The sequence below is a fragment of the Streptomyces sp. NPDC091280 genome (assembly GCF_044768565.1).
Classification (GTDB): Bacteria; Actinomycetota; Actinomycetes; order Streptomycetales; family Streptomycetaceae; genus Streptomyces.
In genome coordinates this window covers 226869-451778 of record NZ_JBIVUZ010000006.1, presented here as the reverse complement: position 1 = coordinate 451778, position 224910 = coordinate 226869, and the positions used below count along the sequence as shown (strand labels likewise).

204 protein-coding genes and 2 pseudogenes (1 of these 206 cut by a window edge) are annotated in these 224910 nt (G+C 72.2%); 87 read left to right on the top strand and 119 right to left on the bottom strand.

The window, feature by feature from the left end; translation table 11 throughout:
• Positions 1–70: 70 nt before the first annotated feature.
• On the top strand, positions 71–511 hold the full coding sequence (locus ACIQPR_RS20850; RefSeq protein ID WP_403650394.1) for an SPW repeat protein: 441 nt from the start codon (positions 71–73) through the stop codon (positions 509–511).
• 28 nt (positions 512–539) lie between these two features.
• Here the strand turns inward: ACIQPR_RS20850 and ACIQPR_RS20845 are convergent, their stop codons facing one another.
• The 3 genes from ACIQPR_RS20845 to ACIQPR_RS20835 all read right to left on the bottom strand — a co-directional run bounded on the left by ACIQPR_RS20845 (position 540) and on the right by ACIQPR_RS20835 (position 3702).
• Positions 540–1310: an ArsR/SmtB family transcription factor gene (locus ACIQPR_RS20845; RefSeq protein WP_403650641.1), complete on the bottom strand. Its 771-nt coding sequence runs from the start codon at positions 1308–1310 to the stop codon at positions 540–542.
• 93 nt (positions 1311–1403) lie between these two features.
• Positions 1404–2165, bottom strand: a complete 762-nt coding sequence (locus ACIQPR_RS20840; protein WP_403650392.1) for a phosphotransferase — start codon at positions 2163–2165, stop codon at positions 1404–1406.
• An 88-nt stretch (positions 2166–2253) separates the two neighbouring features.
• The gene (locus ACIQPR_RS20835; protein WP_403650390.1) at positions 2254–3702 is read right to left on the bottom strand and encodes an APC family permease; all 1449 of its coding nucleotides are present in this window, start codon (positions 3700–3702) and stop codon (positions 2254–2256) included.
• A gap of 141 nt (positions 3703–3843) precedes the next feature.
• Between ACIQPR_RS20835 and ACIQPR_RS20830 the strand changes: the two genes are divergently transcribed.
• A complete protein-coding gene (locus ACIQPR_RS20830) occupies positions 3844–5028 on the top strand; it encodes an ROK family protein (RefSeq protein WP_403650639.1) in 1185 nt (394 codons plus the stop codon).
• Between the two features lie 102 nt (positions 5029–5130).
• Complete coding sequence (locus ACIQPR_RS20825; RefSeq protein ID WP_403650637.1) at positions 5131–7884, top strand: glycosyl hydrolase 2 galactose-binding domain-containing protein; 2754 nt, start codon at positions 5131–5133, stop codon at positions 7882–7884.
• Here ACIQPR_RS20825 and ACIQPR_RS20820 read toward each other — a convergent pair.
• Complete coding sequence (locus tag ACIQPR_RS20820; protein ID WP_403650388.1) at positions 7871–9295, bottom strand: hydrolase; 1425 nt, start codon at positions 9293–9295, stop codon at positions 7871–7873. The two genes, ACIQPR_RS20825 and ACIQPR_RS20820, sit on opposite strands and share 14 nt — an antisense overlap.
• Before the next feature lie 229 nt (positions 9296–9524).
• Between ACIQPR_RS20820 and ACIQPR_RS20815 the strand changes: the two genes are divergently transcribed.
• Entirely contained in the window at positions 9525–9788 is a 264-nt protein-coding gene (locus ACIQPR_RS20815) for a GlsB/YeaQ/YmgE family stress response membrane protein (RefSeq protein WP_403650386.1), read from the top strand.
• A 155-nt stretch (positions 9789–9943) separates the two neighbouring features.
• Here the strand turns inward: ACIQPR_RS20815 and ACIQPR_RS20810 are convergent, their stop codons facing one another.
• From ACIQPR_RS20810 to ACIQPR_RS20800, 3 genes are all read right to left on the bottom strand, one after another.
• Complete coding sequence (locus ACIQPR_RS20810; RefSeq protein WP_403650384.1) at positions 9944–10873, bottom strand: NAD-dependent epimerase/dehydratase family protein; 930 nt, start codon at positions 10871–10873, stop codon at positions 9944–9946.
• 58 nt (positions 10874–10931) lie between these two features.
• Positions 10932–11708 carry a GNAT family N-acetyltransferase gene (locus ACIQPR_RS20805; RefSeq protein ID WP_403650382.1) on the bottom strand — a complete coding sequence of 259 codons (777 nt, stop codon included), beginning with the start codon at positions 11706–11708 and terminating at the stop codon, positions 10932–10934.
• 175 nt (positions 11709–11883) lie between these two features.
• Positions 11884–12795 (bottom strand): SDR family oxidoreductase, encoded by a 912-nt coding sequence (locus ACIQPR_RS20800; protein WP_403650380.1) that lies wholly within the window; start codon positions 12793–12795, stop codon positions 11884–11886.
• Positions 12796–12996: 201 nt separating this feature from the next.
• Here ACIQPR_RS20800 and ACIQPR_RS20795 point away from each other — a divergent pair, with 201 nt between their 5' ends.
• Together ACIQPR_RS20795 and ACIQPR_RS20790 are read left to right on the top strand one after the other, a co-directional pair.
• Complete coding sequence (locus ACIQPR_RS20795; RefSeq protein ID WP_403650378.1) at positions 12997–13926, top strand: LysR family transcriptional regulator; 930 nt, start codon at positions 12997–12999, stop codon at positions 13924–13926.
• Positions 13927–13951: 25 nt separating this feature from the next.
• On the top strand, positions 13952–14470 hold the full coding sequence (locus ACIQPR_RS20790) for a GNAT family N-acetyltransferase (protein ID WP_403650376.1): 519 nt from the start codon (positions 13952–13954) through the stop codon (positions 14468–14470).
• Positions 14471–14550: 80 nt separating this feature from the next.
• Here the strand turns inward: ACIQPR_RS20790 and ACIQPR_RS20785 are convergent, their stop codons facing one another.
• Positions 14551–15219, bottom strand: coding sequence for a chaplin (locus tag ACIQPR_RS20785; RefSeq protein WP_403650374.1), 669 nt, complete (start codon positions 15217–15219; stop codon positions 14551–14553).
• 307 nt (positions 15220–15526) lie between these two features.
• Here ACIQPR_RS20785 and ACIQPR_RS20780 point away from each other — a divergent pair, with 307 nt between their 5' ends.
• Positions 15527–17131, top strand: a complete 1605-nt coding sequence (locus ACIQPR_RS20780; RefSeq protein WP_403650372.1) for an alpha/beta hydrolase — start codon at positions 15527–15529, stop codon at positions 17129–17131.
• On the opposite strand, the gene asnB is transcribed toward ACIQPR_RS20780, so the two are convergent.
• From asnB to ACIQPR_RS20765, 3 genes are all read right to left on the bottom strand, one after another.
• Positions 17120–18961 (bottom strand): asparagine synthase (glutamine-hydrolyzing), encoded by a 1842-nt coding sequence (gene asnB / locus ACIQPR_RS20775; RefSeq protein WP_403650370.1) that lies wholly within the window; start codon positions 18959–18961, stop codon positions 17120–17122. The two genes, ACIQPR_RS20780 and asnB, sit on opposite strands and share 12 nt — an antisense overlap.
• 288 nt (positions 18962–19249) lie before the next feature.
• Positions 19250–20512 carry an arginine deiminase gene (locus tag ACIQPR_RS20770; protein ID WP_403650368.1) on the bottom strand — a complete coding sequence of 421 codons (1263 nt, stop codon included), beginning with the start codon at positions 20510–20512 and terminating at the stop codon, positions 19250–19252.
• A 22-nt stretch (positions 20513–20534) separates the two neighbouring features.
• Complete coding sequence (locus ACIQPR_RS20765) at positions 20535–21965, bottom strand: basic amino acid/polyamine antiporter (RefSeq protein ID WP_403650366.1); 1431 nt, start codon at positions 21963–21965, stop codon at positions 20535–20537.
• An 87-nt stretch (positions 21966–22052) separates the two neighbouring features.
• On the opposite strand from ACIQPR_RS20765, the gene ACIQPR_RS20760 reads away from it, so the two are divergent.
• Positions 22053–23153, top strand: coding sequence for a chemotaxis protein (locus ACIQPR_RS20760; protein ID WP_403650364.1), 1101 nt, complete (start codon positions 22053–22055; stop codon positions 23151–23153).
• An 81-nt stretch (positions 23154–23234) separates the two neighbouring features.
• Entirely contained in the window at positions 23235–24260 is a 1026-nt protein-coding gene (locus ACIQPR_RS20755; protein ID WP_403650362.1) for a Gfo/Idh/MocA family protein, read from the top strand.
• Here the strand turns inward: ACIQPR_RS20755 and ACIQPR_RS20750 are convergent.
• Both ACIQPR_RS20750 and ACIQPR_RS20745 read right to left on the bottom strand, forming a co-directional pair.
• A complete protein-coding gene (locus ACIQPR_RS20750) occupies positions 24250–26274 on the bottom strand; it encodes a phosphocholine-specific phospholipase C (protein ID WP_403650360.1) in 2025 nt (674 codons plus the stop codon). The genes ACIQPR_RS20755 and ACIQPR_RS20750 overlap by 11 nt on opposite strands.
• A 139-nt stretch (positions 26275–26413) precedes the next feature.
• The gene (locus tag ACIQPR_RS20745; protein ID WP_403650359.1) at positions 26414–26827 is read right to left on the bottom strand and encodes an SsgA family sporulation/cell division regulator; all 414 of its coding nucleotides are present in this window, start codon (positions 26825–26827) and stop codon (positions 26414–26416) included.
• A 218-nt stretch (positions 26828–27045) separates the two neighbouring features.
• Here ACIQPR_RS20745 and ACIQPR_RS20740 point away from each other — a divergent pair, with 218 nt between their 5' ends.
• The 3 genes from ACIQPR_RS20740 to ACIQPR_RS20730 all read left to right on the top strand — a co-directional run bounded on the left by ACIQPR_RS20740 (position 27046) and on the right by ACIQPR_RS20730 (position 28936).
• On the top strand, positions 27046–27633 hold the full coding sequence (locus tag ACIQPR_RS20740) for a LuxR C-terminal-related transcriptional regulator (protein ID WP_403650357.1): 588 nt from the start codon (positions 27046–27048) through the stop codon (positions 27631–27633).
• A gap of 79 nt (positions 27634–27712) precedes the next feature.
• The gene (locus tag ACIQPR_RS20735; RefSeq protein ID WP_403650355.1) at positions 27713–28579 is read left to right on the top strand and encodes a BTAD domain-containing putative transcriptional regulator; all 867 of its coding nucleotides are present in this window, start codon (positions 27713–27715) and stop codon (positions 28577–28579) included.
• A gap of 195 nt (positions 28580–28774) precedes the next feature.
• On the top strand, positions 28775–28936 hold the full coding sequence (locus ACIQPR_RS20730) for a hypothetical protein (RefSeq protein WP_403650353.1): 162 nt from the start codon (positions 28775–28777) through the stop codon (positions 28934–28936).
• Between the two features lie 24 nt (positions 28937–28960).
• On the opposite strand, the gene ACIQPR_RS20725 is transcribed toward ACIQPR_RS20730, so the two are convergent.
• From ACIQPR_RS20725 to ACIQPR_RS20700, 6 genes are all read right to left on the bottom strand, one after another.
• On the bottom strand, positions 28961–29896 hold the full coding sequence (locus tag ACIQPR_RS20725; protein WP_403650351.1) for a JmjC domain-containing protein: 936 nt from the start codon (positions 29894–29896) through the stop codon (positions 28961–28963).
• Positions 29893–31632, bottom strand: a complete 1740-nt coding sequence (locus tag ACIQPR_RS20720) for a fatty acyl-AMP ligase (protein WP_403650349.1) — start codon at positions 31630–31632, stop codon at positions 29893–29895. Before ACIQPR_RS20720 ends, ACIQPR_RS20725 begins: the two co-directional genes overlap by 4 nt.
• Positions 31622–33034 (bottom strand): class I adenylate-forming enzyme family protein, encoded by a 1413-nt coding sequence (locus ACIQPR_RS20715; RefSeq protein WP_403650347.1) that lies wholly within the window; start codon positions 33032–33034, stop codon positions 31622–31624. Before ACIQPR_RS20715 ends, ACIQPR_RS20720 begins: the two co-directional genes overlap by 11 nt.
• Before the next feature lie 6 nt (positions 33035–33040).
• A complete protein-coding gene (locus ACIQPR_RS20710; RefSeq protein ID WP_403650345.1) occupies positions 33041–33289 on the bottom strand; it encodes an acyl carrier protein in 249 nt (82 codons plus the stop codon).
• Positions 33290–33357: 68 nt separating this feature from the next.
• Positions 33358–34695 carry a condensation domain-containing protein gene (locus ACIQPR_RS20705; protein WP_403650343.1) on the bottom strand — a complete coding sequence of 446 codons (1338 nt, stop codon included), beginning with the start codon at positions 34693–34695 and terminating at the stop codon, positions 33358–33360.
• Positions 34683–36965 carry a peptidase domain-containing ABC transporter gene (locus tag ACIQPR_RS20700; RefSeq protein ID WP_403650341.1) on the bottom strand — a complete coding sequence of 761 codons (2283 nt, stop codon included), beginning with the start codon at positions 36963–36965 and terminating at the stop codon, positions 34683–34685. Before ACIQPR_RS20700 ends, ACIQPR_RS20705 begins: the two co-directional genes overlap by 13 nt.
• A 1002-nt stretch (positions 36966–37967) precedes the next feature.
• Here ACIQPR_RS20700 and ACIQPR_RS20695 point away from each other — a divergent pair.
• The 9 genes from ACIQPR_RS20695 to ACIQPR_RS20655 all read left to right on the top strand — a co-directional run bounded on the left by ACIQPR_RS20695 (position 37968) and on the right by ACIQPR_RS20655 (position 48135).
• Entirely contained in the window at positions 37968–41012 is a 3045-nt protein-coding gene (locus ACIQPR_RS20695) for an AfsR/SARP family transcriptional regulator (protein ID WP_403650339.1), read from the top strand.
• A 252-nt stretch (positions 41013–41264) separates the two neighbouring features.
• Positions 41265–41615, top strand: a complete 351-nt coding sequence (locus tag ACIQPR_RS20690; protein ID WP_403650337.1) for a hypothetical protein — start codon at positions 41265–41267, stop codon at positions 41613–41615.
• Between the two features lie 151 nt (positions 41616–41766).
• On the top strand, positions 41767–43020 hold the full coding sequence (locus tag ACIQPR_RS20685; protein ID WP_403650336.1) for a radical SAM protein: 1254 nt from the start codon (positions 41767–41769) through the stop codon (positions 43018–43020).
• Complete coding sequence (locus ACIQPR_RS20680) at positions 43017–43877, top strand: radical SAM protein (RefSeq protein ID WP_403650334.1); 861 nt, start codon at positions 43017–43019, stop codon at positions 43875–43877. The genes ACIQPR_RS20685 and ACIQPR_RS20680 overlap by 4 nt, the downstream gene beginning before the upstream one ends.
• Positions 43878–43884: 7 nt before the next feature.
• Positions 43885–44694 (top strand): aldo/keto reductase, encoded by an 810-nt coding sequence (locus ACIQPR_RS20675; RefSeq protein ID WP_403650332.1) that lies wholly within the window; start codon positions 43885–43887, stop codon positions 44692–44694.
• Positions 44681–45364: a phytanoyl-CoA dioxygenase family protein gene (locus tag ACIQPR_RS20670; RefSeq protein WP_403650330.1), complete on the top strand. Its 684-nt coding sequence runs from the start codon at positions 44681–44683 to the stop codon at positions 45362–45364. Before ACIQPR_RS20675 ends, ACIQPR_RS20670 begins: the two co-directional genes overlap by 14 nt.
• On the top strand, positions 45361–46113 hold the full coding sequence (locus ACIQPR_RS20665) for a phytanoyl-CoA dioxygenase family protein (RefSeq protein ID WP_403650328.1): 753 nt from the start codon (positions 45361–45363) through the stop codon (positions 46111–46113). The genes ACIQPR_RS20670 and ACIQPR_RS20665 overlap by 4 nt, the downstream gene beginning before the upstream one ends.
• A complete protein-coding gene (locus ACIQPR_RS20660; protein ID WP_403650326.1) occupies positions 46106–47320 on the top strand; it encodes a cytochrome P450 in 1215 nt (404 codons plus the stop codon). Before ACIQPR_RS20665 ends, ACIQPR_RS20660 begins: the two co-directional genes overlap by 8 nt.
• A gap of 29 nt (positions 47321–47349) precedes the next feature.
• Positions 47350–48135: a hypothetical protein gene (locus ACIQPR_RS20655; RefSeq protein WP_403650324.1), complete on the top strand. Its 786-nt coding sequence runs from the start codon at positions 47350–47352 to the stop codon at positions 48133–48135.
• Positions 48136–48228: 93 nt separating this feature from the next.
• Here the strand turns inward: ACIQPR_RS20655 and ACIQPR_RS20650 are convergent, their stop codons facing one another.
• Positions 48229–50508: a M4 family metallopeptidase gene (locus ACIQPR_RS20650; RefSeq protein WP_403650322.1), complete on the bottom strand. Its 2280-nt coding sequence runs from the start codon at positions 50506–50508 to the stop codon at positions 48229–48231.
• 538 nt (positions 50509–51046) lie between these two features.
• On the opposite strand from ACIQPR_RS20650, the gene ACIQPR_RS20645 reads away from it, so the two are divergent.
• Entirely contained in the window at positions 51047–52474 is a 1428-nt protein-coding gene (locus ACIQPR_RS20645; protein WP_403650320.1) for a PP2C family protein-serine/threonine phosphatase, read from the top strand.
• Positions 52475–52557: 83 nt separating this feature from the next.
• Here the strand turns inward: ACIQPR_RS20645 and ACIQPR_RS20640 are convergent, their stop codons facing one another.
• Positions 52558–54066 carry a hypothetical protein gene (locus ACIQPR_RS20640; protein ID WP_403650318.1) on the bottom strand — a complete coding sequence of 503 codons (1509 nt, stop codon included), beginning with the start codon at positions 54064–54066 and terminating at the stop codon, positions 52558–52560.
• Between the two features lie 243 nt (positions 54067–54309).
• Between ACIQPR_RS20640 and ACIQPR_RS20635 the strand changes: the two genes are divergently transcribed.
• Complete coding sequence (locus tag ACIQPR_RS20635; protein WP_403650317.1) at positions 54310–55452, top strand: aminoglycoside phosphotransferase family protein; 1143 nt, start codon at positions 54310–54312, stop codon at positions 55450–55452.
• Between the two features lie 278 nt (positions 55453–55730).
• Positions 55731–57701, top strand: a complete 1971-nt coding sequence (locus ACIQPR_RS20630; protein ID WP_403650315.1) for an N-acetylmuramoyl-L-alanine amidase — start codon at positions 55731–55733, stop codon at positions 57699–57701.
• A gap of 7 nt (positions 57702–57708) precedes the next feature.
• On the opposite strand, the gene ACIQPR_RS20625 is transcribed toward ACIQPR_RS20630, so the two are convergent.
• The 8 genes from ACIQPR_RS20625 to ACIQPR_RS20590 form a co-directional block, all read right to left on the bottom strand.
• Positions 57709–58206: a hypothetical protein gene (locus tag ACIQPR_RS20625; RefSeq protein ID WP_019069079.1), complete on the bottom strand. Its 498-nt coding sequence runs from the start codon at positions 58204–58206 to the stop codon at positions 57709–57711.
• Between the two features lie 119 nt (positions 58207–58325).
• Positions 58326–61238 carry an ATP-binding protein gene (locus ACIQPR_RS20620; RefSeq protein WP_403650312.1) on the bottom strand — a complete coding sequence of 971 codons (2913 nt, stop codon included), beginning with the start codon at positions 61236–61238 and terminating at the stop codon, positions 58326–58328.
• A gap of 143 nt (positions 61239–61381) precedes the next feature.
• Positions 61382–62302, bottom strand: a complete 921-nt coding sequence (locus tag ACIQPR_RS20615) for a universal stress protein (RefSeq protein ID WP_403650310.1) — start codon at positions 62300–62302, stop codon at positions 61382–61384.
• A gap of 117 nt (positions 62303–62419) precedes the next feature.
• Positions 62420–62662, bottom strand: a complete 243-nt coding sequence (locus ACIQPR_RS20610) for a DUF397 domain-containing protein (protein ID WP_019069076.1) — start codon at positions 62660–62662, stop codon at positions 62420–62422.
• 82 nt (positions 62663–62744) lie between these two features.
• Positions 62745–63911 (bottom strand): thiolase domain-containing protein, encoded by a 1167-nt coding sequence (locus ACIQPR_RS20605; protein ID WP_403650307.1) that lies wholly within the window; start codon positions 63909–63911, stop codon positions 62745–62747.
• Positions 63908–64972: a thiolase domain-containing protein gene (locus ACIQPR_RS20600; protein ID WP_403650305.1), complete on the bottom strand. Its 1065-nt coding sequence runs from the start codon at positions 64970–64972 to the stop codon at positions 63908–63910. The genes ACIQPR_RS20605 and ACIQPR_RS20600 overlap by 4 nt, the downstream gene beginning before the upstream one ends.
• Positions 64972–65922 (bottom strand): Zn-ribbon domain-containing OB-fold protein, encoded by a 951-nt coding sequence (locus ACIQPR_RS20595; protein WP_403650303.1) that lies wholly within the window; start codon positions 65920–65922, stop codon positions 64972–64974. The genes ACIQPR_RS20600 and ACIQPR_RS20595 overlap by 1 nt, the downstream gene beginning before the upstream one ends.
• A 23-nt stretch (positions 65923–65945) precedes the next feature.
• A complete protein-coding gene (locus tag ACIQPR_RS20590; protein WP_403650302.1) occupies positions 65946–66746 on the bottom strand; it encodes a crotonase/enoyl-CoA hydratase family protein in 801 nt (266 codons plus the stop codon).
• Positions 66747–66913: 167 nt separating this feature from the next.
• Here ACIQPR_RS20590 and ACIQPR_RS20585 point away from each other — a divergent pair, with 167 nt between their 5' ends.
• Both ACIQPR_RS20585 and ACIQPR_RS20580 read left to right on the top strand, forming a co-directional pair.
• On the top strand, positions 66914–68533 hold the full coding sequence (locus ACIQPR_RS20585) for an acyl-CoA synthetase (protein ID WP_403650300.1): 1620 nt from the start codon (positions 66914–66916) through the stop codon (positions 68531–68533).
• A 131-nt stretch (positions 68534–68664) separates the two neighbouring features.
• Positions 68665–70596, top strand: a complete 1932-nt coding sequence (locus tag ACIQPR_RS20580; protein ID WP_403650298.1) for a sulfatase — start codon at positions 68665–68667, stop codon at positions 70594–70596.
• Between the two features lie 95 nt (positions 70597–70691).
• Here the strand turns inward: ACIQPR_RS20580 and ACIQPR_RS20575 are convergent, their stop codons facing one another.
• The 9 genes from ACIQPR_RS20575 to ACIQPR_RS20535 form a co-directional block, all read right to left on the bottom strand.
• On the bottom strand, positions 70692–71564 hold the full coding sequence (locus tag ACIQPR_RS20575) for an alpha/beta fold hydrolase (protein WP_403650296.1): 873 nt from the start codon (positions 71562–71564) through the stop codon (positions 70692–70694).
• A 46-nt stretch (positions 71565–71610) separates the two neighbouring features.
• A complete protein-coding gene (locus tag ACIQPR_RS20570) occupies positions 71611–73107 on the bottom strand; it encodes an acyl-CoA synthetase (protein ID WP_403650294.1) in 1497 nt (498 codons plus the stop codon).
• A gap of 67 nt (positions 73108–73174) precedes the next feature.
• On the bottom strand, positions 73175–74725 hold the full coding sequence (locus ACIQPR_RS20565) for an acyl-CoA synthetase (RefSeq protein WP_403650292.1): 1551 nt from the start codon (positions 74723–74725) through the stop codon (positions 73175–73177).
• Entirely contained in the window at positions 74722–75831 is a 1110-nt protein-coding gene (locus tag ACIQPR_RS20560) for an NAD(P)H-dependent flavin oxidoreductase (RefSeq protein ID WP_403650290.1), read from the bottom strand. Before ACIQPR_RS20560 ends, ACIQPR_RS20565 begins: the two co-directional genes overlap by 4 nt.
• Before the next feature lie 89 nt (positions 75832–75920).
• Positions 75921–77495, bottom strand: coding sequence for a phytoene desaturase family protein (locus ACIQPR_RS20555; protein WP_403650288.1), 1575 nt, complete (start codon positions 77493–77495; stop codon positions 75921–75923).
• A 53-nt stretch (positions 77496–77548) separates the two neighbouring features.
• Positions 77549–79786, bottom strand: coding sequence for a tetratricopeptide repeat protein (locus tag ACIQPR_RS20550; RefSeq protein WP_403650286.1), 2238 nt, complete (start codon positions 79784–79786; stop codon positions 77549–77551).
• A complete protein-coding gene (locus ACIQPR_RS20545; RefSeq protein WP_403650284.1) occupies positions 79768–80706 on the bottom strand; it encodes an oxygenase MpaB family protein in 939 nt (312 codons plus the stop codon). Before ACIQPR_RS20545 ends, ACIQPR_RS20550 begins: the two co-directional genes overlap by 19 nt.
• A gap of 9 nt (positions 80707–80715) precedes the next feature.
• Positions 80716–81894: an acyl-CoA dehydrogenase family protein gene (locus tag ACIQPR_RS20540; RefSeq protein ID WP_403650282.1), complete on the bottom strand. Its 1179-nt coding sequence runs from the start codon at positions 81892–81894 to the stop codon at positions 80716–80718.
• Positions 81895–82003: 109 nt separating this feature from the next.
• Positions 82004–82384 carry a ferredoxin gene (locus ACIQPR_RS20535; RefSeq protein ID WP_403650280.1) on the bottom strand — a complete coding sequence of 127 codons (381 nt, stop codon included), beginning with the start codon at positions 82382–82384 and terminating at the stop codon, positions 82004–82006.
• Between the two features lie 146 nt (positions 82385–82530).
• On the opposite strand from ACIQPR_RS20535, the gene ppk2 reads away from it, so the two are divergent.
• The 3 genes from ppk2 to ACIQPR_RS20520 all read left to right on the top strand — a co-directional run bounded on the left by ppk2 (position 82531) and on the right by ACIQPR_RS20520 (position 85651).
• Positions 82531–83334 carry a polyphosphate kinase 2 gene (gene ppk2 / locus ACIQPR_RS20530; RefSeq protein WP_019069049.1) on the top strand — a complete coding sequence of 268 codons (804 nt, stop codon included), beginning with the start codon at positions 82531–82533 and terminating at the stop codon, positions 83332–83334.
• A gap of 22 nt (positions 83335–83356) precedes the next feature.
• The gene (locus tag ACIQPR_RS20525) at positions 83357–85102 is read left to right on the top strand and encodes a SulP family inorganic anion transporter (RefSeq protein WP_403650278.1); all 1746 of its coding nucleotides are present in this window, start codon (positions 83357–83359) and stop codon (positions 85100–85102) included.
• Between the two features lie 93 nt (positions 85103–85195).
• A complete protein-coding gene (locus ACIQPR_RS20520; RefSeq protein WP_403650276.1) occupies positions 85196–85651 on the top strand; it encodes an RpiB/LacA/LacB family sugar-phosphate isomerase in 456 nt (151 codons plus the stop codon).
• Positions 85652–85666: 15 nt separating this feature from the next.
• Here the strand turns inward: ACIQPR_RS20520 and ACIQPR_RS20515 are convergent, their stop codons facing one another.
• Positions 85667–86599: an RNA polymerase sigma factor SigF gene (locus ACIQPR_RS20515; RefSeq protein ID WP_403650635.1), complete on the bottom strand. Its 933-nt coding sequence runs from the start codon at positions 86597–86599 to the stop codon at positions 85667–85669.
• A gap of 160 nt (positions 86600–86759) precedes the next feature.
• On the opposite strand from ACIQPR_RS20515, the gene ACIQPR_RS20510 reads away from it, so the two are divergent.
• Positions 86760–87422: a response regulator transcription factor gene (locus ACIQPR_RS20510; protein WP_403650274.1), complete on the top strand. Its 663-nt coding sequence runs from the start codon at positions 86760–86762 to the stop codon at positions 87420–87422.
• A complete protein-coding gene (locus ACIQPR_RS20505; protein WP_403650272.1) occupies positions 87419–88792 on the top strand; it encodes a sensor histidine kinase in 1374 nt (457 codons plus the stop codon). The genes ACIQPR_RS20510 and ACIQPR_RS20505 overlap by 4 nt, the downstream gene beginning before the upstream one ends.
• Before the next feature lie 15 nt (positions 88793–88807).
• On the opposite strand, the gene ACIQPR_RS20500 is transcribed toward ACIQPR_RS20505, so the two are convergent.
• Both ACIQPR_RS20500 and ACIQPR_RS20495 read right to left on the bottom strand, forming a co-directional pair.
• The gene (locus ACIQPR_RS20500) at positions 88808–89599 is read right to left on the bottom strand and encodes a hypothetical protein (protein ID WP_403650270.1); all 792 of its coding nucleotides are present in this window, start codon (positions 89597–89599) and stop codon (positions 88808–88810) included.
• A 261-nt stretch (positions 89600–89860) separates the two neighbouring features.
• The gene (locus ACIQPR_RS20495) at positions 89861–90022 is read right to left on the bottom strand and encodes a hydrophobic protein (RefSeq protein WP_403650268.1); all 162 of its coding nucleotides are present in this window, start codon (positions 90020–90022) and stop codon (positions 89861–89863) included.
• Positions 90023–90398: 376 nt separating this feature from the next.
• Here ACIQPR_RS20495 and ACIQPR_RS20490 point away from each other — a divergent pair, with 376 nt between their 5' ends.
• Entirely contained in the window at positions 90399–90740 is a 342-nt protein-coding gene (locus ACIQPR_RS20490; RefSeq protein WP_403650267.1) for a hypothetical protein, read from the top strand.
• A gap of 124 nt (positions 90741–90864) precedes the next feature.
• Here the strand turns inward: ACIQPR_RS20490 and ACIQPR_RS20485 are convergent, their stop codons facing one another.
• From ACIQPR_RS20485 to ACIQPR_RS20455, 7 genes and pseudogenes are all read right to left on the bottom strand, one after another.
• A complete protein-coding gene (locus tag ACIQPR_RS20485; RefSeq protein WP_403650265.1) occupies positions 90865–91611 on the bottom strand; it encodes an SDR family oxidoreductase in 747 nt (248 codons plus the stop codon).
• Positions 91612–91733: 122 nt separating this feature from the next.
• Positions 91734–92648, bottom strand: coding sequence for an RNA polymerase sigma-70 factor (locus tag ACIQPR_RS20480; protein WP_403650263.1), 915 nt, complete (start codon positions 92646–92648; stop codon positions 91734–91736).
• An 89-nt stretch (positions 92649–92737) separates the two neighbouring features.
• Positions 92738–93667 (bottom strand): UTP--glucose-1-phosphate uridylyltransferase, encoded by a 930-nt coding sequence (locus tag ACIQPR_RS20475; protein ID WP_403650261.1) that lies wholly within the window; start codon positions 93665–93667, stop codon positions 92738–92740.
• A 257-nt stretch (positions 93668–93924) separates the two neighbouring features.
• A pseudogene (locus ACIQPR_RS20470) lies at positions 93925–94119 on the bottom strand (Cro/Cl family transcriptional regulator); the annotation flags it as partial.
• Between the two features lie 208 nt (positions 94120–94327).
• On the bottom strand, positions 94328–95617 hold the full coding sequence (locus ACIQPR_RS20465) for an amidohydrolase family protein (RefSeq protein ID WP_403650259.1): 1290 nt from the start codon (positions 95615–95617) through the stop codon (positions 94328–94330).
• Positions 95618–95701: 84 nt separating this feature from the next.
• Positions 95702–97012 (bottom strand): amino acid permease, encoded by a 1311-nt coding sequence (locus ACIQPR_RS20460; RefSeq protein WP_403650633.1) that lies wholly within the window; start codon positions 97010–97012, stop codon positions 95702–95704.
• A 190-nt stretch (positions 97013–97202) separates the two neighbouring features.
• Positions 97203–98387, bottom strand: a complete 1185-nt coding sequence (locus ACIQPR_RS20455) for a trans-sulfuration enzyme family protein (protein ID WP_403650257.1) — start codon at positions 98385–98387, stop codon at positions 97203–97205.
• 152 nt (positions 98388–98539) lie between these two features.
• On the opposite strand from ACIQPR_RS20455, the gene ACIQPR_RS20450 reads away from it, so the two are divergent.
• On the top strand, positions 98540–98983 hold the full coding sequence (locus ACIQPR_RS20450; RefSeq protein WP_403650255.1) for an Lrp/AsnC family transcriptional regulator: 444 nt from the start codon (positions 98540–98542) through the stop codon (positions 98981–98983).
• Positions 98984–99001: 18 nt separating this feature from the next.
• Here ACIQPR_RS20450 and ACIQPR_RS20445 read toward each other — a convergent pair whose 3' ends face one another.
• Positions 99002–99844: a PhzF family phenazine biosynthesis protein gene (locus ACIQPR_RS20445; protein ID WP_403650252.1), complete on the bottom strand. Its 843-nt coding sequence runs from the start codon at positions 99842–99844 to the stop codon at positions 99002–99004.
• A 399-nt stretch (positions 99845–100243) separates the two neighbouring features.
• Between ACIQPR_RS20445 and dhaK the strand changes: the two genes are divergently transcribed.
• The 3 genes from dhaK to ACIQPR_RS20430 are packed head-to-tail and all read left to right on the top strand — an operon-like array spanning position 100244 to position 102339.
• A complete protein-coding gene (dhaK, locus tag ACIQPR_RS20440) occupies positions 100244–101236 on the top strand; it encodes a dihydroxyacetone kinase subunit DhaK (protein ID WP_403650249.1) in 993 nt (330 codons plus the stop codon).
• A gap of 46 nt (positions 101237–101282) precedes the next feature.
• Complete coding sequence (dhaL, locus tag ACIQPR_RS20435; protein WP_403650246.1) at positions 101283–101936, top strand: dihydroxyacetone kinase subunit DhaL; 654 nt, start codon at positions 101283–101285, stop codon at positions 101934–101936.
• Positions 101929–102339, top strand: a complete 411-nt coding sequence (locus ACIQPR_RS20430) for a PTS-dependent dihydroxyacetone kinase phosphotransferase subunit DhaM (RefSeq protein ID WP_403650243.1) — start codon at positions 101929–101931, stop codon at positions 102337–102339. Before dhaL ends, ACIQPR_RS20430 begins: the two co-directional genes overlap by 8 nt.
• A 220-nt stretch (positions 102340–102559) precedes the next feature.
• Here ACIQPR_RS20430 and ACIQPR_RS20425 read toward each other — a convergent pair whose 3' ends face one another.
• Complete coding sequence (locus ACIQPR_RS20425; RefSeq protein WP_403650240.1) at positions 102560–103198, bottom strand: TetR/AcrR family transcriptional regulator; 639 nt, start codon at positions 103196–103198, stop codon at positions 102560–102562.
• A 146-nt stretch (positions 103199–103344) separates the two neighbouring features.
• On the opposite strand from ACIQPR_RS20425, the gene ACIQPR_RS20420 reads away from it, so the two are divergent.
• A complete protein-coding gene (locus tag ACIQPR_RS20420; RefSeq protein WP_403650237.1) occupies positions 103345–104118 on the top strand; it encodes an SDR family NAD(P)-dependent oxidoreductase in 774 nt (257 codons plus the stop codon).
• An 18-nt stretch (positions 104119–104136) separates the two neighbouring features.
• Here the strand turns inward: ACIQPR_RS20420 and ACIQPR_RS20415 are convergent, their stop codons facing one another.
• Complete coding sequence (locus ACIQPR_RS20415; RefSeq protein ID WP_403650234.1) at positions 104137–104913, bottom strand: glycoside hydrolase family 75 protein; 777 nt, start codon at positions 104911–104913, stop codon at positions 104137–104139.
• A 392-nt stretch (positions 104914–105305) separates the two neighbouring features.
• Here ACIQPR_RS20415 and ACIQPR_RS20410 point away from each other — a divergent pair, with 392 nt between their 5' ends.
• Both ACIQPR_RS20410 and ACIQPR_RS20405 read left to right on the top strand, forming a co-directional pair.
• Complete coding sequence (locus ACIQPR_RS20410; protein WP_403650231.1) at positions 105306–106307, top strand: fibronectin type III domain-containing protein; 1002 nt, start codon at positions 105306–105308, stop codon at positions 106305–106307.
• A gap of 268 nt (positions 106308–106575) precedes the next feature.
• Positions 106576–107121 (top strand): hypothetical protein, encoded by a 546-nt coding sequence (locus tag ACIQPR_RS20405; RefSeq protein ID WP_403650228.1) that lies wholly within the window; start codon positions 106576–106578, stop codon positions 107119–107121.
• A 78-nt stretch (positions 107122–107199) separates the two neighbouring features.
• On the opposite strand, the gene ACIQPR_RS20400 is transcribed toward ACIQPR_RS20405, so the two are convergent.
• On the bottom strand, positions 107200–107736 hold the full coding sequence (locus ACIQPR_RS20400) for a PadR family transcriptional regulator (protein ID WP_403650225.1): 537 nt from the start codon (positions 107734–107736) through the stop codon (positions 107200–107202).
• A 22-nt stretch (positions 107737–107758) separates the two neighbouring features.
• Complete coding sequence (locus tag ACIQPR_RS20395; RefSeq protein WP_403650222.1) at positions 107759–109774, bottom strand: FAD-dependent oxidoreductase; 2016 nt, start codon at positions 109772–109774, stop codon at positions 107759–107761.
• A gap of 207 nt (positions 109775–109981) precedes the next feature.
• Here ACIQPR_RS20395 and ACIQPR_RS20390 point away from each other — a divergent pair, with 207 nt between their 5' ends.
• On the top strand, positions 109982–110710 hold the full coding sequence (locus ACIQPR_RS20390; RefSeq protein WP_403650219.1) for a hypothetical protein: 729 nt from the start codon (positions 109982–109984) through the stop codon (positions 110708–110710).
• Here the strand turns inward: ACIQPR_RS20390 and ACIQPR_RS20385 are convergent.
• Positions 110700–111503, bottom strand: coding sequence for a putative protein N(5)-glutamine methyltransferase (locus ACIQPR_RS20385; protein WP_403650216.1), 804 nt, complete (start codon positions 111501–111503; stop codon positions 110700–110702). The genes ACIQPR_RS20390 and ACIQPR_RS20385 overlap by 11 nt on opposite strands.
• A 286-nt stretch (positions 111504–111789) precedes the next feature.
• On the opposite strand from ACIQPR_RS20385, the gene ACIQPR_RS20380 reads away from it, so the two are divergent.
• Entirely contained in the window at positions 111790–112191 is a 402-nt protein-coding gene (locus ACIQPR_RS20380) for a MarR family winged helix-turn-helix transcriptional regulator (RefSeq protein ID WP_403650631.1), read from the top strand.
• Positions 112192–112207: 16 nt separating this feature from the next.
• Here ACIQPR_RS20380 and ACIQPR_RS20375 read toward each other — a convergent pair whose 3' ends face one another.
• The gene (locus ACIQPR_RS20375) at positions 112208–112930 is read right to left on the bottom strand and encodes a GNAT family N-acetyltransferase (RefSeq protein ID WP_403650214.1); all 723 of its coding nucleotides are present in this window, start codon (positions 112928–112930) and stop codon (positions 112208–112210) included.
• Positions 112927–113853, bottom strand: a complete 927-nt coding sequence (locus tag ACIQPR_RS20370; protein ID WP_403650211.1) for an NADP-dependent oxidoreductase — start codon at positions 113851–113853, stop codon at positions 112927–112929. The genes ACIQPR_RS20375 and ACIQPR_RS20370 overlap by 4 nt, the downstream gene beginning before the upstream one ends.
• 225 nt (positions 113854–114078) lie before the next feature.
• On the opposite strand from ACIQPR_RS20370, the gene ACIQPR_RS20365 reads away from it, so the two are divergent.
• The 7 genes from ACIQPR_RS20365 to ACIQPR_RS20335 all read left to right on the top strand — a co-directional run bounded on the left by ACIQPR_RS20365 (position 114079) and on the right by ACIQPR_RS20335 (position 119811).
• The gene (locus tag ACIQPR_RS20365) at positions 114079–114684 is read left to right on the top strand and encodes a sulfite oxidase-like oxidoreductase (protein WP_403650208.1); all 606 of its coding nucleotides are present in this window, start codon (positions 114079–114081) and stop codon (positions 114682–114684) included.
• The gene (locus tag ACIQPR_RS20360) at positions 114677–115432 is read left to right on the top strand and encodes a ferredoxin reductase (protein ID WP_403650205.1); all 756 of its coding nucleotides are present in this window, start codon (positions 114677–114679) and stop codon (positions 115430–115432) included. Before ACIQPR_RS20365 ends, ACIQPR_RS20360 begins: the two co-directional genes overlap by 8 nt.
• A gap of 71 nt (positions 115433–115503) precedes the next feature.
• Positions 115504–116154, top strand: coding sequence for a hypothetical protein (locus ACIQPR_RS20355; protein ID WP_403650202.1), 651 nt, complete (start codon positions 115504–115506; stop codon positions 116152–116154).
• A gap of 115 nt (positions 116155–116269) precedes the next feature.
• A complete protein-coding gene (locus tag ACIQPR_RS20350) occupies positions 116270–117238 on the top strand; it encodes an acetylxylan esterase (protein WP_403650199.1) in 969 nt (322 codons plus the stop codon).
• An 8-nt stretch (positions 117239–117246) separates the two neighbouring features.
• Positions 117247–117651, top strand: a complete 405-nt coding sequence (locus ACIQPR_RS20345; RefSeq protein ID WP_403650196.1) for a nuclear transport factor 2 family protein — start codon at positions 117247–117249, stop codon at positions 117649–117651.
• Positions 117652–117749: 98 nt separating this feature from the next.
• Positions 117750–118916 carry a serine hydrolase domain-containing protein gene (locus ACIQPR_RS20340; protein WP_403650193.1) on the top strand — a complete coding sequence of 389 codons (1167 nt, stop codon included), beginning with the start codon at positions 117750–117752 and terminating at the stop codon, positions 118914–118916.
• Between the two features lie 154 nt (positions 118917–119070).
• Entirely contained in the window at positions 119071–119811 is a 741-nt protein-coding gene (locus ACIQPR_RS20335) for a GntR family transcriptional regulator (RefSeq protein ID WP_403650190.1), read from the top strand.
• Positions 119812–119829: 18 nt separating this feature from the next.
• Here the strand turns inward: ACIQPR_RS20335 and helR are convergent, their stop codons facing one another.
• Together helR and ACIQPR_RS20325 are read right to left on the bottom strand one after the other, a co-directional pair.
• Positions 119830–122004: an RNA polymerase recycling motor ATPase HelR gene (gene helR / locus ACIQPR_RS20330; protein WP_403650188.1), complete on the bottom strand. Its 2175-nt coding sequence runs from the start codon at positions 122002–122004 to the stop codon at positions 119830–119832.
• 95 nt (positions 122005–122099) lie between these two features.
• Positions 122100–123335 carry a glycosyltransferase gene (locus ACIQPR_RS20325; protein WP_403650185.1) on the bottom strand — a complete coding sequence of 412 codons (1236 nt, stop codon included), beginning with the start codon at positions 123333–123335 and terminating at the stop codon, positions 122100–122102.
• 260 nt (positions 123336–123595) lie between these two features.
• Between ACIQPR_RS20325 and ACIQPR_RS20320 the strand changes: the two genes are divergently transcribed.
• Positions 123596–124015, top strand: a complete 420-nt coding sequence (locus ACIQPR_RS20320; protein ID WP_403650183.1) for a YciI family protein — start codon at positions 123596–123598, stop codon at positions 124013–124015.
• Positions 124012–125157 (top strand): RNA polymerase sigma factor, encoded by a 1146-nt coding sequence (locus ACIQPR_RS20315; protein ID WP_403650181.1) that lies wholly within the window; start codon positions 124012–124014, stop codon positions 125155–125157. Before ACIQPR_RS20320 ends, ACIQPR_RS20315 begins: the two co-directional genes overlap by 4 nt.
• Before the next feature lie 54 nt (positions 125158–125211).
• Here ACIQPR_RS20315 and cynS read toward each other — a convergent pair whose 3' ends face one another.
• The 3 genes from cynS to ACIQPR_RS20300 form a co-directional block, all read right to left on the bottom strand.
• Positions 125212–125658 (bottom strand): cyanase, encoded by a 447-nt coding sequence (gene cynS / locus ACIQPR_RS20310; RefSeq protein ID WP_403650178.1) that lies wholly within the window; start codon positions 125656–125658, stop codon positions 125212–125214.
• A 111-nt stretch (positions 125659–125769) separates the two neighbouring features.
• The gene (locus tag ACIQPR_RS20305) at positions 125770–126495 is read right to left on the bottom strand and encodes a class I SAM-dependent methyltransferase (RefSeq protein ID WP_403650175.1); all 726 of its coding nucleotides are present in this window, start codon (positions 126493–126495) and stop codon (positions 125770–125772) included.
• Between the two features lie 5 nt (positions 126496–126500).
• Positions 126501–127064 carry a PadR family transcriptional regulator gene (locus tag ACIQPR_RS20300; RefSeq protein ID WP_403650172.1) on the bottom strand — a complete coding sequence of 188 codons (564 nt, stop codon included), beginning with the start codon at positions 127062–127064 and terminating at the stop codon, positions 126501–126503.
• Between the two features lie 70 nt (positions 127065–127134).
• Here ACIQPR_RS20300 and ACIQPR_RS20295 point away from each other — a divergent pair, with 70 nt between their 5' ends.
• Entirely contained in the window at positions 127135–127533 is a 399-nt protein-coding gene (locus ACIQPR_RS20295) for a nuclear transport factor 2 family protein (RefSeq protein ID WP_403650170.1), read from the top strand.
• Positions 127534–127560: 27 nt separating this feature from the next.
• Here ACIQPR_RS20295 and ACIQPR_RS20290 read toward each other — a convergent pair whose 3' ends face one another.
• From ACIQPR_RS20290 to ACIQPR_RS20270, 5 genes are all read right to left on the bottom strand, one after another.
• Positions 127561–129471 carry a hypothetical protein gene (locus ACIQPR_RS20290; protein WP_403650167.1) on the bottom strand — a complete coding sequence of 637 codons (1911 nt, stop codon included), beginning with the start codon at positions 129469–129471 and terminating at the stop codon, positions 127561–127563.
• A gap of 297 nt (positions 129472–129768) precedes the next feature.
• A complete protein-coding gene (locus ACIQPR_RS20285) occupies positions 129769–130539 on the bottom strand; it encodes an SDR family NAD(P)-dependent oxidoreductase (RefSeq protein WP_403650164.1) in 771 nt (256 codons plus the stop codon).
• Positions 130536–131837 carry a histidinol dehydrogenase gene (hisD, locus tag ACIQPR_RS20280; RefSeq protein ID WP_403650161.1) on the bottom strand — a complete coding sequence of 434 codons (1302 nt, stop codon included), beginning with the start codon at positions 131835–131837 and terminating at the stop codon, positions 130536–130538. The genes ACIQPR_RS20285 and hisD overlap by 4 nt, the downstream gene beginning before the upstream one ends.
• 27 nt (positions 131838–131864) lie before the next feature.
• On the bottom strand, positions 131865–132800 hold the full coding sequence (locus tag ACIQPR_RS20275; RefSeq protein WP_403650158.1) for a VOC family protein: 936 nt from the start codon (positions 132798–132800) through the stop codon (positions 131865–131867).
• The gene (locus ACIQPR_RS20270) at positions 132797–133762 is read right to left on the bottom strand and encodes a fumarylacetoacetate hydrolase family protein (RefSeq protein ID WP_403650156.1); all 966 of its coding nucleotides are present in this window, start codon (positions 133760–133762) and stop codon (positions 132797–132799) included. The genes ACIQPR_RS20275 and ACIQPR_RS20270 overlap by 4 nt, the downstream gene beginning before the upstream one ends.
• Before the next feature lie 229 nt (positions 133763–133991).
• Between ACIQPR_RS20270 and ACIQPR_RS20265 the strand changes: the two genes are divergently transcribed.
• The 8 genes from ACIQPR_RS20265 to ACIQPR_RS20230 all read left to right on the top strand — a co-directional run bounded on the left by ACIQPR_RS20265 (position 133992) and on the right by ACIQPR_RS20230 (position 141733).
• Positions 133992–134297 carry an antibiotic biosynthesis monooxygenase family protein gene (locus ACIQPR_RS20265; RefSeq protein WP_403650153.1) on the top strand — a complete coding sequence of 102 codons (306 nt, stop codon included), beginning with the start codon at positions 133992–133994 and terminating at the stop codon, positions 134295–134297.
• Positions 134298–134331: 34 nt separating this feature from the next.
• Positions 134332–135456, top strand: coding sequence for an FAD-dependent monooxygenase (locus ACIQPR_RS20260; protein WP_403650150.1), 1125 nt, complete (start codon positions 134332–134334; stop codon positions 135454–135456).
• Complete coding sequence (locus ACIQPR_RS20255; protein WP_403650147.1) at positions 135453–136460, top strand: amidohydrolase family protein; 1008 nt, start codon at positions 135453–135455, stop codon at positions 136458–136460. Before ACIQPR_RS20260 ends, ACIQPR_RS20255 begins: the two co-directional genes overlap by 4 nt.
• Positions 136457–137437, top strand: coding sequence for a cyclase family protein (locus tag ACIQPR_RS20250; protein ID WP_403650144.1), 981 nt, complete (start codon positions 136457–136459; stop codon positions 137435–137437). Before ACIQPR_RS20255 ends, ACIQPR_RS20250 begins: the two co-directional genes overlap by 4 nt.
• A gap of 8 nt (positions 137438–137445) precedes the next feature.
• Positions 137446–138816, top strand: coding sequence for an FAD-binding oxidoreductase (locus tag ACIQPR_RS20245; RefSeq protein WP_403650142.1), 1371 nt, complete (start codon positions 137446–137448; stop codon positions 138814–138816).
• A 3-nt stretch (positions 138817–138819) separates the two neighbouring features.
• Entirely contained in the window at positions 138820–139776 is a 957-nt protein-coding gene (locus ACIQPR_RS20240; RefSeq protein ID WP_403650140.1) for a fumarylacetoacetate hydrolase family protein, read from the top strand.
• A gap of 156 nt (positions 139777–139932) precedes the next feature.
• Complete coding sequence (locus tag ACIQPR_RS20235; protein ID WP_403650137.1) at positions 139933–140925, top strand: LysR family transcriptional regulator; 993 nt, start codon at positions 139933–139935, stop codon at positions 140923–140925.
• A 37-nt stretch (positions 140926–140962) separates the two neighbouring features.
• Positions 140963–141733: an SDR family NAD(P)-dependent oxidoreductase gene (locus tag ACIQPR_RS20230; RefSeq protein ID WP_403650134.1), complete on the top strand. Its 771-nt coding sequence runs from the start codon at positions 140963–140965 to the stop codon at positions 141731–141733.
• 20 nt (positions 141734–141753) lie between these two features.
• Here ACIQPR_RS20230 and ACIQPR_RS20225 read toward each other — a convergent pair whose 3' ends face one another.
• The gene (locus ACIQPR_RS20225) at positions 141754–142719 is read right to left on the bottom strand and encodes a zinc-binding alcohol dehydrogenase family protein (protein ID WP_403650131.1); all 966 of its coding nucleotides are present in this window, start codon (positions 142717–142719) and stop codon (positions 141754–141756) included.
• A 153-nt stretch (positions 142720–142872) separates the two neighbouring features.
• Here ACIQPR_RS20225 and ACIQPR_RS20220 point away from each other — a divergent pair, with 153 nt between their 5' ends.
• Entirely contained in the window at positions 142873–143355 is a 483-nt protein-coding gene (locus tag ACIQPR_RS20220; RefSeq protein ID WP_403650128.1) for a MarR family winged helix-turn-helix transcriptional regulator, read from the top strand.
• Here the strand turns inward: ACIQPR_RS20220 and ACIQPR_RS20215 are convergent.
• The 6 genes from ACIQPR_RS20215 to ACIQPR_RS20190 all read right to left on the bottom strand — a co-directional run bounded on the left by ACIQPR_RS20215 (position 143352) and on the right by ACIQPR_RS20190 (position 148459).
• Positions 143352–144614, bottom strand: a complete 1263-nt coding sequence (locus ACIQPR_RS20215) for an RNA polymerase sigma factor (RefSeq protein ID WP_403650125.1) — start codon at positions 144612–144614, stop codon at positions 143352–143354. The two genes, ACIQPR_RS20220 and ACIQPR_RS20215, sit on opposite strands and share 4 nt — an antisense overlap.
• The gene (locus ACIQPR_RS20210; RefSeq protein WP_403650123.1) at positions 144611–144952 is read right to left on the bottom strand and encodes a YciI family protein; all 342 of its coding nucleotides are present in this window, start codon (positions 144950–144952) and stop codon (positions 144611–144613) included. Before ACIQPR_RS20210 ends, ACIQPR_RS20215 begins: the two co-directional genes overlap by 4 nt.
• Positions 144949–145593, bottom strand: coding sequence for a YciI family protein (locus ACIQPR_RS20205; protein WP_403650121.1), 645 nt, complete (start codon positions 145591–145593; stop codon positions 144949–144951). Before ACIQPR_RS20205 ends, ACIQPR_RS20210 begins: the two co-directional genes overlap by 4 nt.
• 131 nt (positions 145594–145724) lie before the next feature.
• A complete protein-coding gene (locus ACIQPR_RS20200) occupies positions 145725–147257 on the bottom strand; it encodes an MFS transporter (RefSeq protein ID WP_403650118.1) in 1533 nt (510 codons plus the stop codon).
• An 11-nt stretch (positions 147258–147268) separates the two neighbouring features.
• On the bottom strand, positions 147269–147682 hold the full coding sequence (locus ACIQPR_RS20195; protein ID WP_403650115.1) for a VOC family protein: 414 nt from the start codon (positions 147680–147682) through the stop codon (positions 147269–147271).
• 6 nt (positions 147683–147688) lie between these two features.
• Positions 147689–148459, bottom strand: a complete 771-nt coding sequence (locus tag ACIQPR_RS20190) for an SDR family NAD(P)-dependent oxidoreductase (protein WP_403650112.1) — start codon at positions 148457–148459, stop codon at positions 147689–147691.
• 167 nt (positions 148460–148626) lie between these two features.
• Between ACIQPR_RS20190 and ACIQPR_RS20185 the strand changes: the two genes are divergently transcribed.
• The 3 genes and pseudogenes from ACIQPR_RS20185 to ACIQPR_RS20175 all read left to right on the top strand — a co-directional run.
• Positions 148627–149454, top strand: a complete 828-nt coding sequence (locus tag ACIQPR_RS20185; RefSeq protein ID WP_403650109.1) for a class I SAM-dependent methyltransferase — start codon at positions 148627–148629, stop codon at positions 149452–149454.
• Positions 149455–149757: 303 nt separating this feature from the next.
• Positions 149758–150897 (top strand): transcription termination factor Rho, encoded by a 1140-nt coding sequence (rho, locus tag ACIQPR_RS20180; RefSeq protein WP_403650107.1) that lies wholly within the window; start codon positions 149758–149760, stop codon positions 150895–150897.
• Between the two features lie 88 nt (positions 150898–150985).
• Positions 150986–151762, top strand: a pseudogene (locus tag ACIQPR_RS20175) (D-alanyl-D-alanine carboxypeptidase family protein); the annotation flags it as partial.
• A 59-nt stretch (positions 151763–151821) separates the two neighbouring features.
• On the opposite strand, the gene ACIQPR_RS20170 reads toward ACIQPR_RS20175, so the two are convergent.
• The 11 genes from ACIQPR_RS20170 to crcB (ACIQPR_RS20120) form a co-directional block, all read right to left on the bottom strand.
• The gene (locus tag ACIQPR_RS20170; RefSeq protein WP_403650104.1) at positions 151822–153198 is read right to left on the bottom strand and encodes a glycosyltransferase 87 family protein; all 1377 of its coding nucleotides are present in this window, start codon (positions 153196–153198) and stop codon (positions 151822–151824) included.
• A complete protein-coding gene (mptB, locus tag ACIQPR_RS20165; protein WP_403650101.1) occupies positions 153195–154589 on the bottom strand; it encodes a polyprenol phosphomannose-dependent alpha 1,6 mannosyltransferase MptB in 1395 nt (464 codons plus the stop codon). The genes ACIQPR_RS20170 and mptB overlap by 4 nt, the downstream gene beginning before the upstream one ends.
• Positions 154590–154748: 159 nt before the next feature.
• Positions 154749–155681: a glutaminase gene (locus ACIQPR_RS20160; protein WP_403650098.1), complete on the bottom strand. Its 933-nt coding sequence runs from the start codon at positions 155679–155681 to the stop codon at positions 154749–154751.
• 35 nt (positions 155682–155716) lie between these two features.
• Positions 155717–157126: an aspartate ammonia-lyase gene (gene aspA, locus ACIQPR_RS20155; protein ID WP_403650095.1), complete on the bottom strand. Its 1410-nt coding sequence runs from the start codon at positions 157124–157126 to the stop codon at positions 155717–155719.
• A 116-nt stretch (positions 157127–157242) separates the two neighbouring features.
• Positions 157243–158262: an asparaginase gene (locus tag ACIQPR_RS20150; protein ID WP_403650092.1), complete on the bottom strand. Its 1020-nt coding sequence runs from the start codon at positions 158260–158262 to the stop codon at positions 157243–157245.
• Between the two features lie 31 nt (positions 158263–158293).
• Complete coding sequence (locus tag ACIQPR_RS20145) at positions 158294–159736, bottom strand: amino acid permease (RefSeq protein ID WP_403650089.1); 1443 nt, start codon at positions 159734–159736, stop codon at positions 158294–158296.
• Positions 159733–160410 carry a FadR/GntR family transcriptional regulator gene (locus ACIQPR_RS20140; RefSeq protein WP_403650629.1) on the bottom strand — a complete coding sequence of 226 codons (678 nt, stop codon included), beginning with the start codon at positions 160408–160410 and terminating at the stop codon, positions 159733–159735. Before ACIQPR_RS20140 ends, ACIQPR_RS20145 begins: the two co-directional genes overlap by 4 nt.
• A 172-nt stretch (positions 160411–160582) precedes the next feature.
• Positions 160583–161419: an undecaprenyl-diphosphate phosphatase gene (locus tag ACIQPR_RS20135; RefSeq protein ID WP_403650087.1), complete on the bottom strand. Its 837-nt coding sequence runs from the start codon at positions 161417–161419 to the stop codon at positions 160583–160585.
• An 88-nt stretch (positions 161420–161507) separates the two neighbouring features.
• Positions 161508–161882, bottom strand: coding sequence for a fluoride efflux transporter CrcB (crcB, locus tag ACIQPR_RS20130; protein ID WP_403650084.1), 375 nt, complete (start codon positions 161880–161882; stop codon positions 161508–161510).
• Positions 161879–162259, bottom strand: a complete 381-nt coding sequence (locus ACIQPR_RS20125; RefSeq protein ID WP_403650081.1) for a DUF190 domain-containing protein — start codon at positions 162257–162259, stop codon at positions 161879–161881. Before ACIQPR_RS20125 ends, crcB (ACIQPR_RS20130) begins: the two co-directional genes overlap by 4 nt.
• A complete protein-coding gene (crcB, locus tag ACIQPR_RS20120) occupies positions 162256–162717 on the bottom strand; it encodes a fluoride efflux transporter CrcB (RefSeq protein WP_403650078.1) in 462 nt (153 codons plus the stop codon). The genes ACIQPR_RS20125 and crcB (ACIQPR_RS20120) overlap by 4 nt, the downstream gene beginning before the upstream one ends.
• A gap of 380 nt (positions 162718–163097) precedes the next feature.
• On the opposite strand from crcB (ACIQPR_RS20120), the gene ACIQPR_RS20115 reads away from it, so the two are divergent.
• On the top strand, positions 163098–163940 hold the full coding sequence (locus ACIQPR_RS20115; protein ID WP_403650075.1) for a ribonuclease BN: 843 nt from the start codon (positions 163098–163100) through the stop codon (positions 163938–163940).
• A gap of 45 nt (positions 163941–163985) precedes the next feature.
• Here the strand turns inward: ACIQPR_RS20115 and ACIQPR_RS20110 are convergent, their stop codons facing one another.
• Positions 163986–164267: an ArsR family transcriptional regulator gene (locus ACIQPR_RS20110; RefSeq protein WP_403650072.1), complete on the bottom strand. Its 282-nt coding sequence runs from the start codon at positions 164265–164267 to the stop codon at positions 163986–163988.
• Positions 164268–164572: 305 nt separating this feature from the next.
• Positions 164573–166594 carry a beta-galactosidase gene (locus ACIQPR_RS20105; RefSeq protein ID WP_403650069.1) on the bottom strand — a complete coding sequence of 674 codons (2022 nt, stop codon included), beginning with the start codon at positions 166592–166594 and terminating at the stop codon, positions 164573–164575.
• Between the two features lie 177 nt (positions 166595–166771).
• Between ACIQPR_RS20105 and ACIQPR_RS20100 the strand changes: the two genes are divergently transcribed.
• Complete coding sequence (locus tag ACIQPR_RS20100; RefSeq protein WP_403650066.1) at positions 166772–167803, top strand: LacI family DNA-binding transcriptional regulator; 1032 nt, start codon at positions 166772–166774, stop codon at positions 167801–167803.
• Positions 167804–167873: 70 nt separating this feature from the next.
• On the opposite strand, the gene ACIQPR_RS20095 is transcribed toward ACIQPR_RS20100, so the two are convergent.
• Both ACIQPR_RS20095 and ACIQPR_RS20090 read right to left on the bottom strand, forming a co-directional pair.
• On the bottom strand, positions 167874–169223 hold the full coding sequence (locus ACIQPR_RS20095) for a hypothetical protein (RefSeq protein WP_403650063.1): 1350 nt from the start codon (positions 169221–169223) through the stop codon (positions 167874–167876).
• 126 nt (positions 169224–169349) lie between these two features.
• Positions 169350–170786, bottom strand: a complete 1437-nt coding sequence (locus ACIQPR_RS20090; RefSeq protein ID WP_403650060.1) for a nitrilase-related carbon-nitrogen hydrolase — start codon at positions 170784–170786, stop codon at positions 169350–169352.
• 230 nt (positions 170787–171016) lie between these two features.
• On the opposite strand from ACIQPR_RS20090, the gene ACIQPR_RS20085 reads away from it, so the two are divergent.
• The 3 genes from ACIQPR_RS20085 (at position 171017) to ACIQPR_RS20075 (ending at position 174040) form a co-directional block, all read left to right on the top strand.
• Entirely contained in the window at positions 171017–172246 is a 1230-nt protein-coding gene (locus ACIQPR_RS20085) for a sensor histidine kinase (protein WP_403650057.1), read from the top strand.
• The gene (locus ACIQPR_RS20080) at positions 172243–172926 is read left to right on the top strand and encodes a response regulator (RefSeq protein WP_403650054.1); all 684 of its coding nucleotides are present in this window, start codon (positions 172243–172245) and stop codon (positions 172924–172926) included. The genes ACIQPR_RS20085 and ACIQPR_RS20080 overlap by 4 nt, the downstream gene beginning before the upstream one ends.
• Positions 172927–173041: 115 nt before the next feature.
• Entirely contained in the window at positions 173042–174040 is a 999-nt protein-coding gene (locus ACIQPR_RS20075) for an NAD-dependent epimerase/dehydratase family protein (RefSeq protein ID WP_403650051.1), read from the top strand.
• 48 nt (positions 174041–174088) lie between these two features.
• Here ACIQPR_RS20075 and ACIQPR_RS20070 read toward each other — a convergent pair whose 3' ends face one another.
• Together ACIQPR_RS20070 and ACIQPR_RS20065 are read right to left on the bottom strand one after the other, a co-directional pair.
• Positions 174089–175201, bottom strand: coding sequence for a sensor histidine kinase (locus ACIQPR_RS20070; protein ID WP_403650048.1), 1113 nt, complete (start codon positions 175199–175201; stop codon positions 174089–174091).
• 2 nt (positions 175202–175203) lie between these two features.
• Positions 175204–175959 carry a response regulator transcription factor gene (locus ACIQPR_RS20065; protein WP_403650045.1) on the bottom strand — a complete coding sequence of 252 codons (756 nt, stop codon included), beginning with the start codon at positions 175957–175959 and terminating at the stop codon, positions 175204–175206.
• Positions 175960–176064: 105 nt separating this feature from the next.
• On the opposite strand from ACIQPR_RS20065, the gene ACIQPR_RS20060 reads away from it, so the two are divergent.
• From ACIQPR_RS20060 to ACIQPR_RS20050, 3 genes are read left to right on the top strand one after another with little or no spacing between them, the layout of a single operon-like run.
• Positions 176065–176817 (top strand): glycosyltransferase family 2 protein, encoded by a 753-nt coding sequence (locus ACIQPR_RS20060; protein WP_403650042.1) that lies wholly within the window; start codon positions 176065–176067, stop codon positions 176815–176817.
• Positions 176814–177431 (top strand): DUF2064 domain-containing protein, encoded by a 618-nt coding sequence (locus tag ACIQPR_RS20055; protein WP_403650039.1) that lies wholly within the window; start codon positions 176814–176816, stop codon positions 177429–177431. The genes ACIQPR_RS20060 and ACIQPR_RS20055 overlap by 4 nt, the downstream gene beginning before the upstream one ends.
• A 59-nt stretch (positions 177432–177490) precedes the next feature.
• Positions 177491–178288, top strand: a complete 798-nt coding sequence (locus tag ACIQPR_RS20050; protein ID WP_403650627.1) for a class I SAM-dependent methyltransferase — start codon at positions 177491–177493, stop codon at positions 178286–178288.
• Between the two features lie 364 nt (positions 178289–178652).
• Here ACIQPR_RS20050 and ACIQPR_RS20045 read toward each other — a convergent pair whose 3' ends face one another.
• Entirely contained in the window at positions 178653–179882 is a 1230-nt protein-coding gene (locus ACIQPR_RS20045; protein ID WP_403650037.1) for a molybdopterin-dependent oxidoreductase, read from the bottom strand.
• Positions 179883–179995: 113 nt separating this feature from the next.
• Here ACIQPR_RS20045 and ACIQPR_RS20040 point away from each other — a divergent pair, with 113 nt between their 5' ends.
• Positions 179996–181423: a hypothetical protein gene (locus tag ACIQPR_RS20040; protein ID WP_403650034.1), complete on the top strand. Its 1428-nt coding sequence runs from the start codon at positions 179996–179998 to the stop codon at positions 181421–181423.
• 27 nt (positions 181424–181450) lie between these two features.
• On the opposite strand, the gene ACIQPR_RS20035 is transcribed toward ACIQPR_RS20040, so the two are convergent.
• Positions 181451–182686 (bottom strand): cation:proton antiporter, encoded by a 1236-nt coding sequence (locus tag ACIQPR_RS20035; RefSeq protein WP_403650031.1) that lies wholly within the window; start codon positions 182684–182686, stop codon positions 181451–181453.
• A 5-nt stretch (positions 182687–182691) separates the two neighbouring features.
• Positions 182692–183177 carry a cation:proton antiporter regulatory subunit gene (locus tag ACIQPR_RS20030; RefSeq protein ID WP_403650028.1) on the bottom strand — a complete coding sequence of 162 codons (486 nt, stop codon included), beginning with the start codon at positions 183175–183177 and terminating at the stop codon, positions 182692–182694.
• Positions 183178–183354: 177 nt separating this feature from the next.
• On the opposite strand from ACIQPR_RS20030, the gene sigK reads away from it, so the two are divergent.
• The 7 genes from sigK (at position 183355) to ACIQPR_RS19995 (ending at position 187952) form a co-directional block, all read left to right on the top strand.
• Positions 183355–183939, top strand: coding sequence for an ECF RNA polymerase sigma factor SigK (gene sigK / locus ACIQPR_RS20025; protein WP_403650025.1), 585 nt, complete (start codon positions 183355–183357; stop codon positions 183937–183939).
• Entirely contained in the window at positions 183936–184691 is a 756-nt protein-coding gene (locus tag ACIQPR_RS20020; protein WP_403650022.1) for an anti-sigma factor domain-containing protein, read from the top strand. The genes sigK and ACIQPR_RS20020 overlap by 4 nt, the downstream gene beginning before the upstream one ends.
• Before the next feature lie 88 nt (positions 184692–184779).
• A complete protein-coding gene (locus tag ACIQPR_RS20015) occupies positions 184780–185274 on the top strand; it encodes an Asp23/Gls24 family envelope stress response protein (protein ID WP_403650020.1) in 495 nt (164 codons plus the stop codon).
• Between the two features lie 48 nt (positions 185275–185322).
• Positions 185323–185508, top strand: a complete 186-nt coding sequence (locus ACIQPR_RS20010) for a hypothetical protein (RefSeq protein WP_403650017.1) — start codon at positions 185323–185325, stop codon at positions 185506–185508.
• Positions 185505–186458 (top strand): DUF6286 domain-containing Asp23/Gls24 family envelope stress response protein, encoded by a 954-nt coding sequence (locus ACIQPR_RS20005; RefSeq protein ID WP_403650014.1) that lies wholly within the window; start codon positions 185505–185507, stop codon positions 186456–186458. Before ACIQPR_RS20010 ends, ACIQPR_RS20005 begins: the two co-directional genes overlap by 4 nt.
• Entirely contained in the window at positions 186458–187045 is a 588-nt protein-coding gene (locus ACIQPR_RS20000; RefSeq protein ID WP_403650011.1) for a hypothetical protein, read from the top strand. Before ACIQPR_RS20005 ends, ACIQPR_RS20000 begins: the two co-directional genes overlap by 1 nt.
• The gene (locus ACIQPR_RS19995; protein ID WP_403650009.1) at positions 187035–187952 is read left to right on the top strand and encodes a YihY/virulence factor BrkB family protein; all 918 of its coding nucleotides are present in this window, start codon (positions 187035–187037) and stop codon (positions 187950–187952) included. Before ACIQPR_RS20000 ends, ACIQPR_RS19995 begins: the two co-directional genes overlap by 11 nt.
• Here the strand turns inward: ACIQPR_RS19995 and ACIQPR_RS19990 are convergent.
• Genes ACIQPR_RS19990 through ACIQPR_RS19970 form a run of 5 tightly spaced genes read right to left on the bottom strand, consistent with a single transcriptional unit; the run spans position 187922 to position 192819 of the window.
• Positions 187922–188614: an alpha/beta hydrolase gene (locus tag ACIQPR_RS19990; protein ID WP_403650625.1), complete on the bottom strand. Its 693-nt coding sequence runs from the start codon at positions 188612–188614 to the stop codon at positions 187922–187924. The two genes, ACIQPR_RS19995 and ACIQPR_RS19990, sit on opposite strands and share 31 nt — an antisense overlap.
• 53 nt (positions 188615–188667) lie before the next feature.
• Positions 188668–189507 carry a DUF1295 domain-containing protein gene (locus tag ACIQPR_RS19985; RefSeq protein ID WP_403650006.1) on the bottom strand — a complete coding sequence of 280 codons (840 nt, stop codon included), beginning with the start codon at positions 189505–189507 and terminating at the stop codon, positions 188668–188670.
• Entirely contained in the window at positions 189504–190802 is a 1299-nt protein-coding gene (locus ACIQPR_RS19980; protein ID WP_403650003.1) for a class I SAM-dependent methyltransferase, read from the bottom strand. Before ACIQPR_RS19980 ends, ACIQPR_RS19985 begins: the two co-directional genes overlap by 4 nt.
• Positions 190799–191530 carry a DUF1365 domain-containing protein gene (locus ACIQPR_RS19975; protein ID WP_403650000.1) on the bottom strand — a complete coding sequence of 244 codons (732 nt, stop codon included), beginning with the start codon at positions 191528–191530 and terminating at the stop codon, positions 190799–190801. Before ACIQPR_RS19975 ends, ACIQPR_RS19980 begins: the two co-directional genes overlap by 4 nt.
• Positions 191527–192819, bottom strand: coding sequence for an NAD(P)/FAD-dependent oxidoreductase (locus tag ACIQPR_RS19970; RefSeq protein ID WP_403649996.1), 1293 nt, complete (start codon positions 192817–192819; stop codon positions 191527–191529). Before ACIQPR_RS19970 ends, ACIQPR_RS19975 begins: the two co-directional genes overlap by 4 nt.
• 242 nt (positions 192820–193061) lie before the next feature.
• On the opposite strand from ACIQPR_RS19970, the gene ACIQPR_RS19965 reads away from it, so the two are divergent.
• Both ACIQPR_RS19965 and ACIQPR_RS19960 read left to right on the top strand, forming a co-directional pair.
• Complete coding sequence (locus tag ACIQPR_RS19965; protein WP_403649993.1) at positions 193062–193412, top strand: VOC family protein; 351 nt, start codon at positions 193062–193064, stop codon at positions 193410–193412.
• A gap of 94 nt (positions 193413–193506) precedes the next feature.
• Positions 193507–193908: a MarR family winged helix-turn-helix transcriptional regulator gene (locus ACIQPR_RS19960; protein ID WP_403649990.1), complete on the top strand. Its 402-nt coding sequence runs from the start codon at positions 193507–193509 to the stop codon at positions 193906–193908.
• Positions 193909–193920: 12 nt separating this feature from the next.
• Here ACIQPR_RS19960 and pqqB read toward each other — a convergent pair whose 3' ends face one another.
• Complete coding sequence (gene pqqB, locus ACIQPR_RS19955) at positions 193921–194775, bottom strand: pyrroloquinoline quinone biosynthesis protein PqqB (RefSeq protein ID WP_403649987.1); 855 nt, start codon at positions 194773–194775, stop codon at positions 193921–193923.
• Between the two features lie 367 nt (positions 194776–195142).
• Between pqqB and ACIQPR_RS19950 the strand changes: the two genes are divergently transcribed.
• Positions 195143–196564, top strand: coding sequence for a family 2B encapsulin nanocompartment shell protein (locus ACIQPR_RS19950; RefSeq protein ID WP_403649984.1), 1422 nt, complete (start codon positions 195143–195145; stop codon positions 196562–196564).
• A 13-nt stretch (positions 196565–196577) separates the two neighbouring features.
• Here ACIQPR_RS19950 and ACIQPR_RS19945 read toward each other — a convergent pair whose 3' ends face one another.
• The 6 genes from ACIQPR_RS19945 to ACIQPR_RS19920 all read right to left on the bottom strand — a co-directional run bounded on the left by ACIQPR_RS19945 (position 196578) and on the right by ACIQPR_RS19920 (position 202198).
• Positions 196578–197492 carry a PfkB family carbohydrate kinase gene (locus tag ACIQPR_RS19945; RefSeq protein ID WP_403649982.1) on the bottom strand — a complete coding sequence of 305 codons (915 nt, stop codon included), beginning with the start codon at positions 197490–197492 and terminating at the stop codon, positions 196578–196580.
• On the bottom strand, positions 197489–198493 hold the full coding sequence (locus ACIQPR_RS19940) for an ADP-ribosylglycohydrolase family protein (RefSeq protein WP_403649980.1): 1005 nt from the start codon (positions 198491–198493) through the stop codon (positions 197489–197491). Before ACIQPR_RS19940 ends, ACIQPR_RS19945 begins: the two co-directional genes overlap by 4 nt.
• Before the next feature lie 65 nt (positions 198494–198558).
• Positions 198559–199266 (bottom strand): GntR family transcriptional regulator, encoded by a 708-nt coding sequence (locus tag ACIQPR_RS19935; protein WP_403649977.1) that lies wholly within the window; start codon positions 199264–199266, stop codon positions 198559–198561.
• Positions 199263–199817, bottom strand: a complete 555-nt coding sequence (locus ACIQPR_RS19930; RefSeq protein WP_403649975.1) for a cysteine hydrolase family protein — start codon at positions 199815–199817, stop codon at positions 199263–199265. Before ACIQPR_RS19930 ends, ACIQPR_RS19935 begins: the two co-directional genes overlap by 4 nt.
• Positions 199814–201295 (bottom strand): purine-cytosine permease family protein, encoded by a 1482-nt coding sequence (locus ACIQPR_RS19925; RefSeq protein ID WP_403649972.1) that lies wholly within the window; start codon positions 201293–201295, stop codon positions 199814–199816. The genes ACIQPR_RS19930 and ACIQPR_RS19925 overlap by 4 nt, the downstream gene beginning before the upstream one ends.
• 57 nt (positions 201296–201352) lie before the next feature.
• Positions 201353–202198, bottom strand: coding sequence for a TetR family transcriptional regulator (locus ACIQPR_RS19920; RefSeq protein ID WP_403649969.1), 846 nt, complete (start codon positions 202196–202198; stop codon positions 201353–201355).
• Positions 202199–202369: 171 nt separating this feature from the next.
• Here ACIQPR_RS19920 and ACIQPR_RS19915 point away from each other — a divergent pair, with 171 nt between their 5' ends.
• A complete protein-coding gene (locus ACIQPR_RS19915; protein WP_403649966.1) occupies positions 202370–203122 on the top strand; it encodes an enoyl-CoA hydratase/isomerase family protein in 753 nt (250 codons plus the stop codon).
• Between the two features lie 129 nt (positions 203123–203251).
• Here the strand turns inward: ACIQPR_RS19915 and ACIQPR_RS19910 are convergent, their stop codons facing one another.
• The 8 genes from ACIQPR_RS19910 to ACIQPR_RS19875 all read right to left on the bottom strand — a co-directional run bounded on the left by ACIQPR_RS19910 (position 203252) and on the right by ACIQPR_RS19875 (position 213277).
• Positions 203252–203908, bottom strand: a complete 657-nt coding sequence (locus ACIQPR_RS19910; RefSeq protein WP_403649963.1) for a response regulator — start codon at positions 203906–203908, stop codon at positions 203252–203254.
• Positions 203905–205227 (bottom strand): sensor histidine kinase, encoded by a 1323-nt coding sequence (locus ACIQPR_RS19905; protein ID WP_403649961.1) that lies wholly within the window; start codon positions 205225–205227, stop codon positions 203905–203907. The genes ACIQPR_RS19910 and ACIQPR_RS19905 overlap by 4 nt, the downstream gene beginning before the upstream one ends.
• Positions 205228–205348: 121 nt before the next feature.
• Positions 205349–207586 (bottom strand): MMPL family transporter, encoded by a 2238-nt coding sequence (locus ACIQPR_RS19900; RefSeq protein WP_403649958.1) that lies wholly within the window; start codon positions 207584–207586, stop codon positions 205349–205351.
• A 185-nt stretch (positions 207587–207771) separates the two neighbouring features.
• Positions 207772–209130, bottom strand: coding sequence for an amidohydrolase family protein (locus ACIQPR_RS19895; RefSeq protein WP_403649956.1), 1359 nt, complete (start codon positions 209128–209130; stop codon positions 207772–207774).
• Positions 209127–210704, bottom strand: a complete 1578-nt coding sequence (locus tag ACIQPR_RS19890) for an FAD-dependent monooxygenase (RefSeq protein WP_403649953.1) — start codon at positions 210702–210704, stop codon at positions 209127–209129. Before ACIQPR_RS19890 ends, ACIQPR_RS19895 begins: the two co-directional genes overlap by 4 nt.
• Positions 210701–211600, bottom strand: coding sequence for an alpha/beta fold hydrolase (locus tag ACIQPR_RS19885; protein ID WP_403649950.1), 900 nt, complete (start codon positions 211598–211600; stop codon positions 210701–210703). Before ACIQPR_RS19885 ends, ACIQPR_RS19890 begins: the two co-directional genes overlap by 4 nt.
• Complete coding sequence (locus tag ACIQPR_RS19880; protein WP_403649947.1) at positions 211597–212466, bottom strand: alpha/beta fold hydrolase; 870 nt, start codon at positions 212464–212466, stop codon at positions 211597–211599. Before ACIQPR_RS19880 ends, ACIQPR_RS19885 begins: the two co-directional genes overlap by 4 nt.
• Positions 212467–212506: 40 nt before the next feature.
• Entirely contained in the window at positions 212507–213277 is a 771-nt protein-coding gene (locus ACIQPR_RS19875; protein ID WP_403649944.1) for a TetR/AcrR family transcriptional regulator, read from the bottom strand.
• 227 nt (positions 213278–213504) lie between these two features.
• Between ACIQPR_RS19875 and ACIQPR_RS19870 the strand changes: the two genes are divergently transcribed.
• Together ACIQPR_RS19870 and ACIQPR_RS19865 are read left to right on the top strand one after the other, a co-directional pair.
• The gene (locus ACIQPR_RS19870) at positions 213505–214689 is read left to right on the top strand and encodes a cytochrome P450 (protein WP_403649942.1); all 1185 of its coding nucleotides are present in this window, start codon (positions 213505–213507) and stop codon (positions 214687–214689) included.
• A gap of 21 nt (positions 214690–214710) precedes the next feature.
• The gene (locus ACIQPR_RS19865; protein WP_403649939.1) at positions 214711–214908 is read left to right on the top strand and encodes a ferredoxin; all 198 of its coding nucleotides are present in this window, start codon (positions 214711–214713) and stop codon (positions 214906–214908) included.
• 124 nt (positions 214909–215032) lie between these two features.
• Here the strand turns inward: ACIQPR_RS19865 and ACIQPR_RS19860 are convergent, their stop codons facing one another.
• From ACIQPR_RS19860 to ACIQPR_RS19840, 5 genes are read right to left on the bottom strand one after another with little or no spacing between them, the layout of a single operon-like run.
• On the bottom strand, positions 215033–216571 hold the full coding sequence (locus tag ACIQPR_RS19860) for an MFS transporter (protein WP_403649937.1): 1539 nt from the start codon (positions 216569–216571) through the stop codon (positions 215033–215035).
• A gap of 6 nt (positions 216572–216577) precedes the next feature.
• Positions 216578–218710 carry an acetoacetate--CoA ligase gene (locus tag ACIQPR_RS19855; RefSeq protein WP_403649934.1) on the bottom strand — a complete coding sequence of 711 codons (2133 nt, stop codon included), beginning with the start codon at positions 218708–218710 and terminating at the stop codon, positions 216578–216580.
• Complete coding sequence (locus tag ACIQPR_RS19850; protein ID WP_403649931.1) at positions 218707–220284, bottom strand: bifunctional 3-(3-hydroxy-phenyl)propionate/3-hydroxycinnamic acid hydroxylase; 1578 nt, start codon at positions 220282–220284, stop codon at positions 218707–218709. Before ACIQPR_RS19850 ends, ACIQPR_RS19855 begins: the two co-directional genes overlap by 4 nt.
• Positions 220285–220303: 19 nt before the next feature.
• Positions 220304–221242 (bottom strand): fumarylacetoacetate hydrolase family protein, encoded by a 939-nt coding sequence (locus ACIQPR_RS19845; protein ID WP_403649928.1) that lies wholly within the window; start codon positions 221240–221242, stop codon positions 220304–220306.
• A complete protein-coding gene (locus ACIQPR_RS19840; protein ID WP_403649925.1) occupies positions 221239–222384 on the bottom strand; it encodes a VOC family protein in 1146 nt (381 codons plus the stop codon). The genes ACIQPR_RS19845 and ACIQPR_RS19840 overlap by 4 nt, the downstream gene beginning before the upstream one ends.
• Positions 222385–222519: 135 nt before the next feature.
• Here ACIQPR_RS19840 and ACIQPR_RS19835 point away from each other — a divergent pair, with 135 nt between their 5' ends.
• Positions 222520–223146: a TetR/AcrR family transcriptional regulator gene (locus ACIQPR_RS19835; protein WP_403649922.1), complete on the top strand. Its 627-nt coding sequence runs from the start codon at positions 222520–222522 to the stop codon at positions 223144–223146.
• A 364-nt stretch (positions 223147–223510) separates the two neighbouring features.
• Positions 223511–224311: a helix-turn-helix domain-containing protein gene (locus tag ACIQPR_RS19830; protein WP_403649918.1), complete on the top strand. Its 801-nt coding sequence runs from the start codon at positions 223511–223513 to the stop codon at positions 224309–224311.
• A 183-nt stretch (positions 224312–224494) separates the two neighbouring features.
• Here the strand turns inward: ACIQPR_RS19830 and ACIQPR_RS19825 are convergent, their stop codons facing one another.
• Positions 224495–224910 carry the 3' portion of a pectinesterase family protein gene (locus ACIQPR_RS19825; protein WP_403649915.1) on the bottom strand. 73 nt of this gene lie beyond the right edge of the window, so the window shows 416 of its 489 coding nt (coding positions 74–489); its start codon lies beyond the right edge, outside the window — the gene reads right to left on this strand; it ends in the stop codon at positions 224495–224497.

Here is a 224910-nt window from a genome sequence, read left to right as displayed (position 1 = left end):
ATGGAGTAAGCGGCTTTTACCGCACACCGCACCAGACGCGGTCGGGCCAGCAAGTCAAAGGAGACGAGTCATGGCCAACGTCTCGCACACCAGAGGTGACATAACGAGCCACCCTGATGTCTCCGAAATGCAGGCGCGCTACGCCCGCATGCTCGGCGGACGCGATGTGGCACTCGTGGACGGACCGGTGTTCCTGCTCGGTCTGTACTGCGCCGTGTCCCCGTGGATACTCCACTACACGACGAGCCAGCCGGCGCTCGTACCGCACAACCTGATCGTCGGCATCGCGATCGGTCTGCTGGCCCTCGGGTTCACCAGGGCACCCGAGCGCATGTACGGCCTCAGCTGGGCGATGAGCGCCCTGGGTGTCTGGATGATCGTCTCGCCGTGGATCGTGGGCAGCAGCCCCGACAAGGGCGTCATCCTGAACAACGTCATCATCGGCGGTCTGGCCGTGCTGATGGGCATCGTGTGTGCCGCCACGGCGTCGCGCAGCACTCCCAAACCGTAGCCGGTCAGGAGAGGAAGCCACGCCCCCTTCAGTGGTCGCCCGGCACCAGCCACGGCGACTGCGGGAGGGGGCTGCCGGTTTCGAGCAGGGACTTGAGGTTGGACAGCACGGCCGGCCAGCCGCCGGACACGTCGGAGAGTTCGCCCTCGTCGGCGAGGTCCTCGTGGGTGACGGTGAGGCGCACGATGTCCTCGTGCCGCCGGATGTCGTAGGTGACGCGGGAGTACGTCTCCTCCCGCCCCTCGTCCTCCGGTGCCGTCCACGTGGTGACCAGGCGGTTCGGGCGGTCGCTCACGACCACGGTCCCGACGACGTCGGCGATGCCGGAACCGTCGGTGCGCACATGCTCCCAGCGGGAGCCCTGTCGCCAGTCGGACACATTGCCGTGGCCCCAGTAGGCGGCGGTCAGATCGGCGTCGGTGAGGGCGTCCCAGACCTTCTCGGGGGTGCTCGCGATGTAGGTGACGTAGACGAAAGTCGGTTTGTCGGCCATGGCTTCCTCGGCTCGTCGCTTCAGGGCGCCCAGCGCGCGCAGGCGCGGGCGCTCGAACTTGTCGATCCAGCGCTCCTGCATCTCGTGCAGCGGTACGGGGTTGAGGTAGTGCAGCTTCTCCCGGCCGCGCCGCACCGTGCCGACCAGGTTGGCGGCCTCCAGGACGGCGAGATGCTGGGTCACCGACTGGCGGGTCATGTCGATGCTTCCGCACAGCTCGCCGAGCGTCTGCCCGTTGTGCTCGTGCAGCCGGTCCAGCAGCCGTCTGCGGGTCTCGTCGGCCAGCGCCTTGAAGACCGCGTCCATGTCCGAGTCGTCTCCGGATCGCACACTCAACGTTATGCAGGTAATTACCTGCATGTCAAGGCGGGCGTATCGACGGCTCGGCACGTGTACCTCTCAGGTCAGGAGAACGCCCAGCTCACGGCGGTGGGCGGCCACCCAGTCCCGCGCGGCCCGGATCTCGTCCACGGCGCCGCTCGCCCGCAGCCGGGCCATGGCCGGCTCGCCGCGCCCGGCACCGGCCTCGATGCCTCGCGCGCACCGGTCCTGCCACCACAGGACCGTGTCGAGGAGCCGACCGGTGTCGTCGAGGCCGTACGCCTCGCAGATCAGCGCGATCCGGCGTGCCGCCTCGCGCACATCGGTGACACCCGGGCCGAGGTCCAGGTACTGCCAGCAGACGTGGGCGACGTCGTGGACGCGCTCGCCCGGGGCGGCGAGATCCCAGTCGACGAAGGCCAGCGGGCGCCACGCGGTGTCGTAGACGGTGTTCTTGGGGGCCAGGTCGTTGTGGCAGACGACGTCCTGATCGCCGGCCTGCGGTGTGCCGTGGGTCAAGTCGTGGCAGGCGCGCAGGAGTTGTGCCATCCGGATCAGGGTGTCGTCGCTCCGGGCGGCGGACCGTTCGCCTGGGGTGACGGCCGCCCGGCCCTCGATGTACCGGAACACCTCCCGCCCCCGCTCGTCCCTGCCGAGGAGGCGCGGCGCCCCGGTCCACCCCCGCCGCTCGAACAGTACGAGCAACTCGCCCACGTACCGCGACCGTTCGGAGGGAGTACGGCGTACGGTCGCCCCGACCCTTACGACCTCGTTGACCGCGCCTCCGCCGAGCGCCGACTCCCGCACGCTGCCCGCCTCCCCGAATCCGTTCGACCGCACGAGTATCGCCGGGGAGCGTACGGGAGCCGGTCACCTCCTCCGGCGTCGCGGGCGCGGTGCCGCCCGCGACGGGACGCGTCAACGGCCGTCAGGGCGCGGCGGGTTCGGGTACCGCCTCCGTGAGGTACTCCTCCGTGATCTCCTTCGGGCCGAACGGCCAGACCTTCTCGAAGCGGGCCCAGCCGACGAAGGCGACACAGCCCAGGGCGAGCCAGGCGAGGGACCACTCGATGGGGTGGCGGCCCGGGGAGTTCTTGTCGGCGTAGCCGTAGATCACGCACCAGCCGACGAAGGCGACGATGCTCGGCACGGGGTAGAGCCACATGCGGTAGGGGCGGCGGAGCGTCGGCTGGCGTGTGCGCAGAACTGTGAGGGCGATGATCTGGGCCAGCGCCTGGACGATGACCATGACCGTGGTGAGGAGTTGGATCAGGGTCGCGAGGTCGGTGTGGCGGCCGATCAGGAAGCCGATCGCGGTGATCACGCCCATGGTGGCCAGGCCCAGCATCGGGAAGCGGTGCTTGGGGTGCAGCTTGGCGTAGGGGCGGAAGAAGACGCGTTCGCGGGCCGCGTCGTAGGGCACCCGGGAGCCGCCGAGCAGGCCGGTGAAGACGGAGGCGAAGGCGGTGATCAGGATGAGGACGGTGACCGTGTCGGCGGCGCCCTTGCCCCAGGTCTTCTCCAGCACCGCCGAGGCCACGGAGGAGGAGGCGATGTCGTTCGGGTTGGTCATGCGGTGCCAGTCGATGACCCCGAGCGTGCCGATCTGGAGCATGAGGTAGATCGCCATGATGCCGACGATCGAGAAGAGGATGGAGCGCGGCAGGGTGCGGCCGGGGTCCTTGATCTCGGCGCCCATGTAGGCGGTGGTGTTGTAGCCGAGGTAGTCGTAGATGCCGATGGTGAGGCCGCCCGCGAAGCCGAGCCAGAAGTGGTTGCTGCCCAGGTCGAAGGCGTGCGCGGGGTAGGTGAAGGCGAGGTGGCCGCTGAAGTGGGTGGCGGCGGCCAGGATCACCAGGAACACCGAGGCGATCATCACGGTCCACATCACGGCGGTGATGCGGGCGATGTTCTCGATGCCGCGCCACAGGAGCAGGACGACCAGGGCGATCACGCCGAGGCCGATGAGGTCGCCGGACGTCTTGCCCAGGTCCGGTGCCAGGTAGCCGAGGTACTGCACGAAGCCGACCACGCCGGTCGACATGATCAGCGGGATGAAGAGCATCGCCGTCCAGACGAACAGGAACGGCATCAGTCGGCCCGTGCGGTACTGGAAGGCTTGGCGGAGATAGACGTAGCTGCCGCCGGAGCCGGGCATCGCGGCGCCCAGTTCGGCCCACACGAGTCCGTCGGCGAGGGCGAGGAGCGCGCCCGCGACGAAGCCGATGACGGCCTGCGGGCCGCCGAACGCGGCGACCATCAGGGGGATCGTGACGAACGGCCCGATGCCGCACATCTGGCTCATGTTGATGGCGGTGGCCTGGAAGAGGCCGACGCGACGGACGAAGCCGCCTTCTGGGGGCGGACTACCGGACATGGGGGCTCCTGGAGGGGTGCGTGGCGCGAGGGAAGCGGGGTGCGGCGTGCGGGCCGGCATCCGGTGGCTGACTGGGCGATAAAGTTAAGGAGCCTTACTTGACTCGTCAAGAGGGTGTCCCCGATGAGTGAGAATGGTGCGATGCCCGCCAGCGACGCCGTAGAGCAGCACGAACAGCCCTGGAGCCGGCAGCGGCTGCGGAGCGCGAACGAGCGGCTGCTGCTCGACCGGCTGCGCGCCGCCGGTCCCGCCTCGCGCGCCCAGCTGGCCCGCGACACCGGCCTGTCGAAGCCGACGGTCTCCAGCGCGCTCGCCGCGCTCGCGCAGGCGGGACTGGTCCACGAGGTCGGCACCCGGGCCCCCGAGCGCGGCCGGACCGCCGTGCTCTACGCCCCCGACCCGGCCGCCGGCTACGCGCTCGGGATCGACGTCGGGCGCGGCTGGCTGCGGGTCGCGGTGGCCAATCTGGACGGCGAGGTGGTGGCCCGCGCGGACGTCCGCAACCGGGCCCGCAGCTCGGGCGCGATGGCCGAGCTGGTGGTCGCCACCGCGCACCAGGTCGTGGCGAACTCCGAGGTCGCGCCGGCCGCGGTGGTGCACGCCGTGGTGGGCACGCCGGGTGTCTACGACGAGCAGCGGCGGCGGGTGCGGTACGCGATGCATCTGCCCGGGTGGGGCCGGGCCGGGCTGTTCGACCGGATGCGCGAGGAACTGGGCGTCCCGCTGGAGGTGCACAACGACGCCAATCTCGCCGCGCTGGGCGAGTACACGTACGGCGTGGGCGCGGGCAGCCGGCTGTTCGCGTACATCATGATCGGCACCGGCCTGGGCATGGGCGTGGTCAGCGAGGGACGGCTGTTCACGGGGGCGCACGGCGGGGCCGGGGAGATCGGGTTCCTGCCGTGGCCGGGGCGGCAGAAGCCGGAGACGCTGGAGGACGCCGTGTCCGGGGTGGCCGTCGTCGAGGCGGCCCGGATGTTCGGCATGAGCGGGCAGCAGCTCACCGCGAAGGCGGTGTTCGACGCGGCCCGGCGGGGAGATCCCGCCGCCGCCAAGGCGGTCGAGCTGGAGGGCGAGCGGATCGCGCACACGGTGGCCGCCGCCGCGGCCGTGCTCGATCCGGACCTGGTCGTCCTGGGCGGCGGGGTCGGGCACAGCGTGGATCTGCTGCTGCGCCCGGTGCGGGAGAACCTGCGCGCGCTCACCCCGCTGCGGCCGAAGATCGTGCCGAGCGCGCTGGGCGAGGACGCGGTGCTGCTGGGCGCGGTGGCCACCGCGCTGGGCACGGCCCGGGACCTCGTCTTCGAGCGCCATTCGGCGTCCTGAACAACTCGCCCACGGGCAACGGTGATTGACACGGCCCATGCGCCGCCCTACCTTCGGACGCGGTTAGTAAAGTTTCCTAACTTGACGAGGCTGGAGACCCCCGTGTTCCACCGCCCCGCCGTCCACCCCCTGCTCAGGGGCCGTCTCGCCACGGCCGCGCTCACCCTCGGACTGCTGGGCACGCTCAGCGGCGGCGCCTGGGCGGGAGCCCGGGAGCCGTCCCCGCGCCCCTCCGCGCAGGCCCCGGTGACCGCCGTACGCGCGGACGCCGGGGCCGCCACCCCGCTGTCCGGCTACGCGATCCGGTCCTCCGCCGAGGTCACCGACTCCCCCGCGGCCGTCTCCTCCCCCGGCTACCGGACGACCGGCTGGTACCCGGCCGGCGCGCGCTCGACGGTCCTCGCGGCCCTGATCGCGGACGGCGTGTACCCCGACCCCTTCCACTCGACCGACCAGCGGAAGATCCCCAAGGCCGCCTTCCAGGTCCCCTGGTGGTACCGCGCCGACTTCACGGTCACCGACCGCGCCAAGCGCACCTACCTCGACTTCAGCGGGGTGATCTCGGCGGCCGACGTCTATCTCGACGGCAAGCGGATCGCGCGGGCCGCCGACGTCAACGGCGCTTATACACAGCACGAGTTGGACGTCACCTCGCTCGTCCGCCCCGGCACCAACACGGTCGCCTTCCGCATCCGGCCGAACGACCCGGACAAGAACCTCACCATGGGCTGGATCGACTGGCTCCAGCCGCCGCCCGACCAGAACATGGGCATCGTCCGTGACGTCCTGGTCCGCCGCGGCGGCCCGGTCGCCCTGCGCGACGCGCATGTGGTGACCGCGCTGGCCGTCCCGTCGCTCGCCAGCGCCGACCTGACGGTCAAGGCACTGGCCCGCAACGACTCGGGCGCGCCCGTCACCGCGCGGGTCGGCGGCAACGTCGGCGGCAAGTCCTTCGCCACGACCGTCTCCCTCGCCGCCCACCGGACGAAGACCGTCACCTTCGCCGTCCACCTGGACTCCCCGAAGGTGTGGTGGCCGGCGGGCATGGGCGGCCAGCCGCTCTACGGTCTCGATCTCACCGCCTCCGTGAACGGCGTCCCCTCCGACACCGCGCACCGGACCTTCGGCATCCGCGACGTCCGGGCCCCGCTGAACTCCGCGGGCGACCGCCAGTACCGGATCAACGGCCGCAAGCTGCTGATCAAGGGCGGCGGCTGGTCGCCCGACGAGTTCCTGCGCTGGGACCGGACCTATACCGAGGACCGGCTGAAGTACGCCCTCGACCTGGGCCTCAACACCATCCGGCTGGAAGGGCACATCGAGCCGGACGAGTTCTTCGACCTGGCCGACCGCTACGGCATCCTGACCCTCCCCGGCTGGGAGTGCTGCGACAAGTGGGAGGGCCAGGTCAACGGCGACGAGACCGGCGAGAGGTGGACGGCCGCCGACTACCCGGTCGCCGAGGCGTCGATGGCCGCCGAGGCCGCCCGGCTGCGCGACCACCCGAGCGTGATCTCCTTCCTCGTCGGCAGCGACTTCGCCCCCGACGCGAGGATCGAGAAGATCTACGTCGACGCGCTGAGGGCCGCCGACTGGAGGACCCCGGTGGTCGCCGCCGCCTCCGACAACTCGGCGCCGATCAGCGGCAGTTCGGGCATGAAGATGACCGGCCCCTACGACTGGGTCCCGCCGGGCTACTGGTACGCCAAACGCGAGGGCGGCGCCACCGGCTTCAACTCCGAGACCAGCGCGGGCCCCGACATCCCCACCCTCGACACCCTGCGCCGCATGATGACCCCGGCCGAACTGGCCACCCTCTGGAAGGACCCGGGCGCCAAGCAGTACCACCGCTCCCCGTCACCGGTCTTCAACACCCTCAAGATCTACGACACCGCCCTCACCGGCCGCTACGGCCCGCCGACGGGCCTCACCGACTACGTGCGCAAGGCCCAGCTCGCCCAGTACGAGAACGTGCGCGCCCAGTTCGAGGCGTACGGGCGCAACGCCACCGACGCCACGAAACCGGCGACCGGAGTCGTCTACTGGATGTTCAACAGCGGCTGGACCTCCCTGCACTGGCAGTTGACGGACCGTTACCTCGACCAGGGCGGCGCGTACTTCGGCGCGAAGAAGGCGAACGAACCGCTGCACGTCCAGTACTCCTACGACGACCGCTCGGTGGTCGTGGTGAACAACCGGAACGCGTCCGCGCGTCGGCTCACCGCGCGGGCCACGCTGTTCGACACCGACGGCACGCAGAGGTACGACCGGCGGGCGGCCGGGGTCACGGTCGCCGGCGGTGGCGCGCACCGCACCGTGCTCACCCTGCCCTCGTCGGTGGCCGGGCTGTCGACGACGTACCTGGTGCGGCTGACGCTGACCGACGCGTCCGGCGCGGAGGTGAGCCGGAACGTGTACTGGCTCTCCACCAGGCCCGACACGCTCGACTGGGCGCACACCGACTGGTACCACACGCCGACGACGAGCTACGCCGATCTCAAGGGGCTCGACTCGATGGCGAGCGTGCCGGTTTCGGCGACCGCGTCGACCTCGGCGGGACCGGACGGCACTTCGACCACGACGGTCACGGTGCGCAACTCCGGTAAGGGGAGGACTCCTTCGCTCCTCACCGACGTCCATCTCGTGGACGCGGCGGGTCGGCCGGTGCTGCCGGTGACGTGGTCCGACAACGAAGTGAGCCTGTGGCCCGGGGAGTCGAGGACGCTGACGGTGACCTACCGGACGTCAGAACTGCACGGGTCGTCGCCCCGGGTGCGGGTCTCCGGCTGGAACACGCCGGAGCGGACGGTCCCGGCGGGCTCGCCGGGACCGTCCGGACGGCTCAGCTCACGTTGAGCGCGGTGTCGTCGATGACGAAGGACGTCTGGAGGGTGGACCCTTCGACGCCGCTGAACTTGATGGTGGCGGTGGTGCCGGCCAGCGAGGAGACGTCGAAGGACTTCAGGACGTATCCGGAGGCCGCGTTCAGGTTCGAGTACGTGGCCAGGGTGGTGGATCCGGCAGTGACCGTCAGTTTGTCGTAGGCGGTGCTGGTGGTGGTCTCCGCCGTGTCGATGTGCAGATAGAAGCTGAGGGTGGCGGAGCAGCCGGACGGGATGGTCACCGACTGCGACAGGGTGTCGGTGTGGGCCGATCCGTAGCCGTCGAGCCAGGCCTTGTAGGAACCGGTGCGGGCGGCCTCGCTGCTGGAGTTGGTGATGACACCGCTGCTGGCGGTCCAGGTGGTGTTGCCGGACTCGAAGCCGGGGTTGCCGAGCAGTTGGGCGGCGGTGCACGTGCCGCTGCCTCCGCCGCCACCGCTGCTGCTCCCGTCACCGGCCAGCCAGGCGGTGGCGTTGAGGGCGAGGGCGGCGTTGGTGGCGCCGGTGTCGTTCCAGCCGTCGTAGAGCGTGTTGCCGGACTGGCCGGTGCCGTCGTCGATCGGTGAGCTGTCGCCCCAGAACGCGACGCGACCGCTGCCGAAGGTGCTGGTCGCGAAGAACGCGCCCGTGTTGCCGGAGTAACCGCTGCGGTACACCAGGCCCTTGACGTTCGCGTTGTCGGCGGGCTTCAGCGTGGCCGTCGTGCCGTCGGCGATCAGGCTCTTGGTGACCGTGCCGAAGGAGCCGTTCAGGACCGCGTTGCTGCTGTCGCTGATCGCGGCGGGGTAGCCGGAGCTGATGTCGAGGGAGTCGATGGAGAACCCGAACGGGTCCGTCGAATCGACGCTGTTGTTGGTCATCAGGTCGTTGAGGATCTCGACCGCGTCGTAGCCGTCGTTGTTGCGGTCGGCGCCGGTGTGGTCGGAGATCATGAAGAGGCCGCCGCCGTTCTGGACGAACGTCATGATGGCGGTCTTCTCGGCGGTCGTGAACAGCGTGTTGGGCTCCGGCAGGACCAGCGTGTCGAAGTTCGACAGGTCGGTCGTCGACGAACCGCCGTACGTGAGCGCGCTGGTGGCGGTCTTCAGGCTGTAACTGCCGGTCTGCTGAAGGGCCACGCCCCACGACGACAGCGCCCCGGTCCAGTCCGTCTCCGAGGACGGGGAGGAGTCCTCGGCCAGCGGGTCGGGCTTGCTGGTGGAGATGATCCAGTCCGCGTTGCCCGCCTCCTCGGCGTGGCCGTCGTCGAACAGGACGCGGTGCGTGGTGGCCGCGTGCGCGGGCGTGGCCGTGGTGGTGACCTGGAGGGCCGCCCCCGTGACGAAAAGTCCCAGGCCGGCGAGGGCGGTGGTGAGTCTGCGGCGGGATCTTCTGGATCCAAGCATCCGGCGAACCTCCGTGAGGGGATGGGAAAGGTGCGGTGCGGGCGCCTGATCTGCGCGCGTAGAACGGTAGTTGGGGAGTTCTACACGCGTTGAACGATTGAAAGGTACATGGCATGAAGGGGTGGTGAACAGAAAGTCCCGGCAATAACAGCCGACAGAACTCGCCGGAGTGGGTCGGCCCGCAGTGGGCACAAGGTGAGAGCGAGGACATCGACAAAGAGGGGCGGACATGGAGATCTCGGGCATCATCAGCGCCATCGTCATCGGCATCATCATTGGCGTACTGGGACGACTCGTCGTTCCGGGGCGCCAGCACATCGGCGTCGTGCTGACGATCGTGGTCGGCATCGTGGCCGCGCTGCTCGGCGCGGCGATCGCTTCGGGCCTGGGGGTCGCCGACACGAAGGGCATCGACTGGATCGAGTGGCTCATCCAGATCGGGCTGGCCGCTGTCGGCATCGCCGCGCTGGACCGGTCGAGGGTGCGCCGCTGAGCGGGAGCCGGGCAGCGTGTCGCGCGTGAGACCGCGCGGCGGCAGGCCATCGCGAGCCCGCCGCCCGGTCCCGCGCCGCACGCGTCCCTCCCGGAGAACCCCGGGCACCACGCGTCGTCCCGCTCGTCGATCCGCAGCCCGGCCCGCCGAGGCGCTCAGCGCGCGGCGCGGAGCGCGGCGAGGCCCTCCTGGCTGGAGGAGTACACGGGCGTCCAGCCCAGTTCGCGTTCGGCCTTCGCGCTGGAGACGCGCTGACTGCTCGCCATCATCGTGTGCGCGTACCCCATCGGGCGGACCGCCCACAGCGGCAGCGCCATCGGCTTGGGCAGTCCGAACTCCCGTGCCACGCACAGGACATGGGCCCGGAAGCCGAGCGGCGTGCGATCAGTGATGTTGTACGCCTGCCCGGGCCTCCCGTGTACGACGGCGGCGGCCACCGCGCGGGCCGCGTCGGTCAGTTCGACCCAGGGCAGGACCCGGCCGTGGTCGTCGGGAGCGGGCAACTGCCGCTTGCGCAGCATGGGAAGGACGGCGTCGGTGCCACCGGGGCCGTAGAAGAGGCCGAAGCGGAGGGCGATGCCCTCAAGTCCCGGTGTGGTGAGGGTGAGTTGTTCCTTGGTGCGCATGCCCGCGATGTGCCGCTCCAGTTCCGGCGTGGTGCCGCGCGGGCCGAAGGGGTCGCCCTCGGTCAGCGGTCGGGGGCCGAAGTCGCCGTAGCCGTAGCCGAAGACCATCGATTCGGCGATGAACCGGCGGGCGCCGACCGCCCGCGCGGCCTCGACGAGGTGGGCGGTGCCCTCGACGCGGAGCGCGTTGGTGGCGTGCATGTCGCGATGGCGCAGGGGTGCCTTGCGCAGGGCGGTCGCCGCGTGGATCACCGTGTCGAAGTGGTGGCCGTCGACCGCGCGGAGCAGCGCGTCGCGGTCCATGAGGTCGGCGCCGATGTCGTTGTCCGGCCCCCGGCCGAGGCCGGTGACCCGGTGACCGGCGTCGGTGAGGGCCTTGGTGACATGCCGGCCCAGTACGCCGCCGGCGCCCGCGAGGAGGATGTTCCGCGGGCTGTGCCCGCTCGGATTCGTCGTCATACCGGTGCGACGGATCGGGTCGGCGCGAATGTGACATCGCACCGCTGACCTGCGGGTTCTACGGCTCGTACAGATACGGCGTGGTCGTGGTGAGCGGGGCGAGGCCGAGGCGTTCGAGGATGGGGCGACTCTGGTCGGAGGCGTCGACCTGGACATAGCGGTAGCCGCGGTCGGCCGCGATGCGGGCGCGGTGGGCGACCAGGGCGCGGTAGATGCCCCGGCCCCGCCAGCCCTCCACCGTGCCGCCGCCCCACAGACCGGCGAACGGGGTGCCGGGGACGAGCTCCATCCGCGCCGCGCTCACCGGTTCGTCTCCGGCCAGGGCGACGACCGCGACGACCGTGTCCGGGGTGGCGGCGAGCTGGTCGAGCAGGCTCGCGCGCAGCCGGGAGCCGTCCGTGCCGAAGGCCTTCTCGTGGACGTCGGCCACGAGGTCGACGCCCGCGCGGTCGGTGGCGGGCAACAGGCGGATGCCGTCCGGGAGTTCGGCGTCGAGGGCGAGTTCGGCGATCTCGCCGATCATCAGGGTCTCCTGCGGTTCGGCCGTGAACCCGGCCGCCGTCAGCCGCTGTCCGAGGTCCGTCGGCAGGTCGTGGCCGTAGAGCTTCCACTCGAAGTCGCGGCCGAGGCCGGTGAAGTAGGCGATCTGCTCGGCGATCGCCGCGTCGGCGTCGGTCTCGTCCAGGTCCGTCCACAGGATGCCGCTCCAGCCCTCCGCGTCGGCGACGTGGCGCACCACTCCCCCGGTCCGCTCGACGCGGGCACCGGGCCCGTCCGGTCGGGCGCCCTGGCGCAGGTCGCGGTCGTGGCGGGCGAGTACCTCGGCATGATCCATGCGCCCACTTCAACATCCGCGGGCGGACCGGGCAACGGGATTACGCGCCGGGGGGCGTGGCGCGGCCGGGAGGGGCGTGCCACCGCTGCCGGGATTCGCTTGCCTGCCCCGCTTCTCGCTCGACTTCCGGCCCCGCTTCCCGCTCCGCGCGCCTACTCCCCTTCCCGCTCCGCGCCTACTGCGCGTCGTCGAAGTAGTGGCCCGCTTCGAGGTCGGCCATCAGTCCCACCTCCACCGGCTGCCATCCCGTCCGCTTCTGCGTCAGCGTGCTGGACGCCGGGCAGTCCAGCGCGGCGACACGGCCCAGGAAGCCGAGGGTCCCGGCCGCTTCGTCGGGCGTCACGCTGCCCGCCCGGACTCCGAGACGGGTGGCGATGAGTTCCGCGATGTCCCGCATCGGCAGCCCTTCGTCGCCGACCGCGTGGTACCGCGTGCCGGCCGGGGCCGACTCCAGGGCCCAGCGGTACAGCCGGGCCGCGTCGAGGCGGTGCACGGCGGGCCACCGGTTGGTGCCGTCGCCGACGTACGCGGCGCGGCCCGTCTGCCGGGCGACGGCGATCAGCCCCGGGACGAGTCCCTTGTCGCCCGTGCCGTGCACGGACCGGGGCAGCCGCACGACCGACGACCGGACCCCGCGCTCGGCGAGCGCGACCGCCGCGACCTCGGACGGCTGCCGTACCGACACGAACGACTCCGGGGCGGCGAGATCCTCCTCCGTCGCCACCCGGCCCCGGTCGAGCCCGGGGGTGCCCGAGGTCACCACGAAGGGCTTGCCGGTGCCCGCGAACACCTCGCCGATCGTCTCGATCGCCCGCAGGTCGAGGGCACAGCTGGCGGCGAACGCGGAGAGTTCGGAGAAGTCGTGGACGAACGCCAGATGGCAGGCACCGTCCGCCGCGGCGGCACCGCGGCGCAGGCTGTCGGGGTCGTCGAGCGAACCCCGGTGTACGGCGGCGCCCGCGGCGGTCAATGCCTCGGCGGACGCGTCCGAGCGGGCCAGACCGGAGACCGTGTGCCCCGCGTCGAGCAGTTCACGGACCACTGCGGAGCCGATGAATCCGGTCGCTCCGGTGACGAATACGCGCATGCTGCGTTCCTTCGGTGTTCCTCGGACGGATGAGGGTCGAACTGGAGGGTCGAACTGGTCGCTGCTGTGCTTCCATCGTGGGCGGGGCACCGGTTCCGGGTCCAAAGCCTGTTTCGCATGGAGCAATGCGCATCAGGCATCACAGCAGATCAGAAGCGTCTACGGCGGGATGGGCGGCCAGTCCGGCAGTACGCTGGGGGCATGACGGACCCGTCTCCCGCGCCCGACCTCGAACTGCGTCTCGTGCGGTACTTCATCGCGGTCGCCGAGCAGCGCCACTTCGGTCGCGCCGCCGAGGCCCTGCACATCACCCAACCGTCCCTCAGCCGTCAAGTCCGTCGGCTGGAGGAGCAGTTGGGCGCGCGGCTGCTGGACCGCACCCCGCAGGGCACTCGACTCACCGAGGCCGGGGAGGTCTTCCTGCCCCGCGCGAAGGGGCTGTTGCGCTCCGCCGCCCACGCCGCCGCCGAGACCCGCGCCGCCGCGGCACCCAGCCGTCTCACGGTCGGGTACATGGCGAACCTGTTCGTCACTCCGGCGGTGCGCGAGGTACGGCGTCGGCATCCGGACGCCGAGGTGGACGTCGTGCATCTGGCCCACGACGATGTGCGCGCGGCCCTGTTCGAGCGGCGGGTGGACGCGGTGGTGGCCCGACTGCCGTTCTCCACGGCCGAGTTGGACGTCACGGTCCTCTACGACGAGCCACGTGTCGTGCTCGTGCCGCTCGATCACCGGCTGGCCGGCAAGGAGTCCGTGACGGTGGACGACATCGCCGACGAGCCCGTGCCGCAGATCCCCGGAGCGGACCCGGCGTGGGCCGCGTTCTGGCGTATCGATCCGCGGCCGGACGGCCGCCCGGCACCCGGCGGTCCGGTCGTCCGGGCCGTGGAGGACAAGTTCGAGTTCGTCGCCGACGGCCGGGCCGTGGCCATCGCGGCCGGCGTCCGCCCCGGCCAGACGGTCCGCCCCGACATCCTCGCGATCCCCCTGCACGGCGTCGAACCGAGCCACGTGGCCCTCGCGACCCGGGCGGGCGAACACAACCGCCTGCTGTCCGCGTTCCGCAGGGCGGCCCACGCGCTCCTCAAGTCCCCGGTCGATTCCGAGGAACGCCCGGACGGCGTCCGTTAGTCGAGGTCACCTACACTCGTCGCGCATGACCTCGGACGACATCGCGCTGCGACCGGTGGACGAAGACGGCCTGGCCGTCATGGAGCGCTTCCTCAGCGATCCGGAGGCCGCGTCGGAGTTCCAGTGGTACGGCTGGAGCGACGCCCGCCGCTGGCGACGGCAGTGGTCGGAGGACCGCCTGCTCGGCGAGGACCGGTCCTATCTGATGGTCGTCCGGGGTGACCAGCGGGTGGGGTTCGTCGCCTGGCGGAAGGTCACCACGACGCCGTCCTGCCACTACTGGAACATGGGCATCACCCTGCTGCCCGAGGCGCGCGGACAGGGTGTCGGGACCGAGGCGCAACGGCAGTTGGTGCGTTACCTGTTCGCGCACACCCTGGTGATGCGCGTCGAGGCGGACACCGAGGTGGAGAACTTCGCCGAGCAACGCGCCCTGGAGAAGGCCGGGTTCACCCGGGAAGGCGTGCTGCGCAGTGTCGCGTACCGGGACGGGCGGTGGCGGGACGGGGTGCGGTACAGCATCCTGCGCGGCGAACTCACCTGATCCGTCACGGTCGTTCGGACGGCGGAGGCCCCACCGGCGGGGCGGCCGGTGGGGCCTTCCGGTCCGGCGCGGGGCCCGGGTCAGCGGGGCGCACCGGGGCGGAAGCGTCGGTACAGGGCGGCGCCGCCGAGGAGGAGGGCGGCGCTCGTCGCGGCGGCCGGGATCAGGTCGTCCGTGCCGGTGTGGGCCAGCGAGGCCACGGCGGCGGGCGGTGCGGGGTGGCGCGGCGGCGCAGCGGGGTCCGGGTGCCGCTTCGGCGGTGCCGGAGTCGGTGTCGGCGGCCGGGGGGTCGGCCGCGCCGGGTGGTGGGGGTGCTCGCCGGGGGTGTTCTCCGAGCGGTTGCCCACGCCGGGATTGCCGATGCCGACGACGTTCACGGAATTTCCGGTGACATTCACCGGGAGCCGGATCGGGAGCTGGACGCCGTTTCCGGTGAGCACTCCGGGCGAGTCCTTTTCGCCGCCGTGCGCCGAGGTTGCCGTACGCGGCCCGGCGGGGCTCTTCGTGCCGCCCTCATTGACACAGGTGTTTCCCGCGGCGGGATTCAGCAGCCCCACCACGTTCACGGTGTTCCCGCAGGCGTTCAGCGGTACGTGCACCGGGAGCTGGATCGTGTTGCCGGAGACCACGCCCGGCGAACCGGCCGCCGAGCCGGCCGCGGCGGAGTCGGCGAACGCCGGCAGCGCGGCGGCCATGGCGCCGGACGCGGCGGCGACGGCGATCATTCCGTTTCGGGTGACCCGTTTCATAGGCTCCCTGCCTTCCAGACTTGGTCGCGGGCGGTCGCCCGCACCGAATAAAACGTGGGCGCACCATCCGAGTTATGGGTTATCGGCCTTTCACTCCATCGAGCGTCACGGTTATCGAACTACTCGTAACAACCCCGTCCGGCACCCCCGGTCAATCCGAAAAGCATTTGTCGTAACACCTTTTATGTCTATTGAAGGGGCGCAGAATACGGCATCGCTCACCGGTCCGCCCGCCGGGAGGCGGGCCCCGTGCGGCCCGCTTATCGTGATCGAGGGCGCCGGTCACAGCGCTCCCTTGGAGGCATTGATGCTGGCCAGGCTGTCATCGCGGCCCGTGTTCCGGCGCTGCGCGTTCACCGGGGTCCTCACGCTGGCACTGCTCGGCGCGGGGCTGCCCACGCTCGCCGGCGCCGCCGACCGGCCGCAGCCCGACCTGTCCCGGTTCTACCGGCAGAAGGTGAAGTGGGCCGCGTGCAAGGACCAGGACGCGCCCAGGGATCTGCAGTGCGGGAAGGTCACCGTCCCGCTCGACTACGCGAAGCCCGGCGCGGCGACGCTCGATCTCGCGCTGGCCCGTTATCGGGCGACCGGGAAGTCGCGGGGTTCGGTGCTGCTGAACTTCGGCGGTCCCGGTGGCGCGGGTGTCAGTGAACTCGCCGCGGACGGCAAGGAGTTCATGGATCTGACGAACGGCTACGACGTCGTCACCTTCGATCCGCGCGGTGTCGGCCAGTCCTCGCCCGTGAGTTGCGGCGCGGGCACCGACCAGGGCTCGGCCGCCTCGGACGAGGAACCGGCGGACATCGACAGCGGCGACCCGAAGGCCGTCCTCACGCAGTTGCGGAAGGCGGCGGCCGTCTGCGCCAAGTACTCCGGCCCGGTCCTGCCGCACATCGGCACGGTCAACGCCTCCCGGGACCTGGACATCATGCGCCAGGCCCTCGGCGACAAGAAGCTCAACTACCTCGGTTTCTCCTACGGAACGCGGCTCGGCGCGGTCTACGCGGCCCAATTCCCCAAGAAGGTAGGCCGGTTCGTCCTCGACGGCGTCGACACCCTCACCGAGCCGCTGTCCGAGCAGGGCCGGGCGGGCGCCGAGGGACAGCAGACGGCGCTGGAGGACTTCCTCAACTGGTGTGTGCAGGACATCGCGTGTCCGTTCGGCACGGACGCGCGGTCGGCGCCGGACCGGGTCGTGGGACTCGTCGACTCGCTCGACCAGGATCCCGTACAGACGGACTTCGGGGACGGCTTCTCCGGTCAGGATCTGGTGGGGGCCATCAGTCAGGCGCTGTACAGCAAGCAGTTGTGGCCGTCGCTGGAGCGGGCCATCGCCTCGCTGGTCGAGGACGGTGACACCCGGGCCGTGATGGCGTTCTCGTCCGGCGGGTCCGGGCTGCCCGGGCTGCGCGGCGGCGAGGAGTCGGGCGGCGGGCTAGTCGACGCGCAGAACGTCCCGCTCGACAACCTCCCCGCCGCGCTGATGGCGATCAACTGCGCCGACGACCCCGACCGCCCCACCGCCGAGCGCATCACCAAGGACCTGGCCGGCCTGCGCGCCGAGTACCGGGCGGCGTCACCGGTGTTCGGCCGCTACCGGCTCACCGAGGTGCTGATGTGCTACGGCCGCCCCAAGGGCACCGACTACATCCGCGACGACGTCAAGAACGTGGACACGTCGAAGATGCTGCTCGTCGGCACCCGGGGCGACCCGGCGACGCCGTACCGCTGGACCGTGGAGACGGCGCACCGGCTCGGTTCCTCGGCCGTGGTGCTCGACAACAAGGGTGAGGGGCACACCGGTTACGCGTCCTCGAAGTGCGTGCACTCCAAGGTCGACGACTTCCTGCTGTACGGTTCGCTGCCGCCGAGCGGGAGTTCCTGCGCGCCGGACACCACCTCAGGCGAGTGAGATCTCGGGCTTGTAGAGGTCCAGCCAGAGCGCCAGGTCCAGGGCGCGTTCCAGTCCGCGGCGGCCCGCCTGGCTGCTGATGGGCGCGTCGCGGTGGGCCACGCGGCGGAGCCGGTCGCGGTCCACGAGGTCGAAGACCGGGTGGGAGGGGCGGGCGAGCAGGTCCTTGGCGTGGTCCTGGAGGGCGACCGCGTACTTGGGGTCCTGGGTGGACGGGTAGGGGCTCTTGACCCGGTCGTACACGGACTTCGGGAGGACGTCGGCGGTGGCCTCCCTGAGCAGGGTCTTCTCCCGGCCGTCGTAGGACTTGAGGGACCAGGGCGTGTTGTAGACGTACTCGACGAGCCGGTGGTCGCAGAACGGCACCCGCACCTCTAGGCCCACGGCCATGCTCGCGCGGTCCTTGCGGTCGAGCAGGATGCGGACGAAGCGGGTGAGGTGGAGGTGGCAGACGCGCCGCATGCCGTACTCGAAGTCGCTCTCCCCGTCGAGGCGTTGGATGCCCGAGACGGCGGTGCGGTAGCCGTCGGCGATGTACGACTCGGTGTCCAGCGCCTCGGTCAGGTCCGCGCGCAGGACGTCGGTGTCGTCCCCGAAGTCCCGGCCGAAGCGCACCAGCCAGGGGAAGGTGGCGGCGCGCCGGGCCTCCTCGTCGAAGAACTGCTGGTAGCCGCCGAAGACCTCGTCGGCCGACTCGCCGGACAGGGCGACGGTGGACTGGTCTCGGATGGCGCGGAAGAGCAGGTACAGCGAGGAGTCCATGTCGCCGAAGCCGACGGGGAGATCGCGGGCCCTGATCGTCCTGGCCCGTACGTCGGGATCGGCGAGGGCGTGGGCGTCGAGCACGATGTCCTGGTGGTCGGTGCCCGAGGCGCGGGCCACGTCGTGGACGTAGGGCGCGTCGGGGGTGGCGCGGAGCTGGTCGGCGACGAAGTTCTCGCTCTGGCCGACGAAGTCGACGGCGAAACTGCGCACCTTCTCGCCGTGCGCGCCGAGTTGGCGGGCGGCGATGGCGGTCATGGCGGAGGAGTCGAGGCCGCCGGAGAGCAGGGTGCAGCGGGGCACGTCGGCGACGAGCTGGCGGCGCACGATGTCGTCGAGGAGGCTGCGGACGGTGGCGACGGTCGTGTCGCGGTCGTCGGTGTGCGGGCGGGTCTCCAACTGCCAGTAGGCGCGGCGGCGCAGGCCCGTGCGGTCGACGGTGACGACGGTGCCGGGCTCGACCTCCGACATGCCGTCCCAGACGGCGTGCCGAGGTGTCTTGATCATGGTGAAGAGTTCTCGCAGGCCGTCCAGGGTGACCCTGGCGCGGGCGAGCGGGTGGGCGAGGATCGCCTTGGGCTCGGAGCCGAAGAGGACGCCGTCGGAGGTGGGGTGGTAGTAGAAGGGCTTGATGCCCATGCGGTCCCGGACCATGACGAGCCGGTCGCGGCGTTCGTCCCAGATGGCGAAGGCGTACATGCCGTTGAGGCGTTCGGCGACGGCGTCGCCCCATTCGAGATAGCCGCGCAGCACGACCTCGGTGTCGGAGTCGGTGGTGAACGGGTGGCCCCGGTCGGCGAGTTGGCGGCGGAGTTCGGTGAAGTTGTAGGTCTCCCCGGAGTAGACGAGGGCGACCGTGCCGTCCGCCGTGTCGGCGGTCATGGGCTGGTGTCCGCCGGGCAGGTCGATGATCGCGAGCCGGCGGTGTCCGAGGGCGGCGGGGCCGCGCGCCCAGACGCCCCGGTCGTCGGGGCCGCGGCAGGCCATCGTCTCGGTCATCGCATCCAATGTCGCGGCCTCGGTGCGCAGTTCACGGTCGAAGGAGACCCAGCCGGTGATGCCGCACATGCGTTACCTCCCGCGTCCGGCCGGCCGGAAAAGCCCGTACCACCTGGGTGTTCCTCGGTGCGGGGCCACCCCGGCCGAACCAGTTGTATCTAGCATCTACATTTCGAGGGTGGGTCACGGCGACAGGGCCGGTCAACATGTCCGTAACATCGACGACCGCGCCACCCCACCGCTTTCGGCCGCGCTTTGCGTCCCCGGGATCCGTCCGGCGGCCTCCTACCGGGCGGCGCGCGTCAGGAACCGGCCACGGGCAAAGAGTTCATCAACATCCGCGCCCCTGCCGGTACTTCAGAACTCCACCGGGTCCCGCACGATCGGGCAGGTCATGCAGTGCCCGCCGCCCCGGCCGCGCCCCAGCTCGGCACCGACGATCGTGATGACCTCGACACCGGCCTTGCGCAGCAGGGTGTTGGTCTGCGTGTTGCGGTCGTAGGTGAAGACCACGCCCGGTTCCAGCGCGACGGCGTTGTTGCCGCTGTCCCACTGCTGGCGTTCGGAGGCGTAGCTGTCACCGCCCGTCTCCACGACCCGCAGCTCGGGCAGGCCGAGCGCCTTGGCGACGACCTCGGTGAACGGTGCCGGGCCCTCGTCGACGATGTCGATGCCCGGACCCTTGTCGCCGGGGCGCAGGGAGAAGGTGTGGACGGCGTCCATGATGGCCGGGTACAGGGTGACCAGGTCGCGGTCGGCGAAGGTGAAGACGGTGTCGAGGTGCATCGCGGACCGCAGCTTCGGCATGCCGGCCACGACAACGTGCTCGGCGGCGCCCAGGTCGAAGAGTGCCTTGGCTACCTGGGTGATGGCCTGGCGCGAGGTGCGTTCGCTCATTCCCATGAGGACCACGCCGTTGCCGACGGGCATGATGTCGCCGCCCTCGAACGTGGCCTGCCCCCAGTCGAGTTCGGGATCGCCCCACCACACGAGGGAGCCCGCGAAGTCCGGGTGGAAGGTGTAGATCGCCTTCATCAGCAGGGTCTCGCCGTGCCGGGCGGGCCAGTAGAGCGGGTTGAGGGTGAGGCCGCCGTAGAGCCAGCAGGTGGTGTCGCGGGTGTAGAGGGTGTTGGGCAGTGGTGGCATCAGGTATTCGCGGACGCCGGTGGACTCGCGGGCGAGGGCGATGTAGTCGGTGCGGTAGTCGTCCGGGAGGTCGGTGGTGGCGAGGCCGCCGATCAGGTACTTGGCCAGTTCGGCCGGTTCGAGGCTCTCCAGGTAGGCGCGGGTGGCGTCGATGAGGCCGAGGCCGACCTCGCCCGCGACGATCTTCCGGTCCAGGAGCCAGTCCCTGGCGGCGGGGATCGTCATGGTCTGGGCGAGCAGTTCGTGCAACTCGACCACCTCGACGCCGCGTTCGCGGAGTTCGTTGACGAAGTCGGCGTGGTCGCGCTGGGCGTTCTCGACCCACATCACGTCGTCGAAGAGCAGGTCGTCGGAGTTGGTCGGGGTGAGCCTGCGGTGGGCCAGGCCCGGTGCGCAGACCAGCACCTTGCGCAGTCGGCCGACCTCGGAGTGGACGCCGTACTCATGTCGGCCCACGGTGTCTTGACTGGTCACGGTGCACACACCTTTCCGAGGGTCAGAGGCTGATCCAGCCCGCTGCCAGCGCGACGATCCCGGCCGCGGCACCCGCGACCGAGACGGCGAGGATCACCAGTTCGCGGGCCGAGAAGGGCGAACGCCCCTGCTCCCTGCGGGCCTTGACGAACAGGAAGGTGGCGGGCGCGTAGATGATGAAGGAGACGAGGAGGTACTTGAGGCCGGCCGCGTAGATGAGGAACGCGGTGTAGACGGTGGCGAGGACGGCGACCGTCAGCTCGGCCCGCCCCGGGCCGACTCGGGTGCGGGCGATCCGTACGGCGAAGCCCGCCGCGAGCAGGAACGGGATCAGCGTCAGTGAACTGGTCAGGTCCAGCGCGAAGTTGAAGGCGTCGTCGGAGAAGTAGGTGACGATCAGGACGACTTGGCTGAGCAGGGTGGTCATCACCAGCGCGGGCACGGGCACGTCGGCCGCCGTGGACTTCTTCAGGAAGCGCGGCATGTCGTCGTCCTTGGCGGCGACGAACAGCACCTCGGCGGCCATCAGCGTCCAGGCGAGATAGGCGCCCAGCACGGAGACGATCAGCCCGACGCTCACGAAGACCTTGCCCCAGGTGCCCACCGCGTGCTCCAGCACGCCCGCCATGGAGGGCTGCCGCAGTTCGGCGATCTCGCCCATCGGCATCAGGCCGTACGACACGATCGTGACCGACGCGAAGACGGCGAAGACGCTGAGGAAGCCGAGGACGGTGGCGCGGCCGACGTCCTCGCGGCGGCGGGCGTGCCGGGAGTAGACGCTCGCGCCCTCGACGCCGAGGAACACGAAGACCGTGGCCAGCATGGTGCCCTTGACCTGCTGGAACAGGGAGCCCGCGTAGTCGGCGCCACCGAAGTTCTCGGCGAAGACATGGGGCTTGAGGTAGAAGAGCGCCAGGACGACGAAGACGAGGATCGGCACGACCTTGGCGACGGTGACGATCCGGTTGATGGCCGCCGCCTCCTTCACGCCCCGGCTGATGAGGAGGAAGAAGAGCCACAGCCCGGCCGAGGAGAGCACCACCGCGAGAACGGTGTCGCCCTCGCCGAGCGCGGGGGCGATCGTGCCGATCGTCGACATGATCAGCACCCAGTAGGTCACGTTGCCGACGCAGGCGCTGGCCCAGTAGCCGAACGCGGCGAAGAAGCCGAGGTATTCGCCGAACCCGGCCTTGGCGTAGGCGTAGACACCGGCGTCGAGGTCGGGTCTGCGGACGGCGAGGGTCTGGAAGACGAAGGCCAGCATCAGCATGCCGGTACCGGCGACGGCCCAGGCGATGAGGGCGCCGGCCACGCCCGTCTCCTGCGCGAACCGGCGCGGGAGCGAGAAGACCCCGGCCCCGACCATGGAGCCGACCACCATGGTGGTCAGCGTCGGCAGGCTCAGCTTGGCGGCCGTGCTCCGGGGGGCGGTGGTGGTGGCGGCTTCCGTCACCCGACGGACGTTAGCAATGAATTGCCCCATTTGCCCGGCGAGGTTCCCCCATATGCCCCATCCGTGAATCCGCCCTATCGTGCTGGTATGGAGCACGCACTGAGTCCCGCCACCCTGACCGAACTGCGGCGCCCGCGCCCCTACCCCGCGGTCTCCGTGCTCACCCCGACCCATCGCCGCGAGCCCGACAACGCCCAGGATCCGGTCCGGCTGCGCAATGTGGTGGCCGAGGCCAAGAAACAGCTGGAGGCCGATCCCGCGGTCCCCCGGGAGCGGCGCGTCGACGTCGTCCGGCAGCTCGACCAGGCCCTCGCCGAGGTCGATCTGGCGCACGCCGAGGAGGGCCTGGTGATCTTCGCCGCGCCCGGTGAGCACCAGGTGTGGTCGCTCGCCAGATCGGTGCCGGAGCGTGTGGTGCTCTCCGACACCTTCCTCACCCGCAATCTCGTCTCCGCGCAGGCCTCCGAGCGGCCGTTCTGGGTCCTGTCGGTCTCCGCCGACCGCGTCACGCTGTGGAACGGCGGTGTCGACCGGGTCGCCGAGGCCCGCACGGGCGGTTTCCCGCTGACCCGCGACCACCGGGACAACTTCGACGCCGAGCGCCAGGAGCGGATCGGCGACATCCCGAGCACCTTCCGCGACGAGGACACCCGGCACTTCCTGCGCGAGGCCGACACCGCGATGGGCCGCGTGCTGCGCGAGCACCGGCGTCCGCTCTACATCACGGGCGAGCAGGCGGCCCTGTCCGCGCTCGACGAGGTCGGCGGCGCCACCAGGGGCGCGGTGCACGTCCCGCACGGCGGTCTCGCGCACGGCACGCCCGACGCGGTGTGGCAGGCGGTACGACCGCTCGTCGAAGGCGAGGCGCGCGAGAACACCGCCGCAGTGACCCGGGAGCTCGAATCGGCGCGCGGGCGCAAGGAGTTCGCGGCCGGCGTCGACGAGGTGTGGCAGAACGCCCGGGAGGGCCGGGTCCGGCTGCTGGCCGTCGAGGAGAACTACCGTGTCACGGTCCGCGACGACCACGGCGACCATCTGGTCCCGGCCGAGAGCGGCGACCTCGACGCCCGCGAGGACATCGTGGACGAGATCGTCGAACAGTGCCTGGAGACGGGCGCCGAGGTCCGCTTCGTCCCCGACGGCACCCTGACCGACGCGGCCGGCATCGCGGGCGTGCTGCGCTACTGAGCCCGCCGCCTCGCCCCAGAGGCCGCCTCTCCCCCGCGGCGTACGCTACGGCGTGATCGTCGACGTAGAGGGAGAGCGCACGTGGGTGACCTGCTGGGCGTGGCCGTGCTGGGTGCGGGGCACATGGGAGCCGACCACATACGACGCCTCGACCAGGTGGTGAGCGGCGCCCGGGTCGCCGCGGTGGCCGACCCGGACACCGAGCGCGCCAAGGAGGCGGCGGCCGGTCTGGACGCGGTCACGGTGCACGAGGACGCCGTGGCCGCGCTGGACGCCCCCGGGGTCGAGGCGGTGCTCATCGCCTCGCCGGGTCCCGCGCACGAGGAGGCACTCCTCGCCGCCTTCGCGCGCGGACTGCCGGTGCTGTGCGAGAAGCCCATGGTGCCCGACTCCGCCGGAGCGCTCCGGGTGGTGGAGGCCGAGGCACGGCTCGGACGGCGGCTGGCGCAGATCGGGTTCATGCGGCGCTACGACGCGGAGTACCAGCGCCTCAAGTCCCTGCTGGACGGCGGGCGGTTGGGGCGTCCGCTGATGCTGCACTGCACCCACCGCAATGTGTCCTCACCGCCGTACTTCACCTCGGCGATGCTCATCGACAGTTCCGTCTCGCACGAGATCGACGCGGCGCGCTGGCTGCTCGGTCAGGAACTCACGGCCGTGACGGTGCTCAGCCCGCGCTCCTCGGCGAACGCGCCGGAGGGTCTGGTCGACCCGCAGCTGGTGCTCTTCGAGACCGACGGCGGCGCCCTGGTCGACGTCGAGGTCTTCGTCAACTCCGGCTTCGGCTACCAGGTCCGCTGCGAGGCCGTGTGCGAGGCGGGCAGCGCCCGGATCGGCGAGGACCACGCGATGACCGTGACCACCCGGGGCAGCGCCCACGAGGACGTGCCGCTCGACTATCTCGTGCGGTTCGCGGACGCCTACGACCGCGAGGTGCGGTCCTGGGTGGACGCCACCCGGCGGGGCCGGGTCACCGGCCCGAGCGTCTGGGACGGCTACGCGTCCGCCGTCGTCGCGGAGGCCGGGGTCCGGGCGCTGGAGAGCGGCGGCCGGGTGGCCGTGGAGCTCGCCCCGCGCCCGGAGCTGTACACCGACGTCAGCCGCTGATACTGGCCGCCCCCGACTCCAGATGGCCGGTGAACCGGCGCGACCAGGTCGCGTCGGAGTCGACGGTGACCGTGAAGTCGTACCAACCGCCTTGATACGCCACGGCGTTGAAGAAGTCCTCCGCCGACGCCCCGGCGGCGACCGGGTACGTCCACGGACCGTCGCCGCGGTAGTGGTTGGAGGTGATGGTGAACCGCACCGACGCGGAACCCGAGTTGGCCATCCTGAAATAGATCGCGAGCTTGCCCGTGCCCGGCTCGACGGCGTAACGGGTGCTCACCTCCACGGACTTGCCCGCCTTGGTGGCATCGCCCTGGAAGCGGCGCAGGAAGCGGTTCGGTCCGACCATGGAGAGGTCGTACTTGCCACTGCCGTAGCCGGTACCGATGTTGAAGAAGTCGGAGGCGGTGCCGCCGGGGTCGATCGTGTACTGCCAGGGCGTGGTGTCGCGGTAGGCGTTGGGGTGGATGGAGAGATGGGCGGCGCTCCTGGCGGCGCCGCCCTGGTTGGACATCGCGAACCAGGCGAGGATCTTGCCGTTCGCCCCGAACTCCAGCCGGTCCAGGTACCCGCCCGGCTGGTACGGCAGCGCGCGGGCGGGCCGGGTGCCGCTCTCCTGCGCGGGCAGGGCGTTGTCCGTGGGGACCGGGTTGGGCAGCGGGCCGCAGGTGGAGATGCCGATGACGCTCGTCGCGGGCAGGGACACCGGGCCGTGCACGGGGTTGGCGAAGTCGAAGACTCCGGTCAGGTCGCCGCTGACCCTGCGGCGCCAGGCGCTGATGTTGGAGCAGGCCGCGGGAGTGCCGAGGGCGGTGGTCCAGGTCTCCAGGAAGCGCAGCACCGAGGTGTGCTCGAAGACCTCCGAGGAGACCCAACCCCCGCGCGTCCAGGGCGAGATGACGACCATCGGCACCCGGAAGCCGAAGCCGTACGGCACTCCGTTGAGGAACTCGCCGTCGGTGCCGGCGGGCGGGACCGGTGGCGGCACATGGTCGAAGTAGCCGTCGTTCTCGTCGTAGTTGAGGAACAGGACGGTCGAGTCGAAGACGTCCGGGTCGGCGGCGAGCGCCTGGTAGACCAGCCCGATGAAGTGGGCGCCGTCGCCGGGCGGGGCGTAGGGGTGCTCGGAGAAGCCCTGGTTGGGGACGACCCAGGAGACCTGCGGGAGGGTGCCCGCGAGGACGTCGGCCTTGATGGCGGCGGCGATGTCGTCGGGGGTGGAGCCGGTGACGGCCGGGACGGAGGACATGCCCCGGTCGTGGAGCGGGCTGCCCGCCTTGGAGTCGGCGAAGTTCTTGAAGTAGGCGCAGCCGTTGTCGCCGTAGTTGTCGGCCGCGTTCTGGTAGACCTTCCAGGTCACTCCGGCGTTCTGGAGCGCCTCGGCGTAGCTCTGCCAGGTGAGGCCGGACTCGTCACCGCCGTCGTAGCTGGAGGAGTCGACCTTGCCGCTCCACAGGTAGGTGCGGTTGGGGCCGGTCGCGCTGAGGGTGGAGCAGAAGTAGGCGTCGCAGACGGTGTAGTTGTCGGCGAGCGCGTAGTGGAACGGAATGTCCGAGCGGTCCAGGTAGCCCAGCGAGCGGACGTTGCCGACGCCCGAGACCCAGTTGTCGAGGCGGCCCTTGTTCCACGCGGAGTGCTGCGAGGACCAGGAGTGCGGGAGGTCGCCGTTGCACTGGGCGAGGGTCTCGCCGTCGTGGCCGCCGGCGGCCGGGGTGGCGCTCAGCTTCCAGGGGTACTGACGGCCGCCGCCATTGGGCTGGTTGAAGACCGGGTAGCCGCCGCTCAGGGTGATGCCGCTGCGGTCGTCGAAGCCGCGGACGCCCTTGAGGCGCCCGAAGTAGTGGTCGAAGCTGCGGTTCTCCTGCATGAGGATCACCACGTGCTTCACGTCCGAGATCGTGCCGGTCGCCGCCTGCTGTGCCGCGCTCGCGGGCCGTGCGCCGGTGCCCGTCATCATGCCCGCCGCCACGGTCGCACCGAGCCCCACGAAGCCTCTTCGGCTGATCGGTGTCATGCGCTCCGCCCTCGTCACCGGCATGCCCGAGCGGCACACCGCGCGCAAGGGTGCACGGGGTGATCGCCGAGGTCCATACCCGGGCGGTTAGGCGGAGGTGAACAAAAGTCAAAGCCGCCGTCCGGCGGCCGAGTCGCCCTCAGACGCTCCCGAACAGGGCGCTCAGGCCCCGGTCGACGACGGCGTCCATGTCCTCCTGCCCGGTGGCCACCACGTCGTAGGTCCGCAGCAGGAAGCGGCGCAGTTCCGGGGTGTGGAAGTGGAGCAGGGCGAGGCCGAACGGCGAGTGGAACTCCAGCACCGTGCGGGCCCGGCCGCACGGCCACAGGTGCACGTCCCCGCTGCCGGCCGGCCGCCGCAGCCCCTCCTCCAGCAGGGTCCGGGCGAAGGTCCAGGTGACGCCGTCGCCGTCGAGGGACACCTCTGGTGGGAAGTCGAGGTGCACGGCGAGCGGGTCCGAGGCCGTGTAGCGGAGCGTGGCCGACACGGGGAGTTCGGTGTCGTCCGCCGTGATCAGCCGGGCTCGGGTGGGCTGCTGGAGCGTGATGTCCATGATCGGTCTCCGCTGCGGGTGAGAGGTCGGCCGGATTGCCGTGTGCCTGTACGACCTCGTAGGTGCCGTTCGCATTACGCGGAACCCTCGATGAATTGATGTGATCTGGGTCACTCCGACGTCCCGGGGTTCGCGCCGCTCTGATCCACCACTGATCGGGGCTTGATCACCGTGGGCCAGCATGAGGTGGTTGACGTCTCCCGCCCACTGGAGCACGGATGAATCGTTCTTCGCTGACGACCGACACAGAGGTCCTGGTCCTGCTCGGCCGAAGGCAGCAGGTGCACTACGGAAGTCCGGAGTTCTTCCGGCAGTTCGGAGGGACGGGCGAGGAGCTGCACGGCAGACCGTTCCGCCGGCTCGTGGCACCGGACCTGCGCGCCTCGCTGGACCGGCACCTGGACCAGCTGCTGGCCGGCACCCTGGACCAGTTCAGCCACCGCACGGCACTGCTGCGGCGGTCCGCCCCGCCGCTCGACGTCCTCCTCACCGCGACGGCCCTGCACGGCAGTTCACCGAACCGGGCCGTGGCCATACAGCTCGCCGCCCAGGGAGTCACGAGCGCCGGCCCGAGCATCGGCGAGATGGCGGCGAAGGTGCTGGAGGGCACCGCCGCCGGACTGACCTCGGAGTTCCTGGCCGCCCGCCTGTTCATCAGCCGGCAGACCGTCGACTACCACATCTCCCGCATGCTCCGGCAGTTCGGCATACCGAACCGGGTGGCGCTGATCGCGCACGCCTATTCGACGGGAATCCTCCAGCCCAATTCCTGGCCACCGCGCGTCGCCGACGAGTCCATCAAATAGGGACCGGGACAGCCCGGCCACCGCTCCCGTCCGGCAGAGGGGCCGATCACGTGTCACCGATTCACAGAATGGGGTTGGAGTGGAGTTCGCGCCCAGCGCATGGCTGAACGACGGAACACCGCGCACCGGTGCCGCCCGCGGCACGGCGGCCGAAACCGGCCTCACCCAGCTGAACCTCCTGGGACCGCTGGAGATCCTCGTCTCGGGCGTCACCGTCTCCCCGGGGGGAGCGAAGCCGCAGATCCTCTTCGCCTACCTGTGCCTCAACGCCAACCGGCATGTGTCGATCGGCAACATCATCGAGGCCACGTGGGGAGAACGGCCGCCGTCGAGCGCGCGGAAGAACATCCAGCTCTACGTCAGCCGGCTGCGCAGGCACTTCGGGCGGGCGACCGACGTCCGGCTGGTCACCACGGGCGACGGCTATCAACTCGTGGCCGAATCAGGTCAGGTGGACCTGGAGCGCTCCCGGCGGCTCGGGCAGCTCGGCAAGGAGAAGCTCCGCAACGGCACCCCCGGAGAGGCGGGCCGGCTCCTGCGCGAGGCGATCCAGCTGTGGCGGGGCAAGCCGCTGAGCGGTCTCACCAAGACCCTGTTCATGCAGGGCGAGGCCGCCAGACTGGAACAGTTCAGACTCGGCCTGCTGATGAACTACTACCAGGCCCAGCTCGCGGACGGCCAGCACTTCGAGATCATCCCCGAACTGCTCGCCTCGGTCGCCGATCACCCGCATCAGGAACGGCTGCGCGCCGATCTCATGCTGGCCCTGTGGCGGTCGGGTCAGCGCCATGCCGCGCTCGCCGCCTACCGCGAGGCCTACCAGCTGCTGAGCGACGAGCTGGGCATCATCCCCGGGCGGCAGCTGCACGCCCTGCACCAGGCGATCCTGGACGACGACGCCGAGGTCGTGGGCGGTCTCACGGCACAGTGGAGCGTCGCGCCGTAACGTCCGCGCTTCGCCCCCGTTCCCCGCCCCCACCTGCGCATTGATCGGGCGTTGATCGCGGACTGCCATCATGGCGAAGCGCCGCACACCCCTGGCAGCGCACAGTCCGGAAACACCACAGAAACGGGCAACAGAGTGATTTTACGCAAGACCGATAAATCTTCGCGTCTGTGTCGCTGGTTCGCGGCGCTGGCCTTGACGGTCCTCGTGGGCGGCGCCGGTACGAGCGCGCTGGCCGGTGCGGCGCCGGACCGTCCGTCCTCCGGCCCGTCGAGCCACCGTCAACTGGTCGCGGAAGCTCCCAAGTCGCTGTGGAACGGCACGGGCTCGGAGTGCGAGGCGTGCTCCCAGAAGTGACCTCCGGCCCCGCCGGTCACCCGCTCACGGGTGACCGGTGTGCTCGGCGCCCAGGTCGCTGAGGGAGACCGGGACACCCGGCGACGGCAGCGCGGCGAGCCTGCTCCGCCGCGCGTGGTCCACCAGATCCTGCGGGGTCAGGTCCGCCACCGCCTTGCCGACGTGGTCGAGCATGGCGGTGGCGGCGGCGAGCAGGGCCGCCTCGTCCAGCGGCCGGGCCTCCACCTCCATGGCCTTGGCGGACAGCCTCTGGAGGCTGCGGAACAGGTCCCCCTTGTGGACCTCACGGATCGTCAGCGACAGGTGCGCGGACAGGCCACCGCTGCCGACGGCCTCGTGCGGGAAGCCGCGCGGAACGTACAGGACCTCACCGGCGCGCACCGTCGTGCGCAGCACCTCGGCGGGCGGTTCCCCCTCCACCCGCCCTTCCTGCCAGTCGCCGTCGGCCGGACCCTCGTAGATCCGCCAGTCCTTGCTGCCGCCCAGCTGGAGGACGAGCACGTCGGCGTCGTCGCGGTGCAGCGGGGCGCCGTGGGCGCCCGCAGGTGTGACGAAGCAGAACGCCTCGACCGGCCGCCGGAGTTCGGCCGACAGCACCGCGAGCAGCTCGCGGGTCGGGCCGTGCCACTGGTCGACCCGGCGCATGAGCAGGGTCGCGCCCCGCCCGATCAGCGCCCGAATCTTCTCCTGGTCGGCGAACCCGGCGTACGAGGTGTGGTTGACGGAGCGTGCCGAGAAGTAGGTGTCGGCGGGGAGCGGTCCCTCGGGGCCGGTCATCTCCACGTACGGCTCGTGCAGGAAGCCGGTGGCGAGGGCCTCGTCCACGTCGGCCAGGGTGAAGGGGCTGGCCGCGCCCCCGCCGGGAGTGAAGACACCGGGACGGCGGCGCCAGTGGTCGGCGGCGAAGGCCGCGGGATCACCGACCCACCGGGACAGTGTCGTGGCGTGTGCGATGTTCATGGCGTGCGTTCCCTCTCGTACTCGACTGGTGCCCGCCGCGGTGCCTCGGGCCACAGGACGGGCAGCGCCCCCTGCTCGAAGCGCCGTCTCGTCTCGGAGACCCTGACCTTTCCGCTGGTCGTCACGGGGAGAGTGCCCCTGGGCAGCAGGGCGACCTCCGACACGTACAGCCCGAGGCCCCGCGCGAGGCACCGCCGGACCTGTGCCGCCACCTGGTCGGGAGGCAGCGCGCCCGGGGCGTCGGACGACTCCGCCACCAGGCACAGGCGGTCGGCGGAATCCTTCTCCGGGACGGCGAAGGCGGCGCACCGGCCGGGCCGCAGACCCGGTACGTCCGCGCAGGCCGTGAGGATGTCCACGGGGTGGAAGTTGCGGCCGTGGTGGACGAGTACGTCGTCGGTCCGGCCGAGGACGAACAGCTGGCCGCCGTGCAGGAATCCGAGGTCACCGGTGGCGTGCCACGGGGACCGCCGGGCGGGCGCCCCCCAGTAGCCGGCGGTCAGTTGCGGGCCCCGGACGTGGATCTCCCCCACGCTCCCCTCGGCCGCCCGGCCGGTGCCGACGCGTACCCGGGTACGGGCCAGCGGCACCCCCGAGGAGAGCAGCACGACGGAGGGGACGCCCGGCCCGGCGGGGTCCACGCGGCCGGCGCGGAGCGCCTCGGCATTGACGGCGAGTCGGAGCGGCGGAACGGCGGGGGTGGTTCCGGTGACGGTCAGGGTCGCCTCCGCCATGCCGTACGAGGGGCACAGGCCGCCGGCCCGGAAGCCCGCGCTGGCGAACCGCGCGGTGAACCGGTCGGCGGTGGCGGCGCGGACCACCTCTCCCGCGCTGCGCGCCACCCGCCAGGCGCGCAGGTCGAGGGTGGCCGCCTCGGCGTCGGTGGTCTTGCGCGCGCACAGGTCGTAGGCGAAGTCGGGAGCGCTGGAGAGCGTGCCGCGGCAGGCGGTGAGTGCCGAGAGCCATTCCGCCGGGCGCCGGGCGAAGCGTTCCGGCGGCATGAGCACGGACTCGTATCCGGTGAACAGCGGTCTGAGGACGCCGGTGATCAGGCCCATGTCGTGGTGCAGCGGCACCCAGGTCACGGCGACGTCGGCCGGGGTCTCGTCGTAGAAGGAGGCCGCCTGACGGCAACTGGCCAGCAGGGCACGGTGGTTGACGACCACACCCCGGGGAGATCCGGTCGAACCGGAGGTGTACTGGAGGAAGGCGGGCGCGTGCGGGCTCACCCCGGCGCGGGGCGGGCCGCCGGGCGCCGCGATGGCCTCGGCCCGCAATTCCTCCCAGGTGGTGATGCCGGGGCGGATGGCCGGGCCGTCCAGCGCGCGGCGGACGGTGTCCCGCCATGCCTCGGTGGTGACGACCAGGGCCGGGCGGCAGTCCAGGACGATGGCGCGCAGTCCCTGCTCGAACGCCTCCGCTCGGGTCGTGCGCGGGACGGGGGCGGGCACCGCGACGAGTCCGCCGGCGAGGGCGGCCAGCAGGACGGTGGTGAACGACTCGTCGTTCGGCAGCACCAGGACCACCCGGTCCCCGGGTGCCGTGCCCGGGCGGCACAATGCGGGGACGGTCGTGTCCACGAGACGCGCCAACTCGGCGAAGGTCAGGCGGTCTCCGATCCCCCCCTCGTCCCAGCGGGTCAGGGCGATGGCGTCCGGCTGCCGCCGGGCGTGCCGCCGGAGCCATCCGGCGGCGGTGCCCGCGCGGTGTGCGGCTGCCCCGCCGTCAGACGGCATGGGGCGCGCTCCGGGGCAGGTCGAGCAGGGCGGCCCGCCGCAGTTTGCCGCTGGGCGTGCGCGGCAGCGAGCCCGGGGCCGCCAACACGACCTGCGGGCAGGACAGTTCGAGCATGTCGGCCGTGGCCTCGATGGCGGGCAGCGGGTCCTGGAGGACGCTGCCGCCTCGGTGCTCCACGAAGCACACCGGTACCTCGTCCGCTCCGTCGAGGACGGCCGCGTCGGTGACCCCGGGCAGCAGCCGGATGTCCTGTTCTAGGCGGGCCAGCCGGATGCCCCGGGGGCTCTCGGCGCGGCCGAGGACGAACAGGTAGCCCTCGTCGTCGACATGGCCCACGTCGCCGGTCTTCAGCACGTCCCCGTCGGACGGGTCCCGGTCGGCGGCTCGCGGCCGGATGTCGATGTCCCCGGTCTCCCCCGCGGGCAGCGGTCTGCCGTCCCGGGTGATCTCGACCCGGATCCCCGCGAGGGGCCGCCCGACCGATCCGGGTCTGGCCAGCCACTCGGCCGTGGTGATCTCGGTGAGAACGCCCTGCGAGGTGCCGTAGTACTCGTGCAGGACCGGCCCGAACAGGCCGATGGCCGCTCGTTTGACCGAGGGCGGGCAGGCGGCCCCGCCGTGGAAGAGCACCCGGAAGCGGTCGTACGACGGCTCGCCCGCCTCGACCACGTCGGTCAGGCGGTCCGGGCTGAGCATGGCGCTGTCCGCGCGGTGGCGCTCGGCCAGTTCCGCGAACGCGCCCGGGGACCAGTGCCGTTGGACGACGACCGTGCTGCCGGCCTGGAGCGCGTACAGGGCGGGGCCCAGCGTGCCCAGGTGGTAGGTGGGGTTGGCCATCAGATGCGGGCCCCGGCCGGCTCCGGCGCCGTAGCGTTCGACGACCGCGACGCCCCGGTAGGGCCTGCGTGGACGGGCGCGGGTCACGGCCTGGGGCAGTCCGGTGGTGCCGGAGGTGGCGAAGACCAGGCGGCCCGCGGCGGGCGGGAGCCCGGACGCGCGCACGCGGTCGGCCCGACGCGTCGTCAGTTCCGCGTCGGTCCAGACCGGACGGAGCGGGTCGGGGCCGCCCTCCCGCGGTTCCGCGGAGATGTGCGCGGTCGTGGCCACCGAGTCCAACAGGGAGGCTCCCAAGGGGAGTTCGAGCAGGTCGGGGTCGATCGGAAACAGGCCGTATCCGTGGCGCAGCGCGGCGAGGGCCAGCGCGAAGAAGGCGGGCCCGGTGGGGATGTCGGTCGACACGGTGGCGCCGTCGGGCAGCCCCCGGGCGCGCAGTCCGCTGGCCAAGGCGTCGGCGCGGCCGACGAGTTCGCCGTAGGTGATCTCCTCCTCGTCCGCGATCACGGCCGTGCGGTCCGGGTCGGTCGCCGCGGTGGCCCACGGGTCCCACAGGTAGGGCTTCATGGTTCCTCAGTGCTCGGCTGTCGACAGGAGGTGGACCGGCCGCGCCAGCGCGGCGGCGAGGGCGGCGAGGCTCGGCAGGGCGACGATCAGCTCGATGTCGACCTCGGTGTCCAGGAGTTCCTCCAGGCGGTTGCTCAGTTCGACCGCGGTGATGGAGTCGCCCCCGAGGGAGAAGAAGTCGTCCTCGGGCGTGACCGGGTGGCCGAACACCTCGCTCACGGCGGTCAGTACCTCGTCGATGGGCGTGTCGGGCATGGTGTCTTCCCTGCTGGCTGGAGGGGCGGGGTCGGTCGGGGCGTCGTCGGGGCCCGGGCGGGACCGGTTCACTCCGCCCCCGCGTGCGGGCCGTCCACGGCGGAGTGGATCGCGGTGAGCATGTCGTCCAGGAGCGTCCGGGCCAGGCGGCGGTCGGCCCGGTGTCCGTCGTAGAGGAGGTCGATGTCCAGGCGGTCGCGGAACTCGGTGCACCGCAGGTGCAGGGCGAAGCTGTCGTGGAAGGTGATCCGGTGCAGCGGGTAGGCGTCGGCCGTGATCCGGAGTCGTCCGCCGTCGTCCGGGACCGACGAATTCCCTTCGTACCGGCGGAGGTTGACGTAGATGTCGCGGCTGACGGGCGCGCCGCCGGTCTCCTCGGCCGCACGGGTGAGGTCGGCGATCTCGTCGGCGGTCAGCCGCTGGTGCCTGAGCGCGTTGAGCAACTGCTCACGCACCTGGGCCCGTACGGACGGCGTGTCCGCCCCGGCGTCCCGGACGACGAGCGGACAGGAGGCGGCGAACATGCCCACCACGTCCGCGTCTTGGGACGTGCGCGAGTCCATCGAGGTCCACAGGCCCACCTCGGCCCTGCCGGTGCGGGCGGCCAGCGCGGCGACGAAGTGGCCGACCGTGGACTGGAGGACGGTGCAGCGGAACTCTGCGGACAGATCGCGCAGCGCCGCGACCGTGGCGGCGGGCAGTTCCGCGCCGACCGTGCCGGGCTCGGTGCGGCAGGCCCCGGCCGGGCCGGTCCAGGCGGTGCGGGTCAGGAGCGTCAGGCGCTCCCGCCAGCTCGCCAGCGTCCGTTCGCGCTGCCGTGCGGGGGTCGCCGCCCGCTGCCGGACCGCCGCCTCGGCGAAGGAGCGGGCGGTGCCGGGCGGGGACTGGCCCCTGCGCAGGGCCTCGTAGTCGCGCCAGACCTCGTGCCCGAACAGGTGATGGGCCCGGCCGTCGAAGACGAGGTTCTGGAAGGTGGCCAGCAGGGCGTGGTGCTGCTCGTCGCGCCGCAACAGCCGGATTTTGAAAGGCCGTTGCGCGCCGTACGACCACGGGGTGACGCAGTCGCGGGACAGCAGGGCGGAGGCGTAGCGGGAGAACTGCTCGGGCGAGGCGGCCTTCACGTTGAGCCGCTGGACGACCTCCTCGTCGGCGTCGATCCGCCGGGTCCACTGCCGGGGATACGGGCCGGGGGCCGGATCCAGCTGGAGGTGCAGCGCGTCGTGTCGTACGACGAAGGCGCGCACGGCGTCCGCGAGGGCGTCGGTGTCGAGGTCGCCGAGGATCTCGAAGGCGAGCTGCACGTTCTTGTGGGACCAGCCGTCGGCGCGGGTCTTGGTGTGGAACCGGTCCTGCTCGTAGGTGAGCGGGAAGGGCACACCGGCCCCGGGCGCCGTCACGCCAGGCACAGGTACTCCGTTCCGCTCTCCCGCAGGACGGCGGGGGAACCCCTCTCCACGATGCGTCCGTCGCGCATGACGACGACCTGGTCGGCCTCGTCCAGGACCGTCAGGCGGTGGGCTATGACGACGACGGTGATCCCCGCGTCCAGCAGCCCCCGCATGATGGATTCCTCCAGGGCGGGGTCCAGGGCGCTGGTCGCCTCGTCGAGGATGACGAGTTCCGGCTTCTTCGCCAGCATCCGGGCCAGTACGATCCGCTGGCGCTGCCCTCCGGACAGGCCGTGGCCGCCGGGCGCGACGAGGGTGTTGTAGCCCATGGGCATGGCTTCTATCTCCTCGTTGATGTGCGCCAGCCCGACAGCCGTGATCAGGTCGTCCTTGCTGATGTCGTCGGCGCCCAGGACGATGTTGTCCCGGATGGAGCCGCCGAACAGGTGGGCGTTCTGGTTGACGTAGCCGATACGGCGCCGGTGCGTGGGCCGGTCGAGTTCGGTCAGGTCGGTGCCGTCGACGGTGAGGGTGCCGCCGGTGGGGGTGTGGAGTCCGGCGAGCAGCATGCCGAGGGTGGACTTGCCGGAGCCGGAGCGGCCGACGACGGCCACGAACTGGCCGGGCCGCACGTCGAGGTCGATGTCGTCGAGGGTGGGCCGGGGTGCGCCCGGGTAGCGGAAGGACACCTTCTCGGCCTTGATACGGCCGGGCCGGGCGACGCCGGTGCCGACGAAGCTGCCCCTGGGTTCGGGGGGCGCGCTCAGGACGTCGTCGAGCCGGGCGAGGGCGGGGCGGACGGCGGCCAGTTGGGAGCCGGCGTCGAAGAGGCCCTCCAGCGGGATGAACAGGGCGATCGTCAGCGTCATGAAGCCCATGGCCTCGCCGAGCGGGTAGTGGCGGCTGAGGACCAGCCAGATCCCGGCGACCAGCACGATCAGGGGGGCGGCGAACTGGAGTGTGCGGCTGAGCGAGGCGAACAGGGCGAGGTTGCGGCGGGCGCTGAGCCGCTTGTTCACCTCGTGGACGAGGGTGTGCGACCACCGCTCGACCGCTCTGCCGTCCATTCCGGCGGCCTTGAGGGTGGTGATGCTCTCCAGCATCTCCACCAGTTCCTCCTGCGCCTTGGTCTGGCGGTCCAGGACCTCCTGGCTCAGGCCCGTCTGGCGTCGCCAGGTCAGCACGAGGATGCCGGTCTGGACGACGACCAGGACGGTGACGAGCAGCGCGAGCAGCGGGCTGGCCACGGCTATCGCGACCAGGTAGCAGACGATGAGGAGGCTGTCGAACACGGCCGAGACCGCGGTGAGGCTCAGCACCTGGACGAGGACGTTGCTGGTGCGGACGCGCAGTGCGAGATCTCCGGAGTTGCGCACGGTGAAGAAGTCGTAGGGGAGATCCGCCAGGTGTCCGACGATGCCCAGGGTGAGGCGTTTCTCGATGACGGCCTGGCGTCTGGTCACCAGGAAGGAACGCGCCGCGTACAGCGTGAAGTAGAGGAGGACCAGCCCGGCCAGGACCGCCCAGACCGTCCACGCGCCTCCGGTGGACCGGCTGCCGAGGACCCGCGCGACCAGGAACCCGGTGGTGAGCGGGAGGGCGAGTTCGAAGGCCATGAGTCCGGTGGAGGCGGCGAGGAGGAGGGCCAGTTCCCGGCCGCGCGGGAGGTACGGGCGCAGGTGGTGCCAGGGACCGGGCTGGCTGCCCGAGCGCCTGCGGCCGGAGCCGGTGTCGAGCGGCGGCTCAAACTCCAGGGCGACACCGGTGAAGGACTCGGCGACCGATGCCATGGTGAGCCGGCGCCGCCCGTGCACGGGGTCGATGACGTCCACATGGTCCCGGCCGGCTCGCTCCAGGACGACGAAGTGGCTGAAGTTCCAGAACAGGATGGAGCCGGGAGAGAGCCTGGCCAGCGCGTCCGGGGTGGCCCGCACACCGCGGCCCTTGACGCCGTGCTCACGGGCGATCTCCAGCAGGGTCCGGGCGGACGCGCCGTTGCGCCCGGAGCCGGCCCGCGCGCGGATCTCGTCGAGGGTCACGTCCACGCCGTGGTGGCGCAGCACGGTGACGAGGGCGGCGGGACCGCAGTCGCTGACCTGGGTCTGGTAGCAGACCTGGAGCCGCCGGGCGCGGGCGCGGCGCCCGAACCGCTCGCGGACGGCGGCGATCCGTCCGGCCGCGCCCCGGGGCCGGGCCGCGGGAGGAGAGTGGCCGAACACCGGTCCCAGGCCGTCGGCCCGGCGGTGGTGTTCGAGCGCCTCGGCGTTGAAACGGGATTCGCCAGGCATGGGTCCCTTCCCGTGGTGAGCCGCCGACCCGTCTGCCGGAGGGGCCTTCGCTCCTCCGGCAGACGGGTCGCGGAGCCGGATCCGGACTGGCGTCAGATGACGCAGCCGTTGGTGATCGCGAACTGGCCGCCGACGATGTCGTCCAGCTCCTCGTCCGACAGCTCAGAAATGTCGATGTCGTCGAAATTGTCCATGACCTTTTCCTTTCGAAGAGGCTTCTTCGCACCGAAATGAATGGCCGGAAAAAATCCACTGGGGGCACCGGACCGTCCGACGGGGAAGAAGCGCAGAGGATGCTACGAATTCACTTCCTCGTCCGGGTGACCGGACGGCTATACCGTAGAGATCCTCACCGGAATTCTCAACCCTCACCAATTGATGGCGATGCCACCCGGAAATGCGGGTCGCACAGGTGCAGCGAAATTCCACGCACCTATTCGAAATCATGGTCTCACGGCGATTCGAATCCCCGAAGCACGGTCAGGGAAAACTAGTGGATTCCCTAGGCGCTCCCCTTTTCCGGCAAGTATCGCCACTCGGCGAACCGGCCATGATGTCGCGCGGCGACGTGTCGATGGCGCATGCCCCACGGCTGTCCTACGGATGTCCTCGCGCCCCTGCCGCCGCACGGGCCGGCGAGGTAAACTCGGCGCGCCCGGCAGCCGGATCGACCGCCCGGGCCCGCTCGCCGCCGTGCGCGATCTCGTGGAGGAAATCGTCGACTGGGAGGCTGGTCGGTCCGACGGCACGTCGGCTCCCGTGCCCGCGAGCGGGCGTCCGCGCTCCTCCGCGACCCCACGCCGCAAGAAGTCCGCAGAGCCGAGCCCGTCCGCTCACGGCCGTGCCCTTCGTCGTCCGCTGACGCCTTGTCCGCTCGGACCGCGGGTCGACAGGCCCAGGTGCCGCCGTGGCCCGCCGAGCGGCCGGGGCAGGGAACCGGGACAGGGAACCGACCGTTGCAGTGACCACTCTTCGTAGCGGAACGATTTCACCAGTGGGGGCATGAAGGGTGTGGGCGACGTGATGGAGGAGCTGCGCTTCACTGTGCTCGGCGCGGTGCGAGTACGCCGGGGCGACGCCGAACTGCCCGTTCGGCCACCACAGTTACGGGCCGTGCTGGCGGTCCTGCTGCTGCGGCCCGGACACGCGGCGTCCAAGTCCCAACTGATCGACGCGCTGTGGGGGGCGACACCGCCCAGCAGGGCCACCACCACTATCCGCACGTATGCCTGGCAGTTGCGCAGTCTGCTGGAGCCGGACCGCTCGCGGCCGAGCGTGGTCGTGTCGGTCGGGGACGGCTACCGGCTGATCGTCCCGCCCGCCTCCCTCGACGCCGGGCAGGCCGAACTGCTCACCCGGGAGGCGGCACACGCGCGCGCCTCCGGGCAGGCCCAGCAGGCCAGCGACCTGCTGAACCGGGCGCTGGGCATGTGGCAGGGAGAGACCCTGGCGGGCGTGCCCGGTCCCTTCGCCATGCGCCAGCGCGATCGGCTGGAGGAGTTGCGGATCGCGCTGCTGGAGGAGCGTTTCGATCTCGACCTGGCGCTGGGACGGCACCGTCAGGTGATTCCCGACCTGGCGGATCTCACCGCCACGTTCCCACTGCGCGAGCGTCCGCACGGCCTGCTGATGCGCGCGCTGTACGGGGCCGGCCGGCAGGCCGACGCGCTCGCCGTGTACGGCCGGGTCAGGAAGGTGCTGCTGGAGGAGCAGGGCATCGATCCGGGTCTCGAACTGACCACCGTCTACCGGCAGGTGCTGGAGAACGATCCGGCGCTGTCCATCGCGGTCGCCGCGGCCGAGGAACGCGCGGGGGCCGACCGACGGGCAGGCGGAACCGGGCGCGAGGTGGCAGCGACCCGTGCCCCTGAGACAGCTCAACTGCCGGTGCCGGCAACGGTTCCGGTGCCCGTGCCGGCCCATCTGCCCCCCGATCTCCCCGACTTCGCCGGACGTGCCGCGGCCGTCAGCGACATGCGGGCCGTGCTAACGACGTCCGGACGCCGCACGCCGGCCGTGGTGGCGATCGACGGGATGGGCGGGGCCGGGAAGACGACACTGGCCCTGCATACCGCCCACGGGGTGCGCGGGGCCTATCCGGACGGGCAGCTCTACGCCGATCTGCGCGGGGACGACGACAGCCCGGTCGAGCCCGCCCTCGTCCTGACGGGGTTCCTCCTCGCCCTGGGCGTCGGCGCGGAGGCCGTGCCGGACACCTTCGACGACCGATGCAGACTGTTCCGCTCGCTCCTGGACGGCCGCAGAGTGCTGATCGTCCTGGACAACGCGCGGGACGCCGCGCAGGTCCTGGGCCTGATGCCCGGATCGGCGGGCTGCGGCATCATCATCACCAGCAGGTCGCGGCTCTTCGGCCTGCCGCTCACCCGGCAGCTCGGCGTGGACACGTTCCGGCCCGACGAGGCCCTGTCGCTGCTGAGCGCGGTCGTGGGCCCCACCCGCGTCGAGGCGGAGCCGGCGTCCGCGCTCGAACTCCTCGAACTCTGCGGGTTCCTGCCCCTGGCCATCCGGATCGTGGCCACCAAACTGGCCTCCCGCCCCCGGTGGAACATCTCGACACTGACCGCCCGGCTCGCCGACGAGCGGCGCCGCATCGAGGAACTGCGCGTGGGCGATGTGTCGATCCACACGGCCTTCGAGGTCGGGTACCGGCAACTGCCGCCGCAACAGGCCCGCGCCTTCCGGCTGTTGGCCGCCGCGGGACCGCTGGGCTTCGGCCTGCCGGTGGCCGCGGCCGTGCTCCAGACGGACGAGTCGACCACGGAGGAGCTGCTGGAGGCCCTGGTGGACGCCGCCATGCTGGAGTCGCCCGCGCCCGGCCGCTACCGCTACCACGACCTGCTGCGCGTCTTCGCCGAACAGACGGCCGACGAGCACCGGGCCGACACCGAGCGGGCCTTCGGCCGACTGCTCGACCATCTGCTCGCCACGGCGTGCCACGCCTTCGCGCACGCCGTGCCGGGAGACCCGGTGGCCGACTTCCTCGGCCCGTTGCGCTCACCGGGACTGCGCTTCAACGGCGTCCACGCGGCGCGGTCCTGGATCACCGGCGAGATCGGCGTCGTGACGAGCGCCGCGCTGCGCACCGTGGGCCGCCCGGCGGAGCCGGACGACGACCGGCTGCGGACCGCCGTGGATCTGCTCATCGCGGTCAGTCCCTTCTGCGTCGACGCCCGCTTCGAGGGGCTGGAGTCCGCCGCGCTGGAGCTGGCCCGGGAGGCCGAACTCCGGGGCGACCGGCGGGCGTTCGGCCGGGCCCGGTTCCTGTGCAGCGACCTCGCGCTCCAGGCGGCCAGGCCCGTCGACACCGAGCAGCACGCCCGGCTCGCCGTGGGCGCGTCGCGGGACACGAAGGACCCGGTGATCCTCCGGCAGGCGCTGAACAACCTCGGTGTGGCCGTCATGTTCCTGCGCCGGTACACCGAGGCGGTGGTGTGCTTCGACGAGGCGATCGTGCTCGCCCGCGAGCTGGGCCACCGGTCCGGCGAGGCGGCGACCACGATCAACGCGGCCCTCGCCCGGGTCCGCAGCGGCCGGGCCGACGAGGCCGCCGCGGCCTGCGAGGCCACGCTGGCGGTGCTGCGTGCCCTGGGCGACCTTCCGGGGGTCGCGTACGCGCTGTACGTGCTGGCGCTTGCGCTGCACGAGGAGGGACGGTTCGAGGACGCCATCGCCCGCTACACGGAGTGCCTGGGCGTGTGCCGGTCGGCCGACATCCGCGGGCGCGAGGCCCACGCCCTGTACCGGCTCGCCGAGTCGCTGCGCAGGACGGGCCGGCACAAGGAGGCGGTACGGCACGCGGCCGAGGCCGTGACCCGGTGCGAGGAGATCGGCGCCGTACGGGACCAGGCCTACGCCCTGACCGTGCTCGGCGAGGCCCAGGCCGATCTGGGCCTGACCTCGGCCGCGCGGGTCCAACTGGACCGGGCGCGCACGCTGTTCGCGCGTCTGGGGCTTCCCGACGCGGACGACGTCGGCCGGATCCTGGACCGCCTGGTGGACCGCCCGGTGTCGGCGGGCGAGTCGTGACGGACCACCGCGCGAACCGTACGGGCCCGCGACCGTCAGCCGCCTGACACCTGGCGCCGGACGCCTTGGAGAAAAATTACCGAAAATTCTTGGAGTTCATCGAATATACCGGGAATGGACCGCGTTTATGGCCCGCCGTGCCACGCTCACCAGGACCGGTCAGAATGTGCGCGAAAAGGCTTCAGGGCCCTCGGGATTGAATTCCCGGCGCAGCACATCCTGAATTCGACACTTTCTCCAGGAGGCGTGTAGATGCCCAAACCTCGCGAACAGAAGGACAACCACCTGATCTACGCCGACGCGGTGGGGTCACGGGGGAAGTCGGGTGTGTGGTTCGGCGAGCGCGAAGACATCAAGGCCAAGCAGGTCACCGTGATGGAAGCCGTGAAGGAACGGGTCGAGTGGGTCCCGGTCGAGGACGCCGTCATGGCGATCAGCCTCGACCCGCCCGGCATCGTCCTGATGGCTCCCAACCCGTCGCTGCCCGGCATCATCGTCCTCGCCGACGGCGCCACGGCCGAGAACACCGAGCACCTCAAGAAGCACTACACGGAGATCGTGCAGGACGTTCTGAAGGCCGCGAAGATCGAGCAGGAAGACTGACGTTCCTTTTCTGCTGCGGTGTCATCGGCGATCGGCGATGACACCGCAGCAGGCTTCCCGCCGTTCGCTTTCCGGCGCACGACCGATTCCGCACTTACAGGAGGTCTCCGTGACGAATGACGCCGATCGGCTCTGGAACAAATATCTACTCGTGGCTCAGGGTTCGGAGGGCATTGTCTTCGATCCCGTCTCCCTGGGAAGCGCCAGTCTCACCGCCGACGAGTTGCGGCGGATCCGGGCCGACGAGCCGGAAATCCTGGAGGAGATGCGGCAGATCGGTTTCACCCCGGAGCCGGCGACCGCGCCCCAGCGTGATCTCGTCCTCGACCGGGTCCGCGGGATGGGCATGACGGGCCGGCCGCCGCGGATCAGCGGATACCGCATCGTGGTGACCGACCGCTGCAACATGACCTGCACGTACTGCTTCGTGGACACCAACACGGGCGCCGACGACATCACGATCCCCGACCTCCGTGCGGGACTTGAGTACCTCTTCGAGCAGAACGCCGGCCAGCCGGAGGTCACGATCCAGTGGTTCGGCGGGGAGCCGACCACCCGCTTCGACCTGATGAAGTACGGCGACGAGTACGCGCTCGAACTCGCCGCGAAACACGGTGTCGGACGGGTGCAGTTCACCGTCGTCACCAATGGCGTCCTGATCAAGGACCCGATGATCGAGCACTTCAAGGAGTTCAAGTACGGCGTCGGTGTGTCTTTCGACGGCACCCCGGAGAACAACAAGCTGGAACGCTTCCTGCTGTCGGGGAAACCGGCCGACGAACGCATCCACCGCAATATCCAGCGGCTGATCGAGGCCGGCGTGTACGTGGGCTGCAATCTCACCCCCACGCCGACCAATGTGAGCAATCTGCCGGACACTGTCGAGTACGTGCTCTCGCTCGGCATCAACTTCATCTACGTCAACACACCGATCCCGATATCGGGCCGCTGGCATGTCGACGGCGAGGCGTTGTGCCGCGCGGTCTTCCGTTCCCGGCTGCTGGCCCTGTCGCGCGGCGCCATGCTGTTCTCCTCGCTCGACCGCATCTACCAGGCCCTCGACACCCGCCTGCCGAAGATGTACGAGCACATCCAGCAGGACGGCGGCCTCAACGCGGCGCTGCTCTCGCGCGGGCGGATCTCGGTCCTCGACCTCAACTGGCGTGACGATTCCTTCGTGTTCCCGATCAGCGAGCTGCGGGAGCACCCGGAGCTGCTGGCCGGTGCCGCGAAGAACCTGCTGCCCTCGAAGGCGTGCGGGGAGTGCCCGGCGGCGGCCGTCTGCGGTGGTCCGTCCCGCAACGACGTCTCGCTGCGCGGCAATCCCGAGCCCGATCCGCAGATGTGCGACTTCTTCCAGGTGGGTCTCGAACTCGCCCTCACCGACCAGACGGGGTTGCAGTGACCGACCGGTTCGACGCGCTCAACGGGGTGCTGATCTCGACCGCCGACAACTGCGAGGTCAACTGCCGGTTCTGCTTCCGGGCCGATGTCGGGCGGGACGTCCTGAGTCTCGACGCGTACTCCCGGGCCCTTTCGCGGCTGCGCGAGTTCGGCGTCGACGAGCTGTGCCTGTCGGGCGGCGAACCCACCGACCACCCGGAGTTCCGTCAACTCGTGCGCGTGGCGCTCCAGTTCGGGTTCCGTCCGTCGGTGGTCACCGCCGCCAGGAGCGGGCCGCGGCTCGACGCGCTGGCCGCAGTGGCGGGCATGCTCAGCCATGTCACCGTCTCCGCCGACAGCCGCCGGGCGGAGGAACTGGGCCGCACCGGCCGGACGATCTCCTCGACGTCCGCCGTCTTCGAGGCGCTGGGCCATCACCGGGCCAGTCTGCATGTCACCGCCTACGAGCTGGACGAGGACGACCTGAAGTCGATCGTCGGCGTGGTCGAGACGGCGGACGTCCCGGTCGAGGTCAGTCCGCTCCTGCCGTCGCCGACGTTCCGGTTCGAGAACCCGAACCTCAAGCGTGATCTGGCCCTGATCGACACGTTCTTCGGCATGTCGGAGCAACTGCGGACCGTGGTGTCCGACTACCACGCGTGGCTGCGCGGTCCGGTCGTGCGCAGCTGCGAGTCCGCGCGGCTGTATCTGTCCGCCGACGGCTTCCTGCGTCGCTGTCCGTACGACAAGTCCGGTCAGGTGTCGGTCTTCGCCTCGCGGCAGGAGATCGGCGACGCCCTTGAGAGGTCGTTCTGCGAACCGCCGAGCACGAGTCTCGCCTGCATGGCGATCTGCCGTTCGGAAACCCCCCAGGGATGAGGTCTCGATGAGCACGACGCAGAACCGGCCGACCGTGGTGATCGGCACCATGCGATGCTCGGGTTCCTTCAACGGCCTGATGGTGCTGGGCCGTGACACGCACGACGGTCGCGCGTTCGTCGAGAGCGCGGTCGCGCGCGGCTTCACCACCTTCGACACGTCCCCGGTGTACGCCCGCGGCCACGCGGAGGAGGATCTCGGGGCCTTCGCGCCCGGCGACGCGGCGGTGTGGACGAAGGTGGGCATCGACACCGCCACTCCGCTGCCGACCCTCGACTACAGCCTCGACGGACTGGCCAGGTCGCTGCGGGGCAGCCTCGACCGGCTGCGGCGGGAGCGGGTCGAGGTCGCCTTCGTGCACAACCCGGACCCGAAGCGGATCCCGGACATCGACCTCGCGGGCTTCGCCCGGCACTGCTCACGGACGGGCCGGGCGGACCGGGTCGGCGTCAGTGTGCTGCTGCCGGAGGTGAGTCTGCCGCGGATCGTCGGCCGGCTGCCCGCCGGCAGCGTGATCATGTGCGAGGCGGACCAACTCGATCCCGAGGACGAGGACACGCTCCGCCTGCTCGCCGACTACCGACTCGTGGTCCGCAGCCTCTTCTCGGGCGGCGCGCGGCTGCACGCCGTACCGCCGGAGCGCAGGGCGGAGGCGATCGCCGCGAGGATCGCCGAGATCCACGAGATCTACGCCCCCGAGGCCGTGGTCCTGGGTCCCCGCAACCGGGAGCAGTTGGCGGACTGCGGGGCGGTGGCGATCGGGGAGCCGGTCGCCGGTCCGGTCGCCTCGGCCGGGAGGTCCCATGCCGTTTCGTGACACCGAAGTGGCCCGGCAGCTCCAGGTGTTCGGCTTCGCGCATCTCCGCCGGGCCGCCCAGGACGCGGTCGCGGGCCTGGAGCACGGCTTCGGGCAGCTGATCCGGCTGCCGTCGGACGGCCGGCCCGAGGAACGGGTCACCGAGTTCGACATCCTCACCGGCCTGCCCGCCCTCGGGTCGGTCGCGCGGTCGGCGTGGGTGCGCGGCATCTGCGAGGCGTACTTCGGGCGCCGCCACCGGGTCATCACCAGTGACGCCAACGCGCTGGTCGGTGACTCCTACTGGCACTCGGACGGCTTCTACAACACGCCGTTCCTGCGTTTCGTGCTGTACCTCGACGACACCGCACGCGACACCGGCGCGCTGCGTTTCCTGCCCGGCTCGCACCGGGCCGACAACGGCTGGACGGGCGATCCGACCCGGCACGTCATCCGGCACCGGGAGGACCTCGGTCTCGCCGGGGGCGATGTTCCGGCGGTGGTCGTGGAGTCCCGGCCCGGTGACGTCATCGTGTTCGACACGAACGTCATGCACGCGGCCTGGCACGGCGACGTACGCCGGCAGCTGGCGTTCAACTGCGTCGGCGAACCGGAGACCGAGGCCGAACAGCTCGACACCCGCCGCTACTTCCTCAACCGCTACGTCTCGGGATCGGTGCTCATCGGATGAGACTCAAGTCCCTGTCGGTGACCGCTGCCGAGGTCACCCGTTTCAGGACGTTCGGGTTCGTGCACCTGCGGGGTGTGCAGGACGACGTCGCCCCGGCGATCGGCGGCGCCTTCGAGGACGTCCTCGGCCGGTCCGCCGCGGACGGGCGGCGGGAGCCCTCGGGGATCCCCCGGGTCGCCGAGCGCAGCGAGATCCTTCGGGAGGCGCTGCTCGCGGACGACCGCTGCCCGCTGCTCGCACGCCGTCTGCTGGGGACCGACGTCGTCTACGCCGGCGGGGAGGGCGCGCGGTACGAGGGTGCCGTCGGCTGGCATCGGGACGGCGACCACCACCAGGCCCTGCGGCTGGTCACGTTCGTCCAGCACCTGGAGCCGCTCGACGGCAGCACCGGAGCGCTGCGGATCATCCCGGGCACGCACCGGCGCGGCGGGAGCTGGGACGCGTTCGCGGCGGACCTCAAGGACCCGCTCGGGCGGCTGGGCATGGAACCGGCGGAGGTGCCGGCCTTCACGGTCGAGTCCCGCCCGGGTGATCTCGTGGCCTTCGATCCCCGCGCATACCACGCCTGGTTCGGCGGCCCGGCCGTACGGCGCCGGATCACCACCACCTACGCCTCGGTGCCGGAGTCGGACGTGGCCCGGCGGGAACTGGACGACTACCTGCTCGGCGAGCAGCCGGGGCCGGAGGGATCCGGTGTTCTCCGGGTCCCGCGAACGGACGGAAGGAACAGGGCGGTTCGCGATGGATGAGGGGACGACGGAGCCCGGGGTCACCCGGCTCCGGGCGGCGAAGGAGACGGCGCCGCTGGAGTGGTTCGACGAACTGCGCGAGTCACGCGGCACGGGCTGGGACGAGACCACGGGCACGTGGTACGTCACGCGCTACGACGACGTGTACGAACTGCTCCGGGACACCCGGCTCGGCGCGCAGGTCGAGACGTACTGCCCGCCCGGTCTGACCGAGGAGGAGCAGAAGACGTACTGGCGGGTGACGGAGTTCATCGACCGCTGGCCGGTGTTCTCCGATCCGCCGCGGCACACCGGCATGCGACGCCTGCTGCTCCCCCTGTTCACTCCCGCCACCGTCGGTCTGACGGCCGCCGCCGTGGCGGACTCCGTCTCGGCGGCGGGTCCCGCGGTGGCACCGGGCAGGCTGTTCGCCGAGGTGATCAGGCCGGCGCTGGCGGCCGGTCTCTGCCGTCTGCTCGACGAGCCGCCGGACGCGCTGGAGGAACTGGCGGACTGCGCCACCCGGATCCTGGCCTTCGGGTCGGTGGAGACCTATGAACCCGCGGCCGGTCTGCGCGCGGAGGACGCGCTGGACGAGCTGACCGACCTCGTCGCCCGCCGCTGCACGGCGCCGCGGGGAGCCCTGGCCACCGCGCTGAGCCGCTCGCTGTCCGAGGGTTCGCTGGATCTCCTGGACGCCACCGCGGTCTACGCCCAGTTGGTCAGCGGGGCGCTGGAACCCACCGCGGCGGCCGTCGCGCGTCTCCTGGAGGCGGTGACGGGTCCGGAGGGCGCCGCGCTCGACATCAGGGCGGACATCGACGGCGCCATCGACGAGGCGCTGCGGCTGGCCACCCCCTTCCACCTGGCCATGAGGCGCGCGCTGACCGATCTGCCGCTGCACGGTCACACCCTCAGGGCCGAGTCGCGCGTGGTCCTGGTCCTGGTGGCGGCCAACCGCGACCCGAGGAGGTTCACCGACCCCGGCACGTTCCGGCTGGACCGGACCGGGGCACGGCATGTCGCGTTCGGGCGCGGCCGGCACGCGTGCCTGGGGGCCGCGCTGACGCGGCAGGTGATGCGCGAGCTGGTGCTCGCCCTCGCGGCGACCGGGGCACTGGAGGAGCTGCCGCCGCTGAGGCCCGTGTGGAACACGGACTTCGGTGGGCGCTTCGTCCGGGACGTCGTCGCCGCCCAGGGTGCCGGCCCCGGCCCGAGCAGCGTGTGACGGACGACCATCGACGAGCGAGGACACCGATGCCCAAGACACTCACGACCGTCGCCGAGTTCGAGGAACTCTGGCCGGACCCGCCCAACTTCCGCATCGGCCCGGAACTGTACCGGCCGGACTTCACGTTCCCCAGCGCCCTGGAGGTGCTGGACGTGGTCCGGCGGGACGCGGAGGCCCGGGTGACCCTGCTCGGCGCGGACAGCCCGGCCGTGCGGACGGCCAGGACGATGTCGTTCGAGCGGGCGCCGGTCGAGGAGGTGGCCACCTGGTCGTTCCGGCTCGCGCACTTCAACCTCTCCCGGCTGTACGGGAGTGTGCTGAGCGGATTCCAGGAGCAGGTGATGGTGCCCTGGCGGATGTTCCTCGCGGCCCAGGGATTCACCTGGCAGCGCTGTGCGCCGGATCTGTTCATCTCGGGTCCCGGCGGGAGTTCCACGTATCACGCCGACCAGTCGCACGGTCTGGTGTGGCAGGTCGAGGGGGTCAAGACCTTCCACAGCTATGTGTCCCCCGACGACGCGGTCCCCGCGGACCTCGCGGTCAGCGGCGACTTCACGGCCGAGGATCCACCGCCCCACGACGACGCGGACCGCCAGGACGCGCGGATGGAACCGGGCGACGTGTTGTGGAGCCACTTCCTGACTCCGCACTGGGTCTCCGGCGAGTCGCCGCTCAGCATGAGCGTGACCCTCTCGGTCGGCGGCCTGTGCCATCGGGGCCGCTACGCCGAACGGGAGACCGCGCTGCGCCGGCACTGGGACCGGCATCCCGACCAGGCCTGGCTGACGGACCTGCGCAACACACGGTACTGACCGCCGCCCGGAGCGGCGGGGCGCGGCGGGCCGGTGGCCGTGCCCGCGTGGACGAGTCGTCCACGCGGGCACGGCCTCAGTGTGCGAACGGGGTCAGGGAGTCAGCTGCCACTGCTCGATGTAGCCGACGTCGATCGCCGCGTGGTCCTGCACCCGCAACTTCCAGGTGCCGTTGACCGGTTGGGCCGAGGCGTCGACGGTGAAGGTCTGGTCGACGTTGTCGGCGGAGCCGCCGGCCCGGTTCAGCAGCGAGTAGACGGTGCCGTTCGGTCCGACGAGGTCGACGGTCAGGTCGCCCCGGTAGGTGTGGATGATCTTGACGTAGACCTGGGTGGTGGCCGAGGCGTTGCCGTCGCGGCCGGTGACGGTGATCGGGGACTCCACGGCGGCGGCGTTGTCGGGGATGTCCACCCGGGTGCTGTTGGCGTAGATGTTCGCCACCCGCCAGGTGAAGGAGGTGGTGGCGGTCGCGCCGGTGTCGTCGGTGACGGTCACCGTGACGTCACTGCTGCCGAGGGTGGTCGGGACGCCGGAGATCAGGCCGGTGGCGCTGATGGAGAGTCCGTCCGGCAGGCCGGTGGCCGAATAGGTCAGCCCCGCACCGGAGTTGGTGGTGTACGCGTCCGTCTGGAGGGACACGGACTGGCCGACTCCGCTGATCTGGCCGGAGATCGGGGCCAGGTTGACGCCGAGCGCTATGCGGCTGCCGACGTTGATCGCCGCCCACGCGTCGGCGACGGCGAGGTAGGTGGGGCTGTAGGCGCCGAAGAGGTCCGTCGCCGCCTGGAGCGTCGCGGTGCGGGCACCGGCGTAGTTCGTGGACGAGGTCATGTACGTGGTCAGCGCCCGATACCAGATCTTCTGGGCGTTGTCGATGCCGATGCCGGTGACGGGCAGGCCGTCGTAGGTGGGGCTGTCGTAGGAGACTCCGTTGACGGTCTTCGCGCCGCTGCCCTCGGACAGCAGGTAGAAGAGGTGGTTCGCGGGGCCCGAGGAGTAGTGGACGTCGACGCTGCCGAGTGTCGAGCTCCAGTAGTCGCGGGAGGAGCCGTCCTTGGAGGGCTTGTCCATGTAACGCAGCGGTGTGCCGTTGCCGTTGATGTCGATCTTCTCGCCGACCAGGTAGTCGGGGACGTCGGCGGGGAGGTTCTCGTGGAACTCGACGGCGGCGGCGAAGATGTCGGAGGTCGCCTCGTTGAGGCCGCCCGACTCGCCCGAGTAGGTGAGACCGGCGGTCGCGGCCGTCACGCCGTGGCTCATCTCGTGCGCGGCCACGTCCAGTGCCGTCAGCGGGTGGGTGTTGCCCGAGCCGTCGCCGTAGGTCATGCAGAAGCAGGTGTCGGACCAGAAGGCGTTGACGTAGTTGTTGCCGTAGTGGGCCCGGCTGTAGGCGGCCACGCCGTCGTTGCGGATGCCGTTGCGGCCGAAGACGTCCTTGTAGTAGTCCCAGGTCGCCGCGGCGCCGAACGCGACGTCCACGCCCGCGGTCTGACGGTTCGTCACCGTCCCGTCGCCCCAGACATCGTTGTCATCCGTAAAGAGTGTGCCCGTGCCCGAGGTGCCCTGGTTCAGGTCGTACGTCTTGTGTCCGGCGCGGTCGCCGTCGACGAGCTGGTACGTCGAGGTCGCCGGGTCGAGCGTGGTGCTGAGCGGGACCGTTCCGTTGAACTGGCCGGTGCCGGTGCCGGTTTCGATGCCCTGGTACTGGAAGACGGGCTTGCCGGAGTCGGCGTCGGTGATCACGTGGAGTTCGCTGGGGGTGCCGTCGTCCTGGAAGCCGCCGACCACCGCCTCCCAGGCGAGCACGGGCTTGGCTCCGGCGGCCCAGACGACGAGGCGCGGGGCGCCGTCGAGTTCCGCCTTCTCGCCGCCCGCCTTCGCCGCGGCGGCCAGCGCCCGGCTCTTCACCGTCGCCGACGCCACGTTCGGGGTGAGGTCCGTCAGGGTCAGGTCGGCCTTCGCGGCCTTCGTGACCGTGAGCCGGCCGCTCTTGGCGTGCACGACCAGGTCGCCGCCGAGGACGGGCAGTCCGGCGTACGTCCGCTCGTAGCGGGTGTGGGTGGTGCCGTCGGCGTCCTGTGTGACGTCCTTGACGACGAGCTTCTCCTCGGCACCGAGGCCGAGGTTCTTCGCCGTGCTCCTGACGGCGGCGCCCGCGCTCTTGAGGAGGGCGGCGTGCTTCGCCGGCGTCAGCGCGGCCGGGGCCGCTCCGGCCCGGGGGGTGGCGAGGATCTTCGCCGGGGAGTGGCCCGCGCCGGGAACGGCGGAGGCGGCGCCGGTCTGCATACCGGCGGCCAGCAGGGTGCCGACTGCGGTGAGCACCAGAGCGGCGGTGTATCTGGGGTGGTGCGGATAACGGTCATGCCGGGTCAAGGCGTTCTCCTTTTGTGGGGTGGTCGGACTCGGTGGAGTCCTGGAGAGCGGGTCGGGCCGGGATACGGCCGTCCGGCGGCGCGCGGGTGTGAGGAGGAAGAGTGAGGATGAAGTGAACGCTCGGTGAGCGTGATGCACAGCAGCGTGGCATCACACCCACAGAATTGTCATGGCTATAACAAATCAACGGCCAAAAATGACCTCTCCGCACTGCGGATCACCCACCCGAGACGCACTTTTCGGCCGCAGGTCGGACGCCGACGCCCCGCACGAACGCCCGACCGACGAACAGGTGGTTCAATATCGCCCCGAGGGGGTATCCCATCCCTCAACTCGCGTACGGCGCCTACGACTTGCCTCACCAGGACAGCCCCGCCACAGGCGTGGCGCGCAGCGCCCGTGAAGACGCTGGCATATGCCAGAAGCACCACCGGATCGGGTGTTGCCAAATCCCTTACAGGGCGTCGCGGGCTGTGCGACAGTCGTAACCGGTCCCTCCATCCGCCTTGGTCGAACCGTCCCCGCATCGGAGTGCGTCATGCCGTCCCACCTCTCCGCGGACCGCCCAGCCGCCCAGCCGCCCGCGCGCGGCTCGGTCGACGCGCTGATATCTCAGGCCCGGCGGCTGATGGGCGACGTGGACGCGGTACGACGGGACGCGGCACGCGACGGTTCGGACCCCCGGGAGCGGTGGCAGCGGGCGCTGTGCGACCTGGCCCTGCATCAACTCAGCGACCTCGACGAGCACTTGGCCCAGCTGCGGGACGGCCCGCCGCCGGTGCCCACGACCGCCGGGACACCGCCGGCCCCGACCGCCGTACCGCAGACGCCCCGGGACGACTCGCTGCTCAGCCGGGTCGGCAGTGCCGAGTGGAACCTGCTGACGGACGCGGTGAGTTGGTCCGGCGAGCTGTACCAGATCCTCGGCCGCGATCCGGCCGCCCCGCCGCTCACCCTCGACGAACTGCCGTCCCTGGTCCTGGACGAGGACCGGCGCGGGCTGACGTCGATGGTCACGGACTGTCTGGTCGACGCCAAGCCCATCGACGGCGAGTTCCGCGTCGTGCTGCCCGACGGCGCCGTGCGGACCGTGCACATGATGGGCGAGCCCGTGCTCGACGGCGACGGTGGCACCGCCTCGATGTGGGCCGTGCTGCGGGACGTCAGCGAACTGCGCCGCAGCGAGCGGACGGTGAGCGAGACCCGTGACTCGCTCCAGCGCCACCGGCACCACGCGCAGACCGAGCGCCGGCTCGCGGTCGAGTTGCAGGAGGCGGTGCTGCCGCCGTGGCGCGGCTCCCTGCGACTCCCGCACCAGGGACCGCAGAACCTGGACCTGGCCGCCCGCTATCTGCCCTCCTCGACGAACGCGCTGATCGGCGGCGACTGGTACGACGCGCTCCAACTCTCGGACGGCGCCACCCTGTTGAGCGTCGGTGACCTCACCGGACACGGGGTCGCCGTCACCTCGGGCATGGCGATGCTGCTCGGCGCGCTGCGCGGCATGGCGATGGCGGGCACCGAGCCCGGCCAACTGATGTCCTGGCTCAACCAGTTACTGGACGCCACCGTGCAACCCGCCCTGGGCAGCGCGGTGTGCTGCCGCTACCGGCCCGAGACCCGCACCCTGACCTGGGCGCAGGCCGGACACCCCGCCCCGCTGCTGTTCCGCGGTGGGACGGGGCGGGTGCTGGGCGCACCGGACGGCGTCCTGCTCGGCGCCACCTCGGGAGCGTCCTACGGACAGGCCGAGGAGACCCTCGAAGCGGGCGACGTGCTCCTGCTGCACACGGACGGTCTGGTGCCCGGGCACGGCGGAGCCGATGCCGTGGGCCAACTCCTCGACCTGGCCCCGCGGTTCGGCGAGGCGCGCACCGCACAGGACTGCGTACGCATGGTCGTCGAGGAGTTCGGCGACACCGCGCGCGAGGACGACGCCTGCGTGCTGGTCGCCAGGACCACCTGACCGACAAGCCCCCGGATCACCTGGTCACAGGGCGCCCGGGCCCGACCTCCTCGTACCTGGACTCCTCCTCACAGCCGCGCTCCTCACGCCTGGGCGATGTTGCCCTTCCTGACCCGCGCGCTCCTGGACTGCGGCCTGGGCAGGGCGAGTTTGATCTCCTCCCGCAGCTCGTGGATTCTCGGGTGGTCGGAGTACTGGGCGGTCAGCCGGTACATCTCGCGCAGCCGGTCCCAGGTGCGGTGGGAGGAGTTCGATCCCATCGACGCCAGGGCCAACCGCGCGTACCTGTCGGCCTGTTCGGGGTCGTCCGCGATGAAGCAGGCGGACGCCATCGACAGGAAGTCGAAGATCTTCGACCGCTGCCGTCCGTCGACCCGCAGCGCCAGGGCCTTCTCCGCGAAGTACTGGGCGTGCACGGCCGCTCCCGGCTCGTGCTCGGCCAGCGTGCGGTAGGCCAGGGCCTGCATGCCGTAGAGGTCCTCCTCCTTGAACGTCTGCATCCAGCTGGGGGGCGGTACGTCGCCGCGGTCGGAGACGAAGAGGTCCTCCGCCTGGCCGAGGGTGCGGCGCATCGCCTGGCCCTTGCCCATCGACGCCTGCGCCCAGGCCTCGACCGTGTAGAGCATCGCCCGGGTGCGGGGCAGCACCTCGTCGCCGGAACCGGTCTTGGCGAGTTTCATGAGATCGAGCGCGTCGTCGGGCCGGCCCAGGTGCACCATCTGCCGGGCCGCCCGGGAGAGCGCCTCCCCGGCCCGCGGCCGGTCGCCGCCCTCCCGGGCCGCGTGGGCGGCGATGACGAAGTACTTCTGGGCCGTGGGCTCCAGACCGACGTCGTGCGACATCCAGCCCGCGAGCACCGCGAGATTGGCGGCGACGCCCCACAGGCGCCGTTGCAGATCGGCGGGGTGCCGGTAGGCGAGCATGCCGCCCACCTCGTTGAGCTGTCCCACCACGGCCTTGCGTTGCAGTCCGCCGCCGCGGGCCGCGTCCCAGGCCCGGAACACCTGGACGGACTCCTCCAGTTCCTCGATCTCCTGCGTCCCGATGGGGGCGGCCTCATAGCGGTCGAACCCAGCGGGGTCGGCGTGCAGGGGATCGTCGAACCGGGGAGCGTCGGCGGAGAGAGTCGGATCGGAGTGCAGCCATGCGTACATGGCGCTGCTGAGTGCGGAGCCTGCGGCGAGCGCGGCGCCCGCGCCCACCAAGCCGCGTCGGTTGAGCATGAGGTCCATTCCCGTGAATTCGGTGAGGACCGCGGCAGTCCGTTCGGGCGCCCACGGCACACCGTCGGGATGTTCCACATTCCCGTCGTCGGGCCGTTTCCCCGTGCGCCCGTGCCGGACCAGACCGAGGTCCTCGATGGTCACGACACGGCCGAGACGCTCGGTGAACAGGGCCGCCAGCACCCGCGGCACCGGATCGCGCGGGATCTCTCCCGTGTCGATCCAACGCCGTACCCGCGAGGTGTCGGTCGAGAGCTGGGGGTGGCCCATGGCCGCCGCCTGCCGGTTGACCAGCCGCGCGAGTTCGCCCTTGGACCAGCCGGCCAGGCCGAACAGGTCCGAGAGACGGGAGTTGGGTTGTCCGTTCACGTCAAGCCCCCAGGTTCTCGGCTGACTTGAACATAGCCCGGTGCGCTGTGCCGGGCGACTATTCGCCAGGGTTCGCCAGGGTGCGCCAGATGGTGTGCCACTGCGCATCTGGTGTCAGGTAGGAACGCGCCACCCCGACCCGGTCACCGAGGGACATTCCCCAGGATGGGCCCGAGGGACCGGGCCGGGCAGCGCACTTGCTTGGACAGGCACTGCAGGCACACGAAGGGATCTGTCTCTCCCATGTACACAGCATCGTCCTCCGTGTCCGCCCCGCCCCGGTCGCTGCACCCCCGCCCGGGCGCCGGCGGCCCCTACCTCGACCCGGCGCGCCCGGCGGCCGGCCCCGTGCTCGGTGCCGGCAGGCCGCGGCGCGTCCCGGGGCTCGGCACCCAACCGCTCAGCGGGAGACTCGACTTGTCCGGCCCTCAGGGGGCCCAGCTGCGTACGGCGATCGCGTCGGTGCACCGGATCTGTCCGGAGTTCGCTCCGGTGCAGGTGCTACGCCGCAACGGGCGCTCCGTGCTCCTGGTCGGAACGACCGGACGCAGCACGGCCGTAGCGAAGTGTTTACTGGACCACTCCCCCGCCTGGGCCGAGCGGATCCGGCACGAGATAGCGGCGTACCGCTCGTTCGTCCGGCACCGCCCTCCGGTGCGGGTGCCGCGGCTGATCGCGGCGGACCCGGACAACTGCACGCTCGTCATCGAGCGGATGCCCGGCCGGGTGGCGGCGCTGCACCGGCATCCGGCGGAGGCCCCGCCGCGGGCGGACATCAGGGCGGCGCTCGGCGCGATCTGCCGGCTCAACGCCTGGCGGCCCCCGGCGGGCACCTTCGACGCCCCGCTGGACTACGCGGCCCGGATCTCCCGCTACCACGAGCTGGGGCTGCTCACCGACCGGGACATGGGAGACCTCCAGAAGCTGCTGCACGGGATCGCGCACTCGGCGGGCCGGCAGGGGATGGGCCAGTTCTGCCACGGTGACGCCCTGCTGTCCAACATCCTCCTCTCCCCGGCCGGTCCAGTGCTGGTGGACTGGGAGCACGCGGGCTGGTACCTGCCGGGCTACGACCTCGCCACGCTGTGGGCGGTCCTCGCGGACGCGCCCGTGGCCCGGCGGCAGATCAGCCAGATCGCGCAGTCGGCGGGACCGGCGTCGCGGGACGCGTTCCTGGTGAACCTGATGCTGGTGCTGACCCGGGAGATCCGTACCTACGAGATGGCCGTGCAGCGTTCGATGCGCGACACGACCCCGGCGGCACCGGGGGCTGCCCACCCGGGTGCCGCGCCGTCCGGCGAGGAACAGCGGCTGCTGCTGCGGCGGCTGCACGACGACTGCCAGCTGGCCCGACGGGCCGTGCGTGCGGCGGTCGGCACTCGCTGACGGGGACGAAGGTCCGCGGGGCGCCCCGAAGCGGCGCACCGCGGACCTTCGCGCGTCCCCCTCCCCCTGAGCACGCGACCACCGGACTCACTCATTGGTGTAGTCCACTGACGCCCCGCAGGCCCGAAAGCCGCCGCCACGAAACTCCACGCGTCCCCTGTTGACAAGGGAATTCGCCTCCCTCTGGGCATGATTGACGGATCGTCGGCCAGCCGGTACCACTGACGCACGCCCGGCCCCGAACGGATCGTCACACCCCACCGTCCCAGGAGGCTGCATTGCGAGGATCCTCGACCGACCCCACCCGCGCTCCCGGGCACAGACGCGCGCGCACCACCGCCGGCGCGCTCGCCACCGCCGCCCTGCTGCTGCCCCTGCTGGGCGCGGCCCCCGCCCCGGACGCCACCGGCTCCGCCGCCTCGACCCTCCAGCGCGCCTTCGCCTCGGCGTCCGCCGAGTACCACGTGCCGCAGACCGTGCTGCTCGCCGTCTCCTATCTCCAGTCCCGCTGGGACACCCACGGCGGAGCGCCGAGCGTGACCGGCGGCTACGGCCCGATGCACCTCACGGACGCGCGCACCGCGCTCGCCACCACGGAGCACCTGAGCGAAGGCACCGAGGACGCCCGCGGCGACGGCGCCCGCCCGGCCCTGCACCCCCGGGTGAAGATCCCTACGAACTCCCAACTCCCGGCCCGGCTACGGACGTTGACGAAGGCGGCCGAGCTGACCGGACTTCCGGCGGCCGAACTCCGCGGCGACGAGAGCGCGAACGTCGCGGGCGGTGCCGCCCTGCTGGCCGACGCGCAGCAGGGCCTGGGCGAGCCGCTGAGCACCGACCCCGCCCAGTGGTACGGCGCGATCGCGCGCTTCTCCGGCGCGGACGACAGCGCGACGGCAGCCGCCTATGCCAACGATGTCTTCGACGTCATCCACTCCGGCGAGGAGCGCACCACGGACGCCGGGCAGCGGGTCGCCCTGGCCGCACAGCCCGAACTCGCCCCCGACACCGCGCAGTTGGCAAAGACCGGGCTGCGTGCCATGTCGGCCGACGGCACGGAGTGCCCGAAGAAGGTGTCCTGCGAGTGGATCCCGGCGCCGTACGCCCAGTTCGGGGACAACGACTACGGCAACCACGACCTGGGCGACCGGCCCGCGTCGCAGAGCATCAAGTACATCGTCATCCATGACACGGAAGGCCAGTGGGAGGGTGTCCTGAACCTGGTCCAGGACCCCACCTATGTGTCGTGGAACTACACGATCCGCTCCAGCGACGGTCTGATCGCCCAGCATGTGAAGGCCAAGGACGTGGCCTGGCACGCGGGCAACTGGTACATCAACGCCAAGTCGATCGGCATCGAGCACGAGGGCTTCCTCGCCGCGCCGGACGCCTGGTACACGGAGGCGATGTACCGTTCGTCGGCCCGTCTGGTGAAGTACCTGACGACGAAGTACGGCATCCCGCTGGACCGGCAGCACATCCTCGGCCACGACAACGTGCCGGGGCCGACCACCTCCAACATCCCCGGGATGCACACGGACCCGGGCCCGTTCTGGGACTGGGCGCACTACTTCGCCCTGCTCGGCCACCCGTTCCGGCAGACCGCGAAGAAGGGCGGCGGCCTGGTCACGGTCCTCCCCGACTACACCGCCAACCAGCCGGTGTACACGGGCTGCGTCACCGCGGGCCAGCCGTGCGCGGCGCACGGTTCGAGCGAGGTGCGGCTGTACTCCGGGCCCGGCGAGAGCTACCCGCTGATCAAGGACGTCGGCCTCGGGACGACCCCGACCACCGGCGTCAACGACCTCTCCTCGCGGGTGTCCACCGGCCAGCAGTACGCGGTGGCGGACCGTTCCGGCGACTGGACCGCGATCTGGTACCTGGGCCAGGAGGCCTGGTTCAAGAACCCGAGGAAGCACCCGACGGCGGTCCCGGCGGCGGGCTGGGTGATCACGCCGAAGGCCGGTCTCGACAGCGTCCCGGTCTACGGCCGCGCCTACCCGGAGGCCTCGGCCTATCCGGCGGGCGTGCCCGTCCAGGCGGTGTCCCCGCTGCCGTACACACTGCCCAAGGGCCAGAAGTACGTGGTCGGCGGCAAGGTGCCCGGTGAGTACTACTACGCGGTCACCTTCGCCACCGACACGCACAAGGTCGTCGTAGGAAAGGATCTCTACTACGAGATCCAGTACGGGCACCGCGTGGAGTTCGTGCGGGCCGCCGATGTGACGGTGGCGCGGTCGGGCCGGTAGCCGGGCCTCAGCCCTGCTGGAAGAGTTCCGCCGGGAGCGGTTTCAGCAGGGCGTAGAGGTCGTCGGTGATGGGGCGGTCCCAGGCGGCGATGGTGACCAGGACGTTGTCGCTGCGGTCGAACTGGACGCAGGAGATCCGGCTCTCGGAGAGCTTGAGGCGGCGCACGATCAGCAGGTTGTCGCCCTGCATCACCGGCATGTCCTCGGTGCCGACGACGGTCACCTCCTCGTCGTTCTCCAGCGCGAGGAGCAGTTGCGCGACCTCGAAGGGGACCTCGTCCTCGGCCACGTCACGGGCCGGGGAGCCCTCCGGGAGGTTTCCGATGACCATCGCGGGGCCCCGGCCCCCGAACAGGTCGTACCGCAGGAACACGCCCTGGCAGGTGCCGTCGGGGGCGGGCAGCAGACCGGCGCCGAGGTTGCCGGGCCAGTCGCCCGGGTCCATGGCCAGCACATCGAATTCGGGGCCGGCAGGGGTGGCGCTGCGGCGGCGGAGGAACGACATGGGGCCATGGTACGGGGTGCCGTCCGGCGGTGGAGCCGTGGTGGGTGCGTCGTTCAGTGCGGGTGGGGGGCTGGGCGCGCCCACGCGGCGGAGCCGCATGTCGACACGGCCCCGCGCCCCTAGGGGGTTCGAGCCCGCGCCTGTTTGATCAGTGCCGTTGCCAGGCCTGTGCGGTCCGTGCCCAGTTTCTGGTAGGCCGCCGAGAGCAGCCGTACCGCCGTCTGTTCGTCCGTGTCGAGTTCTACGGCGATCTCCTGGTCGGTGCTGCCGTGCGCGGCCAGGGTCGCGGCCGTGCGTTCGTCGGTGGTGAGGGTGTCGGTCTCGGTGCTGTGGAGGCGGCGGGGGCGCAGGCCGGCGGCGGCCAGTTCGGCGCGGGTGGTGTCGGCGAGGCCGTCCGCGCCGCACTGGACGGCTGTGTCGAGGCCTCGGTAGAGGTATTCGGCGGCCTCCGCGGAGCGGCCGGTGCGGCGGAGTTCGGTGCCGAGGGCGACCAGGGCGCACGCCAACTCGTAGGCGGCCGGGGAGCGTTCGAGGTGCGTGACGGACTCCTCCAGGAGCTTGGCCCGGTCCGCGCCGGAGGAGACCTCGGCGGCGACGCGCAGCGCCTGGCCGATGGCGGAGGGGGTGCCGAACAGGCGGGCGCGGGCGACCGCTTCGTGCGCGGTGGCGATTGCCCGTTCGGGGGTGTCGTGGCGCTCGGCGCGGGCCAGGTGGAGCTGCCAGGGGCACCACGCGGGGTTGCGGATGCCGCGCGGGTCGAGGCGGCGGCCCGCCGCGGACAGTTCCTCGGCCGCTTGCTGGGTGAGGCCGCGTGCCAGCAGCAGTTCGCCGTACACGGTCTGGGCGTCCGGGAAGACGACGGCGGCCGGGAAGGGTTCCGCGAACGCGTGGTCCTCGGCGAGCCGGGCCGCCTCGGCGACCCGGCCGCGGGCGAGCAGGACCTCGATGAGGATGCCGGTGCCGTACCAGTAGACGGGGGTGCCGGGGCCGACCCGCTCGGCGAGGCGCAGGCCCGCGCGGGCGAAGTCCTCGGCCTCGGCGAGCCGGCCGCGCCGGTAGCGGAGGTAGCCGAGGAGGGTGTAGCCGAAGGCCAAGTGGGCGCCGCGCCAGCCCTGTTGCTCGAAGTCGGCGATGCCGGTGGCGAAGAGTTCCTCGGCCCGGCCGGGCCGGTCGCAGTACATGTGGGCGAGGGCCACCAGGACCGGTACTTCGAAGCCGCGGTCGGCCTCCGCCCAGCCGAGTCCGCCTTCGAGCGCGCGCTCGGCGTGCTGGAGGGCCACCTGCGCGGGTTCGCCGCGCAGTACGGCGTCCCAGGTGCGCAGGCCGATGATGTACCGCTCGGTGAGGTCGCGGCCCTTGAGGCGGTCGGCGAGTTTGGTGAGCCGGCGGGAGCGCGAGGGGTGGTCGGGTTCGTCGGCGCGGAAGGCGTCCCACATGAACTGCTCGGAGAGCATGCGGAGTTTGACCCGGGCGTCGTCGGTGACACGGATCTCGCGGGCGAGGGTGTCGGAGGCCTCGGCGAGGCGGTCGCTGTGGGCGAGGACCTGGGAGAGCCGGTAGACGATGTTCTGCCGCAGGCCCGCGTCGCTGATCGGCTCTTCGAGCGCGGCCCGCAGATGGTTGACGGTGGTCGCCGGTTCGGTGAGGAGGGAGGCGCTGCCCAGTTCGTAGAGGACGGCGGCCCGGTCGTCGAAGGGCGGGGGTTCGCGCAGGGCGCGGGCGAGGTAGCTGCGGGCCGTGTCGGGGGCGCCCGCGCGCAGGGTCTCGCCCGCTGCCGCGCGGAGCTGCTGGACGACCCAGTTGTCGCCGTCGGGGTGGGTCTCCATGAGGTGGCGGGCGGCGGCGGAGGGACCCTGTCCGTCGTTGATGACGCACCAGGCGGCCTGGCCGTGCAGGGCCACGCGGACGCTCGGCTGGATGGCCCGGTAGACGGCGGTGGCGATGAGCGGGTGGACGAATTCGAGGGTGCCCGCGACGGTCGGCGTGCCGGTGAGGATGCGGGCGCCGCGCAGCGCGTCGGCGGCGTCGGCGGCCTCCTCGTGGCCGAGTCCGGCGACGGCGGCGGCGAGCGCGGGACGGGTCTCGGTGCCGAGGACCGCGCAGGCCCAGGCGAAGCGGACGGTCGAGGTGCCGAGGCGTTCGAGACGGCTGATGAGTCCGCTGCCCTTGACGGCGGCGGCGAGATCGCGCAGCAGGTGGGCGCCGGACTCGGTGGGGGTCAGGCCCCGGTCGTGGATCTTGGCGGTGAGTTCCACGGTCTCGAACGGGTTGCCGGCGGTGACCACCCAGCACTCCCGGCAGAACACGTCGTCGGCGCGCTCGCCGAGCGTCTCGCGCACCAGGCCCGCGACGGCGTCCGCGCTGAGCGGTTCCAGGTCGAGGGGACGGCCGCCGGCCCGGCCGGGCAGTCCCCTGAACGACTCGGCGTGGTCGGGGAGTTCGTCTGGCCGGTAGGCGACGACGACCAGCAGCGGGAGTTGTTCGGCGCGGGGTGCGAACGCGGCCAGCCAGCCCAGGGATTCGGGGTCGGCCCAGTGCGCGTCGTCGAGGACCAGGACCATCGGGGCCCGCTTCACCGCGAGGTGGGTGAGCACCCAGTCGAGGCCGTCGCGCAGGCCCTGCTGGTCGGGCGGGGAGCCTTCGGTGGGGGCGCGCAGCCCGAGGGCGGGGCCGACGATGTCGTACCAACTCCCCAGCGCGGCGCGGAGATCGGCGTCGGCGGAGCCGGCGAACTGCGGTTGCAGCAGCTGGCGGGCGACGTGGAAGGCGACGCGCTGTTCCTGGTCGCCGCCGCGCGCGGAGAGCACGGTGCAGCCCTGCGCGGCGGCACGGCGGCGCACCTCGGTGAGGAGGGTGGTCTTGCCGATGCCGGCCCGTCCCGCGAAGGCGAGCAGGGCACCGCGAGGCCGGTGTCCCGGCTCGGCGCCGTCCGTGCGCAGGCCGGTGAGTTCGCCCAACGCCTCGTCGACGGCGGTGAGTTCACCCTCCCGTTCGAAGAGCGTCCGGTTGCCGCGCGCGCTCCGCTGTCCCATCCCATACCCCCTGCCACGGTGGTGCGTCCGCGCGGGGAGCGAACGCGTACCGTGAGCTACAGGGACCTCAGCGTACGCTCTTCGGGGGTTCCGCGACCCGGTTGTCGGAGAAGGCGTACCGACCGGTTTCCGGTGGACGGGCCTCATTCCTCCAGGGCGGTGGGCGGTACCACGGCGACGGGGCTCGCCGCGTGCAGCAGCACCGCCTGGGTGACCGAGCCGATCAGCCGGGCCGGGGAGAGCAGGCGCCTGCGGTGGCGGCCCACGACGACGAGGTCCGCGCCGCCGGAGGCGGCGACGAGGTGGCCGGCCGCGTCACCCGGCGCGACGTACGGTTCGACGCTGACGTCCGGGTGGTCCTCGCGGTGCGGGGCGAGGAGGGATTCGGTGAGGACGCGGGTCTCGTCCTCGATCGCGTCCGGGTCGAGGACCGGCGGCACGAGTTCTCCCACCGCCGCCCAGGCCTGCGGCGGCCACGGGTAGGCGGCGACGACCTGGAGCCGGGCGCCGCGCAGCGCGGCCTCCGCGAAGGCGAAGGCGAGGGTGGTGTCGTCGGGGCTGTCGACGTGCAGGCCGACGACGACCCGGGGTCCGGGCCCGGCGGAAATCTCCCCGTGGACCTCGCGTCCGGGCCGGGGCACGACCACGACGGGGCAGTCGGCGTCCCGGGCCGCGGCCATGCCGTTGGAGCCGAGCAGCAGGCTCGCGAAGCCGCCGCGGCCTCGCGAGCCGAGGACCAACAGCTGTGCGCCCGCGCCGAGTTCGGGCAGTACGGCACCCGGCGCGCCCTGCACCCCGAGGTACTCCATGGCGGGCCGCTCGGGGCGCCCGTCGAGGCGGGCGCGGACCTGGGCGAGCACGTGGTCGTCCTCGTCCCGTTCCGGTGGTCCGGCGACCAGGGCGCCGGGCGGTGTCCAGGCGGCGGCGTACTGCCGGACGTGGACGACCCGCAGCGGCGCGGCGCGCCGGCGGGCGGCGTCGAGGGCCCAGTCCAGGGCGCGCAGGCTGTCGTCCGAACCGTCGACCGCCGCGATGACCGGCGGGATGCTCTTGGGGGCGCTCATGGGGGTTCCTCACCTCCGGAGTGTCGGGACCTTCCCCTCCGGGGCCAGCCTGGCTCAGGCGCCGGCTCCGGAAGGGGTCTCAAGGTCGCGTGTCCGGAAAATCAGGCGGAACGCCCTTCACGTCAGGTCGAACTCCCCTTCCCGTGCCCCCGACACGAACGCGCCCCATTCCGCGGGTGTGAAGATCAAGGAAGGGCTTTCCGGGCGGCCACTGTTGCGCATCGCGATGAATCCCTCGACAAAGGCGATCTGGACATCCCCCAGTCCACGGCTGCCTGAATGCCACTCGGCGTCACTGAGGTCCAGCTCCGGCTTGTCCCAGCCCGCGAGCGGGTGCTGCTGGATGGTGCTCTCGGCCACGTCCGTGCTCCTCCCGGTTCGTCGTCCGCGGCCAGCCTAGCGATCGGTTTCTGATGCCGACAGGCCACGTGAGGGGGACCTTTCAGGAGGTGGGGGGTTCACTGCCCACGAGCCACATCGAGAAGAACTGGGAGCCGCCGCCATAGGCGTGTCCGAGCACCCGCCGGGCCCCTTCCACCTGGTGTTCTCCGGCCTGGCCGCGCACCTGGAGGGCGGCCTCCGCGAAGCGGATCATGCCGGAGGCGCCGATCGGATTGGTCGAGAGCACCCCTCCTGACATGTTCACGGGAAGGTCGCCGTCCAGTTCGGTCACCCCCGATTCCGTGAGCTTCCAACCTTCTCCCTCCTCGGCGAATCCGAGGTTCTCCAGCCACATCGGCTCGTACCACGAGAACGGCACGTACATCTCCACGGCGTCGATCTCCCGGCGCGGATCGGCGATGCCCGCCTGCCGGTACACGTCGGCCGCGCAGTCCTTGCCGGCCTGCGGTGACACACAGTCCTTGCCGGCGAACAGGGTGGGTTCGCTGCGCATCGCGCCCCCGTGCATCCAGGCCGCCGGACGCGGCGCGCGGGCCGCGCCCGCCCGGTCGGTGAGGACCATCGCGCAGGCGCCGTCCGAGGAGGGGCAGGTCTCCGAGTAGCGGATCGGGTCCCACAGCATCGGCGAGGCCTGGACCTTCTCCAGCGTGATGTCGTGCTCGTGGAGATGGGCGTACGGGTTCTTCAGCGCGTTGCGCCGGTCCTTGTACGCCACCAGGGAGCCCACCGTGTCGGGTGCTCCGGTGCGCCGCATGTAGGCGCGCACATGGGGGGCGAAGAAGCCGCCCGCGCCCGCGAGCAGCGGCTGCTGGAAGGGGATCGGCAGGGACAGTCCCCACATGGCGTTCGACTCGGACTGCTTCTCGAAGGCGAGGGTGAGGACCGTGCCGTGCACGCGGGCCGCGACTAGGTTCGCGGCGACCAGCGCGGTCGAGCCGCCCACCGATCCGGCGGTGTGCACCCGCAGCATGGGCTTGCCCACGGCCCCCAGCGCGTCGGCGAGGTACAGCTCGGGCATCATGACGCCCTCGAAGAAGTCGGGCGCCTTCCCGATGACCACGGCGTCGATGTCGGCCCACGTCAGCTCGGCGTCGTCCAGCGCCCGCCGGGCCGCCTCCCGCACCAGCCCCGCGATCGACACGTCCCTCCGCGCGGCGACGTGCTTGGTCTGGCCGACCCCTACGACGGCCACGGGCTCCTTGCTCATCGCGGATCCCCTTCGAGTACGGCGACCAGGTTCTGTTGCAGACAGGGACCGGAGGTGGCGTGGGCGAGGGCCCGGTCGGACTCGCCCCGGTGGATACGGGCGGCGGCCTCGCCGATGCGGATCAGCCCGGCGGCCATGACGGGGTTCGCGGCGAGGGCTCCCCCGGACGGATTGACGCGCACCTCGTCCCCCAGCCGCAGCGCCTTGCGCAGGACGACCTCCTGCGCGGTGAACGGCGCGTGCAACTCGGCGGTGTCCACGGGCCGTTCGAACGCCCCGGCCCGCTCGGCGGCGAGCCGCGCGGACGGCGAGTCGGTCAACTCCCGTACGCCCAGGCCGTGTGCCTCGATGCGGTGGTCGATCCCCCTGATCCAGGCGGGCCGTTCGCACAGTTCGCGGGCCCGGTCCCCGGCCGCGAGGATCACGGCGGCGGCCCCGTCCCCGCTCGGCGGACAGTCACCGGTCCGCAGCGGCCGTACGACGTACTCCCCCTGCGGTACCGAACCGCGCACCTGGGCATGGGAGTTGGCGCTCGCGTCGGTGCGGCTGCGGGCGGCCACGGCGGCGAGCGCGGGCTCGTCGGTGTCGCCCGCGTCGATGAGGGCCTGAGCCTGGAGGGCGGCCAGGGCGACGGAGTCCGGCCACAGCGGGGCGACGTAGTACGGGTCGAGCTGCCGGGTCAGGACATCCCGTACGGAGCCGGGGGACGACTTGCCGTACGAGTAGACGAGGGCGGTGTCGGCGTCGCCGGTGAGGAGTTTGGTCCAGGCCTCGTAGAGCGCCCAGGCGCCGTCCATCTCCACGTGGGACTCGGAGATCGGCGGCCAGGCGCCGACGCCGTCGAGCGCGAGGGTGAAGGAGAAGGCGCGGCCGGCGAGGTAGTCGCTGGAGCCGGAGCAGGTGAAGTCGATGTCGGCGGTCTTGAGGCCGGTCTGTTCGAGGACGTCGTGCAGCACCGGCATCAGCATCTCCACCTCGGACTGTTCCTCGGTGGTGCGCCGGTGGTCGGTCTGCGCGAAGGCGACGACGGCGATCTCACGGGTCGCGGCGGCTCCAGGCATCACAGCAGCTCCTTGTAGGCGTCGTAGTCCGCGTCGGGCTCGCCGGTCGGCCGGTAGTGGTCCGGGTAGCGGCCCCCTTCGCTCCACACCGCCTCGACCCGCAGCCCCATGCGCACCTGGTCGTACGGAATGCCGCCGATCCGTCCGTGCAGCGCGAGGTCGGCGCCGTCGAGGGCGATGTGCGCGTAGACGTACGGCACCTCGATGTCGAGGTTCTTCGCCTTGATGTTGACGATGCAGAACGTGGTGACCGTGCCGCGCGGACCCACCTCGACGTGTTCGGAGGTGGCGACCCCACAGGTGGGGCACGCGCCCCGGGGCGGGACGTACACCTTCCGGCAGGAGGGGCAGCGTTCGCCGACGGTGCGCCGCTCGGACAGCGCGTGGATGTAGTCGGTCTGGGCGCGGCCGGGCGAGTAGACGTAGTCGAGGCGGGCGGCGGCCACGATGCCGGTGACCATGTTCTCGAACTCGCCCGTGTGATCGGCGGGTTGACGCGTCCCGTCGCCCTCGCCCTCGTACGGCTCGAAGCAGGCGATGTCGGTGATGGCGCCGGTGCGTTCGGCGGCCCAGCGGACCCGGACGCGCATTCCGGTGCGGACGGCGTCGGGGCCGGGGGCGTCGAGCGCGTGCAGCAGGGCGGTGTCGGCGCCGTCGAGGCGGACCAGGACCCAGGCGAAGGGGGTGTCGAGGGGCTGACCCCGGCGGGGTTCGTGGTTCCAGGCCCAGGTGGTGACGGTGCCGGTGGGGGCGACCTCGACCAGGTCGCGGATCTCCTCGGCGGTGACGGGGTCGTACTCGACGGGCGGTACGAGGGTGCGGCCGTCGCCGGTCCGCACCCCGAGGACGACCCGTTCACGCAGGCCGGTGAGGAAGGCGCTCTGGACCGGGCCGAGGGAGCGGGTGAAGGGGAATTCGAGGACGAGCGGGGCTTTGAGGACGTCGGGCATGAGGGGCTGCCTCCTTGCGAGGGTCAGGCGCGCTTGTAGACGGGCGGTCGCTTCTCCGCGAAGGCGCGGGCGCCCTCTTTGGCGTCGGCGGTGTCGAACACCGGCCAGCCGCGCTTGAGTTCGGCGGCCAGCCCGTCGGTCTCGGTCTGCTCGGCGGTCTCGTACACCGACGCCTTGACCGCCTCGACGGCCAACGGGCCGCAGGAGTTGATGAGTTCGGCGATCTCCAGGGCCTTGGCGAGGGCGTCGCCGTCGGGGACGACATGTCCGACCAGGCCGATGTCCGCCGCCTCCCGCGCGCTGTAGGGGCGGCCGGTGAGCAGCATCTCCAGGGCGTGGGTGCGTGGAATCTGCCGCTGGAGACGGACGGTCGAGCCGCCGATCGGGAAGAGCCCGCGCCGGACCTCGAACAGCCCGAAGGTCGCGGACTCGGCGGCCACCCGGATGTCGGTGCCCTGGAGGATCTCCGTGCCGCCGGCCACGCAGTGGCCCTCGACGGCGGCGATCACCGGTTTGCGGGGCCGGTGATGGCGCAGCATCGCCTTCCAGTGCAGATCCGGGTCGGCCTTGAGCCGGTCCCGGTACTGCTGCCCCTCCATGCCTTTGCCGGCCAGCGCCTTGAGGTCCATTCCGGCGCAGAACGCGCCGCCCGCCCCGGTCAGCACGATCGAACGGATCGCGTCGTCCGCGTCGGCCTCGATCCACCCGTCGTAGAGCCCGACCAGCATCGGCAGCGAGAGCGCGTTCTTCGCCTCGGGCCTGTTGAGCGTGAGCACCAGTGTGGCGCTCTCGCGCCGCACGGTCAGGTGTTCCGTACCGCTCATGGTCGTCCTCCCGTCGCCGTACCGCCTCCGGAACGAGAACAGGTTGCAGGAGGTGCCCTGCCAGTACAAGAGGTTTCTGACACTCAGTCAGATTTCTTCTGCGCGGACCCTTCACAGTTGCCGCGCCCTTTGCTCTGATGACCGGCGAACCGACCTCAGGAGGAGTGGTGGAGTACAACATTGCCGACCTGTTCGAGTCGGTCGTCGACGTGGTCCCCGACCGCGAGGCGCTCGTGTACATCGACCACCCGGGGACGGGCGCGGAACGCCGCCTGACCTACGCGGAGTTGGACGCGGCGGCGAACCGTGTGGCGCACCATCTGATCGACACCGGGATACGCCCGGGCGAGCACCTCGGGCTCCATCTCTACAACGGTGTCGAGTACTTGCAGACAGTGCTGGGCTGCCTGAAGGCGCGGGTCGTGCCGGTCAACGTCAACTACCGCTATGTCGAAGAGGAGTTGGTGTACCTCTACCGGGACGCCGACCTCGTCGCGCTGGTCTTCGACACGGAGTTCACCGAGCGGGTGGCCGCCGCGCTGCCCCGCACGGACCGGCTCCGCCACCTGGTACGGGTGGGCACACCGGACCCGGACGCCCCGGAAGTACCGGCCGTGGCCTTCACCGACGCCGAGGCCACCGCCTCGCCCGAGCGGGGATTCCCGGCCCGTTCGGGCGACGACCAGTTCATCATCTACACCGGCGGCACGACCGGGATGCCCAAGGGCGTGATGTGGCGCCAGGAGGACCTGTTCTTCTCCGGGCTCGGCGGGGGCGCGCCGACCGGTGAACCCGTCAAGAAACCCGAGGAGTTGGCCGAGCGGGTCGCGGCCGGCGGGGCCGGGATCACCTTCTTCCCCACTCCCCCGCTGATGCACGGCACCTCCACGCTCACCGCGTTCATCGGCTTCAACTTCGGCCAACGCATCGTGATCCACCGCAAGTTCGTGCCCGAGGAGGTGCTGCGGACCGTCGAGAAGGAACAGGTCACCAGCATGTCCCTGGTCGGCGACGCGATGCTGCGCCCGCTGATCGACGCGCTGGGCGGGCCGATGAAGGGCACCGACTGCTCGTCGATGTTCAGCGTCTCCTCGTCGGGCGCGATCATGTCGGAGACGGTACGGCGGCAGTTCCAGGAACTGCTCCCGAACACCATGCTGCTGAACAACTACGGCTCGTCCGAGTCCGGCTTCAACGGCACGGCCACGGCCGACTCCGGTGCCGGGCAGTCCTTCCGCATCCGGGTCAACGCCCGTACGCAGGTGGTCGATCCGGCCACGCACGAGCCGGTGGCCCGCGGCGAGATCGGCCGGGTCGCCCAGTGCGGCCATGTGCCGCTCGGCTACTACAACGACCCGGGGAAAACCGCCGAGACCTTCTTCGAGAAGGACGGCAGGAGGTGGGTCCTGCTCGGCGACATGGCGACCGTGGACGAGGACGGCGTCGTCACGGTGCTCGGACGTGGCTCGCAGTGCATCAACACCGGTGGGGAGAAGGTGTATCCGGAGGAGGTCGAGCAGGCGCTCAAGTCGCATCCGGACGTCTACGACGCGCTGGTGGCCGGGGTGCCGGACCAACGGTGGGGCAATCATGTGGCCGCCGTCGTGGAACTGCGCGCGGGTGCGGTACGGCCGTCGCTGGACGACATCCAGACGCACTGCCGCTCCCACCTCGCCGGGTACAAGATCCCCCGGCAGCTGGTGATCACGGACTCGATCCAGCGCTCGCCGAGCGGCAAGGCGGACTACCGGTGGGCCCGGGAGGTGGCGGTCGCCGCAGATCAGTGAGTCAACAGTAGGTCAACGCGTCGCCCGGTTTGAACTGGCGGTAGCGTGCGACCGTACTGCTGGTGACGGATCCGGTGGCCCGGGCCAGGTCCGCCACGCCATCACCGGGCTCAGCACGGAAGGACGTTCGGGTGCCGCTCTTCACTCGCTCTCTCCCATCGGCACAGCGGAAAGCCGCCGGGGAGACCGACTCGACAGCGGCGACGGAGGCCGCCGCGCCTCCTCCCGGACAACAGGACCTGCCGGAGCGGACCGAGTCCGTCGACGCGCCCGAGACGCCCGAAGCAACCGAGGCGACCGAGGTGGGCGAAGCGACTGAGGCGACCGAGCCCGCGGACCCCACCGCCGACTCGGCCGACGACTCAGCCGCCGATCCCGTCGCCGACCCCGCCGAGCGCTCGGCCCGACTCCCCTCCCGGGCCGGCTGGTTCGGCTGGCGGACGCGTTTTCCCCGTACCGCGCGGGGCGTGGGGATCGGCACGACCGTGCTGGCCGGTGTGCTGCTGTTCGTGGCGCTGCTCGTGCCGGACCGACTGGACCGGATCACCATCCAGTCGTTCTTCCGCTTCCCGGTCGAGGCGATCGTCCTCGCGATCGTGCTGCTCGTGCTGCCCGCGAAGGCACGGCGGATCGCGGCCGTCGTGCTGGGGGCGTTCGTCGGACTGTCGACCGTCCTGAAGTGCCTCGACATGGGCTTCTACCAGACCCTGGCGCGGCCGTTCGACCTGGTCTTCGACTGGGTCCTGCTGAGCGACGCGGCGGACTTCCTGAAGGACTCGGTCGGCCGCTCGGGCGAGGTGCTCGCGATCATCGGGGTGATCGTCGCGCTGATCGCCGTGCTCGCGGGCAGCGCGCTCGCGATGGTGCGGCTGTCGGACGTGATGGCCAGGCACCGCCCCACGGCGGTCCGCACCACGCTCGTCCTGGGTGTCGTGTGGATCATGTGCTTCACGCTGAGCTTCCAGGTGGGCGGCGTCACGCTCGCCACGAAGGGCTACAGCACGTTCCTCGCCAACCGCGTGCAGTACGTCCGTGAGGGGCTGGGGGACGCCGACGTCTTCAGGAAGCAGCTCGACGTCGACGCCTTCGCCAAGACCCCGCCGAACCAGCTGCTGACCGGACTGCGCGGCAAGGACGTGCTGTTCACCTTCATCGAGAGCTACGGCCGGGTCGCGATCGACGATCCGACGATGGCGCCGGAAATGGACGCGACGCTGAAGGCGGGCGACGCCCGGCTGAAGGCGGCCGGTTTCGCCTCGCGCAGCGGATGGCTCAGGTCACCGGTGACGGGCGCCGGCAGCTGGCTGGCCCACTCGACGTTCCTGTCCGGCCTGTGGGTCAAGAACCAGCAGCGCTACCGGACCGTGACGACCAGCACCCGGGCGACGCTCACCAGCTACTTCAAGAAGACCGGTGCCTGGCGCACGGTCGGCATCGTCCCGGGTGTGCGCAAGGCCTGGCCCGAGGGCAAGTACTTCGGCCTCGACAACATCTACGACTCCACGCACCTCGGCTACAACGGCCCGTACTTCAGCTGGACGCCGGTGCCGGACCAGTTCAGCCTCCAGTCCTTCGAGGACCTGGAGTACGGCAAGAAGAACCGCGACCCGATCATGGCGGAGATCATCCTCGCCTCCAGCCACAACCCCTGGTCGCCGATCGCCCACACCATCCCCTGGAACGACCTCGGGGACGGCTCGATCTTCTACAAGATCAAGAAGGAGGGCACCAACCCGACGGAGGTCTGGAAGAGCGCGAAGCGCGTGCGCACCGAGTACCGCAAGGCCATCCAGTACTCCGTGGACAGCCTGACGCAGTGGATGCAGCGCTACGGCAACAAGAACACCGTGCTCGTCTTCCTCGGCGACCACCAGCCCGTCCCGACCGTCACCGGCGGCACCTCCGACCGGGACGTGCCGATCACGATCGTCGCGCACGACCCGAAGGTGCTGGACAAGATCTCCAGCTGGAACTGGACGGACGGGCTCAAGCCGGCCGACAACGCGCCGGTGATGAGCATGGACAAGTTCCGGGACCGCTTCATGACGACCTTCGCGAAGTGACGGTGCCCGCCGGGACGCCGTCCCGCATCGCCTCGTAGGCGTACACGTCGGCCGTGGCTCCCGGTTCGGTGCCCGGCCGACACCGGACCGTCCGCCTACTCTGCCGAGGGCGGAGAGCCACCGTCGGCGTCAAGGAACGCGACCACCCGGCGCGCGAACCACTCCGGGTCGTCGAGCCACGGGTAATGACCGGCGCCCGGCTGCACCACCGCAGTGGCGTTCAGGAACACCTCGGCGCTGCGGCGGGCGAGTTCGGGCCGGGGGCCGCCGTCGAGTTCACCCGCCACGACCAGCACGGGCGCCGGCAGCCGGCCGAGCGCGGCCCGGAGCGTCGGCGGGTCGAAGGCGCCCTCGGCGAAGTAGGCGTCGGCGGCCTCGTCGTTGGTCTGCTCGTCGGCGAGCGCGGAGTGCTTCGCGGCGACGGCGAGGTCCAGGCGGCCGTAGAAGAAGGGCTCGAAGACCGGGTCGAAGTCGGCGGTGCCCGCGAGCCACGCCTCGAACGCCGGGAACGCGTCCTCGAACCACGGTTCGCCCTCCCGCAGCCGGGCCGCGGCGAGCCGCCCCTCGGGGGTGGCCGGCATGCCCAGCGCCCACGGGGTGACGGTGATCAGCGCCAGGCGTGACACTCGCTCGGGATGACGGGCCGCGTACAGCATGGCGAGACTGCCGCCCGCCGAGTGGGCGAGCAGATCCACGCGGTCCAGGCCCAGGTGGCCGCGCAACGCCTCCACGTCGTCGACCAGCCGGTCGCAGCGGTACGTCCCCGGGTCCGCCGGCGGCGCGGAGTCGCCGGTGCCCCGCAGATCCAGCAGGACGAGCCGTCGATGCGCGGTCAGTCCGCCGAGGTCGCCGAGGTAGGCGGAGGCCCGCATCGGCCCTCCGGGCAGGACGACCAGCGGCCTGCCCTCGCCCCTTACGTGGTAGGCGAGTTCGGTGCCGTCGGCGGCGGTGAAGGTCCCGGTCCTCATGACAGTGGATCCTCACGGCCGACCGGGTGTGGGCGCAAACTCCCGTTCAGCCGCCGAACCGCTCCCGCAGTTCCCGCTTCAGGATCTTGCCGCTCGCGTTGCGTGGCAGCTGCTCGACGAAGACGACGCGCTTCGGTGCCTTGAAGTGGGCGAGCTTCTCCCGGGCGTGGGCGATGAGTTGGGGCTCGGTGACCTCGCCGCGGGGGACGACCACCGCGGTGACCGCCTCGATCCAGTGGTCGTCGGGGAGGCCGATCACAGCAACCTCGGCGACGCCCTCGTGGGTGTAGAGCGCGTCCTCGACCTGGCGTGAAGCGATCAGTACGCCACCGGAGTTGATGACGTCCTTGACCCGGTCGACGACGGTGAAGAAGCCGTGCGCGTCGCGCACCGCGAGGTCGCCGGAGTGGAACCAGCCGTCGCGGAACGCCTCGGCGGTCTCCTCGGGCTTGTCCCAGTAGCCCTCGCACAACTGCGGTGAGCGGTAGACGACTTCGCCCTGGGTGCCGTCGGGTACGTCCTCGCCGTGCTCGTCGACGACCCGGGCGTCCACGAACAGGACGGGCCGGCCGCAGGAGTCCATCCGGCCCTTGTGCTCGTCGGGGCCCAGCACGGTGGCGAGCGGGCCGATCTCGCTCTGGCCGAAGCAGTTGTAGAAGGCCAGCCCGGGAAGCCGTTCGCGCAGCCGCTCCAGGACGGGCACCGGCATGATCGACGCGCCGTAGTACGCCTTGCGCAGGCCGCTCAGGTCGCGGGTCGCGAAGTCGGGGCGGTTGGCCAGGCCGATCCACACGGTGGGCGGGGCGAACAGGCTGTCCACCCGCCCGGCCTCGATCAGGTCCAACAGCCGGTCCCCGTCCGGCGCGTCGAGGATGAGGTTGGTGGCGCCGACCGCCAGATAGGGCAGCAGGAACACATGCAGCTGCGCCGAGTGGTACAGCGGCAGCGAGTGCGCCGGCCGGTCCCCGGCGCTCAGGTCCAGCGCGGTGATCGCGCTCAAGTACTCGTGCACCAGGGCCCGGTGGGTCATCATCGCGCCCTTGGGCAGCGCGGTCGTGCCCGAGGTGTAGAGCAGCTGCACCAGGTCCTCGGTGCGCGGCTCGGGACCGTCGTACGGCGGCGCGGCGGCCAGCAGCTCCAGCAGCGAGCCGTCCGCGTCGCGCAGCGGCAATGTCCTTACTCCGTCCGGCAGTTGGGCGGCGAGGTCCGGGTCGGTGAGCACCAGCGCGCTGCCGGACTGGCCGACGATGTACGCGAGGTCGTCGCCGGTGAGGTTCTGGTTGACCGGCACGTGGACGAGTCCGGCGCGGGCGCAGGCGAGGAAGCCGATGAGGTAGGCGTCCGAGTTGTGGCCGTAGGAGCCGACCCGGTCGCCGGGTGCGAGGCCCTGGTCGAGCAGGACACTCGCCGCGCCGGAGACGGCGTCGTCGAGTTCCTGGTAGGTCCAGGAGCGCTCGCCGTAGTCCACCGCCACGCGTGCGGGAGTGCGTCGGGCACTGCGGCGCAGTACCCCGTCGACGGTGCTGCCGTGTCCGGGCGTCATGACACATGATCCTCGGTCCGACGCCCGGACGGGTCAAGCCGGGAGGCCCGGCGCGCGGCGGCCGGACTCACATCGGCCGGACGTGTCCCTCCCAGTACGGGTCCCGCAGACGCCGTTTGTACAGCTTGCCGTTGGGGTCGCGGGGCATCTCGGTGATGAAGTCGATGCTCTTGGGCCGTTTGTAGCCGGCGAGTTGGCCGGCGCAGTGGGTGAGGAGGGCGGCGGCGAGTTCCGGGCCGGGTTCGTGGCCGGGGGACGGTTCGACGACGGCCTTGACCTCCTCGCCCCAGTCGTCGTGCGGGATGCCGAAGGCGGCGGCGTCGGCGACGGCGGGATGGGCGAGGAGCGCGGACTCGATCTCGGCGGGGTAGATGTTGACGCCGCCCGAGATGATCATGTCGATCTTGCGGTCGCGGAGGAAGAGGTAGCCGTCCTCGTCGAGGAAGCCGAGGTCGCCGACCGTGAAGAAGTCGCCGATGCGGTTCTTCTTCGTCTTGGCCTCGTCCTTGTGGTAGGCGAAGCCGCCGGTGCTCATCTTCATGTAGACGGTGCCGAGTTCACCGGGCGGGAGCCGGTTGCCGTCGTCGTCGAAGACCGCGAGTTCGCTGATGGGCCAGGCCTTGCCGACCGTGCCGGGCTTCTTCAGCCAGTCCTCCGCGGTCGCGAAGGCGCCGCCGCCCTCGCTGGCCGCGTAGTACTCCTCCACGCAGTCGCCCCACCACTCGATCATGGCCCGCTTCACATGGTCGGGGCAGGGGGCGGCGCCGTGGATGGCGTGCCGCATGGACGAGACGTCGTAGCGCGCCCGTACGTCCTCGGGGAGGGCGAGGAGGCGGTGGAACTGGGTGGGGACCATGTGGGTGTGGGTGCACCGCTCGCGGTCGATGAGGCGGAGCATCTCCTCGGGGGTCCACTTGTCCATCAGGACCAGCCGGTGCCCGATGTGCAGGCTGGCGCTCGCGAACTGGAGGACGGCCGTGTGGTACAGCGGCGAGCAGACCAGGTGCACGTTGTCGTCGAAGGGCTTGATGCCGAAGATGCCGAGGAAGCCGCCGAGGTAGGCCGACTCGGGCGGCTTGCCCGGCAGGGGGCGGCGGATGCCCCGGGGGCGGCCGGTGGTGCCGGAGGTGTAGTTCATGACCCAGCCGAGGGTGCGGTCCGCAGGCGCCGACTCCGGTTGTCCGTCGAGGAGTTCGGGGTACGGCCGGAAGCCCTCGACCGTACCGACCGCGTACCGGTGGGTGGCCGGGAGGCCGGCCTCGTCGGCGGCCTGGCGGACCGGCTCGGCGAACCGCTCGTGCGCGATGAGCACCTTGGCGCCGGAGTCGGCGACGATCCAGGCGATCTCCGGTGCGACGAAGTGGTGGTTGACGGGGACCAGGTAGAACCCGGCCTGGGTGGCGGCGAGATGGGCCGTGAAGAACTCGACGCCGTTGGGCAGGACGACGGCGAAGGCGTCGCCGGTCTCCAGTCCGGCGGCGCGCAGACCGTGGACGAGCCGGTTGGCGGCGGCGTGCAGGCGGCCGGCGGTCCACTCCTCGCCGTCCGGCGCGACGAGGACCGGGCGGTCGGGGTTCTGGGCGGCCTGGGCCCAGAAGCCGGCGGGGGGTGTGCTCACTGGCCGCTCCTTCCGGCGATGCGGTTGACGCGGTCGACGGCGTGCTCGAAGCCGCGGGTGAGGTCGTCGAAGACGGCCTGGACACTGCGTTCGCTGTTCATGCGGCCGACGATCTGGCCGACGGGGGTGCCGAGCAGCGGTTCGACCTCGTACTTCTGGATGCGGGAGACGGCCTCGGCGACGAGCAGGCCCTGGAGCGGCATGGGGAGGGTGCCCGGACCGTCCGGGTCGTCCCAGGCGTCGGTCCACTCGGTGCGCAGTTGGCGGGCCGGTTTCCCGGTCAGGGCGCGGGAGCGGACGGTGTCGCCGGACCCGGCGGCGAGCAGTTTGCGGGTCACGCCGGCCGAGTGCATGTCGGCTTCCGTGGTGGTCAGCCACAGGGAGCCCAGCCAGACCCCTTGGGCGCCGAGGCTCAGCGCGGCGGCGACCTGCCGTCCGCTGCCGATGCCGCCCGCCGCGAGGACCGGCAGCGGGTCGACGGCGTCGACGATCTCGGGCGTGAGCACCATGGTCGCGATCTCGCCGGTGTGTCCGCCGGCCTCGTAGCCCTGGGCGACGACGATGTCGATGCCGCCCTCGGCGTGCTTGCGGGCGTGCCGGGCGCTGCCCGCGAGCGCGGCGACGAGCACGTCGCGGTCGTGGGCGCGGGCGACGACGTCGGCCGGGGGCGAGCCCAGCGCGTTGGCGAGCAGCTTGATCGGGTAGTCGAAGGCGACGTCGAGCTGGTTGCGGGCGACCTGTTCCATCCACCCGGTGATGCGCCAGCCGGACGCCTCGCCCTCGGCGAGTTCGGGCACGCCGTACTTGGCGAGGGTCTCGGTGACGAACCTCCGGTGCCCCTCCGGGATCATCGCCTCGACCTCGGCCTCGGTGACGCCCTCGACCTTTTTCGCCGGCATCACGACGTCGAGGCCGTACGGCATGCCCTCGACATGCGCCTCCAGCCAGTCGAGGTCGCGCTTGAGGTCGTCGGGGGCGGTGTAGCGGACCGCGCCGAGCACTCCGAAACCGCCGGCCCGGCTGATGGCCGCGGCGACGGCGGGGAACGGCGTGAAGCCGAAGATGGCGTGCTCGACTCCGAGTTTCTTGCTCAACTCCGTCTGCATGGGCGCAGAATGCCGCAGTCCTCCGGACGACGGAAGGCTTTTTCTGATGCTCCGTCAGATTTTCTGGGGCGCTGCGGTGCCCGGCCGCCTCAGCGGTCCGCCGCCTCCAGGACCGCCATCGCCGCGTTGTGCCCCGGCACCCCGCTCACTCCCCCGCCGCGCACGGCGCCCGCGCCGCACAGGTACACGTTCGCGTGCCGGGTCTCCACGCCCCAACGGCCGGTGCCCTCCTGGGCGTAGGGCCAGCTCAGTTCGCGGTGGAAGATGTTGCCGCCGGGCAGCCGGAGGTCGCGCTCCAGGTCGAGGGGGGTCTTCGCCTCGATGCAGGGGCGGCCGTCGGCGTCGGTGGCGAGGCAGTCCGCGAGCGGTTCGGCGAGGTGGGCGTCCAGCTGGGCGAGCGTCGACTTGAGCAGTTCGTCGCGTACGGCGTCGTTGTCGCGGGCGAAGAGCCGGGCCGGGGTGTGCAGGCCGAAGAGGGTGAGGGTCTGGTAGCCCTGCTCGACGAGGTCCCGGCCGAGGATGCTCGGGTCGGTGAGGGAGTGGCAGTAGATCTCGGAGGGCGGTGCGGCGGGCAGCGATCCGGACGCGGCCTGGGCGTGCGCGGCGGCCAGTTGGTCGTAGCCCTCGGCGATGTGGAAGGTCCCGGCGAACGCCTCGCGCGGGTCGACCGAGGTGTCGCGGAGCCGGGGCAGCCGTTTGAGCAGCATGTTCACCTTGAGCTGAGCGCCCTCGGCGGGGGCGGGCGGTGTGTCGCCGGTGAGGGCGGCCAGTTGCTGCGGGGAGGCGCCGACGAGGACGTGCCGGGCGCCCACGACGCCTTCGCCGTCGGCGGTGCGGTAGGTGATCTCGGCGGCGCGTCCGTCCGTGTCGACGCGGACGACGTCGTGGCCGGTGGCGAGGACGGCGCCGGCCGTGCGCGCGGCGGTGGCCAGGGCGTCGGTGAGGGCGCCCATGCCGCCGACCGGGACGTCCCAGGCGCCGGTGCCGCCGCCGATGACGTGGTAGAGGAAGCAGCGGTTCTGCGCGAGGGAGGGGTCGTGGGCGTCGGCGAAGGTGCCGATGAGGGCGTCGGTGAGGACGACGCCCCGGACGAGGTCGTCGGTGAAGTCCCGCTCGACGGCGACGCCGATCGGTTCCTCGAAGAGCATCCGCCAGGCGTCCTCGTCGTCGACGCGGCGCCGCAGTTCGTCGCGGCCGGGCAGCGGTTCGGTGAGCGTGGGGAAGACCCGCTGGGCCAGCCGGCCGGTCGTGCCGTAGAGCCGCTGCCAGGCCGTGTACTCGCGCTCGCCGCCGGTCAGCCGGGCGAAGGCCTCGCGGGTGCGGCGCTCGCCGCCGCCGACGAGCAGGCCGGTGGGGCGGCCGTCGCGTTCGACGGGGGTGTACGACGAGATGGTGCGTCCGCGGACGCGGAAGTCGAGGCCGAGGTCCCGCACGATCTTCTTGGGCAGCAGGCTGACCAGGTACGAGTACCGGGACAGCCGGGCGTCGACCCCGGCGAACGGGCGGGTCGACACGGCGGCCCCGCCGGTGCCGCCGAGCCGCTCCAGGACGAGCACGGAACGCCCGGCCCTTGCCAGGTAGGCGGCGGCGACCAGGCCGTTGTGGCCGCCCCCGACGATGACGGCGTCGTACGTCCGCTGTGCGGGTCCCTCGTGTGCAGGCATGGTTCTTCGTAACACGAGGTGATCTAGGTCGGCCAGGGGTGGACGCGGGACGGTCAGTGGTTCCCTGGCGTCCGCCCCTGGCGCAGTGCGGCCACCCTTCGGTACAGCTCGGCCGCTTCCGCGGTGCGGCCGAGCTGTTCCAGGCAGTGGGCCTCGTCGTTGCGGCCGGACAGCGTGTCGGGGTGGGCGGGGCCCAGGACGTGTTCCCGGGTGGTGGCGACGCGGCGGTACTCGGTGAGGGCGTCGGCCCAGCGGCCCAGCCAGCCGAGGCCGACGGCGACCTCGCGGCGGCTGACCAGGGTGTCGGGGTGGTCGGGGCCGAGGACGCGCTCGCGGATGGCGCACACGTCGCGGGACTCCGCGAGGGCCTCCTCCCAGCGGCCGAGGCGGCCCAGGTTGACGCCGAGGCCGTGGCGGGCGCGGAGGGTCTCGGGGTGGGCGGGGCCGTGGACGCGGGTGCGGTCGTCGATGAGGGCGCGGTAGAGCGTGAGGGCGTCGGCGCTGCGGCCGAGGCGGCCCAGGCTGATGCCGATCTCGTAGCGGGCGGCGAGGGTGTCGGCGTGGTCCGGGCCGAGGGCCTGGGCGCGGGCGTCGGCCACCTCGCCGTAGGTGTGCAGGGCCTCCTGCCAGCGGCCCAACTGACCCAGCGCGTAGGCGACTTCGTAGCGGGTGACCAGGGTGTCGGGGTGGCCGGGGCCCAGCACGCGGGCGCGGGCGGCGGCGACCTCGCAGGCCATGCGGTACGAGTCCTCCAGCCGGCCGAGCCTGCTGAGGTTGAAGGCGAGGTTGTGGCGGCAGCGCAGGGTGTCCGGGTGCTCGGGGCCCATGGTGCGTTCGCGGGCGGCGAGGACGGACGTGTACACCTGGTGTGCGTCGACGTGGCGGCCCAACTGGCCCAGGACGTAGGCCATTTCCTGCCGGGCGGCGAGCGTGTCGGCGTGGTCGGCGCCCAGTGCCCGTTCCCTGGCGCGTGCCACGTGGGTGTACTCGCCGAGGGCGTCGTCCGGGTGGCCGGTGCGGCTGAGGGTGAAGCCGAGTTCGTAGCGGCTGGCGAGGGTGTCGGGGTGGTCCGGGCCGAGCAGCCCGGCGCGTTCGGCGGCGACCGCGCGGTGCACCTCGCCGGCCTCCGCCCAGCGGCCGAGGCGGCCCAGGCTCAGGCCCGCGTTGTGGCGTCCGGCCAGGGACCTGACGGCCTCCGGGGGCGGCGCGGACGGCGACTCGGGCGCGGGTCGCGCCACCTGGCCGGTGGCCGGGCGCGCGATCCACTCGCCCGTCAGGCCCGCGCCCGCGTCCGGCGGGGTGGTGCGCAGTCCGGCGCCGGTCGCCTTGTGTCCGGTGGTCATCCCGCGCGTCCAGGCCGGAAGGCGCGGCTCGCCGGACGCCGGTTCGGGCGCGGGCAGTTCGGGCCGCGGGGTCACGACGGTCGGCACGTACAGGGGTGTCGTACGGCCCATGGTGATGCGGCGGCCCAACTCGCGGGCGTCGTGCGGGCGTTGCTCGGGGAGCTTGGCGAGCAGGTCGAGGATGACCTGTTCCAGGTACTCGGGCAGTTCGGCGCGCCGGGCGCGGGGCGGCCGGGGCGCGGTGTCGCGGTGGCCGATGAGGATGGCCCAGGCGTCGCCGAGGTCGAACGGCGGCGCCCCGGTGGAGAGTTCGTACAGGACGCAGCCGAAGGAGTAGAGGTCGCTGCGCTGGTCGACCTCGGAGCCGCCGATCTGCTCCGGCGACATGTAGTGCGGGGTGCCCATCGCGATGCCGGTGCCGGTCAGCCGGGAGGTGAAGCCGATGTCGGCGCCGAGCCGGGCGATGCCGAAGTCGCAGATCTTCACCGTGCCGTCGCTCAGCCGCATGATGTTCGCGGGCTTCAGGTCCCGGTGCACGATGCCCTGTTGGTGGCAGTAGGCGAGCGCGGCGGCGACCTGCTCGGCGATGTCGACGACGACGGCTACGGGCAGCGGTCGCTGCTGGTTGTCCTCCAGGAGCTGGCAGAGGTTGCGGCCGTCGAGGAGTTCCATCACCAGGAAGAGGACGCCGTCGGACTCGCCGAAGTCGTGAACGACGGTCACCCCGCGGTGCTGGAGCGCGGCGGCGACCCGGGCCTCGCGCCGGAACCGCTCGCGCAGGACGCGGGTGAACGACTGGTCGTGGTGCGGGTTCAGCGGCTTGAGGCACTTCACGGCGACCTGCCGCCCCAGCGACTCGTCCCGCGCTCGCCACACCTCGCCCATGCCGCCGCGCCCGATCAGATCGAGCAGCCGGTAGCGGCCCTGGATCAGTCTGCTGTCCCCCATCTCCCGCGTTCGCCCCCGTAGGTGTTCGTCCCGCCCTCCCCTGGCTCGTCCAGTATGGCGAGCGATCGTCCGACTTTGTACGGGGCGGGCCGGGAGCCGGGGCCGAGCCGTGACACGGCGCGGATGATGTGCTTGGGCGGGAGTTGCCAGCGCACCTGTGCGGGAACACAGCGCAACAGGGTGCCGGTGGCGCGCAGGCGCCGGGTGACGACGGCGGGCGCGGGGGCGGGTCTGCCGTACAGCCGGTGGGCGTACGGCGGCAGGGAGGCGTACGCCAGGTGTGCCACGCGCCGCCAGAGCACCTCGCGCGCCGGGACGAGGAGGGGGTGCGTCGGCGGGCGGAGCAGGAAGTCGTCCACCGCGCGTGCCTCGGGTCCGGCGGCGAGTTCGGGCCGGACCCGCTCGAAGTAGGCGGCCAGCGCGGCCTGTTCGCCCGGAACGGCGGCGGGGTCGAGACCCACCAGGCGGGCGCTCTCGCAGTGTTCGGCGACATAGCGGTCGGCCTGGGCGTCGGTGAGGGGGAAGCCGGAGCGGCGCAGCACGTGCAGATAGGAGTCGATCTCGGCGCAGTGCACCCACAGCAGCAGCTCGGGTTCGTCGATGCCGTACCGCTCCCCCGTGTCGGGGTCCGTCGCGCCGAGCATGCCGTGGATCTTCCGGACCCGGGCGCCCGCCTTCTCGGCGGCCTCGGTGGTGCCGTAGGTGAGGGTGCCGACGAAGTTCGCGGTGCGCATGAGCCGGCCCCAGGCGTCGCGCCGGAAGTCCGAGTTCTGCATGACTCCGCGGACCGCCCGCGGGTGCAGGGCCTGGAGGTAGAGCGCGCGGACGCCGGCCACCCACATCATGGCGTCGCTGTGCACCTGCCATGTCACGGACCCTGGACCGAACAGCCCCGGGTCGCCCGTCCCAGGGGCATCCATGTCCGCAGGCTAACGCCGTACCCGCGGCATTCCCAGACCGATCCACGAGATGATCTCGCGCTGGATCTCGTTGTTGCCACCGCCGAAGGTGAAGATCACGGCGGAGCGGTAGCCGCGTTCCAGCTCGCCGTGCAGGACGGCGCCCGCGGAGCCCTCCTTCAGGGCGCCGGCGGCGGCGACGATCTCCATGAGCCAGGCGTAGGCGTCGCGGCGGGCCTCGGAGCCGTAGACCTTGACGGCGGAGGCGTCCTGCGGGGTGAGGGTGCCTTCCTGGACGGCGTTCACCATCTGCCAGTTGAGGAGTTTCATGGCGTCGAGCCTGGCGTGGGTGCGGGCGAGGAGGCGGCGGACCCAGGGGAGGTCGACGACGCGGCGGCCGTCGGCGAGCTTGGTCTCCATGGCCCAGTGCTGGACGTCGTGCAGGGCGCGGATGGCCATCGTGCCGTGGGCGGCGAGCGTGACGCGTTCGTGGTTGAGCTGGTTGGTGATCAGGCGCCAGCCCTGGTTCTCCCGGCCGACGCGGCGGGTGACGGGGACGCGGATGTTCTCGTAGTAGCTGGCGGTGGTGTCGTGCGAGGCGAGGGTGTTGATCACCGTGCAGCTGTAGCCGGGGTCGGCGGTCGGCACCAGCAGCATGGTGATGCCCTTGTGGGGCGGGGCCTCGGGGTCGGTGCGGACGGCGAGCCAGACCCAGTCGGCGGTGTCGCCGTTGGTGGTCCAGATCTTCTGCCCGTCGACGACGTACTCGTCGCCGTCCCGTACGGCCCGGGTCTTCAGCGCGGCGAGGTCGGTGCCGGCCTCGGGCTCGCTGTAGCCGATCGCGAAGTCGATCTCGCCGGAGAGGATCTTCGGGAGGAAGTACGCCTTCTGTTCGTCGGTGCCGAACTGCATGATCGTCGGGCCCACAGTGTTGAGCGCCATCAGGGGCAGCGGTACCCCGGCCTGCGCGGCCTCGTCGAAGAAGATGAACTGCTCCATCGGCGTCAGTCCGCGCCCGCCGTACTCCGTGGGCCAGCCGACGCCGAGCCAGCCGTCCGTGCCGAGCCGGCGGATCGTCTCCCGGTAGAAACGTTTCTGGGCGGCGGGGTCGGCGTACCGGGAGTAGGCGTGGTCGGGCACCAACTCGGCGAAGTAGGCGCGCAGTTCGGTGCGCAGCCGCTGCTGCTCGGGCGTGTATTCGAGGTGCACGGCGCCTCCAGGCTCCCAAGGCCGGTCCTGACGGCGCACACCGTAGAACGTGTTCCAGAAATTGGGAATGGCGAGGCGGCTATGCGGGCGCAGCGGAGGCCCGTGCCGGTCAGTCCAGGGTGGCCAGGAACTCCGCGCACGCTCGCGCGCAGTCCCGGCAGGCCCGCGCGTCCGCCTGGGAGTCGGCGTCCGGCCGCTCGTCGAAGAGCTGCGCGCACTCCAGGCAGACGAGCAGGCACCACTTGGCCTGGAGGCGGAGGGTGGGCTCGTCCTGGAGGTGGTGTTCGGCGAGCATCCGGCAGGTCGCGTCGCACACCTCGGCGCACCACAGCGCCTTTTCCCGCAGGAACGCCTCGTGGTCGGTCGGATTCGGATCCGTGCGGCCGACGCGCAGCACACAGGCCCGCGCGCACGCGGTGCAGGCCTGCGCGCAGGCGAAGCGGTCCTCCAGAAACCGGACCAGCTCCTGTTGGGTCGTCATCGCTGTCACGCCGTCCGGGTTGCCGCTGCGGGCCGCCGCAAACCCGGGGGCGGCTGCCCGGGGGTGCGGGGGCGCCCGGCGATCAGTACGGTGCTGTCCAGGTGTTCGACCTCGGACACGGGAGACCGCGCACGTCATCGAGGGGTTGAGGCGGCATGGCCGGCAAGAAGGCGGCAAAGCTGCCGCGCGCGACGTACGAGACCGAACTGCTGCGCCTGCAGACGGAGTTGGTGAAGCTCCAGGAGTGGGTGCGGGCCGAGGGCACCCGGCTGGTGATCGTCTTCGAGGGCCGGGACGCGGCGGGCAAGGGCGGCACCATCAAGCGGGTCGCGGAGCATCTCAACCCGCGGGTCGCCCGGATCGCCGCGCTGCCGAAGCCGACGGACCGGCAGCGCACGCAGTGGTACTTCCAGCGGTACGTCGAGCATCTGCCGGCCGCCGGGGAGATCGTGCTGTTCGACCGGTCCTGGTACAACCGGGCGGGCGTCGAGCGGGTGATGGGCTTCTGCTCCAAGGAGGAGTACCAGCTGTTCCTGCGCCAGTGCCCGATCTTCGAGCGGATGCTGGTGGAGGACGGGATCGTGCTGCGCAAGTACTGGTTCTCGGTGAGCGACGCCGTGCAGCAGGACCGGTTCCGGCGCCGCCTGGAGGATCCGCTGCGGCGCTGGAAGCTCTCCCCGATGGACCTGGAGTCCATCACCCACTGGGAGGACTACTCGCGGGCCAAGGACGAGATGCTGGTGCACACCGATGTCTCGGAGGCCCCCTGGTACGTCGTCGAGAGCGACGACAAGCGCCGGGCCCGGCTCAACATGATCGCCCATCTCCTCGACTCGCTCCCCTACCACGAGGTGGCACCGCCGGTCCTCGAACTCCCGCCCCGCCCGCCGTCCACCGGCTACGAACGTCCCCCGCGCGACCTCCAGACCTACGTCCCGGACCACGCGGCGAGCCTCTGAACCGGCCGGGCCGAGGAACACCGTGTCCCACCGCCCGGACGGGCGCCGCGTGCGGTGGCGGCGCCTGACACCCGGCATCGCCGCACTGTCCGGCTACCGGCGCGCCTGGCTGCGCGGCGACCTGCTGGCCGGTGTCACCGTCGCCGCGTATCTCGTGCCGCAGGTGATGGCGTACGCCGGGGTGGCCGGGCTGCCCCCGGTGGCGGGCCTGTGGGCGATCCTGCCCGCGCTCGCCCTGTACGCGGTGCTGGGCTCGTCCCGGCTGCTGTCGGTCGGTCCCGAGTCGACGACGGCGCTGATGACGGCGACCGTGGTGGGCCCCCTCGCGGCCGGCGACCCGGGCCGGTACGCCACCCTCGCCGCCGCCCTCGCGGCCACGGTCGGTCTGCTGTGTCTGGCCGCGTGGGCGGTACGGCTGGGCTTCGTCGCCGATCTCCTGTCCCGACCGGTGCTGATCGGCTATCTGGCGGGCGTCGCCCTGATCATGATCGTGGACCAGCTGCCCAAGCTCACCGGGGTGCCGACGACGGGCTCGGCCTTCTTCCCCCAACTCTGGTCCTTCGTGAGGCACTTGGACCGCCTGCACACCCCCACCCTGCTGTTCGCGGCCGTCCTGCTCGGCTTCCTCTTCACGGTGGCGCGCCTGTCCAGGGCGGTGCCCGGCCCGCTGCTGGCCGTGGTGCTGGGCACGGCGGCCGTCGCAGTCCTCGGCCTCGACGACCGGTACGGCATCAAGGTGATCGGCCATGTCCCGGCGGGACTCCCCACGGTCGGGCTGCCGGACCTCACCGAACTCCCCCACCTGGTGCTGCCCGCCCTCGGCGTCCTGCTCGTCGCCTACACCGACTTCATCCTCACCGCCCGCGCCTTCACCGGCGGCGAGGAGGACGAGGGCCCCGGCCTCGAAGCCGACCAGGAGTTCCTGGCCCTGGGCGCGGCCAACATCGGCGCCGGCGTCCTGCACGGCTTCCCGGTGAGCAGCAGCGCCAGCCGCACCGCGCTGGCCGCCTCCGCGGGCGCCCGCAGCCAGGCGTACTCGCTGGTCGCCGGGGCGGTGGTCCTCGCGGTCCTCCTCTTCCTCAGCCCCTTGCTGTCCCGCACCCCCTCGGTGGTGCTCGGCGCCCTCGTCGTCTACGCGGCCGTCCGCATGATCGACCTCTCCGGCTTCCACCGCCTCGCCGCGTTCCGCCGCCGCGAACTCCTCCTGGCCCTCGGCTGCCTGGCCGGAGTCCTCGCCCTGGACATCCTCTACGGCGTGATCGTGGCCGTGGGCCTGTCGGTGGCCGAACTCCTCACTCGGGTGGCCCGCCCGCACGACGCCGTCGAGGGCCTGGTCCCCGGGGTGGCCGGCATGCACGACGTGGACGACTACCCGCAGGCCCGCACGGTCCCCGGTCTGGTCGTCTACCGCTACGACTCGCCGCTGTTCTTCGCCAACGCCGAGGACTTCCGCCGCCGCGCGCTGGCCGCCGTCGACCAACAGGCGGTCCCCGTACGGTGGTTCGTCCTCAACACCGAGGCCAACGTAGAGGTGGACATCACCGCCCTGGACGCGGTCGACGGACTGCGCCGCGAACTCTCCCACCGGGGCGTGGTGTTCGCCCTGGCCCGGGTGAAGCAGGATCTGCGCCACGACCTGGAGGCGTACGGGCTGGTCGAGTCGGTCGGCGAGGACCACATCTTCCCCACCCTGCCCACGGCGGTGGCCGCGTACCGGGCGTGGAGCGACGGGACCGCGGGGCAGGGCGCGGCGGATGCGGCGACGTAGCGGGCGGGCGCTCCCCGGCCGCAACCGGCGGGGGCCGCTCCCGCCCGCGCCCGGAGATGGCACGGGAACCGTCCGCTGAGTAGCCTCCGAGGCATGCGGATCTCTGTTTCCTCGGACATGGACGAACCCGTGGCGCGCGCCCTCGTCGCGGAGCTGCGCGAGCGCGGGCACGAGGTGCTGGCGCACGGGGCGCTGCGGGACGGCGACGACGCGGCCTGGGCGGTCTGCTCGGAGGCGGCGGCCCGTGAGGTCGCCGCCGGGACCGCGGACCAGGCGGTCGTGTGCTGCTGGACCGGCACGGGCGCGTCGATCGCCGCGAACAAGGTGCCGGGCGTACGGGCGGCCCTGTGCACGGACGCATACACGGCGGACGGCGCACGCCGCTGGAACGACGCCAACGTACTGGCCCTCGGACTGCGCCTGACCTCCGAGCCGCTGCTCAGGGAGATCCTCGACGCCTGGTTCGCGGCCGGGCCGAGCCCGGACGCCGACGACCGGGACAACGTGGCCCACGTCGGCCGGCTCGACCTGAACAGGGCCGCTCCGTGAGCGGGTTCACGCGGGTCACGTGGACAGCAGGCCGGTGCGCAGCTTCTTGAGGGTGCGGTTCAGGAGGCGGGAGATGTGCATCTGGGAGAGGTTCAGTTCGCGGCCGATCTCGGCCTGGGTCAGCTCCCGGCCGAAGCGCATCTCGATGATGGCCCGTTCCCGCTCGTCCAGTCCTTGCAGGAGCGGGGCGAGCGTGTGGAGGTCCTCGAAGAGTTCCAGGGCCGGGTCGGCGTCGCCCAGGGTGTCCGCGTACTTCGGCGCGCCGTCGCTCTCGTCCTCTCCGCCGGGGGCGTCGATGGAACCGGCGACATAGCCGTTGGCGGCGACGAGTCCCTCGATGACCTCGTCCTCGGTCAGTCCGAGGTGGGCGGCGAGTTCCTTGACCGTGGGGGTGCGGCCGAGTTCGGTGGCGAGGGTCTCCTTGCTGCGGGCGAGGTCGACGCGGAGTTCCTGGAGGCGGCGCGGGACGTGCACGGCCCAGGTGGTGTCGCGGAAGAAGCGCTTGATCTCGCCGACGATGTAGGGGATCGCGAAGGAGGTGAACTCGACCTCGCGGGTCAGGTCGAAGCGGTCGATGGCCTTGATCAGGCCGATCGTGCCGACCTGGATGACGTCCTCCATGTCCCCGCCGCCCCGGTTGCGGAAGCGCCGGGCGGCGAAGGCCACCAGGGACAGGTTCATCTCGATCAGCGTGTTGCGGGCGTACTGGTACTCCTGGGTGCCCTCCTCCAACTCCCGCAGCCGGTCCAGGAAATGCCTCGACAGGACGCGCGCGTCCTTGGGGGCAACCTTCGACCCGTCCTCGATCCGGGGGAGTTCGTCGGCTGTGTGCCGTGTTCCCGTGCGGGCGGGGGCGGTTGCGCCGAGGGTGTGCACGGAGGAGACCACGATGCCGCCTTCAGTGGGGGGACGGGACGAACCCCACGTGCCCCCTCCGGGCGACTTCATGTCCATGCGGACGGAAATTTGTTCGCCGGCAGATCCACGCGGACGGACACCTCCGGCCCGGCAGCCGTGCGGCGCGCTCCCGGCCCGTCATCGTCTACAGTTCCGTAGACGGTCTACAGGATTGTAGTCACCTGGTGGACGACGGAACACGGGGAGGACCATGCGCCGGACCATCCTGGTCGTCGAGGACGATCACGCGCTGCGCGACGTGCTGATGCGCGGGCTGCGCGACGAGGACTTCGACACCGTGCCCGCGTCGGACGGCGCCACCGCGCTGCGGCTGGCCACCGACGACATCTGTGCCGCCGTGCTCGACATCGGGCTGCCCGACGCCGACGGGCGGGACGTGTGCCAGGCGATGCGCGCCAACGGGTTCCGCTCCCCCGTCGTCTTCCTCAGCGCGCACCACCGGCTGCCGGACCGGCTGGCGGGGTTCTCGGCCGGGGGCGACGACTACCTGCCCAAGCCGTTCCATCTCGCCGAGCTCGCCGCCCGGCTGCGCGCGGCCCTCAAACGGGCCGCGCCGCCGCCCGCCGCCACGGCGGGCGACCTGGTGCTGGACGCCGTCCGGCACACGGTCGACGTGCGGGGCGCCCGGATCGATCTCACGCCGACCGAGTTCCGGCTGCTGGCCGCGCTCATGGCGGCCCACGGCGGCATCGTCAGCCGCCGTGAACTGATCCGGGCGGGCTGGCCCGAGGGGGCAGTGGTGCACGACAACACCCTCGACCAGTACCTGACCCGGCTGCGCCGCAAGCTGCGCGCGGCGGGCAGCGAGCGGACGATCGGCACGGCGCGCGGGATCGGCCACCACCTGTCATGAGCGGTCCCCGCGGCGGGGCGCGCGCGACCGCCGTCCTGCGCCGCTCGGCGCCGAAAACGCTGCGCGGCCGGCTCTCGCTCGTGGCGCTCCTCACCGCCACCCTGCTGATGCTGGTCCTGACCGTCGCCTTCAACTCGGTGGCCGGGCACCGCCTCCAGCACCAGGCCGACGACGAACTGCGCACCCGCGCCGCCGCCGTGGAGACGACCGTCGACACCAGCGGCCCGACGGTACGCGTCCTGGAGACCTCCCACGACGCGCTCCTCGACGCCGACGTGTGGATCTACTCCGGGCGGCGGCTGCTGGAGGCGCCGCCGGCCGCGGGCTCCCTGACCCGGGTCGCCGACGCGCTCGCCGGGCGCGGCGGGCAGCGGTGCGTCACGGCCGACGCGCACGGCCCGCTGCGCCTGTGCTCCCACCTGGTTCCCGGCCGCGCCGGCGGGGCCACCATCGTCACCGCGCTGGACCTCTCCCCCTACCGGAGTTCGGCAGACACCCTGCTCCTGGGGTCGCTCGCCCTGGACTTCGTCATGCTCGCCTGCACCTACGTCCTGACCCGGCTGGCGGTCGGCCGCGCCCTGCGGCCCGTGCGCACGATGACCGACCAGGCAGGCCAGTGGAGCGCCGTGGCCTCCGGGGAACGCTTCGGCAGCACGCGGCTTCCGGCCGAACTCGCCCGTCTCGGCGCCTCGTTGGACTCGATACTCGACCGCATCCGCACCCTGCTGCGCCACGAGCGGCAGCTGACCGGGGAACTCTCGCACGAGCTGCGCACCCCGCTGAGCCGGATCATCGCCGAGCTCGACTGGTGGCGGGCCCACCCCCGCACGGCCGAGCAGACCCGCGCCAGCCATCAGGTGATCGCGGAGGCCGCCGAGTCCATGCGCAGCATCTGCGACACCCTCCTGGCCGACGCCCGCGAGGGCACCCTCACCGCTCCGGGCACCGCGCCGATGCTGCCCACCCTGCGCGGGACCGCCGAAGTCCTGTGCGTGCCCGGCCGGTTGACGGTGACGGTGGACGGCCCGAGCCTGGTGGCCGGAGTACCGCCCGCCCTCCTCGAACGCATCGTCAGCCCCCTGCTCGCCAACGCCTGCCGCTACGCCCGCTCCACGGTCACCGTCCGCGTGCGCCCCGCCCCCGAGGGCGTGGGCGTCGACGTCACCGACGACGGCCCGGGCGTACCGTCCGCGTTCACCGGGCTGCTCTTCGAACCCGGCCGCCGGGCGGACCCGGGCGACGGCCACACCGGGGCGGGCCTCGGTCTCCCGCTGGCCCGCCGCCTGGCCCGTTCCGCCGGCGGCGAGGTGACGTACGACGCCGGGCACACGCCCGGGGCGCGGTTCGTGGTCACCCTGCCCGCGGGATGAGCGGGAACCGGTTCCTCACCTCGCGACGGCCTGCCCGACATCCTTGCGGGAGAACGCCAGATAGCCCACGAAGCCGAGGATGGCGACCGTCCAGGAGAGCGTGACCGGTCCGAGGCCCATGGCGAGGCCGCCCCGGGCGTGACTGACGGCCATCCAGTCGGCGACGGACGCGCCGAGCGGGCGCGTGATGACGTACGCCGTCCAGAACGCGGCCACCGCGTTCAGGGCGCCCCACCGGTGCGCGACGGCCGGTACGGCGATCGCGACGGCGTACAGGACGGCGGAGCCCAGGTAGCCGAGGCCGATCGTGGCGGTGAGGTCACCGGCGGCCGTGCCCAGCGCGAAGGTCGCCAACACCGTTGCCCAGTAGAAGAGTTCACGGCGCCGGGTGTGGATGCTGTGGATGGACAGCGTGCCCTCGGAGCGGTACCAGAGGGCGAACACGGCAGCCAGGGCTGCCATGAAGAACGGTGTCGAGACCGCGTACGGCACACCGAGGCCGACATGCAGGACGTCGGCGGCCATCGTGCCGAAGACACTGACCATGACCACCGCGGTCCAGTAGATCCAGGCCACGTACCGCCGGACGGCGAACTGCACCGCGAGCGCGGCCACCAGGGCGACGCAGCCGAGACCCACGGCGGGGATCGGGCCGAAGGCGTGGGCCAGGAAGTCGGAGGCCGTCTCGCCCATGCCGGTCGTCAGTACCTTGATGATCCAGAAGTAGACGGTCACCTCCGGCACCTTGCTCGCCGTGCGGAGTACGTGGCCCGGAGGCCGATGGTGCGCGAGGTGATCTGTCGTCATGGCAGGCACGATGACACGGTGTCCGGTGGTCGTCCCAGCCCCCTTTGCCAGAGCTTTTGCGCTTCTGGTGCGTGAGTTGGCCGAGGCCCGTCCGAGCCTGAACACAACCTGAACGCGAGGACCGATCGCCTGGTCAGCGGCGTGCGGCCGGTGATAGAAGCATCGCTCCGGCGCCTCGGCGACCACCACCATGGCGCCCCGAAGGGGACCGGCGGACCATACCGCCGATCCCCTCGTGAGCGGTGCTGCCGACAGACAGCGCTACCAGCGATACCAACGGCCGCTCCCGCCCTTCGGACGGGCCACGAAACCGACGAGCCACAGCACCAGCACGATGATCGCGACCCACCAGAGGATCTTCAGCGCGAAACCCGCGCCGAAGAGAACCAGGGCCAGCAGAAGAACAAGAAGCAGCGGAATCATAGTTTTCAACCTCCGAGCCTCCGAGTGCCCGCCGATTCCCACTTCACTCCCACGGATTCTCCGAGTGGGGCCCCCAGCAGCGGAGACCGCGGGCGAGAAAGTCCGGAACCACCACCACAGCGGCCCGGCGCGGTGGCGTCACCGGGACTCGGGCGGGGCATCTTCCAGTACAGGGCATCGCCGTCAGGGGATTCCCTGCCTGGCTGACGCACCGGGGCCATCACATACTGGCGGTGCCTGCCGGGAACGGAAGATCCGCGGTCCGCGGGACGCCTTCGGCACGGGTGGGCGTACACGCGGGCGGACGGGTCGACCGTACGAAGGAAGGGAGCACGGCATGGGCATGCGGGGTTCTCGTTTCCACCGGGGGTACGCCATGACCGCACGTGACGAGGCCGCTCGCGGCCTGAGCGACATCGAGGGCTTCCTGTACGAGGAGGCCCACCTGGGAGCGGCCCGCCGCCGTCTGGCGGACCTCACCGCGCGCGTGGAGGGGCTCACCGCCGAACAGCGGCGGGACATCGGGAAGTGGTACGTCGACGAGCAGCGGTATGTCGCCCGCATGGTGACCGACCACATCGCCGAACGCGTCGACGCGATGGAGGCACGGCACCAGGCCCGCATCCGGCAGTGGCTGCGGGGCACCCTCGTCGCCATGGTCCTGGTCACGCTGGCGATGGGCGCGTGCGTGGTGGTGGTCCTGGGATCGTCGCGCTGACGACCGCGCCCGGCCCGTGACCGGCGCCACGGCGCGCTCCGCACATGGATCCGGGTGGCCCTTCCGGAGGAAAGGACCACCCGAGCCGGACGGAGGGACGCCGCCTCTACGCTTCTGCCGCGCGCTACTTCTGCCGCGCCAGCCAGTCGGCGAAGCGCGTTCCGGCGATGTGCGCGTCAGGACCCGGCAGGAGTGTGCTGTCCTCCAACTCGGCGCCCCAGTAGGTCGCTTGCGGGTCCGTGACGATCTTGCGGGGGTCGTCCTGGGCGCTGAGGCCCATGCGGATGAACTCCTCCAGATGGAACACCTCGGGACCGGCGACCTCCACCACCCCGCCCACCGGGTCCGCGACCGCGGCGCGGGCCACGGCCTCGGCCACGTCGTCGGAGACGATCGGCTGGATCTTCGCGTCGGGCAGATGCACCGTGTCGCCCTGGGTGACCCCGTCCGCGAGCCCCTTCGCGAACTCGAAGAACTGGGTGGCGTGGACGATGGAGTAGGCGTTGCCGGACGCCTTGATCAGGTCCTCCTGGGCCTGCTTGGCGCGGAAGTACCCGCTGCCCTGGAGGCGGTCGGTGCCGACCACGGACAGCGCCACATGGTGCGCGACGCCCGCCTCGGCCCCCGCCTTCAGCAGGTTCGTCGTCGAGGTGCGGAAGAAGTCCATGACCGCCCGGTCCTCGAACGAGGGCGAGTTGGACACGTCGACCACGACCGACGCGCCCTTCAGCACCTCGGCCAGCCCCTCGCCCGTCAGCGTGTCGACGCCGGTGCTGGGCGCCGCCACGACCACCTCGTGTCCCTGCTCGCCGAGCCCGGCGACCGCCTTCGAACCGATGAGCCCGGTGCCACCGATCACTACGACCTTCATGACGGAATTCCTCTCGGGTGTGCGTGATGCCTGCACACAGAGAGACCGGGCACCGGCTCCGTCTGTGACACCGCCGGTTCGACGAGTTTTCCCGTGGCCGAGACGTCCTGCGTCGACGGCGGTCAGGAGGGCGGTGTGGCGCCGCCGTCCAGTGCGGTCACGTAGGGGGCGAGCTTCTCCGGGTTCATGACCCACAGGGCGCGTTCGACACCGCGTTCCGAGATGTCGAGGGTCAGCAGCACCACCGGCGTCCCCCCGGCCGAGACGAGGACGGCCGGGCCGCCGTTGGCCTCGACCCAGCGGGTCTCCTTCTCCGGCCAGAAGCGCGGCGCGAAGGCGGCGAGGTACCGGGATACGTGCACCAGGCCGACGACCGGGAACCTGGACGCCCCGCGCAGCCCGTTCCCGTCGGTGTAGCTGACGACGTCCTCGGCGAGGATGTTCTCCAGCACCGCCAGATCGCCGGTCTGCGCGGCGGCGAGGAACACCTCCATCAGCCGCCGGTGCTCGGTGGCGTCGACGGGCTTGCGGCGTTCCGAGGCGATGTGTCGGCGGGCCCTGCTCACCAGCTGGCGGGTGTTGGGCTCGCTGGTCTCCAGCATGTCGGCGATCTGCCCGTAGGGGTAGTCGAACGCTTCCCGCAGCACGTAGGCGGCCCGTTCCACGGGATTGAGCCGCTCCAGCAGGAGGAGCACCGCCGTGTCGAGCGCCTCGGCCCGCTCGGCGCCCAGCTGCGGATCCGCGCGCGTGTCGACCGGCTCCGGCAGCCAGGGGCCGATGTACGACTCGCGCCGCACCCGGGCGGACTGGGCGACGTTGAGCGCCAGCCGGGCCGTGACGGTGGCGAGGAACGCCTTCGGCTCGCGGACGACGTCACGGTCGGTGTGCTGCCAGCGCAGCCACGCCTCCTGGAGTACGTCCTCGGCCTCGGTGGCGCTGCCGAGCACGCGGTAGGCGATGCCGAAGAGCCGGGGCCGCGCCGCCATGAAGACGTCCGCCGCCTCGTCGAGGGAGTCCGTGCCGACCCCGATACCCATGCGTGCCGCCTTCAGTTCCGACCCGGTTCGCGCGAGCGCCCGCCCATCGTACGGCGGCCCTCGCGCCCCGCTCGCGACCGCCGGGCAGGTCAGACGCCGTTCTCGGGTCGCGCGGCGGTATCGCGGCCGGCGTCGAGTTCGGTGACCAGGCCGCGCAGGACGGGGCCGTACTCGGGGTGGGCGAGCGCGAACGCCATCTGGGCGACCAGGTAGTCGGCCGGATTCCCGGTGTCGTACCAGCGGCCCTGGATGACCTGTCCGTACACCGCGCGGGTGGCGGCGTAGGCGTTGATCGCGTCGGTCAGATAGACCTCGCCGGTCCTGCGCTCGTACCAGCGGCGGGTCTGCTCGCGGAGTTCGTCGATGATCCCGGGGGTGACGACATAGCCGCCGATGGCCGCGTACGCGGAGGGCGCGGCGGCCGGCTCGGGCTTCTCGACCAGGCCGGTGATGCGCAGTTGGCCGTCCCCGAGGTCCTCCTTGACGACCGGCACGCCGTAGCGCTGGGACTCGACGGGGTCCATCGGCATGAGGGCCAGCACCGGGCAGCCGGTCTGCTCGTAGGCGCGGGCCAGTTGCTGAGCCCGGGGGATCTCCGCCACGAAGACGTCGTCGGGCCACAGCACGAGCACCGGTTCGTCGCCGAAGGCACGGGCCGCGTTGAGCACGGGGGTGCCGTTGCCGTAGGGGCCGTACTGGTCGAGGTAGGTGATGTGGCCCTGCCGGGCCAGCTCCGCGACCTCCTCCACCGCGTCCGCGTAGGCCGTCTTGCCGTCCTCGCGGAGCTGGTCGACGAGGGCGGGGTTGGGGCGGAAGTGCTCCTGGATCAGGGACTTGCCGCCGGAGACGACGATGGTGATGTCGGTGATCCCGGAGTCCACCAGCTCGCGGACGGTGTGCTCGATGACCGGCTTGTCGCCGACCGGCAGCATCTCCTTCGGCGTGGCCTTCGTCAGCGGCAGCAGCCGGGAGCCGAGCCCTGCGGCGGGAATCACGGCCCTGCGAATCGTCGGGGACATCACGTCTCTCTCCGGTCGGGCGGCACCCGCCGGCAGGCGGGCACACCGTGCCGGGCCGACGCTACCAACCGCCCGTGGCCGGCCTCGTGCGGCGCCCTGGGGCGAAGCCGAGGAGAAGGTCGAGCGGGTCGACGCGTGGCCGTCCCGGCAGTGACGGTTCGACGATAGTGAGACCACGTCGGTCACGGGAGAGCTGTGGACGTCCACACTCCGTCTGCGGGTTCCAAAAGGGCAGGTGCCGCCCACCCGGGAGAAGTGCGGAAGGCGAGCCGGCCCGGGCGCAGCCGGCCGGCGAGGTGGAGCGTGCGGGTCGGCTCGTCGTAGCGGTGCAGACGGCCGCCGGTCTCCGCCGCCAGGCGCACTCCGTGGGCGTCGGCCAGTCGCGCGGTGAAGTCGCCGACGACCTCGCCGGGGCGGATGCCGATCTCGGCGGCGAGGTAGTAGGCGGCGAGCTTCGAATGCCGGGTCACCGACGAAGTCGTCGCCGGGACCCACGTCGTGATCGTCGGAGTGGTCGAAGTGGCGGGCGGACGGGCCGGGTTGCCGCTGGCGTACTTCCGGGGGCGGTTCGGCCGGCTGTCCATGGGCGACTGACTTCAACTCCGCCGGGGCTCCGCGAACCGTACCGGCGCTGAGTTCGTCCTCCACCACCCGGTGCGTCTACTGGGCTGGCGGCTGCGGACGCCAGGTGCCGTCGAGGGGGATGTCGGCGGCGGCTGCGATCCGGTCCCTGGACGCGAGGAGGCGAGCCCTTAGGGCCGGCAGGTCCACGTCCACCAGTGTGCCGTTGCGTTTGACCACCCGGCCGGTGACGAGGACGGTGTCGACCAGGCCGGGGTGGCCGGCGCTGACGATGGTGGCGGCCGGGTCGGTGACGGGGAAGACGGTCAGGTCGTCGGTGCGCAGGAGGATGATGTCGGCGTCCTTGCCGGGTGTGATGCTGCCGGTTCGGGTGGCGAGTCCGCAGGAAGCGGCGGCGTCGACGGTGGTGAAGGCGAGCAGGTCGCGGGAGCGCAGGCCGCCGTCCAGGCCGCGCTGGACGGCGAAGGCCGTGCGCATGGTGGAGAACATGTCGCCGCCTGCGGAGGGGACGTCGTCGACGGACAGTGTCGGGCGCAGTCCGGCGGCCATGGCGCGGCCGGTCATCGGGGTGCCGAAGCCCATCTTCAGTTCGACGTCGGGGCTGATGGACAGCGAGCTGCCCGCGTCGGCGAGCATGCGCAGTTCGTCGTCGCTGAGCCCGTTGCCGTGCACGAAGGTGGTGGTGTCCCGCAGCAGGCCGTGGTCGCGCAGTTCGGCGACGGCCCCGCTCACGATGTCGACGTGCAGGCTGGTGCGCAGGCCGAGTTCGGCCGCCAGCTTCAGTTCGTGGGCGACGGTGTCCATGTCGGTGGCCTCGGGACCCCGCAGTCCGAACGCCATGGTGACCGCGCCGCCGTCGAGTCGGGAGCGGACGCGGCGGACGGCGGCGTCGACGGGGTCGGCGGTGCCCCATCCGGCGCCGAGGCAGAAGATCGACCGTCCGGGCGCGTCGCGCAGTGCGGCGACGGCGGCGTCCTCGTGCTCGGGGGTCTGGGCGACGTGGTACCAGTCCAGCATCGTGGTCACGCCGGAGTGGAGGGCCTCCAGGCGGCCGAGGAGGGTGCCCGCGTAGACGTCCTCGGGCTGGTAGTGGGGTTTGACGGTGCCGTGCATGGCCGCCGCCCACTGGGCGAACGTCCAGTCCGCGCCGACGCCTCGGAACGCGGTCTGCCAGGTGTGGCGGTGGTTGTCGACGAAGCCGGGCATGACGATCCGGTCGGTCGCGTCGATCACCTCGGCGTCCGGGGCTTCGATCCGTGCGGCGACCTGGACGATCACGCCGTCCTCGATGAGCACGTCGCCGCGGGCGAGATCCCCGACGGCCGGGTCCATGCTGACCACGGTGCCGCCACTGAGCAGGGTTTTCATCGGATGCGCTCCTTCGCAGATGTTTCCGGATGGATCAAGGTCAGGTGGTGGCGGCCGTCGCGATCGCGCGCAGCCGGACGCCGGTCAGGCGCGGACGGCTTGGGTTTTCTGCCGTAGGTGGCCGATGAGGGCGAGCGTCAGGGCCAGGCCGCCGGTGAAGTACAGCTGCACGCGGGTGTCGTCCTGGCGGGCCATGAGGGCCAGGACCGCCAGCACTCCGGCCAGTGCCACCCACGTCAGGGCCGGAAAGGCCCACATCTTCACGATCAGCTTCTCGGGTGCCTCCCGTTCCAGCCGGCGGCGCGTCCGCAGTTGGGCGGCGGCGATGAAGCCCCACACCACCAGCACGGCCACGCCGACCATGTTGAGCAGCCAGGCGAAGACCGTCTGCGGCCACCAGTAGCTGAGCAGCACCGCCGCGAAGCCGAAGGCGGAGGAGGCGATCACCGCGCGCCTCGGGACTCCGCCGGAGACCGTGCCGAGGGATTTCGGGCCGTGTCCGCGGGCGGTCAGGGAGTACGCCATGCGGGAGGAGCCGTAGATGTTGGCGTTCATCGCCGACAGCAGGGCGACTAGGACGATCACGTTCATGACCTGGCCGGCTGCGGGGATGTCGAGGTGGTCGAGGGCCGCCACGTACGGGCCGCTGGTGGTGACGGCGGGGTCGCTCCACGGGATCAGCGTGACGATGACCAGCATGGAGCCGACGTAGAAGACGGCGATCCGCCACATCGCGGTGCGTACGGCTGTGGCGACGCCGCGGACCGGGTTCTCTGACTCGGCGGCGGCGATGGTCACCGTCTCCAGGCCGCCGTAGGCGAAGACCGAGGTGAGCAGGCCGATGACCAGGCCGTTCGTACCGTGGGGCAGGAAGCCGCCGTCCCCGGTGAGGTTCGTTGTGCCCGGGGCGTGGGTGCCGGGCAGCACGCCGAAGATCGCGAGGCCGCCGAGGATCAGGAAGAGGGAGATCGCGCCGACCTTCAGCGCGGCGAACCAGAACTCGAACTCGCCGAAGTTGCGGACCGCCGCGAGGTTCGTGGCGCAGAACGCGGTCATGAACAGCAGGACCCACATCCAGGAGGGCGTGCCGGGGAACCAGCCGGTCATGATGCCCGCGGCGCCGATCGCCTCGGCGCCGACGCCCACGCACAGCAGGGTCCAGAACATCCAGCCGGCGGTGAAGCCGGCCCAGGGGCCGATGGCCCGCTCGGCGTGCACCGAGAACGATCCGGAGGCCGGGTCGGCCGCCGACATCTCGCCGAGCATGCGCATCACCAGCATGACGAGCACGCCGGACAGTGCGTAGGCGAGGACGATCGACGGTCCGGCCGCCGCGATACCCGCGCCGGAGCCGACGAACAGGCCCGCGCCGATGACACCGCCGAGGGCGATCATCGACAGATGGCGCTGCTTGAGCCCGTGGGCGAGCGAGGTGTCGGTACGGGGCGAGTCGCCGTCGGATGTGTCCGCGAACGCGGTGTTGGCGGAGCGACGGTTGTGCAGGTGGGACATGGACATGCACCTCTTCGTCGAGCTGCTGGGCTCAAGGGCCGCTTACGGCCGGAACCGGCTCTGATGGTGTGGTTCAGGCAGTGGCTGTGGCGGTGTGCACGGCGTCGGCGGCGGCCAGTGCGTCGGCGACCAGGTCGGCGGTGTCCTCGGTGCCCGCGGCCAGCCGGACCAGGCCCGGCGGAACCGACTCGGCGATCTGGTCCTCGCTGAGCATCCCGCGCCACATGGACGCCGGGTGCACGGCCAGGGACTCAACGCCGCCGAGGCTGGCCGAGCGCAGGGAGTAGCGCAGCCTGCCGAGGAACGCGTCGGCCGTCTCGAAGCCGCCGGTGAACTCGATGCCGAGCACCCCGCCGAAGCCGCTCATCTGGTCGGCCGCCAGCTTGTGCTGCGGGTGGGACGGCAGGCCGGGGTAGTGCACCTCGGCCACGGCGGGATGCCTGCTCAGCGCCTCGGCGAGGGCCTGGCCGTTGGCGTTGTGGCGGGGCACGCGCAGGGGCAGGGTGCGCATGCCGCGCAGCAGCAGCCAGGCGTCGACAGGGCCGAGGGTGGCGCCGGTGAGGAGGCCGACGTCCCAGATCCGGTCGAGGAGTTCGGCGGATCCGGCGATCACTCCGGCGGAGACGTCGGAGTGGCCGTTGAGGTACTTGGTCGCGCTGTGCCAGACCAGGTCGATGCCGTACTCCGCCGGGCGCTGGTTGAGCGGGGTGGCGAAGGTGTTGTCCGCCATGGTCAGCACGTCGTGCGCGCGGGCCAGGTCGGCGACGGCCCGCAGGTCGGTGATCTGGAGCAGGGGGTTGCTGGGCGTCTCGACCAGGATCAGACGGGTCTGGGGGGTCAGGGCCTTGGCGAATGCTTCGGGGTCGGTCTGGTCGACCTGGGTGGTGGACACACCGAGGCGCGGGAGCAGGTTCATCAGTACCGAGCCGGTGCCGCCGTAGGTGGACCTCTGCCCGATCACATGGTCGCCGGCGGAGACCAGGGCGAGGACGGCGGTGGTGAGCGCGGCCATCCCGGACGCGGTGACCAGGGCCGCCTCGGTCCCCTCCAGCTCCGCGACGACAGCCGCGACCTGGGCGTGGTTGGGGTTGCCGAAGCGGGTGTAGAAGTCCTTGCCGCGCGGTTCGACGGCGCCGCGGGCGAACGTCTCGCCGTCCTCGGCCCAGAACGTCGCCGTCTGGTAGATGGGCGGTGCCACGGCACGGGTGGGATGGATCCCGCGATCGGCGTGGACGGTGATGGTGCTCTTGCCCGGCATGGCTGCCCTCCGTGGACCGTTGAGGTGACGCCATGAAGCGTGAGCGACCAACGCCAGGAAATGTCCTGATCCCGGCAACTTCGGCAGTAAATTGCGCCCACCGTGGGCTCAGGATTGTGGTACTCGATCGCCTGGCGCAATAATCTGCCGTCATGGATGAGGTGGACCGGGCGATTCTCGCCGTGCTCGAAGACAACGGCCGGATCAGCAACAACGAGCTCGCCGCCCGGGTCGGGCTGTCGCCGTCCCCCTGCCTGCGGCGCGTGCGGCAGTTGGAGGAGGCCGGGATCATCCGCGGTTACCGGGCGCTGATCGATCCGGCGGCGGTCGGTCGCAGTCTGCGGGTGTTCGCCGGGGTACGGCTGATGCGGCACACCCGCGCGGACGTGATCGCGTTCGAGCGCGGGATCACTGGGCTGTCCGAGGTGGTCGCCTGCCACCACATCACCGGCAACTTCGACTACCTGCTCCAGGTCGAGGTCGCCGACCTGCCCGCCTACGAGGACTTCCACGCCAACCAGCTGGCCGCCCTGCCCGCTGTGGCCACGGTGACCAGCTACGTCACCATGAAGACGCTCTCCGCCGGCCCCAGTTGACGGTCGTGGCCTAGCCGGTCACAGGGTGATGGTGCCGCGGACACGGATGACGGCGGCGCCGCTGACCCAGACCGTGCCGTCCGCATCGGCGCCGACCTCGATCCTCGCGGCGCGTCCCACTCTCGCGCCCTGGGAGACCCGGTAGTGGGCAGGTGCGGCGCCGGTGGAGATGAGCCACTGTCCCACGGCGGCGTTCATGCTGCCGCACGCGGGATCCTCGGGCACGCCGGCGCCCGGGGCGAACGTACGCAGCTCGAAGGCGTACTCGGATCCCTGGGGCCGGGCGCCGATCGCGCCGACCATCGCGTCCGGGATCAGGGCCAGGTCGGGTTCGAGGGCGAGGACCTCCTCGGCGGTGGCCAGCTGGAGCACGGCCCAGCCGGGACCGTTGTCGACCCACTGATGAGCCACGACCCGCTCCCGCGTGATGCCGAACGCGGCCACGATCCGCTTGAGGTAGTCCTCGTCGAGTGCGCCGGTACGGATGCGGGGCGGGGCGGCGAAGGACAAGGCGTCCTCGCCGCGGCGCACGGTGACCAGGCCGGCCGCGCACTCCTGCACGAGGTGCCCGGCATGACGCGGGGTACCGCCGCCGTCCAGCCAGGCGCGGGCGGAGCCGAGGGTGGGGTGCCCGGCGAACGGCAACTCGCCGCCGGGCGTGAAGATCCGCAGCCGGTAGTCCGCCTCGGGGACCGTCGGGGGCAGGACGAACGTGGTCTCGGACAGATTCGTCCAGCGCGCCAGCTGCCGCATCTGCTCATCGCTGAGGTCCGTCCCGTCCAGGACGACCGCGACCGGGTTGCCGGAGTAGGGGGTCGTGGAGAACACGTCGACCTGCATGAACTCCCGGGTGCGCGACATGGTCATGAACACCTTTCAGCAGAGGCCGTCACTGGGGCCATCTCAACGGCTGCCCACGTCACCGTGACAGGGCCAGTCACGGCCGAGTGGACTGATTACCGCGTCCCGGTCGGGATCGCCAGGAGGCCGCCGACGAAGGTGTGCGTGGGGTTGAGGTCGCACAGGGCGTCGCCCGGGCGGTGGGCGGGGTGAAGGCCCACACTCGTCCGAGCCCGTGACCTTCACTGCCGCAAGGTCGATACTTGTCGCAGGAACGTCCCAGCCACCCCCGCCAGAACCCGCTTCCGACCGCCATGGACCCCCACGGACCGCCCGGACCGATCACCGATGAGCCCCCTCTCTCTGATCAGCAAAAGCACAGGTCAGGGACATATCTACCAGTCTCGCCAGGAGGTACCCATGAAGATGCTGATCAACGTCGCGGAGACCGTGGTGACGGACGCGCTGCGGGGCATGGCAGCCGCTCACCCCGAGTTGACGGTGGACATCGAGAACCGGGTGGTCGTACGGCGGGACGCCCCCGTGGCGGGGCAGGTCGCGCTGGTCTCCGGTGGTGGGTCGGGGCACGAGCCGTTGCACGGGGGGTTCGTGGGTCCGGGGATGCTGTCGGCGGCCTGTCCCGGTGAGGTGTTCACCTCGCCCGTGCCGGATCAGATGGTGCGTGCCGCCGCCGCCGTGGACAGCGGGGCCGGGGTGCTGTTCATCGTGAAGAACTACACGGGTGACGTCCTCAACTTCGACATGGCGGCCGAGCTGGCCGAGGACGAGGGCATCCGGACCGCCAAGGTGCTGGTCAACGACGACGTCGCCGTCACCGACAGCCTCTACACCGCCGGGCGGCGCGGTACCGGCGCCACCCTGTTCGTCGAGAAGATCGCCGGGGCCGCCGCGGCCGAGGGGCAGCCCTTGGAGCGGGTGACGGCGATAGCCGAGCAGGTCAACGAGAACTCGCGCAGCTTCGGCGTCGCGCTCAGCGCCTGCACCACGCCCGCCAAGGGCAGCCCCACCTTCGATCTGCCGCCGGGCGAGCTGGAGTTGGGCGTCGGCATCCACGGCGAGCCGGGCCGGGAGCGGCGGGCGATGATGACCTCGGGCGAGATCGCGGACTTCGCCGTGAACGCCATCCTGGAGGACATGCCGGCGCGCAACCCGGTGCTGGTCCTCGTCAACGGCATGGGCGCGACCCCGCTGCTGGAGCTGTACGGCTTCAACGCCGAGGTGCACCGGGTGCTCGCCGAGCGCGGGGTCACCGTCGCCCGCACACTGGTGGGCAACTACGTCACGTCCCTCGACATGGCGGGCGCCTCGGTCACGCTCTGCCAGCTCGACGAGGAACTGCTGCGGCTGTGGGACGCGCCGGTGAAGACGCCGGGACTGCGCTGGGGCGTGTGACACGGCAGCGCGGCCGGCCAACTCACCCACCACGCAAGGAGATCCAGTGCTCGACGCCGACTTCTTCCGCCGTTGGTTGACGGCGACCGCCGCCTCGGTGGCCCGCGAGGCGGGACACCTGACCGACCTCGACTCCCCCATCGGCGACGCCGACCACGGCGCGAACCTCCAGCGCGGGTTCACCGCCGTCACGGCCACCCTGGAGAAGGAGGCGCCGGCCACCCCGGGTGCCGTCCTCACCCTCGCCGGGCGGCAGCTCATCTCCACCGTCGGCGGCGCCTCGGGGCCGCTCTACGGCACGCTGCTGCGCCGTACCGGCAAGGCGCTCGGGGACGCCGCCGAGGTGAGCGAGGAGGAGTTCGCGGCGGCGCTGCGCGTGGGAGTCGACGCGGTGATGACGCTCGGCGGGGCCGCACCCGGCGACAAGACCATGATCGACGCACTGGTCCCGGCGGTCGACGCGCTCCCGGACGGTTTCGCCGCCGCGCGCGCCGCCGCCGAGGAGGGCGCCGCGGCGACCACTCCGCTCCAGGCCCACAAGGGCCGGGCGAGCTATCTCGGGGAGCGGAGCATCGGGCACCAGGATCCGGGCGCGACCTCGTCCGCGCTGCTGATCGCCGCGCTCCAGGAAGCCGAGGACACCGGGGAAACCGGGGAAACCGGGGAAACCGCAAAGAACGAGGAGCCCGGCGGTGAGTGACGAGCGGCTCGTGGGGATCGTGCTGGTGTCGCACAGTGCCCAAGTCGCGGCTTCCGTGGCCGAGTTGGCGCGCGGACTGGCCGGCGCGGGCGCGGCCGTGCCGCTGGTCGGGGCCGGTGGCACCGAGGGCGGCGGGCTCGGCACCAGTTCCGAACTGATCGCCGCCGCCGCCGCGTCCGTGGACCGCGGCGCCGGAGTCGCCGTCCTCACCGATCTGGGCAGCGCCGTGCTCACCGTGAAGGCCCTGCTCGCCGAGGGCGACGAACTCCCGCCCAACACCCGCCTGGTGGACGCCCCGTTCGTCGAGGGCGCGGTGGCGGCGGTCGTCACGGCCTCGACCGGAGCGGACCTCGACGCGGTGGAGGCTGCGGCCGTGGAGGCGTACACGTACCGGAAGGTGTGAGACACCCGGCCGCTCGGAGCACACCCACCAGATCCCAGGACACCCGGCCGCTCGGAGCACACCCGCCTGATCCGGGGACAGCCGACCGATCCGCACACTCCCAGCCGGTCCAGGCACACCCGGATCAGTCCGGGCCGCCTCCGCCCCCGTACCGCCTCCGTCCCCGGGCCATCTCCATCCCCGAGCCGCCTCCATGCCCGGGCCGCCTCCGTCCCGTGCGCTACGACACGCCCTCCGCCGCGATGGCCAGCGCCGAGCGCAGCGTCCTCGCCGCCTCGGCGTCGCCCGCCGTCGCGTCCGGCGCGGTCTCGGCGGGGCTCCACGCGAAGCGTTCGACCGCCGCGCGCAGTGCCGCGTTGAGCATCGCCGCCTGGATCAGGGGGCGCAGGTCGTCGGCGGGCAGGCCGGCGCGCTCGGCCAGGGCGCGGGCGAACGCCGGTTCGGCCTCGTCGTAGGTCTGGAGCCAGATCGCGCGCAGGCCCGGTTCGGTGCGGGTGAGGCGTACCAGTGCGCTGCCGGTGGCGCCGTCGGGGCCGGTCGCGGCGAGGAGGCCGGTGGTGAGGTCCGGGCCGAGGAGGTCCTCCAGGGGGAGGCCGGGCGGCCACTCCCGCAGCCGGGCGGCGATCACGTCGATGCCGGCCGAGAACAGCGGTCGTACGCAGCTCTCCTTGCTCGGGAAGTAGCGCCACACGGTACGCGCCGAGACGCCGACCGCCTGTCCGATCTGTTCGCCGGTGGTCGCCGTGACGCCCTGGGCGACGAACAGTTCGACCGCGGCCCGGGCGATCTCCAGCCGGATCTCGGCCTTGCGCGCCTCGGTGAGCGGGGGCCGTCCCGTGCGTCCGCTGGATGCGGTCATCAGTTCCCTCCGGCTGGGGTCGTGCGGTGACCTCCGGGGATTCTGCACCATGATCCGCCCACCAATTTATGTCACTCGCAGACATTAAGTCGTATGGTGAGGGCACAACGGGCGCGGAGCCCTCGCACCACGAACAGGAGCACCTCATGACCAACCTCATCACCAGTGGACTCGACGGACGCAGCGTCATCGTCACCGGAGCGGGTTCGGGCATCGGGCGCGCCACCGCCCTGGCCTTCGCCGCGCAGGGCGCCAAGGTCGTGGTGGCCGATCTGAACGCCGACGGCGCCGAGGCGGTCGTCAAGGAGATCGAGCAGGCGGGCGGCACCGCGCTCGCGGTCACGGGCGACCTGAGCGAGCAGGCGGTCGTCGACGAGGTGACGGCGACCACCGTGGAGAGGTTCGGCGGGGTCGACGTCCTGGTGAACAACGCGGGGATCATGGACCGCATGTCGGCCCTGGCGGACGTGGCCGACGCGGAGTGGGAGCGGGTCATCCGGGTCAATCTGACCGCGCCGTTCCTGCTCACCCGGGCCGTGCTGCCGCACATGCTGGCGGCGGGCCGGGGCGCGATCGTGAACACCGCCTCGGAGGCGGGCCTACGGGGCAGCGCGGCGGGCGCCGCCTACACGGCCTCCAAGCACGGGGTCGTCGGTCTGACCAAGAACCTCGCGGTGATGTACCGCAAGCAGGGCATCCGCGCCAACGCCATCGCCCCGGGCGGTACCGCGACCAACATCTCCGTGGACGCCGACCCCGAGGCCCTCGGGCCCGCCGCTCTCGGCCCGCACTTCGTCAACGTCGGTCGCGTGGCCGGCCCCGAGGAGCAGGCCGCCGCGATCGTGTTCCTCGCCTCGGACGCGGCGAGCAACATCAACGGCGTGATCCTGCCGGTCGACGACGGCTGGTCGGCGGTCTGACCCCCGTCGACCGCCGCCCTACGACCCCGACCTCACCCCCGCCCCCGCCCCCGGTGTCGCCGGCGGCGTCGGCGTCGTTCCGGCGGCCGTTCCCGCCACGAGTTGCCGCGCCAGCCGCCGCCCGGTCTCCACGGCGGCGGCGTGGTCCTCGATGGGCTTCACCCGGGAGTCCTTGAACACGATGTAGGTGACCCCGGCATCCGTACCGCCGCCGCGCGGATCGGCGCGGATGCCGAGGCCCTTGGCCGTGGCGTACGACGCCTCGCCGATGATGTCGTGCGGGCCGACGTCCCCCACGACGGCGTACTGCACCCGGTCCCGGTAGACGACGGCGGCGACCGAGCCGCCGCCGATCCGGTGGTCCCGGTGGTTCCAACGGGCGCTGGCGGCGGGGACCACGATGTACGGGAGCCGCTCGGCGTCGAGATAGCGGCCGTCGGACTGCTGGTAGGCGGTCATCGCCGAGAAGAGCGGGTCGGTGCGCGCGTTGCAGCGGGCGCCGGCCTGTCCGTCGCAGTCGATGTCCATGTCGGCCTTCCAGTAGACGGCCTCCTTGGTGCCGCAGACGGGGATCGTCGCGGGCGCCCCGTCGTCGGTGCGGTACCGGCCGCGCGAGACGGGGGCGCAGTCACGCACCTTGGCCAGCAGGTCGGCCGCCGCGACATCGCCCTCGCCCCGCGGCGCCGCGGGACCCGCCAGGGGACGGACGGGTTCGGTCGCTCCGGCGGCGGGCAGCGTGGTCGGGGCGAGCAGGGCGGCGCCGGCCGCGACCAGCGTCAGCGTCTGGACACGCACGATGAGGACCCTCTCCTGGGGGATCTGACGGACACTCAGTCCACCCTGGTACCGGTCCGATCGCACGGCCACTGATAGGGGGCCGGACGGTGCACGCCCCCGAATTACGGGGGGTCCGAGGCACTCCCGACGGGGGCCGGGGGCCCGAGCCGTGTCGGCTCCGGCCGCCCGACCGCCCGCGCCGGCGCGGGATCAGCGACGACAGCGGTCCGCGCCACCGGCATGAACTCCCCACTCACAGGGGTGAGTTCAGCCGTGAGGTGTTCAGCATACGTAACCTTCGCGACCGATCTTCAGCGGCGCCCCTCTTGATGCGATTGCCCCACCCGCGTCATATTGGTCCGGACCTTTCAGCTCGTGTGATGCCCGTGCCGGACCGGGGAGGCAGAATCGTGCGACGCGTCCGGGTCATTCCCGCTCTCCCCCGTGCCGCCGGCGCCTGTGCCGCGCTCCTGCTGCTCACCGCCTGCGGTGCGGACGGCGGCGGGGACGGAGACGGTCACGCGCCGGGTGCCCCGGTCGGCGTCACGGCCGCGGCGGGGAGCGCGACCACCGTGCACGTGATGTGGGACGCGGTGACGGCTGACCCGGGCATCCGCGTCTACGAGATATACCGGGGCACCACGAAGGTCGACGAAGTGCCGGGTTCCGAGCACATGGTGGACGTCACCGGGCTCAAGTCCGCGACCGTGTACGCCTTCACCGTGCGGGCCCGGGACACCGCAGGCCGCCTGGGACCGAGCAGCCGGGAGGTGCGGGCCCGGACCCCGGTCGCGGTCGCGGCGGACCGCTCGGCGCCCACCCGCCCGAGCGCCCCGCGGGGCCGGGTCGTCGGCAGCCGGGCGGTCCAGCTCTCCTGGGGCGGCTCGACGGACGACCGGGGCGTGGTGTCGTACGACGTCTACCAGGGCGGGGCGAAGATCCACAGTGTGGGCGGCGCGCAGACGGCGACCGTGGTCACGGGGCTGCGGCCGGGCACGCGCTACTCCTTCACCGTGCGGGCCCGGGACGCCGCCGACAACCTCTCGCCCGCAAGTGCGGCCGTCCGGCTCACCACGGCGCCGGGCGGTGACGACGGGCGGGGCACCGCCCCCACCGGCTTCGGCGCGAGCACGCACCGGGGCGACGACGGCGCCTACTACATCGACCTGTCCTGGGTGCCGCCGCGCACGGACGGCGTGGTCACGGAGTATCAGATCGACCTCGACGGGCGGCCGGCCACCTCTCTGGTCTGGGGCGGGACCGCCCCGCGCGACCGGGCGACGTACAGCTTCTACGCGGGCCGGACGGCCGGGGAGAGCCATCGGGTGCGGCTGCGGGCACGGCTGCCGGACGGTACGTGGGGCGGGTTCTCGGCGGAGCGGACGGTGACGACCGGCGAGGCCGCGCCCTGAGGGTTCCCGCCGTCATCGCCTCGAACCGCCGGGATGTCCGCGAGGCCGGTGATCACCCCCCGCCCCGGCCACGCGGACGCCTGCCGGCCCGGGAACCGCTGCGCCCCGCCCCCCTGAGCCGGACGAAGGAATCCGTCACCTGCCCGGTCGCCGTCCGGGTGCGGGACGCGCCCGGGACGCGTTGGCTTCCCTGGAGGCAGCACGGCCGTTTCCCGATCCCGGCGGCGCAAGGGATGTTCCGCCAACCGTGCCGTTGGAGGGCAGTCCCATGCGCACTTCTCAGCTCCTACTCCGCTCCGGCCTGACCGTGACAGCCGCCGCCGCTCTTCCCCTCGCCCTGACCGCCGTTCCGGCCGGCGCGGCCTCGGGGATCTCCGTGAGCACGACCGGGACCACCGTCTCGGTCACGACCAGCGCGTGCTCCCAGAACCGCACCACCGGAGTCTGGGGCACCGGCTCACTGCTGACCAGCAGCCAGGCGAGCTTCGCCGAGGGGCGGAAGGCGACCCTGGCGGGCACCACCGTCAGCCAGTCCACGGCCTGGACGAACGTCACACCGGGCACCTACACCGTCATCGTCATGTGCCAGAACTCCAGCACCCCCGCGGGCACCCAGTCCCTGATCGTCTCCGCCGCCGCGACCCCCAGGGCCACCGCCACGGCCACGCCCTCGCGCGGGGTCATGGGCGGGCTCGGCGGGGCCACGAAGGACTACGGCCCGCTCACCCTGGGAGTCGGCGCGGGCCTGGTGGGAACCGGTGTCATCGCGACCGCCTGGTTCCTGCGCAGACGCGCGAAGCCCTACCGACTCTGACCGTCCCCCTCTCTGTCCCTGTTCCCGTCCCCATGGCCGAGGGGCCGCCCTGTCGTCGGGCGGCCCATCGACCCTGTCCTACGGCAGCTCGGCGAACTCCTCGATCGCGTGGGTGAGCCAGCGCGTCCAGAAGGTCTCCAGGTCGATGCCCGCGCGCAGCACGAGGTGCCGCAGCCGGTCCTGGGGGCTGTCCCGGTCCGGCGGGAAGTCGTGCTTCTCGATCGCCTCGTACTCCGCCAACTGCCGCCGGTGCAGGTCGAGATGGCGGCGCAGGTCGGCCTCGATGCCGTCGGTGCCGACCACCGCCGCCGCGCGCAGCCGCAGCAGCGTGGTGTCGCGCAGCGGCTTGGGGTCCTGGGCGGCGGCGGTCCAGCGGGCCAGTTCGGCCCGGCCCGCCGGCAGGACCTCGTAGCTCTTCTTCTGGCCACGGGCCGGCTGCTCGGGCGTGAGCGCCCGGATCTGGCCCTCGGCCTCCAGTTTTCCCAGCTCGCGATAGATCTGCTGGTGCGTGGCGGACCAGAAGTAGCCGATCGACTTGTCGAAGCGCCGGGTCAGCTCAAGCCCCGAGGACGGCTTCTCCAGGAGGGCGGTGAGGATCGCGTGCGGGAGTGACATGGGGTCATCCTAGGGACGGCCCTCACAGGGCGGCGGCGACCTCGGTGCCCTGCTTGATGGCCCGCTTGGCGTCGAGTTCGGCGGCCACGTCGGCGCCGCCGATCAGGTGCACGCTGCGTCCGGCGGCGGCCAGTTGGTCGTAGAGGTCGCGGCGCGGCTCCTGGCCGGTGCACAGCACGATCGTGTCGACGGGGAGGACCGTGCTCTCGCCGCCCACGGTGACGTGGAGCCCGGCGTCGTCGATCAGGTCGTAGCGGACGCCCGGGACCATGGTGACGCCCCGGTGCTTGAGTTCGGCGCGGTGGATCCAGCCGGTGGTCTTGCCGAGTCCGGCGCCGACCTTGGTCTCCTTGCGCTGGAGGAGGTGGACGGTGCGCGGCGGGGCGGGGCGCTCGGGGGCGGTGAGGCCGCCGGGGGCCGCGTAGTCCATGTCGACGCCCCAGGCGCGGAAGTACGTCTCCGGGTCCTCGGCGGCCTTGTCGGCGCCGTCCGTGAGGAACTCGGCGACGTCGAAGCCGATGCCACCCGCGCCGAGGATCGCGACGCGCTCGCCGACCGGGACGCGGTCGCGCAGGACGTCGAGGTAGCCGACGACGCTGGGGTGGTCGACGCCGGGGATGTCGGGGGTGCGCGGGGTGACTCCGGTGGCGACGACGATCTCGTCGTAGTCCGCCAAGTCCCCAGCGGTCACGGGGGTGTTGAGCCGTACGTCCACGCCGTGCTCGGCCAGCCGGGTGCGGAAGTAGCGCAGCGTCTCGTCGAACTCCTGCTTGCCCGGGACCTGTCGGGCGACGTTGAGCTGTCCGCCGATCTCGCTCGCGGCGTCGTACAGCGTCACGCGGTGGCCGCGTTCGGCGGCGGTGACCGCGCTCGCGAGTCCGGCCGGGCCCGCGCCGACGACGGCGACGCGTTTGCTCAACCGGGTCGCGGAGAGGACGAGTTCGGTCTCGTGGCAGGCGCGCGGGTTGACCAGGCAGGAGGTGATCTTCCCGCTGAAGGTGTGGTCGAGGCAGGCCTGGTTGCAGCCGATGCAGGTGTTGATGGCGTCGGAGCGGCCTGCCGCGGCCTTGGCGACGAAGTCCGGGTCGGCAAGCATCGGGCGGGCCATCGACACCATGTCGGCGTACCCGTCGGCGAGCAACTGCTCGGCGAGTTCGGGGGTGTTGATGCGGTTGGTGGTGACGAGCGGGACGGACACCGCGCCCATCAGCTTCTTGGTCACCCAGGTGTAGGCGCCGCGCGGTACCGAGGTCGCGATGGTCGGGATGCGGGCCTCGTGCCAGCCGATGCCGGTGTTGATGATGGTCGCCCCGGCCGCCTCGACCGCCTTGGCGAGGCCGACGACTTCGTCGAGCGTGGAGCCGCCGGGGACGAGGTCGAGCATCGACAGCCGGTAGACGATGACGAAGTCCTCGCCGACCGCCTCGCGCACCCGGCGCACGATCTCGACGGGGAAGCGCGTCCGGTTCTCGTAGGAGCCGCCCCAGCGGTCGGTGCGGTGGTTGGTCGGGGCGGCGATGAACTCGTTGATGAGGTAGCCCTCGGAGCCCATGATCTCGACGCCGTCGTAGCCGGCCCGGCGGGCGAGGCGGGCGGTGCGGACGTAGTCCTCGATGGTCTGCTCGACCTCGTCGTCGGTCAGCGCGCGGGGCCGGAAGGGGCTGATCGGCGCCTGGAGGGCGCTCGGTGCGACGAGGTCCTGGTGGTAGGCGTACCGCCCGAAGTGCAGGATCTGCAGCGCGATCCGCCCGCCCTCGCGGTGTACGGCGGCGGTGATCCCGGCGTGCTGTTCGGCCTCGGCGTCGGTGGTCAGCTTGGCGCCGCCCTCGTAGGGCCGTCCGGCCTCGTTGGGCGCGATGCCTCCGGTGACGATCAGGCCGACACCGCCCCGCGCGCGGGCCGCGTAGAACTCCGCCATGCGCTCGAAACCGCGCTCGGCCTCTTCCAGGCCGATGTGCATGGAGCCCATGAGGACCCGGTTGGGCAGTGTGGTGAAGCCCAGGTCGAGGGGTTTCAGCAGGTGCGGGTAACGGCTCATCGGGCCCTCCGTGCGCGGTGTGGTGCGTCTTTTGTAGAGGACGGACAGCCGCTTGTGCAACTAGTTGCACAAAGGCGTGGGCGAGCCGGTCACCGGATCCACCGGGCGATTCACAGGGATCCGTTACCCGTTCCTTATCGGGGGGAGTCGAGAATCACAGGGAGGCGTGCCGCGGGATGCCGGGCGCCCGGGCCGAGGGAGCGAGCCGTGACGCACGACCCTGAGCACGACGACCACCGTTCCGGGGCGATACCGCCGATGCCGGACCACGCGCCCGAGTGGGAGGTGCTCACCGGGCCCGGCGGGGCCGAGCGGGAGCACGGTCTCGGCCGGCTGTGGCGGCAGCGCTCGAAGCGGTCCCGGGCGGTGATCGCGGCGGTCACCGTGGGTGTGCTCGCGCTGGGCGGCAGCGTCGCCTACGCGGCGACCTCGGGAGGTTCGGGCAGCGCCGCGATGCCCGCCGCGGCCGGGTCCGCCGCCCCGTCCGGTTCGCCGTCGCCCGGCGGGCCCGGCTTCCGGCACGGGGGCGGCATGTGGTTCGGCTTCGGCGTCGGCGGCAAGGCCGTGCACGGCGAGGCGACGGTCAAGGACGACTCCACCGGCAAGTGGGTCGTACGGATCTGGCAGCGCGGAACGGTCACGAAGGTCGACGGCGACCAGGTCACCGTCAAGAGCGACGACGGAACCTCGTGGACCTGGACGGTGGGGTCCGGCGCGACGGCCCAGAACTCCGCCGCCCTCAAGAAAGGTGACACCGCCTCCCTGATCGGCACCCGCTCCGACAGCGGCAAGCGCACCGCCGACCGCGCGTTCACGGGCACCCTCGACCGCAAGGGCCAGGGCGGACCGGGCAGGTTCGGCGGCGGCCACGGCCCCTGGGGGCGCGGCGGCCCGAGCGCTCTGCCCAGCCCGTCCGGCAGCGGCGCTACGACCTGACCACGCCCCCCGATCCGACACCGATCACGACAGTCGCGTACATCTCCTCGGAGTACGCCGACCGCGTCTCAAGCCCCGCGCCCCTGAACGCCTCGACCGCTGACGGGAGTTGGCGCTCGCTGGTCTCGACGAGCAGGCAGCCGCCGGGGGCGAGCCAGCCGGGGGCGGCGGTGGCGACCGCGCGGAGGATGTCGAGGCCGTCCGTGCCGCCGTCGAGGGCGACCAGCGGCTCGTGTTCACGGGCCTCGGCCGGCAGGAGGCCGACCTCGGCGCTGGGGACGTAGGGCACGTTGGCCGTCAGGATGTCGACGCGTCCGCGCAGCGCGTCGGGCAGGGCGGCGAACAGGTCGCCCGTGTGGACGTGTCCGCCGAAGGCGGCGACATTGCGGCGGGCGCAGCGCGTGGCGGCGGGGTCGATGTCGGCCGCGTGCAGTTCGACGCGGCCGAGGGCCGCCGCCAGCGCCGCGCCGACCGCGCCGGAACCGCAGCACAGGTCCACGACGACGGCCGCGTCCGGCGCCTGGGCGAGGGCCTGTTCGACGAGGAACTCGGTACGGCGCCGGGGCACGAACACACCGGGTTCCACGGCGATGCGCAGACCTCCGAACTCGGCGTGGCCTACGACGAGTTCGAGGGGCAGTCCCGCGACGCGGCGGTCCACCATCGCGGCGGCCTCGTCCGAGGTGCGGGCGGCGGCGAGGATCAGCCGCGCCTCGTCCTCGGCGAAGACGCAGCCCGCGGCGCGGAGCGCGGCGACGACGGAGGCGGGGGGAACAGGGGAAAGAGAGGGCATGGAAGCCGAGAGCCTTTCGGAAGGGGGCCGAAGGGCGCTCTCGCGGTCACCCGCTACCGGTGATCCGAGCTGTCCAGAGGTGAGAGCACCCGGCACGACACAGCGGAAATGGGTCTCACCTCCCACGAGTTCTGGGCCGCGGGACGTCCGCGACGGAGGGCAACAGTACCCGAAGGGCCACGCCCGCGGGGAGCCGGGTTCCCGGCCGAGTTGTACTGTGCAACCAGGACGTCGAAGGGGACACAGCGTGCGAGCGGACCGGGCCGTGGAGACCATCCAGCGCGAGATGACCACCTTCGCGCGGCGCGCCCGGGCCTCGGCGGGCCGGCTGCACCCCGAGCTGTCCCTGGTGTCGTACACCCTGCTCAGTCACCTGGAGGAGCGCGACGGCCGCCGGGCCACCGATCTGGCCGCGCACTACGCGCTCGACAAGTCCACGGTCAGCCGCCAGGTGTCCGCCCTGGAGCGCGCCGGCCTCGTCGAACGGCGTCCCGCTCCCGAGGACCAGCGTGTCCAGGTCCTCCATCTGACGGACGCCGGCCGCCGGATCCTCGCCCAGGTCACCGAGAACCGCCAGGCCGCCTTCCGCGAGCGGCTGGCGGACTGGCCGGAGGAGGATCTGCGGCGCTTCGCCGGCTATCTGGAGCGCTACAACGCGTGGCCGCGGCACCCCGCCGAGCAGGGGTGAGGGGTTCGGCCCCGCGCTACGACACTCCGACCGCACGGCCCTCGGTCAGATGCTCCGGCGCCCGCGCCGCGAGGAACTCGGTGGTCCGGCGGAGCCGGAAGCCCAGCGTCTCGTAGAGCCGTATCGCGCTGGTGTTGCCCGCGCCGGTGTGCAGGAACGGGGTCTCGCCGCGTTCGCGGATGCCGTGGGCGACGGCGAGGACCAGCCGGCTGGCGAGGCCCTGGCCGCGGACGGACGGGTCGGTGCAGACGGCGCTGATCTCGGTCCAGCCGGGCGGGTGCAGCCGCTCGCCGGCCATGGCGACGAGGGCGCCGTCCCGGCGGATGCCCAGGTAGGTGCCGAGTTCGACGGTCCGGGGCAGGAAGGGGCCCGGCCTGGTCCGCTCCACCAGGTCCAGCATCTCGGGCACGTCGGCCGGGCCGAGGAGGACCGCCTCCGGATCCGGCGCCGCGGCCAGCCCGTCGTCCACCATCTGGACGCCGTCGATGTCGAAGGTGATCTCCCAGTCGTCCGGGACCTGCTCCCGGCAGCCGAAGAGCGCGATCTCGGCGCCGGGACCGGAGAACGCGGCGACGTCCGCCCAGTCGTCGGCGTCGGGCTCGCCGGGCAGGGCCAGCCACGGGGACACGTCGGCCGGGTAGCGCAGGATCCGGCCGCGCCGCTCGGCGAAGCGGGCGTGCGGGCCGGTGAGGGAGGCGCGGGCCGGGTTGTCCAGGACGCGTTCGTCGGACGTGCTCATGCGGTGACCTCGATCACGATCTTGCCGCGCGCGTGACCGTCCTCGACGGTGCGCAGGGCCTCGCCGGCCTGTTCGAGCGGGAAGGTCCGGGTGACGTGCGGGTCCAGCCGGCCGCTCACCACGAGCCGTGCGACCTCGTCGAGCACCGCGCTGTTGCGGGCGCGTTCGACGCGGGCGCCGCCGAGCTTCTCGACCTCGGGGGCGGGCGCCCCGGCGGTGATCAGCTTCGCGGGGTCGTCGAGCAGGGTCGCCGCCTCGGCGAGCACGTCGCCGCCGATGAGGTCGTAGACGCCGTCGACACCGTCCGGCACGGCCGCGCGCACCCGGGCGGCCAGGTCGGGGCCGGAGGGGACGTGGAGCGCGCCCAGCGACTCCACGAAGTCCTTCTTGCCCTCGCTCGCCACGCCCACGGCGCGCAGTCCGAGGGCGCGGGCGATCTGCACGGCCGCGGAGCCGACGCCGCCGCCCGCGCCGGTGACCAGCAGGGTCGCGCCGGCGGGCAGGTCGAGCTGGCGGACGCCGTCGTAGGCGGTCGCGGCGGCGACGGGCAGGGCGGCGGCGTCCGGGAAGGAGAGTCCGGCCGGCTTGTGGGCGGTGACCGTCACGGGCAGCAGGGCGTACTCGGCGTAGCCGCCGGCCACCGTGTTGCCGAAGACCGCGTCGCCGACGGCGATTCCGTCCACGCCCGCGCCGATCTCCTCGACGACGCCGGAGACCTCGTTGCCGAAGACCGCGGGGAAGGTGCGCGTGTCGCTCTCGCCGGGCCGCCGGTAGCCGGTGCGCTGCTTCCAGTCGACCGGGTTGACCCCGGCGGCGCGTACCGCGACGAGGACTTCACCGGGACCGGGACCGGGCCGGTCCGCCTCGACGAGCGCCTCCGTCTCGGGTCCCCCGTATCGCGTGAAGACGTATGCCTTCGGCATCGGCTCCCTCACTCTCCTTCGCAGTCGCCACTTCACCGGCACTCAGGACCAAGGCCGATCACCGGACGGCTATTCCCCGCGGCCCGGAGAGTTCATACGGCCGCAATGATCGGCGCTACCCCTCGGACCTGGGCATACCCGGTGAACGCGTACCGTTGAAGTGAGAACCGCTGATCACGCTCGCCCGGCGGACCCGCGCCGCAGCGACCTGGAGGCTCCACCCGTATGCACGTCACCCGAGGTTTCACCGGACGCCCCCGCGTCCCCGACGCCGGTCTGCCGCCCGGCCAGTACGACGCGGGCGACGACTGGCCGGTCCTGTCCGCCGAGGTCACCCCCGACCTGGCACCGGCGGACTGGACCTTCCGCGTCGACGGACTGGTGGCCGAGCCCCGCACCTGGAACTGGACGCAGGCCCACGAACTGCCCGCGTCGGCCTACGAGGGTGACATCCACTGCGTGACAAGCTGGTCGAAGTTCGGCGTGCGGTTCGGAGGCGTCTCGCTGGACGCGTTCCTCGACGCGGTACGCCCCCACGCGTCCGCCACCCATGTGGTCGCCTACGCGCACACCGGGTACACCACGAACCTGCCGCTCTCCGACGTCACCGGCGGCCGGGCCTGGATCGCCTGGGAGTACGACGGCCGGCCGCTGCCCGCCGAGCACGGCGGGCCCGCCCGGCTGCTGGTGCCGCACCTGTACTTCTGGAAGAGCGCCAAGTGGATCGCGGGCCTTCGTCTCCTGGACCACGACGAGCCGGGCTTCTGGGAGCAGAACGGCTATCACGCCCGGGGCAACCCCTGGGAGGAACAGCGGTACTCCGGTGACTGACACCTTCGCCCCCAGTACCAGGTTCGCGGTGCCCGGACGCATCGCGGTGAGCAACCGCGCCGCCGCCGTGTGGCAGACCGCCACGCTCACCGAGATCCGCCGGGAGACCCCGGACGCCTCGACGTTCCGGTTCGCGGTGCCCGGCTGGACGGGCCATCTGGCGGGCCAGCACCTGATGCTGCGGCTGCGCGCCGAGGACGGCTATGTGGCGCAGCGCCACTACTCGATCGCCTCCCACCCGGACGACACCGGTCATGTGGAACTGACCCTCGACCACGTCGCGGGCGGCGAGGTCTCCGGCTGGTTCCACACGGTGGCCCGGCCCGGCGACGAGGTCGAGGTGCGCGGCCCGCTGAGCGGCTTCTTCGCCTGGCCCGGCGACCGGCCCGCGCTGCTGCTGGGCGCCGGTTCCGGGGTCGTACCGCTGATGTCGATGCTCCGGCAGCACCGGGCGCGACGGCTGTCGGTGCCGCTGCGGCTGGTGGTGTCGGCGCGCGGCCCGCAGGAGTTGATCTACGCGCGGGAGTACGGCGCCGAGACCACGACCGTCTTCACGCGCAGCGCGCCGGCGGGGCTGCCGGTGGGGCGGCTGGCCGCGGCTCATGTGGCGCCGCTGCTGGCCGAGCGGCCGGCCGGCGGCTGGGAGGCCTATGTGTGCGGCTCGAACGGCTTCGCCGAGCATGCCTCGCGGCTGCTGGTCGAGGCGGGCCAGCCGGTGGACCGCATCCGCATCGAGCGCTTCGGCTGAGGCGGGCCCCGGCCTCCGGTTGAGGGAAGTGCCCCGGAGGGGGTACGACTTCTGTGTGGACGCTCGCATCCGTGCGCGGTGTCGAGGCGGCGGTGTTCCCCGCGCTCCTCGGCTCCGGTGACGGCGAGGAGGTCGACGTGCGGAACCGGGTCCGGAGTCTTCGCCGGCGGCGCAATCCGCTGCGGCGCCGGTCGGACGTCGTGGAGATGTGGACGGCGGTCGCCGTCGCCGTCCTCCTGTTCGTGTGCGCGCCGCTGGCCGGGGCCGCCGCGGGGCTGTGGGCCCACGACGAGGCCCGGTCCGTCGCCGCGACCGCGCGCGCCGACCGGCACCGGGTCCGCGCCGAGGTGATCGGCTCCCCGCCCGCCGGACTCCCCTCCGTGGAGGGCAGCCGCCCGCAGGACTTCCTGGTCGCGGTGCGCTGGACGCAGCCGGGCGAGGGGCCGCGTACGGGCACGGTCGCGGTCCCGGAGGGAACGGCGCGCGGTGACACGGTGGACGTGTGGCTCGACGCGAAGGGCCGCGCCGTGGCACCGCCTCCGGGCGAAGTGGCCGTCTGGCAGCACACGTTGACGGTCGGTGCCTGGACCACGGGCGGTACGGCGGCCCTGGTCCTCCTCGCGTCCGCACTCGTGCGCCGGATCTCACTGCGCCACCGGCTGGCCGAGTGGGAACGGGACTGGGCACTCACCGAACCGCGGTGGACCCGCGGACGGGCGTGAGACGGGAGCGGCCGGGGCGCCGCCATCCGCGAGGAGTTGTCGGGCCTGGCGAGTCCTCCGATGTCGCACGTACGGTGTGATCATCCGTGCTCACCCTTCACAAAGGCGGTCATCGATGGCTCTGTTCGACCTTCCGCTCGACGAACTCCGTGAGTACCGCAGTGCGTCCGCCGCGCCCGAGGACTTCGATGCCTTCTGGTCCAAGACCCTCCAGGAGGCCCGCGAGCACGATCTCGACGCCCGTTTCGAGGAGGTCGACGCGGGGCTGTCCACGGTGCGGGTGTACGACGTGACGTTCGCCGGGTTCGGCGGTCACCCGGTGAAGGGCTGGCTGCGGCTGCCGGCCGCCGCGGACCGGCCCCTGCCGCTGGTCGTGGAGTTCGTCGGCTACGGCGGCGGACGGGGGCTCCCGCACGAGAACCTGCTGTGGGCCTCGACCGGCCGCGCCCACTTCATCATGGACACGCGCGGCCAGGGCAGCGCGTGGGGCGGCGGCGGTGGCACCCCGGACCCGGTGGGCGGCGCGCCGTCGTACCCCGGCTTCATGACCCGGGGCATCGACGCGCCGGAGAACTACTACTACCGCCGGGTGTTCACGGACGGTGTGCGGGCGGTCGAGGCGGCGCGTTCGCATCCGCTGGCCGACCCCGCGCGCACGGTGGCGCTCGGCGCGAGCCAGGGCGGCGGGATCACGCTCGCCGTGGGCGGACTGGTCGGCGACCTCGCCGGGATCGCGCCGGACGTGCCGTTCCTGTGCGACTACCCGCGCGCCGCGACCCTCACGGACCGCGACCCGTACCGGGAGATCGGCCACTACCTGAAGACCCATCGTGGCCGCACCGAGGACGTGCTGCGCACGCTCTCGTACTTCGACGGCGTCCACTTCGCCGCCCGTGGCCGCGCCCCCGCGCTCTTCTCGACGGGCCTGGAGGACCAGACGTGCCCGCCCTCCACGGTGTTCGCCGCGTTCAACGCCTGGGCGCACGAGAACAAGAGGATCGAGGTCTACGACTTCAACGACCATGAGGGCGGCGGCCCTTACCAGGAGGCGGTCAAGGTGGACTGGCTGCGGTCCTACGTCTGAGGCGCGCGATGAACACCGGTGAGGCCGCCGAGCGGTTCGTGCGGGTCTGGGCCCGCGCGTGGGCCGCGCACGACGTGGACGCGCTGCTGGAGCTGTACGCCGAGGACTGCGTCCACCGTTCGATGCCGTTCCGCGAACCGCACCGGGGGCGGGCCGAGTTGGCCGCGTATCTGCGCTGGTCGTTCGCGGCGGAGCGGGTCGGCGACGTGCGGTTCTCGGAGCCCGTGGTGGGCCGAGGCCGGGTCGCCGTGGCCGAGTTCAGGGTGCTGGCCGAGGAGGACGGCGAGCCGTCGACGCTCGCCGGGTGCGTCTTCGTGCGTTTCGACGCGTCCGGGGCGGCCGTGGAGACCCGCGACTACTGGCACACCGAAGCCGGTCACCGGGAGCCCTCGGGCACGCTGTTCCTCGACTGAGCGTCCGACACCTTCCACCCAGTCCGACCAGTCGGTATGTTCAGGGGGTCCGGACCGCAGCGGCGCGGTCCGGGCCCACGGCGGACCACGGAGGCACCATGTCCGAGCACCAGCCAGCCATCGACGGCCACTGCGACCCCCGGTTCGCGGCGGTGCGCACGGCGTTCGAGGAGAACTTCCGGGACCGGGACGAACTCGGCGCCGCCGTGACCGTCACGGTGGACGGCGAGACCGTGGTCGACCTGTGGGGCGGCTGGGCCGACGCGGCCCGGACCCGCCCCTGGGAGCGGGACACGGTGGTCAACGTGTGGTCCACCACCAAGGGCCCGGTGGCCCTGTGCGCGCACATCCTCGTCGACCGGGGCCTGCTCGACCTCGACGCCCCGGTGGCCACGTACTGGCCGGAGTTCGCCGCCGCCGGCAAGGAGAACATCCTCGTACGGCACCTGCTGTCGCACCGCGCGGGCCTGGCCGGACTGCGCGAGCCGCACTCCCTCGCGCAGCTCTACGACTGGGAGCTGACGACCGGCCGGCTCGCCGCGACGGAGCCCTGGTGGGAACCGGGCACTCAGTCCGGGTACCACGCGCTCACCTACGGCTTCCTCGTCGGCGAAGTGGTGCGCCGGGTCTCGGGGTTGCTGCCGGGGGCCTTCCTGGAGCGGGAGGTCACCGGCCCGCTGGGGATCGACTTCACCATCGGGCTGCCGGAGAAGGAGGCGGGCCGGGCGGCCGAGCTGGTGCATCCACCCGCCGCGTCGAGCAGTGAACAGGCCGCGATCTTCAGCCAGTTGGCACCGGTCGCGCTCGCCGCCCTGACCAACCCGATCACCGGCGCGGCCGATGCCAACAGCCCGGAGTGGCGCGCCGCCCAGATCCCGGCGGCCAACGGCCACGGCACGGCCCGCGCCGTCGCCGCGCTCTACGGAGTGTTCGCCGGGCGCGGCTCCTACGGCGGCCACCGGATCCTCTCCCCCGAGGCCGCCGAGCGGGTGCGCGAGGGCCAGGGCAGCTGCCGCGACCTGGTGCTGGGCGCGGGCTTCGAGCACGAGACGGAGGTCGGGCTCGGCCTGTGGCTCAGCGGCCCGAACGGCTCCTACGGACCCGACCCGAGGGCTTTCGGACACGACGGCTTCGGCGGCTCCTGCGGTCTCGCCGACCCGGACGCCGGTGTGTCGCTGGGCTACACGATGAACCGGATGGGGCCTCATATCGCCAACGACCCAAGGAAGTTGGCCCTCATCGACGCCCTGTACGGCGCGCTGTGAGGGCCGATCGGCGCGGGCCGGTTTCAGCCTGATCGCCCTGCCGCCCTTCCCTGGTGGTTTAGACCAATGCTAGATCTGGTCGCGCGACGAGCCCGCACGGCTCCGTCTCGTCACCGGTTCCGCCCTCAGTCCTGCCACCCACAGGAGGCGCGGCATGGCCCGCACCACCCCCCGCCACCCGACCGCAGACCACCAGCCCCTCTACGGCAAGGTCGCCGCCCGGCTGCTCGACGAACTCCACGACGGCACCGTCCCGCCGGGCGAACGCCTGCCCTCCGAGCGGCGGTTGGCCGAACGCTTCCAGGTCAGCCGGGAGACCGTACGACAGGCGCTGGAGGTGCTGCGCCGGGACGGCCTGGTCGCCACCGACCGGCGCGGCAGCCACGCCACGCTGTCCGGTCTGCCGGTCGAGACCCCGTCCTCCCTCACCTTCCCGGTCGGCGCCCGGAGCACCGACCCGACCGGCTTCGACCGCACCTCCGTGGCCTGGGAGACGCCACCGCCCGAGCACGCCGAGGCCCTGGGCATCGCCCCGGACCGGCCGACGCTGGTACACCGGTACGCGTCGGCCGCGGCGGACGGCAGCGGCCTGCGTACGGCCGTCACCTCCTTCTCGGCGGTGGCCCTGACCGAGGTGGCGGAACTGGCCAGCTACCGCGACCGCGCCGGAGACTCCGGCTCGGCCCAGCTCCGGCGCGCCTACGACTGGATGCGCCGGGCCGGGCTGACCCTGCACCACCGGGACGCCATCACCCGGGCCGCGCACACGCCCTCGGTGCGGGTGACCCGCCGCGTGCACGACCAGTACGCGCGCCCGCTGGAGATCACCGACCTGGTCGTGGCGGCCCAACAGAACGCCCTGATCTACGAGTTCACGGTGCCCTCGGCGGGCTGAGCCCCGGGCCGGACGGCGTCACGCGCTCGTGAGGACGACGAGCCGCTGTGTCGCCCGGGTCATCGCCACATAGTGGTCGACCGCTCCCTCGACGCCCTCGCCGAACCTCTCCGGGTCGACGAGCACGACCAGGTCGAACTCAAGTCCCTTCGACAGCTCGGGAGTCAGCGACCGCACACGAGGCGTCGCCCGGAACGCCGGGTCGCCGATGACACAGGCGATCCCCTCGGGGTGTGCGGCGAGCCAGGTGTCGAGGACCGTCTCCAGGTCCGAGGCGGGGCCGTGCACGACCGGGATGCCGCTGCTGCGGATCGAGGTCGGCACGTTGGCGTCCGGGAGCGCGGCGCGGATGACCGGCTCGGCCTCCGTCATGATCTCTTCCGGGGTGCGGTAGTTGATGGTCAGGGAGGCGAGGTCGATCCGGTCGAGGCCGATCCGCTTCAGCCGTTCGCGCCACGACTCGGTGAAGCCGTGCCGAGCCTGCGCGCGGTCACCGACGACGGTGAAGCTGCGGGAGGGGCAGCGCAGCAGCAGCATCTGCCATTCCGCGTCGGTGAGTTCCTGCGCCTCGTCCACGACGATGTGCGCGAACGGCCCGGCGAGCAGGTCGGGTTCGACGCCGGGCCGGGCGGCCTCGTCGATCAGGGCGTCGCGCAGGTCCTGTCCGTGCAGCATGCCCATCGCGCCCTCGCTCTCGTCGATCTCGACGTTCTGCAGCAGGCTGTCGATGACGTCGGTCCTGCGGGCGTGTTCGGCGGCGACTGCGGCTTCCTGCCGGCGCTTGCGGCGCGCCGCCTCCGGGTCGCCGAGCCGCTGGCGCGCCGCGTCGAGCAGCGGCAGGTCGGAGACCGTCCAGGCCCGGGCGTCCGCGCGTTGCAGGCGCTGGACCTCCTCGCGGCTCAACGAGGGGGCGCACCTGCGCAGATAGGCCGGTACCGTCCACAGGTCCCCCACCAGGTCGGCCGCTTCGAGCAGCGGCCAGGCGTGGTTGAAGGCGGTGAGCAGTTCGCGGTTCTGCCGCAGGGACCTGCGGAGCAGGGCGGGGGTGACGGCGCCGTCCTGGGCGCTCGTGGTGTCCTCGTGCTTCTCGACCAGGATCGTGAGCAGTTCCTGCCAGACCTGTTCGCGGCCCTCGTTGTGCGGGGTCCCGGGTTCGGCCGCCTCGAAGGCGACGGCCCAGTCCTCGGCGCCGAGCCAGATGTCGGACCAGTGCGTGGTGACGTTCATGCCCTTGGTGGGCGGCTCCTCGTAGAAGCGGACGGCGGGTTCGATCGCCCGCACCAGCTCCACGGAGGACTTGAGCCGGGCGACCTCCGGGTCGGCCTCGACGCCGGCCGCGGCGCCCTCGTCGACGAGGTCCCGCAGGACGCAGGTCTGCACGCCTTCCTCGCCGAGGCTGGGCAGGACGTCGGCGACGTAGTCCAGGTAGGGCCGGTGCGGCCCGACGAACAGGACACCGCCCCTGCGGTGGCCCAGGCGCGGGTCGGAGTAGAGGAGGTAGGCGGAGCGGTGCAGGGCGACGACGGTCTTGCCGGTGCCGGGGCCGCCGTCGACGACGAGCGCGCCACGTGATCCCGCACGGATGATCGCGTCCTGGTCGGCCTGGATCGTGCCGAGGACATCACGCATCCGGCCCGAGCGGTTGCCTCCGAGGCTGGCGATGAACGCGGACTGGTCGTCGAGCGCGGCGTGCCCGGCGAAGCCGTCCGCCGTGAACACCTCGTCCCAGTAGTCGCTGATCCGGCCGCGGGTCCAGCGGTAGCGGCGGCGGCTCGCCAGGCCCATCGGGTTGGCGTGCGTCGCCCCGAAGAAGGGCTCGGCGGCCGGTGAGCGCCAGTCGAGGAGCAGTCGTCGGCCCGTGCTGTCCGTGAGGCCGAGCCGCCCGATGTAGACGGGCTCGGCGGTGTCGGCGTCGACCATGTGGCCCAGGCAGAGGTCCAGGCCGAAGCGCCGCAGGGTCCGCAGCCGTGCGGTGAGCCGGTGGATCTCCGTGTCCCGGTCCATCGCCGCCCGGCCGATGCCCCCGGGCGCCCTGCGCTCGGCGTCGAGCTGCTCGGTCAGGTCCGCGATCGACTGGTCGAGGCACTCGGCGATGGCCGCGAAGTGCCGCTCGTCGCCGCCGATCAGTGCCGGGTCGGCCTTGGCGAGGAGGCGGTCGGGAAGGTCGAAGGCGCTGGTGGTCAGGGGGTTCACGGCATCAGTTCCGTTCTGAGGTCGCAGCCGGCCGTGCGCGGGGCGGGCGGGCCGGACCGGTGTGTACGGGTTCTCGTGTGCGGGGTCGGGGCGGTTCACGCGCGGCCGGTCGGCCCTTCCCCGCCGGCCGGGTCGAGGAGCAGCCGCGCGGCCACGGTCGTCCCGTCGGTGCGGAGGCGGCCGGCCACCGTCCGTGCCCGGTCCCGGACCTCGGGGGCCAGGGCGGTGGTGAGGGCGGCCGACAGGGAGTCGTAGGTCGGCGTCGGACCGTCGTGCGCGACGCCGATGCCCAGTTCCGCCACCCGTGCCGCCCAGTATGGCTGGTCGACGATCTGCGGTACGACCACCTGCGGCACTCCGGACAGGGTGGCCGACGTGGTGGTGCCCGCCCCGCCGTGGTGCACGACGGCCGCCACCCGCCGGAACAGCGCCTGGTGGTTGACCTCGCCGACCACGAAGCAGTCGTCCCGGTCGTCGGTCGCGGCCAGCCGGGCCCAGCCCCGGCCGAGCAGGACCCGGCGGCCGTGGGCCCGCACCGCCGCGACGGCGTCCCGGGCCATGTCGGGCGCGTCACGCAGCGCCATGCTGCCGAAGCCCACGTACACGGGTGGCTCGCCCGCCGTCAGGAACGCCTCCAGCTCCGCCGGGAGCGGGCGCTCGTCGGGCAGGATCCAGGGTCCGGTCACCACGAGGTCGAGATCCGTCCGGTCCTGCCAGGGGAACAGGTCCGGGTCCGAGGCCAGCCAGGGCCGCTCGGTGAACGCGTGGTCGCGGACGTTGTCGACGGGCGGGAGGCCGATCGCCGCCCGGTGCCGGTTCTCCGCCTCGCGGTACAGGGCGTTCACCCGCTGGGCGTCCTCGTCCCACAGCACCTTGATGTCGGTCTCCGCCGCCGAGGACTGGTGGCCGGGCCGCGACGGCGGCCGGTGCTTCGAGGACGGCAGCCCGGCCGTGTGGAAGCAGGCGAACACATAGCGGATGCCCAGTTTCTCGGCCACCGAGCGGGCGCCGGTCGGCATCAGACCGCTCGCCAGCAGCACGTCGCAGCCCTCGGCCGCGGGCAGCAGCGTCTCGTAGCGGGCGGCGACCAGTTCGGGCGCGAGCTGGAACGCGGTCGCCGCGGACGGGGGCCGCGCCCCGGTCACCACCGAGCGCACCGTCGGGCCGAGCGGCAGCAGCGGCACCCCGGCCCGGTCCAGCAGCTCCGCGAACTCCTCGTCCGGCGGCGCGGCGACGCTCGCCTCCGCACCGAGTTCCCGCAGCCGGGCGGCGAGTCCCGCGACGGGTTCGACATCCCCGCGCGACCCCCACGTCGTCAACAGCACACGCATTCCACGACTCCCATTTCCGCAGGTCATGCCCTCAGGCCGGACATTCTGCGGCACCACGGGGGCCTTGCCGCAAGCCCCCCGGTGCGCTATACGTTAAGAAGGGAAGAGGAGTGAGCACACCTCCCGTTCCGCCCTCCCTCGTAGCCCGCGCGAGACTCGCGCGAAGAAATCCGCCCGGCGATGTCGAGAACCCGCGCCCGGCTCCGTCCCCGAGGTGAGTGCGACCACAATGGGTCGCACCGGCACCGAGGAGAACGACCATGGCCAAGTACCTGCTGCTGAAGCACTACCGCGGCGCCCCCGCCGCCGTGAACGACGTTCCCATGGACCAGTGGACGCCCGAGGAGATCACGGCCCACGTGGGGTACATGAACGAGTTCGCGGCCCGGCTGGAGAAGTCCGGCGAGTACGTCGACAGCCAGGCCCTCTCGCCCGAGGGGACGTTCGTCCGCTACGACGGCGAGGGGCGTCCCCCGGTCACCGACGGCCCGTTCGCCGAGACCAAGGACGTCATCGCCGGCTGGATGATCATCGACGTCGACAGCTACGAACGCGCCCTGGAGCTGGCCGGTGAGCTGTCGGCCGCGCCCGGTGCCGGTGGCGAGCCGATCCACGAGTGGCTGGAGCTGCGCCCGTTCCTGGGCGCGCACTCGACCACCGCGGACTGCACCTTCAAGTGAACGAGGTCCTGCTGAGAAGCCTCACCCCGAGCGTGCTCGGGATCCTCGTCCGCCGCGGAGCAGACTTCGCGGCGGCCGAGGACGCCGTACAGGACGCCCTCGTGGAGGCGGTGCGGGTCTGGCCGGACGATCCGCCGCGCGACCCGAAGGGGTGGCTCGTGACGGTGGCGTGGCGGCGGTTCCTCGACGCGACGCGCGCGGACACCGCCCGTCGCAGGCGCGAGGACCTGGTGGAGGAGGAGTCGGCTCCCGGGCCCGCGCCCGCGACGGACGACACGCTCCGGCTGTACTTCCTGTGCGCCCACCCGTCGTTGACGCCGTCGTCGGCGGTCGCGCTCACCCTGCGTGCCGTCGGCGGGCTCACCACCCGGCAGATCGCGCAGGCCTATCTGGTGCCCGAGGCGACCATGGCGCAGCGCATCAGCCGGGCCAAGCGCACGGTGTCCGGTGTGCGGTTCGACCGGCCCGGCGACGTGGCCACTGTGCTGCGTGTGCTCTACCTGGTCTTCAACGAGGGCTACTCCGGTGACGTCGACCTCGCGGCCGAGGCGATCCGGCTCACCCGGCAGGTCGCGGACGTGATCGACCACCCCGAGGTGTCCGGGCTGCTCGCGCTCATGCTGCTGCACCACGCCCGCCGCGCGGCCCGCACCGCGCCGGACGGCAGCCTGGTGCCGCTGGCCGAGCAGGACCGCGCCCGCTGGGACACGACGCTGATCGCCGAGGGCGTCACGATCCTCCAACTCGCCCTGACCCAGGACCGGTTGGGCGAGTTCCAGGCGCAGGCCGCCATCGCGGCGCTGCATGCGGACGCGCCCAGGGCCGAGGAGACGGACTGGGTGCAGATCGTCGAGTGGTACGACGAACTCGTGGGCCTGACCGACAGTCCGGTGGTCCGCCTCAACCGCGCGGTGGCGGTCGGCGAGGCCGACGGCCCGCGCGCCGGTCTCGCCGCGCTCGCGGCGCTGGACGACTCGCTCCCCCGGCACACGGCGGTGGCGGCCTACCTCCACGAGCGCGACGGCGACCTGACGACGGCGGCGCGGCTCTACGCGGAGGCGGCCCACAAGGCGCCCAGCCTCGCGGAGCGCGACCATCTGACCCGCCAGGCCGCCCGGCTCAACACCCTCAGGTCCGCTTGAGCCGAACCGGCGCGACGACCGCCCGCGCGCACCGGCCGCCGTACCGCCCGGCGGTCACTCCCACTGGTACGGGAGGTACTTCCCGTCGAGCGTGATGACGACCCGGTCTCCCGCCGGGTCGGGCACGCGGCTGACGTCGAGGCGGAAGTTGATGGCGCTCATGATGCCGTCGCCGCACTGCTCGTGGATGAGTTCCTTGATGGTGGGGCCGTAGACCTGGACGACCTCGTAGAGGCGGTAGATCGTGGGGTCGACGGGCACGGCCGCGTCCAACGCGCCGCGCGTGGGCTGGAGTTGGAAGGCGAGGGCGGCGTCCTCGTCGAGTTCGAGGAGGGCGGCGGCGGTCGCCGCCTCGTCCTTGGTCATGGGGTGCTGGCCCAGCAGGGCCGCGGTGGTCCAGGCGAGCGGGCGGCCCACGGCCTCCGCCAACTGGGCCCATGTGACACCGGTCTTGACCTTGGCCTGCCGGACCGCCTCGGCGGCCTCACCCTTGCTGAGCATGCACAACTCCGTTCCCGGACAGCGTGCTTGACCACACGCCGCCCAGCGTAGGAGATCACCCGTGCCGCGACAATGGCGTCGCCCACGACCGAGCGCCGTCCGCACCACCCGCTACGGCAGCCGTCGTGCCGCGATCATGCGGACGCGGGGGCTGCCGTCGTCGCGGTGGCCGAACTCGGGCAGGGCGTAGCGCTCCACGTCGAAGCCGATCCGCTGCAACTCCCGCTGCACGAAGCCGAGTCGGAAGTCCCGGTAGTACATGACGAAGGGCGGTCGCCACACGGCGTTGCGGACCTTCATCGCCGCGTCGAAGCCGGACAGCGCCCAGTAGGCGGGCGAGGTGGGGCGCGGCGGCGCGAGGACGGGGAAGGCGAAGCAGCCGCCGGGCCGCAGCACGGAGCGCACCTGGCCGAAGAGCCCCGGCAGTTCGCGGGGCAGGAAGTGGCCGAACGCGCCGAAGCTGACCACCAGGTCGAATCCGGCCCGGAACGGCAGGGCCCGCGCGTCGCCGCGCACCCAGGAGACGCCCGGCTGTTCGCACTTCACGCGCTCCCGGGCGACGGCGAGCATGCCCGCGCTGAAGTCGACGCCGGTGACGCTCCTGCGGCACACCGTCGTCAGTGCCTCGGCGCCCGCGCCGGTGCCGCAGCACAGGTCGAGTCCGTCGTCGAAGGGCCCGATGCTCCGCAGCGCGGCGGCGACCGCGTCGAGCACCGGGGCCGGTGTCCGGAAGGGGGTGTGGTCGAACTTGGGCGCCAGCAGGTCGTAGCCGTGCTCGACGGACGACAGTGCCTGGACGGCGAGTTCGCGCAGTGTGGGACCTTCGGGGCTGAACATCCGGGTCAGCCTAGGCGAACTCGCCGGCTCAGGACGGCCAGAACGCGGTCGCACCAGCGCAGGTTCTCCTCCTCGAAGGTGATCCCGGCCAGCAGGGTGAGATACGGCCCGATGCGCTCGTCGTCCCTGAGGTACTCGTCCTCGGTGCGCCCGTCGAGGAGCCGGAGCCGTACCCGCTCATAGCGGTCCAGCTTGCCGCGCGCCCACGACCTGCGCTCCTCGACCAGTTCGCGGATGACGGCGGGGTCGGTGCCGTCCATGGCCTGGATCTTGATGAGGAACTCGTCGCGGACGGCGGTGGGGCGCCGGGGCGGCTGCGCGGCGAAGGTGTCGAGGTCGCGGCGGCCGGCCTCGGTGAGCGTGAACATCCTTTTGTTGGGCCTGCGTTCCTGCTGTACGACCCGTGCCTCGATCAGTCCGTCCCGGGCGAGGCGCTCCAGTTCGCGGTAGAGCTGCTGCGGTGTCGCGGGCCAGAAGTTCGCCAGCGACACGTCGAAGGTCTTGGCCAGTTCGTAGCCGGAGGCCTCGCCTTCCAGGAGGGCCGCGAGGACGGCGTACTTGAGGGACATGTGGACACGCTAACAGCGGTTGATTAGTCTCATCCACACCTACTCAACTAATTGACTACGAGGTGAACCGATGCGTGCGTTCCGTGAGGCGGTCGAGGCGCAGGACATGGCCGCCGCCGAGGCGCTGCTGGCCGAGGACGTGGTCTTCACCAGCCCGGTCGTGTTCAAGCCGTACACCGGGAAGGCGATCACCGCGTCGATCCTGCACGCCGTCGTCCGGGTCTTCGAGGACTTCCGCTACGAGCGGGAGATCGGCGACCCGGACGGCACCGACCACGCGCTGCTGTTCCGCGCGCGGGTCGGTGACCGTGAGCTGACCGGCTGCGACTTCATCCACGTCAACGAGGAGGGCCTGATCGACGACCTGACGGTCATGGTCCGCCCGCTGTCGGGCGCGAAGGCCCTCCAGGCGGCGATGGCGGCCCAGTTCGAGCGGATCGCCGAGGAGGCGGAGGCACGGCAGACGTGACACGGCGGCCGGCGCCTCCGCGCTCCCTCACGCGACGGTCAGCGTCAGGGCGCCCGTGTAGGTCCGGCCGGCCGTGACGGCGGTGGCCGTCCCGTCGACCGTGAGGGTGAGCTTCTTGCCCCGGGGTGCCTTGACGGTCGCGTCGGCGGCGAGGACCAGCCGGGTCAGGTAGGAGGTGCCGGTGACCGTCCAGGTCGAGCCGCTGTCGAGCTGGACGATCACGCCGTTGTTGACGGCGGCCTGCGTGGTGTTGGTGACGATGCCCAGCTCGTAGAAGGTCGACGCGTCGATGCTGGACACCCGGTGCTTGGCGGCCGTCGCGGAGATGACGCCCTCGACGCTCGCGTCCTCGAAGGTGAGGACCATGTTCTTGCCCTTGCGCATGCCGTTGTAGAAGTCGCCCTTCAGGGCTATGGAGTTGAAGGTGGCGGCGCCGTCGGTGGTGTGGACGGCGGTCGCATCGAAGCTCGCGTCCTTGGCCGGGTCGCCGGTCGGCTCGGTGTAGACGCCGATGTTCATCATCTTGCCGTCGACCGGGACCGGGCCCGGGTCGTCCAGCTCGATCATCTGGAGGATGACCCCGTCGCGCGGGTTGAGCCGGGCGCCCTGGGAGCCGTCGACGCTGATCGTGGTCTGCTGGCCCTTGTTGAGGAAGGTGGCCCGCTCGGAGTTGATCTGCGTGCCGCCGTCGAGGGTGAGTTGGCCGGTCCCGAAGAACATGTAGCCGAAGTGGCCGGAGTTCACGACCGTCCTGCGTACCGGTATCGACGCCAACTCGCCCTTGGACAGGCCGAGTTCCAGCTCGGTGTTGAGCGCGGAGACGGCGGCCCTGGTGCTGTCGCCGTAGTGCACGACGGCCGCCGGGCCCGCGATGATGGTCGCGTAGCTGCCGACGTCGAGCCGCGAGCCGAGCACCCGCACGGTGGCGTCGCCGATGGCGTAGGTGCCGTAGCCGTACTCCCCCGTGTTCCCGAAGTGGCTGTTGATCGCGGTCAGTTTGAGCCCGCTGCCGCCCTCGACCGACAGGGCGCCCCACGTCTCGGAGAAGATCGTCGAGTTGAGGTAGGTGGCCTTGCTGTCCTTGCCGATCAGGTTGGTGGCGCGGACGTTGCCGTCGAGCCCGAGCATCCAGGGCACGGACTCCATGTACGGCGTCTCGACGGTGGCCTGGTAGTCGGCGGGCAGGACGCCGTTGCGGGTGCGCAGGACGGAGTCCCGGACGAGGACGTTGGCGCCGTCGTCGGCGATGACGGCGGTGCGGACGACTCCCTTGGTGTCGATGCGGGCGCCGTCCAGGACCAGCGTGGTGCCCGCGCCGTCGCCGACCACCGCGGCGCCGTAGCCCGCGAAGTCCGAACGGCCGTTGCCGGTGAGGGAGATGGTGGGGCGGTCGAGTGTGTAGGTGGCGTCCTGGACGTACACGCCGTCGAAGCACTCGCCGGTCGAGGTGATCGACACGTTCCTGGCGTAGGCGTCGGTGAGCCTGCCGCCGCGGACGGCCGCGAGTACGGACTTGTCCTTGACCACGCCGTCGGCGTCGACGTACACCGCCTGCCGGAAGGGGAAGGTGAGCGTCTGGTACGTCACCTCGTTGGCGGCGGCGACGGTCAGGACGACGTCGCCCCGGTAGGTGCCGGCCTGGATGAGGGTGGCCGTGGCGCCGGTGGCGGTGAGCAGTTGTCCGGTCTCCACGCCGTCGACGGTCAGCGAGAGGCTGGATCCGTCCGGGGCGACGATCTTCCCGCCGGAGGCGATGGTCAGCTCGCTCACGCGGGTGGTCGCGGAGACCGTGTACGTCTCACCGGATCCGACCGAGATCCGGGTGCCCGAAGCCTTCTTGGCCGTCGGCGCGGCGGTGGCGGAGACCGCCGGCACCAGTACGGCTCCGGCCGTGGCGGTACCGGCGATCAGGACCGAGCGTCGGGTGATCAGCGTCATTGCTTGCCTTCCCAGGGATCGATGCGCCGTTGCGCAGTGTGACCGACCGGCCGTCGAACGCGGGGTGCGGACGGGCCCGGCGGTGGCACCGAAGGTGCGCACGAGGGAGTGAATCAGCCGGGAGAACCCGGTAACAGGCGGGCGGCACACACATATGGGAGTCCGATGCCTCGGATCACGCCGACCATTTCATGGCGGTCACACAGAGTCGTCATAGCGGCTGAACTCCCGTACGCGCGACGGCGAGGCGGGCGGCCCGTCGGCCGTCCACCTCGCCGTTTCCCGAACGCCGTGCCGCTACGCCGGGGCGATCATCCCCGCCGACAGGTCGATGTCGGCGCCGCACAGGCCGGGCATCGCGAGCATCGCCACCAAGGCCTGAGCCACCTCGTGCTCCTCGACGAGCCGGCCGAGGGCGGCCCGGGAGGCGAAGTCGTGTTCGGCCTCGGCCACGGTGCAGCCGGTCAGTTCGGCGGTGAGCCTGAAGTTGCGGTCCATACGCGGGCCCCGGACCGGGCCCGGGGAAAGGGAGTTGACCGCGATCCCGCGCGGTCCGACCTCCCCCGCGAGGGTCCGGGTCAGACCGAGCAGCGCCATTTTGGAGGCGGTGTACGGGGTGCGGTTGAGCAGCGGGCGTTTGCCGCTGACGGAGGCCACGTTGACGATGTCGCCGCGTCCGGCCGCGAGCATCGGCGGCAGGAAGGCCCGGCACAGCAGATAGACGCCCCGGACATTGGCGGCGAACACGTCGTCCCATTCGTCCGGCTCGATGTCGACGAGGGGCCGGACGGGGCCCGCGACCCCGGCGTTGTTGACGAGCAGCGACACGTCCTCGTCGGCGAGCCGGGCGGCCAGCGCGTCGACGGCGGTGGGGTCGCAGACGTCGCACACCGCCGTACGGGCCTGTCCGCCGTCCTTGACCACCCGTGCCGCCGTCTCGGCGAGCGCCGCCTCCTGGCGCCCGACCAGGACCACCCGGGCACCGGCCTCCGCCAGGGCGAGCGCGAAGGCGCGCCCGAGCGGTCCGCCGCCGCCCGTGACCAGTGCCGTACGGCCGTCCAGGGTCATGCGGTGTTCCAGGGCAGTTCGTCGCCGGCGGCCTTCGCGGCGCGTACGTCACCGGAGCGGGCGTGGCCCTCGAACAGTTCGACGCGGGCGGCCCGTCCGCACAGCCGGCCGAGCAGCGCCTGGGAGTCGGTGTCGGTGACCTCCTGGTAGGTCACCGTCTTGAGGTACTTCCCCACCCACAAGCCGCCGGTGTAGCGCGCGGCGCCGCGGGTGGGCAGCACATGGTTCGTGCCGATGACCTTGTCGCCGAACGACACGCAGGTGCCCTCGCCGAGGAACAGCGCGCCGTACTGGGTCATGCGCTCCAGCGCGAGGCGGGGTTCGGCGGTCAGCACCTCGACGTGCTCGAAGGCGAACTCGTCGGCGAGGGCGTACAGCTCGTCGAGCGTGTCGACGACGTGCACCTGGCCGTGGTCGCGCCAGGCGGGCCCGGCGAAGTCGCGGGTGGGCATGCCGGGCAGCAGGCGTTCCACCTCGGCGATCGTGCGCTCGGCGACCTCGCGGGAGGTGGTGATGAGGACGGCCGGGGAGTCCGGGCCGTGCTCGGCCTGGGAGAGCAGGTCGACGGCGCAGACGAACGGGTCCGCCTGCTCGTCGGCGAGCACGAGGATCTCGGTCGGCCCGGCGAACAGGTCGATGCCGATCTCCCCGAAGAGCTGCCGTTTGGCCTCGGCGACATAGGCGTTGCCGGGTCCGGCGATGAGGTTCACCGGCCGCATCGTGTCCGTGCCGACCGCCATGGCGGCCACCGCCTGCACTCCGCCGAGCAGCCAGATCTCGTCGGCTCCGGCGAGGTGCATGGCGGCGACGGTGGCGGCGGGGATCTCGCCGTGGATGGGCGGGGTGCAGGCGACCACGCGCGGTACGCCCGCGACCTTGGCGGTGACGATGGTCATGTGGGCGGAGGCGGTGAGCGGGTAACGGCCGCCGGGGATGTAGGCGCCGGCCGCCTGTACGGGGATGTGCTTCTGGCCCAGGCGCACACCGGGAAGCGTCTCGACCTCGAACTCGCCCAGGGAGTCCAGCTGACGGCGGGCGAAGCCGCGTACCTGGTCCTGGACGAAGCGGATGTCGTCGATGACCTGCTGCGGCACCGACGCGACGATCTTCTCGACCTCCTCGTCCGTCAGCCGGAAGGAGGCGGGGCTCCACTTGTCGAACTTCTCGGAGCAGGCGCGCACGGCGGCGTCGCCGCGTTCGCGGATGTCCGCGATGACACCGGTCACGGTCTCGCGGACCTGGTCGAGGGAGGCGGCGACCTCCGCCCTGGGTACGGCGTGCTTGAGGATCTCTGCCACGACTGCGGCCTTTCTGCGGGTGGTTGATCAGACGGGGGGTGCCACGAACAGCACGTCGGGGTCGTTGAACTGCTCCTTGGCGACCGACTCGCTCATCGGGTCGGCGGTGCCCCACTGGTCCTGGGTGATCGGGTCGTCGACGTCGTGGCGGCCCGGGTGCCACAAGTCCTCTTCGAGGACGGCGAGTTCGGTCGTGTACTCGACGGTGTTGCCGTGCGGGTCGTGGAAGTAGGAGAAGGTGTTGTCACCGGCGAGATGCCGGCCGGGCCCCCAGGTGAGCCGGGTCCCGGCGCGCAGCGCCCGCCCGGTGCCGCGCATGTACTCCTCGACCCCGCGCATCTCGAACGAGGCGTGGTGCAGGGAGACATGGGGTCCTCGGGCGATGGCGAAGGAGTGGTGGAGCGGGCTGCACCGCAGGAAGTACATGAGGTCGCCCATGTGCGCCGAGTACAGGGTGTCGGTGAGCCGGAACCCGAGGTGGCGGACGTAGAAGTCCCTGAGCCCTTCCGGGTCCTGGGAGTTGACCACGCAGTGCGAGAGGCGGACGGGGATCGCCTCGCGCTCCTCGATCCTGCGGTGGGTGCGGGTGGCGACGTCGGCGGAGACCTCGACGACCCGTCCGTCGGGGTCGAAGAACCGGAAGCCGTAGCCGCCTCCCGGGGTGTCCAACGCCGTGGGCTCGCCGAGGAGTTGGACGCCGGCCCGGCCCAGTCGTCCGTGCAGTTCGTCCACGTCCTGTGGTGAGGCGGCCCCGAAGGCGACCAGGTCCATGCGTTTGCGCTCGTCCTCCCGGATGCGGACGATGTACTGCTCGGGGCTGCCCTCGGCGGCGAAGAAGGCGATGCCGCTGTCGTTCGCGACCTCGGTCAGGCCCCAGGTGGTGCCGTAGAAGGCGCGCTGGCGGGCGAAGTCCGGTACGGCCAGGTCGACATGGCGCAGATGGGTGATGGGCTGGAAGGTCACTGTCCGCTCCTGACGGTGTTGCGCTGGTGGCCCAGGCCGGTGATCTCCGACTCGACGACGTCGCCGGGCTTGAGGAAGACGCCCCAGTGCGCGCCGTTGCCGGCCGGGGAGCCGGTGAGCAGCAGGTCGCCGGGGCGCAGGGTGGTGGTCGTGGAGGCGTAGGCGATGAGCTTGGGAATGTCGAAGATCATGTCCTTCGTCGACTCGTCCTGGCGGACGACTCCGTTGTGGCGCAGGGTGATCCGCAGGTCGCCGGGGTCTCCGACGAAGGCGGCCGGTACGAGGAAGGGGCCGGTGGGCAGGAAGGTGTCGGCGTTCTTGGCGGTGAACCAGTCGGTGCCGATGGCCTTGAGGTCGGGCCGGTAGAGGCGGTCGCGGGTGGTGAGGTCGTTCGAGATCGTGTATCCGGCGACGTGCTCCATCGCCTCCTCGGCCGGGATGTTCCTTCCCGACTTGCCGATGACCAGGGCGAGTTCGAGTTCCCAGTCGTGCTGCTCGCCGAGCGCGGGGAGCACGATGTCGTCGTAGGGCCCGGTGAGGGCGCGGGGGGAGCCGAGGAAGATGTACGGCACTCCGTTGCGGGCGCGCTCGTCCATCATCAGCTCGGCGTCGGCGCGGGCCTCCTCGGGGGTGGCGCCGTGCACGCTCTCCTTCTCGGCGGCGACCAGATCGACCACGTGCTTGCGGTAGTTGGCCCCGCTCTGGAGGATCTGGCCGGGCTCGATCGGGGTCAGCACGCGCAGCGCGGCGAGCTCGTGCCGGCCGCCTTCGGCGGACCGGGCGAGGTCGCCGAGCCGGGGCAGCAGTTCGGCCCAGTCCTCGACGAGCGCCCGGATCGACGGCACGAGATCGGAGAGGTCGCGCACGCGGGAACCGGTGACCAGACCGGGGAAGACCGCCGCGCCCGAGGCGAACGTGCCGAGGGCGAAGGGTCCGGCGTGGGTGGGCAGTGGATCGGGCACGGCGCTCTCCTCGTACGGGTGGGGGCTCGCCCTCGACGCTAGGCAGCACGGGGACCCGGCGGAAATGGCGATCCGCGATGCCTGCCATCGGCGCCCGCGCGGGCCCTTCACCGGGGGCTCCATCGCCGTACGGGATGCATGACGTCCCCCTTGCCGATGCCTCGATCCGTTGACCGTGGATCGGCCGTCCACGCAGGCTCGGAGCACCCACTTTCCCGAGGAGAAGAACGTGATCGTCGAGCATGCCGAGCTGACCGTCGAGGCGGGGCGTGAGCAGGAGTTCGCGGAGGTGTTCGGCAAGGCCCGTGAGGTGCTGGCCGAGGCCGACGGGTTCCGCTGGGCCGAGCTGCTGCGCGGTGCGGAACGGCCGTCGACCTTCCTGCTGCTGGTCGGCTGGGACTCGGTGGAGGCCCACATGGTCGGCTTCCGGGAGTCGGAGGCCTTCGGGCGCTGGCGGGCCCTGGTCGGACCGTTCTTCGCCGGGCCGCCGGCCGTCGAGCACTTCCACGAGCTCGGCGCCCGCTTCTCGGGCTGACCCCCACTTCTGTCTACGTTCGCAAGGATCGCCCATGCCCGTACAAAAGGTGCTCGTCGTCGGCGGCGGCATCACCGGAAGCGTGCTGTGTCTCGCGCTCGCCCAGCGGGGCGTCGAGGTGGAGCTGGTCGAGATCTCTCCGCAGTGGTTCGGTGTGGGCCATGGCATCACCGTCCAGGGCAACGCGCTCAAGGCGCTGCGTTCCGTGGGCGTGCTCGACCGGGTGCTCGCCCGGGCGGTGCCCTTCGACATCATGCGGCTGCGCCGCGCGGACGGCGAACTGATCACCGAACTGGCCACCCCGCACACCGGCGGGCCCGAACTGCCGTCCACGGCGGGCGCGTTGCGCTCGGACCTCCAGGACGCGCTGTGCGACGCGGTGCGCGCGCACGGGGTGCGGGTCCGCCTCGGGCTGAGCGTGGACCGCCTCGACCGCTCGCCGGACCATGTGGACGTGTCCTTCACGGACGGTTCGGCCGGCCGCTACGACCTCGTCGTGGGCGCCGACGGCATCAACTCCGCGACACGCGCCCTGATCGGCATCGACGCGAAGCCCCGTCCGGTCGGCATGTCGATCTTCCGGGTGGTCGCGGACCGCCCGGCCGAGATGGACTGTGCGGAGGTGTACTACGGCGGGCCCCGCTTCAAGGCCGGCTACAGCCCGATCTCGCCGGACCAGTGCTACGCCTACCTCCTCGACGAGAACCTCGACACCTCGCTCATCGGCCCGCGCGCCCCGCTCTCCCTGCTGCGCGAGCGCGGCGCGGGGTACGGCGGCACCTGGGGGAAGATCCTCGCCGCGCTGCCCGAGGACACGGCGGTCGACTACCGCTGGATCGAGGCGATCCTCGTCGACGAGCCCTGGCACCGCGGGCGCACGATGGTCATCGGCGACGCCGCGCACGCCTGTCCGCCGCTGATCGCGCAGGGCGCGGCGATGTGCATGGAGGACGCGGTGCTGCTGGCCGAGCTGGTGACCGGGGACGAGCCGACGGACCAGGCCCTGGACACCTTCATGGCCCGGCGGCTGCCCCGGGTGCGGATGGTCCTGGAGAACTCCCTCCAGCTCGCGGACTGGGAGATCCATCCCGGCACGCCCGGCGCCGACCCGGCCCGGATCATGTCGGAGACGCTGGACAACCTGACGGCGGCGGCATGACCGGCTCGCCCGTGGTCGACTTCCACGGCCACCTCGCCGTCCCCGCCGCCGACGCCCTGGTCGCGGACACGCCGGGGCTCGCGGCCGAGCTGGCGGCCGAACAGCGCGCCCACTCCCCCGCGTCCCTGGCCGTCAACCGCGCCCAACTCCAGCGCCTGGCCACCAAGTTGACGGACGTCACGACCCGTCTCGCGGACCTCGACGCGATGGGCGTGGACATCCAGGTCGTCGGCCCGATGCCGATGCACCACTACTGGGCCGACCAGGATCTCGCGATCCGGCTCACCCGTACCGTCAACGCGGCCGTGGCCGCCCACTGCGCCGTCGCGCCGGACCGGCTGTTCGGCCTGGGCACCGTCCCGCTCCAACACCCGGACCTGGCGGTCGCGTTGCTGGACCAGGCGGTCAACGACCATGGCCTGTACGGCGTCAGCGTCTCCACGACGGTCGACGGCCGCGAACTGGCCGACCCCGCGCACGACACCGTGTGGCAGCGGGCCGAGGAGCTGGGCGCGGTCGTGTTCGTGCACCCCTGGGGCTGCTCGCTCGGCGCGCGCCTGGCGACCAACTACCTGGGAAACACGGTCGGTCAGCCCGTCGAGACGACGGTCGCGCTCTCGCGGATCGTCTTCACCGGTGTCCTGGACCGCTTCCCGCGGCTGAAGCTGGTGGCGGCCCACGGCGGCGGCTATCTCCCGACGTACATCGGCCGCTCCGACCACGCCTGGCAGGTCCGCGAGGACGCGCGCGGCTGCGCCGAGTCCCCCGGCTCCTATCTGCGGCGGATGTGGTTCGACGCCCTGGTGTACACCCCGCGCGCGCTGCGCCGGCTGGTCGAGGAGGTGGGCGCGGACCGGGTGGTCCTCGGCACCGACCACCCCTTCGACATGGGGATCGACGACCCGGTGGCCCGCCTCGACGCGGCCGGGCTCGCGCCCGCCGACCGGGCCGCGATCGCCGGGGGCAACGCTCTCGACCTGCTGTTGAAAGGACGCACCCGATGACGACCCGCCCCGCCCTCGGCCCGATCGAGGAAGAACTCGCCAAGGCCCGTTCCGCCTACCGCAACTGGGGCCGCTGGGGTGAGGACGACGTGCTCGGCACCCTGAACTTCGTCGACGACGCGATCCGCGCCCACGCGGCGGGCCTGGTGCGGCGCGGGCGGTCCTTCTCGCTCGCCCAGGAGTTCAACGAGTCCGGCCCGCAGCGCGGTTTCCGCGGCCGGATCAACCCGGTGCACTACATGAAGGACACCGGCTCCGACGCGGCGGCCGGCACCCAGGGCTTCCCGCACGGCTTCGGCGGCGCCGACGACCATGTGGTGATGCCCTTGCAGGCCTCCACCCAGTGGGACGGGCTCGGCCACATCTACGACAACAAGCAGGCGTGGAACGGCCGTCCGTGCACCATCGTCAGCGGCGACGGCGACTCGGTCACCGGCATCGAGCACATGCGGGACGCCTTCACCGGCCGCGGGGTGCTGCTCGACGTGGGCCGCGCGGTCGGCGACGAGCTCGGTGAGCTCCCGGACGGATTCGCCATCCTGGAGGAACATCTGCGCGCCACCATCGAGGCGCAGGGCGCGACGAGTTCGGTCCGGCGCGGCGACCTCGTCCTGATCCGCACCGGGCAACTGGGCCGGGTACGGCGGCTCGGCGCGTGGGGCGGTTACGCGGCCGGTGACGCGCCCGGCCTCTCCTTCACCACCCTCGGCTGGCTGCACCGCACCGAGATCGCGGCCATCGCCTCCGACACCTGGGGACTTGAGGTACGGCCCTACGAGTTCCCGCAGCCCGCGATGTCCCCGCTGCACCAGATAGCGATCCCCAACATGGGTCTTCCGCTGGGCGAGATGTGGGATCTTGAGGCACTGGCCGAGGACTGCGCGGCCGACGGCGTGCACGAGTTCCTGCTGGTCGCCGCGCCCCTGCCGGTGACCGGCGCGGTGGGCGCCCCCGTCAACCCGATCGCGATCAAGTGAGTACGCGCGTGAACCTGAACCGTTTCTCCGGCACCCTGCACTTCCCCGGCGACGAGGGCTTCGAGGAGGCGTGCTTCGGCCGGATCTTCAACGCCCGTGTCCCGTACGACCGTTCACCGGCCGCCGTGCTGCTGGCCGAGTCGGAGCAGGACGTCGTGGAGGGCGTGCGGCTGGCCCTGGAACGCGGCTGGCAGGTCGCCGTCCGCTCCGGCGGGCACAGCTGGGCCGCCTGGTCGGTGCGCGAGGACGCGCTGCTGATCGACCTCGGGGGCTTCCGCGAGATGGCGTACGACCCGGGGACCGGGATCGTGACGGCGACGCCGAGCGTCAAGGGCGGTGACGAACTCAACCCGTATCTCGGTGAGTTCGGCCGCTTCTTCAACGGCGGGCACTGCCCCTCGGTCGGCATCGGCGGATTCCTCCTCCAGGGCGGGCAGGGCTGGAACGCGCGCGGCTGGGGCTGGGCGGCGGAGAACATCGTGGCGATCGACGTCGTCACCGCCGAGGGCGAGCTGGTGCGCGCCGACGAGACCGAGCACAGCGACCTGTTCTGGGCGGCGCGCGGGGCGGGCCCGGGATTCTTCGGTGTCGTCACCCGCTTCCACCTCCGCACCCGCCCGCTGCCCGGGTACCTCGGGCACACCGTGCACGCGTACCCGCTCGATCTGTTCGACGAGGTCATGACCTGGCTGCACGGCATGCACCACACGGTCTCGGACCTGGTGGAGATCGTCGCGCTCACGCAGACGCCGCCCGACCTGGAGGGGCCGGTGCTGCTGGTCACGGGGGTGTCGATGACCGACACCGCCGAGGAGGCCGCGCAGGCGCTGGCGCCGCTGCACGCCAACCCGTACGCGGACCGGGCCCTGTTCCGTGTCGAGGCCGAACAGACCACGCTGGCGGCGCAGTTGGCGGGCCAGCGCATCGCCAATCCCGAGGGCCACCGCTACCTGGTCGACAACGCCTGGCTGACCGGCCCGGCCGAGGAGGTCGTACCCGCGATCCGCCGGGCGTTCACCGAGCACCCGACCCGGCAGACCTTCACCATCTGGTTCTCCATGGCCCCGCTGCGTCAACTCCCCGACATGGCCTTCTCGTTGCAGTCGGAGATCTACTGCGCCACCTACGTCGTCCACGACGACCCGGCACGTGACGCGGAGTTGCGCGGCTGGCTGGACGGCGCGATGGCCGACATGCGGCCGGTGACCGTCGGCCAGTACCTCGGCGACTCGGACTTCACCGTGCGGCAGTTGAGGTTCATGGGCGACGAACAGTGGCGGCGGCTCAAGGAGATCCGGGCCGCCCGCGACCCCAAGGGCCTGTTCGCCGGCTATCTGAGCGCGGGGACCGTCACCAACACCAACCACTGGGAGCAGTGAGCGATGCGTTTCGCGACATACGAGCACGAGGGCGTGGAGCGCGCCGGGGTCGTCCGGGACGGCACCGTCCATCCGCTGCCCGAGGGCGTCACCGTACTGACCCTCCTGGAGCAGGAGGTGCTGCACGCGGCGGGGGTCGAAGCGCTGCGCCGGGCCAGCGACTTGACGGTGGATCAGGTGCGGCTGCTGCCCCCGCTGAAGCCGCCGTCCATCCGGGACTTCGTCGGTTTCGAGGCGCACATCGAGGGGGTGTCGAAGTCCCTGGACGGACTGGAGCACGTGCCCGAGGAGTGGTACCGGGCGCCCAACTTCTACTTCACCAACCCCCACGCGGCCTACGGCGCGCACGACGACGTGCCGGTGCCCGCGGGCTGCTCGGTGCTCGACTTCGAGCTGGAGGTCGGCGTGGTCGTCGGCCGTGCCGGGCGCGATCTCACACCGGAGCGGGCGCGCGAGCACATCGTCGGCTATCTGGTCTTCAACGACTGGTCGGCGCGGGACCTCCAGAAGCCGGAGAAGAACCTCGGGCTCGGCTTCTCCAAGGGCAAGGACTTCGCGAACACGCTGGGTCCCTGTCTGGTCACCGCCGACGAGGTCGAGGACCGGCGCGACCCGGACGGCTTCCTCGACCTGGAGATGACGGTCACCCTCAACGGCGCGCTGATCGGCCGCGACACCCTCGCCAACGTGTCCTGGACCTTCGAGGAGATGATCGCCTACGCCTCCCGGGACGCCTGGGTGCGCCCCGGGGACATCCTCGGCTCGGGCACCTGCGGCTGGGGCGCGCTGGCGGAGTTCTGGGGCCGGGTCGGCGAGCGCACCCCGCCGCCGCTGAAGCCCGGCGACGAGGTGACCCTCGCGGTGGAGCGCCTGGGCACCCTGTCCAACCGCGTGGTGCCCGGCCGCACGGACGTGTACCTGCCGCGGGCCCGCAAGCGCGGCCGGACCGCCCGGCCATAGAACCTCTCCTCTCGCCTCCGACCTGCACACATCCGGGGATCCGATGGCAGCTATCGGATCGCTGTGACTTCCCTCCCGGCCTCTTCCTCGGCGGGAAGCCGGTCGTTACGCTCCGGTTTCACCGAGCTTCAACGACGCGGCCGGAAGGACAGGCGCATGGGTCTGGGAGCGATCGACCTGAATCTTCTGGTGGCGCTGGAAGCCCTCCTTGAGGAGAAGAACGTCACCCACGCGGGGGTGCGGCTGTCCACCAGCCAGTCCGCGATGAGCGGCTCCCTGGCCCGGCTGCGGCGGCACTTCAACGACGAGCTGCTGGTCCGGGTGGGCCGCGAGTACGAGCTGACCCCGCTCGCGGAGCGGCTGCTGCCGGTCGTCCGGTCCTCCCTGCACAAGGCGGAGGAGGCCCTCTCGCTGACCAGGCACTTCGATCCCTCGCGCAGCCGGCAGCGGTTCTCGGTCGTGATGTCCGACTACGTGATGACGGTCTTCGTGGAACCGCTGCTGCGGGCCCTCGCCCAGGAGGCCCCCGGCATCCGCATCGACTTCCACCCGATCGTCATCGGGCAGCTGGAGACCGAGACGCATCTGCGCTGCCACGACCTGATGATCGTGCCGCTCGGCTATCAGCTGCCGGGCGTGAGCGAGGCGGTGATGCACGACCGGTTCGTGTGTCTCGTCGACCCGGACAACCCCCGGCTGGTGGACGGCCGGCTCTCGCTGCGCGACCTCGCCGAGATGCCGCACGCGGCCTGCGCGGTCGGCAAACTCACGCCCGCCGACCGGCAGTTGGAGACCCTGGGCATCACGCCCCGGGTGCAGGTCAGCACGCCCGGCTTCAACGTGCTGCCGTTCCTGGTGAGCGGCACCGACCTGGTCGCCGTGGTCCCCGAGCGGCTCGCCCGGCGCTACGAGGGCTTCGCGCGCTGTGCCGTCGTACCGACGCCGTTCCCGGACGTGCCGCTGGTGGAGGCCATGTACTGGCACCACAACCGGCACGCCGACCCGGCGCACCGCTGGCTGCGGGAGACGGTGCGGGAGGTGGGGGCGTCGCTGGACGATCCGGTGGCGCGCGAGATCGCCGACGAGATCGCCGCCGCGGATGCCACCCATGCCGATCGTGCGTTTCCGGAGCTGACCGCGGCTTCCTAGCGTGGTCGGGGACAGCCCGCACACCTTGGAGGCAACCGTGAGCCGCACGCGTCTGGCCGGTCGTACCGTCGTCGTCACCGGGGCCGCGCAGGGCCAGGGGGCCGCCGAGGTGGCCGCCGCGGCCCGGGAAGGGGCGAGCGTGGTGGCGACTGACGTCCTGGACGAGGCCGGGGAGAAGCTCGCCGCGTCGCTGACCGGGGCGGGCCTGGACGTGCGCTACCGGCATCTGGACGTGACGTCCGAGGCGGACTGGGCGGACCTCGCGGCCGGACTGGAGGCGGTGCACGGTCTCGTCAACAACGCGGGCATTCCCATGCGGGCCCGGCTCGGCGAGGTGCAACTCGCCGACTGGAACCGGGCGTTCGCGGTGAACACCACGGGCGCCCTGCTCGGCATCCAGGCGCTCGCCCCGCTGATGCCGCCCGGCTCGTCCATCGTGAACGTCGGTTCGGTCGCGGGGCTCACCGCGCATCACGCGGTCGCGTACACGACCAGCAAGTGGGCGCTGCGCGGTCTGTCGAAGGTGGCCGCGCTGGAGCTGGCGCCGCGCGGCATCCGCACGAACCTGATCCACCCCGGCTACATCGAGACCCCGCTGATGGCGTCCGCGAACCCGGTGTTCGTACAGGCCCATCTGTCGCTGACACCCCAGGGCCGGGCCGGGACGGTGGACGAGGTGGCGCCGCTGGTCGTCTATCTGCTGTCGGACGAGGCGTCGTACGTCAACGGCGCGGAGATCACCGTGGACGGCGGGTACGCGGCGCACGGCGGGGTGAAGGCGATCACGAACGCGCTCGACGCCTCGTGACGACGCGGTGGCCAGCCGCCTCAGGACACCAGGACGGTACGCACGCCGGGGAGTTCGGGCGCGTTCCACGCGCTCTCGACCTCGGCGAGGGGTACCGGCGCGGCGGTGACTTCGATGCCGCCGCGCTCGATCTCGTCGACGAGGGACGGGAGTTCCTCCAAGTAGGCCCTGGTGGACACCGCTCCCTGGCCGTTGCCCTGGAGTCGGAAGTTCGCCGAACGCAGTGCCACTGACGGGAGTTCGAGGGTGGGTCCGGCCATGGAGCCGATCTGGATCCAGTTCAGGGCGCGGCTGCGGTCGGCGCGGGCCCGCAGCAGCGCCATGATCGCGTCACCGGCCGGTTTGCCCCACAAGTAGTCGATGACCAGGTCGACTTCGGCGGCCTCCTTGGCCAGTTCCGCCGCGGTGGCCTCGGCGTCGGCGGTGAGCGCGACGGTCGCGTCCGCGCCGATGCCGCTCAGCGCCGCGAGCCGGTCGCGGTCGCGGCCCGCCCCGACGACCCGGCCGGCGCCGAGCCGCTTGGCGACCTGGACGGCCATCTGGCCGGCGTTTCCGGTGGCGCCGAGGATCAGCACCGACTGCCCGGCCGTCAGCGGGACGCGGCGGCGCAGCGCCACCCAGGACGACATCGCGGGGTTCATCGCGGCGGCGATCTTCACCACGTCCACGCCGTCGGGGAGCGGGACCGTACGGCGGCTGTCGATGACGGTCCGGGTGGCCATCGAGCCGGACAGCTCGTCGTCGGCCACGAAGTACACCAGGCGGCCGTCCGCGCGGCGGCCGACGCCGTCGACGCCGGGCACCATCGGCAGTTTCCCGGTGCTCGTGTAGTGGCGGCCCGACGCGCCGGTGCGCACACGGGGGTGCAGGCCCACCGCGAGGACGTCGACGACTTCCTGGTCCTCGTCGGCGGGGGCGGGCAGGTCGAACGGCTCGTAGCGGGGCGGGGCGTCGAACGAGTGGACCACGGCGGCGTGGACGTCCATGAGAGCTCTCCTCGGGTCGGGTGCGGGGCGGGGCGGACGCAGAAAAGTACGCGAGGCGGAAAGTACGTGGAACAGAACGTACGCGGAACAGAAAGTACGTTGCACAAACCAAAGTAGTAGGTGTCACGTACCTTTGCAAGTAGGATGCCGGGCATGACCTCACCGCGCGACGCACAGCCCCCGGCGACCGAGGACCTCGGCCTGGTCGACGCCCTCGCCCAGTTGTCGTTCCTGGTGCAGAACGCGCTGGCCGAGATCGCCGGCGAGTACGACCTCTCGCTCACCCAGACCCGGCTGCTCGGGATCCTGCGGGACCGGGAGCCGACGATGAACCAGCTCGGCCGGCACCTCGGCCTCGACAAGTCCTCGGTCACCGGTCTCGTCGACCGCGCACAGCGCCGGGGTCTGGTCACCCGCACGCCCAGTGCCGTCGACCGCCGCTCGTTCCAGGTGTCGATCACCGACGCGGGCCGCGAGCTCGCGACCCGCGTCGCCGCGCGGTTCGCCGAGCGGATCGAGGCCTGCGCCGCGCCGCTGCCCGAGCCCGACCGCGCACGGCTCTCCCGTCTGGCGACCAGGATCGTGACCGCCGACGCGCAGGCCCACGGGGTCGACCTGAGCACCGGCCGGGACTAGGACACGGACTGGGACACGGACTTCAACCGCCGTTCCAGGAAGCGTCGTTCGGCGTCGTTCTCCACCAGCTCCAGAGCCCGTTCGTACGCTGCCGCCGCCTCCGCGCTACGGCCGCCGCGGCGCAGCAGATCGGCGCGGGTCGCGGGCAGCAGATGGTAGCCGTCCAGTTCGCCCGACCGCTCCAGCTCGGCCACCAACTCCAGCCCGGCGTCCGGGTGTCGGGCCATGCCGACGGCCACCGCGCGGTTGAGGCGCACCACGGGCGAGGGCACGAAGCGCTCCAACTCGCCGTAGAGGGCGGCGATATCGGCCCAGTCGGTATCGGCGGCGGTGGGTGCGGTGGTGTGGCAGGCGGCGATGGCGGCCTGGATCTGGTAGGCGCCGGGGCGGCCGCGGCGGAGCGCGGTCTCCAGGAGGGCGGCGCCCTCGTCGATCTCCGGCCGGTCCCAGGCCGTGCGGTCCTGGTCCTCCAGGGTCACCAACTCGCCCGCCGCGTCCACGCGGGTGGCGCGGCGGGCGTCGTGCAGCAGCAACAGGGCGAGCAGGCCCAGCACTTCGGGCTCGTCCGGCATCAACGCGGCCAGCACGCGGGCCAGTCGGACCGCCTCGGCGCAGAGGTTCGTCCGCACCAGCTCGGCGCCGGAGGTGGCCGCGTACCCCTCGTTGAAGAGAAGGTAGACCACGCCGAGCACGCCCGTCGTCCGTTCGGGCAGGAGATGCGCGGGCGGTACCCGGTAGGGGATGCCGGCGTTGCGGATCTTCTTCTTGGCGCGCACCAGCCGCTGCGCCATGGTGGCCTCGGGGACGAGGAAGGCGCGGGCGATCTCCGGGGTGGTCAGCCCGGCGAGCGTGCGCAGGGTCAGGGCGACCCGGGCCTCGATGGGCAGCGCGGGATGGCAGCAGGTGAACAGCAGCCGCAGCCGGTCGTCCCCGACCCCGCTGTCGTCGCCGTCGTACTCCGGGTCGTACGGTTCCCGCTCCCGCCCCAGCACCGCGACCTCCCGCAGTTTCGCCGCCCCGACCGCCTCCCGGCGCAGGACGTCGAGGGCGCGGTTGCGGGCGGTGGTGGTGAGCCAGGCGCCGGGGCGGCGCGGGACTCCGTCGCGCCGCCACCGGTCGAGCGCCTGGGCGAAGGCGTCCTGCGCGCACTCCTCCGCGAGGTCCCAGTCGCCGGTCACCCGGATCAGGGTGGCGACGACCTGGCCCCACTCCTCGCGGAAGGCGGCGGCGACCGCCTCCTCGGCGTCCGGCCCGTTCACTCCCAGACCGGCCGGACCTCGACCGAGCCGCCCGAGAGCGCGGCCGGGTGCCGGGAGGCGAGCGCGATGGCCTCGTCCAGGTCGGCGACCTCGACGAGGTCGATGCCGGCGACGTACTCCTTGGACTCGACGAACGGCCCGTCGCTGAGCAGGACCTCGTCGCCCCGCACACGGACGGTGGTGGCGTCGGAGGCCGGCCGCAGCCGGGCCCCGCCGCGCATCAGGTCGCGGCTGCGGACCTCGTCGATGTACGAGGCGAAACGGGGGTCGGCGGCGATCTCGGCGGGGCCGAGTTCCTCGCCGTCGACGGGTGTGCAGATGAGCAGGACGTACTTCATGACCGCTCCCCGGCCCGCCCGGTGGCGGGCGAGATGTGTTCGTGGACGATCCGCCAGCCCAGGCCGGGGTTGCGGTAGCCGGTGGTCACCCGCAGGACCTCCTCCAGCGGCCGGCCGTCGCCGCGGGTGCCGCGCAGCCGGACGAGGGCGTGCCCGAAGGCGACGGACTCGTCGACGTGGACGCGGGACTCCAGCACCTGGCGGGTCAGCGGCCAGGTCACGCCTCCGAGGACGTCCTCCACAGCCTCGCGGAAGGCGGCGGTCCCGGGTCGTTCGGCGTCGAGCGCGCGGATCTCGTCCTCGGCGCCCTGCTCGCCGTCGAACGGCCAGAAGGGGCGCACCTCCATGGCGCCGACGGTGGCGACGGGGTGCCTGGCGGCGGCCTCGACGGCCTCCTCCAGGGTGTCGCACTCCAGGACGTCGAATCCGGCGACGTACTCCTTGGTCTCCGCGAACGGCCCGTCCGTACGGAGCACCTCGCCGCCGCGCACCCGTACGGTGACGGCCTCGGCGGGCAGCGCGAGCCGGTGACCGTGCAGCCGTACGCCCCGGTCGCCCAGTTCCTCCACCCAGGGTTCCACGGGTGCCGTTCCGGAGGCGTCGGCGGTGTCGTCTCCGCACACGAGCAGCATGTACTTCATGGATCCTCCCGGTCCTCATGAGCTTCCTACACCCCACCGACGAACGCAGCCGCGCCGAATCGACACCCCCTTCGGGAAAACATGAGGAGGCCGGGGCCACAGGGCCCCGGCCTCCTTCCGTGACGTACGGCCTACGCGGTCGCCGCCTGCACCGACGGCTCCCCCGCGTCCACGGTCGAGCGCTCGGTGTTCTTGCGGACCAGCAGCAGGGTGACGACCGCGCCCAGCAGGGAGGCGCAGCCGCAGATCACCACACCGAGGGCCATGCCGTGGGCCAGGGCGGTCTGCGCGGCGGCCTTGGCCTGGGCGCTGCCCGCGTTGACGACGGCGAGCGGTCCGGCCGCCTTCTCCATGCCCGCGTCGGCGCCGCTGAGCTTGCCGACGAGCGCGGAGGACGCGGCGCTCATCGCGATGGTGCTGATGACGGCCGGGCCGAGGCCCTGGCCGAACTCGCGGACCAGGCTGGTCGCGCCGCTGGCCATGCCGGTCATGTTGATCGGTACGGCGTTGACGGCGGCCGAGGTCAGCGAGGACACCACGCAGATGAAGCCGACGCCGAGCAGCAGCACCGGGCCGATGAAGGCGGCCAGGGAGGTGGTGGTGATGGGCAGGGCGGCGATCCAGAACTGTCCGGCGGCCATGGGCAGCAGGCCGCCCATCAGCAGCCAGCGGGCGTCGATGCGGGTGAGCATCTTGCTGAGCACCGGCGCCAGCAGCAGCGGGATCAGCTGAAGGATCACGAAGGGCATGCCGGCCCGCAGCGGGCTCAGATGCATCACGGCGCCGAGGCGGATCGAGACGCAGTACGCGGTGCCGATGAAGCCGAACATGCCGGCCAGCGCGACGACGGCCGCCGCCGCGAACGACGGGATCTTCAGCAGGCCGAGGTTGAACATCGGGGAGGCCGCGCGGGTCTCCGCGACGACGAAGCCGACGAGCGCCACGGCCGCCAGGGTCAGCGAGCCGACGATGGCCGCGCTGCCCCAGCCGCGGTCGCCGCCCTCGATGATGCCCCAGAGCAGGGCGGTGAGGCCGACGGCGATGGTGATCTGTCCCGGCCAGTCCAGCGCACGCCCCTCGGGCGCCTTGGAGTCGGTGACGAGCCGCCAGCAGGCGACGGCGACGGCGAGACCGAGGACGACCGGCGGCACGAACGCCCAGCGGAAGTCGGCGACCGTGGCGAGGATCCCGGAGGACAGCGGGCCGAGGGCGGAGGCCAGCGAGATCGACAACGCCCAGGTGGAGACGGCTTTCGCCCGGTCCTTGCCGTCCGGTGTGGCAGCCGCGATCACCGCGAGGGAGCTGGGGAAGAGCGCGGCGGCACCGATACCGGCGAGGGCCTGCCCGGTCCACATCATGGTGATGTTCTGCGAGGTGGCGTTGAGGAGTTCACCGAGTGCCAGGACGAGTCCGCCGAGCACCAACAGCCGCTTGCGGCCGAAGAGATCGCCCACCACACCGAAATTCAGTTCCAGAATCGCGGTGGGGAGAATGAAGGCGGAGGTGACCCAGGCGACCTGCGAACCGGAGGCGCCGAATGCTGCCTGAATTTCCCCGTTGATGGGCGAGGGAACGGTAATGCACAACTGTGCCGCCGCGACCGCGAGACAGCACGCTATGAGCGTTCCGGGGTCCAGTCTTTTCAAGGAGATCGAATCCGTCATCGTGCGTGCCCTCACTCTGCGTTTTTCTCTATGAGTTCGATGAGATTTCCCTCGGGGTCACTGACCCAGGCCATCCGCACTCCGGGCTCGGGGGACGGCCCGGGTGCCATGACCTCGCCCGCTCCGTGGGCCACCAACGCGCCGTGGACGGGGTCGAGTTCGGGGGTGGTGACCGCGAAGTGCCCGTATCCCTCGGTGAGTACGGCGGTCATCGGGTCCGGCGGGCGAAGGCCGGGGGCGGAACCGGGCCTGGCGAGCAGCTCGATGCGCCAGCCCCGCGGATGCTCCAGTACGACACCTCGCAGACCGGGTCCTTCGAGATGGAACTCGAAGACGGTCCTGAGGCCGAACGCGCCCTGGTACCAGGCGGTTTGGGCGGTCAGGTCGCGCACGTTGACGCCCACGTGGTCGAGTCGGGTGGTCATGGCGGCTCAGCCCGCCATCGCGCTGTCGCCGCCGTCGACCATGAGGTTGGCGCCGTTGACGAAGGCCGCCTCGTCGGAGCAGAGGAAGGCGGCGGCCCGCGCGATGTCCTCGGGCTGCCCCACCCGCCCGACCGGGATGCGCGCCTCGAACTGGGCCCGGGGACCGTCCGGATCGTCGAGGAAGGGCGCGGTGGCGGAGGTGCGGGTCATGCCCGGAGCGATGGTGTTGACGCGGATGCCGTGCGCGGCTCCGGCCGCGCACAGGTGCATGCTCATCGCCAACACCCCTCCCTTGGCGGCTCCGTGGGGCACCATCGGCATGAACGGCGCCCCGCGTACGGCGGCCACGGAGGCGACGTTGAGAACGGCCCCGCCACCCCGTGCGATCAGGTGCGGCCAGGCGGCCTGGGTGCAGAAGTAGGGGATGTCCAGCTCGTTCTTGATGGTGAAGTACCAGTCCTCGGCGGGCATGGTCTCGAACGGGCCGTTCCGCAGCGCGGAGGCGTTGTTGTAGAGGATGTCGATCCCGCCGAAGCTCACGATCCCGGCCTCGATCCACTCGCGGGCGCCGTCCTGGGTGGACAGGTCCACGGGCGCCAGGGACCGCATGATTCCGCCGGCCTTCTCGACGAGTTCCACGGTTTCGGCCGCGCTGTCCTCGTCGATGTCGCAGCCGAAAACCTCGGCGCCCTCGGCCGCGAATATCTGCGCCGCGGCCCGCCCTATTCCTGCCCCCGTTCCGCTGATGAAAGCGATTTTCCCGGCCAGTCGACCCATGATTGCCAAGTCCCTTGTCCCGTGCCGCCGTGGTGCGGTGGTGGCAGCGTAGGTACGGCCATTGGCCAGAACAAGAAATGGGTCGGTGAAGGGCCATCGGGGGTTCGTATGGCTGGTATGAGGCGGGAAGCCGGGAACTCCGCGCGGCAGCACGGCAGGATGTCCCCATGAGCACCGAGGACCAGGCCCGACTGATGCGCGCCAACCAGGCGAACTGGGACGCCCGCACCCCCGTCCACCTCGCCAGCCGCTTCTACGGCCTCGACGGCGACCCGGACCCGGACCGCTGGTTCGCCTCCTTCGAGTGGGACGACCTCGGCGACCCGGCCGGGCGGGACGTGCTCCACCTCCAGTGTCACCTGGGCACGGAGACCCTCGCGTTCGCACGGCGCGGCGCGCGCGCCACCGGCCTCGACTTCTCCGAGGCGTCCGTCACCGCGGCGACGGGCATCGCGGCGAAGGCGGGCCTCGACGTCGACTACGTACAGGCGAACGTGTACGACGCCGTCGAGGCCCTGGGCGGGAGGCGGTTCGACGTCGTGTACACCGGCAAGGGCGCCCTGTGCTATCTGCCCGACCTGCCGCGCTGGGCCGACGTGATCGCCCGACTCCTGCGCCCCGGCGGCCTGTTGTACATCGTCGAGTTCCACCCCCTCCTCAACTCGCTGGGCCCGAAGCCCCGTCCGGGCGAGGGCCCCGAGCTGCTGCTGCGCCACGACTACCTGGGCGGCGGCGGTCCGGTGCACCGGGACGCGACGTTCACGTACACCGACGGCCCGGCCGTCGCCGACGCGACCGACAGCTACGAGTGGATGCACGGAATGGACGAGGTCGTCAACGCGTTGACGACAGCGGGACTGCACATCCGACGGCTCCGCGAGAGCGACGAGCTCCCGTGGCCGCGCTGGGAGCGCATGGAGCGGACCGCGTCCGGCTGGTGGCGACTGCCCGAGCCCCGGATCCCCCTGCTCTACGCCCTGCTGGCCGGCCGCTGAGTCGTGGCTCACAGCCGGATCCGCACCGAGTGTGCTACGGTGCGGTCAGCACTTGTGTACGCCCCGTTCCGGGCGCCGGTGCCAGCACCACTTCTTCTCCGCCGAGCGGCCCGTCCATCCGGACCGGCACACCGGCTTTCTCACACCACTTCGTGACCGACGTCTTTTGACGAACGCGACTCCCGTCGCACCCGAGGTGATGTTCCCGCCGCCCCGAGGAGCGCTCGTACGCCCTCCACCCGCGGCTTCTCCCCCCTTCCTTCCGCATGACACATGCATCCGTCCTCGAAAGGACCACCCATCATGACCACCACACTCGAACCCCCAGTACAGGAACAGCCCCGCACCCAGCCGGCCACCGGTGTCCTCGACATCGACGGCAACGGGAAGGGGCACCTTCGGGCGCTGAACTGCCAGTCCTCGCCCATCGACCTCCAGGTCTCCCCCGCGCTGATCCGCCGTCACGGCCTGCGCAAGGGCGACCTCGTGGCAGGTGTCCGCGGCGGGCAGCGCGCCCTCACCGAGGTCGCGTTCGTCAACGGCCGCACACCCGAAGAACTGCGCGGCCGACGCCACTTCCGCGACCTCACCCCGCTGCACCCGCGTGAGCGGCTGCACCTCGAACACCCGGCGGCCGGCCTGACCGGACGGGTCGCCGACCTGATCGCCCCCGTCGGCAAGGGCCAGCGCGGGCTGATCGTGGCCCCGCCCAAGACCGGCAAGACCGTCCTGCTCCAGCAGATCGCGGCGGCCGTGGCCGGCAACCACCCGGAGGCCCGGCTGATGGTCGTGCTGCTCGACGAGCGGCCCGAGGAGGTCACCGACATGCGGCGCTCCGTGCGCGGCGAGGTGTACGCCTCCACCTTCGACAAGGCGCCCAAGCAGCACATCGCGCTGGCCGAGCTCGTGATCGAACGGGCCAAGCGGCTGGTCGAGGAGGGCGAGGACGTGGTGATCCTCCTCGACTCCCTCACCCGGCTCTGCCGGGCGCACAACAACGCGGCGGCCTCCGGCGGCCGTACCCTCAGCGGCGGTGTCGACGCGACCGCGCTGATCGGCCCGAAGAAGTTCTTCGGTGCCGCCCGGCTCGCCGAGGAGGGCGGTTCGCTGACCATCCTCGCCACCGCGCTGGTCGAGACCGGCTCCCGTGCCGACGACTTCTACTTCGAAGAGCTGAAGAGCACCGGCAACATGGAGCTGCGCCTCAGCCGCGAGCTGGCCTCCCGCCGGGTCTTCCCGGCCGTCGAGATCAACCCGTCCGGCACCCGCCGTGAGGAACTCCTGCTCACTCCGGCCGAGTTGACGGCCGTACGGGGGCTTCGTCGCGTCCTTCAGAACCGGGACGGCCAGAGCAGCACGGAGACGCTGCTGGAGCGCATGCGGGAGACCCCGGACAACGCGACGTTCCTGCGCCGCATCCAGCCCACGCTGCCGTCGAACTGACCCGAGTCACTAGCGCATCCGGGTGCTGAGGCGCCGCGATCGGCCCGGCCAACGCCCTGAGCAGCCCCTTCGTTCCTACGTTTGCGATATGACTATCGGATTCTCATCCCGGTTCGCCCTGTCGGCCTGCGCCCTGTGCCTCACGGGTGTCCTCGCGTTCACCCCCACCGCGGCGAGCGCCGACACCGGGCCGGATCCCAGCACTCAGGTCCAGCTCCACCCCGGCGCCCCCCAGCTCCCGGACATCTCGGCCCTCTCCTGGCTCGTCGCGGACGCCGGCACCGGCGAGATCCTCGCCGCCCACGACGCGCACCGCAGACTCCCGCCCGCCAGCACCCTGAAGACCCTCTTCGCCCTGACCGTCCTCCCCTCCCTGCCCGGTGGGCTCCGGCACCGCGTCACCGAACAGGACCTGGCCGGTATCGGCGAGGGCAGCAGCATGGTCGGGGTCGAGGCCGGCCACACCTACCGCGTCGCCGACCTGTGGCGCGGGGTCTTCCTCAACTCCGGCAACGACGCCGTGCACGTCCTGGCCGCGCTCAACGGCGGCTGGGACGCCACGGCCGCCCGGATGCAGGCCAAGGCGCGTTCCCTGGGCGCCCTCGACACGCATGTCATCTCGCCGGACGGCTACGACACCGACGGCCAGGTGTCCTCCGCCTTCGACCTCGCGGTGTTCGGCCGGGCCGGACTGCGCAACCCGGACTTCGCGCGGTACTGCTCCACCGCCGAGGCCGAGTTCCCCGGTGGCGGCTCGTCGTACGCGATCCAGAACACCAACCGGCTGCTGACCGGCAACGACGGCGTCGAGCCGTATCCGGGGCTCATCGGTGTGAAGAACGGCTACACCACCCACGCCGGCAACACCCTGGTCGCGGCGGCCCGCCGGGGCGGGCGGTCGCTCGTCGTCACCGTGATGAACCCTCAGGTCGGCGGCGGCTTCACCGTGTACGAGGAGGCGCGCGAGCTGCTCGACTGGGGTTTCGCGGCAGCCGGACGGGTCGGTCCCGTGGGGTCGCTGGACGCGCTGCGGACGAGCCCGAGGCCGGGTCCGGCCGCCGTGCGGGTGGCCGCCCCGGTCGCGGCGGACGACGGCCCCGGATGGGCGGAGACGGCCGCGGTCGTCACGGCCGCGGTGCTCGGTGCGGGAGCGGTGGCGCTGGTGTTGCGGTTCAAGGGCCGACGGCTGCCGGGGGCCTGACCGGTCGGCAGCCACAGCAGCAGGCCGAGCGTGACCCAGGTGTACGTGTTGCTGCCGAGGAAGCCGTCGATGCCCGAGGAGTCGTCGAACCACAGCCATACGACGCTGGTGCACATCACCGCGTACAGGGCGCCCGCGATCCGCGGGTGCCCGGCGCGGACCAGCACGGCGAACGAGGGCAGCAGCCACACGAGATGGTGCACCCAGGTGATCGGGCTGACCAGACACGCGGTCAGCCCGGTCAGCGCGAAGGCCGCCGTCCAGTCCCCCGCGACGACCGCGCGCCGGGCCCGCACCGCCCAGACGCACAGCACGAGCAGCACGGCCGTCGCCCACAGCGGGCGGCCGGTCTCGCCGAGGCGGGCCAGGACGCCTTGCAGGGACTGGTTGGAGACGTAGTCGAGGCGGCCCACCCGGGTGGTGTCCCACAGGGCCCGGGTCCAGTAGAACGCCGACGCGGACGGGACGACGAGGGCCGCGAGCCCGGTCGCCGCGAGGGCCACGGCCGTCGCCACCGCGGCGGCCTTCCAGCGTCTGGCCAGCAGCAACAGACCGATGAACAGCGCCGGTGTGAGCTTGACGGCCGCCGCGAGGCCGATGCCGACGCCCGCCCAGCGGCCCCGGCCGGTGGACAGCAGCCAGCCGTCGCCGAGGACGAGGGCCAGCAGCAGGAGGTTCACCTGCCCGAAGCTGAAGGTGTCGCGCAGCGGCTCGAACAGCGCCAGCCCGCAGGCCACCAGCGCCCACCCGAACCAGCCGTGGCGGCGCCACCCGGGTCCCGCCAGGATGCGCAGCACCACGGCGAGTGCCAGCAGGTTCAGGACCAGCGCGGCGACGATCGCGGCGCCGAGCCCGAGGTATCCCATCGGGGCCATGCTGACGGCCGCGAACGGCGGATAGGTGAAGCCGTAGGTCGTCCCGGGCACGTGGTAGTCGTAGATCCGGCCGCCGTGGTGGAGCCAGGTGTGGACGGTGCCGTAGTAGACGCGCAGGTCGAACCAGTCGCGCAGCAGCGGGACGGTCGCGGTGAACACGGTGACGGCGGTGGCCAGGGCCAGCACCAGGAGGAGTCGGCCGCGGTCGGTGCTCGGTGCTCTCATGCCGTACGTCCCAGGGCCGGGGCCTGTGCCGCCTGGCGGGCCTGCCACAGGACGACGATCGCGAGGACGCCGCCGGAGACGGCCAGCACGAGTTGTCCGATGTCGGCGGGGCCGCCGCTCGGGAGGACCGCGAGGGCCAGGACCCCGGTCACGGCGGCCACCCGGTGGCGTACGGACGTGCTGGGCGCGGCGGCGGCGATCAGGAACAGGCCCCACAGGGCGTACCAGGGGCGGATCGCCGGGCCGAAGGCGGCCACGACCGCGAGGCTCAGGCCGAGGGCGTAGACCGGGCTGGGCCGCAGCCGCAGCCAGATGGCGAGCACGGCCGCGCCGGTGACCAGCAGGCCGAGGGCGTGCCAGGCGGGGATCGCGAAGGGGGCCAGTCCGCTGCCGAGGTGTTCCAGGAGGGCGCCGGTGGCACGGCCGAGGAGGCTGGTGAGCGCCCAGTTGTGCGCCGAGACGGGTGTGTCGAGGGCGCCGATCCAGCCGTAGCCGGTGCCCGCGAACGCGGTGGCGGCGACCGTGGTGACCGCGGACGCCACGACGGTCGTGGCCACGGCCCTGGCCGGGCGGTGGCCCGCGCGGATCTGGAGCAGCACGACCGCGGCGAGCCCGAGCGCGGCCGGCGCCTTGACGAGGGCGGCGAGGGTGACGAGTACGGCGCCCAGGACCGGCCACCGGCCGCGTGCGGCGACCAGGCCGATGCCGAGCAGCCCGAGCATGATCGCGTCGTTGTGGGCGCCCGCGACGAGGTGGAGCAGGACCAGTGGGTTGAGGGCGCCCAGCCAGAGCGCGGCGGCCGGGTCGGCGCCGCTGTGCCGGGCGAGCCGGGGCAGGGCGGCGGCCATCAGGCCCACCCCGAGCAGGGCGACGAGCCGCATCCCGAAGAGCCCGGCGGGGAGTTCGCCCCGGGTGAGACCGGACAGCCCCGAGGCCACGGCGAGGAACACCGGGCCGTACGGCGCCCCGGTGTGCTGCCACAGGGGGGCGACCTCGTCGGCGAGGGGGCCGCCGAGCGCGGCGGGGCCGTGCGCGTAGACGTCCATGTGGGCGTCGACCATGGCGCCCTGCGCGAGGTAGCTGTAGACGTCCCGGCTGAACAGCGGCGGCGCGAGCAGCAGCGGGGCCGCCCACACCGCGAGCACCAGCAGCAGGGAGCGCGGGCTCGGCGGTTCGGCACCGCGGATCAGCCTGCCCAGCAGCAGCCAGGCCGCTATCAGCAGGACGACACCGAAGTAGACGCCCACCAGCCCCAGCGCGGCCTGCGCGGAGGCCGGGGAGAAGAGGTCGGCGGACGGGAGTGCTCCGGCCGTCTCGCCGCCCAGCGCGAGGACGGCGGTACCGGCCAGACCCAGAATCTGGCAGCGGCGGAGATCGACGGGAAAAGCCATGGCCAACACTCGGTCAGCGTGTCAACACGGGATGGCGGGAAAGCGACGTCCCGCTCTCCGGGCGGCGGACTGCGCGTGACCTCCGTGTGATCGGGCCCCGGAAGCCGTGCGTCGACCGTGGCCGGACGGTCGGTCCGCTCCACGATCGGCCGCCGCCGGTCAGAACACCGACACTCCGGTCAGCGTCGTGAAACGGTCCAGGGCCGCGACCCCGGCCACCGAGTTCCCCCGCTCGTCGAGTCCCGGGCTCCACACGGCGATCGTGCAGCGACCGGGCACTACGGCGATGATCCCGCCGCCCACTCCGCTCTTGCCGGGCAGGCCCACCCGGTAGGCGAACTCGCCCGCCGCGTCGTACGTGCCGCAGGTCAGCATCACCGCGTTGACCTGCTTGGCCTGGCTGAGGGTGAGCAGCCGGGAGCCGTCCGCGCGGCTGCCGTGCCGGGCCAGGAACCCGGCCGCGAGGGCGAGGTCCGCGCAGGACGCCTCGATGGAGCACTGCCGGAAGTACTGGTCCAGGAGGACGGGCACCTCGTTGTCGATGTTCCCGTAGGACTTCATGAAGTGGGCAAGGGCCGCGTTGCGGTCGCCGTGCGCCGACTCGGAGGCGGCGACCTCCTTGTCGAAGTCCAGACCCGCGTTGCCGCTCTCCGCGCGCAGGAAGGCCAGCAGCTCGCCCGCCGCGTCTCCGGTACGGGTCTGGAGGCGGTCGGTGACGACGAGCGCGCCCGCGTTGATGAACGGGTTGCGCGGGATGCCGTTCTCGTACTCCAGCTGGACGAGGGAGTTGAAGGGGTTGCCGGAGGGCTCGCGGCCCACGTGCTCCCAGAGTTCGTCGCCCTCGCGGGCCAGGTCGAGGGCGAGGGTGAAGACCTTGGTGATGGACTGGGTGGAGAACGGCTGCCGCCAGTCCCCCACGCCGTACACCGTGCCGTCCAGTTCCGCGACGGCCATGCCGAAGCTGCGCGGGTCGCAGGCGGCCAGCGCCGGGATGTAGTCGGCGGGCCGGCCGCGGCCGGGGGTCCGCTCGATCTCGCCGGCGATGCGCTCCAGGACCGGCTGGAAGGTCATCGAGGGGGACATGATCACCATTGTGCCTCCGGGCCGGTCCTGGTGCGCGTGCGCGGTCAGCCGGCGAGCGGGCCGCTGCCGGCCAGGACCTCGGGCCGCAGCAGGCCGGCCAGCGTCTCGGCGGGCAACAGGCCCTTCTCCAGGACGAGTTCGGCCACCCCCCGGCCGGAGGCGAGGGCCTCCTTGGCGATGTCGGTGGCGGCCGTGTACCCGATGTGCGGGTTGAGCGCGGTGACCAGGCCGATGGAGTTCTCCACGCTCGCGCGCAGCACCTCGGTGTTGGCGGTGATGCCGTCCACGCAGCGCTCGGCGAGGGTGCGGCAGGCGGCAGCGAGATGCGTGATGGACTCCGACAGCGAGTGCAGGATGATCGGCTCGAAGGCGTTGAGCTGGAGCTGTCCCGCCTCGGCGGCCATCGTGATGGTGACGTCGTTGCCGATCACCTCGAAGGCGACCTGGTTGACGACCTCGGGGATCACCGGGTTGACCTTGCCGGGCATGATGCTCGAACCGGCCTGCACCGGCGGCAGGTTGATCTCGCCGAGCCCCGCGCGCGGCCCCGAGGACAGCAGCCGCAGGTCGTTGCAGCTCTTGGAGAGCTTGACCGCGACCCGCTTCAGCACACCCGACATCTGCACGAACGCCCCGCAGTCCTGCGTGGCCTCGACCAGGTTGGCCGCGGTCACCAGCGGCAGCCCGGTGATCTCGGCGAGGTGGCGGCGGGCCGACTCCGCGTATCCGGCGGGCGCGTTGAGTCCGGTGCCGATGGCCGTGGCCCCCAGGTTGATTTCATGGATCAACTGGACGGCCTCGTCAACACGTTGACGGTCCTCGTCCATCATGACCGCGTATGCCGAGAACTCTTGACCGAGCGTCATCGGCACCGCGTCCTGCAACTGTGTACGGCCCATCTTGAGCACGTCATGGAACTCGACGGCCTTACGGGCGAACGCGTCCTGGAGTACGGACATGGACGCGATCAACTCGTGCACGGCGAAGACCGTCGCCACCTTGACCGCGGTCGGATACACGTCGTTGGTCGACTGCCCCAGGTTGACGTCCTCATTGGGGTGCAGGTGCCGGTACTCGCCCCTGCCGTGCCCCAGCAGCTCCAACGCCCGGTTCGCGACGACCTCGTTGGCGTTCATGTTGGTGGAGGTGCCCGCGCCGCCCTGCACCACGTCCACGACGAACTGGTCGTGCAGCTTGCCGTCCCGGATCTCCCGGCACGCGGCGACGATGGCGGCCGTCTTCTCCGCCGACAGCAGCCCCAGTTCCGCGTTGGCGAGAGCGGCGGCCTCCTTGACGGCGGCGAGGGCGTTGATCAAGTGCGGATAGGCGGAGATCGGTGTCCCGGTGATGGGGAAGTTCTCCGTGGCCCGCAGGGTGTGAACACCCCAGTAGGCGGAGGCGGGCACGTCCCGGTCCCCGAGGAGGTCGTGTTCGCGGCGGCTGACGGCAGACATGGGTTCCTCTTTCCGGCAGGGTTGAGATCGTTCAGGGGCGCGGGCCGCAGCCAGGTGCGGCTGCCGCCGCGTGGGCGCGGCGGGCCGCGGCGGGCCCCCGCATCCCCACGGCGGGTCTAGGCGCAGGGCGACAACGGCGGCACCGGGTCCAGTGCGCGCACCGGCCGGACGCACCCCACCGGCTCCCCGCCGCCGAGCAGCGGCTCCCCCGCGAACTCGCCGAGCAGCGACGCCGGAACCCCGGCCCGCGCGAGCCCGGCGGCGGCGACGGGCACACGTGCCCGGCCGGCCCCGTCCGCGATCTTCACCGCGACCGCCCGCCCGTCGGGCAACGCGGCGACCTCGACGCCTTCGAAGCCGTCCTTGGCCAGCAGGCCGGGAACGGCCCGCATCAGCGCGGCCACGTCCCGCCCGTCCCCGGACGCCATCTCCGGGAACTCCCGCATCGCGTCCGCGACCCGGGCCTCGGGCGTGCCCGGCGCCGCGGTGGTGATCCGCGCGACGGCCCGCGCGAGCCCGTGCAGGGAGATGGAGAACAGCGGAGCCCCGCATCCGTCGACGCTCACCCGTGCGATCCGCTGCCCGGTGAGATCCTCGACGATCTCCGCGATGGCCTGCTGAAGCGGGTGCCCGGGGTCGAGGTAGTCGTCGAGGGACCAGCCGTTGAGTTTCGACACGTAGAGCATCGCCGCGTGCTTCCCGGAGCAGTTCTGCGCGAGCCGGGACGGCGCCCGCCCCGCGCGGATCCACGCGTCACGGACGGCCGGGTCGAAGGGGAGGTCCGGGACGTTGCGCAGAGCGTCCTCGGTGAGCCCGGCGAGGTCGAGGATGCGCCGGGTCCCGGCGAGGTGGCGTTCCTCGCCGGAGTGGCTGGCGGCGGCGAGCGAGAGCAGTTCGCCGTCGAGGGGCAGGCCCGCCCGCACCATGGCGACGGCCTGGACGGGCTTGATCGCCGAGCGCGGGTAGAACGCGGCCTCGATGTCGCCTAGTTGGAGCTGGACCTGTCCGTCGGTGTCGAGGACGACGACGGAGCCGTAGTGGATGCCCTCGACCAGTCCGTCGCGGATGAGGTGGGCGACGGGTGCGTGGAGGGGTTCACGGATGAGGGGTGGGTCCGCGAGGGGACTGCTGTACATCACTGCCTGTCAGGTGAGGACGGCGTGGGTCTCACGCGTCGGGTGCGGTGGTGGACGGGTGCGTGACGCGGCGGCGGACGGCGAACCATCCGGCGACCAGCGCGGCGGCGATCAGCGGCAGACACAGGACGGTGGTGCGTCCGGCGCCGCCGTCGGCGTACATGAGGACCAGGACGGAGGCGAGGAAGGCCAGCGTGACCAGTTCGGTCCAGGGGGAACCCGGCAACCGGTAGGTGGGCCGGGTGAGTTCGCCGTTCTCGGTCTTCCGCCAGAAGACGAGGTGGCAGAGCATGATCATGCCCCAGGTGGCGAGGATGCCGATCGCGGCGAAGTTGAGGACGATCTCGAACGCGTCGGCGGGCACGACGTAGTTGAGGCCGACGCCGAGGACGCAGATGCCGCTGGTGAGCAGGATGCCGCCGTAGGGGACCTGGCTGCGGCTCATCACCGAGGTGAACTTGGGAGCCGAGCCGGACATCGCCATGGAGCGGAGGATGCGGCCGGTGGAGTACAGGCCGGAGTTGAGCGAGGACATGGCCGCGGTGAGGACGACGAGGTTCATGACGCCGCCCGCCGCGGGGATGCCGATGTTGGACAGCACGGTCACGAAGGGGCTCTGGGCGGCGCTGTACTTGTTCCACGGCAGCAGCATCGAGAGCAGGAGCACCGAGCCGACGTAGAAGAGGCCGACGCGCCACATGATCGAGTTGATCGCCTTGGGCATGATCTTCTCGGGGTTCTCGGTCTCGCCCGCGGCGACGCCGACGAGTTCGACGGAGGCGTAGGCGAAGACGACGCCCTGGATGATCAGGAGCATCGGCAGCAGGCCGTTGGGGAAGACGCCGCCGTTGTCGGTGATCAGGGACGGGCCGGGGGTGGTGCCGTCGACCTGGTGCTGGGTGGCCAGCAGGAAGATGCCGATCAGCATGAAGACGACGAGCGCGCTGACCTTGATGATCGCGAACCAGAACTCCAGCTCGCCGAAGAGCCGTACCGAGATCAAGTTGACGGTCAACACGACCGCGAGGGCGATCAATGCGATCAACCATTGAGGGATGTCGGAGAACATGCCCCAGTAGTGGGTGTACACGGCCACGGCGGTGATGTCGGCGATGCCGGTGGTGGCCCAGTTCAGGAAGTACATCCAGCCCGCTACGTAGGCACCCTTCTCTCCGAGGAACTCCCGCGCGTACGACACGAAGGCGCCGGAGGAGGGCCGGTAGAGGACGAGTTCGCCCAGGGCGCGGACCACGAGGAAGGCGAAGAGGCCGCAGACCGCGTACGCGATGAAGAGGGACGGGCCGGCGTCGGCCAGGCGACCGCCCGCGCCGAGGAAGAGGCCGGTGCCGATCGCGCCGCCGATGGCGATCATGTTGACGTGCCGGGACTTCAGGGACTTGCTGTAGCCGGCGTCTCCGGCGTCGACATGGCCGGATCGTTTCTGCACGCCGTCGTGCAGGGACTGCTCGCTCACGCCTCGGGGCCGCCTTCCGTGGGGGTGTCGGTGCGCGCGGGGCGCACGATGTCGGTGAGGGTCGTCTCGACCCGGTCGAGGTGGTGGGACATGGCCTCGACGGCGTCCGGCTCGCTGCCGTCGATCAGCGCCTCGACAATCGCCCGGTGCTCGCGGTTGGACTGCTCGCGCCGGCCGCCGAGTTCGTTGAGGAACGCGGACTGGCGGGCCAGCGCGTCGCGGATCTCCTCGATCACGCGGCGGAACACCGGGTTCTGGGCGGCCTCCGCCACCGCGAGGTGGAAGAGGGTGTCCATGGCGACCCACGCGGTGGTGTCCGTCTCCCGCTCCATGCGGTCCAGGAGGTGGGCGAGATGGTCCAGGTTCTCCGGGGTGCGGCGCAGCGCCGCGTACCCGGCGACGGGTATCTCTACATGGCGGCGGACTTCCAGCAGGTCGCTGGCCGCGTAGTCGCCGAAGGTGGGGTCCTCCACGGCGTTGGCGACCACGAAGGTGCCCTTGCCCGTCTTGGAGACGGTCAGGCCCATGGTCTGGAGGGCCCGCAGGGCCTCGCGCAGCACGGGCCGGCTGATCTCCAGGGTGCGGCACAGCTCGGCCTCGGAGGGCAGCTTGGCGCCGATGGCGTAGTCGCCGCGCTCGATGGCGCCGCGGAGGTGGACGAGCACCGCTTCCATGGCGCTGACGCGCCGCGGTCCGACTCCACCTGTCTGGCTGTCTGACAGGTTCACGGACGTGATCCTGCGGGTGACGGGACAGTGCTGTCAAGCGCCCGGAAAAGAAAAATACAGCGGGCGTGAAGCCTGAAATTCCGGCTTCACGCCCGCTGTCATGATCGTCGCTCCGCTGTCAGCTGTTGAGCACACCCGCGCCGAGCAGCCCGAACAGCAGGACGCCGATGATGATCCGGTAGATCACGAAGGCGTTGAAGGAGTGCTTCGCGACGAACTTCAGCAGCCAGGCGATGGAGGCGTAGGCCACCACGAAGGACACGATCGTGCCGACGGCGAGCGGGGCGGCGCCGACGCCCGCCCCCAGGGCGTCCTTCAGCTCGTAGATGCCGGCGCCGGTCAGGGCGGGGATGCCGAGGAAGAACGAGAGCCGGGTGGCGGCGAGCCGGTCCAGGTCGAGGATGAGACCGGTGGACATGGTCGCGCCGGAGCGCGAGAAGCCGGGGAAGAGCAGCGCGAGGATCTGTGAACTGCCCACCAGCATCGCGTCCTTGAAGGTGGTGTCGTCCTCGCCGCGCTTGTGCCGGCCCATCTGGTCCGCCGCCCACATGACGCCACTGCCCACGATCAGCGAGGCGGCGACCACCCACAGCGAGCCGAGCGGGCCGTCGATGAGCGGCTTCGCGGCGAGGCCCACGATCACGATCGGGATGGTCGAGTAGATGACCCACCACGCGAACTTGTAGTCGTGGTGGTAGCGCTCCTCGCGGTTGAACAGACCGCGCCCCCAGGCGGTGACGATCCGCACGATGTCCTTGAAGAAGTACAGGAGCACGGCGGCGATGGCGCCGACCTGGATGACGGCCGAGAACCCGACGACGGCGTTGTCGTCGACGGGGATGTTCATCAGCCCCTCGACGATCTTCAGATGGCCGGTGGAGGAAACGGGCAGGAACTCGGTCACCCCCTCGACGACTCCGAGGACGGCGGCCTGACCGACGCTGATGACGCTCATGGGATCCAGTTCTTCGGGATTGGTCGACAGTGCTGTAGACAATAGCGCTGGAGGCGGTACCGCTCGGGCGCGGGATCCGCCCGGTTTCTTACGCCCACAGGGCCTGCGCGATCGACACCCCGACAAATGCCGCACCGAGGCCCGCCGTCACGCTGCCGACGACATTGGCGGCGGCGTAGAGCCCCGCCCCTGTCTCGGTCAGTCGCAGTGTCTCGTACGAGAAGGTCGAGTACGTCGTCAGGGCCCCGCAAAGGCCTGTACCGACCAGGAGTTGGAGATGCGAGCCCGCCGCACCGGCGGACACCGCACCGGTCAGGGTGCCCAGGATCAGACAGCCGGTGACGTTCACCGCGAAGGTGCCCCACGGGAACACCGAGTCGTGCCGGGTCTGGACCGCGCGGTCGGTGAGATAGCGCAGCGGGGCGCCGACGACGGCTCCCGCCACGACCAACAGCCAGTTCACAACGAGCTCTTACCCTTCACGTCCGTTTCGCCGGGCTCGTCCGCGCGGCCGACGTAGCTGATGACCTCGCAGTCGTCGAGGATCACCAGGCCCTCGGTGACCAGTTCGTCGAGCTGCGGCAGGAAGGCCCGTACGCGCTCCTCGGTGTCCACGATCACGATCGCCACCGGCAGGTCCTCGCTGAGCGACAGCAGCCGGGTGGTGTGGATCAGGGAGGAGGCGCCGAAGCCCTCGATGCCCCGGAAGACGCTGGCACCGGCCAGGCCGGCGGTGTGCGCGCGGTGGACGATCTCCGTGTAGAGGGGCTTGTGGTGCCAGGTGTCGTTCTCGCCGATGAAGACGGTCACGCGCAGGGCGCTGCCGGTCAGCCTGGTCATCGCTGCCTCCACTTCAGGACGCGCCGGGCCGCCGTCACCGCGAGCCGCACCGCCGCGAGGGCCGCGAGCAGGGTCGCGGCGAGATAGGCCAGCGCGGTGCGGGGATGGCCCGCGTCGACCAGTTTCTGGATGTCGACGGCGTACGTCGAGAAGGTGGTGAAGCCGCCGAGCACACCCGTGCCGAAGAACGGCCGGACCAGCCGGTGGGCGGCCCACACATCGGTGATGACCACCATGAACACGCCGATCACGGCGCACCCGACGACATTGATCCAGAACGTCGTCCAGGGGAATCCGCCGCTCTGCGCGGGCCACCACAGGGAGGCCGCGTACCGGGCCACCGCGCCGATCGCGCCGCCCAGCGCGACGACGGCGACCACGGGTCCCTGACCGTGCCAGACGGACGGCCGCGAGGCCTGTGGCCGGGCGCGCACGCTCTCGGCTTCGGGGGCTGTCATAACCGTACGTCTCCTACTCGTCGGGGGCCCTTCGGGCACACGCCTCTACAAGTAGGGACCGTTGGCGGCACCTCTGCCGCGGTTCGGGTACGGCGGGCCCCACCGCCGCGCCGCGAGGAGTGCTCGCGGCCGGGCATCAGGGTAACGCCGGTGACGTGCCGGGGTCACTTCGGGGCGGGCGGCTCGCACACCTCCACGGGTGGGTCCGGCGCGCGTACGCTTGCTGTTCCCGCCGGTCGTCGTGGCACCCGGGCACGTTTGCCGAGCCCATTCCCGGTGACCCGGATCGCGCTGCCGCTCGGCGAGAGGCGGGGAGGCGAGAAGCGGGAAAGGGGGCCGACGATGACATGGTCGGCCGCCCGTCGCGCGGGAATCCGCCGGTGAACCGCGTCCGCACCGTCTGGCGGCGGCTGGGCCTCGCCGAACTCACCCGGCGCGGGCGGGAGTTGGAGCTGCTGCACCGGGCCATGGGGTTCGCGACGCTCGCCCTGGTCACGCTGGCGCCGCTGCTGATCGTGGTGGCCGCGGCCGATCCGATCGGGCACGGCGGCTTCGCGCTGTGGCTGGTGGACGGCATGGACCTGTCCGGCCGCTCGGCCCGCGCGCTCACCGACGTCTTCACCCCGCCCCGCAAGGTCATCGGCACCACCAGCGCCTGGAGCGTGGCACTGCTCGCGCTCTTCGGGCTGTCCTTCGCGTCGAGCGTGCAGAGCGGCTACGAGCACGTGTGGCGCCCGAGCGGCGCGCCCTGGCACCGCGTCTGGCGCCAACTGATCTGGCTGGTCATGCTGATGGGCTATCTGTACGCGCAGGTGCGGACCCGTGACGTCCTCGCGGGCACGCCCCGCGTCCTGCTCGGCATGGCGGCCGGTCTGCTGTTCTTCTGGTGGGGCCCGCACTTCCTGCTCAGCCGCCAGGTCCACTGGCGCTACCTCCTGCCGGGCGCGGTCGCCACGATGGCGGGACTGGTCGGCCTGCGCTGGTTCTCGTACCTGGTGTTCACCCCGCTCCTGGTCACCAACGCGGTCAGCTACGGCCCGGTCGGCACGGTGCTGGTGGTGGAGTCCTGGCTGGTCGGCGTGGGGTTCGTGCTCTACGGGGGCGCGCTGGTGGGCAGGCTGCTGTGCGAACGGTTCGCGGACCCGCGAGCGCCGTTCCGCACCGGGCCGGAGGGAGCGCGGGACGCGGACACCGGGCAGGACACCGGGCACGACACGGTGTGAGGCCCGGGGCATGGGCCGGAGCGTGGCCCGGAGCGACGGCCGGGGCTACCAGCCCTTCTCGAACATCCGGGCCACCTCGGCGATCCGGACCTCGTCGCGCTGGTAGTAGGTACGCAGCCGGATCCGCCGGGTGCGCAACAGGCCCAGGGACACGAGGAGTTCGAGGTGGGTCTCGGCGACCTGGCGGGACACGCCCAGCTTGGCCGCCACCGCTTCCGAACTGACCCCGGCCTCGGCGAGACACCGGTGTGCCGGGAAGTGGGCGGCCGGGTCTCTCAGCCACTCCAGGATGTCCCATCGCCGCTGACTTGCCGGAGTCCTCAGCATCTCGTGCCCCTCCGTCCTGCGCGCCGCTCGCCGCGTCCTCCCACTCTCCCGCAGCACGCCCCGCCGCGTCCCGGACTCGGTGCCCCTTGTCCGGGACCGGCCGTTCCTGTGCGCCGCGACCGCCACCGCTGAGGCAGGCGGCGACGCACGGGACACGACGAGACCGCCGGGAGTGAACTCCGTTATCCCGCAGCGGAGTTGGCCGAACCACACCGCCTCAGTCGCACAGGAACGCACGCGCACCGGCCCCGGTACGTCCCCCTCCGCCCGCGGCACACGGCTCGCGCGGGCGGAGGGGAGCCCGCTCAGCCGTCGAGTCGTACGACCCGGACGGCACCGGCGGGAACGGCGAGACCGCCCGCCGCCCGTTCGCCGGTGAGGAGTTCGGTGCCTTCGGTGCTCAGTGGCACCTTGACATCCGAGGCGGTGTGGTTGATCGCGAAGAGGAAACCGCCCGACTCGCCTTCCCTGCGGACGACTTCGACGTCGCGGGGCAGGTCGGCGCGCGGGGCGACCCGGGCGTCCTCGGCCGCCCGGCCGAGCACCGCGTCGAGGCCGCGCGGGTCGAGACGCGTGGACACGTACCAGGCGGTGCCCTCGCCGAGGCGGTGCCGGGTGACGGCGGGGCGGCCGGCGGTGAGGCCCTCGGCGTACGTCCACACGGTCTCGGCGCCGCGCGGGACCACGAACTCCGTCCATACGTCGCCGGTGAGTTCGGAGCCGTCCGGGCCGGTGACGCGCACCCGGTCGCCCTCCAGCAGGGGCGAGAACTCCTCGACGGTCAGGCCGAGCACGTCCCGCAGGGCGCCGGGATACGCGCCCTCGTGGACGGCGTCGTGCTCGTCGACGATGCCGGAGAAGCAGGAGACGACGAGGGTGCCGCCCCGCTCGACGTACCGCTTCAGGTTGCGGCCGGCCGTCTCCGTCATCAGGTACAGCGCGGGCACGACGACAAGGGGATAGGCCGACAAGTCGGCTTCCGGGTGGGCGAAGTCGACCGTGAGGTGACGGTCGTAGAGGGCCTCGTAGAACGCGTCGGCGCGCTCGCGGGCGTCCAGGTCCTGGCTGGGGCGCCACTCCAGCTTCTGCGCCCACCACGAGTGCCAGTCCCATACGACGGCCACGTCGGCCCGCGTGCGGCTGCCGCGGACGGCGCTCAACTGCTCGACCGACGTGCCGAGTTCGACCACCTCGCGCCAGACGCGGGTCTCCGTGCCGCCGTGCGGGAGCATCGCCGAGTGGAACTTCTCGGCGCCGCGCCGGGACTGGCGCCACTGGAAGAACATCGCGCCGTCCGAGCCGCGCGCGACGTGCGAGAGGGCGTTGCGGGCCATCTGGCCGGGGGCCTTGGCGGGGTTGCGGGGCTGCCAGTTGACGCCCGAGGTGGAGTGTTCGAGGAGCAGCCAGGGGGCGCCGCCCGCGACGGAGCGGGTGAGGTCGGCGGCCATCGCGAGGTTGACATGGGTGCGGCGGCCGTCGGTGATCAGGTAGTGGTCGTTGGTGACGAGGTCGACCTCGCGGCCCCAGGCCCAGTAGTCGACGGACTCGCACTGGCTGAGGGCGGCCATGAAGTTGGTGGTCACCGGGATGCCGGGGGCGAGGCGGTGCAGGATGTCCCGTTCGGCGACGAAGTTCTCGCGCATGGTGGCGTCCGCGAACCGCGTGTAGTCCAGCGCCTGGGCCGGGTTGACGGCGGTCGGCGTGAGACGCGGCGGATTGATCTGGCCGAGGTCCCCGTACCGCTGGCCCCAAAAGGCCGTGCCCCAGGCTTCGTTGACGCCGTCGACGCTCCCGTACGTCCCGGTCAGCCAGCGGCGGAAGTGGGCGGCGCAGGAGTCGCAGTAGCAGGCGGAGACGGGGACGCCGTACTCGTTGAAGACGTGCCACAGCGCGAGGGCGGGGTGGGTGCCGTAGCGCTCGGCGAGCCGGGTGGTGATGTTCGCGGCGGCGGCGCGGTAGTCGGCGTTGCTGTGGCAGATCGCGCCGCGCGAGCCGAACTCGTGGCGGGTGCCGTCGGCGGTGACGGGCAGGGCCTCGGGGTGGGCGCGGTAGAACCAGGCGGGCGGGGCGACGGTGGGCGTGCCGAGGTCGACGCGGATGCCGTTGGCGTGCAGGAGGTCGATGATCCGGTCGAGCCAGCCGAAGTCGTACTCGCCGGGCTCGGGCTCCAGCAGGGCCCAGGAGAAGATCCCGACGCTCACCATGGTGACGCCGGCCTCCCGCATCAGCCGGACGTCCTCCTGCCAGACGCTCTCCGGCCACTGCTCGGGGTTGTAGTCCCCACCGAAGGCGAGCCTGGTGAGCCCCTTGGGTGTGGTCTCCGGCATGGATCTCTCCCGTAGTCGATCATTTGGGAACGTGCACACAACACGCCGTGCGGCGCGACCTCAACATAACCGCACGTCCGTGACCGCTGACAAGTGCGCCTGTCGTTTCCGTGCCAGGAATGCTGTGAACGCTCCCATAGTGGTGCTTCAAGCTCCGGGCCCGGGAGCCGTAGAGTCGTGACCATGAGCACTACGGGGGGTCGGCGCAGGCCGCCGACGATCCATGACGTGGCACGCGAGGCGGGCGTCTCGCGGGGCACGGTCTCGCGCGTCCTCAACGGCGGGCACTATGTGAGCCCGGCCGCGCAGGAGGCCGTCAACGCGGCCATCCGCAGGACGGGTTACGTCGTGAACCGGCACGCCCGCTCGCTGATCACCGGGCGTTCGGACTCGGTCGGCTTCCTGCTGACGGAACCGCAGGAGAAGTTCTTCGAGGACCCGAACTTCAACGTCCTGCTGCGCGGCTGCACCCAGGCGCTGGCCGCGCACGACATCCCGCTGCTGCTGATGCTGGCCGGCACCGAGGACGAGCGGCGGCGCATCACGCGGTACATCACCTCCGGGCATGTCGACGGCGTCCTGCTGGTCTCCAGCCACTCCGGGAACCCGGTGGCGGAGGAGCTGAACGAGGCGGGCGTGCCGCTGGTCGCGTGCGGCAAGCCGATCGGGCTCGGCTCCAAGATCAGCTATGTGGCCGCCGACGACCGGGACGGCGCCCGGGACATGACCCGGCACCTGCTCTCCCTGGGCCGCCGCCGCATCGGCACGGTCACCGGCCCGCTGGACACCCCGGGCGGTGTCGAGCGGCTCGCGGGTTACAAGGAGGTGCTCGCCGAGGCGGGCGTCGAGGCGGACGACCGGCTCGTCGTCTCCGGCGACTACAGCCGGCTCAGCGGCGAGCGGGGCGCCGAGCGGCTGCTCGCCCAGGTGCCGGACCTGGACGCCGTGTTCGTCGCCTCCGACCTGATGGCGCGCGGTGTGCTGACCACGCTGGAGCGGGCCGGGCGGCGGGTGCCGGAGGACGTGGCCGTGGGCGGCTTCGACGACTCCCCCGCCGCGCTCGCCTCCAGCCCCGAACTCACCACGATGCGGCAGCCGTTCGACCGGATCAGCGCGGAGATGGTGCGGGTGCTGCTGGCGCAGATCGGCGGCGAGGACACGGCGGCGGTGATCCTGCCGACGGAGCTGGTGAAGCGCGAGTCGACGTAGAAGACGTAGGACACGCACGAGACGCGGGAGGGGGCGGGCCGTCGGCCCGCCCCCTCGTCGCTCAGCGTTCTCAGGCGGTCGGGTTGACGACCACCTCGGCCGTGTTGTTCGCGGTGTTCGGGTCGAAGGCGACGGGCCGGTCGGCGTGCGGAGTCACTAGGACGCGGCCGGTCGCGTCGGGGACGACCCGGTCGATGCGCAGTTGGAACGGGAAGCCGATGTCCGTGCCGGGCCCCGCCCAGATGGGCAGGGAGCAGGCGTAGTGGGCGACGGCCGGGTCGTCGCCCGATGTCCGGGCACCGTGGCAGTCCGCGGGCACGGACGTGGCGGTGGTGCCTTCCGGGACGTAGAAGTCGACCACGGCGACCGGGTCGCCGGAGCCGGCGTTGGCGACCCAGGCCGGTCCGTCGTTGGTGAACCGGACGGCGGCGGTGACGGTGTCGCCGACCGCGCCGCTCACCTCGTTGCCGTGCGCGGCGAAGTCGGCGGTGTTGTCGGCGTCGATGTTCCAGGCGCGGCTGTTGTCCGAGCTGTCGAGGTCGGTGACGCCGTCGACGGGCTCGATGTCGTAGTCGAACCGCTCGAAGAGCGCGTGGTCGTTGACGGTGAGGTGCAGGGGCGCGGGCAGTTCGACGGTGGCGCCGGGTGCGATGTCGGTGTCGAAGGCGCAGGTCGCGTGCGTCATGGGCATGTAGGTGCCGCTGGCGTCCGGCTCGGTGTAGGTGCACTGCGGGTAGCGGGTGACGACGTCGAGGCCGTACGTCGCGTACAGCTGGACCGTGAAGCCGTGGGCGGTCTCGTTGCCCGTGTTGGTGATGGCGAACGGCACCGTGAGGTCGGTGCCGAGCGCGACGCCGGCCGTGGCGTGCGGGGCCTCGACGCCGAGGTCCGGGCCGGAGCGGACGGTGACGGGGGTCTCCGCGCTGCCCTCCGGGGCGGTGAGCGTGCCGTCGGGTCCGCCGGTGGCCTCGGCGGAGTACTCGATCGTGCCCTGCGCCCCCACGGCGGCGCCCGCGACGGCCCGCACCTGGAGCTGGACCTGAGTGGTCCAGGTGGTGGGCACGTCCCCGGTGTCGCAGACCGCGACGGTGCCCGCGTCGTCCGGCGTGCAGTTGTCGGGCCAGGCCACCTCGGCGACCCCGGCGAGCCCGGAGGCGTCGACGGTCAGCCGGCCGTCCGTGACCGTGAAGTTGCCGTTGTCGTGGTACAGACCGAGCTTCAGCGTCCGGTACTGCGCGGTGCCGCCGGCCGGCGCCACGGTGATCGACTGGTCGTACGGCGCCTGGATCGACAGCTGATCGGTCTGCGGCTCGTCGTCGGCGAAGGCGGCCCCGCTCCCGAGACCGGTGAGGACCAACGCCCCCACGGCGCCCGCGCAGGCTCCGCGACGCAAGCGACGCCGGACGGAGACAGATCTCATGACATCCCCCATGTTGGTACGGCCGAGGCCCGGCAACTGAGCTGTGCCGGGCGGGAGTTGGACGGTCTGGCGGGACGGAAGGTTGTAGCGGGAGGCGGGTCCGTACCGTTCGGCGGGCACGGTCCGTCACTTCGGGCGGGCCAGGGCGGTGACCGTGAGGGCGAGGACGCAGAGCAGGCAGAGCCAGGCGAAGGTGTCGCCGATCCGGTCGTAGACGGTGGTGACTCCGTGGATGGGCACGTAGGCCACCATGGTCTGGCGTTCGGTCGTGAAGTAGTCGGTGGCGGCGAGGACATGACCCTCGTCGTCGTAGGCGGCCGAGACGCCCTCCGCGTCCTGGCGGATGAGTGAATAGCCGCCCTCGATGGCCCGCAGGCTCGCCTTCTCGGTGTGCGCCGCTCCGTACTCCCGCCAGTCGTGGGAGGGGACGAGCATGATGTCGGCGCGGATCCGCGTCAGGGCGGGGAAGTCGGCGTCGTAGCAGATGACGTCGGCGATCCGGCCGTACGGGGTGTCGGCCACGGGCACGCGGCCGTCGCCCGGCGCGAACTTTTCGGAGCCCGGGATGGGGTGGGCCTTCCGGTAGGTCCACAGCACCTTGCCGCGCGGGTCGATCAGGAGCGCCTCGTCCTTGTCGTGGGCGGGGCCGCTCCTGCTGTAGACGCGGACTCCGATCTCCAGGTAGACGCCGGACCGGCGGGCCCGGTCCTGGGCCGCGGCGACGGCGGCCGGCGCGTGGGACTCCTGGACCTTGACGGCCTCCTCGGGCCAGATCACGATCCGCGCCCCGGCGGCGGCCTCGCGCCGGGTCGCGGCCAGCAGGTCGTTCTCGACGGCGGTCATGGCGGGTTCGACCGTCGCGGCGGGCGCGGTGGCGATGTCCGGGACCCGCGCGAACACCGCCCGCTGGGCGTCGGTGACGCTCCGGGCGGGGCTGACACCGGCGACGCGGACGGTGGGTGCCGTGGAGGGGGCGAGGGCCAGACGGGCGCCTCCGGCGGTCACGACGGTCAGCAGTACGGCCACGTAGACCCGGCCGGCCCGCCAACTGGGCCGTTCCCAGACGCGGTTGACGGTACTGGCGAAGTAGGCGATCAGGAAACCGATCCCCCACGGTCCGGTGACGGACACGACCTGGAGGAGCGGAAGGTCGCCGTACTGGGTCACCGCGAGCGAGCCGTAGGCGGTACCGAACGGGGACACCACGGTGATCAGGAACTCGGTGGCCGCGACGCCGGCCGGGAAGACGAGGGCCGCCCACCCGGGGCGCAGCCGGCCGGTCAGCAGTCGGTCGGCCAGGAACGGCAGTGTCTGGAGGGCGGCCAGCGCGACGGCGCCCGTGACCACCACCGGGCCGAGGCCGATCGCCGACTCCTGGACCCAGAAGACGGCGGCCACCGCGTGCGCCGCCCAGATCCACAGGGCGCCGGACCACGCCCGGCCGAGCCGCGTGAAGCGCAGCAGAAGCGTCAGGGAGATCCAGGCGGCGGCCGGGACGTCCCACCGTCCACCGACCGCGAACAACGCCGTCCCGGTGCCGAGGAGGAACAGGGCTCGTCTCACGGCGGGCCGCGAACTCCGCTCCCGGTCAAGGGACTTGGCGGCTTCAGCCGTAGCGATGGAAGGGCGGGTCCGTGCTGCGGGGAGGTTCGTCATGGACAACGACGCTAGGAGCGCGGGCCCCTCGGGCGCCTCCGTCCCCGCGGCGATCTCCCGCGGGACCGCGCAACCTTCGATGCGCGTCTCGCGGAGGATCCCGGCGGACCGCCGCTGCCCTAGCCTGATGAACTGAGATGGTCACTGAGACGGTCATGCGGACAAGGGCCCTGCCACGGACCGCACAGCGCTGGTTCGCCGCCCGGCCGCGTCTGACGGATGTCGTGCTCGGCGGCGGTCTGACGCTGTTCGACATGGCCACCGTGCTCGGCCGCAGCCCCGCGCCGGGCGCATGGGCCGTGGCCCTGTGGGGAGCGCAGACCGTCCCGCTGCTGTGGCGGCGCACCCGTCCTCGCAGTGTGATGGCCGCGATGACCGTCCTCTACGTCGCCTTCCAGGTGCTCGACCCGATCCCGGGGAAGATCCCCGGCCCGTTCCTGCTGATGCTCGGGGTGTACGCCCTCGCCCGGTACGAGCCGGTCGCGGTCAGCTTGCCGGGGACCGTGCTGTGCCTGGCCGCGGCGATGACCGCCGACGCGCTCGGCGGGCACTGGCAGACACCGCGTCCCGGGTCCCTCGAACCGATCAGCGCCACCACGTTCGTCTTCTTCTTCGCCCTCGCCTGGGTCCTGGGACACGGCGCACGCAGGATCGGCGCGGACGCCGACCGGCTGCGCGACCTCAACCGGCGGCTGCGGGCCGAGCGGGAGCTCAACGCCCGGCAGGCGGCGGTCGCCGAGCGGGCCCGTATCGCCCGCGATCTGCACGACGTCGTCGCCCACCACGTCAGTGCCATCGCCGTACAGGCACGTGCCGCGCAGGACGTCATGGACGACGATCCGCCGCTCGCCGCCCGCGGGGTGGAGCTGATCGCCGTGACCGCCGACACCGCGCTCGTCGAGATGCGGCGGCTGCTCGGGCTGCTGTCGTTCCGGGAGCGGGAACCGGCGCCCGAGCCGTCCCTGGACCACCTCGACACGCTCCTCGACGCCGCCCGGTCGGCGGGGTGCCGGGTCACGTACGCGCCGGAGATCCGGGCGGGGGCGGCGCCGTCGGCGGGGATGCGGGTGTCGGCGTACCGGATCGTCCAGGAGGCGCTGACGAACGTGGTCAGGCACGCAGGGCCGGTGGATGTGGAGGTCAGCGTGCGCGGTGACGACAGCGGCCTCGTGATCGAGGTGCGCAACGGCCCGGCGGCGCCGGGTCATCGGCCCGTCACCGGCTCCGGGCGCGGGCTGATCGGTATGCGGGAACGCGTCGCGGCCTTCGACGGTGAACTGGCCGCGGGGCCGCGCGCGGACGGCGGCTGGGGGCTGCGCGCCGTACTGTCCGGGACGGCGTCACGGCCGGCGGGGGCGGCCGGATGACCGTACGTGTGCTCGTCGTCGACGACCAGGAGATCGTCCGGACCGCGCTGCGGCTGGTCATCGACCGCCGCGCGGGCCTGACAGTCGTCGGTGAGGCGGCGGACGGGGAACAGGCCGTGGCGCGGGCGGTCGAACTCCGGCCCGACGTCGTGCTGATGGATGTACGGATGCCCGGCACGACCGGTGTCGAGGCCACCCGGCGCATCGTCGGCGACTGGCCCGGGCCGGGCCCGGCGCCGCGGGTCGTCGTGCTCACCACGTTCGACCTGGACGAGTACGTGCACGCGGCGCTGCGCGCGGGCGCGGCCGGCTTCCTGCTGAAGAACAGCCGTCCCGACGACCTCGCCCGCGCCCTCCACGCGGCGGCCGGCGGGGAGCCCGTGCTCGCGCCGAGCGTGACCCGCCGGCTCATCGACACGCTGACCGCGCTGCCCACCGCGCTCCTGCCCGGCCCGCCGCCGGCGCAGCCCGGTGAGCCCGCGCTGACGGAACTGCTCACCGAGCGCGAACTCCAGGTTCTCGTCCTGGTCGCGCGCGGCCTGTCCAACTCCCGGATCGCCACGGACCTCGGGCTCAGCGAGGCGAACGTGAAGAGCCGCGTCAACCGCGTCCTCACGCGCCTCGGCCTCGACAACCGGGTGCAGGCCGCCCTGCTCGCGCAGCGGGCGGGCCTCACCTGAACCGTGCCGGTGGCGGTGCCGACGCCGACGCCGACGCCGACCATGTCTTACGGACCGGTGACACGGCGGCCGTGCCGGTGCCGGGCGGTGGTGCGGCGGTCCTAGCGTCTGTCCCATGCGCGTACTGGTCACCGGCGGTGCCGGTTTCATCGGGTCCCATGTCGTCGAGGCGCTGGCCGCGCGCGGTCACGAGCCGGTCGTCTTCGACCTGCGCGAGGGCCACGAGGTGCGCGATCCGCAGGCGGTCGCGTCCGCGCTGCCGGGCGTGGACGCCGTGTGCCACCAGGCGGCGATGGTGGGACTGGGCACGCGCTTCGGCGACGCGCCCGACTACGTCTCGCACAACGACCTCGGTACGGCCGTGCTGCTGGCCGCGATGGCCGACGCGGGGGTGCGCCGACTGGTGCTCGCCGGGTCGATGGTTGTCTACGGCGAGGGCGCGTACACCTGCGGGCGGCACGGTCCGGTACGGCCGGGGCCCAGGGCCGCAGGCGATCTGGACGCGGGGTGCTTCGAGCCCCGGTGTCCGCGCTGCGGCGCGGAGTTGAGGCCCGGGCTGGTCGGCGAGGACGCTCCGGCCGACCCCCGCAACGTGTACGCGACGACCAAGCTGGCGCAGGAGCATCTGGCGTCGGCGTGGGCCCGCTCCACGGGCGGTACGGCCGTCTCGCTGCGCTACCACAACGTGTACGGCCCGAGGATGCCGCGCGACACCCCGTACGCCGGGGTCGCCTCCTTCTTCCGGTCCGCGCTCGCCCGCGGCGAGGCACCGCGCGTGTACGAGGACGGCGGCCAGCGGCGGGACTTCGTGCACGTACGGGACGTGGCGGCGGCGAATGTGGCGGCGCTGGAGTCCGGGCCCGCGGCCGGAGCGCTGACCGCGTACAACACCGGCAGCGGTGACCCGCGCACGGTCGGCGAGATGGCGCGGGCGCTGGCCGCCGCGTACGGCGGGCCGGAGCCCGTGGTGACCGGGGAGTACCGGTTGGGCGACGTCCGGCACATCACGGCGGACTCCTCCCGGCTGCGCGCCGAGCTGGGCTGGCGGGCGGAGGTCCGGTTCCCGGAGGGGATGCGCGAGTTCGCGGGGGCCAAGCTGCGCGGGGAGCGGTAGCGGGCGGGCAGCCCGGCGACGTTCTCCCCGTTCCGCCCGCCCCGGCGGCTATCCCTCGGCCATCGGCAGGGTCACCTCGAAGCGGCAGCCGCCGGTGACGTTGCGGACGGCGGCCCGGCCCTGGTGGGCCTCCACGATGCCGCGCACGATGGCCAGGCCCAGGCCAGCTCCGGCCGGGGGTGTCCGGGCGTGGGTGCCGCGCCAGCCCGTGTCGAAGACGCGGGGCAGGTCCTCCTCCGGGATGCCGCCGCAGCCGTCCGTCACGGACAGGACCACTCCCTCGGCGGACCGTTCGGCGGCGACCGCGACCGTGCCGTCGGCCGGGGTCCGGCGGATCGCGTTGACCAGCAGGTTCCCCAGCACGCGGCTCATCTCGCGGCCGTCCACCTCGACCGGGACGGCCGCGATCGGGTCGCCGACCAGCCGCACGCCGTGCTCGCGGGCGAGCGGGTCCGCGCCGGCGAGGGCGTCGCCGATCAGGTCGTAGAGCGACATCCGGGACGGGGAGAGTGTGAGGGTCCCGGCGTGTATGCGGGAGAGTTCGAAGAGGTCGCCGACCATGTCGTTGAGGCGTTCGACCTCGGTGCGGATCTGGCGCAGATAGCGGTCGGGGTCGGCGGCGACCCCGTCCTCCAGGGCCTCGGACATCGCGCGCAGTCCGGCGAGCGGGGTGCGCAGGTCGTGGGAGATCCAGGCGACGAGTTCGCGGCGGGAGGACTCCAACGCGCGTTCGCGGTCTCGGGATTCGGCGAGCTTCGCGCTGGTCGCGGCCAACTCCCGGCTGAGGTCGGCGAGTTCGGCGGTCGCCGGGCCCTCGGGGGCCGAGAAGTCGCCGCCGTCACCGAAGTCCCGTGCGGCGCGGGCGAGTTCACGACTGCGGGCGACGACCCAGCGGCCGAGCAGCACCGCGCTGGCCAGCGAGACCACGGCCGCCATGGCGACGACGGTGGTGACGACGGACAGGTCGTGCGAGGACAGGAACATCGCCTGCGCGACCGCGAGCGTGCCCGCGAGCATCGCCGTCACCGCGACGGCGGCGACCACGGACACGGACGCGGTGAGCGAGCGCCGGCGCAGCAGCCACAGCGCGCCCGCGCCGAGCACCCCGGCACCGGCGGCGCCCAGAAAGGCGTACAGGGCGATGAGCAGCATGTCGCGCATGGTCAGCGCTCCTCGGCGGAGTCCGCGCGGGCGGGTTCGAAGCGGTAGCCGACGCCCCACACGGTCTGGATCAGGCGGGGTCTGGCGGGATCGTCCTCGACCTTGCCGCGCAGGCGCCGTACGTGCACGGTGACGGTCGACAGGTCACCGAAGTCCCATCCCCACACCTCCCGCATCAGGTCCTCCCGGCTGAAGGCCCGGCCGGGGTGCCGCAGGAAATGGGCGAGGAGGTCGAACTCCCGCAGGGTGAGGGCGAGTTCGCTGCCGTTCTTGGTGGCGCGGCGGGCGGCGGGGTCGGCGGTGAGTCCCGCCGAGCGCAGGGGGCGGGTCACGGGCGGGGGGCCGCTGCGGCGCAGCACGGACTCCACCCGCAGGACGAGTTCGCGCGGGCTGAACGGCTTGGTGACGTAGTCGTCGGCGCCGACCTCCAGACCGAGGATCCGGTCGTCCTCGTCGCCGCGCGCGGTCAGCATGATGACCGGCACGGGTCCGTGGCCGCGCAGCCGACGGCACACCTCAAGTCCGTCCATGCCCGGCAGCATCAGGTCGAGGACCACCAGGTCCGGCCAGTGCGCGGCGGCCCGGGCGAGCGCGCCCGGCCCGTCCTCGGCTCGGTCCACGAGGTGGCCGGCGCGGTCGAGGTATCCGGAGACGACCTCGGCGACGGTCGGATCGTCGTCGACCACGAGGATGCGCGTCGGGTGCGCGGGCCCGCTCGGGGCGGGCCCGGCACCTGGGGATTCGTACGGCTGCTGCATGTCTTCCAGGGTCCCACCGGCCGCCTCCGCCGCTCGGCCCGGCCGCCTCGACGTCCGCGTTTCGTAAGGAACCGGAGTCCGGTATGCCGGATTCGCGCTCGTAGGGTGAAAGCCGTGACGACCTCTCCCCCACCACCACCGGACCCGGCGCCCGTCGACCTGGTCCTCCCCTGTCTGAACGAGGCCGAGGCCCTGCCGTGGGTGCTGGCCCGCGTCCCGCGAGGCTGGCGCGCGCTGGTCGTGGACAACGGGTCCACGGACGGCTCGGCGGCCCTCGCCCACGACCTCGGCGCGAGCGTCGTCCGCGAGGAGCGCCGCGGGTTCGGCGCCGCCTGCCACGCCGGGCTGCTGGCCGCCACCGCGGACATCGTGTGCTTCTGCGACTGCGACGCCTCGCTGGATCCGGCCCTGCTGGTGGACTTCGTGCGCGAGGTGCGCGCGGGCGAGGCCGATCTCGTGCTCGGCCGGCGTCGGCCGCAGGGGCGCGGGGCCTGGCCCGCGCACGCCCGGGCGGGCAATCTCGCGCTGGCCCGGATGCTGCGCCGCCGCACCGGGCTGCGCCTGGGCGACGTCGGCCCGCTGCGGGCGGCCCGGCGCACTCAGCTGCTCGCGCTCGGCCTCACGGACCGCCGCAGCGGCTATCCGCTCCAGATGGTGGTGCGTGCCGCCGACGCGGGGCTGCGCGTCGCCGAGCACGACGTGCCGTATCTGCCGCGCACCGGCGCCTCCAAGGTCACCGGGACCTGGCGCGGCACCTGGCAGGCGGTGGCGGACATGCGCCGGGTACTGGCCGAACCCCCGGCGCCCGCGGGCGGGCCGGCCATCGCCCCCTCACCCCAAGGAGCGCCTTCCCGGTGACCACCCTTCTCGTCATCGCCAAGGAGCCGCGGCCGGGACGGGTGAAGACCCGGCTGACTCCGCCGTTCACGCCCGAGGAGGCCGCCGCGCTCGCCGAGGCCGCGCTCGCCGACACCCTGGACGCGGTGCTGGCGACGCCCGCGCGGCGGCGGGTGCTGGTGCTCGACGGGGCGCCGGGCCGCTGGCTGCCGCCGGGCTTCGATGTCGTACCGCAGTGCGGCGGCGGGCTCGACGCACGCCTGGCCGCCGCCTTCGCGGGCTGCGCCGGGCCCGCGCTGCTGATCGGCATGGACACCCCGCAGGTGACGCCCGCGCTCCTCACCGTCGACTTCGCCGACTGCGACGCGTACTTCGGTCCGGCCGAGGACGGCGGCTTCTGGGCGCTCGGCCTCGCCGAGCCCGACCCGGCGCTCCTGCTCGGTGTGCCGATGTCGACACCGGCCACCGGCGCCGTCCAGCGCGCCCGGCTGACCGGCGCGGGCCTGCGCGTCCGCGACCTCCCGCCGCTGCGGGACGTCGACACGGCCTACGACGCCGAACTGGTCGCCGCCGAGGCGCCGCAGGGCCGGTTCGCGAGGGAACTGGCGCGGCTGAGGACGGGAGTCGGCGGGTGAGTGAGGCGCGTGCGGCACAGCGGCCGGTGCCGACGACGACCGGCGAGGGCCCGTGCCCGGTGAGCGCGCTCGTCGACGGCCCGCCCCCGGACTCCGCCGCCCGCCCGTGGTCCGCCGACCCTTACACGGACGCGCTGCGCGCCGGTCGCGGCCCGCTCTTCCTGCGCCGTACCGACGGCTGGCTGCTGCCGCTGGAGGTGGAGCGCTGGTGCGCGGAGGCCGACGCGGCGGACCGGGAGGTGCTGCGCCGCTGCGAGGGGGCCGTGCTCGACGTGGGCTGCGGGCCGGGGCGGCTCGTCGCGGCGCTCGCCGCCCAGGGGCGGCCGGTCCTGGGCATCGACGTCAGTGAGGCGGCCGTCGCGCGCACCGTCCGGCTGGGCGGGCAGGCGCTGCGCCGGTCCGTCTTCGAACCCGTCCCCGGCGAGGGCCGCTGGGACACCGCCCTCCTCATCGACGGCAACGTCGGCATCGGCGGCGACCCGCACGCCCTGTTGCGGCGGATGGCCCAACTCCTCACCGATGGCGGGCTGTTGGTCGTGGAGACCGCTCCGGTCGACGTCGACGAGCGAGTGCGGGTGCGGGTCGCGGACGGCCGTGGAGCCTCCGGCGCTTCCTTCCCGTGGGCCCGGCTCGGCACCCCGGCCCTGTTGCGCCACGCGGGCCGGGCGGGGTGGCGCCCGGAGGGTCAGTGGACGGCCGACGACCGCTCCTTCCTCGCCCTGCGCCGTCGCGGCGGCCTCAGCAGCCGCAGCGACCGCAGGGCGAGCAGCGCGGCCGAGCCGCCGAACAGCACCGCCGTGATCAGCAGCCAGCGGGACAGGAACCCGTCGCCGGGGAGCGTGGTGGCGGACCGGTAGCGGTCGGCGACCTCCCCGCTGATCAGCGGGAACCACACCAGCAGCAGGAGGCCGGAGAGGAGGGCCGGGACGCGGACGTGACCCGTCCAGTCCCGGTGTCCGGCGGCGCCCAGCACCCGGACGAGCGCCCGGTCCGCGCCCGCGTACAAGGGGAGCAGCACCAGGTCGTGCAGCACCGCCGCGCCCGCCCACCACAGCGCCACCCCGAACCGGTCGTCCGCGAGCAGCCGTACCCCCGCGTAGCCCGCGAGCGCGAACGAGCAGGCCGACAGCAGGAGTTGCAGCGGGCTGCCGAGGGCCGGCCGCCGGAACGGCACGCGCGTCACAGGTCGCCGTACACGCGTCGCAGGTCCACGTACGCGCATCACAGGTCTCCGAAGGTCAGACGGGCCACCCACTTGGTGTTCAGCACGCCGGGTGCGGCGGGGACGATGACGCGTGCCGGGTAGCCGTGGTCGGGGGTGAGGTCCGCGCCGTTGACGAACAGGGCGAGGAGCGAGCGCGGGTCGCGGACCTGGTTGTCGCGCAGGGCGGACCGGCGGAACGCCCCGTGCCGTTGCAGGGACTCCACCAGGACGTCGGGGGCCGTGTCCGCGTCGTAGCCGACGAGTGCCGCCAGGTCGCGCAGCCGTACGCCCCGCCACCACTGGTCGGAGGTCGACCAGCCCTCCACGCAGGCGATGGGCAACGCGGCGCTGTGCAGCGGGAGTCGGAGCAGTGCGGCCCGGTCGAGGCGGACCGTGCGGCCGTTGCCCCCGACCACCAGGCGCCACGCGTCCTCGGACGTCTCCCGGTCGTCGATGCCGACCGCCGCCGCCGTCTTGTTGATCTGGAAGGCGCCGGGTCCGGAGCCCGGTTCGGGTCCGCCGTGCGGTGCGAGCAGGGCCGTCTCGCGCAGCGGTCCGTCGAAGCCCCGGCCCGCGGTCGTGCCGAACAGCAGCAGCGATCCGCCGCCGACCACGCCGAGGGCGCCGCGCCGCGAGACGGTGGGTTCGGCGGGGTCGGGCGAGATCAACTCGCTTTCCTTGGCGGGGAGTTCACGGCGGAGGTTACGCAGGGCCGCCGGTGTCTTGAGGGCGGCGTGGGCGAGGAAGGCGGCGAAGAAGACCCAGGCGCCGTAGAAGTGCAGGGGGTAGAAGGAGCCGGGGAAGACGTAGTCGAGCTGGACGTTGAGCACGCCCGTGGTGAACTCGAAGAGGCCGCCGCCCACGAGGAGGAGCAGCGAGAGGCGTTCCAGCGCGTGGGCGAGGGAGCGGGCCGGCGGCAGGGCGAACAGCTTGGGGACGACCGACCACAGCTTCGCCAGCAGGACGGGGATCAGCGTGATGCCGAGGGTGACGTGCGTGCCCTGGGTGAGGCGGTACAGCCAGGACGGGTCGGTCGGCCAGGCGAAGAGGTAGAAGCCCAACAGGCCCTTGTCCGGGGTCTGGTCGTTCACCGGCGAGAGGTCCGGGTTGTAGGCGGCGTACGACAGCAGACCGGTCACGAACAGCACGGTGATCCCGACGAGCAGCACGACGCCCAGCACGGAGGTGAACCAGGGGCCGCGCAGCGGGCTGCGCCAGAAGGCGGGTGAGGAGGGGGAGCGTGGCATGCCCCGACCGTAGGCCGGGGACACCCCCCGAACGGGTTCGCGAACCATGACGAAACCCTGACGTCCGCCCCGGCGCGGGCTCCGCCCCGCGTGCCCCGGCCTAGCGTGACGATGTGAACCGCGATCTTCTCGTCGACCGCGGGCGCGACCGGAGCGCCCGCCCCGCCGACCGTTGCCAGGACGCTCCGGGCCGCAGGCCGCGCGACCACGTCCGCGATCTGTCGGCCGCTCTGGCCGCCGCGCTGCTCGTGCTGGTGGCGGGGCTGGTCGGCGGCGCGATCCAGCGCCGCCACCACTCGCTGTTCGTGGGCCTGCCGCCCGTGTTCGCCCAGTGGGAGCCGCACGTCGGCCCCGGCACCCCGGCGGCCCTCGCTCTAGCGGTCGCGGTGGTCGCCCACGGTCCCGTCGTGGCCGCCCGACTCCCCTGGCGGGCACTGCTGTTGACGGTGTGGGGCACCGCCGTGGCGTGGACGTTCTCGCTGGCCCTGGTCGACGGCTGGCAGCGCGGCATCGCGGGACGGCTGACGACGACGAACGAGTACCTCACGGTGATCGGCCGCTTCCACGACATCCCCGCCGCCCTGCGCGACTTCACCCACCACATCCTGAGCCACTCGCCCGCGCCCTGGCCCGCGCACATCGCCGGGCATCCCCCGGCGGCCACCGTCACCTTCGTCCTCCTGGACCGGATCGGACTGGGCGGCGGGGGCTGGGCGGGCGTCTGGTGCATCACCGTAGGGGCGACGGCGGGCGCGGCGGTCCTGGTCGCCGTGCGCGCGCTCGCCGACGAGCAACTCGCGCGCCGCGCCGCCCCGTTCCTGGTGTCGGCCCCGGCCGCCGTGTGGATGGGCACGTCGGCGGACGGGTACTTCGCGGCGGTCGCCGCCTGGGCGGTGGCGTTCCTCGCCCTCGCGGTCACCGGCCGCCGCCCGCGCGCGACGGGCCTGGCGGCCGGGCTGCTCCTCGGCCTCACCGTGTATCTGTCGTACGGGCTCACGCTGTTCGCGCTGATCGCGGGCGCCGCGCTGCTGCTCGGCCACCGACGGCTCGGCCCGCTCCCGTACGTCGTCGCGGGACTCGCCGTCGTACCCGCGGTGTTCACGCTGCTGGGCTTCAACTGGTGGGAGGCGTACCGCCTGTTGATCACCCGCTACTACGAGGGCGTCGGCGGGATCAGGCCGTACGGCTACTGGGTGTGGGCCGACCTGGCCTGCACCGCGCTGATCGTGGGCCCGGCGACGGTGGCGGGCCTGCGCCGGGCGGGCAGCGCACCGGTACGCCCCCGACTCCCGGACCTGCGCGCCTGTTTCCGCACCGCCGCGCCCCAACTCCGGCTCGCCCTGCTGGTGTTCGCCGCGCTGATCGCCCTGCTCGTGGCGGATCTCTCCGGGATGAGCAAGGCGGAGACGGAACGCATCTGGCTGCCCTTCGCGCTGTGGCTGCTTCCCGCCTGCGCGTTCCTCCCCCGCCCCCGTGCCTGGCTCACCGCGCAGGCCGCGCTGGCCCTGCTCCTCAACCACCTGCTCCTGACGGGCTGGTGAGGACCGGCGCGGCGCGCCCGCAGGGACCTACGCGACCTCGTGCGGCTCCGGGGCCGTACTGCTCGCGGTGCCTTCCGCGTCGGCCGGGGCGGCGGCCCGCTCCCGTCGGCGTCCGGTCAGCCAGGTGGCCAGCGGCTCGGTGTAGCGGGCGCTGAGCGGACCGACGACGACCAGGATCAGCACGTACGCCGTCGCCAGGGGGCCGAGGGAGGGTTCGATGCCGGCGGTGACGGCGAGGCCGGCGATGACGATGGAGAACTCGCCGCGGGCGACCAGCGTGCCGCCCGCCCGCCAGCGGCCCTTGGCGGAGATGCCCGCGCGGCGGGCCGCCCAGTACCCGGTGGCGATCTTCGTGCCCGCGGTGACGACCGCCAGGGCGAGCGCGGGCAGCAGGACGGGCGGGATGCTCGCCGGGTCGGTGTGCAGGCCGAAGAAGACGAAGAACACGGCGGCGAACAGGTCGCGCAGCGGGGAGAGCAGGTTGTGGGCGCCCTCCGCGGCTTCGCCGGAGAGGGCGATGCCGACCAGGAACGCGCCCACGGCGGCGGAGACCTGGAGCTGCTGGGCGAGGCCCGCGACCAGCAGGGTCAGGCCGAGGACGACCAGCAGCAGCTTCTCGGGGTCGTCGCTGGAGACGAAGCGGGAGATGTGCCGGCCGTAGCGCACCGCGACCAGCAGGACCAGGGCCGCCGCGCCGAGGGCGACGACGAGCGTGACGCTGCCGGAGGCGAGGCCGGTGCCGGCGAGCAGGGCGGTGATGATCGGGAGGTAGACGGCCATCGAGAGGTCTTCGAGGACGAGGATGCTCAGGATGACGGGGGTCTCGCGGTTGCCGAGGCGGCCCAGGTCGCCCAGGACCTTGGCGATGACGCCGGAGGAGGAGATCCAGGTGACCCCGGCCAGCACCACCGCGGCGACCGGTCCCCAGCCGAGCAGCAGCGCCATGGCGGCACCGGGCAGCGCGTTGAGGGCCGCGTCGACGAGACCCGCGCTGTACTGGGTCTTGAGGTTGGAGACGAGATCGCTGGCCGTGTACTCCAGGCCGAGCATCAGCAGCAGGAGGATGACACCGATCTCGGCGCCGATGGCGACGAACTCCTCGCTGGTGCCCAGGGGCAGCAGTCCGCCCTCGCCGAAGGCGAGACCGGCCAGGAGGTAGAGCGGTATCGGGGAGAACTGGAAGCGCGCGGCGAACCGGCCCAGCAGGCCGAGGGCCAGGATGATCGCGCCGAACTCGATCAGGAATCTCGCGGAGGAGTGCATCGCGCTCACTCCCGCCCGAGTATCGCGGCGGCCGACTCGACGCCCTCGCGGGTGCCGATCACGATCAGGGTGTCCCCGCCGGCCAGCCGGAAGTCCGGTGTCGGGGAGGGCACGGCCTCGGCCCGGCGCAGCACGGCCACGATCGAGACTCCGGTCTCGGTGCGCATCCGGGTCTCGCCCAGCACCCGCCCGTTCCAGTAGGAGAGCGCGGACAGCTGGATGCGCTCGGCGACCAGCCCCAGTTCGGTGGTGGACAGCAGGTTCGGGCTGTGGTGCTCGGGCAGCAGGGCGTCGACGAGCGCGGCCGTCTCCGTCGTGGTGAGCCGTACGGACAGGGCGCAGGCGTCGGGGTCGTCCGACCGGTAGGCGTTGAGGGTCCGCTCGCCGTCCCGGTGCGCGACCACCGACAGCACGCGGTGCTCACGTGTCGTCAGGTCGTACCGGACGCCGATCCCCGGCAGCGGCGTACTGCTCACGCGTGGAGTGCCCATGACCTCTCCCCCTGTTCCTCGCAGATCTCCGTGAACCTTACACGTTCTTGACCCTGCTTTAACAGCTCTTGACCAAAGCACCGCCACTGACCACGCATTTCGTCCTCGCCGCAACCAATCCGGTGGCTCGGCAGGAACGGATTACGCCCGGACATGTCCACACTGCGGAGGCCCTCGGTGAAAGAAGCAGTACATATCGGAAGAAAAGAGCCGGCCGGCCCCGACCTGGCGGAGCTGGTGGGCCGGGTCGCGCTCGGCGACGAGGACGCGTTCGCCGGTGTCTACGACGTCGTGGCGGGGCCGGTGCTGGGGGTCGTACGGTCCGTGCTGCGCGATCTGGCGCAGTCGGAGGAGGTGACACAGGAGGTGCTGGTGGAGGTGTGGCGGACCGCTCCGCGCTACCGGTCCGACCGGGGTACGGCGATCAACTGGATCCTCACGCTGGCCCATCGCCGTGCCATCGACCGGGTCCGCTCGGTGGACGCCGCGGCGGCCCGCGACCACAAGGCCGCGCTGCTGGACCGGCTGCCCGAGTACGACGAGGTGGCCGAGCACGTGGAGGCCCGGCTCGAACGGGAACAGGTGCGGCGCTGTCTGCGCACGCTGACCGAGTTGCAGCGCCAGGCCGTGACCCTGGCGTACTACCGCGGACTGACCTACCGCGAGGTCGCGGAGGCGCTGGCGCTTCCGCTGGGGACCGTGAAGACCCGACTGCGCGACGGACTCATCCGGCTGCGCGACTGCCTGGGAGTGACCGCGTGACGACCCCCGACCCGCACCTGCTGACCGGCGCCTACGCCCTGCACGCCCTGTCCGACGAGGAGAACGCGGCCTTCGAACGGCATCTGCCGGGCTGCGCGGCCTGCGCCCAGGAGGCCGCCGAACTCTCCGCCACCGCCGCCCGGCTGGCCCTCGCCGTCACCACGGCGCCCGCCCCCGAGCTGCGCGAACAGGTGCTGCGCCGGATCACCACGGTCCGCCAGGACACCCCCGGCAGGACACCGTCCCCGGCGCTCCCCGCGCGGTCCGGCCGGCGCGCCCGCGCGCTGTCCCGGTGGGCGCTCGCCGCCTGCCTCGCGGCGGCCACCGCGCTCGGCGGCACCGCCCTGTGGCAGCACCAGCAGGCCGACAACGCCCGTGCCCAGGCGCGCAGTTCACGGCAGACGGCGGAGGAGATCGCCTCCGTGCTGGCCGCGCCGGACGCCAGGACCCGGGCCGCCGTCCTGACCGGCGGCGCCACCGGTACCGTCGTCGTCTCGCGGGAGCGGGACCGGGCCGTGTTCGTCGTCTCCGGGATGGCCCGGCCGCCCGGCGGCAAGGTCTACCAGCTGTGGTTCGACGACGCCGGCACCATGCGGTCGGCGGGCCTGATGGACCCGGCGCGCGCCGACCAGGCCGTCCTGCTGCGCGGCGCGGTCGACGGCGCCTCGGGGCTGGGCGTCACCGTCGAACCGGACGGCGGTTCGACGACACCCACCTCCGCCCCGGTCGCCCTGCTGGCCTTCCCGACCTGAGAGGTTTTTCCGGAACCCGCGTCACACGCCGGCCGGAGGCGGGTCGAAGAAGTGGACGAGCAAGACGGACAACGGAAAGAGGAACGCCATGAGCACCCAGACCGCGCCGGCAGTCAAGGACCTCCCCACCAACCGCCTGCCCCAGACCACGACGGCCGTGTCCGGCGGCACTTCGGGAGCCGACCAGCCCGCCGCGAGCCGGGGCCGTACGTCCATCGCCGATGTCGTCGTCGTGAAGGTGGCGGGCATCGCCGCCCGGGAGATCCCCGGTGTGTACGACATGGGCGGCGGCCTCTCGCGGAGCATCGGCGCCGTGCGCGACCGGGTGCCCGGCGGCCGGCCCAACGTGGGGCGCGGGGTGAAGGTCGAGGTGGGCGAGCGGCAGACGGCCGTCGACCTGGACCTCGTCGTGGAGTACGGCGTGTCCGTGATGGACGTCGCGAGCGATGTCCGGGAGAACGTGATCGCGGCCGTGGAGCGCATCACCGGCCTTGAGGTGGTCGAGGTGAACGTCACGGTCAACGACGTCCACCTGCCCGAGGACGAGAACTCCGCGAACGCGGACGCGGCCCGCGTGGAGTAGCGCGTCCGAGCAGGGGCAGAAGGGGATCCGGGTGAGAGGTGGACGGGCATGAGCACACCGTTGGTAGGGATGATCGCCGGCATGGCCCTGGCGTTCGCGGGCTGGTTCGGCGGCTTCGGCGCCTTCCTGCTCGTGGCCGCGCTGGGCGCCCTGGGCTGGGCCGCGGGCCGCTGGGTCGAGGGCGGCGGCAGCGTCCGGGACGTACGGGACGCGTTCGAACGGAACCGTCGATGAGCGGCGCCGCGCGGCGCGGCACCACCACGGTGTCCGAGCGGGCGGTGCGCAGGATCGCCGAGCGGGCGGGCGCCGAGGCGCTGCCGGGGCGGGGCGACGCGCGGGCCTCGGCGTCCGTGCGCGGCCGGAGGGCGGAACTGTCCCTCGGGGTGACACTCCCCTACCCGGCTCCGCTCGCCGAGACGGTGCGCGAAGTCCAGCGCCATGTCGTCGAGCGCACACGGGAGTTGACGGGCCTTCAGGTACCGGCCGCCCGGGTCGGTGTCACCTCGCTCGCCGTGGTGACGTCCGCCGAAGCGGCCGTGCCGGAGCCTCGTGAGCGTCGTACGGCCCGGCGCTGGTGGTCCCGACGGCGGTTCCCCGTGGCCCTGTTGACCTCCGTCGCCGCCGTGGGGTGCGGTGCGCTCGCCTTCGACCTGGTGCGGGTCCACCTCGCGCACCGGGCCGCCGCGGGCTGGCGGGTCTCCGCCGTGCACTGGCTGTCCGCGCACGGGCCCGGCGACCCGGCCGTGGTCGTCGGGGGTGTGCTGCTGGCCCTGACCGGCGTCTGCATGGTGACGCTGGCGCTCACGCCGGGCCGGCGCCGTCAGTCACCGGTCCGCACCTCGGCGGACCGCGTCGACGCGGCGGTGGACCGTTCGGCGGTGGCGTCCCTGGTCCGCGACGCGGTGGGGGACGTGCCCGGTGTCGGAGCGGTACGGGTGCGGGTGCGGCGCGGGCGGGTCACCGTGCGGGCCGGGCTCGCGTTCGGCGACCGGTCGGCCGCGCGCCTGGCCGCCACGACCGCCGCCCAGGACACTCTGGACGCCTGTCTCCTGGGCCGTGCCCCCCGCCTGCGGGTCACGGTCGTACCCGAGCCGGCCTGGCAGCCGCCCGCGCCGAAGACGACGGACGCCACCGCACCCGTCCCCCTGTCCGTGTCCGTGCGTGCGGCGGGAGGTGACGTCTGATGCGCTCCATCCGTACGGCCGTGGACCGGGCGGCCCTGGGGGCCGTAGGAGTGGCGCTGCTGCTCGGGGGTGTCTGGCTCGCCGCCGGTGATCGCGCGCTCGCGCAGCGGCTGCCGGCCTGGTGGCCCGCTCCGGCGGCCGGGACCGTCCTGCTGGACGGGGACCGGCTGGCGCGGTGGCGCGGGGCGGGCTGGTGGACGCCCGCCGTCATGGCGGCGGCGATCGGACTGACCGTGCTGTTCGCGTGGCTGTCCCTGGCGCGGCTGCGCCGGGCCGGCACGGGCCGGCGGCTCGCCCTGCCCGCCCCGGGCTGCACGGTGCGGCCCCAGGCGCTGTCCGCCGCGCTGACGGAACGGGTCCTCGCCGTGCCGGGCGTCGTCGGCGGGCGGGCCCGGGTGACGCCCCGGCGGGGCAGGCGGCTGGAGGCGGACCTGCGGGTCCGGCTGGCGCCCGACACGCCTCCCGGCGCCGTCCTGCCCGCCCTGCGCGCGGTGGCGGCGGAGGCCGGACGGGCGGCGGAGCCGTACACCGTGCACACCAGGATCCGGCTGAGCGCCGCCGCGCACCGCATGCCCCATGTCCGCTGAGCCGTACGCCGGCCGGGCCCGCCGGGTGGCCGGGGTCCGGCCGCCCGCCGCCTGGTGGCCCGCGCTGCGGCGGACGCCGGTCGCACTGTGGAACGACGACATCACGGACTACGCGGCGGCGCTGACGTACTACGCGATCCTGGCCGTGCTCCCCGCGATGCTGGCGACGGTCCTGGGGTTCGGGATGATCAGCCCGGACACGGCGGAGGAGTTCATCAGCCATGTCGCCGCGTACGCCCCGGCCGACTCGGGTGCCGATCTGCACACCCTCCTGTCGCACGCCCTGACGGCGGACGGCACGGCCTGGCCGCTGCTCGTGACGGGTGCGGGCAGCGCGCTGTGGTCGGCCTCCAGCTATCTCGCCGTGTTCCGCCGCGCCCTGCACCGGATGCACCGCACCGAGGACCGGCGTTCGACCTGGCGCAAGGCGCACCGCATCGTGCTCACCGCGCTCGTGCTGCTCGGCCTGCTGCTCGTGGGCTCGCTCGCCCTGCTGCTGACCGGTCCGCTCGCGGAGGTCGTCGGCCGGACCTTCGGCATGGGCAGCACCGCCGCCCTCGCGTGGCGGCTGCTGCGCTGGCCGGTGCTGCTGTGCCTGGTGGCGCTCCTGGTCGTGGTCGTCTTCCACACCGGCCCGGCCGCCGCGCGCCGGCGCGGGCACAGCCTGCCCGGCGGCGCCCTGGCCGCCGCCCTGTGGCTGACGGTCTCGGCGGGCTTCTCGTCGTACGCCTCGACCCTCGGCACCTACAGCAGGCTCTACGGCTCGCTCTCGGGCATCGTCGTCTTCCTCGTCTGGCTGTGGCTGTCCAACCTGGCGCTGCTCACGGGGGCGCAGTTCGCCGCGGAACTGGCCGCGCCGGATGCCGGGTCACCCGGTCACAGCACGGGGAAGCCGGCCGTCCCGTAGGACTCCTCGGGGAACGGGTCCGGCGTGCCCGCCGGGTCGAGGAGGTGGGCGACGAGGGCCGCGGTGGTGTCGTGCCAGAGGCGGTGGCGGCGGATCATGGCGTGATCGCCGCCGCCGACGAAGGCCATCGCGGCACGGGTCGCCGTGGCCCGCGCGCGGCGCACGCAGTCGGCGGATTCGGTGGGTGAGGTGACGCGGTCCCGGTCGCCGTGCAGACACATGACGTACCGGCCGGCCGTCTGCTCCACCGGTTCGCCCGGCGGCCACCACGGCGCGAGCGCGACCACACCGCGCACCTGCGGGTGACCGGCGGCGCGCAGGGCGGCCCGGCCGCCCATCGAGTGGCCGAGCAGCACGGTCGGTACGGGGCCGGTCAGTTCGGCGAGTTCGTCCAGCGCCCGGCGGGTGTCCTGAGCGGGGTCGGCGCTCTCGCCGTTCCAGCCGCGCACGCGGTAGCGGGCCCGGGCGACGAGGACGTCGTCGCCGGACACCGCCCGCGCGAACGGGCCCATCCGCAGCGCGGCGAGCTGCCAGGGGCTGGTGGGACGGTGGCTCGTCTCCTGGCCGCCGTGCAGGACCAGGACGGCCGCCCGCGGCCGGGCCGGACGGTGCCGGACCAGCAGCGCGGGCGGCGGAAGTTCGGTCTCGTCCTGCTGCACCACGGTGTGCCCCCTGTTCCGGTGTTCCGGCCTGCCCGCGCCCCGCGGGTCGCGGTTCACGGAGATGATCCTCCCCCGTCCGGTCCCCCGCCCCGGCGCCGGGGCGGCCGGGGGAAGAAGCCGCTCGTGCGGGCCGTGTACGCGGCGTACCCGGGCCGGTCGGCCATGTGCCGCTCCAGCAGCCGTTTCCCGCTGCCCCGGGTCAGCAGCGCGCTCATCACCAGCGGGGAGACCAGGGACACGGTCGCCGCCGCCGACGAGTCGCAGACGAACAGGAACAGGCCCCACCAGACGCAGAAGTCCCCGAAGTAGTTGGGGTGCCGGGTCCACGCCCACAGTCCCCGGTCCATGATCCGGCCCCGGTGGGCGGGATCGGCCCGGAACCGGGCCAACTGGGCGTCCCCCACCGCCTCGAAGCCGACCCCGACCGCCCACAGCGCCGTACCGGCCGCCAGCAGCAGGGGCGAGGACGGGCCGGGCACGTACTGCGCGGCCTGCACGGGCAGCGACACCAGCCAGACGAGGGCGCCCTGCAACAGGTAGACGGTACGGAACGCGTACGCGTTCCGGCCGCCCGGCGCCTTGGCGAGCAGCGCCTCGTAGCGCGGGTCCTCGCCGTGCCCCCGGCCCCGGCGCGCGATGTGCGCGGCGAGCCGCAGCCCCCACACCGCCGTCAGTACGGTCACCAGCAGTCGTCGTACGGGATCGCCGTGCCCGGCGGAGGCCGCGAGGGTCACGGCGGCCACCGCCGTGAAGGCGATGCCCCAGGCGACGTCCACGATCCGGTGCATGCCCTTGCGGACCGCGACGGCGAAGGTCACGAGCATGACCGCGAGGGCAGCGGCGGCGGCCCATGCGAGGTTGAGCGCGAAGGCGCCCCAGGGGAAGCCGCTCACGACCGGCCCCCCGCGACGGGGTTCCCCTTGGTGAAGAGGTACTGCTGCACGTCGAGGTAGCCGGACCTGAACCCGGCCTCGGAGTAGGCCAGATAGAAGGTCCACAGGCGGCGGAAGACGGCGTCGAAGCCGAGTGCCTCGACGTCGTCGGTCCGCTCGGTGAACCGCTCGCGCCACAGCCGCAGCGTCTCCGCGTAGTGGGCGCCGAAGCCGTCGCGGCCGGCGAGTTCGAGCGCGGTGTGGTCGCGGACGGTCTCCTCGATCGCGCGGGTGGAGGGGATCAGGCCGCCGGGGAAGACGTACTTGTGGATCCAGGTGAAGGTGTCGCGGCTGGCGAGCATCCGCTCGTGCGGCATGGTGATGGCCTGGAGCGCCAACCGGCCGCCGGGGACCAGCCGTTGGTCCAGCGCGCGGAAGTACACGGGCCAGAACTCGGCGCCGACCGCCTCGATCATCTCCACGCTGACGACCGCGTCGTAGGTGCCGCGGGCCTCGCGGTAGTCGCGCAGTTCGACGCGGACGCGGTCGTCGAGTCCGGCCGCGCGCACCCGCTCCAGTGCCAGCCGCCGTTGCTCCGCGGAGAGGGTGAGCGAGGTGACGTGGGCGCCCCGGGCGGCGGCCCGCAGGGCGAGTTCGCCCCAGCCGGTGCCGATCTCCAGCAGGCGGGTGCCCGCGCCGACGTCCGCGAGGTCGAGCAGCCGGTCGATCTTGCGGTGCTGAGCGGCGGCGAACAGGTCCCGGTGCGCGGGGAAGCCGCGGAAGACGGCGGCGGAGTAGCTGAGGGTGTCGTCGAGGAAGAGGGCGAACAGCTCGTTGGAGAGGTCGTAGTGGCGGCTGATGTTGGCGCGCGAACCGTCGGGGGTGTTGCGCTCGGCGTGCGGATGGCGTGGCGCCCACAGGGCACGCAGCCGTTGCAGCGGGGCCGGGATCAGGCCGCCGGCGTCCGTGGCGAGGACGGTGAGGGCGGCCACCAGGTCGGGGGCGTCCCACTCGCCGGCCATGTAGGACTCGCCGAACCCGACCAGGCCGCCGGTCCCGACGCGGGCGTGGAAGGCGGCGGGGTCACGCACCTCGATCAGCGGCCCGCCCAGCCCGACGTCCCCGGAACCGGCGAACCGGGCGCGCAGCGGCAGCCGCCCGAGGGCCCGCCGGACCAGGGCCGCGGTGACGGCCGTGCGGGGGCGGGAGGCGGCCGGTACGGAGGTGATGTCCGGCCAGCGGGCGGGCGCGGGTTCGCTCCGGGTGGCGGCGGTGTGCTGCCCGTCCGCGTCGTCGCGGGGCTCTGCTGTCCTCATGCTGTGGTCTCCGGGGTGCGGTGGTCGGGGCGGGGCTGGACGGGCAGTCCCCGCAGGTAGAGGCGGATGCCGTGGACGCGGATCGCGGCCGACACGGCGAGGGTGGACCAGGGGTGGCGCAGCGCCAGCCGCAGCAGGGCCGCGGTGCTCACGGCGTGCCGGGTGCCCCGGACGGTCGCGGTGAAGGCCCGGCCGCCCTCGCGGTCGAGGTGCACGGTCAGGTCGAGCCGGTCCGCGGGCCGCGGCAGGCGCATGCGGTAGCCGCCGTCGACGGGGAAGAACGGCGAGACGTAGAACGTCTTCTCGGCGCGCGCGATGCCGGAGCCGTCCGGGTGCAGCAGGTAGCTGTGCCGTCCGCCGTAGGTGTTGTGGACTTCCGCGACGACACAGCGTGTTCGGCCGTCCGGGCCGTGACACCAGTACAGGGTCAGGGGGTTGAACACGTACCCGAGCACCCGTGCGTGGGTGAGCATCAGCACCCGGCCGCCGTCGAGGTGGATGCCGTGCCCGGCGAGGAAGTCGTCGAGTCCGGCCCGGATCGAGGGCCGGTCGCCGGTGAAGTGGTCGCGCGGGTCGAACCGGGCCAACGGGCGCAGCAGGTAGGGCAGTCGGGGCGGGTGGTCGGGGTCGACGAGCCACATGTAGGTGCGGTGGCGCAGCGTGTACCGCCGGGGCGCGGTGCGCACATGGGCGATCGTGCAGGTGTAGAGGGCGGGTTCGGTGGTCACCAGCGCACCCCCAGTGCCGCGGCGGCCTCCACGCCCGACCGGCAGCCGTCCTCGTGGAAGCCCCAGCCATGGTAGGCGCCCGCGAACGCGCAGACGTCGGTGGCCAGTTCGGGCAGGTGCTGCTGCGCGGCCACCGACTCCGGTGTGTAGACGGGGTGTTCGTAGACCATGCGGGCCAGTACCCGGTCGGGGTCGACCCGGTCCTCGCCGCCGAGGGTGACCACGAAGGTCTCGGCGGCGTCGAGGCGTTGCAGCCGGTTCATGTCGTAACTCACCCGCACCCGGCCGGAGTCGGCGGTGCAGGAAGGCATCAGGTAGTTCCAGGACGCGCGGGCGCCGGGCGCGCGGGGCAGCAGCCGGGTGTCGGTGTGCAGGAGGGTGGTGTTGCGGGAGTAGCGGAACGCGCCGAGCACCTCGCGCTCCCGCCCGGTCGGGTCGGCGAGCAGGCGCAGCGCCTGGTCGGGGTGGACGGCGACGACCACCGCGTCGTACGACTGCGTGGTGCCGTCCTCGGCGGTGACGTCGGCGCCGTCCGCGTGGCGGCGCACGGCGCGGACCGGGGTGCCGGTGCGGATCTCGCCGGTCCCGCCGAGGTGCTTGGCGATCCGGTCGACGTAGGAGCGCGAGCCGCCGGTGACCGTCCGCCACACCGGCGAGCCGCCGACCGAGAGCATGCCGTGGTGCTCCAGGAACCTGAACAGGTAGGCCGCCGGGTAGCGTTGGGCGGTGACGGCGTCGCAGGACCACACGGCCGACACCACCGGTGCCATGAAGTGGCTGCGGAAATAGGCGGAGTAGCCCTCGCGGTCCATGAACTCGCCCAGGGTGAGCGCCTGTCCGGAGTCCTCGGCGAGCAGTCGGCGGGCGGCGCGGTGGAAGGCGGGCACCTCGGCCAGCAGCCGCAGATAGGGGCCGCGCACGAGGTTGCGGGGCCGCGCGAACAGTCCGGCCGGGCCGCGCGCGCCCGCGTACTCCAGACCGCAGCCCTCGCACCGTACCGACATGCTCATCTCCGACTCCTGGGTGGCGACGCCGAGTTCGTCGAAGAGCCGCAGCAGCCGCGGGTAGGTGCGCCGGTTGTGCACGATGAACCCGGAGTCGACGCGGTGCACCCGCCCGTCGTACGGCGAGGTCAGCTCGTGGGTGTGCGCGTGCCCGCCGAGCCGGTCGTCGGCCTCGTAGAGGGTGACGTGACCGGCACCGCCCAGGATGTACGCGGCGGTCAGCCCCGCCACCCCGGAACCGATCACGGCCGTCCGCCGCCCCGAAGCCCCAGCCGTCCGCTCCATCGCCCGCCTCCCGTCGCGCCCCCTCGGAAACGGGGGTCCGCGCGTAATCCGGAGCAGGTCGGGCGGCGGATTGGCCACGATCGCCGACGATCCCCGGCGGGTGAGGCCGGGCCGGGCTTCAGCGGCCTGAGCCGCCCCCGCGCGGCAGCCGGTCAGGATCGGAGAAGCCGCCGCCCGCTCCCCGTCCTAGCCTGGATCCACCGGCGAAATCCGCCGGAGCACGCTGCACGGAGGAGCTCGCCATGACCGACGGCCTGAACACGATCATCTACCCCGTCAAGGACCTGGAGCGCGCGAAGGCCCTGTTCGGCGCCCTGCTGGGGGTCGAGCCGTACGCGGACGAGGCGTACTACGTCGGCTACAAGGCGGCCGGGCAGGACGTCGGTCTGGACCCGAACGGGCACGCCCGGGGCATGACCGGGCCGGTGCCGTACTGGACGGTGGACGACATCCGCACGCGGCTCGCGGCGATGGTGGAGGCGGGGGCCGAGCTGGTCCAGGACGTCCAGGACGTCGGCGGCGGCAAGCTGATCGCCTTCGTGAAGGACGCGGACGGGAACTTCGTCGGGCTGACGCAGAATCCGGCCGCCTGACACCGCCGGCGCAGCTCCGGTCACCGCGCGCGCTGCTTGCACACACACTAGTTGCAGACTCAACGATTGGCCGGATCGGTGTTACCGTGCGGACATGGCGGTGAAGTCGGCCGGAGCCCGGCAGCTAGAGGACCAGTGGCGGGACATCCTGTCCGTGCACGCGCGCACGATGTGCGAGATCGACCGTGTGCTGCACCCGCACGGACTGGGCGCGAGCGACTTCGAGGTGCTGGACATGCTCGCCTCCCAGGCGCCCCGGGACGGCGACCAGTGCCGGGTGCAGAACCTGGTCGGCCGGGTCCATCTCAGCCAGAGCGCGCTCTCCCGCCTCATCGGCCGGCTGGAGAAGGACGGCCTGGTGGAACGCTCCGTGTGCGTCGAGGACCGCCGCGGGGTGTGGGTCGCGCTGACCCGCAAGGGCCGTGACCTGCACACGCGGGTGCTGCCGCTGCAACGGGACGTGCTGGCGCGGATGTTGGGCGACACGGGGCGATAGCCGCCGCCCGGCTCACACCACGAACCCGGCTCCGTCCATGAGCACTTCGGCCCCCGCCCCGGTCACCGGTGCCCACGCCGTCGAGTCGGGGTCGAGCAGCGGGTTCGTGTGGTCGAGGTGGGTGTAGATCCGGCGGACCCCGGCATGACGGGCGAGAGCGGCGAGGCTGCCGCCGGGGCCGGTGACCGGCAGCTGTCCGGTCCCCGCGTCGTCCGCGTCGAAGAAGGTGCCGTCCAGCACCGCGCAGTCCGCCGTCTCCAGCAGGTCGTCCAGGGCGGGGGTCCAGGCGGCGACGCGCGGTGCGTAGACGAACGCCCCGCCGGTCGCCAGGTCCTCGACGCGGTACGCGACCGTCCAGCGGTCGTCCGGCCGGCGGGAGGGCGGCACGTACGCGGGCGGCCTGTCGCCCACCGGACGGGCCGTGACGACCAGCCCTCCGGCCAGCACGAACCCGCCGTCGGCGAGGCTGTCGGCCCACTGCCAGGGGGCGTAGCGGTCCAGGACGGCCCGCGCCGGGGCGAGCGCGGCGAGGACGGGCCGCGGGGCGTACACCTTGAGGTCCGCCGCTCCGCGCAGCGCGGTCAGCCCCGTCGCGTGGTGCGGCTCGGCGTCGGTGAGCAGCACACCGCGCACGGGGGTGTCGCGCGGGCCGGGTCCCGGCCGGAGGGCGGTGGTCGCGGCGACCTGGACGCGGACGTCGGGCGAGGCGTTGAGCAGCCACCAGTCGCGCGCGTTGCCGGTGACGGCCACGCAGTCCTGGGTGCGCGAGGGGAGTTTCCCGTCGCGGGCGGCGGCGCACAGCGCGCAGGCGCAGTTCCACTGCGGGAAACCGCCACCGGCGGCGGTACCGAGCAGGACGACCCTCACGACGATCGCGCCCCCTTGCAGGATCGGCATCGGCTTCGGAGCCGGAATCGGAGCCCGAATCGGAATCGACTCGGCGAATCTCCCCGGGGGATCTTTCCTCCGAAACAGGCCGGACTACCGCGCCGCAGGGGACAGTTCCGGCCGATCTCCGTCACCGGGTCGGAACTCCGGCGGGCCGCCCCGACCGGATCCCCCGAAAGGGTGATGCCGGGTCAACCGGGGGTCGTGCGGAGGCACGTGCGAGCGGCATGTGCCTCGACCGCCGTCCGGGTTCATCACTCGTCGTGACCGATGGCGGGTAGCTGTACGCACGGAACGTGACGGGGCGGAGGCGTTCCGTCATCCGTGCGACAGGAGAGAAGGCACCATGTCGGTCGAGACCGGTACCGGGCCCGAGGCGGGCGCAGAGGAGCGGGAACAGCAGAGCCTCGGCACCGCCGCGGCACGCACCCTGGCGACCACGACCAAGTCCGAACCTCAGATGCAGGGCATCAGTTCCCGCTGGCTGACGCGCATGCTGCCCTGGGTGAACGTGCCCGGCGGCACCTATCGCGTCAACCGCCGGCTGTCGTACACGCGCGGCGACGGACGCGTGACGTTCGTGCAGACCGGCGCGCAGGTGCGGGTCGTCCCGGCCGAGTTGACCGAACTGCCGCTGCTGCGCGGCTTCGCCGACGACGAGGCGCTGAGCGCGCTGGCCGAGCGGTTCGAGCAACGCGACTACGCGGCGGGGCAGTTGATCGTCCAGTCGGGCCAGCCGGCCGACTCGGTGTTCCTGGTCGCGCACGGCAAGGTGGAGCAGCTCGGGGAGGGGCCCTACGGCGACGAGGCGGTCGTCGGGCTGCTGGCCGACGGGGACACCTTCGGCGGACAGGTGCTCGCCGAAGGCGACGGCGCCTGGGAGTTCACGGCACGCGCGGCGACCGCCACCACCGTGCTGGCGCTGCCGCACGCGGCGTACCAGGCGGTCGCGGACCGGCACGCGGAGCTGCGCGCGCATGTCGAGGCGCGGGCCGGGGACGAGCCCGGTCCGCTCAACACCTTCGGCGAGGCGGCGATCGCGCTCAGCGCCGGGCATGTGGGCGAGCCGGACCTGCCGGGCACGTTCGTCGACTACGACCTCGCGCCGCGCGAGTACGAACTCAGCGTCGCGCAGACCGTGTTGAAGGTGCACAGCCGTGTCACCGACCTCTACAACCAGCCGATGAACCAGACCCAGCAGCAACTCCGGCTCACCGTCGAGGCCTTGCGTGAACGGCAGGAGAACGAGCTGGTCAACAACCGGGACTTCGGGCTGCTCCACAACGCCGACTACGACCAGCGGATCTCCACCCACTCCGGGCCGCCGACCCCCGACGACCTGGACGAGCTGCTGAGCATGCGGCGCGACACCCGTTTCCTGTTCGCGCATCCGCGGGCCATCGCCGCGTTCGGCCGCGAGTGCAACAAACGGGGCGTCTACTTCAGCGGCATCGACGTCGGCGGCCACCATCTGCCGGCCTGGCGCGGGGTACCGCTCCTGCCGTGCGGCAAGATCCCGGTCAGCGCGTCCCGTACGTCGTCGATCATCGCGATGCGCACCGGCGAGGACGACCAGGGCGTGATCGGCCTCTACCAGACGGGCATCCCGGACGAGCTCGAACCGGGCCTCAACGTACGGTTCATGGGCATCAACGAGCAGGCGATCATCTCCTACCTGGTGAGTACCTACTTCTCGGCGGCGGTCCTGGTACCGGACGCGATCGGCATTCTGGAGAACGTGGAGGTCTCCCGCCGGGACGGCAACTGACAGTGGGACACGGCTAGTTCACGAACGCGTCGAGCCGTGCCGCGTCCGGCGCGGTCGCCGGACCCGACGCGGTGACGGCCAGCGCGGCGCCCGCGTTGGCCCGGCGGGCAGCGGCCACCGGGTCGAGCCCCCGGGCCAGCGCGGCCATGAACACACCGGTGTGCGCGTCGCCCGCGCCATTGAGGTCGACGGCGTCCACGGCGAACCCGGGGACTCCGACCAGAAGTCCGTCCCGGCCGACGACACACCCGTCGGGACCGGTACGGACCAGCACCGAGCCACGCCCCAGGCGGGATCGGAGAGCACGGGCGGCCTCGGCCGGGTCGTCGAGACCGGTGAGCGACGCGGCCTCGCGGGCGTTGCAGCTCCACCAGTCGGCGCGCGCGAGCAGCAACTCCAGTGCGGCGCCCGGGATTTCGGCCACCAGCGGGCCCGGGTCGGCGACCAGCGTGACGGCCGGGTCCAGTCGCGGCAGCAGGTCGAGCAGGGCGGCCCGGTTGCTGTCGTGCAGCAGGCTGTATCCGGTGACGTACACCAAGTCGCCCGCGGCGGGCCGGAGTTCGGCGAGGTCGGCGGCGGTGAGGGTGGCCTCGGCGCCGGGGCTGGTGACGAAGGTGCGCTCACCGCCCGCGTCGACCAGGCACACCACGAACCCGGTGTCCGCCGCCGGGCGCGGGGCGAGGAGCACGTCGATGCCCTCGGCCCGCAGCGCGGCCCGGGCCCGCTCCCCGCAGGGCCCGGTGCCGTGCGCTCCGGCGTAGGTCACGGGGAGTCCCTGCCGGGCAGCGGCGGCCATGACGTTGAAGCCACCGCCGGGGGTGCGTTCGGCGCGCGTGGCGAGGACGTCACCACCGCGTTCGGGGAGGGCCGGGACCGCCAGGACGAGGTCCACGACGACGTTGCCCAGGTGCCAGAGCCGTGCGCTCATGTCCGCTCCCGCAGCTCCAGCAGGGCCGCCGCCGTCACGTCGAGGTCGAGTCCCGGGTTGACGCGGTGAAGCGTCTCCCGCGCGTCGGCCGGGAAGGCGTCCACGCCGTGGCAGGCGCCGCCGACGGCGCCCGCGACGGCGGCGATGGTGTCGCAGTCGCCGCCGACCGACGCGGCGAGCAGTGCGGCGCGCCAGGGGTCGTCGGGGCAGGAGGCCAGGACGGCGAAGGCGGCCGGTACGGACTCCTGGGTGGCGAGGCTCGTCCCGACCAGCGCGTAGACCCGCTCGCAGACCTGGTCCGCCGTGAGCCCCCGGACGAGGCCGGTCGCCCAGACGATCCGTTCGGCGACGTCCGCGGCGGCCACCCAGTGTCCGCGCCCCGCCGCCGACCGGGCCGCCGCCACGGCCGCTTCGATCGCCTCGGGGACCGACGCCCCGTCAAGTCCCGTGCTCACGGCGGCGGCCACCGCCGCCGCACCGGCGAGGGCGACCCCGGTGTTGTGGGTGAGGCTGCTCGCCTCCACCACCCGGTCCACCAGTGCGGCCGGGTCCGCCGCCGGCGCGGCGATGCCCAGGGGGGCGATGCGCATCGCCGCGCCGTTGGTGGTGCCGTGGCGGCCCACCTCGTCGACGGGGGTGCCCGCGAGGACCTGCTCCACGGCCCGCTTGGTGGAGGGTCCGAGGAGGTCGAGCGAGCCCCGGGCCCGCATGTCGTCCTCCCAGGCGACCAGGCGCCGGGCCAGTTCCGCCGGGTCCACGCGGCCCTTGCCGTCGAGCAGCAACTCGGCCAGCAGCAGGGCCTGTTCGGTGTCGTCGGTGACGGCTCCTGCGGGCATTCCGGCGGCCAGGGGATGGTCGGCGTCGGCCGCGTGGAAGCCGGTGAGGAAGGGGCCGTAGCGGGCCGTGATCTGTGGGCGGGAGAGCATTTGGGTGGGCATGCCGAGGGCGTCGCCGAGGGCGAGTCCGTGGAGGGCTCCGGTGGCACGGCTCTGGAGGGTCATGGGTGCTTTCCTGGGCGCGATCGGCGGTTGTTCACCGGTTCGGCGGTTTCGGCGGTTTCGGCGGTTCAGCCGAAGGCCAGGGTGAGTTGGAAGTGGTCGGGGTCGAGGAGGCTCACGACGTGCTCGACGAAGGAGCCGTCGGCGGCCCGGCTGGTACGGCGCGTGTCGAGGAACCAGTCCCCCGGTTCGCGGCGCAGCAGTTCCGCCTCCCGGCCGTCGATCCGCCGTCCGCCGACCCGCTGTTCGCCGTGGTCGGGGCGGAGTCCGGCCCGCAGCATGACATCGGTCAGCGACTCCTGTCCGAGACCGCGCGTCGGCAGGTCCCGTACACCGGGCACGGGGGGCAGGAAACTGCGTTCGTACGACACGACGACCGCGTCCGCGGCCAGTTCGCGTATCCGCTCCACGCACACGAACTCGGCCGTTTTCAGGGTGAGTTCGCCGGCCAGCTCCTCGTCCCGCCGGGCGTCCACGGCGAGCGTCCTGACCCGGGTGTCGATGCCCTGGGTGGCGAGCGCGTGGGCCCAGCCGAGGCTGTCGTCGAGCGGGCGGCCGTCGAAGAGGACGTAGGAGCCCTTGCCGGTGCGGGTGGCGATCAGGCCCGCCTCGCTGAGTTCGGCGAGGGCCGCGCGGACGGTCGTACGGCTGACGCCGAAGCGCTGGGCCAGGGCGTGTTCGCCGGGCAGTTGCTCTCCGGCGGGACGGTGGCCGCTGCGGATCTCCTTGGCGAGGACCTCGGTGATGCGCTGGTGTTTGAGGCGGATGCCGGTCATGCGGTCCCGCCGATCGCCTCGCCGGCCGTGACCACCCTGATCAGCGGGCGGTAGAGGTCCATGACGTGCAGCGCCTTGGCGTGGGACTCGTCGTCGACACCCGCGCAGGCGTCGGCGACGACCAGCACCTCGGCTCCGGCGTCGGCGGCGGCGAGCGCCGTGGACAGCACGCAGCAGTCCGTACTGACTCCGGCCAGGACGAGGCGGCCGGTGGGGGCGACGCGTTCGGCGAGTGCCGGGGTCCACTTGCCGAAGGTGGGCGCGTCCACCAAGTGCCGTGCCCGGGCGGCGAATTCGTCGGTCAGCCGCCAGAGCGGGGCGTCGGGCGGCTGGAGGGCGAAGGGCCACTGGTCGTAGTAGGCGCGCCAACTGCCCTCGGGCTTGTCAGGGGCCAGGAAGCGGGTGAAGGTGACGTCCTGGCCGAAGGCCGGCAGCAGCCGTCGTACGCCCGCCGCCGCCTCCTCGAAGCGGGGGGTGGCCCAGGGGCTGTCGGGTTCGGCGAAGACGCGCTGCATGTCGATGACGGCGAGGTGGCCGGGTACGGTGGTCATACGGCGGCCACCGCCTCGGGGTCGGCGGCCTGCCGCTCCTGGCGCCGGACGCGGCCTCGGTCCAGGGCCAGGGTGCCGAGGAAGCCGAGGGCGAGGGCGGCCAGGACGCCGAGGTTGGCGTAGGCCCAGGCGCCGGACTTGCCGCCGAGGCCGAGCGGGGCGAGGAGGTAGCCCTGCCAGGTCAGCCAGCTGGCGGCCGTGTTGGTGACCAGGCCCCAGCCGATCGCGGTGGCGGCGAGGGTGAGCAGGAGGGGCGTGAGCGGTACGTCGCCGTAGCGGCCGGCCGGGCGGAAGAGGTCGGCCTCGTCGTAGTCGCGGCGGCGCAGCGCGAGGTCGGCGAGCATGATGCCGCACCAGGCGGCGATGGGGACGCCGAGGGTGGTGAGGAAGCCCATGAACTGGCCGAGGAAGTCGTCGGCGAAGAACACGATGTAGATGGAGCCCGCGATCATCAGGACGCCGTCGACGAGCGCCGCGAGATAGCGCGGCACGCGCAGGCCGGCCGAGAGGAGCGCCAGGCCGGAGGAGTAGATGTCGAGGACCGCGCCGCCGACCAGGCCGAGCACGGCGACCACGGCGAAGGGGACCAGGAACCAGGTGGGCAGGATCGTCGTGAGCGCGCCGATCGGGTCGGCGGCGACCGCCTTGTTGAGGGTGCTGGAGGAACCGGCGAGCAGCAGGCCGAAGACCAGCAGGAGCAGCGGAGCGACACTGGCGCCGAACGTGGTCCAGCCGATCACGCCTCTGCTGGACGAACTCCGGGGCAGATAGCGGGAGTAGTCGGCGGCGGCGTTGACCCAGCCGAGGCCGAAGCCGGTCATCATGAACACCAGCGCGCCGATGAACTCCTGGGCGGAGCCCGCCGGTACGGCACTGACCGTGCTCCAGTGGATGTGGTCGGCGACGAGGGCGACGTAGACGACGGTGAGCACGGCGGTGACCACGGTGATGACCGTCTGGAGCCGCATGATCAGGTCGAAGCCCATGACTCCGCCGACGACGATGAGCGCGCCGACGACGATCAGCGCGACGACCTTGGTCTCGGTGCCGCCGCCCCAGCTGAGCCGGTCGAAGACGGTCGCGGTGGCCATGGTCGCGAGGGCGGTGAGGACGGTCTCCCAGCCGACGGTGAGGATCCAGGAGATCACCGAGGGCAGGCGGTTGCCGCGGACGCCGTAGGCGGCGCGGCTGAGCACCATGGTGGGCGCGGAGCCGCGCTTGCCCGCGACCGCGATGAAGCCGCAGAGCAGGAACGAGAACACGATGCCGATCACCCCGGCGACGAGCGCCTGCCAGAAGGAGATCCCGAAGCCGAGCGCGAAGGCGCCGTAGCTGAGTCCGAGGATGGAGACGTTGGCCCCGAACCAGGGCCAGAACAGCGTGCGCGGGGTGCCTTTGCGTTCGGCGTCGCCGATCACGTCGAGGCCGTGGGTCTCGACCTGAAGCTGCCGGGACTGGGAAGTCTGGGAGTCCGCCATCGTCGACCTACCTGTCTAGACGTGTTCAGCCGAGGCTAGGTGCGGTGCTGACGGGCGTCAAGAGCGACGGCCGTCCGGCGGTGCCATGAGGTCGAGGGCGAAGCCCACGTACTGCCGTGCGATCCGCTCCGGGCCGCTGGGGCCGCCCGGACGCCACCAGGTGGGCAGGGCGGTGCACATGGTGACCACGGCCCTGGCCGCCTCGTGCGGATGGTCCGCGCGGAACCTGCCCTCGGCGACGGCCTGTTCGACCTCGTGGTCGACCAGGCGTTGCTGGGCGGTGCGCAGCCGGGCGATCCGGTCCCGGTCGGCGGCCTCCAGACCGCGCATCTCGCTGGCGCCGACGAAGCCGAGTTCACGCCGGTGGGTGTGGAAGAGGGCGAGGTTCTCGACGAGCAGCGCGAACCGTTCGACCGGGTCGCGCCCTTCGGCGCGCGCCGCCCGGGCACGGGCCAGGAGGTCGGTCATGGTGTGGTCGAGGATGCCGACCAGCATCCGCTGCTTGCTCGCGTGGTAGTGGTACATCCCGGAGACGGACAGCCCCGCCCGTGCGGCGATGTCCCGGACGGTGGCGCCGTGGTAGCCGACCTCCAGGAACTCCGCGAGCGCGGCGGCCAGCACCGGATCAAGGTCGAGCGGACCGTAGGCCCGCCAGCCCGTACCGGCGTCCTTCTCCGTGCACCCGGCCGCCGGGAGGTCCGCGCCCGCGAGGATCCGGGCCGCCGTCGTGTGCAGCGCGTCGGCGATGTCGTCCAGGCGGGCCACGCTCAGTCCGGTGCGACCGTTCTCGATCTGGCTCAGGGTCGCCGGACTGACCCCGATCAGCCCGGCGAGCGCCCGCAGGCCGACCCCTTTCGCCTGCCGTGCCGCCCGCACCCGGGCCCCCGGTCCGTTCGTGGCCATCCGCGCCTCCGTCCACTCCTTCTTGAGTGTTCAGTATTCCTAAACACTCGACTCACTCCTCGACGGCACAGCCATCGACTCACATATTGACTGCTCAGTCGCCGCTGATTCATGCTTTCCAAACACTGACCGACCGAGCGCTCGTACGTTTGGAGCGGAAGAGAGACACAGATGACCGACCTCGTCCGCTACGAGTACGCAGCCGGTGTCGCCCGGATCGTCCTCGCCCGCCCGGACCGCGCCAACGCCCTCGACCTGCCCACCGCCCACGCGCTCGGCGAGGCGGTGCGCGAGGCCGCCGACCCCGGGGTGCGGGCGGTGGTCGTCTCCGGCGCGGGCGGCCGGTTCTGCGCCGGGGGCGACCTGGGCTCGATGCTGGACGCCCCCGACCGGCCCGAGTATGTGGCCGAACTGGCCACCACGCTGGCCGAGGTCTTCCGGGAACTGACCGCGCTGCCCAAGCCGGTGCTCGCCGCGGTACGGGGACCGGTCGCGGGGGCGGGGCTCGCCCTGATGCTGAGCTGCGACGTGGTCGTCACGGCGGCCGAGGCGCGGTTCGTCCTCGCGTACTCCGGGGTGGGCCTGACCCCCGACTGCGGGGTGTCCTATCTGCTCCCCCGGGCCGTCGGCCGCCAGCGTGCCCTCGAACTGGCCCTGACCGGACGGGTGTTGAGCGCGCCCGAGGCCCTCGGCTGGGGGCTGGTCACCGAGGTGGTGGCGGACGGCGACCTGGACGAGCACGTGGGGCGGCTCGCCGCGCGCCTCGCGGCCGGGCCCGCGTTCGCGCTGGGGCAGGCCAAGCTGCTGCTGCGGTCCGAGGAGTCCTCCCGGGAGCGGGTCGGCCGTGCGGAGGCCCGGGTGATCGCGGAAGCGGTGGCCCGGCCGGAGGCCACGGCGCTGATCGAGGCGTTCACCGGTCGTTGAGGGAGAGCGCGGGCGGGCGTAGGATCTGGTCGGTCACCTGTACCAGCCCCCGCCGGGGCCGCCGGAGAAGTCCGCCGACCCGCCGACGGCGCTGAAAGGTCCCTGGGAGGAACCTGAGCGCCGGGCCGGTCATGCGGGCCTGACCAGTCCGGTGTCGTAGGCGAAGATCACGGCCTGGACCCGGTCGCGGGCGCCGATCTTGGCGAGGATGCGGCTGACGTGGGTCTTGACGGTCGATTCGGCGAGGCTGAGCCGCTCGGCGATCTCCAGGTTGCTCCAGCCGGAGGCGATGGCCTTGAGCACCTCGCCCTCGCGCTGGGTGAGGCTGGACAGCATCTCCTCCTGGTCCGGTGTCCGGCCGGGGAAGCGGTCCCCGAAGGTGTCGAGGAGCTTACGGGTCAGCCCGGGGGCGATGACCGCGTCGCCGGCGGCCACCGCGCGGATGCCGGCGACCAGTTCGTCGGGCAGCGCGTCCTTGAGCAGGAACCCGCTGGCGCCGGCGCGCAGGGCCGCGTAGGCGTGCTCGTCGAGGTCGAAGGTGGTCAGGACCAGGACATGGGAGCGGCCTCCGGACCGGACGATGCGGCGGGTGGCCTCGATGCCGTCCATGCCGGGCATCCGGATGTCCATCAGCACGACATCGGGACGGAGTTCGGCGGTCTTGCGGATGGCCTCGGCGCCGTGGGTGGCCTCGCCGACCACGGTCAGGTCGGGGTGCTGTTCCAGGAGCATGCTGAAGCCGAGGCGTTGCAGGGACTGGTCGTCGACGATGAGGACAGTGGTCATACCGGTCGGTTCTCCGTGTGGGCCGGGGCGGGGGTGAGCGGGGTCGGGATCAGCCGGGCGCGGACGGCCCAGCCGCCGCGGGAGTTGGGGCCCGCGGCGATCTGTCCGCCGTAGAGGGCGGCCCGTTCGCGCATGCCCACGAGACCGTGGCCGCCGCCGCTCCGGTCGCCCTTGCGGGGCGCCGTGGCCGGTCCGCTGTCGTCCACGGTGAGGTGGACGACGTCGGAGTCGAGGGTGATGACGACGGTGACCAGGGTGTCGGAGGCCGCGTACTTGAGGGTGTTGGTCAGGGCTTCCTGCACGATGCGGTAGAGCGTGAGCTGGAAGCCCGGGGTGAGGCCGGTCAGGTCGCCTTCGGTGTGCAGGGTGACGGTGGGGCCCGCGGCCCTGACCCGGTTCAGGAGGGCGTCGAGGTCGGCGAGCCCCGGCTGCGGGGCGAGCGGCGACTCGTCCGGTTTCTCGTCGTCGGCGCGGACGACGGCGAGCAGGCGGCGCAGTTCGGCCAGGGCGCCGCGACCGCTCTCGGCGATGATCCGGAGCGTGTCGGCGCCGCGCCTGGGCGTGGTCTCGGCCAGGCCCGCCGCGCCGTCCGCGAGTCCGACCATCACGGACAGGGTGTGGCCGAGGATGTCGTGCATCTCCCGGGCGACCCGGGCGCGTTCCCCGGCCACCGCCAGGCGGGCCCGCTGGTCGCGCTCCGTCTCCAGCCGTACGGCGCGGTCCTCCAGGGCGGCGACGTAGGCGCGGACGATCCGGCCGGCCAGCCCCAGGCCGACCGCGGCCAGGGTGCCGACGACCAGCACGATCACCATCGCCGGGACCTGCGTGAGATAGGACGTGGGACCGTACGAGGAGATGAGCAGGCCGGTCAGGACCGCCTCGGGGAGGCTGACCGCGAGAGCGAAGGCCAGTTCGGCCGAGGTCCCCAGGCGGGCCACGCTGTACAGCGCCACCAGACGGCCGGCGTTCGAGCCGGCCATCACGCCGGTGGCCATGTCCCCCAGCGACACGACCGAGATGATCGCGAAGACCGGAGCGGGCCGGCGCTCCCGCCACAGCAGCGGCACGGTGAGCCCGAGCACCAGCGCCACCACCGTGGGGACACCGGACCCGTCGCCGTCCACGGCCTCGGCCAGGGCCGGGAGGCCGAACACGGCCAGCAGGGTCGGCAACCCCCAGCGCCTGACCCCCGGATGCGCCCGGTCGGCCCGGTGCAGTCGGGTCGACCAGCCCACCAGCCGGACGATCATGCGGTGCTCGGGCGCGTTGAGCAGGGCCGCGGGATCGGCTGCCAGCCTCGTCGGCGGGGATGAGGTCACGATGTACGCCTCCGCGGTGCGGGGAAGACCGTCCGCCGATCCCTGGGGGGAGTGGGGACCGGCGGACGGGGTCGTGCGGCCGTACCGATCGAGCGGGTGCTCGGGGCGCACGGCCGTCGGGTCAGCTCCGGCCGGGTGACGCGGGCGTCAGCGGCTCCTGCCGTACGACGTCCTCGTCGTCGGTGTCCTGCCGCTCGGCCAGGGCGTGCTGGAGCTTCTCGCCCTCGACGTCCACGTCGGGCAGGACACGGTCGAGCCACTTCGGCAGGGACCAGGCCCGGCGGCCCAGCAGGGTCATCACGGCGGGCACCAGGGTCATCCGCACGACGAAGGCGTCGAAGAGGACGGCGGAGGCGAGGCCGAGACCGATCGACTTGATCAGCGCGACGTCGTCGAGGAGGAAGCCGCCGAAGACCGAGATCATGATGATCGCCGCGGCCGTGACCACCCGGGCACTGTGCTTGAAACCGGCGATGACCGCCTCGGTGGGCTCGGCCCCGTGGACGTAGGCCTCCCGCATCCGGGTGACGAGGAAGACCTCATAGTCCATGGCCAGGCCGAACACCACACCGACCAGGAAGATCGGCAGCACGCTCACGATCGGCGAGGTCTGGTCGACGCCGAGGGCGCCCGCGAACCAGCCCCACTGGAAGACCGCGACCACGACACCGAGGGTGGCGGCCAGGCTCAGCAGGAACCCGAGGGCGGCCTTGAGCGGGACGAGCACCGAGCGGAAGACCAGCAGCAGGAGGACCAGGGCGAGTCCGACGACCACCATGAGGTAGGGCACGAGGGCGTCGGAGAGCTTCGCGGAGACGTCGATGTTCAGGGCGGTCGTACCGGTGACCATCATGTCGGCCCCGGTGTCCTTGGTGTACGCCGAGCCCTGGTCGCGGATGTCGGAGACCAGGTCGATGGTCTGCTGGCCGTTCGGGGAGCTCTTCGGTACGGCGCGGATCAGCGCCACGTCGCCGGAGGAGTTGAACTGGGCGGGGCTGACGGTGGCGACGTCGGCCATCTTGCCGAGCAGGGTGACCGCGTCCGCCGCCGCGCCCTTGGCGTCGGAGCTGTCGCGGGCGTCGACGACCACGGTCAGCGGGCCGTTGTAGCCGGCGCCGAAGCCCTTGGTCACGGTGTCGTAGGCGACACGGGCGCTGCTCTTGGGGGCGGCGACGGAGTCGTCGGGCATCGCCGTCTCCAGCGACAGGGCGGGAACGGCGAGGGCCAGCAGTCCTACGACGGACACGGCGAGCATCCTGACCGGGTTGCGGGTGACGAAACGGGCCCAGCGCACGCCCGTCGCCTCGCCCTCGCCGCGCTCCAGCTTCTTCATCTTCTCGGTCTTGAGCCTGCCCCTGGTGATGCGCGGGCCGACGAAGCCGAGCATGGCGGGCAGCAGGGTCAGTGCGATGAGGACGGCGACCGCGACGGCGAAGGCGGCGGACAGGCCGATGTCGGTCATCATCTGGATGCCGATGACGCTGAGTCCGACCAGCGCGATGATCACGGTGAGACCGGCGAAGACCACGGCGGATCCGGCGGTGCCCAGGGCGCGCCCGGCGGCCTCCTCGGGGTCGTGGCCGTCGGCCAGTTCGTTGCGGTAGCGGGAGACGATGAACAGGGCGTAGTCGATGGCGACCGCGAGGCCCAGCATCAGGGCGAGGGTCGGGGCGGAGGAGCTGAGGTTCCACAGGTGGGTCGCGAGGGTGATCGACAGCATCGCCATGCCGACCCCGAACAGCGCGGTCAGCAGCGGCAGTCCGGCCGCGGCGAGCGAGCCGAAGGTGATGACGAGCGCGACGGCCGCGACCGCGATGCCGATCAGCTCGGCGGCGCCGCTGGAGGTCTTCTCCTTGACGGCGTTGCCGCCCATGCTGACGGTCAGGCCCGCCTTGTCACCCGCGCCGGCCACCTCGTGCAGGGCGTCCTTCGCCGCGTCGCTGACGTCGGACTGCGCGACCTTGAACGTCACCTGCGTGTAGGCGATCGTCCCGTCCTTGCTGACCGCGCCGGCGGTGTACGGGTCGGAGACGTTCGCGACCTGCGGTGCCTTCTTCAGGTCGGCGACGAGGGTGTCGACCTCGCTCTTGGCGCTGCCGGACGTCAGCTTCTTTCCATCCGCCGTCTCGAAGACGACACGCGCGGTGGCTCCCGAGGCAGAGGCCTGCGGGAACTCCTTGCCCAGCAGGTCCAGGGCCCGCTGGGACTGGCTGCCGGGGATGGTGAAGCTGTCGCTGGCGCTGCCCGACGTGCTGACGGCGCCGAAGCCCAGACCCGCCAGTACGAGGATCCACAACAAGGTGGCCAGTCGGCGTCGCCGGAAGGCGAGCCGGCCCAGCCGGTACAGGAACGTGGCCACGGTGTACTCCCGGAGATCGGAGAAGTGGAGGGAAGAGAGGCCTTCTCGGGCCTGGACTTCACGCTAGGAGCGGTTCGTGGCTGCTCAGCGGTACGGAGGGACCCAAAAGCGAGGGCTGGTCTAGTACCCCGGTACTAGACCCCGTCATCCTCGGGCGGGCGGCGCCGGACGTCGGCCGACGGGTGTCAGTGGGCGAGGAGCCGTTCGCCCGACGCGCGCAGGGCGTCGTTCACCGCGGTCACGTCGACACCGACGAGGGTGTGGTCGCGCTTGCGCCAGCGGCCCGCGATCATCACCGCCTCGATGTTGGCGAGGTCGGCGTGCAGCCCGGTGGCGACGGGGTCGTGGGCGGGCCAGAGGTTGAGCACGCGGGTGTCCACGGCGACCAGGTCGGCCCGCATGCCGGGGGCGATCCGGCCGACGCGGTCGCTCAGTCCGAGTGCCCTGGCTCCCTCCACGGTGGCCCAGGACAGGGCCTGCCGGGCGGTGACCGACGGCGTCTCCGCGGCCGGCAGTCCCTCGCGGCGGCGCCGCTCGTGGTCGAGGCCGCGCTGATGGGCCAGCGCGATGCGGGCGGCGGACAGGACGGACCCGGGTACGACGCTCTCGACATCGGTGCCCAGCGACGGGGCGGCACCCAGGCGCAGCAACTGTCCTGTGACCGGCGTTCCGTGTCCCTGGCCGAGTTCGTTCTCCGGGGTGCTGGTGAAGGTGACCCCGGCCTCGACGAGGGTCCTGAACCAGTCCTCGGTGAGGCCGACACCGTGCGCGATGTTCGTCCGCGGGCCGAACAGTCCGGCGTCGCGCACGGACTCCCAGGCCGGTGGCGGAGCGCCGCCGCTCTCGTGCATCGACGCGACGAGTCCGCGTTCCTCGGCGGCCCGCAAGTCCGCCACGGCGACTTCCGGGCTCGAGTAGTGCGGTCCGTTGACGGCCATGCCGAGGCCGAGCAGCTCACCGCCCCGGAACGCGCCCGCGAGCAGCCGGTCGATCTCGGCCACGGGGTGCGGGACGTCCGGGGCCCGGTTCGGGACGCCGTGCAGATAGACGGCGCGGATGCCGGAGTCCCGCAGGCCCCGCACCGCCGCGTCGGTGTGCTCGGGGGTGTGGTTGTTGTGGCACCAGTCGCCCAGGGTCGTCGTCCCGTGGGAGATCTGGTTGAGGGCGCCGGCGAAGGTCCCGATCCACATGTCGTCGGGGGTGTAGTGGGCGGCGACGCCGAGGTGGAGGCGGAGCAGATAGCCCAGCAGCGTCCAGTCGGCGCCGGCCGAGCGGAGCGCGGTCTGCCAGGTGTGCAGGTGGGCGTTGACCAGGCCGGGGACGACGATCCGGTCGGTGAGGTCGACGACTTCTGTGTGCCCGTCGATGTCCCCGTGCTCGTCCCCTCCGGCTTGCTCTCCTGTGTCCTCCCGGACCTGCTCGGGGACTTCGGGGAGGAGGGCCTCGATGCGGTCGCCGTCGATGAGGATGTCGACGCGCTCGGCGTCGGGCCGGCCCGGGGACATGGTGATCACGCGGGCGCCGCGCAACAGGGTGCGGGTCATCGGGAGACCTCCGGGGCGGCGGGCTTCTTGAAGAGGGCCGGTGTCAGGGCGCGCACGGCGGCGCGGGTCGAGACGTACCAGTCCCTGGTGGCGATGTGGCCGATGTAGCCGTCCGGGCGGATGAGCAGCAGGGTGTCGCCGGTCAGGCCATAGACGCGGCGGATGCCACGGGCCTGCGGGTCGCCGGTCGCGAGGACGACGCGTTTCAGGCGCGCGCCGGCCGACGGCCAGTCGAGCCGGGCGATCCGGTCCAGGGCCGCTTCGGCGTGCGTGCCGTGGGCGACGGCCGTGAAGTGCGGCCCGCGGCAGAGGTCGAAGAGGCGGAACAGGTCGGCGGCGACGGGCACTTCGGCGTCGGGTGCCCGGTCGCCGACGCGGAGTGTCCTCGTACGGTCCCCACCGCCCGCGGCGAGCGGACCGTCCCGGTAGCTCAGCGCGAGCTGGCTCTCGTCCTTGCCGCGCCGGACGGCCGAGGCACGGTACGCGCCGACCGCCTCGTACTTCTCGGTGGACAGGCCGAGCACGGCGGCGGCGATCGGCAGCCGTTCGGCCTCGTAGCTGTCCAGCAGCCCCCGGTCCGCTCCGGCGAGCACCTGGGCCAGCTTCCAGCCGAGGTTGTAGGCGTCCTGGACACCGGTGTTGAGGCCCTGGGCGCCGGCCGGCGTGTGGACGTGCGCGGCGTCGCCGGCGAGCAGCACCCGCCCCCGGCGGTAGCGTGCGGCCAGCCGGATGTTGGGCCGGAACACCGAGGTCCAGCGGATTCCGCTCAGCGTCAGGCGGCGGTCGCGGGTGTGCGACCGGATGCGCTCGGTGAGCCATCGCTCGTCGAGTTCCGGCTCCTCCCCCGGCGCCAGCCGGATCATCCACTGGAACAGGCCGGTGTGCGGGAGGGGGCAGGCGCCGACGAACCTGCCGCCGGGACCGGGCCACACATGCCACCGGTCCGGCGCGAGACCGCTCGTCTCCGCGTCCACGATGATCATCCGGTCCTGTTCGTCGGTCGTCCCGGTGAACTCGATCCCGAGCTGCCTGCGTACGGTGCTGGAGCCGCCGTCGGCTCCGACGAGGTAGCGGGCGGTGATCTCCTCCACGGCGCCATCCTCGCCGACGACCGTAGCGGTGACGGTCTCGGGTCCCTGGGTGAAGTGCTCCAGCGTCCTGCCGAACTCGACCTCGTGGCCCAGGCGCCCGAGCCGGGCGTGCAGGACGCGGTCGGTGCGGTACTGCGGGATCAGCCAGGTGTTGGGGTACGGCACGTCCACCGTCGCCCGGCGCACCCGGTACATCCGCCAGGGCAGCGTCAGCGGCCCGAGGTGGATGCCGAGGGGCGGGTAGGGGCTGCCTCCGTCGAGGACGTCGGCCAGTGCGCCCAGGTCGTGGAGCACTTCCAGGGTGCGGGGCTGGACGCCCTTGGCACGGGAACCGTCGAAGGCGTGCGCGGACCGGTCGACGACGCGGACGTCGACGTCCCGGCGGGCGAGGTCGACGGCGAGCGCGGTGCCGGTGGGTCCGGCGCCGACGACGAGGACGTCGGTGGTCGTGCGGTGCGTGGCGCGGTCCGGGGTGTCGTTCATGAGCGGGGCCTTCGGGCTTCGGCGGAGGTCATGAACGCCACCAGTTCGGCGGCGACCTCGCCGGGGCGTTCGTAGGGGGCCATGTGGCCGCAGTCCTCGATGACGTGGAAGCGGTCCGGGCGGAGCAGTTCGACCGCCCGGTCGAGGCCGTCGAGCGGGGTCACGCGGTCGTCGGCTCCCCAGAGCAGCAGGGTGGGTACCCGTGCCTGGGCCGCTCGCCGGTAGGTCTCGGCGCGGTCCGCCAGCGGGATGCCCTGGAGGGTCGCGAACATGGCGTACAGCGAGCCCTCGTAGGTGTAGCTGTCGAGGATCATCGCGGTCAGCCGGGCGGCCAAACGGGGGTCGCCGACGTTGTGGGACAGGTGGCGTTCGAGGATGCGCCGGCCGAAGCGGCGGGCGACCGTCCGCACCAGGGTGTCGCTGCGCAGCAGCCACCCGGGCGCGGCCGGTGCGCCGAGCCCGGCGGGACCGGCCAGGGTCAGGGTCGTGGTCAGGGCGGGCTGCCGGGTGACGTAGGCCATCGCGACGAGGGCGCCCATCGAGGTGCCCACCACGTGCCGGGGGCCGTCCAGGCCGAGGGCTGCGCCGAGTTCGGTGAGCTGGCGTACGAACAGGTCCTCGTCGTGGACGGCCTCGACGCGGTCCGAGTAGCCGCGCCCGTAGGCGCTGAGGGCGAGGGTGCGCAGTCCGTGTGTGTGGAGTACGGCGACGAGGTCGTCCCAGTAGAAGAGCGGGATGGTGAGCCCGCCGAGGAGCAGGACCAGTTCGCCGTCGTCCGGTCCGGTCAGCTCGTAGTGGGTGACGCCGTCGGACAACTCCACGAAACTTCCCCGGAGTTCGCGTCGGGAGACACTGTCGAGCCGGCGGTGCTCGCCGTGCGCCGTGAAGTACCTCATCGCGCCTCCCCCGGTACGCCGAGGAAGTGGGCCGCCGCTCCGGCCACCCACTGCGGGTCCTCCTCCGGCAGCAGATGCCCGCCGTCGCGGTGCACCAGTTCCACGCTTCCGGGAATGTCCCGGGCGAAGTGCTGCCCGTCGATCCCGGGGCCGCGCAGCACCAGCGTGGGCACGGAGATCCGCGCGATCTCGGCGCTGCGGTCGGCCTGTTGGGTGTTGGCGAGGTCGACGAACGCGGACCGGTTTCCCGGGCGGCTCATCAGGGTGTGCACCCGGTCGACCAGGTCGTCGTCGACCAGGGTGGAGCCCGGTCCGACGAGCGCGCGCAGATTGCGTGCGGTGGCGGCGCGCGGGAGCCATCTGCGCAGCAGCGGCCCGAGCAGTGGGTTGCGGGCCAGGCGCAGACCTTGGGGCAGCGACTTCTCCGGGTAGCCGGTGGCGTTGACCAGGACGAGGTCCGTCACGCGTTCCGGGTGGTCCAGTGCGAGGTTCCAGGCGATGTTGCCGCCCAGCGAGTTGCCCATGACGGCGTATGCGGACAGTCCCAGGGCAGCCATGAACCGGGCGAGGGTCGAGGCGTAGGTCCGCACGCGGTAGTCGCGGTCGGCCCGCGGGCCGGTGAAACCGAAGCCCGGCAGGTCGGGCCGTACGACCTCGAACTCCCCGGTCGCGGCCAGGAGTTCCGCCACTTGTTCCATGCCGTGCAGGGACGATCCGCTGCCGTGCAGCAGCAGGACGGGCCGTCCCTGTCCGGTGCGCCGGTAGTGCACGCGCAGGCCGTCGACCGACACGAACGTCGCGTCGGGATCCGGTGCACACCATTGGGTCCGCTGACTCCGCTGACTCCGCTGACTCCGTTCACTCATAACGGATACGATGTATCCGTTATTCATGAATGTCAAGCGCTCACGTGTTCGCCGCCCACGTCCGCGCGCCCTCGATGCCGGCGAGGACGAAGCGCAGCCCCTCCATGAACTCGTCCTCGACCGACACCGAGGTCAGGGCGTCGGCGGCGGCGACCGTGCAGGGGTACACCTCGGGATCGAGGGCCCGGAAGTAGTCGCCGAGGGCCGCCGACTCCGCGGGGCCGGGCGAGCCGGGGGCGTACTGCTGGACGGCGAATCCGATGACGTAGTGCGCGAGGGTCGTGTAGGCGCGGGCGGCCAGGCGGGGCGGGAAGCCGAAGCCGACCAGTGTCGCGACGGCCCGCTCGCGCACCAGCAGGGCGTTCGGCCCGACGGGGACCTGCGAGACGAGCAGCGGCAGCACGTTCGGGTGGTCGGCGAGTGTCCGCAGGAAGCGTCCGCAGATCTCGCGGGCCGCGTCCTGCCAGGTCTCGGGTCGGCGCGCGTCGCCGGACTCCACGCCGGTCGCGCCGGTCGCGTCGATGGCAGCGACGGCGGCGAACAGCCGGTCGACGACCAGTACCGCGATCTCCTCCTTGCCCGTGAAGTGGCGGTAGAGCGTCGCGGTGCCGGTGCCGAGCCGCTCGGCCAGCAGCCGCATCCCGAAGGCGTCCGCGCCGACCTCGTCCACGAGCAGGACGGCCGCGTCGACGATCGGCTCCGGCGACCGCGCCGGCCGGCCCCGCCTCGGCGGCGGCGCGGCGCGGTCCTGGCGCGCGGCCCACCACTGCGGTGTCCCCGGAGCGGGACCGTCGACTTCGGGACTGGGCACGGGGTTGACCTCCACACGGTTTACGGTAACGATGTATCCGATAAATGGCGAGGGCGCCCGGCCGCACGACCGCACGCGACTCCCGTCCCTCATCATGACCGCCCCGGGGATCGCGTCCGGCGCAGGCACCACCCGGACCGGACAGCCCCATCGGGACCGGGGACGCGCACCTGCCCCCACTCCCTCGCCGGCTGCCGACCTCGCGGCTCCGCCCGGAAAGGATCCGGATGACCACGCGTACCCAAGTCCCGGTCTACGACCCCGACCTCTACTCGGCCGACGCCATCCGCACCCCCCACCCCCACTACGCCCGGCTCCGCGAACTCGGCCCCGTGGTGCGGCTGCGCGGCCAGAAGGCCTACGCCCTGCCCCGCTACGGCGAGTGCCGGGCCGCGCTGCTCGACCCCGACTCCTTCCTCTCCGGCGAAGGCGTGGCCCTCAATCCCGTCGCCAACCGCCTCAGCCGCGGCACGACCCTGAGCAGCGACGGCGACGACCACGCCCGCCGCCGCGCCCTGGTCGCCCACCGGCTCACCCCGAGGGCACTGCGCGCCATGACGGAGACCGTCGAGCGGCAGGCCGTCGAGGTGGTGGACGCCGCCGTGGCCCAACAGTGCGTGGACGGCGTGGAGTTGGCGACCGCGCTGCCGATGGCGGTGGTGCCCGACCTCGTCGGCTGGCCGCAGGAGGGCCGTGCGCACCTGCTGCGCTGGGCCGGAGCCACCTTCGACGCGCTCGGCCCGCTCAACCGGCGGTCCGTACGCACCGCTCCCGCCTCCCTCGGCATGCTGCGGTTCGCCCGGCGCGTGGTCCGGGACCGCTCGGCGCCCGAGGGGAGCCTCGGCCACGACGTCCTGCGCGCCGCCGACGAGGGCCGGTTCCCGCACGCCGAGTGCCCGGCGATGATGATCGACTACCTGGCGCCGTCCCTCGACACCACCATCAGCGCGATCTCCACCGCCCTGCACCTGTTCGCCGCTCACCCCGACCAGTGGCGGGCGCTCAGGGAGGACCCGGGTCTCATCCCGAACGCGGTCAACGAAGTCGTCCGTTTCGAGTCCCCGTTGCGCGCCTTCGCACGCAGGACGGCCCGGGACGTGGAACTGTCCGGCACGCTCGTCCCCGAGGGCTCGCGCGTGCTGATCGTCTACGCCTCCGCCAACCGCGACCCCCGCGAGTGGGAGGCCCCGGACACCTTCGACGTGCGCCGGAACGCCGCCCGCCAACTCGGCTTCGGCTACGGCGCACACGGCTGCGCCGGGCAGGGGCTGGCCCGCATGGAGACCCAGGCCGTGCTGCGCGCGCTGGCCGAACGCGTGGAGCGCATCGAGCCCGCCGGGACCCCCGAGTGGGCCCTGAACAACATCATCCGCCGCTTCGAGCGCCTGCCGCTCAGGCTCGTCCCCGCCTGAGCGGGACCGGGGAGACCGATCATGAGGATCACCATCGACCGCGACCGCTGCGAGGGCCACGGCCTGTGCGCCGTACAGGCGCCCGCCGTGCTCGACCTGAACGACGACGCCGAGCCCGTCTACGCCTACGGCGGCTCCGGTGTCCCCGCCGAGCACCTGTCCGCCGCCCGGGCCGCCGTCCGGTCCTGCCCGGTGACGGCACTGAGCGCGTCGGACTGAGCGTCCCCCGAAACCGGTGTGACGGGAGCTGGTGTCGGCGCGCCGAGGCCCCCCACCCGTGCGGGTGGGGGGCCTCGGCGCGCGGTCAACGCTCGGTCGGCGCGGTCAACGCTCGGTGGCACGGTCAATGCTCGGTGGGCGGGGCCTTCGGGGCGCGGAGCAGGGCGCCGAGCGCGGCGGCGAGGACGATGACGCAGACCGCGATCAGCGAGGCCGACAGGCCGTCCATGAAGGCCGCCTTCACACCATCGGCCAGGGCGGCGCCCCGTGCGCCCAGCCGGTCGGCGACGTAGAGGCCGGCGGCTGCGGAGTGGCGTACGGACTCCGCCGTCCCGGTTGGGAGTTGGGCCACCGAGTCGGGCAGGGACGAGCGGTAGTGGCTGCCGTAGATCGAACCCATGAGGGCGATCCCGACCGCCGAACCGACCTCGCGGGTGGTGTCGTTCATCGCCGACGCCACGCCCTGCTGCCCCCTGCCGAGGGAGCCGGTGATGGCGGCGGTGCCGACCACCCCGCTCAGGCCGATCCCGAAGCCCGCCAGAACAAGGCCGCCGAGGAACGGCGGATAGCCGGAGTCCACGTCGAGCAGGGAGATGAGGAACAGGCCCGCACCGAGCAGGAGGAGGCCGACGGTCATCGTCGCCTTCATACCGGCCCGGCGCACGATGCGCGGGGTGACGACAGAGACCGGCATGACCACCACGGCCACCGGCAGCAGGGCCACGGCGGCCTTCAACGGGCTGTAGCCCAGGATGAGTTGGAGGTACTGGAGGCCGACGAAGAAGAATCCGAAGACGGCCATGAACTGCACGAGGACGGTGATCGCGCCCGCGCGGAAGCCGCGGATGCCGAACAACGCCGGGTCGAGGAGCGGGTGTTCGGTGCGCAGGCCGAGGTAGCCGTAGACCGCGAAGGACACGACGGTGACGGCGAAGGCGCCGAGCACCACGGGTTCCGTCCAGCCCTTCTCGTTGCCCTCGATGATCCCGAAGACGAGCGTGCCGATCGCCAGCGCGGTGCTGACCGCCCCGGCCACGTCGGGCCGGTGCGGGTGGTCGTCCTTGGTGTTGGGGGCCAGCGACAGGGCGGCGAACGCGGCGACGAGGGCCGCCGCCGCGCTGGTGACGAAGATCGACCGCCAGGAGAACCGCTCCAGGAGGGCGCCCGCAGCGAGCATGCCGATGATGGCGCCCGCCGCGGCGAACCCGGACCAGGTGGCCACCCCCTTGGCGCGCTGCTCGGGCGGGAAGGCGGCGGTGATCGTCGACAGTGTGCCCGGCATGATCATCGCGGCGCCGAGCCCCATGACCGCCCGCCAGGCGATGAGGGTGTTGGTGGTGTCGGCGAAGGAGGCGGCCAGCGAGGCGGCACCGAATACGACGGTGCCGACGATCAGGACGTTACGGCGTCCGACGCGGTCGCCGATCGCGCCGAGCGGCAGGACGAGGGCCGCCAGGGTGACCGTGTAGGCGTCGGCGATCCAGGTCAGGGCGCTGTTGGAGGCCGACAGATCGATGGCGAGGTCGGGCAGGGCGAGGTTGAGCGCGGAGACGGACGCGACGACCAGGACGAGCGACAGGCACATCGCGAAGAGCACGCCGCGGGTTCCGGCACGGCCGGTGTCCGCGGACTCGGCCTTCTGCGGGAGGGGGGTGGTGGTCATGAGGCCTCAGTGGGTGGTGGGTCGCTCGGCGGACCCGAGCGGAGCCGTGCGGGTGGGGGGTGCGGAATCAAGTGTGAAATCGGGTGCGGAATCCGGTGTCGGATCGGGTGTGGAATCGGGTGTCCGGTCGGGTGTGGAATCGGGTGTCGACTCCGGTCGCGGGCGGCCGAGCCGCCGGGCGCGGCGTTCGTCGCCGAGGCGGACGAAGTGGTCGAGCAGGCCGGGTTCGTCTACGACGGCGGGGTTGACGACCAGCTCGATGGGAGCTCCCTGGAGCAGGCGTTTGAGCGGGACCTCCAGCTTCTTCCCGGTGCGCGTGTGCGGGACGGCCGGCACCTCGATGATCTCGTCGGGGACGTGGCGTGGTGAGGCGCCGGTCCGGATCGCCTCGCGGACGCGCTCGCGCAGCGCGTCGTCCAGTTCGGCGCCGGCCGCGAGGACCACGAACAGCGGCATCCAGTAGCCGCCGTCCGGTTCCTCGGCGCCGATGACCAACGCCTCGGTTATCTCCGGGAGTTGCTCCACGACGTCGTGGATGTCGGCGCTGCCGAGGCGTACGCCGTTGCGGTTGAGGGTGGAGTCGGAGCGGCCGTGGACGATCACCGAGCCGTGCGAGGTGAGGGTGATCCAGTCGCCGTGGCGCCAGACGCCGGGGTAGGCGGAGAAGTAGGCCTCGCGGTAGCGGGTGCCGTCGGGGTCGTTCCAGAAGTACAGGGGCATCGACGGCATGGGGCGGGTGACGACCAGTTCGCCGACCTGGTCGACGACCGGGTAGCCCTCCTCGTCGTACGCGGCCAGGGCGACGCCCAGGCAGGGGGTGGATAGTTCGCCCGCCCAGACGGGGGCGAGGGGGGCTCCGCCGGCGAATCCGGAGACGACGTCCGTGCCGCCGCTGACGGAGGCGAGCTGGACCCGGTCGCCGAGGTGGTCGCGGACCCAGGGGTGGGCGGAGGCCGGCAGGGCGGAGCCGGTGCAGCCGACCGCGCGGATGGCCGACAGGTCGTGGACGGACGGGTCGATGCCGAACTTGGCCATGCCGAGCAGGTATTGGGGGCTCGTGCCGAAGAGGGTGACGCGGTGCCGGGCCGCCAGCTCCCAGAGGATGTCCGGCCGGGTGAGGAGGGCAGGGCTGCCGTCGTAGGTGCAGGTCGTGGCGCCGGTGAGCAGGGTGGAGGCGACCAGGTTCCACATCATCCAGTGCGTGGTGGTGTACCACAGGAGCCGGTCGCCGGGGCCCAGGTCGGACTGGAGGCCGAGCGTCTTGAGGTGCTCCAGCAGGACACCGCCGTGTCCGTGGACGATGCCTTTGGGCAGGCCGGTGGTGCCGGAGGAGAAGACGACCCACAGCGGGTGGTCGAACGGCACGGGCGCACAGGCGAGTTGTTCGGTGCGGGTGGCGGCATCCTCCCAGGAGACGATCAGCGACGGGTAGTCGGCGGACAGGCCCGGCAGGCCGACGTGGTCGACCAGGACCGTCGCCTTCAACGTCGGCAAGGTACGGGCGAGTTGGAGGGCGGCCTCGCGGCGGTCGTGGGTGGTGCCGTTGAAGAGGTAGCCGTCGGCGGCGATCAGGACGGTGGGTTCGAGCTGGGCGAAGCGGTCGGCCGCCGCCCTGGGCGCGTAGTCCTGTCCGCACACCGACCAGACCGCGCCGAGGCTCGCGGCGGCCAGGAAGGCGACGATCGCGTGCGGGGTGTTGGGCAGATAGCCGACCACGCGGTCGCCCTGGCCGACCCCGAGGTCCCGCAAGGTGGCGGCGACCGAGGCGACTTGGGCGCGGAGCCGTCCGCCGGTCACCTCGTGGCCGGAGCCCGTCTCGTCCAGGGCGACGATCGCCACGTCGTCGTCGCCGGGTCTACGCAGCGCGTGGTGGGCGTAGTTGAGGGTGGCGCCGGTGAACCAGCGGGCGCCGGGCATGGTCTCCTCGGCGAGGACCCGGTCGTAGGGACTGTCCGCGTCGATGTCGAAGTAGTCCCAGACCGCGCCCCAGAAGCCTTCCAGGTCGGTCACCGACCAGCGGTGGAGGGCGAGATGGTCGGCGGGGTCCAGCCCGGCCCGGCGGGCGAAGTCCGCCATCCGGCTGTTCGCGGCGGATTCCGGGTCGGGGGTCCAGAACGGGGTGGGCTGCGGGGTCGTCATCGGGCGGTGCTCCTCGACAGGCGGGTGGTCAGGGGCTGTTGGGCGGGCCCTCGGGCGGTGCGGAGCAGCGGAGCCCAGGCGGCGGTGTCGGTGAGGTCGTCGCCGCCGGACGGGACGGTGTCCAGGACGACGCGGTCGGGGCGCAGCAGTACGGCGTCGGCGCGGCCCGCGCGCAGCCAGGCGGCGAGGGTCCCGTCGTCGCCGGTTTCGCGGACGTCGACGATCCGGGCGCCGAGTCCGTCCGCGAGGGCGCGCGGTGCGGGCGGCAGCGGGACGGCGGTCAGTACGGCGAAGGAGTCGCCGAGCAGGTCGTCGAGGGGGACGCGTCGGCCGTCCTCGGCCGTCACCCGGGGCTGCGGACAGAGCGTGCCGCCGAGCCGGCCACGGCGTACGAGTGGACCGGCGGGGAGTGGTCGGCCGAGGTCCCGGCCCGCTCTCGCGGTCACGCCGGGGATGCGGCAGGCGGTCGCCACCGCGATACGGCGCAGGGCCGCCGCGCGGTCCTGGCCGCCGGTCATGGCCCAGCCGGTGGCGACGGCGAGGCGGATCACATGCCGGGCGTGCGGTTTGCGTTCCCGTTCGTAGGTGTCCAACAGGGCTTCGTCTGCGCCTTGTTGGAGGACGCGGGCGAGTTTCCACGTCAGGTTGCGGGCGTCGCGCAGTCCCGAGCACAGGCCTTGTCCGACGAACGGCGGGGTGAGGTGGGCCGCGTCGCCGAGGAGGAAGATCCGGCCGCGGCGCCAGCGGTCGGCGACGCGGGCGCGGAAGGTGTAGCGGGCCTGCCGAACGACCTGGAGGTCGTCGGTGGCGGGGATCCAGGGGGCGATCAGCTCGCGCAGCCGCCGGTCGTCGAGTTCCTCGCCCTCCCCCAGCCGGAACTCCCAGCGGTAGCGGTCCTCACCGATCCGCATGAAGGTGGCCGGGCGGTGCGGGTCGCAGACCTGGTCGACGCCCTCCCAGCAGCGGACGGGGGCGTTGGTCGTGACGTCCACGACGGTCCAGTGCTCCTCGAACCGCAGATCCTCCCAACTCGCCCCGATCGAGGCGCGGGTGAGACCGCCGGCGCCGTCACAGCCGAGGACCGCGGCGGCGGACAGCACGCGCTCGCCCTCGCCGTCGTGATAGGTGACGCGGACCGGTCCGGCGCCGTCCTGCTCGATCGCCGTCACCTCCGCACCACGCCGCAGCTCGCACTCCGGGCGGCGGCCCAGCTCGTCCCGCAGCAGCCGTTCCAGCTCGGGCTGGTCGAACATGCTGGTCTGCGGGTAGCCGTGGTGGCCGTGCGGGGACCTGGGGAACTCGGCGATCACGCGGTGCCGGGCGTCCAGGAGTCGGAGGCCGCGCGCGGGGCGGGCGACGGTGGCGAACTCGTCGGCGACTCCGGCGGCTTGGAGGATTCTGCGCACCTCGTCGTCGGTGGCGACGGCGCGGGGCAGCGGGTAGACGTCGTGGTGGCGTTCGAGGACGACGGTCCGTACGCCGTGCCGGGCGAGCAGCAGGGCGGCGGTGACGCCCACGGGCCCGGCGCCGACGATCACCACGGGTACGTCTGCCGAGGTGTGCTCGACGGTCATGTGCGGCTCGTTTCGGTTCTCAGTGCGCGTCGGCCACGGGCGTGCGCTGCTCGCCCAGGTCGATGCGGCCGTCCGGGGTGGCGATGCCGGCGGTGACGATGTCGCCCGCGCGCAGGTAACGGGGGTTCTTGGCCTGGGTCTTGAAGAACGCCTTCCACTTCGTCGCGGGCGGCAGCAGCGCGCCGATCTTCTCGACCGGCTTGGGCGGGGCCTTCAGGGCCGTTCCTCCGGGGGTGCCGGTGAGCAGCAGGTCACCGGGGTCGAGGGCCTGGAACCGGGCCAGCAGGGTGAGGGCCCGCGCGGGACGGACGATCATGTCCGCGAGGGTGCGGTCCTGGCGCAACTCGCCGTTGACCGACAACTTCAGCCGCAGGTCGAGGAGATGGGCGAAGTCCTCGGGCTCCAGCAGGGCCAGGAAGGGGCCGGCCGGTGTGAAGGTCGGGTACGACTTGCTCTCGTAGAACTGGGTCTTGGTCAGCTGGACGTCGCGCGCGCTGACGTCGTTGGTGACGACGAGCCCGGCGACGTACGAGGGCAGGTCCCGCTCCTCGACGACGGTGCCGACGGGCAGCGGGGCGCCCATGACCAGGCCCAGTTCGATCTCGTAGTCGAGGAACCGCACGTGCGGCGGGCGGACGATGGTGTCGCCGGGGCCGCTGACCGAGCCGGACGCCTTGCGGAAGAAGGCGGGCGGGATGTCGCCGGTGAAGCCCGAATCGCGGGCGTGGCTGCGGTAGTTGACCATCTGGGCGACGACCCGGCACGGGGTGGTGACCGGCGACAGCGCGACCAGGTCGGCGAGGGGCGCGCCGGGTCGGCCGGAGTCGGCCGCCTCGCGTACGGCGTCCCGGTCGGCGAGCAGTTCGGCGGTCGTGGCGGCCTTGGTGGCCACGGGGACGGCGTGCGCGGCGCGCACCACCCACCAGCCGTCGGCCGTGCGCAGGACATTGGTGCTCATGAGGTCATCGCTTTCATCAGGCCCAACAGGCGTGCCGGGTCGAGTTCGTTGTCGCCGCGCAGGGCGCGCAGCACCTCGCGGACCCTCGCGGGGGACGGGTTCGTGCCGAGGAAGTCGCGGGTGGCGGGCGGCCCCCACTGGGCCAGTCCGCTCGCCGACATGGGTGCCCAGCCGGGTTCCAGGTCGTGGGAGAAGAGGTCGCCGTCGGCGAAGTGCTCCAGCATGAAGTGGTCGGGGTCGCGCCAGTAGTCGAAGAGCTGGCTGCCCTGGATGTGCCGGCCGATGCCCCAACTGCGCCGGTAGCCGCGCTCGTTGAGGTATGCGCCGCCGGCCGCGATGGAGTCCAGGTCGGTGACCTGGTAGGCGGAGTGGACGTATCCCGTGCCCGGTCCCAGGTGCATGGCCAGCGTGTGGTGGTCGGCGGGCACGTCGCCGAGGTCGCAGCGGAGGAACGCCATGGTCGGTCCCCGGTCGCGCTGCCCGTCGAGGAACAGGAAGTCGGAGACGAGCATGCCGAGCGTGTCCAGGTACCAGTCGAGCGCGCGGCCGAACACCCTTGTCTCCAGGACGAGATGACCCAGGCGCTGGATCCGGGACGGTTCGCGCGGCGGGCGCTGCGCGGTGTTCGTCCGACGGTGTTCCGTGCCGAAGTTCAGTGGCAGGGGCCGCTGTCCGGGCAGCGTGGGCAGCCGCTCGGCGCAGTCGACGACCCGTACCGGGAAGCCGGAGGGGTCGAGCAGGTGGACCGCCCTGCCGCCGCCGGGCACCTGCGCGTCCCGTACGGCCGTACCCGTCTGCCGGGCCAGCCGGTCCAGGTCGGCGCGTTCGGCGGCGCGGAAGGCCGGGCCGATGAACCGGGACGTACGGCCCCGGCGGATCACCATGCAGGGCGAGCCCGCGAAGGTGCCGCGCAGCCACAGTTCGCTCGCGGTGCGGGCGGCGACGCCGAAGCCGAAGTCGCGGGCGAAGACCTCGGCGCGGTCCAGGTCGGGCTTCTCGAACTCCAGCCAGGCCAGGTCGGCGACCTTGATCACCGGGTTCCGGGAGCGGCCGGGGTGCTCGCCGCGCAGGGCGCCCCGCTCGCCGTGGAGGTCCCGGTGGGGGGTCGCGACGACCGCCGCGGCCTCGCGTGTTTCAGACATGGCGTCCTCCAGTGACGTTCCTTGATGAGGAAATCATCAACTCTGGAGGAACACGCGTCAATAGATCAGGGCCAATAAAGTGATGAGTGCATCAGAGTTGTGGAACCTTCGGGCCCCGCGGCTAGAATCGGCCGCATGCCCACGTCAGCCCCGCCCAGCAACCGGTTCGAGCGACGCCGCGCCGAGACCCGCAGGGCGCTCGTCCGCGCCGCCCGGCAGATCCTCGCCGAGACCGGGGACACCAGCGCCAGCATCCAGGCGATCGCCGAACGCGCGGATGTGGGCTTCGGCTCCTTCTACAACCACTTCGAGTCCAAGACGGACCTCTTCGAAGCGGCGGTGGTGGACGCCCTGGAGGAGTTCGGGCAGACCTTCGACGAGCGGCTGGCCGGGATCGACGACCCGGCGGAACTGCTCGCGTCCGGCTTCCGGCTCAGCGCCCGCATGGCCGAGTCGCATCCGGAACTCATGCAGGTGGTGCGCCACCGCGGCCTCGGTCATCTGCACACCGACAACGGCCTGACCCGCCGGGCCCTGCGCGACCTCCAGGCCGGCATCGCCTCCGGCCGCTTCGCCACCGCCGAGCCGGTCGTCGCCCTGTCCGCACTGGGCGGCACCCTGCTGTCGCTGGTGGAGCTGCGGTTCGCCCGCCCCGACCTGGACGGCGACGAGGCCGCTTCGGCGCTCGCCGAGATGGTCCTGCTCATGCTGGGCCTCGCACCGGACGACGCCCACGAGGTCGCCCGGCGCCCACTGCCCTGACCGGGCCCCTCCCCGCGACCCGTCCACCCATTCGAGGAAGTGCGACCGCGCGAGGGAATATGCCAATTCCCCGACAGGTAAGGAGGGGAGGGCTTTTTGTTTAGTAACAGGTTTCCTTACTCCGGGGCAACCATACATGGCCGACAGGATGGGATAACTTTGCCATCCGATTGGATTCGGCCATCCGGAGAGGATGGCCGAAAATCGGCTTCATATCGTTGAGTGTATTCGGAAAGAATTAATTCCTTGAAAGTTGGACAAGGTGAGAAAGTAAGAGAAAAGCCTGAGCCTGCACAGCGTGGGTTGGACCTCCGTGGATAATTCCGGGAAATCTCCTTTCCTTACTGATGAGCATGGACTCGAAGTGAAGACCGTCGACTGCGGGCCGACCGTCATCAAGTTCGAGGACGGCACAATCCATTCCATTCCTCAGCGGCAATGCGCCATCTATTACACGCCGGCCGGGACCGCAGCCACCGTCCACGAGGGACGTGCCGTGGAGATCGACGCGGACACCCTGATCGTCACCGACGGCACTGTCGACTTCTCGTTCCACGCGCCGCCCCTCTCGCGGCTGCTCGTCATACGCTTCGCGGGCGGGACGACGGACGGAATGCCGACCGCGAACGGCGGAGCCTTCCGGGTCGTACGGAGGCACGAGAAGACACCGGCCGGATCGCTGCTCTTTCCCCTTCTCGGGGCGCTGGCCACGGAAATATGGAACACCGACGGCGAACTCGACCCCGGCCTGGAGCACATCGTTCGTATTCTCGGTATGTCCATGGCGCGCATCACGTACGCCGAGATGGGCGACCACCACCCGGACGACAGTGTCCGGCTCCTGGCCGAGGTGAAGGAATCCATCGAAAGGCAGCTCGGCCGCTTCGGGGTCACTCCGGCGACACTCGCGGCCGAGCATCACATATCGTTACGGCAACTGCATCGACTGTTCGAGCCCACCGGCGAAACCGTCATGCAGTACATCAAGCGCCGCCGTCTGGAAGGTTTCGCGCACGACCTCGCCGATCCGGATATGCGGCACCGGAGAATAGGTGAACTGGCCGCCGACTGGGGCATGCCGGACGCGGCGATGGTCAGCAAGAACTTCCGGTCGGTCTACGGTGTGCCGCCGCGGGAGTACCGCAGGACGCACTGTCCCGAATGAGCCGGTGGTGGTCAGGAGCCACCCCACGTGAACCAGCCACGAAGGCCCGGCACAGCAGGGCGGCTCTCCGCGCGGGCCGTCGTACCCGAGAGAGCGTGACACCACGCACGGAGGTGTCACGCTCTCTCGGCCGCGAACGGCGTCACCGGCCCCCCGACGGGTGGGGCGCGGGACGGAGGACCGTCAGAAGACGGGGTTCCAGCCGTCCGTGCCCGCCAGGTACTTCTGAGCGGTGTAGTCGGCGGCCTCGGAGGCCGTCAGCTGCGGGGCGTTGGCGCCGACGCCCGCGCCGGGACCGGTGTTGTCGTACTCCTTGAACCGGGCCTGGGTCCACGAGTAGTCCGTGGTCATGTCGGTCCACGGGTGCGCGGCGGTGATGCCGGAGTTGACGGTGGTGTCACGGACGACCGCCTGGGGCGAGACGTCGGCCGCGTTGTGCCAGGGCCGGCCCAGGTACATCGTGTTCGCCGGCACGCCGTTGGTGTAGATCGTGCTGCCGGTGACGAGGATGCCGTACTTCTTGCTCGCGACGGTGTTGGGAGCCAGGATCGCGCCGCCGGTCCAGTTCCGCACGGCGATGTTGTCCCGGTCGAACACCG

Excerpts from the sequence above, each read along its gene's own strand:
- ACIQPR_RS20325 (WP_403650185.1), bottom strand. The coding sequence starts at position 123,335 with ATGCGTGTGCTGTTGACGACGTGGGGGTCGCGCGGGGATGTCGAACCC.
- ACIQPR_RS20480 (WP_403650263.1), bottom strand. The coding sequence starts at position 92,648 with ATGGGTATCGGGGTCGGCACGGACTCCCTCGACGAGGCGGCGGACGTC.
- ACIQPR_RS20835 (WP_403650390.1), bottom strand. The coding sequence starts at position 3,702 with ATGTCCGGTAGTCCGCCCCCAGAAGGCGGCTTCGTCCGTCGCGTCGGC.
- ACIQPR_RS19995 (WP_403650009.1), top strand. The coding sequence starts at position 187,035 with ATGTCCGCTGAGCCGTACGCCGGCCGGGCCCGCCGGGTGGCCGGGGTC.
- ACIQPR_RS19960 (WP_403649990.1), top strand. The coding sequence starts at position 193,507 with ATGGCGGTGAAGTCGGCCGGAGCCCGGCAGCTAGAGGACCAGTGGCGG.
- cynS (WP_403650178.1), bottom strand. The coding sequence starts at position 125,658 with ATGCTCAGCAAGGGTGAGGCCGCCGAGGCGGTCCGGCAGGCCAAGGTC.
- ACIQPR_RS20785 (WP_403650374.1), bottom strand. The coding sequence starts at position 15,219 with ATGAAACGGGTCACCCGAAACGGAATGATCGCCGTCGCCGCCGCGTCC.
- ACIQPR_RS20745 (WP_403650359.1), bottom strand. The coding sequence starts at position 26,827 with ATGGACATCACGCTCCAGCAGCCCACCCGAGCCCGGCTGATCACGGCG.
- ACIQPR_RS20250 (WP_403650144.1), top strand. The coding sequence starts at position 136,457 with ATGACGACCCGCCCCGCCCTCGGCCCGATCGAGGAAGAACTCGCCAAG.
- ACIQPR_RS20110 (WP_403650072.1), bottom strand. The coding sequence starts at position 164,267 with ATGCTGAGGACTCCGGCAAGTCAGCGGCGATGGGACATCCTGGAGTGG.
- ACIQPR_RS19950 (WP_403649984.1), top strand. The coding sequence starts at position 195,143 with ATGTCGGTCGAGACCGGTACCGGGCCCGAGGCGGGCGCAGAGGAGCGG.
- ACIQPR_RS20515 (WP_403650635.1), bottom strand. The coding sequence starts at position 86,599 with ATGAAGTCGCCCGGAGGGGGCACGTGGGGTTCGTCCCGTCCCCCCACT.
- ACIQPR_RS20455 (WP_403650257.1), bottom strand. The coding sequence starts at position 98,387 with ATGCCGGGCAAGAGCACCATCACCGTCCACGCCGATCGCGGGATCCAT.
- ACIQPR_RS20235 (WP_403650137.1), top strand. The coding sequence starts at position 139,933 with ATGGGTCTGGGAGCGATCGACCTGAATCTTCTGGTGGCGCTGGAAGCC.
- ACIQPR_RS20255 (WP_403650147.1), top strand. The coding sequence starts at position 135,453 with ATGACCGGCTCGCCCGTGGTCGACTTCCACGGCCACCTCGCCGTCCCC.
- ACIQPR_RS20290 (WP_403650167.1), bottom strand. The coding sequence starts at position 129,471 with ATGACGCTGATCACCCGACGCTCGGTCCTGATCGCCGGTACCGCCACG.
- ACIQPR_RS20805 (WP_403650382.1), bottom strand. The coding sequence starts at position 11,708 with ATGGATCATGCCGAGGTACTCGCCCGCCACGACCGCGACCTGCGCCAG.
- ACIQPR_RS20720 (WP_403650349.1), bottom strand. The coding sequence starts at position 31,632 with ATGCCGTCTGACGGCGGGGCAGCCGCACACCGCGCGGGCACCGCCGCC.
- ACIQPR_RS20285 (WP_403650164.1), bottom strand. The coding sequence starts at position 130,539 with ATGACCCTGGACGGCCGTACGGCACTGGTCACGGGCGGCGGCGGACCG.
- ACIQPR_RS20810 (WP_403650384.1), bottom strand. The coding sequence starts at position 10,873 with ATGACGACGAATCCGAGCGGGCACAGCCCGCGGAACATCCTCCTCGCG.
- ACIQPR_RS19855 (WP_403649934.1), bottom strand. The coding sequence starts at position 218,710 with ATGACGACCCCGCAGCCCACCCCGTTCTGGACCCCCGACCCGGAATCC.
- ACIQPR_RS20760 (WP_403650364.1), top strand. The coding sequence starts at position 22,053 with ATGGAGCACGCACTGAGTCCCGCCACCCTGACCGAACTGCGGCGCCCG.
- ACIQPR_RS20210 (WP_403650123.1), bottom strand. The coding sequence starts at position 144,952 with ATGAAGTACGTCCTGCTCATCTGCACACCCGTCGACGGCGAGGAACTC.
- ACIQPR_RS20185 (WP_403650109.1), top strand. The coding sequence starts at position 148,627 with ATGAGCACCGAGGACCAGGCCCGACTGATGCGCGCCAACCAGGCGAAC.
- ACIQPR_RS20800 (WP_403650380.1), bottom strand. The coding sequence starts at position 12,795 with ATGCGCGTATTCGTCACCGGAGCGACCGGATTCATCGGCTCCGCAGTG.
- ACIQPR_RS19850 (WP_403649931.1), bottom strand. The coding sequence starts at position 220,284 with ATGACCGTCGAGCACACCTCGGCAGACGTACCCGTGGTGATCGTCGGC.
- ACIQPR_RS20395 (WP_403650222.1), bottom strand. The coding sequence starts at position 109,774 with ATGAGCCGTTACCCGCACCTGCTGAAACCCCTCGACCTGGGCTTCACC.
- ACIQPR_RS20795 (WP_403650378.1), top strand. The coding sequence starts at position 12,997 with ATGACGGACCCGTCTCCCGCGCCCGACCTCGAACTGCGTCTCGTGCGG.
- ACIQPR_RS20075 (WP_403650051.1), top strand. The coding sequence starts at position 173,042 with ATGCGCGTACTGGTCACCGGCGGTGCCGGTTTCATCGGGTCCCATGTC.
- ACIQPR_RS20725 (WP_403650351.1), bottom strand. The coding sequence starts at position 29,896 with ATGAACATCGCACACGCCACGACACTGTCCCGGTGGGTCGGTGATCCC.
- ACIQPR_RS20460 (WP_403650633.1), bottom strand. The coding sequence starts at position 97,012 with ATGATCGCCCTCGGCGGTGTCATCGGCGCGGGCCTGTTCGTCGGCTCC.
- ACIQPR_RS20850 (WP_403650394.1), top strand. The coding sequence starts at position 71 with ATGGCCAACGTCTCGCACACCAGAGGTGACATAACGAGCCACCCTGAT.
- ACIQPR_RS20695 (WP_403650339.1), top strand. The coding sequence starts at position 37,968 with ATGAAGGGTGTGGGCGACGTGATGGAGGAGCTGCGCTTCACTGTGCTC.
- dhaK (WP_403650249.1), top strand. The coding sequence starts at position 100,244 with ATGAAGATGCTGATCAACGTCGCGGAGACCGTGGTGACGGACGCGCTG.
- ACIQPR_RS20365 (WP_403650208.1), top strand. The coding sequence starts at position 114,079 with ATGCACGTCACCCGAGGTTTCACCGGACGCCCCCGCGTCCCCGACGCC.
- ACIQPR_RS20520 (WP_403650276.1), top strand. The coding sequence starts at position 85,196 with ATGCGGATCTCTGTTTCCTCGGACATGGACGAACCCGTGGCGCGCGCC.
- ACIQPR_RS20425 (WP_403650240.1), bottom strand. The coding sequence starts at position 103,198 with ATGACCGCATCCAGCGGACGCACGGGACGGCCCCCGCTCACCGAGGCG.
- ACIQPR_RS19970 (WP_403649996.1), bottom strand. The coding sequence starts at position 192,819 with ATGGAGCGGACGGCTGGGGCTTCGGGGCGGCGGACGGCCGTGATCGGT.
- ACIQPR_RS20190 (WP_403650112.1), bottom strand. The coding sequence starts at position 148,459 with ATGGGTCGACTGGCCGGGAAAATCGCTTTCATCAGCGGAACGGGGGCA.
- ACIQPR_RS20780 (WP_403650372.1), top strand. The coding sequence starts at position 15,527 with ATGCTGGCCAGGCTGTCATCGCGGCCCGTGTTCCGGCGCTGCGCGTTC.
- asnB (WP_403650370.1), bottom strand. The coding sequence starts at position 18,961 with ATGTGCGGCATCACCGGCTGGGTCTCCTTCGACCGTGAACTGCGCACC.
- ACIQPR_RS20830 (WP_403650639.1), top strand. The coding sequence starts at position 3,844 with ATGCCCGCCAGCGACGCCGTAGAGCAGCACGAACAGCCCTGGAGCCGG.
- ACIQPR_RS20660 (WP_403650326.1), top strand. The coding sequence starts at position 46,106 with ATGGATGAGGGGACGACGGAGCCCGGGGTCACCCGGCTCCGGGCGGCG.
- ACIQPR_RS20475 (WP_403650261.1), bottom strand. The coding sequence starts at position 93,667 with ATGTCCCCGACGATTCGCAGGGCCGTGATTCCCGCCGCAGGGCTCGGC.
- ACIQPR_RS20740 (WP_403650357.1), top strand. The coding sequence starts at position 27,046 with ATGAATCGTTCTTCGCTGACGACCGACACAGAGGTCCTGGTCCTGCTC.
- ACIQPR_RS20375 (WP_403650214.1), bottom strand. The coding sequence starts at position 112,930 with ATGAGCACGTCCGACGAACGCGTCCTGGACAACCCGGCCCGCGCCTCC.
- ACIQPR_RS20710 (WP_403650345.1), bottom strand. The coding sequence starts at position 33,289 with ATGCCCGACACGCCCATCGACGAGGTACTGACCGCCGTGAGCGAGGTG.
- ACIQPR_RS20715 (WP_403650347.1), bottom strand. The coding sequence starts at position 33,034 with ATGAAGCCCTACCTGTGGGACCCGTGGGCCACCGCGGCGACCGACCCG.
- ACIQPR_RS20690 (WP_403650337.1), top strand. The coding sequence starts at position 41,265 with ATGCCCAAACCTCGCGAACAGAAGGACAACCACCTGATCTACGCCGAC.
- ACIQPR_RS20005 (WP_403650014.1), top strand. The coding sequence starts at position 185,505 with ATGAGCGGCGCCGCGCGGCGCGGCACCACCACGGTGTCCGAGCGGGCG.
- crcB (WP_403650078.1), bottom strand. The coding sequence starts at position 162,717 with ATGACAGCCCCCGAAGCCGAGAGCGTGCGCGCCCGGCCACAGGCCTCG.
- ACIQPR_RS20300 (WP_403650172.1), bottom strand. The coding sequence starts at position 127,064 with ATGTCCCTCAAGTACGCCGTCCTCGCGGCCCTCCTGGAAGGCGAGGCC.
- ACIQPR_RS20445 (WP_403650252.1), bottom strand. The coding sequence starts at position 99,844 with ATGTCGCGCACCCGGGAGTTCATGCAGGTCGACGTGTTCTCCACGACC.
- ACIQPR_RS19880 (WP_403649947.1), bottom strand. The coding sequence starts at position 212,466 with ATGAGTGAACGGAGTCAGCGGAGTCAGCGGAGTCAGCGGACCCAATGG.
- ACIQPR_RS20030 (WP_403650028.1), bottom strand. The coding sequence starts at position 183,177 with ATGGGCACTCCACGCGTGAGCAGTACGCCGCTGCCGGGGATCGGCGTC.
- ACIQPR_RS20845 (WP_403650641.1), bottom strand. The coding sequence starts at position 1,310 with ATGGACGCGGTCTTCAAGGCGCTGGCCGACGAGACCCGCAGACGGCTG.
- ACIQPR_RS20615 (WP_403650310.1), bottom strand. The coding sequence starts at position 62,302 with ATGAGCGCCCCCAAGAGCATCCCGCCGGTCATCGCGGCGGTCGACGGT.
- ACIQPR_RS19915 (WP_403649966.1), top strand. The coding sequence starts at position 202,370 with ATGACCGACCTCGTCCGCTACGAGTACGCAGCCGGTGTCGCCCGGATC.
- ACIQPR_RS19870 (WP_403649942.1), top strand. The coding sequence starts at position 213,505 with ATGACCACGCGTACCCAAGTCCCGGTCTACGACCCCGACCTCTACTCG.
- ACIQPR_RS19940 (WP_403649980.1), bottom strand. The coding sequence starts at position 198,493 with ATGACCCTCCAGAGCCGTGCCACCGGAGCCCTCCACGGACTCGCCCTC.
- ACIQPR_RS20125 (WP_403650081.1), bottom strand. The coding sequence starts at position 162,259 with ATGACCAGGCTGACCGGCAGCGCCCTGCGCGTGACCGTCTTCATCGGC.
- ACIQPR_RS20485 (WP_403650265.1), bottom strand. The coding sequence starts at position 91,611 with ATGAAGGTCGTAGTGATCGGTGGCACCGGGCTCATCGGTTCGAAGGCG.
- ACIQPR_RS20545 (WP_403650284.1), bottom strand. The coding sequence starts at position 80,706 with ATGGATGCCCCTGGGACGGGCGACCCGGGGCTGTTCGGTCCAGGGTCC.
- ACIQPR_RS20490 (WP_403650267.1), top strand. The coding sequence starts at position 90,399 with ATGACCGCACGTGACGAGGCCGCTCGCGGCCTGAGCGACATCGAGGGC.
- ACIQPR_RS20105 (WP_403650069.1), bottom strand. The coding sequence starts at position 166,594 with ATGCCGGAGACCACACCCAAGGGGCTCACCAGGCTCGCCTTCGGTGGG.
- ACIQPR_RS20340 (WP_403650193.1), top strand. The coding sequence starts at position 117,750 with ATGTCCGAGCACCAGCCAGCCATCGACGGCCACTGCGACCCCCGGTTC.
- ACIQPR_RS20635 (WP_403650317.1), top strand. The coding sequence starts at position 54,310 with ATGTACACAGCATCGTCCTCCGTGTCCGCCCCGCCCCGGTCGCTGCAC.
- ACIQPR_RS20670 (WP_403650330.1), top strand. The coding sequence starts at position 44,681 with ATGCCGTTTCGTGACACCGAAGTGGCCCGGCAGCTCCAGGTGTTCGGC.
- ACIQPR_RS20335 (WP_403650190.1), top strand. The coding sequence starts at position 119,071 with ATGGCCCGCACCACCCCCCGCCACCCGACCGCAGACCACCAGCCCCTC.
- ACIQPR_RS20400 (WP_403650225.1), bottom strand. The coding sequence starts at position 107,736 with ATGTCACTCCCGCACGCGATCCTCACCGCCCTCCTGGAGAAGCCGTCC.
- ACIQPR_RS20380 (WP_403650631.1), top strand. The coding sequence starts at position 111,790 with ATGACCACCTTCGCGCGGCGCGCCCGGGCCTCGGCGGGCCGGCTGCAC.
- ACIQPR_RS19890 (WP_403649953.1), bottom strand. The coding sequence starts at position 210,704 with ATGAACGACACCCCGGACCGCGCCACGCACCGCACGACCACCGACGTC.
- ACIQPR_RS20305 (WP_403650175.1), bottom strand. The coding sequence starts at position 126,495 with ATGTTCAGCCCCGAAGGTCCCACACTGCGCGAACTCGCCGTCCAGGCA.
- ACIQPR_RS20295 (WP_403650170.1), top strand. The coding sequence starts at position 127,135 with ATGCGTGCGTTCCGTGAGGCGGTCGAGGCGCAGGACATGGCCGCCGCC.
- ACIQPR_RS20620 (WP_403650312.1), bottom strand. The coding sequence starts at position 61,238 with ATGGGACAGCGGAGCGCGCGCGGCAACCGGACGCTCTTCGAACGGGAG.
- ACIQPR_RS20420 (WP_403650237.1), top strand. The coding sequence starts at position 103,345 with ATGACCAACCTCATCACCAGTGGACTCGACGGACGCAGCGTCATCGTC.
- mptB (WP_403650101.1), bottom strand. The coding sequence starts at position 154,589 with ATGGCTTTTCCCGTCGATCTCCGCCGCTGCCAGATTCTGGGTCTGGCC.
- ACIQPR_RS19930 (WP_403649975.1), bottom strand. The coding sequence starts at position 199,817 with ATGACCACCGTACCCGGCCACCTCGCCGTCATCGACATGCAGCGCGTC.
- ACIQPR_RS20080 (WP_403650054.1), top strand. The coding sequence starts at position 172,243 with ATGACCGTACGTGTGCTCGTCGTCGACGACCAGGAGATCGTCCGGACC.
- ACIQPR_RS19835 (WP_403649922.1), top strand. The coding sequence starts at position 222,520 with ATGCCCACGTCAGCCCCGCCCAGCAACCGGTTCGAGCGACGCCGCGCC.
- ACIQPR_RS20665 (WP_403650328.1), top strand. The coding sequence starts at position 45,361 with ATGAGACTCAAGTCCCTGTCGGTGACCGCTGCCGAGGTCACCCGTTTC.
- ACIQPR_RS19945 (WP_403649982.1), bottom strand. The coding sequence starts at position 197,492 with ATGAGCGCACGGCTCTGGCACCTGGGCAACGTCGTCGTGGACCTCGTC.
- ACIQPR_RS20200 (WP_403650118.1), bottom strand. The coding sequence starts at position 147,257 with ATGACGGATTCGATCTCCTTGAAAAGACTGGACCCCGGAACGCTCATA.
- ACIQPR_RS20240 (WP_403650140.1), top strand. The coding sequence starts at position 138,820 with ATGCGTTTCGCGACATACGAGCACGAGGGCGTGGAGCGCGCCGGGGTC.
- ACIQPR_RS20205 (WP_403650121.1), bottom strand. The coding sequence starts at position 145,593 with ATGAAGTACATGCTGCTCGTGTGCGGAGACGACACCGCCGACGCCTCC.
- ACIQPR_RS20560 (WP_403650290.1), bottom strand. The coding sequence starts at position 75,831 with ATGCAGACGGAGTTGAGCAAGAAACTCGGAGTCGAGCACGCCATCTTC.
- ACIQPR_RS20555 (WP_403650288.1), bottom strand. The coding sequence starts at position 77,495 with ATGCCTGCACACGAGGGACCCGCACAGCGGACGTACGACGCCGTCATC.
- ACIQPR_RS19920 (WP_403649969.1), bottom strand. The coding sequence starts at position 202,198 with ATGGCCACGAACGGACCGGGGGCCCGGGTGCGGGCGGCACGGCAGGCG.
- ACIQPR_RS20605 (WP_403650307.1), bottom strand. The coding sequence starts at position 63,911 with ATGAGCAAGGAGCCCGTGGCCGTCGTAGGGGTCGGCCAGACCAAGCAC.
- ACIQPR_RS20625 (WP_019069079.1), bottom strand. The coding sequence starts at position 58,206 with ATGTCGTTCCTCCGCCGCCGCAGCGCCACCCCTGCCGGCCCCGAATTC.
- ACIQPR_RS19910 (WP_403649963.1), bottom strand. The coding sequence starts at position 203,908 with ATGACCACTGTCCTCATCGTCGACGACCAGTCCCTGCAACGCCTCGGC.
- ACIQPR_RS20645 (WP_403650320.1), top strand. The coding sequence starts at position 51,047 with ATGCCGTCCCACCTCTCCGCGGACCGCCCAGCCGCCCAGCCGCCCGCG.
- aspA (WP_403650095.1), bottom strand. The coding sequence starts at position 157,126 with ATGTCTGCCGTCAGCCGCCGCGAACACGACCTCCTCGGGGACCGGGAC.
- ACIQPR_RS20405 (WP_403650228.1), top strand. The coding sequence starts at position 106,576 with ATGCGCACTTCTCAGCTCCTACTCCGCTCCGGCCTGACCGTGACAGCC.
- ACIQPR_RS20450 (WP_403650255.1), top strand. The coding sequence starts at position 98,540 with ATGGATGAGGTGGACCGGGCGATTCTCGCCGTGCTCGAAGACAACGGC.
- ACIQPR_RS20150 (WP_403650092.1), bottom strand. The coding sequence starts at position 158,262 with ATGTACAGCAGTCCCCTCGCGGACCCACCCCTCATCCGTGAACCCCTC.
- ACIQPR_RS19860 (WP_403649937.1), bottom strand. The coding sequence starts at position 216,571 with ATGACCACCACCCCCCTCCCGCAGAAGGCCGAGTCCGCGGACACCGGC.
- ACIQPR_RS20010 (WP_403650017.1), top strand. The coding sequence starts at position 185,323 with ATGAGCACACCGTTGGTAGGGATGATCGCCGGCATGGCCCTGGCGTTC.
- ACIQPR_RS20595 (WP_403650303.1), bottom strand. The coding sequence starts at position 65,922 with ATGCCCGACGTCCTCAAAGCCCCGCTCGTCCTCGAATTCCCCTTCACC.
- ACIQPR_RS20085 (WP_403650057.1), top strand. The coding sequence starts at position 171,017 with ATGGTCACTGAGACGGTCATGCGGACAAGGGCCCTGCCACGGACCGCA.
- ACIQPR_RS20655 (WP_403650324.1), top strand. The coding sequence starts at position 47,350 with ATGCCCAAGACACTCACGACCGTCGCCGAGTTCGAGGAACTCTGGCCG.
- ACIQPR_RS20510 (WP_403650274.1), top strand. The coding sequence starts at position 86,760 with ATGCGCCGGACCATCCTGGTCGTCGAGGACGATCACGCGCTGCGCGAC.
- ACIQPR_RS20370 (WP_403650211.1), bottom strand. The coding sequence starts at position 113,853 with ATGCCGAAGGCATACGTCTTCACGCGATACGGGGGACCCGAGACGGAG.
- ACIQPR_RS20820 (WP_403650388.1), bottom strand. The coding sequence starts at position 9,295 with ATGCTTGGATCCAGAAGATCCCGCCGCAGACTCACCACCGCCCTCGCC.
- ACIQPR_RS20505 (WP_403650272.1), top strand. The coding sequence starts at position 87,419 with ATGAGCGGTCCCCGCGGCGGGGCGCGCGCGACCGCCGTCCTGCGCCGC.
- rho (WP_403650107.1), top strand. The coding sequence starts at position 149,758 with ATGACCACCACACTCGAACCCCCAGTACAGGAACAGCCCCGCACCCAG.
- ACIQPR_RS19895 (WP_403649956.1), bottom strand. The coding sequence starts at position 209,130 with ATGACCCGCACCCTGTTGCGCGGCGCCCGCGTGATCACCATGTCCCCG.
- ACIQPR_RS19935 (WP_403649977.1), bottom strand. The coding sequence starts at position 199,266 with ATGACCGGCATCCGCCTCAAACACCAGCGCATCACCGAGGTCCTCGCC.
- ACIQPR_RS20350 (WP_403650199.1), top strand. The coding sequence starts at position 116,270 with ATGGCTCTGTTCGACCTTCCGCTCGACGAACTCCGTGAGTACCGCAGT.
- ACIQPR_RS19865 (WP_403649939.1), top strand. The coding sequence starts at position 214,711 with ATGAGGATCACCATCGACCGCGACCGCTGCGAGGGCCACGGCCTGTGC.
- ACIQPR_RS20465 (WP_403650259.1), bottom strand. The coding sequence starts at position 95,617 with ATGAAAACCCTGCTCAGTGGCGGCACCGTGGTCAGCATGGACCCGGCC.
- ACIQPR_RS20590 (WP_403650302.1), bottom strand. The coding sequence starts at position 66,746 with ATGAGCGGTACGGAACACCTGACCGTGCGGCGCGAGAGCGCCACACTG.
- ACIQPR_RS20070 (WP_403650048.1), bottom strand. The coding sequence starts at position 175,201 with ATGCGCGACATGCTGCTCATCGCCCTGTACGCCTTTCTGGGCGCCGCC.
- ACIQPR_RS20790 (WP_403650376.1), top strand. The coding sequence starts at position 13,952 with ATGACCTCGGACGACATCGCGCTGCGACCGGTGGACGAAGACGGCCTG.
- ACIQPR_RS20170 (WP_403650104.1), bottom strand. The coding sequence starts at position 153,198 with ATGAGAGCACCGAGCACCGACCGCGGCCGACTCCTCCTGGTGCTGGCC.
- ACIQPR_RS20700 (WP_403650341.1), bottom strand. The coding sequence starts at position 36,965 with ATGCCTGGCGAATCCCGTTTCAACGCCGAGGCGCTCGAACACCACCGC.
- ACIQPR_RS20385 (WP_403650216.1), bottom strand. The coding sequence starts at position 111,503 with ATGCCCTCTCTTTCCCCTGTTCCCCCCGCCTCCGTCGTCGCCGCGCTC.
- ACIQPR_RS19980 (WP_403650003.1), bottom strand. The coding sequence starts at position 190,802 with ATGAGGACAGCAGAGCCCCGCGACGACGCGGACGGGCAGCACACCGCC.
- ACIQPR_RS20225 (WP_403650131.1), bottom strand. The coding sequence starts at position 142,719 with ATGGACGTCCACGCCGCCGTGGTCCACTCGTTCGACGCCCCGCCCCGC.
- ACIQPR_RS20345 (WP_403650196.1), top strand. The coding sequence starts at position 117,247 with ATGAACACCGGTGAGGCCGCCGAGCGGTTCGTGCGGGTCTGGGCCCGC.
- ACIQPR_RS20220 (WP_403650128.1), top strand. The coding sequence starts at position 142,873 with ATGACCTCACCGCGCGACGCACAGCCCCCGGCGACCGAGGACCTCGGC.
- ACIQPR_RS20550 (WP_403650286.1), bottom strand. The coding sequence starts at position 79,786 with ATGGGGGACAGCAGACTGATCCAGGGCCGCTACCGGCTGCTCGATCTG.
- ACIQPR_RS20320 (WP_403650183.1), top strand. The coding sequence starts at position 123,596 with ATGGCCAAGTACCTGCTGCTGAAGCACTACCGCGGCGCCCCCGCCGCC.
- ACIQPR_RS20260 (WP_403650150.1), top strand. The coding sequence starts at position 134,332 with ATGCCCGTACAAAAGGTGCTCGTCGTCGGCGGCGGCATCACCGGAAGC.
- ACIQPR_RS20815 (WP_403650386.1), top strand. The coding sequence starts at position 9,525 with ATGGAGATCTCGGGCATCATCAGCGCCATCGTCATCGGCATCATCATT.
- ACIQPR_RS20095 (WP_403650063.1), bottom strand. The coding sequence starts at position 169,223 with ATGAGATCTGTCTCCGTCCGGCGTCGCTTGCGTCGCGGAGCCTGCGCG.
- ACIQPR_RS20035 (WP_403650031.1), bottom strand. The coding sequence starts at position 182,686 with ATGCACTCCTCCGCGAGATTCCTGATCGAGTTCGGCGCGATCATCCTG.
- ACIQPR_RS19885 (WP_403649950.1), bottom strand. The coding sequence starts at position 211,600 with ATGAGGTACTTCACGGCGCACGGCGAGCACCGCCGGCTCGACAGTGTC.
- ACIQPR_RS20045 (WP_403650037.1), bottom strand. The coding sequence starts at position 179,882 with ATGCCACGCTCCCCCTCCTCACCCGCCTTCTGGCGCAGCCCGCTGCGC.
- ACIQPR_RS20195 (WP_403650115.1), bottom strand. The coding sequence starts at position 147,682 with ATGACCACCCGACTCGACCACGTGGGCGTCAACGTGCGCGACCTGACC.
- ACIQPR_RS20675 (WP_403650332.1), top strand. The coding sequence starts at position 43,885 with ATGAGCACGACGCAGAACCGGCCGACCGTGGTGATCGGCACCATGCGA.
- ACIQPR_RS19840 (WP_403649925.1), bottom strand. The coding sequence starts at position 222,384 with ATGTCTGAAACACGCGAGGCCGCGGCGGTCGTCGCGACCCCCCACCGG.
- ACIQPR_RS20015 (WP_403650020.1), top strand. The coding sequence starts at position 184,780 with ATGAGCACCCAGACCGCGCCGGCAGTCAAGGACCTCCCCACCAACCGC.
- ACIQPR_RS19925 (WP_403649972.1), bottom strand. The coding sequence starts at position 201,295 with ATGGCGGACTCCCAGACTTCCCAGTCCCGGCAGCTTCAGGTCGAGACC.
- ACIQPR_RS20000 (WP_403650011.1), top strand. The coding sequence starts at position 186,458 with ATGCGCTCCATCCGTACGGCCGTGGACCGGGCGGCCCTGGGGGCCGTA.
- ACIQPR_RS20065 (WP_403650045.1), bottom strand. The coding sequence starts at position 175,959 with ATGCAGCAGCCGTACGAATCCCCAGGTGCCGGGCCCGCCCCGAGCGGG.
- ACIQPR_RS20570 (WP_403650294.1), bottom strand. The coding sequence starts at position 73,107 with ATGACGCCCGGACACGGCAGCACCGTCGACGGGGTACTGCGCCGCAGT.
- ACIQPR_RS20135 (WP_403650087.1), bottom strand. The coding sequence starts at position 161,419 with ATGAGCGTCATCAGCGTCGGTCAGGCCGCCGTCCTCGGAGTCGTCGAG.
- ACIQPR_RS20575 (WP_403650296.1), bottom strand. The coding sequence starts at position 71,564 with ATGAGGACCGGGACCTTCACCGCCGCCGACGGCACCGAACTCGCCTAC.
- ACIQPR_RS20495 (WP_403650268.1), bottom strand. The coding sequence starts at position 90,022 with ATGATTCCGCTGCTTCTTGTTCTTCTGCTGGCCCTGGTTCTCTTCGGC.
- ACIQPR_RS19965 (WP_403649993.1), top strand. The coding sequence starts at position 193,062 with ATGACCGACGGCCTGAACACGATCATCTACCCCGTCAAGGACCTGGAG.
- ACIQPR_RS19845 (WP_403649928.1), bottom strand. The coding sequence starts at position 221,242 with ATGAGCACCAATGTCCTGCGCACGGCCGACGGCTGGTGGGTGGTGCGC.
- ACIQPR_RS20140 (WP_403650629.1), bottom strand. The coding sequence starts at position 160,410 with ATGGAAGCGGTGCTCGTCCACCTCCGCGGCGCCATCGAGCGCGGCGAC.
- ppk2 (WP_019069049.1), top strand. The coding sequence starts at position 82,531 with ATGGCCGGCAAGAAGGCGGCAAAGCTGCCGCGCGCGACGTACGAGACC.
- ACIQPR_RS20500 (WP_403650270.1), bottom strand. The coding sequence starts at position 89,599 with ATGACGACAGATCACCTCGCGCACCATCGGCCTCCGGGCCACGTACTC.
- ACIQPR_RS20600 (WP_403650305.1), bottom strand. The coding sequence starts at position 64,972 with ATGCCTGGAGCCGCCGCGACCCGTGAGATCGCCGTCGTCGCCTTCGCG.
- ACIQPR_RS20750 (WP_403650360.1), bottom strand. The coding sequence starts at position 26,274 with ATGACACCGATCAGCCGAAGAGGCTTCGTGGGGCTCGGTGCGACCGTG.
- ACIQPR_RS20160 (WP_403650098.1), bottom strand. The coding sequence starts at position 155,681 with ATGGTGATCATGTCCCCCTCGATGACCTTCCAGCCGGTCCTGGAGCGC.